Below are 228,395 nucleotides of genomic sequence, written 5' to 3'. Positions count from 1 at the left end.
CCACCGGCAGGTGGTCGCTACCGGTGGTGGGCAGCGTCCAGGACGAGACCGGCTCCAGGTCGCGGACCAGGATCTGGTCGATCCGCGCCATCGGGAAGCCGACCGGCCAGCTGAAGCCGAAGCCGGCCCCCGCGGCGCCCTGCGTGGAGCGGAGCTGGGAGGTGAGCGGGGCCAGCGCGCCGTCGTTCATGGTGCCGTTCAGATCGCCCAGCAGGACCGCCCGGTCCAGCGGCTCGGCGGCGATGGCCCGGCCGAGCAGGTCGGCGGCGTCGTCCCGTTGCCCGGCGGTGAACCCGGCGCGGAACTGGACGCGGACCGAGGGCAGGTGCGCCACGTAGACGGCGAGGTCGCCCAGCGCCGAGTCGACGGTGGTGCGCATGGCCCGCGTCCAGCCCATGCCGATGTCGACCGGCTCGGTGTCACCGAGCGGGTATCGGCTCCACAGCCCGACCGTGCCCTGCACGGCGTGGTGCGGATAGGCGGCGGCCAGCGCCTCCTCGTACGTCGCCAGCTCGTCCTGCGGCAGCTCCTGGAGCGCGAGCAGGTCGGCCCCCGACTCCGCGAGCCGGCGGGCGGTGCCGGCCGGGTCGGCGTTGCCCGCGTCCACGTTGTGGCTGACGACCATGAGCGCGCCGCCGTCGCCGGACTTGTCCAGCAGCAGGCCGCCGAAGAGGTTGAGCCAGACGAGTGCGGGGACGAGCAACGCGGCCACCGCCGTCACCGAGCGGCGCAGCACGGCACACAGGGCCAGCACGGGGATGGTCAGCCCGAGCCAGGGCATGAAGGTCTGGAGCAGGCTGCCGAGGTTGCCGATCGTGTTGGGGACCCTGGCGTGCAGCGTCATCACGAGCGCGAGGGCCAGGGCGAGACCCGCCACCACCCAGCCCCGCCGCCAGCGGCCGACGCGGTCGCGCCAGCGCGGCTTGGCCTTGGTCGTGGGCTCGGCTCGGGCCTCGGCCTCGGCTCGGGGCTCGGCCTCGGGTGGGGTGCCGCCGGCACCACCGGCGCCCTCGGCGCCCTCGCTCTTTCCGGTCCCAGCGCCTTTGTCCGCGCCGTCGTCCGGCCTGGTCTCCGGGGTGTACAAGCGTGCCATCCGCTCCCTCGCTGACCGTCGCGCTCCGCCCCGGGCACTTACACGGACCCCGGACGGTCTGAATATGACGTCCGGTCTCAAGACGGTCACGGCGGGGCGCGAGGTTCCGTTATATCAGCACTCTTCTCAACCCTCCTCCCGCCTCTTTCCGCTCGTGCCCGACGGTGCGAGGATGGGTGTCGATCCGGGGACGCCGTTCATGGCGCTTCGAGACGACGAACAGGAGCACGCACGATGACCCTCCACACGCCTGCCCAGACACCGGCCAAGCCGGAGCAGCCGGGCCTGTACGGCGGCAAGAGCAGCCGCCGCGTCACTGTCCGGGACATAGCCGCGGCCAAGCGGCGCGGCGAGAAGTGGCCGATGCTGACCGCCTACGACGCGATGACCGCGTCCGTCTTCGACGACGCCGGTATCCCGGTGATGCTGGTGGGCGACTCGATGGGGAACGCCCACCTGGGATACGACAGCACGGTGCCGGTCACGCTGGAGCAGATCACCATGCTGGCCGCCGCCGTGGTGCGGGGCACGCGGCGGGCGTTGATCGTTGGCGACCTGCCGTTCGGGTCGTACCAGGAGGGGCCGATCCAGGCCCTGCGCAGCGCGACGCATCTGGTCAAGGAGGCCGGGGTCGGCGCGGTGAAGCTGGAGGGCGGCGAGCGTTCGGCCGACCAGATCCGGCTGCTGGTGGAGTCGGGCATCCCCGTGATGGCGCACGTCGGGCTGACGCCGCAGTCGGTCAACGCCTACGGCGGCCACCCCGTGCAGGGCCGGGGCGAGGAGGCGGCGCAGCAGCTGCTGCGGGACGCCAAGGCGGTGCAGAACGCGGGCGCGTTCGCGGTGGTGCTGGAGCTGGTGACGGCGGAGCTGGCCGCCGAGGTGACCCGGAGCCTGCACATCCCGACGATCGGCATCGGCTCGGGCGCGGAGTGCGACGCCCAGGTGCTGGTCTGGACGGACATGGCCGGGATGACGGAGTGGCCGGGCGGCCGGACGCCGAGGTTCGTCAAGCAGTACGGGCGGCTGCGCGAGGCGCTGGGTGACGCGGCGCGGGCGTTCGCGGAGGACGTCGTCGGCGGGGCGTACCCGGCGGAGGAGCACAGCTTCCACTGAAGCGTGTCGCGGAAGCCGTGGGGCGCCCGATTCCGGCCGTGGTCGACAGTCGCGACAGAGCGACCCTGCCTGATGTGGCGCGGCCTGTGAGCTGCCCGCGAGGGCGCCCGAGGATCGATCGACGGCCGTCTGGCGGTTGCGCGACACGCCTTGCCCCCGGCAGACACGGCAGGCACGGCAGGCACGGCAGGGGCCCGGTGGACCGCTCGTCTCAGGCGGTCCGCTGGGCCTTCGCCTTCTTGCCGTAGTAGATGGCCATGTTGGACGAGACGCCGGCCACCATGATCCACGCGATGCCCAGCCAGTTCCCCTTGGTGAACGAGACGACCGCCGCCACCACGGCGAGGAGGCAGACGGTCAGGGCATAGAGGGCGAGTCGGCGCGGGCTCATGAGGGGCTCCGGAATCGTCGTCGGCGGCGGGCGGACTCCATTGTCACGCACGCCCCCGGACAGCTCAGATGTCGGTCAGCCGGACGCCCGCGTGGGCCTTGTAGCGGCGGTTGACCGAGATGAGGTTGGCGACGAGGGACTCGACCTGGTGGGCGTTGCGCAGGCGGCCGGCGAAGACGCCGCGCATGCCGGGGATGCGGCCGGCGAGGGCCTGGACGATCTCGCAGTCGGCGCGGTTCTCGCCGAGGACCATGACATCGGTGTCGATCTTCTCGATCGTCGGGTCCTGGAGGAGGACGGCCGACAGGTGGTGGAACGCGGCGGTGACGCGGGAGTCGGGCAGCAGCGCGGCGGCCTGCTGGGCGGCGCTGCCCTCCTCGGGGACGATCGCATAGGCGCCCTGCTTGTCGAAACCGAGCGGGTTGACGCAGTCCACGACGAGCTTCCCGGCCAGCTCCGCGCGCAGCGACTCCAGGGTCCGGGCGTGGCCGTCCCACGGCACCGCCACGATGATCACATCGCTCTCGCGGGCGCAGCCGGCGTTGTCGAGGCCCCGGACACCGTGGCCGAGCTCGTCGGCGGCGGCCTGCGCGCGATCGGCGGCGCGCGATCCGATGATCACCTCGTGCCCCGCTCTGGCCAGCCGGTAGGCGAGCCCACGGCCCTGGTCCCCGGTACCGCCGAGCACGCCGATCACGAGCCCGGAGACGTCGGGCAGGTCCCAGGGGTCCTTGGCGGGAGGCTTCGGCGCAGTGTTATCAGAGGTCATATTCAGATCCTCCCACCCCGGGGCTCAGGCGCCCTTGTCGTGATCGTCCCCCTCCCCGGCTGAATCTTTGTCGTCCTTGTCGTTCCAGCGCGGGTCGTCACGCCACTCGGCGTTGCGCTCGCGGACCGTGTCCATCGCGTGCTCGGCCTCGGCGCGGGTGGCGTAGGGGCCGAAGCGGTCCTGGGCCGGGCATTCCCGGCCCTCCTCCACCTTTTGATGCTTGAGGCAGTAGTACCACTCGCCCTCGCGGCCGGCGGGCTTTCGTCTGAACAGAGCAGCCATGCCCTCATCCTGCCCGCCCGTAGACTCAGTTGCATGTCTGGCCAGTCACTCGTCTCCCCCGGCAGGATCTCCCCCACGCGCTCCGTGCCGTCCGCCATCCCGCGCCCCGAGTACGTGGGCCGACCGGCGCCCACTCCTTATACCGGGCCGCACGCGCAGGACGCGGAGACCGTCGAGCGGATGCGGGTGGCCGGGCGGATCGCGGCGCGGGCCCTGACGGAGACGGCGGCGCACATCGCGCCCGGTGTGACGACGGACGAGCTGGACCGGATCGCGCACACGTTCCTGTGCGACCACGGCGCCTACCCCTCGACGCTGGGCTACCGGGGCTTCCCGAAGTCGCTGTGCACCTCGGTCAACGAGGTCATCTGCCACGGCATCCCCGACTCCACGGCGCTGCGCGCGGGCGACATCGTCAACCTCGACATCACGGCGTTCGTCGGCGGCGTGCACGGCGACACCAACGCGACGTACCTGGTCGGCGGCGAGGCGGCGGTGGACGAGGAGTCGCGGCTGCTGGTGGAGCGGACCCGGGAGTCGCTGAACCGGGCGATCAAGGCGGTGCGGCCGGGCCGGCAGGTCAACGTGATCGGCCGGGTGATCGAGTCCTACGCGCGGCGCTTCGGCTACGGCGTGGTGCGGGACTTCACCGGGCACGGGATCAATACGTCCTTCCACTCGGGGCTGTACATCCCGCACTACGACGACCCCGAGGCGACGACTGTGATGGTGCCGGGGATGACGTTCACCATCGAGCCGATGCTGACGCTGGGCACCCACGAGTGGGAGATGTGGCCGGACGACTGGACGGTGGTCACGAAGGACCGGAAGCGGACGGCCCAGTTCGAGCACACGCTGCTGGTGACGGACGACGGCGCGGAGATCCTGACCCTGCCGTGACCCACTGCCCTGATCCACTGCCCTGACCCGCCCCCGGTTCTTCCCCGGCCCCGCTCCGGCCGCACACCTCTTCGGGCGCCTTTCCAGTGAAGATTTCCGATAAGAGCGTTTTCCGCTTTGTGTGGAGGTGTGGGCGCGAAAGGCTGCCGCCCAGGTACGCGACATCCACAAGGAGTACGTCCTGGGCACCTCCATCCGCAGAGCAAGGGCGTTCTGCGCAGTCCCCGTCCTGCTGGCCGCGGTCGCCTGCGGCTCCAGCGTCGGCTCGGCGTCGGTCGATCCGCGCGACGTCGGTCCGGCGTCGGGCACCATCACCTGGTACGCCATCAACTTCGGACCCGATGAACTGCCGCAGCGGCTCATCACGGCGTTCGAGAAGGAGCACCCGGACATCACCGTGGAGTTCCAGGCGGCACCGAACAACACCGACACCGTGCGGGCCACGCTGACCACCGAGATCTCCGGCGGCTCCGGCAGCATCGACGTCTACAGCGGCGACGTCATCTGGCCCGCCCAGTTCGGCGAAGCCCACCTCGCCATGCCGCTGGACGAGCACCTGCCCGAGGACTTCTGGGACCGGTTCCCCGAGGATCGGGCCGCGGTGACCGAACACGACGGCGAGCACGTGGCGGCACCCCTCTACACCGACATCGGCTTCCTCTACTACCGCAAGGACCTGCTGGAGCGGCACGACCTGCCGGTGCCCGAGACCTGGGAGGAGCTGGCCGAGACGGCCGCGACGCTCCAGGAGGCCGGGGACGTGCCGTACGGATATGTCGCCCAGTGGGCCAACTACGAGGGGCTGACCGTCAACTGGACCGAGCTGTCCGCCGCCGCCGGCGGACGGAGCGTCTCGGCGGACGGCGAGCGCAGTGAGATCGACTCCAAGGCCAACCGGCGGGCGCTCGACTTCATGCGCGGGATGCTGGCGGACGGGGTGGCGCCCTCGGCGATCACCAGCTTCCAGGAGCCGCAGTCCCTCCAGACATTCGCCGAGGGGGACGCCGCCTTCCACCGCAACTGGGCCTACGCCTACGCCGACGCCAACAACCCGGAGCTCTCCAAGGTCGCGGGGAAAGTCGGCATCGCCCCGCTGCCCGCGTTCGGGGACGGCTCGGAGCCCGGACCGTCGGGCGTCGGCGGCTGGAATCTGATGGTGAACCCGCACAGCGAGGCCATCGGCGCCGTGCTCGCCTTCATCGAGTGGATGACCGGCCCCGAGGCGCAGCGCATGCTGGCGGAGAACTCGGTGATCCCGGCCGCCTCCTCGGCGCTCGAAGACCCGGAGCTCCAGCGGGACAACCCGGTGCTCGCCCATGCCGCCGAGGTCCCGCTGGTCTCCCGGCCCGCCGCCACGCCCCGCTATCCGCAGGTCAGCTACGGCATCTTCACCAACGTCAACGGCTCGCTGGCCGGCTCCACCGCGCCCGGCGCGGCCCTGAGATCGGCCGCCGGGGACATCCAGCGGGCGCTGGAGGACAACGCCCTGTGAGCGACGGACACGCGGCCACCGGACCACACGCACCCACGACACCCACACGTCGCCGCGTGGCCGGAGAAGCGAACGGGATGAACCAGTGAGCGACGGACACGCGGCCACCGGACCACACGCACCCACGACACCCACACGTCGCCGCGTGGCCGGAGAAGCGAACGGGATGAACCAGTGAGCGACGGACACGCGGCCACCGGACCACACGCACCCACGACACCCACACGTCGCCGCGTGGCCGGAGAAGCGAACGGGATGAACCAGTGAGCGACGGACACGCGGCCACCGGACCACACGCACCCACGACACCCACACGTCGCCGCGTGGCCGGAGAAGCGAGCGGAGTGAACCAGTGAGCGACGGACACGCGGCCACCGGACCACACGCACCCACGACACCCACACGTCGCCGCGTGGCCGGAGAAGCGAGCGGAGTGAACCAGTGAGCGACGTTTCCCCGGGTGGGGCCGGGCAGCCGGACGACGAACGCACGGCGGCCTACGGGCGGCCGGAGTCGCCGCCGCTGTCGGAGCGTATGTCGCTGGAGAAGCGGCCCACGGCCGGTCCGCCGCCGCCCTCCTGCAGCGGCGAAGGGGGCGGCAGCGGTGACGACGGCGGGGTCGTCAGACCGCGGCGTTCGATGCTGGAGCGCCGGTTCGCCCGCCTGGGGTGGTGGTTCGCCACACCCGCGCTGCTCGTGGTGCTGGCCGTCACGCTCTTCCCCGTGAGCTTCTCCATCGCGATGAGCCTGAGCGGCGTGGAGGTCTCGGCGGACGGCTTCCGGCTCTCCGGCTTCACCACCGACCACTACCAGCTCCTGCTGGGCTCCGAGCGCTGGCGGCACGCGCTGTCGTTCACCGTGCTCTACACCATCGGCACCGTGCTGGTCGAGCTGCTGCTCGGCACCCTCATCGCGCTGGTGCTGGAGCGGCTCGGCGGTGCCGGGCGCGGCTGGATGATGGCGCTGCTGCTGCTGCCGTGGGCCATGATCACCGTCGTCTCGGCGCAGCTGTGGGCCTACATGTACAACGGGGTGTACGGGGTGCTGACCACCCTCTCGGAGGATGTGACGGGTCAGCCCGTGCAGTTCCTCGGTACCCGGATGCCGGCGATCCTGTCGATGGCGGTGGCCGACATCTGGAAGACCACCCCGTTCGTGGCGATCATCGTGCTGGCGGGGCTGATGATGCTGCCGTCCGACGTCGTCGAGGCGGCCCGGGTGGACGGGGCCGGGGCGTGGACCGCGTTCTGGCGGGTGCGACTGCCGCTGCTGCGGCCGGCGCTGACGATCGCGGTGCTGTTCCGCGTCCTCCAGGCGTTCGGCCTGTTCGACCTGCCGTTCGTGCTGACCGGCGGCGGCCCGGGGGACGCCACCGAGTCGCTGGCCCTGCTCGGCTGGCAGGCGATGTTCACCAACCTCGACTTCGGGCCCGGCGCCGCGGTGGCCGCGAGCACGGCGGGCCTGGTGCTCGTCGGCTGTCTGCTCTTCCTGCGCGCGTTCCGGTCCCGGGTCGGAGACGAGGAGGCGGGGCATTGAGACGCATCCGGCTGACCTGGACCCATGGCGCGGCGCTGCTGATCGCCGCCTTCGTGGCGGCGCCGCTCTACTGGATGGCCGTGACGTCCTTCAAGGGGCAGGCGGAGATCGGCACGAGCCCACCGACCGCCTGGCCGGACGACGGCACCTGGGTCAACTACCGGGACGCCTTCATCGACAACGACTTCGGCACCTATCTGCTCAACTCGGTGTTCGTCTCCGTGGTGGCGACCGTGCTCGTTCTCAGCCTCAGCTCGTTCGCCGGCTACGCGCTGGCCCGGCTGCCGCTGCGCGGCAAGGCGCCGATCATGGTGGCGCTGCTGATGATCTCGCTCTTCCCCACGATCGCGCTGGCCGCGCCGCTCTTCCTGCTCATGCGCGACATCGGGTGGCTGAACAGCTATCAGGGGCTGATCCTGGTGTACACGGCGCTGAACGTGCCGTTCGCGGTCTGGATCCTGCGGAACTTCTTCCTCGGGATCCCGAAGGAGATGGAGGAGGTGGCCTGGGTGGATGGCGCCTCGCCGCTGCGCACCGTGCTGTCGGTGATCCTGCCGCAGGCCAGGCCGGGGATGTTCACGGCGGCGATCTTCACCTTCACGGCCTGCTGGACCGAGTTCCTGATCGCCCTGACCCTCAACACGGCGGACCGGTACCGCACGATGCCGGTCGGCCTGGCGCTGTTCGGCAGCCAGTTCACCATCCCCTACGGAACGATCTTCGCCGCCGCGACCGTCTCGGTGCTGCCGATCGCCCTGCTCGTCCTGGTCTTCCGCCGCGCCGTGGTCTCCGGGCTCACCGCGGGCGCGGTGAAGGGCTGACCCTCCCGGACCGCGCACAGAGTTGGTGATCCCCATGCCGTCGCCCTCGCCGTCGTCGTCGTTCCGCCCCGCACCGGCCTGGCTGGCCGACGCCGTGCTGTACCAGATCTATCCGCAGAGCTTCGCCGACGCCAACGGGGACGGCGTCGGGGACTTCGCGGGTATCACCGCACACCTCGACCACCTGGCCTGGCTCGGGGTGACCACCGTCTGGCTGAACCCCTGCTTCGCCTCACCGTTCAACGACGCCGGCTACGACATCTCCGACTACCTGTCCGTCGCCCCGCGCTACGGCACCGCCGACGACCTCGCCGAGCTGGTCGACGAGGCCGGCCGCCTCGGCATCCGGGTCCTGCTCGACCTCGTCGCCGGCCACACCTCCGACCAGCACCCCTGGTTCCGGCACGCCGTCGACGACCCGGCCGACCACCGGTACATCTGGACGGAGGAGACGGACGGGCTGCCCGACCGGTTCGTCCGCTCGCCCGGGAGCCGGCCCGGCGGCTATCTGCCGAACTTCTTCGACTCCCAGCCCGCCCTCAACTTCGGCTACGCCCGCGAGGACCCGGCCGAGCCGTGGCGGCAGCCGGTGTCCGCCGACGGCCCGCGCGCCAACCGCGCCACGCTGCGCGAGATCATGGACCACTGGCTGCGGCTCGGCCTGGCCGGCTTCCGGGTCGACATGGCGCACTCACTGGTCAAGGACGACCCCGGGCTGCGTGCGACGAGCACGCTCTGGGCCGAGCTGCGCGCGTGGCTGGACCGCACCCACCCCGACGCCGCCCTGCTGGCCGAGTGGGGCGACCCGGCCGTGTCCGTGCCCGCCGGGTTCCACTCGGACTTCTTCCTCCAGTTCGGCGGCCCCTCGGACGGACTGCCGCTGCGCTCCCTGTGGCACAACGGGCACGGCACCGTCGCCGAGCACTGGACGCCGGACCCGTGCTACTTCGACGCCGAAGGCGGCGGCACGGCGGGCACGTTCGTCACCGCCTGGCAGTCGGTGAGCGCCGTCATCGGCGACCGCGGATTCTGCACGCTGCCGACCGCCAACCACGACTTCTCGCGGCTGGCCTGCGGACCGCGCACGGCCGAACAGCTCCCGCCCGCCTTCGCGTTCCAGCTCACCTGGCCCACCCTGCCCGCGATCTACTACGGCGACGAGATCGGCATGCGTTTCCTGCCGGACCTGCCCGACCACGAGGGCAGCGCGATCGGCCCCCGCTACAACCGGGCCGGCTCCCGGACCCCGATGCAGTGGGACGACTCGCCGGGCGCGGGTTTCTCCACCGCCCCCGCCGACCGCCTCTACCTGCCGCTGGACCCGGACCCGGGCCGGCCGACCGTCGCCGCCCAGCGCGCCGACGAATCCTCGCTGCTCCGCCTGGTCCGCAGGCTCATCGCGCTGCGCCGGGCCACTCCCGAGCTGGGCGGCCGGGCCGGCGTCGAGGTCCTGCACAGCGGCTATCCGCTGGTCTACGTGCGCGGCGACCGCTATCTCGTCGTCGTCAACCCCCGCCGCGAGCCGGCCTCGTTCACCCTGCCCCGGCCCGAACCGGCGCCCACCGCACGGCCGGTGGAGACGTCGGGGGTCACCGTGTCCGGGCGGGAGATCACCGCCCCGGGCTTCAGCTTCGGGATCTTCGCGCTGTAAGGTTCCCCGGAGAAAACGGGGGAACCGGGGGACGAACGTGTTCGGAATCATCAGGCCCTGCCGGCACCGCCTGTCCGAGGGGCTGGCGGCCGAGTGGCTGGCCCATCTGTGCGGGCTGTGCCTGGCCCTGCGGGGAACGCATGGCCAGTCGGCGCGCGTCGCCACCAACTACGACGGGCTGCTGATATCCGTCCTGTTCGACGCCCAGACGGAACGGTCGCCCGCCGCCCGGCGCACGGCCGGGCCGTGTCCGCTGCGGGCGATGCGGACAGCGCCGGTGGCGCGCGGCGAGGGCGCGAAGCTGGCGGCGGCGGTCTCGCTGGTGCTGGCGTCGGCCAAGATCAGGGACCACGTGCTCGACGGCGACGGGGTGCTGGCGCGGCGCTCCCTGGCCGCCGCCGCGCGACGGGTCGCCCGGGGCTGGGACGCGGCCGGGGCGCGCGGTGGCGCGGCGGTCGGGTTCGACACGACGGTGCTCGTGGAGGCCGTGGACCGGCAGCAGGGGATCGAGGCGCTGGCCGGGCCGGGCACGCCGCTGCTCGCGGTGACCGAGCCGACGGAGACGGCCACGGCGGCGGCGTTCGCGCACACCGCCCTGCTCGCCGGGCGGCCGGGGAACGCGGAGCCGCTGGCGGAGGCCGGGCGGCTCTTCGGGCGGATCGCCCATCTGCTGGACGCCGTCGAGGACATGACGGCCGACGCGGCGTCGGGCGCGTGGAACCCGATCGCCGCCACCGCGACGCCGCTGCCCGAGCTGCGGCGGCTGTGCGACGACGCCGCGCACGGGGTGCGGCTGGCACTGCGCGAGGCCGAGTTCACCGACCGGCGGCTGACGCACATCCTGCTCGACCACGAACTGCGCCGCGCCGTGGACCGCGCGTTCGGCACGACGTGCGGGCACGGGGCGCACGGGGCGCGGGCGCTGTCGGCCCCGGGCGGTCCCTACGGGCCTCCGTACGGACCGCCCGGCGCGCCGCCGGAGCCACCGCCGCCGAACCGGGGCAGGCGGCGCGGGATGGTGACGGGCTGCGCGGTGTGGACCGGGCTCTTCTGCACCTGCCAGTTGTGCTGCCGCGACCCGTACCACGATCCGTGGAGCGGCGAGGAGCGCGAGGGCTGGTGCCACAAGTCCGACTGCGGTGACTGCTGCGGTGGCTGCGACTGTGGCTGCGGCGACGGCTGCTGCTGCGACTGCGACTGCGACTGCAACTGCTAGGGACGCTCAGGCGGCGGCGGTGATGCCGCCGCAGGCGCGGATCTCGCGCTCGCTGGCGTTTCCGCCCGTGACCATCACGGCCACCCGCTGCCCGGCGAAGTCCCCGGGGGCGGCGAGCACGGCGGCCAGCGCGGCGGCACCCGCGCCCTCGGCCAGGGTGTGCGCGTCGCGCATCAGCGTCCACTGGGCCTCCGCGATGGCGTCATCGTCGACGAGCACGAAGTCGGCCAGACGCGAGCGCAGCAGCCCCTGGGGCAGCGCGAACCCGCAGCCGGCGGCGAGGCCCTCCACCCGGGTCCGGTTGGGCCGGGTCAGCGGCACACCCGCCCGCCAGGACTCGTACGCGGCGGGCGAGGCGGCGGACTGGACGGCGATCACCCGGCAGCCGGGGGCCACGGCGGCGGCGACCAGACAGGCCGCGGCGGCGCCGCTCCCCGCCCCGACCGGCACCACGATCGCGTCGAGCGCGGGCTCCCGCTCGAAGACCTCCAGGTACGCGGTGGCGACCCCGGCGATGAGGGCCGGTTCGTCGCCCGCGCTGACCAGCCGCATGCCACGGTCGGCGGCGACCTTCCCGGCGTGCGCGGCGGCGGCGTCGAGGTCCGCGCCGTGCTCGATCAGCTCGGCGCCCAGCGCGCGCACCGCCCGCGCCTTGGCCGGGTTCGGGTCCTCGGGCATGACGATGACGCAGGGCGCGCCGAACCGGGCGGCGGCGTAGGCGAGGGACTGGGCGTGGTTGCCCGTGGAGTACCCGAGGACGCCGCGGGAGCGTTCGGCCGGGTCCATCCCCGCGAGGAGGGTGAGGCCGCCGCGCACCTTGAAGGCGCCGGTCGGCTGGGTGTTCTCGTGCTTGATCAGGACGGTGGCCCCGGCGGCGGCGTTCAGCGCCGGGTAGGACCACATCGGGGTGGGCGGCAGGTGGTCCGCCAGCAGGCGGCGGGCGCGCAGGGCGTCGGTGATCGTCGGCGGTCGCATACGACCACGGTGCCACGAACGGGACCAATAGATCCAATGCCGGTTTTCTCTGGACGCATCGATTCTGTCTATAGTTCGAGCGTGCTCGACCTCACCCGGCTCCGGATCCTGGTCGCGGTGGCCCGGGAGGGCTCGGTCACCGCCGCCGCCGAGGCGCTCCACTACGCGCAGCCCTCGGTCAGCCACCACCTCGCCCGGCTGGAGGCCGAGGTGGGCGTGGTGCTGGTGCGGCGGGCCGGGCGCGGCATCCTGCTCACCGACGCCGGGTGGCTCCTGGTGGCCCGCGCCGAGGAGATCCTCGGTCAGGTCGAGTCGGCGCGAGCGGAGCTGGCCGCCCACGCCGGGCTGCGCACCGGCCGGGTGCGGCTGGCCGCCTTCCCCTCGGCGCTGGCGACGCTGGTGCCGCCGGCCGCCGCGCGGCTCGCGGCGGACCACCCCGGGATCGAGCTGGCGCTCACCGAGGCCGAGCCGCCGGAGGCGCTGACCGCGCTGCGGAACGCGGACGTGGACGCGGCGCTGATCTTCGAGCACGGCGAGCCGGTGCCGGGTGACCGACGCCACACCACGGTGACGCCGCTGCGGGAGGAACCGATGTACGTGGTGACGCCGGCCGACGGTGAGTTCGCCGGGCCGCGCGGCCAACTCGCCACGTTCGCCGGGGAGAACTGGATCGCCGGCTGCGAACGCTGCCGCACCCATCTGGCGGCGCTGTGCGAACGCGCCGGGTTCGCGCCGCGGATCACGTTCGAGACCGACGACTACGTGGCCGTGCAGGCGCTCGTCGCCGCCGGTCTGGGGGTCGGCGTGCTGCCGGGGCTCGCGCTCGCCGCGCACCGCCACCCCGGCGTGCGGGCGGACCGGCTGCCCGGCGACCTGCGCCGCGTATCGCTCGCGGTGTACGGAAAGCCGCCCGCGGCACTGCCCGTTCAGGCGTTCGCGGAAGCGTTGTCGGCGGTCGACACGACGGTCTGGTAGCCCTCCGGCGCACCTTCCGCGAGTTCAAACAAACTCTCACGATTTCTTCGCCGTTCCCCCGCGACGTGATGTGCGAACGGTGAGCAACGGAAGGCGATCACACTGCGGCCGTGTGCATATACATGCCGGACAGATCGGGAAAAATCCGGACGATGAACCGGGCGCTTTCGGAAAGTTACAACAAACGACAGCCAAACGGTTGTTGGATGCCCTAATCTTTTTCAACGGCAGAGGCGCGCACTCACGGGGAGATGGTTGCGCGCCTTCTTTGTCGCCGCAGGTCGTTACATTGTCTCCGCAGTGCTGTCGCATCATGGCCTTGGGGGGTTCATGCGTCATCCACAACCATCGCGTACAGGCACGATACGAAGACCAACCGTGGCCGGACACCGCTCAGTCCGAAGCCGCGATACCGCTCGCTGGTATCCACTGGTCGCCGTCGCCGCCGACGCGCTGGGGGTCTTCGTCCCCGTCTCGCTCGCTTATGCCTTCGCCTCCGAAACCCGTCCCTTCGCCTCGGCGACCGTCGCCACGTTCTGCTGGCTCACCGTCCGTTCTCTCGGCCGCCGTTACGGCGCCAGGACGCTGGGCGAATCGCGCGGTTTCCTCGCCACCGTCCACGACTGGCTGATCATGCTCGGCCTGCTCGCCGGTCTCCGCGCGGTGACCGGCGAGACCTCCGCCGTCTCCTCCGCGTTTCTCGGCCTCACTCCCGCCCTGTTGATCACCGCTGTGACCGGCGCGGCGATCCACGGCCACCTGACGGGACAGCGCCACCAGGCGCACGCCCTGCGCCGGGTGCTGGTCGTGGGCGAGCCGGCCACCGCCGACGCGGTCGCCGCCCAGCTCGCCGCCCGCACCGACCACGCCTATGTGGTCATCGGCATCGTGCCGGCCGGCGCCGGCGAGCTGACCGGCGGCGTTCCCGAGCTGGGCCGGCTGATCGACCCGGACCCCGAACCGGCCCTCGCCGTCCCGGATCTGATACCCGAGGGGCCCGACGGCTCCATCGTGCTGGCCGCCGCGCGCCGCCACGACGCGGACATGGTGCTCGTCGTGCCCGGCTCGCGGCTCACCGGGGAGCGGCTGCGGCGGCTGACCTGGGCCGTGCAGGACGCCGGCCTGTCGCTGGCGATCGCCTCCGGGCTGACCGAGGTGGCGCTGCGCAGACTGTCGGTCTCCGCCACCGCCGGCCTCAACCTCCTGCACATCGCGCCACCGCTGCGCCGGGGTACGCAACCGGCGTTGAAGTGCGTGCTCGACCGGGTGGCCGCCGCGCTGATCCTGCTGGTCCTCAGCCCGCCGCTGCTCGCGCTGGCCCTCGCGGTCCGGCTGGACTCGCGCGGCCCGGTGCTCTACCGGCAGACCCGGATCGGCTTCCGGGGCACGCCGTTCACCCTCTGGAAGTTCCGCACCATGGTCGCCGACGCCGATCAGCGGCGGCCCGAGCTGGAGGCGGACAACGAGCACCTGGCCGGACCGCTGTTCAAGATCCGCCGCGACCCCCGCGTCACCCGCCTCGGGCGCGTCCTGCGCCGCACCTCGCTCGACGAGCTGCCGCAGCTCATCAACGTGCTGCGTGGCGACATGGCCCTGGTCGGCCCGCGCCCGCCGCTGCCCGACGAGGTCGCCCGGTACGGCGCGGTGGAGTTGCGCCGGCTCGGCGTGCGGCCGGGCCTGACCGGTCTGTGGCAGGTCAGCGGGCGCTCGGACCTCTCCTGGGACGAGGGGCTGGCGCTCGATCTCTTCTACACGGACAACTGGTCGGTCACCGGCGACCTGGACGTGCTGGCCCGCACCCTCCGCGCGGTGGTCGATGGCCGCGGCGCGTACTAGGGGGCTCAAGAGGCATGGTTCAGCCACCACTCGTACGTCTCCCGGATGCCGCGCGCCAGCGGGATGCCGGGGGCGAAGCCCAGCTTCCGCAGCCGGCCGATGTCGAGCAGCTTGCGCGGCGTCCCGTCCGGCTTGGCCGGGTCCCACGCGACCCGGCCGGTGTAGCCGACGGCGTCGGCGATCGTCGCGGCCAGCTCCGCGATCGTCAGGTCCTCGCCGCAGCCGACGTTGACCGGCGACCCGTCGTCGTACTCGCGCAGCAGCAGCAGGCAGGCCCGCGCGAGGTCGTCGCTGTGCAGGAACTCGCGGCGCGGTGTCCCCGTGCCCCACAGCACCACCTCCGGGCGGCCTTCCCGCTTCGCCTCGTGGAAGCGGCGGATCAGCGCGGGCAGCACATGAGAGGTCTCGGGGTCGAAATTGTCCCCGGGCCCGTAGAGATTTGTCGGCATGGCGGAGATGTAGGACCGTCCGTACTGCCGACGGTAGGAGCGCACCTGGGAGATCCCCGCGATCTTCGCCAGGGCGTACGGCTCGTTCGTCGGCTCCAGCGGTCCCGTCAGCAGCGCATCCTCGGTGATGGGCTGCGGGGCGAGCTTGGGGTAGATGCACGACGAGCCGAGGAACAACAGCCGGTCGACGTCGGCGGCATGCGCCCCGGCGATCACACTGAGCTGGATCCGCAGATTGTCCTCAAGGAAGCGGACAGGGAACGTCTGGTTCGCCATGATCCCCCCCACCGTGGCGGCGGCCAGCACCACGGCGTCCGGCCGGACGTCGCACAGGTACTCCCGCGTCCGCTCCTCGTCCCGCAGATCCAGCTCGGCCCGGGTCCTGGTCACCACGTCGTAGCCCTCGTCCGCCAGGACGCGGGCGATGGCGGACCCGACCAGGCCGCGGTGACCCGCGACGAATATCCGGGTGGCCGGCTGAAGCAGAGTTGTCATGGCACGAGATTGTGCCAGGCACCCCTCACACAATGACCACATCAGATTCATTTAGGGGATCATTCATGGGTAAAACCGCGCTGATCACCGGTGTCACCGGCCAGGACGGGTCATATCTGGCCGAGCTGCTCATGGAGAAGGGCTACACCGTGCACGGGCTCGTGCGCCGCGCCTCGACCTTCAACACCGAACGGATCGACCACGTCTACCAGGACCCGCAGGAGCCGGGCCGGACACTGGTGCTGCACTACGCCGACCTGTCCGACGGAGTGGCGCTGGTGAACCTGCTCCGCGAGCTGCGGCCCGACGAGGTGTACAACCTCGGCGCCCAGTCACACGTCCGGGTCTCCTTCGACGCCCCGATGTACACGGCGGACGTCACCGGGCTCGGCACGCTGCGGCTGCTGGAGGCGATCCGGGCGAGCGGCATCGACACCAGGATCTACCAGGCATCGTCCTCGGAGATGTTCGGCGCGACCCCACCGCCGCAGAACGAGAAGACGCCGTTCCACCCGCGCAGCCCGTACGGCTGCGCCAAGGTCTACAGCTACTGGTCCACGGTGAACTACCGAGAGGCATACGGACTGTTCGCGGTCAACGGCATCCTGTTCAATCACGAGTCGCCGCGCCGGGGTGAAACGTTCGTCACCCGGAAGATCACGCGGGCCGTGGCCCGGATCCGGGCCGGCCTCCAGGACCGCCTGTACATGGGTAATCTGGACGCGGTCCGGGACTGGGGGTACGCGCCCGAATACGTCGAGTCGATGTGGCGGATGCTCCAGCGCGACGAGCCGGACGACTACGTGGTGGCCACCGGAGTGCCGGCCACCGTCCGGGACTTCCTCCAGGCCGCGTTCACCGCGGGCGGTCTGGACTGGACCGAGCACGTCCTGTTCGACCCCAAGTACGAACGGCCCAGCGAGGTGGACGCACTGGTCGGCGACGCCAGCAAGGCGCGCGACCTGCTCGGCTGGGAGCCCGCCGTGCGGTGGCGCGAGCTCGCGGAGCTGATGGTCGAGGCGGACATCGCCGCGCTGGACGCCGAGTTGAGCGGGGCTAGGGTCCGGATCGATCGATGAGCGTTACCGATTCGCGTTGTAGGCGTAGCAACAAGTGCACAACCAGCCGCCCGGTCCGTTGGTCATCAAGTGCGCGAAAGTCCGGGATAACCGGGGTAGCTGGGAAATGGGTGAGGCGATGAGGATTCGACGACAAGCAGACCGAGAGGTCCGCGGGAAGCACCGCAGACGTGGTCTGCGCGCCGGGGTGGCCGTGGGCGCCGTGCTGACGCTGGCCGCGGGGGTGATGGCGGGGTCGAACGTGCTGAACGGCTCGTCCGCCGAGGCCCTCACCCCGCCGGTCGGCGTGACCGCGGAGGAGCTGCCGACCTGGCAGACCAACGGCGTTGTCTACGCGATGGCCGAGGCCGACGGCGTGGTCTACGTCGGCGGCACGTTCTCCACCATCCGCCCGCCCGGCGCCGCGTCCGGCACCCAGGAGCAGCCCGCGCTCAACTTCGCGGCCCTGGACGCCGCCACCGGTGAGCCGGTGGCGAGCTGCGACCTGTCGTTCACCATCGGCACCGGCACCGCGACGATCCGCGCGATGGACGTGTCGCCGGACGGCGAGACGCTGTACGTCGGCGGCAGCTTCGGCTCGGTCAACGGCTCGGGCGCCAGCAGCCTGGCCGCGTTCGACATCCCGAGCTGCGACCGCGTCTCGTTCCCCACCGCGGCCAACGGCATCGTCCGGGCCATCGAGGCGGGCACCGACCGGGTGTACCTGGGCGGTGACTTCACGGAGCTGAGTGGCCAGCAGCGGTCGCGCTTCGGCGCGGTCGACACCTCCGGCGCGGTCCAGAGCTGGACGGCCAACGCCGACGAGATCGGCAAGGCGATCGCTCTCACCCCGGACGGCCAGAACGTCATCCTGGGCGGCGACTTCTTCCGGATGAACGGCGCCGACTCGCACGCGCTGGCCATCGTGAGCGCCAGCACCGGGGCCAATGTGCGCACCTACCCGGTCGGCTTCTTCCACACCAACTCGACGGTGCAGTCCATCGCCACCGACTCGACCAGCTTCTACACGGGCAACGAGGGCACCGGCGGCGGCGTGTTCGACGGCCGGGCGGCGTTCAACCTGAGCAACTTCAACCAGCGCTGGCGAGACACCTGCCTGGGCGCCACGCAGGACGTGCTGCCCTACAACAACGCCCTGTACAGCGTGCACCACGCGCACGACTGCTCCAGCATGGGCGAATTCCCCAACCAGCCGCGCTACCACATGTTCGCGCAGGACGTGACGAATCAGACGAAGCTCGGCTGGTTCCCCAACACCAACGACGGCCTCGGCGAGGCGATCGGCCCGCGCGTGCTGTCCCTGTCCACCGATCACCCGTCGGACAACCGGGACTTCCTCTGGATCGGCGGCGGCTTCACCACCGTCAACGGCGTGGCGCAGTGGGGCCTGACCCGTTTCGCCAGCTCCCCCGACACCGAGACCCCGTCGACCCCGGAGACGCACGCCACCAGCCTCGTCCCCGGGCGGATCGACTTCACCTGGCGGCCCAGCCTGGACCTGGACGACAGCCGGCTCACCTACCGCGTCTACCGCGACGGCGGCAGCTCGCCGGTCCACACCGTGGACTCCAGCTCGGTGCCGTGGGTGCGGACCCAGCTGACCTACGCGGACACCAGCGTGACGGCGGGCGAGTCCCACACCTACCGGGTGACGGCCACCGACGCGGCCGGCAACACCAGCGCGCTGTCCACGCCGGTCACCATCACGGCGGCCGGCAGCGGCCAGCCGTACGCCGACGCGGTCCGCGCCGACAACCCGCTGCTGTACTGGCGGTTCGACGAGCCGGCGAACACCTTCGCCTCCGACTCCTCGGGCAACAACAGCGGCGGCGTCCACCGCGGCGGCCCGACGCGCGGTGTGACCCCGCCGGCCGTGCCCGGCACCGACGCCGCGGGCATCGGCTACGACGGCACGGACGCCTACACCTACAGCGACCGGATCTACTCGGGCGTGACGCGGCTGACCCTGGAGACGTGGTTCAAGACGTCGACCACCTCCGGCGGCCAGCTCATCGGCCAGGGCAACCGCGTCCTGGAGGAGAGCACCACCCGTGACAACAAGATCTACATGCTCAACGACGGCCGCCTGACGTTCGGCCTGTACAACCTCACCTACCGGACGATCACCAGCAGCCGTTCGTACAACGACAACCGCTGGCACCACGTCGCCGCCTCGGTCGGCAACAACGGCATGCGGCTGTACGTGGACGGACAGCAGGTCGCCAGCAGCATCCTGACCACCTCGGCCAGGAACGCCACCAGCTACTGGCGCGTCGGCGGCGACAGCCTCCAGGGCTGGCCCAGCCGGCCGGCCAGCGACTTCTTCGCCGGTCAGATCGACGAGGCCGCCGTCTACGGCGCCCAGCTCTCCGCGACGCGCATCGGCGCGCACTACGCGGCGGCGACGGCGCCGACCGACACGGTCACCGCGGTGGAGCCGACGGCCGACACGTATGTGAACGGCTCGGCCACCACCACCAACTACGGGACCAACTCGCAGCTCGCGGTCCGCGGCACGTCGGCGTACGAGAGCTATCTCAACTTCGATATTCCGGCGGCCCCTTCGGGGCAGGTGCTGAAGAGCGCGGCACTGCGGGTGCGGGTGAGCGGCGACTCGATCGCCGGATCGGTGGACGACTTCAGCGTCGTGCCGATCAACGGCGCCTGGACGGAGACGGGCGCCACGTACGCCACCCGCCCGGCGCTGGGCAGTACGGTGCTGGGCACGCTCAACGCGCCGGACACCCCCGGTGGTTCGCACACGGTCCAGCTGGATCTCGACACCATCGAAGCGGCTCTGGGCAGTCAGTACGACCTGGCGCTGACCAGCGCCGGGACGGACAGTCTGTGGCTGTGGTCCGGCGAGTACTCGACGGCGAGCTACCGTCCCCAGCTCCTGCTGACCTTCGGAGCACCCTGATGCACCTGCGCCTGACGCATCGCGCGCGGGCATCCCGTGCCGCGGCGGCCTTCACGGCCGCCGCGGCGGCGGCGGTGCTGGCGCTGTCCGTCTCCGCCTGCGGCGGCGGGGGCGACGACTCGTCGGCCGAGGAGCCGGCGCCCTCCCCCTCGGTGGAGGGCGAGGACGGCGGGAGCGACGAGCCGACCGACGACGGCATCCCGGACGAGACGGTGCCCACCGATGAACTGACGCCTGCCGAGGGCGAGTTCACCGAGGAGCAGCAGGAGTACCTGACCGACCGGGTCCCGGCGGGCGCCGATCCGGCGGCCATCCTGGAGCTGGGCCAGGAAGCCTGCGACCGTCTCGGCTACCTGGAGCGGCACGACCCGGAGGGCGTGGCCGACGCCCTGAACGAGGGCGAGATCCCGGACGCCGAGGCCGCCATCGAGCACCTGTGCCCCGAATACGCCGAACTGCTCACCCAGTCCGAGTGAGGCAATCCGAGTGAACGCATGAGGAGAAGCGTGACCCGTCTACCGATCGTGGTGGCGATACCGACCAAGAACGAGGCGGCCAACATCACCACCACGGTGCGTTCGGTCATCGATCACTTCGCGGCCGTGGTCGTCGTCGACTCCGACAGCACCGACGACACCCGCGCCCTCGCCAAGGCCGAGGGCGCGGAGGTCGTCCCCTACACCTGGGACGGCAAGTACCCCAAGAAGAAGCAGTGGTGCCTCGACCACGTGCGCCCCGAGATCCCGTGGATGCTGTTCGTCGACGGGGACGAGATGCCGAGCGAGGAGCTGCTCGCCGAGCTGCGCCGGATCTTCCTGGACGGCAGGCCGGTCAAGCCGGCCGCGTTCGACATCCCGCTGGGCTACTGGTTCGGCGGGAAGCGGCTGCGGCACGGCTACACGATCGTCAAGCGCGCGCTGCTGGACCGCACGCGCGCCCGGTTCCCCGAGCCGGACGACCTCGACGCCCCCGGCATGGGCGAACAGGAAGGCCACTACCAGCCGTTGGCCGAGCCGGTGTACCGGCTGAGCGCCCCGATCGAGCACATGGACCTCGACCCGGTGCGCACCTGGTTCGACCGGCACAACCGGTACTCGGACTGGGAGGCGTGGCTGGAGGAGCACCCCGAGGTGCGGGAGCAGATCCGGACCGCCAAGACCCGGCAGGGCCAGATCTTCCACCGGGCGCCGCTGAAGCCGCTGGTGTCGTTCGCCTACGCCTATGTCTACCGGCGTGGCTTCCTCGACGGCCGGGCCGGCTTCGACTACGCGCTGGCGATGAGCTTCTACCGCTGGCAGATCGGCCTCAAGGCCAGGGAACTGCGCGACGGTTAGTCAGCGCGTGGCGTCGGTGCGCGCCCACCGTTCCGAGGAGGGGCGGGGGCGGTGAGCGCGCACGACACCGTCACGCCCGCAGGCGTGCGTAGATGTCGAGCAGCGTGTCCAGCACGCTCTCGATGGTGAAGCTGTCCCGCACCAGCTCGAACGCGGCGCGGGAAGCCTTCTCGTTGGCCTCCCGGTCCAGCAGCTCCAGCACGGCCCGCGCGACCAGCGGCCCGTTGTCGGCGTCCGGCTCGCTCGCCACGACCCGCCCGGCGCCCGCCCGTTGGACATCGGACGCCAGGCCCGTGGTGGCGGTCACGACGACCGGGGTGCCCACCGACATCGACTCCAGCACGGAGACGGAGAAGGCGTCCTGGATGGACGGCAGCACGAACACGTCGGCGGCACGCAGCTGTTCCATCACCTCGTCGCCGTCCAGCGCCCCCACATGGTCGAGCGACCCCCGGACGCCCAGCACCTCGGCCCTGGCCAACGTCCCTTCCAGCGCGCCCGTGTCGGGACCGGCGAGCACGAACCGCGCCTCGGGGTACCGCTCCAGGACGGCGGGCATCGCCCCGATGAAATCCTCCGGCCGCTTCCCGGCCTGCACCCGAGCCAGATACAGCACGGTCGGCGGCCCGGCCGTCACCCGCCGCTTCTCCTGCGCGGCGACGCCGTTGACGAGGCGGAACTGCGGTGCGATGGGCTCCGGCGCCACCACCTCGGCGGTCTCGCGGAGCTCGCGATCGGTGAGGCACAGCACCGCGTCGGCCTTCTTCAGCACGCGCCGCACCCCGAGCGCGTCGACGAGCCGCGCGACCCGCTTCTCGGTCGGGTCGACCATGCCGTGGGTCTGGAGCACCAGCGGCGTCCCGGCCTGGAGGGCGAGCAGGGCGATCGGCAGCGTGATCAAGTCCCGCATCAGATGGACGTGCACGACATCCGCCGATCGCACATAGGCCCAGGCCCGGGCCAGCAGCTCGGGCGAGGTGATGCCGCTCACCTCGAAGCGCGGCAGCACGTGCCGCGCCTGGAACAGCCGGACGGGCACCCCGTCCACATCCCGCGGCATCCGATCGCCGTCGAACCCGTCCCCCAGCGCGACGAGCACCGCCCGCTCCCCGCGCTCACGCAGTCCCCGGCACAGATTCAGCGCGACCCGCGTGGGTCCCCCGAATTCGTGCGTGGGCGTGTGCAGCGTCACCACATGCAGCACCTTCACGGCTGCTCCCCTCCTCCGGCACCAACTGCTCGCACGATGATCTCAGCTCCCGGGGGTGTTTGACGCCGATTCGAGCGGAGTACCGGACTTGTCGCGCACGGTAGTCGCCGCCGGGGCCCAGGAGGTGGCGCCGGAGAAGCGGATCGGCGCCCCCGGCACGACCGCGCCGGCCACCACGGCGGCGAGGTGCGGTGCCATCACGGCGGCGGGGTGTTCGGGCGAGGTGTTAGGGCGTGGTGTTAGGGCGGGGTGGTGCCGGCCGGCTCCGCCACCGCGACGTACAGCGTGAACGGTGGCTTCCAGCCGCTCGACGCGAACGGCGAGCTCGACCCGCGGACCGCGCACCGCCCGACCCGGTCCCACCGTTCCACCGTTCCATCTCGTCCTCCCCGTTCCCCGGGCCCCGTCCGGCGAGGACCGCGCCTTTGGCGTCACCCGACCCGGGCCGCGTCCGCCGCCGGGAGGCGGGCCTCCCCCGCCCGGTGGAGGCCCGCCTCCCCCTCCGGGCCGACCGGCTGACGGGGTGGGGGAAGCCACACCCGACGCGCCCTCCCCTTCCGGCGGCGGCGGACGGATGATGTGTCCCCGATGGCACCCGTACGGACGGAAGGGCGGTGCGAACGTGGCCGGGACCGACACGCTCGCCAGGCAGTTATGGAAGGCGACCGAGCCGATTCACGCGGTGGTGTACTTCGCCCCCGAGCCCGCCGAGGCGGCCCGTTCCACCGGGCTCATCGGCTGGTGGATGGGCTACTTCGCGGGGCGCGTGGCCCCCGCCGGGCCGCTGGACGCCGGAGCCGCGCAGGCGCTCTTCTTCGCCTTCCCGCCCCGCCGGGTGGGGCGGGCGCTGCCGGACGCCTGGTCGCACGCCACGCCGGAGAAGGTGCTGCGCACCCGCATGGAGGCCGCGCAGGCCGCGCTCGAACGGGCCCTGCCGCCCGTCGAACGCCAGGAGTTGGAGCGGCTGGTCACCCTGCTGGAGCGGGCCGTGCAGGGCTGCGGCTACGAGGGCCGGGCGCTGGCCGCCGCCTGGTCCTCGGTGCCCCGCCCGGCCGCGCTCGTCGGGCGGCTGTGGCTGGCGACGACCGTGCTGCGCGAGCACCGGGGCGACGGGCACGTCGTCGCGCTCGTGCACGCGGGCCTGTCCGGGGTCGAGGCCGGCATGAGCCATGTGGCCACGGGCGATGTCCGGCGGGACGTCATCCAGACCAGCCGGGGCTGGACCGACGAGGAGTGGGGCCGCGCGCGCGAACGCCTCACCTCGCGGGGTCTGCTGGGCACCGACGGCCGGCTCACCGAGCGCGGCCACGCGCTGCGCCTGACGATCGAGGAGGACACCGACCGCCTGGCCGTCGGCCCGGTGACCCACCTGGGCCGCGAGGACACCGAGGAGGCGATCCGCCTGGCGGCCCCCCTCAGCCGCCACCTGATCGACAGCGGCGTGATCCCGATGCCCAACCCGATCGGGGTGCCGCGCCCCTGAACCACCGCGCCCCCGAACGATGAGTCACGGCTGCCCCGGCTCCTGACCCCGGCCGCGCCGGTACCCGGCCCGGACGTCCGTCGGGCGTCCGGGCCGGACCCGTTGGTCACCGTCCGCGCCTATACTGCCGCTCAACGTGCGCGTCGGTGGCATACGAGGGCGGGGGGCGACGCCAGTGCTCTGGAAGACCTACGGTGAGCGGCGGATCTACACCAACCACTGGGTGAATCTCTGCCTGGTCGACGTCGAGCAGCCGGACGGCGTCCGCTTCGAGCATCACGTCGTGCGGCTGCGCAACCTGGCCGTGGCCGCCGTGCTCAACGAGCACCGCGAAATCCTCATGATGTGGCGGCACCGCTTCGTCACGGATTCCTGGGCGTGGGAGCTCCCCATGGGCCTGGTGGAGGAGAACGAGACCCCGGGCGAGACGGCCGCCCGGGAGGCCGAGGAGGAGACCGGCTGGCGGCCGGGACCGATGAAGCCGCTGATCTACGCGGAGCCCGCCAACGGCATCACGGACTCGCAGCACCACGTGTTCCGCGCCGATCAGGCCACCTATACCGGGCCGCCGACCGAGAAGAACGAGTCCGACCGCATCGAGTGGATCCCGCTCGACGGCGTGCGGAGCATGATCGACCGGCAGGAGATCGTCAGCAGCGGCTCGCTCGTCGGCCTGCTCTACGTGCTGCTGGACGAAACGGGCCGCTGACGGTCAGGGGCGTGCCTCACTCCGCCCACTTCACGACGGTCACTTCGTCGCCCACCGACAGCTCGCCCGGCCGGGTCACGGAGAACTTCACGCCGAACGACACACCGCCCTCCGGGGCGCGGCGGTAGGTGGCCAGCGTGCGCAGGGGTTCGGGGCCGGCGCGGTGGCCGGTGGCGGGGTCGACCAGGGTGACCGAGCAGCGGATCGCCGTCTTGGTGAAGCCGAGTTCCGTCGTGCCGATGGTGAGGTGGCGGAGCCGGTCCTCGGCGTGGGGGTCGCCGGGCCGACCGTCGAGAACGATGTTGGGGCGGAAGCGGGCCATCGGGAGCGGCTCGTCGGTGGCGGGGGCGCGGGCGTTGAGGGCGGCCAGCGAGACCAGCGTCGTGACGTGCACCGCGCTGCTGTCCGCGTAGCCGGAGGTGCCGGGGGTCTCGCCGTCCGTCACGCGGTCGTGGTCCGGGGGGACGCGGACGAGACGGCTCGGGGCGCCGAGGAACCCGGTGAGCCAGTCGGCCGCCGCCGCGCCCTGGTCGATGCCCGAAAACCAGCTCTTGAAGAGCCGCACCTCGCGGCGCGCGGCCGTCACGCTCACCGGGAGGGAGAGCGGCGGGAAGCCCTCGGCCGTCAGCGTCAACTCCGTGCCGTCGGGAGTGACGTCCGGCCGGATCAGCGCCAGGCGCGGGTCGCGGCGCTGGGTGCGGAAGACGCCGTCCTCGTCGACGATCATGAACGTCCGGTCGTGCGCCAGCCCGGCCGGCGTCGTCATGGCGGTGGTCAGCGGGATGCCCGCGCAACCCTTGACGGGGTACGTGTGCAGCTCAACGACTCTCAAGGCGCTTCTCCAGCAGGGTCACGGCGTACCGTTTGCCGCCGTCGCCGTTCTTGCCCGGCTGCTCACCGACCACCGCGTAGCCCGCGTCCTGGTAGTACTGGCGCAGGCGCGGGTTGGTGGACAGGCAGTCGAGGCGGGCGACGGCGCGGCCGGTGGCCGCGATCCGGTGCTCCGCCTCGGCCAGCATCCGGCGGCCGACACCGGGCGGCGCGGCGCGGCGGTCGATCATCAGACGGTGGATGTACCCGGCGTCCGGCGGCTGTTCGCCCCACGCGCCCGGGTCCTCCCACCACAGCTCCCACGCGCCGGCGACCGGCCCGTCCGGGCCGAGCGTCGCGATCCACACCTCGCCCTCGCGCAGCCGTGCGCGGAAGTGGTCGGCGCCGAGCTCGCCCGGGCGCCACTGGTCGATGCCGCGCTCCAGCTGCCAGCGCGCGGCGGTGTCGCGCAGCCGGACCAGCTCGGCCACGTCCCGCTCGTCCGCCCGCCGGAACGACAGCATGGACAGGGTGTCCGTCATGCCGCCATCCTGCCTCATGATCGATCGGCCGTGCCGGGGCGGGTCGGCCGGTGGTCACGAGGGGGGGCGGCGGACCCGGGTTCCTGGGCTCGGTGCGGGAGCGGTGACCGTGGGAGGTGACCGTGGACGGTGGCCGTGGGAGGTGGCCGTGGACGGCGGCCGTGGAGGGGGCCGTGGGCCCGGACGATGTCGCGGCCGACCTCGTCGGTCAGGTGACGCGGGAAGCCCCGCGCTCCTCGGCATCCGATGACGCGGGGCGCGCCGGAGCTCCGGGCGCCGCTTAGACTGGCCGCTCGGTCGGGGGAGACGTGAGCGTGCGGGGGGGTGGGACGCGGTGACGGTGGACTTCGCCGCGCGGGCGCGGCGGGTGCCCGACCGGGCTGTGCTGTCCCGGCCGCTGTCGGTGCCGCTGATCGCCGGGATCGTCTGCGTGCTGCCGCTCGCCGTGGCCGCGCAGTCGGGCGAGGGGGTCCGGGACACCACGTTCTCCCTCCAGCTCGTCGTGGCCGGCTACGCCGGTATCCGGCTGTGCGCGATGGTGCTCTCCGGGCGGCGGCGGCTGATCCAGGGCGCGTTCTGGCTGTTCAGCTATCTGGCGATGGGCATCGCGCCGCTCGCGCAGAGCGTGCTGGGCCGCGATCCGACGCCCGTGCTCGGCCCGCGCGGCGACACGCAGCTCGCGACCGCCCTGGTGCTGTGCGGGATGTTCGCGTTCGACCTCGGCGCGCTGCTGGCCCGGCACCGCCCGTCGCTGCGCAGCCGGAGCCGCCCGCCCGCCGCCGTGCACCGGCAGCGGCTCTACATCCTGGTGGCCATCGCCTACGTGGCGAGCGCGATGCTCATCCTCCAGCTCGGCGGCCCCCAGGTCTTCTTCGCCAGCCGCCAGGAGATCAGCGCCAGCCTGAACGAGGCCACCGGCACGGCGACGGCCGGCGACACCACGGGCGGCGAGGCGGGCAACGCGCTGCTGCGCGGCTTCGGCACCGTTCCGGCCATGCTCGCGCTGCTCTTCCTGACCCGCTGGATGGTGACCTCGCCCCGGGCGCGGCGGCGGCCGAGCGTGCTGCTGCCCTGGGCCGGACTGCTGGTGATCAACGCGATCGTCAACAACCCGATCTCGAACCCGCGCTACTGGTTCCTCACGGTCCTCTTCGCGCTGCTCTTCACCGTCTTCCCGCGCAGCCCCGTGATGTACCGGGCGGCGCTGGCGCTGGGCGTGATCTTCGCGCTGCTGGTCTTCCCGTTCACCGACCGTTTCCGCTACGACGAGAACGGGCGGCAGGAGGTGGAGACGCAGTCGCTGCTCGAACCGCTGGTCGTCAAGGACTACGACCAGGTCAACATGTTCGCCAACACCATCACCTACGAGGCCGACGGCAACGGCCACACCTACGGGCAGCAGGTGACGGGCGCCGTGCTGTTCTTCGTGCCGCGCGGACTGTGGGAGGGCAAGCCGCAGGACACCGGCTTCCTCGTCGGCGGCTGGATGGGCACCAACAGCGCCAACCTCTCCTCCCCCCTCTGGGCGGAGCTGTGGCTCGACTTCGGCGCGCCCGGCATGCTCGCCGGCTTCCTGGCCGTGGGCTATCTGGCCGCCCGCACCGACCGCAAGTACGTGCAGCGGACGCTGGACGACCCCTCGCCGGGCAACGTGCTGGCCGTCGTCGTCCCGGTCCTCGCCGGCTACAGCTTCATCCTGCTGCGCGGCTCGCTGCTCCAGGCGTCCGGCCGGATCGGGATCGCGCTGCTCTGCCTGGCCCTGGTCACCACCCTGCGCGGGGACCCGAGGGCACAGCTGCGGTGAGCCGGGCCGCCCGACGCGGTCCGGCGCGGCACGATGCGGGCCGTGAACCGCCTCGCCCGCCTCGCCCGCCTCGCCCGCGCCGGTGCCGCCGCGCTGACCGCCTGCCTGCTGCTCACCGCCGCCGCCGAACCGCGCCCGCACGCCACGGCGGCGGCCCCCGACATCGCCGTGGCCGACGTCCGCGCGCACCTGGCCGACCTGGCGGCGGTCGCCGAGGCCAACGGCGGCGACCGCGCCCACGGGCAGCCCGGCTACGCCGCCGCCGTCGACCACCTCCAGGCCCTGCTGGACGAGGCCGGCTGGACGACGGTCCGGCAGGAGTTCACCCACGCGGGCGCCACCGGCTACAACCTCGTCGCCGAGTGGCCGCACACCGCCACCGCCACCGCCACCGCCACCGCCACCGACGAGACGCTGATCGCCGGCGCCCACCTGGACACGGTGCGGTCGGTGCCCGGCATCAACGACAACGGCTCCGGCTCGGCCGTCCTGCTCGAAGTGGCCCTGGCGGTCGCGGAGGCGGACCTGGCGCCGGCGAAGCGGCTGCGGTTCGCCTGGTGGGGCGCCGAGGAGCTGGGCATGGTCGGCTCCCGGCACTACCTGGACACCCTGCCGGACGCCGACCGGGCCGCCGTCACCGGCTACCTCAACTCCGACATGACCGGCTCCGCCAACCCCGGGTACTTCGTCTACGACGACGACCCGGCGCTCGCCGGCGTCCTCACCGACTGGTTCGCCGCGCGCGGCGTCGCCGTCGAGCCGGCCGACGAGATGGACGGCCGCAGCGACCACGTGCCGTTCCTCGACGCGGGCATCCCGGTCAGCGGCCTGTTCACCGGAGCCGGGGAGACGATGACCGAGCAGCAGGCCGCGCTGTGGGACGGCACGGCGGGCGAGCCGTTCGACCCCTGCTACCACCAGGCGTGCGACGACACCGCCAATGTCTCGGAGACCGCCCTCGACCGCACCGCCGACGCCCTGGCACACGCGGTGTGGGAGCTCAGTGCCTGACCACCGTGCGCAGTTCGAGGCCGACCCGCAGCCAGACCGCCCCGGCCTTGGCGGCCGAGCCGACACACAGGCCCCAGGCCGCGCCCGGGATGCCGCCGACCATGTAGCCGACCATCAGGCTGGCGACGGACACGGCCGAGAAGACCACCTGGATCGGCAGCGTGGCGCGCGGCACCAGGACGCGCAGGAGTAGCAGGCCGCAGGTACCCAGCGCCATCGCGGCGTACTGACTGCCCGTGGCGGGCAGCAGCCGGGCCGCCGACTCCCAGGTGTCACCCAGGAGTTCACGGCCAAGCCCGGTGGGCAGCAGGGCGAGCGCGGTGGCCGTCAGCGCCGCGAGCGCGGCGAGGCCGCCGCCCGCGAGGCCGGCGGCGCGGGCCTGCCGGTGCGGGGTGCGGATGCGGCTCAGCAGCGGCGGGCCGAAGCCGGTCGCGGCGTTGAACAGCACGTTCATCGGCCCGAAGAGGGTGGTGGCGCCGCGCAGGGCGCCGACCGCGAGGTGGTTGCCGAAGACGCCGAGGCCGACGATGGCGAGCTGCGAGGCCGCGTTGCCGACGCCGAACTCCACGGCGAACCGGCGCCCCAGGTGTCCCGAGTCCAGCAGCCAACGGGCCCGCGCGCCGCGCGCCGCGCCGCGCGTGAGGCGGGCCAGCAGCAGCACCGACAGCAGCACGGCCGGGATCGCGGACAGGCCCCAGGCCAGCACCATGCGGCCCGGCCCGGTCCCGTACGGCTGGAGGGCCAGCACCGGGATGGCCACCGCACAGCGCAACGAGTCGGCGGCGAGCGCCAGATGCGGGCGGCGCAGCACGGCGAAGGCGTACCGCGCCGTGTCCTGCGTGAGCACGATCGGCAGCACCAGACCGAGCGCCGCCAGGCCCTCGGGGATGCCGCCGGGTATCGCGAACGTGACGGCCGTCAGGGCCGCGCCGAGCAGCGTGGAGGCGTAGGCGGTGAAGGCACCCGAGGCCACGCAGTGCCGGTGCAGCTCCGGCTCGGAGCCCTGGCGCAGCACCAGGGCCTGGCCGACATACGCGCCGGTGAAGCCGAGCAGCAGCGCGAAGACCGTGTAGACGACGGCGAACGAGGCGAAGTCGCCCGCCGTGGACTGCCGGGCCGCGCACACCACCACGGCGATGTTGGTGAGCGCGGCCACCCCCTGGTCGGCGACCGAGGCGGCGACCGCCGCGTTGCGTCTGCTGCTCACTGCCGGGGGGAACCGTCTTCCAGATCGCTCGGGTCCAGGATGCGCAGGCCCAGGGTCTCCGAGCCGATGTCGCGCAGGTCGGGGTCCGGCGGGCGGGGCACGCGGCGTTCCCGGTCCCGCTCGCGGTCCCGGGCGGGCGCGTCGCGGTACCTGATCCGTTCGTCGACGGCGGCGCGCGGGCGCGGCGGCGCCGCGGCGCGGGCGGTGCCGGTGCCGGTGCCGGTCGTGGCGGTGTTCGGGACCGCGTCCTCCGGCTCCCGCCGCTCGTAGTCACTGCCGCTGCCCCAGGAGTGCAGCACCGCGCCGAGCAGGATGCCACCGGCGCCGACCACCAGCTCCCGCACCCGGGCGAGGTCGTCGCGGCGCACCTGGCTCGGGTCGCAGACGACCACCACGCCGTCGACGCGGTCGATGAGCGCGATGGCGTCGGCGTAGGACAGGACCGCGGGGGCGAGGACGACGACGACCGAGCCCTTGGTGTCGGCGTGCCCGATGAGCTGGGTGGCGGCCGGGGAGGTGAGGGCGCGCGGCACGTTCCGCACGCGGCGGCCGGGCACCAGGTCGAAGATCCCGGACTCGCCCGCGTCTATCGGCACCCGCAGGCCGGCCGGCCAGCCGCCGTCCTCGCGGCCGGGCGAGCTGGCCCAGCCGGGACGGACGCCGTCGGCGTGCCGGAGCTGGTCGGTGAGCGTGGGCGTGCGCAGGTCGGCCTCGACCAGCAGGGCGTCCATGCCCATCTCGGCGAACGCCGCCGTGAGGTTGACCGAGGCGGCCAGCGGCGTCTCGATGCTGCCGCGCGGCGCGACCACCAGCAGCCGGCGGCGCTGGGCGAACGTCTCGTCGTAGGCGAGCCGGAACGCGACCGAGCGGTACTCCTCGGCCAGCCGGCCCTCCGCGAGGAGCTGGTCGGGGTGGCCGCGCCCGGTGCGGGGCAGGACGCCGAGGACCGGGGCGCGCAGCGCGCGGGTGACGTCACCCGCCGACCGGACGGTGGGGTCGAACACCAGCCGCACCCAGGCGGCGAGCAGCCCTATGCCGATGCCGACCACGTAGCCGAGGCCCAGCAGCAGCGGCAGGCCGGGACCGGAGGGGCTGCCGGGCGGGACGGCCTCGGTGATGACCCGGCCGCCGCTGGTGTCCACGGACTGCAGGGTGGCGATCTCGGTGTTGATGCCGGAGATCTCGTCGTTGACGCCGGACAGGTCGGCGATGGTGCGGTCGTAGCCGGTGGTGCCCTCCACGCTGACGGCCAGGCGGTCCTCCAGCTCGGCCCGGCGCTCCAGCAGCGGGTCGCGCTGTTGCTCGTAGGACTCGATGGTGCGCTGGATGCTCTCCTCGGCGTCGGCCTGACGGTTCGCCAGGTACGACCGGACGAAGGCGTCGGCACGGTCGGCGGCCACCCGCGGGTCGTCGGCCGAGTACGAGAAGCGCAGCACCTCGGTGTTGGGCGGGTTGGTGACCTGGAGGCCGCTCCTGAGCCCCCTGGCCCGGTCGGCGGGAAGGCCGAGGTGCTCGGCGGCGCCCTGGGCGATCAGGTTGCTCACGGCGGTGCGGCGTTCGGAGCCCATCACCACGCGATCGATGGCGGAGGGCTCGGCCAGCAGGCTGGCCGTCGGGATCCGGACAGTGATCTCGCTGTTGGCGATGTACGTCTCGTTGGCCGAGAGGCCGAGCCAGCCGCCGCCGGCCAGGCCGACGAGGATGCCGCAGATGATCAGCAGCCGGTAGCGCAGGAGCTGGCGGAACTGGTCGCGCAGCAGGTCCGGTTCGTCGTAGGGATGCCCGGAGTGGCCGCCCGGGCCGCCCTGGCCGACGAAGCCGCGGCCGTCGTCGCGCGCTGCGCTCATGCGTCTCTTCCCTTCCGGACGGGCCGCCCGGCCAGGGCCAGTGCCTCGTCGAGCAGTGCGGTGACACGGTCCAGTCCGGCCGCGCGGGACAGGTGGTCGCGGGCGTACCCGGCGCCCCTGGTCCCGATGGCGTCGGCGGCGCCGGGGTCGGCGGCCAGCTCGCGGGCGGCGGCGGCCAGGGCGGCGGGGTCCTCGGGCGGGACCAGGCGGCCGGCGTCGGAGCGGCGGATCTCCTGGGCGGTGCCGCCGCCGGCGGCGACCGAGGCGAGGACGGGCCGGCCGGCCGCGAAGTAGGAGGTGAGCTTGGACGGCACGCTCATGTCGAGCACGGCCGCCCGCTGGGTGACGACGAGGGCGTCGGCCGCGGCCAGCACGTCGGGGAAGTCCTCGGCGGCGGCGGGCGGCAGGAACTCGACGTTGGGCACCCCGGCGGCCAGCTCGGTCAGGCGCGGGCGCTGGCTGCCGTCGCCCATCAGCACGACGCGCAGCTCGGGCGCGTGGCGGGCGGTGTCGATCAGGACTTCGAGCCCCTGCTTGAGGCCCATGTTCCCCGAGTGCAGCAGCACGGTCTGGTCCGGCGGCCAGCCGAGCCGGGCCCTGGTCTTCTCGCGCGGCACGACCGGGCCGCTGACGTGCGACCAGTTGGGCACGAGGCGGATGCGGTCCGCGGGGACGCCGAGCGCGCGGACGCGCTCGCGGAAGGTGTCGTGGATGATGCCGACGAGCGTGGCGCCGCGCAGCACGCGGCGCTCCACGGCGGACGCGGCGGACGCGGCCCGGCCGCCGCCGCTGATGCCGCTCTGCTCGGCGGCGGCGCCCATCAGATCCTGCACGATGGGCACGTAGGGGACTCCGTACCGGCGCGCGGCGCGGGCCGCGAGCACCCCGCCGGCCAGGCTGGGCACCTGGGCGAGCACGGCGTCGGGGCGGGGCATGCGGGGGGGCGCGGCCAGACCGTGGACGAGGATCGACGCCTCGTACAGGGCCCGGCGGGCGGCCGTCTGGCGCGCGGGCACGGAATGGCGTCTTCGGTGTATGCGTACTCCGGCGCGCTCGTCCACCTGGCGCCACTTCCCCCGCCAGGCGGGGTCGACGCGCCAGGCCGGATAGTGCGGCATACCCGCGAGCACGTGCACCTCGGCGCCGCGCGCGGCGGCGAGGTGCTCGGCGATCTGCGCCGCGTACGGGCCGATACCGGCCTGTTCGGGCGCGTAGTTCGTCGACACGAGCAGCAGTCGTTCCACGCCGGAGCGTGACGTGTCGCGCACGGTGAAACTCCTCCCCCTCGATCCGCCTCCCCCGGCAGCGATAAGTATCCAGCCTATCCGCAGAACTCCACCCCATGTCAGCATGCGGACCTCTCTGGCGGCCGATCGGGCGTTATGGTTCGGTTGATCAGCCAAGGGCCAAGGGGCCGTGAACCAGCGGGGGGGCCGGGCATATGCCGCACACTGTAGGTTACGCGCCGGGGGTCTACGACCTTTTCCATGTCGGGCATCTCAACGTGCTGCGGCATGCCAGGAGTCGCTGCGACTATCTCGTCGCCGGGGTGGTCTCCGACGAGATGGCGGAGCTGGTCAAGGGACGGCCGCCGGTGATACCGCTGGTGGAGCGGCTGGAGATCGTCCGCAGCATCCGTTATGTGGACGCGGCGTTCGTGGAGACGGTGCCGGACAAGCTGGACACCTGGCAACAGGTCCGCTTCGACGTGCTGTTCAAGGGTGACGACTGGCGGGGCACGGCCAAGGGCGAGAAGCTGGAGCGCGACTTCGCGACGGTGGGCGTGGAGATCGTCTACTTCCCCTACACCGTGCACACCTCCAGCACTCAGCTCAGGGGCGCCCTGGACGCGCTGAGGGCCGACAGCTCGCGGAACCACTTCACCGAGAACGCCGCGCAGAAGACCACGTAGACCGCGCACAGCGCCGCGTAGCCGAACCGGAAGGCGCGCTCGCTGCCGAGCAGGACGAACACGGTGCACAGCACCCCGTAGTCCACCGGCAGCAGCGCGACGGCCCGCAGCCGCGAGGGGGGCGCGGCCGTCTCGCCCGGCCGGGGCGGGGACTTGGGCTTGAGCTTGTCGGTGAGCAGCCCGCCGAAGAAGATCAGCACGGCGGCCGACTGGAACACCAGCGGCACCAGCAGCCAGCCGTCCGAGGGCAGTTCGAAGAAGCGGTGGAACGAGATCAGCACGGCGGCGTGCAGCGCGGTGATCTTGGCGCAGTCCACGACGTGGTCGAGCCACTCCCCCGCCGGGCTGGACTCGGCGCGCAGCCGCGCGAGTTGGCCGTCGGCCGAGTCGAACGCGAAGCCGAGGACGAGCCCCGCGTACACGGCGAGGGCCAGTGGCCACGAGGGGCGCGCGAGGGCGACGGCGGCGACGGCGGCGAAGCTGAAGACGGCGCTGACGCCGGTCACCTGGTTCGGGGTGAGCCCGGCCCGGTAGGCGGCGGCGGCCAGGACCCGGCCCAACGGCCGGTTCACGTAACGCGAGTAGAGCGAGACGCCCTTCGCGGTCTTCTGCGCGCCGCGCAGCCGCGCGATCGCCGTGCCGTACGTCATGCTGTGCGCCGTCCCCACCATGCGGGGCATCATCGCACGCGGCGCACGGATACGATGCGTGGGCCGGAGCGAGAAGACCGGGCGGAGAACTACGGGGAGGCCCCACGATGCGGGTGCGAGCACGACTGACGACGGCCACGGCGGGGCTTGCCACGGCCCTGGCGACGGTGACGTCCCTGTCGGGCTGCATGACGGTGCACGGCGAGACCGCGATCGTGCCGGCGCTCTCCGAGGACGAGGCGGAACGGGCGTTCGAGCACTACGTCGAGACGAGCAACGAGGCCCTGGAGACGTACGACCCGGAGCTCAACGCGACAGTGGAGACGGGCCCGTTGGGCGCGATCCGGGAGGCGGAGCTGACCGCGCGGCACGAGGTGACGCCGGAGGGCAACATCAACTACACGCCCCTGGAGCTCGCCGACCCCCGCTACCACATACCCCAGCAGGCGGGCTGGCCGAAGCACTTCGCGGTGGACGCGCGCAACGGGAGCGACACCGAGCACCGCTGGCTGATCATCTTCACCCGGGACGGCGTCGACGAGGAGTGGACGGTGTCCTATCTCGCGGTGCTGGCGACCCAGGACCTCCCCGAGCTCGCCGAGGACGGCGACGGATTCCTGGAGGACATCCCGGTCGAGGGCGGGACCGACTCCGGCCTCGCGCTGGAGCCGGGTGAGCTGAGCGCGGCCTACGTCGACTATCTGTCGAGCGAGGGCGACGGCCCGTTCACCGATGGGCCGTACACGACGGACACCCTGACGGCCCGCGAAGAGGCCAACAGCCAGCCGGAGTTCATCACGGAGTTCCGCGACCAGGCCCCGGAGAACGAGGAGTACGCCCCCGTCGCTCTGCGCACGGCCGACGGCGGCGCGCTGGTGCTGTTCACGTCGCAGTACCACGAGAAGCGGACGATGGCCCCGGGCGAGCCGCTGGTGATCGACCCGCTGGTGGAGACCCTGATGGACGGGTCGGCCGAACAGGCCCTGACCATGGAGTGGGTGGTCACCCAGGTAGCCCTGGTCCCCGAGGGCGAGGGTGACATCGAGATCCTCACCCGCGTCGCGGGGGTGATCGGGGCCGACGGCGAGTAGCGCCGACGCCCCGGCCCGGCCCCGGGCTCAGTGGGCCGGTTCCGTCGCGGCCAGGTAGTCCGCGCAGGCGTCCGTCAGGGCTTCGAGGAGCGTCAGGGGCTCGGGGAGCGGGTGCTCCGGTCCCCGGAGCCAGCGCACCGAGGCGTCAGCGCCCGCCGGGAGGCAGGAGGGCGGCAGCAGGACATAGCTGCCGCGACAGTGCCAGCGCAGACCCGGGTGTTCGTCCATCGTCTCCGGGTGGCAGTCCAGCTCGCACGGCCACCACTCGTCCTCGTCGTCCGGTGTGCCGCGCGTGGTGGTGAAGAACAGCACCCGGTCCGGGTCGGCCACCGCGACCGGGCCGAGCTCCACGCCTTCGGCCGTGAGCCGGTCGAGGGCCGCGTAGCCCGCGTCGGCCGGAACGTCCAGGACGTCGTGGGCACGGCCGGTGGCGGTGACGAAATTCGCCCGGGGCTCGGCGTTCAGCCAGCGCAGGATCTGGCCCCGGTCGGTCGTCGCCTGGGTCGCCCAGGTCAGCGAGACGGGGTGGCGGGCGGGCGAGGGACAGCCGATGCGGTCACAGGAACAGCCGTAGTCCTGCGGGTACGCGGCGGGCGCCAGCGGGAATCCCGCCTCGGCGGCGGCGAGCAGCAGTTCCTCGCGGACCCGGGCGGCGGCGGCTCCGGCGGCGGCACCCCGGGCTCCACGACGCAACCAGCGGGACACTCTGCTCTCGCGTTCCATGGGCCTCCTCGTGCCTCACTTCCGTCCCGGTAAGCCCAGGAGCACCGTGACCCAGGCCATTTATTCCGTTACTCCACGGTCCTGCCACGGGTGTGGCGCACATCCTGCCCTGTGACAGGCTCCGATGGGTAATCCGGAGAAACGGGAGAAACGGGAGCCGCCGGGGACGGTGGGGAGTCCTGGGGCGGCCACGGCTCACCCCACCCGGCGTCGCGCGCCGCCCGGTAGCCCGGGCCCTGGCGCTTGGAGACGGTCGCGCGGCGCAGCCCGTCGTCCCGTGCGCACAGCTCGAGCAGCACCTGCCCCTTGCGCAGCAGCGGTCGGCGCACGATCCGCGCGGCGGCCGGCTCCGGTGCCGCCTCCGCGCCCGGGCGGACGGCCGCCACATAGCTGAACTTCTCGTCCTCGTACGGCAGTACGCCGCCTTTCACCCGCCGGTGCAGGGCCGACCTGCTGACGCGGGCCGCGAAGTGGCACCAGTCGGAGCCGACCGTGATGGGGCACTCGCCGTCGTGCGGGCAGGGCGCCAGGACGCGCAGCCCAGCGGCGATGAGCCGGTCCCGGGCCGCCCGGATCCGCAGATAGCCGTCGGGGGTGCCCGGTTCGACCAGGACCACCGCCGCGCCGGCCCGCGCCACCGCGTCGACCACGGCGTCGCGGACGGCCTCGGGCAGCTCGCCGAGGACGTAGGAGACGGTGACCAGATCCGTCAGGGGAAGCGCCGGGATCGCGGGCGGCGTGGCGCCGATGCTCTCCAGGCGCCATTCGGCCGTCCGCAGCGGGCCGTCGGCCGCCAGCCCGGCCAGCTCGCGGCCGAGGTCGAGCGCGGGTCCGGCCCGGTCGAGGACGACCGTCTCGCGGTCCGCCGCCGGCCAGACGCCCGCCGCCGCCCAGATCGCCGCGCCGGTCCCGCCGCCCACGTCGAGGTGGCCGCCGGGCTCCCAGCCGGGCAGCCGGCCGGCGAGCTCGCGGAGCGCGGCGGAGACCGCGCCGAAGGTGGCGGGCATCCGGTAGGCGGCGTACGCCACGGCGTCGGCGCGGTCGCGCAGCACCGGGGCACCGGCCGGGGTGCGCCCCCGGTAGCCCGCCATCAGCCGCTCGACGGCCGAGGCCGCCCGGCGCGGCGGCAGTCCGTCGAGCAGCCGGTCGAGCGCGACGCGCAGCTGCTCGGACGCGGGGATCGGGGGGATCGGGGGCCGGGCCGAGGAGGAGCCGGCGGCGGAAACGCTGGTCACCGCGCCAGGATAGGGCGGCGCGACGAGCGCCTCGGACGGCAGAGCGTGACGAAGCACACAGCCGCCAGCACCACGACGGTGAGCTGGACGACGGCCATCGGCACGGCCGTGTCCTCCCCGGCGATCCCGACGAGCGGCGAGGCGACGGCGCCGACGAAGAACGCCGAGGCGCCCAGCAGCGCCGAGGCCGACCCGGCGGCGTGCGGAGTGCGGTCCAGCCCCTCGGAGTTGGCGTTCGGCAGCACCAGCGGCATCGACGCCATCAGCACGAACAGCCCCGCCGAGACCGGCAGCAACCCGGCCTCGCCGAAGACGCCGCCGGTCATCAGCAGCAGCGCGGTGGCGGCCAGGATCAGCGACGCCAGGCCCACCGCCATGATCCGGGCGGCGGGGAGGCGGCCGACGAGGATCTTGCCGTTGATCTGGCTCATCGCCACCAGCCCGATGGCGTTGACCATGAAGAGGAGGCTGAACGTCTGCGGCGAGGCGCCGTGAATCTCCTGGACGACGAACGGCGACGCGGAGACGTACGCGAAGAGCGCGGCGAACGTCAGGCTGCCGACGAGGAGATGACCGGTGAAGACCCGGTCCCGGAAGAGGCCGGCCATGGTGCGCAGCGCGGGCCGGACGCCGCCCGCGTTGCGGCGCTCCGGCGGCAGCGTCTCGGGCAGCCAGCGGGCCACGGCGAGGACGAGGAGGACACCGGCCACGGCGAGCACCAGGAAGATGCCGCGCCAGTCGGTGACGCGCATCAGCTGGCCGCCGATGACGGGCGCGAGGATCGGCGCGGTGCCGGAGATGAGCATCAGGGTGGAGAAGAACCGAGCCATGGCCACGCCCTCGAACAGGTCGCGGACGACGGCCCGGGCGATCACCACACCGGCCGAGCCGACCAGCCCCTGGACGAGCCGGAACGCGATCAGCGTCTCGGCGTCGGGCGCGAACGCGCAGGCGACGGACGCGAGCGTGTAGCAGCTCAGGCCGGCCATCAGCGGGAGGCGGCGGCCGAGTTGGTCGCTCATCGGGCCGATGACGAGCTGGCCGAGACCGAGGCCGAGCAGGCACGTGGTGAGCGTGAGCTGGATGGTGGAGGCGCCGGTGCCCAGGGAGTCGCCGACCTCGGGGAGGGCGGGCAGATACATGTCTATGGACAGCGGGGGGACGGCGGACAGCCCGCCGAGGATGAGGATGAGCAGCAGACCGGCCCGGTGCCCACGGGAGAGGGCAACGGGCCGGTCGGTGGCCGCCTCGGCTGATGGGCGGGGGCGGGGTATCGACGGGGCGGACGGTCTGTCGGGGGAGTCCTGGGCGGCCTCGGGGGGTTGGCCGGGCTGAGTCATGCACCTCTCCGGTGTCTCGGTCGGAACCACCCGATCATCCCATGAATGCCGGTGCCGCTCCCAGCCCGCGCCGCCCGGCGGAATAGCCACCCACCGGTGCGTGGTTGCGGGGGACATGACTTCCGGAACCTCTGTGGACGTGCTCAGGTACACGGCGTTCCCCGACACGGCGTTCCCCGACCGCCCGGCGGGCGGCAACCCGGCCGGGGTCGTGCTGGACGCGACCGGACTGGACGACGCCGCGATGCTGGCGATCGCCGCCGAGGTGGGCTACTCGGAGACGGTGTTCCTCTTCCCGGGGGCGGCGGCCGGGTCGTTCACCGCGCGGTACTTCAGCCCGCTGGCCGAGGTGCCGTTCTGCGGCCACGCGACGGTGGCGGCGGCGGTGGCGCTGGCCCGGCGGTCGGGGCCGGGCGAGCTGCTGTTCGCGACCCGGGCCGGCGAGGTGCCGGTGACCGTGACGGAGGAGAACGGCGTGCCGCGCGCCACGCTCTCCAGCGTCGAGCCGTATCAGGAGCCGGTGACGGCGGACGATCTGGCCGAGGCGCTGGCCGCCCTGGACTGGCCGTCGGCCGGCCTGGACCCGGCGCTGCCGCCCGCGATCGCCTTCGCGGGCGCCCGGCACCTGGTCGTCGCGGCGGCGACGCGGGAGCGGCTGGCCGAGCTGGACTACGACGTCGAGCGGCTGGCGGCGCTGATGCGGCGCCTGGACCTGACCACCGTGCAGCTGGTGTGGCGGGAGGCGCCGGCCGTCTTCCACGTCCGCGATCCGTTCCCGGTGGGCGGGGTGGTCGAGGACCCGGCGACGGGCGCCGCGGCGGCGGCCCTCGGCGGCTACCTGCGGGCCGGCGGCCACGTCCCGGACGCGGCGACGCTCACTCTCCACCAGGGCCACGACCTGGGCCGCCCCAGCCTGCTCACCGTGACCCTCGTCCCCGGCGACCCCCGCGTCCACGTCTCGGGAACAGCGGCCCCGATCCCGGCCTGACGCGCCCCGGGCCTCCGGTCGGGAGCCCTACGTGCGCAGGTGCGTCACCGGCTGGTGGGTGCGGGACTCGATGTCCTGGACCGTGAGGTGCGCCAGCTGGTGGGACAGCTCGGACAGGGCCCGGGCCACGGCGAGTTCGCGGCCGATGTCGGGGACGTTCTCGTCGTCCGGATTGGCGCGGGCGGTGCCCTCGCCGACCAGCACGGTGTCCGGCTTGCCGGTCAGCCGCGCCTCCGCCCGCGTCAGCCGGCCGTCCGAGTCGATGGACATCCGGACGTTCCAGGTCTCGGTCTCCATGGTGCGCCTCGCTTCCTTCGCTCCACTCCGTCCATCCTGACCCGGCCGGACGGAGCGCGCACATCAGCGTCAGGCCAGCGCGGTCACCGTCACGGTCACCCGGACCCGGCAGCCCGCGTCGCCCACGGCCCCGGCGACCGCCTCGGTCACCGCGTCCCGCACCGCGCGCGTGACGTCGAGCGCCCGGTGGCCGCGCAGCGTCGCCAGCTCGACCGTGACCTCCCAGCCGCCGGGCACGCCGCCCGCCCGGCGGGCCTGGACGCCCGCCACGTCCCGGGCGCCCCGGCCCGCCGCGCCGCGCAGCAGGTCCGCTATCCCGGGCCGCAGGAACGCGACGCCCGGCACCCCGCGGGCCGCCGCGGCGGCGGCCCGCCGCACCGTGAGCGCCGGCTCCGCCCGTCCGCCGCCGCTCACCGGAGCCTCCTTCGCGGGTGCGGCTCGTCGGCCGCGTCGATCATGTCCACCACCACGATGTCGATGGCGCCCACCTCCAGCCCGATGTCCTCCCAGGCCGCCGCCGCGACCCGGCCGCGCACCGCGTCGGCCAGTCCGGGCACCGTCCAGGACAGGTCCACCACGACCTCCAGCCGCACCCGCACCGGACCGCGGCGGGCGCCCTCCGCCGGCGGCGCGACGCGACAGCTCCCGGCCCGCACGCCGGGCACCGACTCGGCGGCGGCGCGGCACACCCGGGCCGCCGCCGCCTCCACGACCCAGGTGTCCTCGTCCGGCTCGCCCAGCGGCAGCGTGCGTCCGGGCCGCAGCTCCAGCCGCACGATGTCCATCACCCGCGCGGTCACCGCGTGCGTCTCCGGCTCGGCGGGCTCGGCGGTCCGGGTCTGCTGGACCACGTCGCCGAGCAGGCGCAGCTCCTCCAGCGCGGCCGAACAGTGCGGACAGGAGCGGATGTGCGGGTCGGCGCCCGCCAGGCCCTCGTCCCAGAGCTCCCAGACCTCCATCAACGACCGTCCGCAGGGCAGCGGTTCCCCGTCGACGGGCTCGTCGGACGGCTCGTTCAGCGCCATGCTTCCATCGCCTCCGTCAGGTAGCGTCTGGCCCGGAAGATCCGGCCACGGACGGCCTGCCGACTGATCCCGACCGCCCGCGCGATGTCCTCGTACGACAGCCCGTGGAACTCCCGCAGCACCCAGCAGGCGCGTTGCTCCGGGGACAGCCCCGCCAGCGCCGTGCGCAGCGCGCGGACCGCGGCCGTCGATTCGACCGTACGCGCGGGCGACGTCAGATGCTCGGGCGCGGCGGGTTCGGACACCGTGTCCAGGGGCGCCGCGCCGGGCCGGGAGCGGAGCTGGTTGAGGCAGCGGTTGGTCACGATGCGGAACATCCAGCTGCCGAACGCCGCCTCGCCCCGGAACTCCGGCAGCCGCCGCCAAGCGCTCACGAACGCCTCTTGCACGGCGTCCTCCACGTCGGCCCGGTCGCCGAGCAAGTGGGCGGCCAGCCGCAGCAGTCCGGGACCGTGCCGGCGGACCAGGACCTCGAAGGCGCCCTCGTCCCCCTCCCCGGCCCGGACCGCGAGCAGGGCGTCGGACGCCTCGGACGCCGCCTCGTCGGCCACGCACCGGCTCCTTCTTCGTCGATCCATGGAAAAAGTTGGGTAAACGAGCGTGACGAATCGCGCCGCGCGGTGTCCAACAGGGTGTCAGAGTCAAAACGTCGGGCCACGGCCCGAACGCGACCGAAAGGAACATGCCATGGCTACGCGGACAGCCTCCCACAGCACGGACGAGGTCACCGAGACGGCCATCGCCGTTCCCGTTCCCGCGCCCGCCGCCGTGCCGGCGCCGAGCGTCCCGAGCGGTGGCGGCACCACCGTGAGCGAGGGCACGGCCGGAGCGCAGGAGCCCGCCGCGACGCGCGGCCGGACGTCGATCGCGGGCGGCGTGGTGGAGAAGATCGCCGGTCTGGCGGCACGCGAGGTGCCGGGGGTGTACGCGCTCGGCGGCACACTGTCCCGTACGCTCGGCGCGGTCCGCGACCGGGTGCCGGGCGGCCGACCGAGTGTGAGCCGGGGCGTGAAGGTCGAGGTCGGCCAGCGGCAGACGGCCGTCGACCTGGATGTGATGGTCGAGTACGGCGTGCCGATCATGGACGTCGCCAGGGACGTCCGGGAGAACGTGATCGCCGCCGTGGAGCGGATGACCGGCCTGGAGGTCGTGGAGGTCAACATCTCGATCGTCGATGTCCGGCTGCCCGACGAGGACCTGGCGGAGGGCGAACCCCGCGTGCAGTGACGGCGTCCGGGACCTGTAGGCGAGGAAAGGAGGAGATCATGCGCGAACACGGCAAGCGGCACTGGACGCAGCGGACTTCCCCGGCGGTGGGGGTGATAGTCGCGGTGCTCGCGGTCTGGACCGTGCATCTCTTCGTGGTGGCCGGGATCGGGTGAACCGGCGATGAGTGAGCGACTGCCTCCTCGACACTGGGGGGTGGCACTGCGCCGGACCCCGGTGTCGCTGTGGCGGGACGACATCGACCACTGGGCGGCGGCCCTGACGTACTACTCCGTGCTCGCCGTGTTCCCGACCGTGCTGGTCGCGCTGTCGCTGGCGAGCCTGGCCCATCCGTCGGCCGCTCCCGAGCTGATCGGCCAGCTCACCGCGCTGGTGCCGGCCGACTCCCGATTCGAAGTGCGCACCGCGCTGGTGGACTTGGCCGACCAGCGCTCGGCGGCCTGGCTGCTGGCGGTCATCGGCACGGTCAGCGCGCTGCTGTCCGCGTACAACTACCTGAGCGTCTTCCGGCGGGTGCTGCACGGCATGCACGGGGTCGTGGACCGCAGGACGCCCTGGCGGGCGATGCCGCGCACGCTGCTCACCGCGCTGGGCCTGCTGGCGCTGCTGGTCGCCAGCGCGACGGTGCTCGTCCTGACGGCGGGCGCGGTCCGCGTCATAGGCCGCATGCTCGGCACGGGCGAGGCGGGCACGACCGCGTGGAACGTGCTGAAGTGGCCGCTGCTGCTGGTGCTGGTCACCGGCCTGGTGCTGATGCTGTTCAGAACGGGCCCGTCCGGCGCCCGCCCCCCATACCGGGGCATCCTGGGCGGCGCGCTGGCGGTGCTGCTGTGGCTGGCGGCGTCGGTGGGATTCGCCCTGTACGCCTCGCACGTCAGCACCTACAACCGGCTGTACGGATCGCTGGCGGGGATCGTCGTCTTCCTGGTGTGGCTGTGGGTGTCCAACCTGACGCTGCTGACCGGAGCCCAGTTCAACGCCGAGCTGACGAAGCTGGCCGGGACCTGCCGGGACGAGGAGAGCGAGCGGGCGGCGGAGGCCCGGGCCACCCCGGAGCACGCCGGACCGCCCCCCGAGCCGACCCCGCTGACGTCCGGCCGCCGGCCCGGGTAGCCGACGGCGGTGGCGCTGCCTGGCATGCCGTCAGATGCCCCTCTTCATTCGGTGAGTTCGGGTTTCACGGGCCGTTCACGGGTACTCGGACTATTCCGCATCGCGGAAGATACGGAGGACGGCATGACCGTCGACGAAGAACCCGAGCACATCTTCGACCAGGTGCAGATCGGCAAGGGGATACGGCCGCTCGCCCAGCACGGCTACGTGGTCGTCGAGGACGGTGTCCTGGAGCTCCTCGGCTCCCGGGGCCGCGTGATCGAAAGCGCCCCGATGAGCCGCGTGCGAGCGGCCAGGGTCCGCTTCACCGGCGGCAAGACCCTCGCGGTGAAGGTCAACGGCACCCGGTACACCCTCTCGCCGAAGTGGGGCGACAAGGCCGGCCACCTGGTGCGCCCCGGCCGCCCCGAGGACGTCGAGCGCGCGGCCGACGAGCTGCTGGGCCTGATCGCGGCCGGCGGCGGCACGGTCGGCTGACGGCTCCGCCGCCGGGGTGGCGAATTCCGCGCCACGCCGGAATTTCCGCACCTCACGTCCGAGGTGTGAAGGCGACACCAGCGAATATCTGAAGCCGCGAATGGAGAAATCACACCGCAGTGACGGGGGTCTCAGATCTCGCCGGCCCCGACCGGGATGCCGCCCGTGCACGAGGCCACCGACCCGTGCTACTGTGAATCTCAGTTGCAGTTGTGGTTCCCAAGGCTTCAAGTGAGCTCGCCGGTTACCAGTACCGGCGAGATCACTTTTGTGTTCCGGTGCTTTCCGGGTGGGGCAATCATCGCGGCGACGCAGGATTCACACAGTGTGAGTCCTGGGCACTGCCCCGAAGGAGATATGACATGGCTACTGGCACCGTGAAGTGGTTCAACGCGGAAAAGGGCTTCGGCTTCATCGAGCAGGATGGTGGCGGCGCTGACGTGTTCGCCCACTACTCGAACATCGCCACCCAGGGCTTCCGTGAGCTCCAGGAAGGCCAGAAGGTGAGCTTCGACGTCACGCAGGGCCAGAAGGGCCCGCAGGCGGAGAACATCGTCCCCGCCTGACGCGGACCAGGTAGCTGGGGCTCGCACCTTGTGTGCGGCCCCAGCTCGCTGCGTTCTCACCGCTCTTCCCACCGCCGGACCGCCTCAGAGCAGGGACACGACCAAGCCATTCCGAATTTCCCGGGGGCCCTTTCCATCGCCCGTCCTGGCTTCATTGCCCATTTCGGCGCATGCCCCCTTGGCGACGCACTGAGAAGAACCTTTCTTCCCTGCGTCGCTTCGTCTTTTCCCCGGCCCGTTTCTTGCGATTCTTCATGCGGCTCTCAGCCTGCGGAGATTTCTCGACACGCGCCGTATCGAGAAAGGTTCGCCATGAACCGCACAGTTCGCACGAACAATCGCTCCCCGCGCACCGGCTCGGGATCGGGCCGGGGCGCGCACCGCCCGCAGGGCGCCCCCGGCCGCAACGGTGGCGGTGGCGGTGGCCACCAGCGCCGCGCCACGACCCTCCAGGGAGAATTCGCGCTCCCCGTCACCATCTCCCCGGCGCTCCCCGCCGTCGGCACGTTCGCCGATCTGGAGATGCCCGCGCCCCTGCTGGCGGCGCTCACCGCCGAGGGCCTGTCCGCTCCCTTCCCGATCCAGGCCGCCACCCTGCCGAACTCGCTGGCCGGCCGGGACGTCATGGGCCGGGGCCGCACCGGCTCGGGCAAGACGCTCGCCTTCGGCCTCGCCCTGCTGGCCCGTACGGCGGGCCGGCGCGCCGAGTCCCGTCAGCCGCTGGCGCTGGTCCTGGTCCCCACCCGGGAGCTGGCCCAGCAGGTCACCGACGCGCTGACCCCCTACGCCAGGGCGCTGCGGCTGCGGCTGACCGCCGTGGTGGGCGGCATGCCGATCCGGCGCCAGAGCAGCGCGCTGCGCGACGGCGCGGAGGTCGTCATCGCCACTCCCGGGCGGCTGCGCGACCTCACCGCGCGGGGTGACTGCCGCCTCGACCAGGTCGCCATCACCGTGCTCGACGAGGCCGACCAGATGGCCGACATGGGCTTCATGCCCCAGGTGACCGCCCTGCTCGACCAGGTCCGTCCCGACGGTCAGCGGATGCTGTTCTCGGCGACGCTCGACCGCAACGTCGACCGCCTGGTCCGCCGGTACCTCAATGACCCGGTGGTGCATTCGGTCGACCCGTCCGCCGGCGCGGTCACCCTGATGGAGCACCACGTGCTGCATGTGCAGGCGCCCGACAAGAGCGCCACCGTCACGGAGATCGCCTCCCGTGACGGCCGGGTGATCATGTTCCTGTCGACCAAGCACGCCGTCGACCGGCTGACCAGGCATCTCCTGCAGAGCGGTGTGCGCGCCGCCGCGCTGCACGGCGGCAAATCGCAGTCCCAGCGGACCCGCACCCTCGCCTGGTTCAAGACCGGCCATGTCACCGTTCTGGTGGCCACCAACGTCGCGGCCCGGGGCATCCACGTGGACGACCTCGACCTCGTCGTCAACGTCGATCCGCCGAACGACCACAAGGACTATCTGCACCGGGGTGGCCGCACCGCCCGTGCGGGCGAAGCGGGTAGCGTCGTCACGCTGGTGCTGCCCGACCAGCGACGGGAGGTGAACCGCCTGATGGCCGTCGCCGGGATCACCCCGCGAACCGCCCAGGTGCGCCCCGGCGAGTCCGAGCTGAGCCGCATCACCGGTGCCCGGACCCCGTCGGGAATACCCGTCATCATCGGCGCACCTCCCGCCGGGCACGCCAAGCGCGGCTCCTCCTCTTCCCACCGGCCGCCGCGCGGCCGGACCACCTCGGCTCCGTCCCGCACCGGACGGGGCACCTCCCAGCGGTCGTCCTCCCCCGGATCGGCTTCCTGACGCTCCACGGCCGGATCGCACAGGCGCGATCCGGCCTCCGCACCACATCCCCACTCACCAGCCCGGGCCGCCCCGGTCCCGCCAACCCTGTTGAGGCACTATGCGTTGCATCATCGCCCGCTTCCCCTTCGACCTCGTCAAGAGCGAGGTCGAGCAATCGATGAAGGGCGTCAAGCCCGAAGCCATCACTGACGCTTCCGTGATCATCGGTCGCAAGGCGTACCCGGTGAAGCAGGTCGGCCAGATCATCACGGGACAGGACCGGCGCGACTTCAGCACCGGCGAGGTCATCAGGGCCCTGAACCGCCTGGGGTTCACCTGCCGTCCCACCCCCGCGCCCACTCACCCGCAGGATCTCTGAGACGGCACCCCGCCGGAGCCCGCCCGAGGGCTCCGGATAAATCTGCCATGGCCGAAGTAGACATCGATCACTCGCTGGAATAGATTTCCCTCGTGGCCAGGACAGTGCGCGGGCGCGGCGGAGAGGTGCCGCCCCCATGCGGCCGGCCCCGGTGACGGGCCGGCCGACGGCGCCGTCTCCCCTGGGCGACGCGCTCCGCAGCGAGGTGGAATGACAGCGAAAGACAGCGGCGGCTCCAGCGCTCCGCACCGTCTCGACGACGACGATTACCCCGCCTACACCATGGGCCGCGCCGCCGAGATGCTCGGCACCACGCCCGCCTTCCTGCGCGCCCTCGGCGAGGCCCGGCTGATCACGCCGCCGCGCTCGGAAGGCGGGCACCGGCGCTATTCCCGGTACCAGCTGCGCATCGCCGCCCGCGCCCGCGAGCTCGTCGACCAGGGCACCCCCATCGAGGCGGCCTGCCGGATCATCATCCTTGAGGACCAGCTCCAGGAAGCCCAGCGCATCAACGAGGAGCTGCGCCGCCCCGCCGCCGGCCCCCAGTCCTGAGGCGACGGCCGGAGCGGCGCGGCCGGTCCGCGCGGGGGCTCGTCCACCGGGCGGAGCCCCCGCCGCCGCTGCCCGGGCGCCGGGATCATGAAACCCACGAAAGGGGGATTGGTCGCAAAAAGCCATATCCCCGCCCCAAACCTGTCGTTGGCGACGTATGACTTCGCCACGCTCCGCGCAGGAGCCGCGTCATGAGCGGAAAGGGGACACCCACACGTGACACATGACCCCCGCGCATGCCCCTGGACGGCGGCGGATGAGACGCATCTCCTGACCTGGCCCGATCCCCAGGACGCCCTGGACGGAGAGCTGGCCCACGACTGGGACGGGGTGTCGCGCCTGCGGATTCCGCTCACCGAGACCAGGGTCGTGAACATCCCGGCCCCCAGGGGCTCCCAGGAGAACGCCGTCCCCCGGCACCGCCGCCGGCGGCATCCGGCGCCCGAGCGCCGTGCGGAACACCGCGCCGAGCACCGCGCCGAGTGGTCCCGGCTGAGGTATCTGCGCTGGAGCAATCTGCTGCTGGCGGCCCTCGCCACCGCGCTGGTCGCGATGCTCAGCGTCCTGGGCGGACTCGTCTCCTACGCCCCGCTGCGGGACGCGGCGGCCTCCGGCCCCTCCCCCACCCTGACGTCCTGCTGGCCGCTGCTCATCTACGGCCCGTGGCTGGTCGCCTCCCTGTCCATCCTGCGCGCCGCCCTGCACCACAGGCGCACCAAGCACTCCTGGACGGTGGTGATGCTTTTCTCGGGGTTCGCCGTCGTGCTCTGCGTCGCCCAGGCGCCGATGACCGTGACGGGCGTCGCCGTAGCGGGCATCCCGCCCATCTCCGCCCTCGCGGCCTTCCAGCAGATCGTCCGCCAGATGACCCTGGTCAGCCCGCCCCGGCACGCCCATCCCGGCACCCATCCCAGCGCCCATCCCAGCGCCCAGGCGCACCCCGGGCGCTGACCCCGCCACGGCCCGCCACGGGAGTCCGGCGCGTGCCGGGCTCCCGTGGCGGCGGCGTCAGAAGGAGAGCCCGTAGTCGTCGCACACGGGCTGGAAGTCGGGGTCGGCCGCGCCGAGGGCGTTGACGACGTTCTCCGTCGTGGGACCGTCGAAGGCCATGCCCACGTGCCCGACCGGGCTGTCGGGGCACTGGTCCTGGATCAGGACGTTGGTGACGTTGTCGCCGTCGAGGAAGGAGTTGGTGTAGGGCGTGACGACACTGTCGTTCCTCGTCGTGATCACGGTGTAGCGCACGCCCGGCACGGTGTCCCCGTCGGCGAAGAGCGCCTCCTGGAAGTCCGAGCCCGTCTCCTGGTCCTTGAGGCCCTGCATGCCGAGGACGTCGAAGAGACCGTTGAAGAGGCCGAGCAGGCCGAACGCCTCACCGAGGGTGACCAGGCCGTTGAGGGACGTGCCGTGGTTGCTCGGCGCGATGGCGACGAACCTGTCGACCTTCTCCGCGCCGCCGAGCCGCTTGATGTAGTAGTGCGGCATCATGCCTCCCTGGGAGTGGCCGACGAGGTCGACCTCCTCGGCCCCGGTGGCGGCGAGCACGCGGTCGACGAAGGCGTCCATCGTCCCGGCGGACCCGGTGACGCCGGTCAGGCCGCCGACCCGGCCGAAGAGCGAGAAGAGACCCATGCCGTAGTCGAAGGCGAAGACGCAGTGCCCCTCGTTGGCCAGGGTCGGCGCTATCCTCGCCCAGTTGGAGCCGAGGCTCACCCCGGTGGCGTGCACCAGCACGACGGGGTTGGGGTGTTCCTCGGTGGGCTCGCAATCCCAGTCGTTGGCGCCCTCGACGGCTCCGGGGCTGAGGAAGAAGTTGCGCACGCCCTCGCCGAGGCCGCCGACGGCGTACCGCTGGGTGTCCGCCTCCTCGGCCTGGGCCAAGGGCACAGTGGTGAGGGCGGTCACCGTCAGGGCCAGTGCCGTGCCGACGCCGGCGAACCAGCGGCGCGTGGCGCGACGCCGTCGGCCGCGTGCGGAAGCTGTTCTCATGGGGATGTCCTCCGGGAGGGGGCGGGCGCGGCGGGCGGCATGGCCGGACACGCGGTGCCCGCGCGCGGGAGTGGGGTGGCGTGCGCGGCGCGGGGGTGAGCGGCGGTGAGGGCCGGAGCGGGCGGGCGGCTCCGTTACGGCTCGACGTGGCGGCGGGTGCTGGTCCCGGGTTCGGGTGGCCCTGGGCAGGGGGAATGCGAGCACCTCATGGAAGCCGCCTCATCGTCGAAGCAATGCAGAAACTCATGCGTTTCGGATTTCTGTTACTCGAAGGTAGGACCCGGGCCGCTCCCTGACAAGAGATGTGCGCGGGAATCCCCGGCGGTGCCGGTGCCGGACAACGCTCCCGCCTCCGGGGGCGTTTCACGGCACCGGTGCCGGCACCCATGGGAGTGTGGACAGCGCCGTCGACCGAGAGGCACAGAGGAGTTCGTATCACTGATCAGGAGCCCCCTGGACCCCCGGCGGGGTGCCACCCCGGGTATGGCTCGGTGATCGTCGCCGGCGACCTCAACGCTCTTCCCGCCGTGCGCGAACCGGACTCGGTATACCGCGTGGGCCGCGAGGCCAACGGCCCCCGGGACGCGCGATTCCCGTACCCCTACCCGACCCACGACGACGGCCGCGCGACCGACTACCTGTTCACGTGGGACATGCGGGGCCCCGGCTCGTGGAGCGACAACACCGGCGTGCGCGTCACGGCCAACTCCGACCACGACGTCTCCTCCGGCGAGTGCGGCTGGTGGGGAGCCGGCGCGACGACCGTGTCACCGGCCGCCACGTACGGGTCCGTTCCCCTGGCGGGCGGCGAGATCGGTCAACGGCGGGTCGCCTCGGCCCGCCACGGCCCGTTCCACGGCCCGTTCCACGGACCGGTTTCACCGTCCGGGGATGGTGTCGACGCGGAGGTCAGTGGTGACCGGGGTGGGATGGGTGAAGAGGTCGAGGACCGGGCAGTGGGCGGCGGGCGGGGGCGGCGCGCATCCAGTACGCCATGGCTCCCGGATTCCCCGGTGGGCGGTCCGCTACCGCGCGGGGGTGGCCCGCTCGCGCGCCAGGGCGACGGCCTCCTTGATCGGACCGCGGTGTGCCGGGCCGTGGCCGGGGAGGATCAGATCGGCCGCGACGGGCTCCAGGAGGTCCAGGGCCGCGAGGGTACCGGCCGGGTCGTGGCTGAAGAAGGGTGCCACCAGGTGCGGCCCGGTCACCCGGGAGGTCGGGTGGCCGGTGATGAGGGCGTCGCCGGTGACGATGGCGCCGCTCTCCGGCAGGTGGTAGCAGGTGTGGCCCGACGTGTGGCCGGGCGTGACGATCGGCACCGGACGGCCCGGGAGGTCGAGCGGCCCGCCGCCGGGGAACGGCCGCGCCTCGGGCACCCGGACGTGCCGCGCGGCGCCGGCCCGCGTGATGGCGAGGCTCCAGCGGAGATGCCCGGGCCGCCAGATCCGTTTGACGAGGTCCAGGGCGGTGGCCTGCTCCAGGTACTCGCGCCGCGCGTGCCGCGCCTCGCGCTCCGACGTGTGGACGGGAAACGTGGCGCGCCGCAGCAGCCCGGGGAGCGACCCGACGTGATCGATATGAGCGTGCGTGATCAGCACGGCGGCTATCTGCTCGGGCCGGAAGCCGAGGGAGCGCAGCGACTCCAGGACCAGGCGCTCGTCGCCGGGGTAGCCCGCGTCGATCAGCGTCACGGCGTCGCCGTCGGTCAGGACGGTCCAGTTGACGTCCGTTCCGCCGACGAGATATGTGCCGTCGCCGACCTGGGTGACGGTGGGGGACACCATCGTGAACCGCCTTTCGCTGACACCGAGTTCATCAGCACCGAAGTCCATCAGCAACGCCCGCCCCGTGTCGAGGAAACGGCCCCCGGCACGTCGGACGCGCCGCGCCTACCGGCCGTCGCGGATCCCGGCGAGACGGGCGGCGAGGAAGGCCCGTTCGGCGGCGTTGTCCGCCAGCACGATGGCCCGCTCGTACGCCACGGCGGCATCGGCCGCCCGGCCCAGCCGGCGCAACAGGTCGGCCTTGACCGCCGGCAGATAGCGGTAGCCGGCGAGGCGCGCGTCACGTTCGAGCGCCTCGACCTCGGCCAGCGCCGTCGCCGGACCGTCGGCCATCGCGACCGCCACCGCCCGGTTGAGCACGACCACCGGCGACGGCCACACCCTCAGCAACTCGTCGTAGAGCACCAGGATCTGCGGCCAGTCCGTGGCGGCGTAGGCCGGCGCGGTCGCGTGCAGTGCCGCGATGGCGGCCTGCAGGGCGAACCGGCCGGGCGCGCCGCCGCGGAGCGCGCCGACGACCAGGTCGTGCGCCTCGGCGATGGCCCCCCGGTCCCACGCCGAACGGTCCTGCTCCTCCAGCGGCAGCAGCCGCCCGCCCGCGCCGGTACGGGTGGCGCGGCGGGCGTGGTGGGCCAGGAGCAGCGCGAGCAGGCCCCGGACCTCCCGCTCCCCCGGCATCAGGTCATGCAGCACGCGCGCCAGGTCGAGCGCGCGCCCGGCGAGGTCGTCCCTGGTCAGCGTGGGCCCGGCGGGCGCGGTGTGGCCGGTGGTGAAGAGCAGGTGAATCGTGGTGAGGACCGCGCCCAACCGGTCCGGCAGCTCCTCCCGACCGGGCACGCGGAAGGCGATCCGCGCCGCCGCGATCCGTTTCTTCGCCCGGGTGATCCGGGCGGCCATGGTCGGCTCCGAGACCAGGAACGCCGCGGCGATGTCCGGCGTCCGCACGCCGCAGACCAACCGCAGGGTGAGCGCGACCCGCGCCTCGGTGGCCAGCACCGGGTGACAGCACAGGAAGACCAGCCGCAGCCGGTCGTCGCGCACCCCCGGGTCGGCCGGGAGCCCCAGGTCGGCCGGGAGTTGTGGATCGGCCGGGAGCCCCAGGTCGGCCGTGGCGGGCTCCACCAGCAGGTGCAGCTTCGACCGCAGCGTCCCGGCCCGGCGGAGGGCGTCCAGGGCGTTGTGCCGGGCCGCGGTGGTCAGCCAGGCTCCCGGCCTGGCCGGCACGCCGCCGCGCGTCCAGGCGTCGAGCGCGGCGGCGTAGGCGTCCTGGACGCACTCCTCGGCCAGGTCGAGATCGCGGGTGACGCGCACCGTCGCGGCGAGCACCGTGGCCCACTCACGACGGTGCGCGCCGGCCACCGCGTCGGTGACCGCGTCCGGCACCGGGGTCACGGCGCGAGCAAGGGCCGCACCTCCACGGCGCCGTCCATGATCGGGAGCAGCTTGCCGATGGCGACCGCTGTTTCGAGGTCCTCGGTCTCCACCACGAAGAACCCGGCGATCACTTCCTTGCTCTCGATGAATGGGCCGTCGGTGACCTGGCCGTTCTTGTGGACCGTCCGGGTGGCCGCGCTGGGCTCCAGCGCCTGTTCGTGGACGACCCGCGCGCCCATCGCGGCGATCCGCTCCCCGGCGCGCAGGTTGGCCTCCATGACCTCGGGCGGGATGTCGGCCACCCCGCCGGGGGTCTCCTTCTCGTAGATCAGGATCGCGTACTGCGGCATGGCATGTCCTGTCCTGTCCTGTCCGGTCCGGTCGCTTCGCTCACTCACCAGTTGCCGGTCTCCGGGCCCATCGCACCGTACTCGACCTCGCCGTCCCGGGCGTATGTGGCGATGACGAGTCCGGTCTCCGTCGCCCTGGTGTCGATCAGCCTGAGGGCGGCCGGGACCGTTCCCTCCCCGAAGAGCCGCTTGCCGGAGCCGATGAGCACCGGGAAGACCAGCAGGTGGAACTCGTCGACGAGGTCGTGCGCGATCAGTGTCTGGATCAGCTCGCCACTGCCATGGACCTGGATCTCGCCGCCCGCGCCCCGCTTGAGCTCGCCGACCGCCTCGGCGACGTCGCCGGAGAGCGGCGTCGCGTTGTTCCACGACAGCGTCCGGGGCGTCCGCGACGCGACGTACTTGGGCACGCTGTTCAGCTTCGCCCCGATCGGGTCGTCGGCCGGGGCGAGCGGCCAGGTGGCGGCGAAGACGTCGTAGGTCTTGCGCCCGAGCAGCAGCGCGTCGGCCCGGCCGACCAGCGCCGCCATCAGCTCGATCACGTGCCGGTCGATGTGCGGGACGGCCCAGCCGCCGTGCTCGAACCCGCCGTCCCGGTCCTCGTCGGCGCCGCCCGGCGCCTGCATCACGCCGTCCAGGGACACGAACGTGGTCACCATCAGTTTCCGCATGTCTTTCCTTCGCTCTCCGTGCCACCGGGCGTCACCGGTGACGCCCTCACCCCTACGGCGAACGGGACCGGCGGAAATCGACACCCGACGGTCGCGCGTCGTGGGCCCAGCCGCAGGATGCAGCTATCCGGTACATGTCAGCGCCGGAAATCCATGGTCACCCTCCCGGAAAATCTGTCGCAGCTGAAGTAGACATGCGCTCCTGGAGGGGTTAGTGTCTCTCTCGTAGCCAAGAGATCGAGCCAGGCGCGACGGAGACGAACCGCCGCGCAGCAGGACCAGCAGGTCAGGGCATGGCAGTGGAGTGGCGGGGCCGGAAGTGGTCAGGGTCCCCTCGCTGGCCGCCGTGCCGACGCGGCCCACAGGGACCGCGAGCAGTACGCAGTACAGGCAGTATCCGCAGTACAGGCAGTGGCAAGTTGATCGGAAGGAAAGGAGAGGAAGCAGCCGCCATCAGGATCGCCCGGGCCAGAGCGTTGCCGGCCCGGGTACCGCAGGCCCCGGAACGGAAGGTGGTCCCACGGTCACGCAGCCGCGATCCCCGCGCTCGCCGACATCCCCCAGTCGGCGGCGCGGAAGCAGAAGGCCGGCAGAGCAGTAAGCCGGCAGATGGTGTTGCACATCCTCGGGGCCCTGGTGCCGTACGGCACCAGGGCCCCTCGACGCATTCCCCAGTACGCCCCGACACAGAGGTGCAGATGACCGCGGACAATCCGCTCGGCCGTATCGATGACGACGACTACCCCGCCTACACCATGGGACGAGCCGCCGAGATACTCGGCACGACCCCCGCCTTCCTGCGGGCTATCGGCGAGGCCCGCCTGATCACCCCCCTTCGTTCCGAGGGCGGCCACCGCCGCTACTCCCGCTACCAGCTGCGCGTCGCCGCCCGCGCCCGCGAGCTCGTCGACCAGGGCACCCCGATCGAGGCGGCCTGCCGCATCGTCATCCTTGAGGACCAGCTCGAAGAGGCCCAGCGCATCAACGAGAAGCTGCGCGACTCCGCCTCCGAGACCCGTTCCAGGACCGGCTCCTGACCCGGCGATCGGGGCCCCCGAGGGGTCACTGTCCGCCGTTTTCGCGGGTGTTGAGTGAGAAAGTGTTCCGGGGACGGGCCGCAGGGTGGAGAATGCGGGTGACGAGCGTCCCGGCCGAGGACCGGCATCCCGAGGGGGCGCGAGGGGGAAATGGGGGCGGGGCGTGAAGCCTCTGGGGTCCACCGATCCGCGTGAGCTGGGCGGGTACCGGTTGCTGGGGCGCCTCGGCGCCGGGGGCATGGGACAGGTCTATCTGGGCCGGACGCCGGACGGGCGGACGGTGGCGGTGAAGCTGATCCATCCGCATCTGGCGCACGAGCCCGAGTTCCGGCGCCGCTTCCGGCTGGAGGTCGCCGCCGCGCAGCGGGTGTCCGGTGAGTGGACGATGCCGGTGCTCGACTCCGACACCGAGGCGGACATGCCATGGCTGGCCACCGGGTTCGTGCCGGGGCCTTCGCTGACCCGGGTCGTGGACGAGCTCCACGGACCGCTCCCGGAGTTCTCCGTGTGGCGGCTGGCCGAGGGGCTGGCCCGGGCGCTGGCCGTCATCCACGGCGCGGGGGTGACACACCGTGACTTGAAGCCGTCGAACGTGCTGATCACGCTGGACGGCCCGCGCGTCATCGACTTCGGCATCGCCCGCGCGGCCGACGGCGGTGTCGCGACGCGCACGGGCGTGGCGGTCGGGTCGCCCGGGTACATGGCGCCCGAGCAGATCCGGGGCGAGCGTCTCACCGAGGCGAGCGACATCTTCGGTCTCGGTGCCGTGCTGGCCTACGCCCTCACCGGCAACGGACCGTTCGGCACCAGCGAGTCCGCCGCCCACACCCTGATGCACCGCGTCCTCGCCGAGGCGCCCGAGCTGGGTGGCCTCGCCGGGCCGATGCGTGATCTGATCGAGCGCTGCCTGGACAAGGACGCGGCCGGTCGGCCCACCCCCGGGGAGATCATCGAGGAGGCCGCGCGGCACCAGGACCCGGACGGCGCCGAGGGGGTCTGGCTGCCGCCGGCGCTGACCGCCGAGCTGGGCAAGGAGGCGGCCCGGCTCCTCGCCGTGGGCGGCCCCGCCGCGGCTCCGGGCGGCCCGTCCCCGCAGCAGGGGAGCCACGCGGAGATGTCGATCCCGCACAACATGCCGACGATGACTTCCTCCCCCGGCTTCGCCCCACCGCACCAGCCGACCCCACCCCCGCAGGCGACTCCGGCCCCGGGCCACCTCCCGGCGCCGTACGCGACTCCGGCCCCGGCCCCGGCCCCGGCTCCCGGGTACAACGCCCCCGCGCCGTACGCGACTCCGACGCCGGCCCCGGGGTACAACACCCCGCCGCCGCACGTGACCGCGCCATGGCCCCAGCCGGGGGCGATGTACCCCCAGCCGGTCGTCGCCTACCCACCGGTCGCCTACCCGGTGGCCGCCGCGTACGTGCCGTACTCGCCGTACGGCTATGACGCGCTGGGCCGGCCGCTCTCCAACAAGTCCAAGGTCGTCGCGGGCCTGCTCCAGATCTTCCTCGGCGTCTTCGGTGTCGGCCGCTTCTACACCGGCCATGTGGGCATCGGCCTCATCCAGTTGTTCACCTGCGGCGGCTGGGGCCTCTGGGCGCTCATCGACGGAATCGTCTTCCTGGTCAGCGACAGCCGCACCGACGGCATGGGCCGGATCCTGAAGAGCTGACGGCCCGGTGGGGCCCGCGTCAGCGGGACTCCGCCGAGGACGACGGGACCGGCGAGAGACCACCCGGAACGACGACCGGTCCCGCTGCCCGCTGCCGTGAGGAGAGGCCCGCCCGAGCCGAACGTCACAGCCGGTGAACCGCCGTGGCGCGGTGGTCGGCTGCCGGCACGTCGCTCCTCCGGGCGAGGGAAGCGCTCGCGGATCATCCCCTGCCCGCCGGCGCACTCCGGGGCACCGCCCGGGCCGTCGTCATCGCGAGCGTGGCGATCGGCGTGCCGCCCCCTCGCCACGCCACGGTGTGCAGCGCACCGAGGGGGCATCTCGTCCTCCGCGGGACCCGGCGTTGCCGGATCGCCCGGATCGCTGGAGCGCTGGATGCCCGGAGCGCCGGAGCGCCTGGACTGACGTCGGCGGCGGGCGCGGCACCGTCGTCCCCATGGGCGGACGGGCGCTGGACGGGCCGCGCGCTCCCGTCTCGTTCCCGGGCCCGGCGTTCGGCCAGAAGGACGGCTGGGCCGCGATGAAGCCGCGGGCGATCGTCTCAGTCCCCGGCCATCGGGCGGGGCGCTGTCTTCGCGTGGTGCTCCATGAGGCGCGTCAGGAGGCGGGTGAGCTCGTCGCGTTCGGGCGGGGTCAGGGGCGCGAGCAACTCGTCCTGGACGGTGGCCAGGAGGGCGTCGAGCCGGCGCAGGTGGCGCCGGCCCCGCTCGGTGACCGTGATGACGTTGCGGCGGCGGTCGGCGGGATCGAGGGCGCGTTCGACGTGGCCTCGGTCGGCCAGTTCGTTGATGACGGCGACCAGGTCGCTGCGGTAGATGTCGGTGCGGCGGCTCAGCGTGGCCTGGCTCGCCGGGCCCGACTCCTGGAGCGCGACCAGCACGGCGTAGTGCCATTTGCGGGCGTCCGCGCCGGCCAGCCCCTCGTTCACCAGCCGCTCGGCGTGCATCGCGGCGTGCGACAGCAGCCGGCTCGGCAGACTCCGCAGCCGGGCGGGGACCGCCGAGCCCTCCCCCCGGTCGTCCATGGCACTCATGGCCGCGATCCTACCGCTTGCGTTAGTAGCCCTAACGATATACCTTCCGGTAGTGCCACTAACGTTAGCGACATAAACGTTCGGGTGACGATTCGAAACCGTCACGTCAGGAGCAGCCATGACGCGGTCGGCGACGGCGACGGCCGGCCGAGACATCAGCCCACCAGCAACGTAAGGACAGCACCGTGCCGACCATCGACGTGCTCGACTCGACCATCCACTACGAGGAGACGGGAAGCGGAACGGCCTTCGTGCTGCTCCACGGCAACCCGGGCTCCTCGCACCTGTGGCGCCACGTCCTTCCCCGCCTCGGCCCCGGGCGGCTGCTCGCACCCGACCTCATCGGGATGGGCCGGTCCGGCAAGCCTGACATCCCGTACCGCTTCGCCGACCACGCCCGTTATCTCGATGCCTGGTTCGACGCCCTCGGCCTGGACCGCGTCGTCCTGGTCGGCCACGACTGGGGTGGCGCGCTCGCGTTCGACTGGGCGGCCCGGCATCCCGGCCGGGTGCGCGGCGTCGCGTTCCTGGAGGCCATCGTCAAGCCGATGGCCTGGGAGGACCTGTCAGCGCCGGCCCGCGAGCGTTCGGAACTGATCCGCGCCCCCGGACGCGGCGAGGAGATAGTGCTCGATCAGAACCTCTTCCTCCGCTCCGCCTTCACCGGCGGCGTCCTGACCCCGGTGAGCGACGAGGACCTGGCTCCCTACCTGGCTCCCTACCCGACCCGCGACAGCCGGCGCCCCATCCTCGCGTGGGCGCGCCAACTGCCGCTCGGCGGCGAGCCGGCCGAGCTGGTCACCCGCATCGAGGCGTACGACGCCTGGCTCGCGACCAGCCCGGACGTGCCCAAGCTGCTGATGACCTTCGACGGCTCGCCCACCCTGCTCATCGGCAAGGAGATGGCCGAGTGGTGCGAGACGCACATCGCCGCGCTCGAATCCGTCTCCTGCGGCCCGGCCGGGCACCACGCTCCGGAGGACCGCCCCGAGGAGATCGCCGCCGCGGTCTCCGCCTGGGCGGACCGGCACGGGCTGCGTTAGGGCTCCCGCCGTCAGGCGCCGATCGTCCCGCGCACGCTCAGCAGGGCGCCGTCGAGCGTCTCGGCCATCTGCTCGTGCCCGCTGAACCCCTCGTCCTCGCCCGGATCGACGCTCCAGCCCCAGCCGGTCCCGGGGTGCCCGTCGATGGTGGCGGTGTGACCCCGGCTGGTGACGGTGATCGACAGGTTCCCGCCGGGGAAGCGGGTGATGTGGGCGTGGGCGCCCTCGCCCAGCACGCGGCGCACGGCGTCCTGAACGGTCTGGTCGTCGGTGGTCATGTCGCTCTCCTCGGTGCTGATGATGGTGCCGGCTCCCCGGCCGGGCCGGAGCTCCCGCCCGCCGCTCCGACATCGGCACGATGACGAGCCGGGAGGATGGCCCACGCGAGTGACGACGGGCTCCGGCGGCGTCCCCGGCCCCGTGCGCCGGGGCCGGGCCGGTGCGCCGGGGCCGGGCCGGTGCGCCGGGACCGGGCCGGTGCGCCGGGACCGGGCCGGATCCGCCCCAAGGCGTATCGGGAGAACTCCTGGACTCCCCGCCCGGTGCCCGGTGATCCCGACGGCGGGAAACCGGACGACCTCGCGCAGGCCCCCGGCGAGACGGGCGGGCTCGCGGCCGAGCAGTGCCCCGATGTCGTGGCTCGGTTCATCCAGCTGGTTGTCGCGGTGTCGGAGGAGAAGCCGAGGCAGCGGCGGGCGAGGTGCTCCGGAAAACCGGCCCGAACGACGTCCGCCACGTCCTCCTCGTCGGGGATCCGCGGGGAGTCGACGGTCTCTCCCGACACGTCGCCGAACGTGCTACATCGTCCGGGGGACTCCGCCCCGCCCGGACCGTGTCTGCGGCGCCGGCGGGGGCACCTTGCGCTACCCATGAGCGGAATCCATCCGGTGGCGTCCGCCGCCGGACCGGCCGTCTTATCGGGAGGACAAACAGGATGAAGAGCTCCAGGCTCACCCGCGTCGCCGTCACCGCCGGCACCTCCGCGCTGCTCGTGCTCGGTGTCACCGCCGGAACCGCCTCCGCGCGGCAGCAGGTGGAAACCTGCGAGGGGGCAGCAGCCGCCGGAATCCAGTACTTCGCCATCGAGGCGGGCGGCGCCAAGATCAGCGACGGCGCCGCCTTCGCCGCCAGGCAGTACATCTGCACCGAGTCCTGACCCCTCCGCCCGGCCCGTCAGGGATGGGAGCGGCCGCCCGGCGGGCTACGCAAGCCCGCCGGGCGGTCGCGTTCGTGTCGGGACTCACGGACACGGGCCGCGAGCGCGAGGCGGCCCCGCACCAGCGGCGCTCCCGTGACCCGGTGGGGAGCCGGGCGGCGAGCCCGACGGGCTGGCCGGGCCGCCGGGACGGCGCCGTTCGACCAGCCAGGAGACCACCAGGTACAACGGCAGGGTGAGGCCGACGAGCAGCGCGGACCCGGTGCAGGCGCTCATCAGAAACCCGCCGCTCACCCGTGCGACGCCGTAGTAGTAGCCGACCACGACGGCCATCAGCACCAGGTACCCGCCGACGGCCGTGCCCGCCACCTGCCGGACGAGCCCCGGCCAGCCCCGCCGCCACACCCCGCGTGGAACCGGCCGGGCCCGGGGCAGCAGCCGGAGACCGAGTCCGAGGCAGCCCATGACCAGGAGGTAGCCGACCAGCATCACGGCGACGATCACCGGGACTGGGAGCACCCGCGGTCCTCCGTCGTCAGTGAGCGTCCCGCAGCAGGAAGTGCCAGCCACGGACGAACGTGTGCCATCCGAACCACAGCCAGAGCGCGAACAGCGCCCACCGCCCGGCCGGGTGGCGCATCACCGCGCCCAGCGCGTCGCTGAGCGTCGGGTAGCCGTCGCCCGACCGGACCAGCCCGATGCCCTCCCAGGCGAACAGCGCGCCGAACAGCACCGCCCAGACCACGTATCCGATCACCGGATGCTCGGGGATGTTCCCCCGCTCCGCCACTGTCACCGTTCGCCTCCTGTACGCCCGTTCCGTGGACCGGCCGGCCCGCGTCGATCGTCCGTCATCGGCGGGCCGGGGAGGGGCGGGCGCGCCGGACGCCTCCGCGCGAGCCACGGGGGGCGTGCTCGGCTCTGGCCCACGCGACGTGGCACGGCACTTCCACACGTCCCGGCTCGGCTCGGGCCCTCCCCCGCGACGCCGAGTTCTCCGAGACCCGGCACTCCTATGCCCACCCGCCCCTCGCCATCGAAGACATCAAGGTGACCGTGCCCGGCACCTGAGCTGTACTGCCTCGCGTACGCCTCTCTGCCAGAGTGGTGGGCGTGGAGCCACTGAAAAGCCAGGATCCAAAGCGTCTGGGCGAGTTCACGTTGCTGGCCCGGCTGGGCAGGTGGTCGACGCGGCGCGGACGGTGCCCGTCATCAGCTGTCCGACGGCTGACGCAGACCGAAACGCACGCCCTGGTCGTCGCGGCATTCCACGAAACGACCGAACCCGGGCTCAGCCGCGCCAGGGGTGCCGGGTTGGCCACCGAGTTCGGCGACCCGGCGCACTGCGGCGTCGAGGTCGGTCACGGTGAAGTAGATCACAATCGCGTGGGCCGGGTCGTTCGAGTGGACACCACCGCGGATGCCGGGGGTCTCGATCCAACCCTCATCGGTACTGCCCATCGGGTGGAAGGTCCAGCCAAGCAGCGAGCTGTAGAAGGACTGGGCGCGCGAGGCGTTCGCGACACCGAACTCGAAGTGGGAGGGTGCGCCGTGCATGTGCCGCTCCAGAAATCACGGAAACTTCGGACGGGCACTGACGGTAGGGCGGAGATCTCAGGTGGTCTTGGACGATTGTTACGCTCCCGTCGGCCCGAGGCGCTCAGGAGTGGGCCGCCCGTGCGCCGGGTTGCGCACCGGTGCCGGGGAGGGCGGGCAGCAGATGGGCGGCACGGTATTCGGTCGGCGTGCAATCGGCCAATGCCCGGAAATCGCGGTTGAGGTGAGCCTGGTCGTAGAAACCGCAGTGCGCCGCGATCGCGGCCAGCGCGTACTGCTCTGGGTGACCGACGAGCTCGGCCGCCCGCGCGAAACGCAGGACCCGGGCCGTCTCCTTGGGAGGGAGCCCCACCTGTTCGCGGAACCGCTTCGCGAGCAGGCGCCTGCTCCAACCGGTGTCGCGGATCAGTTCGCCGATGGCCAGGTCCCCGTGGTGCCTGTCGAGCCGGGTCCAAGCGGCCACGAGCTCCGGCGCCGGGCGGCACCCCTCGACCGCGCGCCTCAGAAGGTGGTCGTCGAGCAGACGGAACCGGGAGTCCCAGTCCGGAACCTCGACGAGTCGCTCGACCAACTCGTCGGCCTGCCTGCCCCATAGGTCCGTCAGCTCGACCACCCGACCGGTCAGCTGTGACATCGGCACTCCAAGCAGCCGGAAGGCCCCCAGCGGGGTGAGCCGTAGCTCCACGCAGCGCTGTGCGCCCTCGTGCTCGACCAGGGTCGGTTCGCTGGTCAAGCCAGCCGCGAACGACGACACATGCACTGCGGGTTTCCCCGACCCCCCTGGCCGGACGGCGAGGCCCTGTCCGAGACCGAGGATCACCACCACCCTGGCGCAGGGGACCTCCCGGCGGAGGACCGGCCGCGCGGCGCGCTCTGCGTAGCCACCGTAGGAGTCCAACAGAGGACGCAGCCGAGCATCGACGTCACCGATGGCCACCTCCCACCGCGTGACCGGTGACCCTCCATACTCGGTGACGACCTTACGACTCACCCGGTTACCCTCACATACCGCTCGAGGGGGCGCCACCGACGTCATTCTCAGCCTCGGGCTCGGGCGCCCAGCAGACTCGGTGTTGTAGCGAGGAGACGGGGACCGGCGAGGACCGCTCGTCCCCCTGGAGAGCCTCCGCAACGCGCTCGATGACGCCCGTATCGACGCGGGTGTCAGCGACAGCGACCTCGGCGGCCTGCGCGCGCTCAGCGCGGGCGCGAGCCTGGGCGGCACGGGCCACCTGGACCGCGCAGCCCTGCGCGAGCAGGTCCCTGAGTTGACCGGACCGCGCGCCGCACCCCGACCTGCCCGGCACCCTCGAACGCATCGCCGAGGACACGGACCGGATCATCCGCGGCACCTTCGAAGCCGCCCGCGGCAGCGGCCGGCCGATCAGCGGAGCCGACCTCCAGCAGACCGCCCGCAGCCTCGCCCTCGGCCACCTCCTGACCGGACGCATCCTGCTGCACCAGGCCGAACAGCAACCCGAAACGATCAGCGAACAACTCCGCACCAACGCCGCCGAGTTGCGGGAATCGGCCCAGCACTGGCAGCGCACCGCCCAGTCCTGCACCCGGATCGTCGACCTCGCCGACCCCCCGCGAACACCGCGCCCTCCCCCACTACGGCTACGACGACGTACGCGCCGGCCGCGCCAACCCCATGCCAAGAACCAGACTCCACCCCGTCACAGTCACCACCGAGACGGTCAGCCTGCGCATCGGCCACCTTCTCTACGGCGAGAAACGGCACCCCACCACACCCCACCGCGAGTCCAGGTCAGCGACGGACATCCTGGCCGACACCGGCGGCATCGGCCCACTCACAGGGGACCTCCACCGCCTGCTCACCGCCGCCCACACCGGTGCCCAGGCATCCGGGTCCACGCATTCGACCGTGTGGCGACCGGTGCCCGTGGCTCAGTCCGCGGTACCGGCCGGGACCACCCACTGGGTCGGCTGGCCGGTCACGCTCGCGATCATGTCGTAGTCGCCGTCGTAGTGCAGCACCACCGCTCCATGCCGCTCGGCGGTCGCCGCGATGACCAGATCCGCCACCGAGAGAGCCTTCCAGTTCCCCGAGCCGACGAGTCGCGTCCGCACCTCCAGCGCCCGGTCCCACACCTCGTCGGGGGTCGCCAGCCAGTCGAAACCGCGCATCTCGTCACGGATCCTTTCCGCGTCCGCCTTGGACCGCGCGCTGTGCATGACCTCGACCTCGACGGCCCCGCACACCGCCAGCAGCCCCGCGTTGTGCAGCGGATCGATCACCGCCCGGACGGCCGGCTTCGGATAACGGGCCAGCGCCGACTTGTCGATGAGATAGCGACCCGTCACGCCGCCTGGCCCGCACCGTTCGTGTCCTCGACGGGACCGGTCAGATCAGGCAGCCCACCCTCGGCGAGCCACCCCAGGAACGAGGCCCGCTTCCGACGCTTGATCGCATCCTCCAAGGCGGCGTTCACCGTGGCGACCTTCGTCGAGGTACCGAAGACCTCAGCGGCCTGAGCCAGCAATTCGTCATCGATGTCGACGACGGTTCTCGTCATACGAACTCCTCCTTCCGTCCGGATCCCCACGAGGACCTACCCCACGATATCAAATCCCATCGCGATCGATATCAACCCAACGACCCGGTGGATGCCCTGGTCCTGCTCTTCCTGATCGACGTCGACCTCACCGTGGTGTGCGGCCGCAGCTTCCGCGCCCACGCACCGTCCTCGGACACACAGGCACCGCGGACGCCGGTGACCACCGACATCGGATCGGCCGAAACTCGCCGCGTCGCAGGCGCCGGACACGGGGAGAGATCATCGCGTCACACAGCACGATCATGCGAGGGGTGGTCCATGGCATTCGGCGAGGGACGGGTCTACGGAGTCGTCAAGCAGTTGCTGGGTATCACGGAAGGCGTGCGGGATCGGCTGCCGGAGATCGACACGAAACTCGACGCGGTCAAGGCCGACGTCCAGCACCTGAAACTCACCACGCCGAGCGCTGGCTCGACCGAGGCGCTGAGCAGGGATATCAGCGACCTCAAGTCCCTGATCGAGCGCTACCGGGCCGAGGTCACCGGGCTGCGCGCGGAAGCCGAGGCCGACCGACACGCCCGCGAGGAAGCGCTCGCCCAACGGGTCCGGGCCGAGGCCGAGGCCGAGCGGCAGCGTGAGCGCCGTGCCCAAAAGCCCGCCGCCCCAGAACCCGCGCCGACGCCACCGGCCCCGCCCGCCACCGAGCTGGCAGTTCCCACGTCCGCGCTCGCCGAGGCCGCACTGCCGTCATCGGCCGAACTGCGCACCCTCCTCGACCTGGCCGCAGGCGTCGCCTACACCGACATCTCCTGCCACCGCGACACCTGGGCGTTTCTCGTCGAACGCGCCGCTCAGACCGAGCACTTCCGCCTGCCTTCCCAGGTCGGCGAACGAGGCGATGGCACCATCGCCACCAGCTTGTCGGGCCGCACCCTGATCGCCACGATCGACGCCCTGTGGTCCACCCAGAACGACCCCGCCGCCTCACCCGGGACCCAGGCACTGGCCGCCCGCATCTACAACCGTATCCACGCCGCCCTGCAAGGTCTGGAGACGGCCGAGACCGTGACGCGCCCGGCCACGCGCGTCATCATCGACAACCGGCCGCCGCACGACGAGACCACCGGCCAAGAGGAGACCGAACCCCCGGCCGAGTGATTCCCTCCACGCGACTGAGCCCCGCACTGACAAGGCCGAAGAGGGTGCGGACCCAGACGGTAAACCCCTCCTGCCGCCGGCTCCCGTTGCCCGGGGCCGGCGGCGTCTCGGGGTTCCCACCGGGCGGATGCGGCGCGATCCCCGGCCACCGCGCGCGAAGATCTTCCGGGACGCCGAGCCTGAGGTGACCGTCCGCCGTGCCCCTTGCCGGTCACCCATCAGGCGCTCACCACCGACGTGCCCGCGCCGGAGCGAGCACCGGGATCGGCAAGACCTGCCAGGAACACTGCGTTGCCCCCCGGTGGGCGTCTTTTCAACTGGCTCGACGACCGGGAATCCGACGGTCCCAGCGGACAGGTTTATCGCGAGGCGCTGGCGACCGGCGCGGTAATCTCCGGCCGTCGGACCTTCGAACTCGCCGGGCGTTGGCAGGGCGACCATCACGACGGTGTGCCGATCTTCGTCCTCACCCACCATGTGGATGACGGGGACGTGCCACCCGGCCACGCGCGATTCGTCACCGACGTCGAGGACTGCGCCCGTCAGGCTCGCGCGGCCGCCGGGGACCGCCCGGTCATGGTTCATGGGGCGGGCGCGGCCCAAGCGCTGCTCCGAGCCGGGCACATGGACGAGATGGAGATCCACCTGGTGCAGGTCCTCCTTGGGGACGGCCGACGGCTGTTCGACCACCTCGGTGGTGACCACATCGAACTCGACCTCGTCCGGCGGCTCGAGGGTCGAGACGTCACGCACCTCCGCTACCGGGTGCGCCGCCCCGATGAGGCCGCATGAAGACGCTCTTCGTCGGCTACCGCGTCACCGACCTGGACCGCTCGCTCGCCTTCTACACCGCCTTGGGCTACGTCGAGCTGGGCAGGGTCGACGGCGGGGACGGGAGTCACCTCGTGATCCTCAAGTTCCCCGGCGAACCGGCGGCCTCGCTCGAACTGGTCCACCGTCCCGTTGACGGACGCGTCGACGTGGGCAGCGGTTTCGACCACCTCGCGATCCAGGTGGACACACTGGCCGCCACCCTGGAGATGCTGACCGAAGTCGGCCTGGAGCCGGGACCTGTCCAGTACCCGGGCGGGCCTCGCGGCCCGAAGACGTCGTGGCTCACCGACCCGGATGGCTACCGGATCGAGTTGGTGGAGTGGCCGCCTGGACACCCCGACGGCATCACCGCCGCGGACTTCTCCTGAGCGGTCCGGTGCGCGGAGTGAAGAAGCCTCGCTTCGGGGCGGGCGCGGCCCAGCGCGAGGCGGCATCCCCACCCCATCCACAGGTCTTGACGATTACTCAGTTTCTCGGTCGTGAGTGATCAGAGCAGCAGGAGCAGCGCGAAGGCCGAGGCGGCCAGCAGGGTCATACCGGCGAGCTCGCACCCGAACGCGAGCCGCGGGTACCGCACTTCGACCGCGAAGACCCGCAGACAGTCCCGAAGCACCCTGAGCTGGACGATGGCGATGGCCTGTGTCGCCAGGTGCTCGTCCTTGAACCAGTGCTCGGCCGAGAGGCGGGGACGGAACGAGCGGACATCCGCTTCCCGCCATGGGGCAGCATTGAGGAGGAGCCCGAACGCGGTCGCACAGGAGGAAGCACAACAGCGAGGCGCCGACCGCGATCCGCGGGACGAGCGGTATTTCAGCGCGGCCAGTGTGTTCGCGGCGCCTTTCCTGCGGCGGTTGACACCCCACAGGGTGTCGTCACCCACCGAGTAGCAGCCGTGAAGTACCGGATGCCGTGGGTGCGGTGGTAGGTCGCAGGCAGCCGGTCGGGGTGCCCCTGGTCGGCCCAGCCCGACCCTGCGGTGGGCCGGATCCCGAGCGGGCCGAACTCATCGAAAGCGAATACCCGGTCCGGGAAACGTTCCAGTACTTCCCCGATCCGGTCGAGTTTGTGCGTCCCGTTCGAGGTCCGGGAACTCCTTCCACCTCTTGGTGCGCTGGAAGGTGATCCCGCGGCGGGCGAGCAGGCGGCGTAAGGCTTCGCGGCCGATGCGGATGACCCGGCTGTGGACTTCGCGCGGGTAGGCGACCAGCTTGCGCAACGACCAGCGGGTGAAGGGCTGGCCGAGCGTGACCGGTCGGGTGGTGGCCGTCTGGACGACGAAGTCCTCGTCGTCAGGACTGAGCAGGCGGGGACGGCCTCCCGCTCACTGAGGGGCCGGACAAGCCAGGCCGATCTCGCTGAACCGGTGGATTACATCCCGGACGGTGTCCTCGTCCGCCTGCACCAGCTGGGCGATCACCGGCACCCGGTCCCGCCGGCCGAGGCCAGCAGCATCATCGCGCGCCGATAGCGCACCGAGTTGGTACGGCCCCGGCGCACGATCTGCTGCAGCCGCTGCCCGTCCTGGTCGGTCAGTCTGCGCACACGGACAGGCTCGGCCACTGCCTCGAGCGGTCGGATCGGGCGTCACCGCACATCCAACCGCCACCACCGCCAACCCGGCGAACCTACATGTCACAGCACTGGCCCGCCCGGCACGATCCGCTGCGGCCGACCAGCCGGAGTTCCGCCGAGCTGCCCGTCAGACCCAGTCGAGGGCGGCCGGCTCCCGCAGGAAGCTCACGAACACCGAGTCGTCGTCGTCCGGGCGGGCAGGGTCGTGGAGCACCTGCACCGCGCCACCCTGGACGAGCACGGACGCATCGGCGTACTTGCGCGTCACCCAGCGGCGCGTACCGGCGGCGTCGACGTAGGTGACCGTGGCGGTGGCCCCCGCGACGCGCCGCCCACCGGAGTCGTCGCTGGAGTAGTGGATGCGCAGCTCGCTGATGGTCCCGGTGGTCCGCAGCCCCTCGAGCAGCAGCCGGTCCCGGGTGGCGGCGCTCGCGGCCCCACGGCGCTGAGCCCGGACGGCCGACCACACCAGCAGCAGCGAGAGCACGACCAGGAGGCCCGGCAGCCAGAGGTCGGCGTAGTAGAGGATCCACCGCCCCCAACCCCAGGGCTCCGGCGGCTCATAGTCCGTCATCACCCAGCCGACGCGGTCCGCCGCCACCCAGCCCCGCGACGCGACAGCGACGCCCAGGGCAAAGCCGGCGACGCCGATCGCCAGCGCCCATCCGCCGCTGCCCCGTGCAGCCCGGTAGCCGTCGAGATGATGGGCGCCCACCGGCAGCCCCAGGCCCACCAGGAGGGTCCCTGCGCCCACCCCGGCGACGACGAGCGGGACCGAGACACCGGAAACGTGGGTGCCGGATGGCGCGTTGAGGGAGATCGCGCGCAGCGCGTCGAACCACAGGGAGACGAGGAGGCCGAGCACGAAGGCGCCCGCGGTGCCGAGGACGAACCAGATCACGCCCAAACACAGGGCAGTTGGATTTCCCACCTGACGATCGCGCTGCTGGCGCCGACGCACTGACGGGTCCACGGTCTCCATGGCGCCTCCTGTGGTGCAGGTCGGCCCGATCGCCGGGAAACCATGGTACTGACCTGATCGGGTGATGTCGGGGCGTGCGGCCGGCTGACCGCGGCGAACGCCGGCGACGCCCACGACCCGCAGCCGCCTACTGCGTCTTCCCGGGGGCTCGTGACATCGGCGACAGACGTCGTGGGCCCCCGGACCCCCGGCCGGAATACCTGCTGAGCGGGCGGATCCGAAGCGGCATCGCGCGGCGAATCCCAGTAATCGACCCCGGCGAACGTTCGTGACAATACAACTAGCGCCCCATCCGTCCACCGACTCCGCACGGTGACAGTCCCTGAGCTTCGCCGAGCACCATGCGACACCTCAACATGCGCCCCTGCCAGTTGGAGCCCCCCTCCTCCGTCAATCGGCGGTTGGTGAAGAGGGCGGAAGGTGGCTGCGCAGGGCTTCGGCGAGGGTGGCGATGCGGCGCAGGGGTGTGAGGTCGGGGGGCGCAGCGGGCTGTCCGTCGTCAGGGTGGAGATGGCGTGGTGCACGGCGGTCCGCAGTGGGGAGTCGTGGAGGACCTCGTCGTGGAGGAGTTGGCCATCGCTGATGCGTGTGGCGGTGAGGCGGTGGTGGTTGCGTTCGAGTTGCCATCCGCCCGGTGCGGTGACCGGGTCGAGGTGGAGGGCGAATCGGGTCTCTCCGATCTCCAGGGCGAGATGCCGGTGAACGGGTGTCGGTGGGACGGATTCCCCGGCTCCACGGCGCCGCTGGTCGCGGGGCGGGTATGAGATGAGCCGGTCCGCGAAAGGACCCGCTCACCGGAATGCGACCCCGATTCGACCCCGCAGGGTCATGCGGCGCGGACACCCGCTCCGACCTGGGGAAACGTGGTGGTGGCGGACGAGTCGGCCTGTACGCCGGGTTCTTCTGCCCCACCACGCCCACCAGCGCCGATGCGCATCCGGACCAACGGTGACCTGCGGCAACAGCTCACGGAGACGCCCGAAGGCAACCAGAGAGGGCCACCCCATTTCGACCCCGATTCGACCCGGGTCCGTTGAAGCGGCGCGGCGAACCAGCCCTCAACCGTCGTCTCCACACGTCACCCGCCCCTCGCGGGCCCGGGACCGCTCCCACAAGGTGCTATTCCCCAAGTGCACGGGACGACGTGTCTGGCAGTATGCCTCCATGTCCATGACTTCCCACAGTCAAGCAATGGCAAAGCCCCTCTAACACCGCAGGTCAGAAAGCCCGCTCCGCATGGGCGTGTTCAACCCGGTGTTCGCCACCTACCGGCTCGACCACACGGAGGCGGACCGGGTCGCCCGCACCCTGTCCGCGTGGTCGGTCACCGGCAAGGTCGCCGTCGCGGCCCTGACGGCCCTGTGGGGCCTGACCGCATACGCCGCCCACAGCCACCCGAAGCCCCGCCCCAACGACCGCCTGTGGCCCATAGCCACGCCCCCCAACAACCTCTTGTTGACGGCGACATCGAAGCGGGCAGCGGGAACGCCGATCAAACAACCGTTCCGCCGGGCGTCTCACAACCAAAGGTTGTGCCGACTAGGCTGGTTGGCATGGGCCCTGAGCTCCATGCCGGGCGCGCCTTCGTCGCCGTCGTCGACGCCGGGCGGTTCCGGGAGGCCGCCGCCCGGTTGTCGATCACGCAGCAGGCCGTCTCCAAGCGCGTCGCCGCGCTGGAGAAAAGCCTCGGCGTACGGCTGTTCACCCGCACCGCGCGCGGAGCCCACCTCACCATCGACGGGCAGGCGTTCCTGCCCCATGCCCGTGATCTCCTCCGGGCCGCGGAACGGGCGGCGGCCTCCGTGCGGCCCGGCCGCCGTGCGCTGCGCGTCGATGTGATCGGCCGACGCCTCGCGCCGGCCGCTCTGCCGCGCGACTTCCACCGCGCACATCCCGGGATCGAACTCGACGTCGTGGCCCTCTTCGACGCCGACACGGCCATCGCCGCCGTCCGCTCCGGCAGCATCGACGCGTCCTTCCGCGCCGTCACCCTGCCCGCGCGGCAGTTCCCCGACGCCATCCACGCCACGCGCGTCCTCAACGAGCCCGTCCAGTTCCTCACCGGCCCGGCCCACGAGCTGGCCACCGCCCGCGCGGTTACCCCCGCCCGACTCGCCGGGCACAGGATCTGGATGCCCCGCATCGTCTCCGGCACCGAGTGGGCCGCCTTCTACGACGACCTCGCCGCCGCGTTCGGGCTGACGATCGAGGCGACCGGCCCCGACTTCGGCACCGAACCGCTCCTCGACAACGATCGCCGACTCAGCGACGCTGGGGACCTTCTTCGGCCGGCAGACCCGTCTCGCCTGGCCCGCCGACCACGACCTGCGGCGTGTCGGCCTGCACGACCCCACACCGGTCTACCCGCACTCCCTGATCTGGCACGGCGACAACCCGCACCCCGCACTCACCGCACTCCGCGCCCACCTCGGCACCGTGCGCCCCGACCCCCGGACGTGGACACCGACATGGGCGGCGATGCCGATCACGGCAGGTGGATGACGCCACGCACACCGGCATGCCCGCTGTGTCCCCCGCTCACGACAGCCGCGCCCCGGCACACCAGCGTCGTGACGCACGTCACGGGAACTTCGGCCGGGTGGGGTGGCGGAGTCGGACATGCAGCCAATACAGCCTGGATTCCGAGCCCGCGTCCGCGCGGGTGACGAGGAAGCCTTCGGCGTGCTCTTCCGCGAGCACGGCCGGAGCGTGTACAACCACTGCTTCCGGCTCACCGGGGACTGGTCGGTCGCCGAGGACTGCACCTCGCTGGTCTATCTCGAAGCCTGGCGGCTGCGGCAGAAGGTCGACCCGGAGGGCGGGAGCCTGCTGCCGTGGCTGTTCGGCATAGCCGTTCATGTGGTGCACCGCCGGCGGCGGGTCGCGCGACGGCACCGGGAGTTGATGGCACGGATGACGCCGCCCGGCCTGCTGCCCGACTTCGCCGACGATGTCGCGAAACGGCTCGACGACCAGGAGCGCATCGCCGCGGTCCGGGCGGCGCTGGGCCGACTACCCCGGGCCGACCGTGAGGTGCTCGCGCTGTGCGTGTGGGGCGGCCTGGGCTACGCCGACGCCGCCGAGGCGCTCGCGATCCCGGTGGGAACGGTCCGTTCCCGGCTGTCACGCGCCCGCAAGCGGCTGGAACGGCTGTCGGCCGAACAGATTCCGGAGCGGGACCGGGAACTGGCGACCGCGGAACGGCAGGTATCGGGTGACCGCCCCGACGCGGTCCGGCCGAATGGAGGTAATGCCGCATGAAACGGGATCAGGACAACGACGAGGTGCGGGCGCTGCGCCGCCTGCTGCCCCCCCTGCCGCCCGAACGGGACTTTCCAGCCGGCCGCCAACACCAGCGCGAGGAGCACCTGATGAGCAGTTGGCTGCGGATGGGACAGGACCGGAGCGAGCAGAGCGGCCAGAAGGGACGGATGCGGTACGTGTGGCGCGTGGCCCTTCCTGTGGCCCTGGCCACGGCGGTCGCCGTGCCCGTGGTGCTCGCCGGCGGCGACGGCGGGGACAAGCCGGAGGAGCCGGGCATGATGACGGTCAGTGCCGGCACCGTGCTCACATCGGCGGCGGCGGAGGACCGCGGCCACGAGGTGACGATCGCTCCGCGCGACGACCAGTTCGTCTACACCCGGGAGGTGGTGACGGAGACCCCGGCGGAGGGCGGGGAGACCGAGGAGTACGTCGACGAGAGCTGGTCCTCGGTCGACGGCTCCCAGCGATCGTGGATCATGGAACTCGGCCATGGCTGGTGGGAGGACCCGGCCGCGCCGGGCTCCTCGTGGCCGCCGCTCGCCTGGGACGAACTGCGCGCCCTGCCGACCGACCCGCAGGAGCTGATCAACACCGTGCGCAGCCCCGGATGGAGCGACCCGGACTACGACGAGCCGATCACGGACGAGGACTGGGACACGGTGTACTTCATGCTCACGGGGCTGCTGCACCGGGTGCCGCTCATGCCGGACGGCCTGCGGCCCGCGGTCTTCGAAGCGCTGGCCGAGGTACCGGGCACGGAGACCGTCGACGACGAGACGGACGTCCAGGGCCGGGAGGGCATCGGCATCACCCGGCCCGGCGACCCCGTCATGGGAGACGAGACGATCGTCTTCGACGCCGACACCTACGCCTACCTGGGGATGCGCGGCGAGCGGGTCGCGGACGACGGCAGCGCCACGTACGTCCAGTGGACCTCCCTCACGGACTACGCCGTCGTCGACGAGGCGAAGCAACAGCCGTAACGCGCCGGCCCTTCACCGCACGGCCCGCCGGCCCACGCTGGCGGGCCGTGCGCGTGCGGCCGGGGTTGATCTCCTCGACGAAGCCGCCAGTCCTGCCGGGCTGCTCCCTCGCCTACCCTGGGCATGGGGCGACAACAGGGGTGTGGGCATGGGCAGTTGGAGCGAACGGTGCTTCGAGCTCGCGCTGGCGGTGGGAGTTCCCCTGCTCGCGGTGGGGGGCGCGGCCGGGGGAAGCCTTCTGGTCGCCCACGGCCCGGACGGGTGGCCGAGCACGCTGACCGGCGGGGGACTCGTTCTCGTCGCCTGCGTCGGGGCGTTCTTCTCCGGCGTCCTCTACGACAACACCCTGGCGTTCTTCAGCGGCTTCCCCCTGCTCGTGGCCTGCATCGGCGCCGCCGGGATGGTGGAGGAGGCAGCGCTCAGATCGCGGGGCGAGGCGACGATGTGCACGGTGACCGAGGTCGACACCCGCGTGGAGACGACCACGCACACCGACTCGGAGGGATTCACGCACACCACCACGACCACGTACTACGACCACACCCTGGACTGCGACGCCACCGGCGGGCCCGACCTGATGACCCGCACCGAGCGGATCGCGGACGCCGGTGAGCGCATCGACGTGACGTACGACCCGGAGGGGCGCGTGAGTCCCGAGCTGACCGGGGACGTCAGCAAGGGCAATCACAGCAATGAGTGGATGCTCGGCATCGGCCTGACGGTGACGCTCGCCATCCGCGTCCCCGTCGGCCTGACCGAGGGCAGCGACATCCGGTGACGCCCGCACCCGGCCGCCCCCGCCGCCCGCACCCACGGGCCTAGCGCGCCACGCGGTAGCGGAGGTAGACGACTTTCGAGCTGAAGGGGCGGGTCTCGACGAGTTCGAGATCCACTCGGCGCTCGCGCTGGGGAAAGAACGGGATGCCGCCGCCGACCAGCACCGGGTAGACCATGGTCCGGTACTCGTCGATCAGACCCAACGCGGCCGCCTCGGCGGCGAGGGTCGCGCCGCCGATCGCGATCTCGCCCTCCCCCGGCTCGGCCCGCAACCGCTCGATCTCCTCCGCCAGGCCGCCGGAGGCCAGGCGGGCATGGCCCCGCACCGCCGACAGCGTGGTCGAGAACACCACCTTCGGCAACGGCTTCCAGAGCGCGGTCCACTCGCGCTCGGAGTCGTCGAGCGATCGATCCTGGTCGGCGGTCTCCCAGTACAGCATCGTCTCGTACAGCCGTCGGCCCAGCAGGTGAACGCCGACCTCCCGGATCTCGTCGATCCAGAAGCGAAAGACCTCCTCGTCGGGCGCCGTCCAGTCGAAGTCGCCCTCCGGCCCGACGATGTAGCCGTCAAGTGAGACGCTCATCGAATAGGTCACACTGCGCATCAGAAACCCTCCTCCGTAGCGGGCTCGACAGTACGACCGCCGAACGCCCCACGACTCATCGCGACTCGCGAGACCCGCGTGGTTGGTCTGGTCAGTCGGTGCGGGTGGTGCCGGGGGCGGGCAGGCAATGCCGCGTTCACGGGGTCAGGACGACTTTTCCGGCGACGGTGCCGGACTCGGCCAGTCGCAGAGCCTCGGCGGCACGGGCGAGAGGCAGCCGGGCGGCGACGTGAGCGGTGATCTCGCCCCGCTGGAAGGCGGCGAACACCTCGGTGAGGTCGGCGCGCAGGCGGGCGCGGAAGCGGTCGGCGCCGAAGGCCCGGCCGGCCCAGACGTTGAAGAAGTAGGCGCGGCGGCCGTTGGGCAGGCTGTTCCACAGCCACACCCGGCCGAGGATCCTCAGGACGGGCCACTGCTTGGAGCCGGTGTCGTCCCGGGTGGAGGCGCTGCCGTAGGAGACGAGCGTGCCGCCGGGGGCGAGGAGACGCCAGGAATCGATCACGCTGCGGCCGCCGACGTGATCGAAGACGGCGTCCACGCCGGCGGGAGCCAGCTCGCGGACGCGGGCGGGAACGTCCTCGGTGCGGTAGTCGACGGGCAGCACACCCCCTGCCCGCAGGGCGTCGTGGTGGCGTGCCGACGCGGTGCCGATCACCTTGGCACCCGCGGCATGCGCGAGTTGGACCAGGAGCGAGCCGACACCGCCGTTCGCGCCGTGCACCAGAATGGTCTGCCCCGCGCGCACCCGTGCCTTGCGGTGCAGCATCTGCCAGGCGGTGATGCCGTTGACCACCAGGGTCTCCGCTTCCGCCGCGCCGATCCCGTCGGGTACCCGGACCACGTCCGCCGCGTCGACGGCCACGTGGCTGGCCCAGCCGCCGACCTTGACCAGCGCGGCCACCCGCCGGCCGACGAGGCCGGGATCGACGCCTGCACCGGCTGCCGACACGGTGCCGACCAGGTCGTAGCCGGGCACGAAGGGAAACGGCGGCTGGTCGTAGTAGCGCCCGCGGCGCATCTGCTGCTCGGCGAACGAGACGCCGGTGGCCTCCATCTCGATGACGACCTGCCCGGGGCCCGCGACCGGCACGGCCCCGTACCTCAGCTGAAGCCCCTCGGGCTCCACCGTGCCGGGCAGAACGACCTCGACGAGTTCCTTGGTTCTCAACACACACCTCACCTGGAAGGATTCCGCTTTCGTTAGAAGCTATAACTAAGATGACAGCTCAAAGCGAGAGCGTCAAGCACTGGCGGTCCCGATCGTTAATACTTTTCGCTACGGCGACAGCGTGTAACGTGCTGGGAGGCACAGTGGCAGGGAGCGTGACGGGTGATGGCCAAAGCGAAGGAGACCCCCCGCGAGCGGTACCGGAACCAGGTACGCGCGGAGATCAAGGAACGGGCGTGGGAGCAGATCGCCACCGCCGGCGCGTCCGCCCTCTCCCTCAACGCGATCGCCAAACAGCTGGGTATGAGCGGACCCGCGCTCTACCGGTACTTCTCAAGCCGCGACGAGCTGATCACCGAGCTCATCCGGGACGCCTACCGCAGCCTGGCCGACGCCTTCCGGGCCGCCGCCGAAGCGGACGCCGACCTCGCCGGGCTGGCGCACGTGCTGCGCCGGTGGGCCCTCGACGACCCCCAGCGGTACTTCCTGGTCTACGGCACGCCCGTACCCGGCTATCACGCCCCCGACGACGTCACCGCGATCGCGTCGGAGATCATGACGGCCCTCCTCGACGCCTGCGCCGCGCTGCCCGCGGACGACACCACTACGACACCCTTCGCCGCGCAGATGGAAGCGCACCTGGAAAGCCACCGGCAGTGGGCGGGCGAGCACTCCGCCCCGCCCTCGGCCCTGCACCGCGCCCTCGCGTTCTGGACCCGGCTGCACGGCATCCTCTCCCTCGAACTCGCCGGTCACTTCACCGGAATGGGCTTCGACCCCGCCCTGCTCTTCACCGCCGAACTGGACGAGCTACTGGCCGGCTGACGCGACCGTTCCCCACACGCGCCACCCCGGCCCGGCCCGCGGACGCCCGCGCTGGACCACTTCCCCCTCACCGCCACGGCCGACAAGGCCAGCAACAGACCGGGACTTCCCCGTCGGCAGCGAGTCGCCTGAAAGTGGCAACGGTGAGCCGGTGCCCGGCCACTGCGCGCGCCGCTTCATCAGAGCGCTCCCGCACCTCCTCCATGCCAGGCGGTCGGCGCGAGTTCATGGGAGCCCGCTCTGATCAGTGAAAGCCCCGTGGGTCGCAGAGGTGCTGCCCCTGCCGCAGAGGAAGTCTCTCTGTACCGGGATGGTGGCACTCACCACGTCTGCTGACGAACTCCCGTGATCTGATGGGTTGTCTGCCCGTTCCAGGACGGGCAGGAAGTCGCCGAGGGGCTTCAAGCGAGGGAGCGCTCCGCCACCGCGTTGAGGTGGTGCTCGAAGAGTTTCTGCGCGTCCAGGTTGATCGTCGCGAGCGAGACCATGCTGGTGAGGATCACGTCGCACAGTTCCTTCTCGACGTCGGCCCAGGTGTGGCTCGCGCCCTTGCGGGGGTTGGAGCCCATGGCGCCGTGCACGGCCTCGGCGACCTCGCCCGCCTCCTCCTGGATTTTGAGCACGCGCAAGAGGCGGGTGACTTCATGGCTGTTGGTGCTGTTCGCGTCCAGCCACTCGACGAGGCGGTTGATCGTCTGCCAGGTCGCCGGGTCCATGTGCTCACCGAATCCGTGACGAAGGTGGGGGGCCGGCGGTCAGAAGAGCGTGTCGTCGGCCGGTGTGGCGGTCGGGTCGGAGACTACCAAGGGATCGACAACGGGGATGCGGAGACTGGCGTGCATGGCCGAGTGTGTGGGACCATCCCCGCGCGTGCGGGGAGCACACTTCCGCTGTGGGGCCGAGCCAGAACGGTAGGACAGCTTCTCAGCCCGCCAGCACCGCGCAGCACGTGCACTTCACACGACGATGCAGGTCATGGCCGCCCACAGCAGGGGTGAGTGCTCGGTCCGGCCATCGGCGCGCCAGCGGTCGAGCTGCTTGCGCTGCCAGCGACCGAGCCGCTGCACGGGGGCAGGGTCCTCGTGGGCGGTGTCGACGGCGACGATCGCCTCCGACAGCGGGCGCACGGACTCGGCCAGGCCGGCCAGCCGGTGGAACGCGAAGCTGGTCGGCAGCACCCAGCGGGTGGCGGTGACCAGTTCGGCACCGTTGTGGATCATCGCCGTGGCCAGGCCGAACGACTCGGCGAACCGCAGATCGCCACCGCTCTCACAGCCGATCAGGGCGACCCGCGGCGGCGCGGGCCAGATCCGCGCCCCCGGCTCACCGTCAGCCCGCAGGGGCAGCGTGCCCAGCAGGAGGTCCCTGGCCGACAGCGGCCGATGCGTGCGGACCGCCTCGGCCAGGCCGACGGTCTCCGGACCGCAGGACAGATGCAGCGTGCCGTCCTCGCTCTGCCCGCCCTCGACCGGTGTGCCGCTCACATGCCCGACGTACATCAGTCGGCGTGCCCCCTTGCGGAGCACGCCGCTCAGCCAGTCCCGGTCCAGGTCGGTGCGGCGGAACGCCTCCGCCGGGCCGGCGAGGGACGGCTCGACGCCGCCCGCGTCCAGGCGGCTTTGGACCAGCGCCAGCAGCTCCGGATCCGAGCCGGGCGGCCCCAGGACCGAGCCGAGCGGGGAGTCGGCGCGGAATCCGGGCACCCGGGGGTCGAGGACGAGCACGACCGGGCCGGTGTCCCGCTCCGGACCTTCAGGAGCGCGCTGCACCGTGTTCTGTCGTCGCAACGACGTCGGCGCGGTGGTCACCACGTCCGCCAGCTCGATGAGGCGGGTGTCGGCATCGTCGACGGCCAGCAGTTCCCAGGGGACTTGAGCGACCCGGGGCGACGGCTGGATGCGGACCAGTGGGCGGCCCGCGCGCTCCGACACCTGGCGGATCTGCGCCGTCAGCCCCTCCGGCCACAGCGCCTCGGCCAGCGACCGCGCGAACTGTCGCTCGGTGCGGTGATCGGCCAGCGCGCCCGACTCGAACGCCCGCCGCATGCCGGCCGTCCCCTCGCCCGAGCCGGGCAGCGCCTCGGCCAACTCGCGGACCGCACGGTCGACTTCGGCAGCGGGGCCGTGTCCGGTGCCGAACCCCTGGGCGCCGCCGGCCCAGGTCCAGGTCATGAACAGGTCGCCCGCGTCGGCCAGTCGGATCTGGACCACGGGACGGGCCGTGAGTTCGTCGGTGATCCAGAACGGCACCTCCTCGTCGTCCACGATCCGTCGGCGATAGCGGAACTCGGCAGCCGCGATGAACTCCTGGAGGGCGACACGGCCGGACTCCCCCGACATGCGCACCTTCGGAGGCGGTGCGACACGCAGCCCGGCGGACGCGGCGGCCTCGGCAGCCACACCTCCGAGGGCCATCGGCCCGTCGTCGCCGTACGCCTTCATGCCCGCGTCCGGGAAGACCGACGGTCCGTCGTGCCCGTCGTCGGGGCCCGACCCGGGACCCAGTGCCAGCGCGGCGCCCGCGCACCGGTGTTCCACCAGCTCGAAGAGGAGCCCCTGGTCCTGGCGGCGCACGGCGAGCCGGAAGACCAAGTGCATGGCCTTGTCCGCGAGTTGCAGCCACTGGGTGCGGGCGTGGGCGGTGACGAAGTCGTGGCGTGCCGCGGCCAGCGCCAGGGCGGCGGGCAGGGCGAGGGAGAGCGCGGTGTCGATGGACCGCGTCTCGTGCCGGCCGTGGTCCGTCCGGTTCAGGTTGTCCTCGAGGGTGCCCGCGAGCATGAGGTCGACCTGGGCGCACCGCTCGTGGATCTCCCGTGCCTGGTAGACGTCACGGGCCTCCTGGGCCAGCCGCTTCATCTCCTCGATGTCCCCCCGCTCGTAAGCGTGTTGGGCGCCCAGCAGCATGGTGTCGGCGGCGGCGACAGAGGCGCCGAGCCGCTGGAACCGGTCCAGGCTCGCCGTCATGAGATCGCTCGCGCCGGCGGCGTCCCCGCGCAGGCCCGCGAGATGGCTACGGGCCTGCTCACAGACCGCCAGATCACCGAACCGCCGCTGTTCCTCGAAGAAGGCTGACGCCTGCGCGAACAACCGCTCCGCCAGGTCGAGTTCACCTCGTTCCATCGCGAGCGACGCCCGGTGCACGAGCAGAGTCTGCCGCTCGCCGGTGTCCCCCAACGCCCGGAAACCGTCGTCAGCGCGGGCGAGGTAGTCCTCGGCCAGGTCGAACCGCCCCGTCGTGGCACAGATCGTGCCGAGCGCGGTCAGCAGGCGGGGGACGGTCTCCGCGGCGGTGGCCGGAGTGGTGGACAGCAGGAGCGTGGCCTGTTCCTCCGCCCTTCCCCACTCGCCCCGGTTCATCAGCAGGAGGACCCGGTTCAGGCCGAGTTCGGCGGCGCGCAGCCCGTCGCGGTCCTCGAACTCGGGGAACAGGGCAGCCGCTTCGTCCAGGCAGGCCAACGACTCGTCCAGACGCCCCGTCCTGCTCATCACGTCGGACCTGGCAATGAGTGTCTTCAGGACGGTTTCCAGCCACAGTTGACGGCCCTGCGGGCCCATCTGCGCCGACGCGATGTCGTCGAGCAGGGCCCGGGACCGCTCGACCGCGTCCTGCGCCCCGGGCAGGTCCGAGGCGGTGAGGAGGACGATGGCGAGGTCGCACAGCACGTGCGCGCGCAGGAACCGCGCGTCGGGCGAGTCCTCGATGGACTCGGCCAGGGCGAGCATCTCGCCGTACACGGCGCACGCGGCCCCGAAGTCGGCGGCCATGTGATGCTCGTGGGCCTGGGCGAAGCCGCTGTCGAACGGCTCCCCGTACAGCGGCGCCGCCGCTTGGACCTCTGACTCGTTTCCGTCCGGCATCCGTCAGTAATCCTCACTCGTGGCGGTGGCGGCGAGCGTCTCGGCGAGGAAAGGCGCCGAGAACGTGTCGTACGCGTCGTCGGATGTCAGGGGCTGTGCCGTGTCGGCCAGTCGGCGCCGGGCCAGGGCGCGGACCGCGTCACGGTCGGCGCGGCCCCCGGGACCGGCGCCCGGGTCGAAACCGGGCAACAGGACTCCGACTTCGACCTGCGGCGCTGTCGCCGCGGCCGGCAGGTCGAGATGCGGGTTCAGGTCGAGATCCGCCCGGCCGGTCCACACGTCGTCCCGTCTGGCGAGAGGTACCCGGCTCGGCGGGCCGCCGTTCACCCGGACCTCCGCGACGAGCAGCGCGCCCGTGACGGGAGCCGCGATGTGCGCGACGACCTCGACCTCGATCTGGCGGCGCGCACCGTGCGCGCGGGCGGTCCAGGACACCGAGTCCTCGGCGGCGTCGACGAACCCCGGCGGGTAGCGGCGCCAGTCGTTCCTCCCCGAGCCCCGGGCGATGACCCGGCCGCCGGACACGGGTGCGTCGCCTGCCGCGAGGGCGTAGCCGTCCCGCCGGGCGAACAGCGCGCCCGCGTCGACCGGCGTACCGGCGAGGCCCCGCTCCAGGGCCGAGCGCAGTTCGCGCAGGGCCGGCCCGTCCAGCCCGGCGGCGTCCGCCGCGTCGTCGATCAGCCGCAGGACGTTCGCCAAGTGGCGTGCGGTGTCCGCCGGTTGTGGTGCCGAGCGCCACCACTGGATCAGCGGGCCGAGTCCGGCCCGGTGCTCCTCGATGAGTTCGCTCACGCAGTCGTCGGGCTGGTCGCCGAAGTCGTCGAACAACTGCTGGCACCGGTGTGTGAGCGCCGCCGACTCCAGGCCGAGCACATCCGGTTCGAGCACCGGAATGCCGTCGGTGTACGACGCCGGCCACCACCGGGCCGCCCAGTGCGCGAATCCGAGCCGTGCGGCAGCGTCCGCGAGAGCGCCGAGGTCCGCCGGTACAGGGTTCACCTCGCCTTCCCCTGTCGCGCACGCGTGCACCGCGGCAGCGGTGGGCTCGCCGTAGACCGCCCACAGCCACTGCTGCGCCCGCCCCACGTCATGGACCTCCGCCACCGGCGGCCCCGGCTCCCGGAGAACGGGCCAGACCAGCACGGCACCCGCGACGTCGAGAACGGAGCGCGTGAAGTCGGGGCCTACGGCGTCCACCTCGTCGTGGGCGAAGACGGGGCTACCGGCGGCGACCCGGATCGTGCCGTCCGCGCCCCGTGCGACGTGGATACGCGTCCCGTCCCCGGCCATCACGCGCTGCTCGGCTCGGCCGTGTCCACGGCGGTCGTCGCCGCCAGGGTGCGCAGCGCCGACCGCACCCTGGCGCGATGGTCCATCATCACCGAGCGGGCCACCCCGTCGAGCACCGCCCAGAGCGAGGCGAGGTCCCCCAGGGGCGCGTCACGGACGTCTCGCCCGTGCAGCCGCACCCACAGCCGCCGCATATAAGCGGCCCAGGGGGTGCGCAGGTCCCGGGCGAGGGCGTCCAGCACGCCGCCGCTGTCGCTGCCGCCGTCCGGGTCGGGGCGGGGAGAAACGGTCATCCTGCGGGCGCGCAGGACCGATGCCTCGCGCCGCCAGCGGCTGTTGACGGCCCGGTGCGCCGCGGTGGGCCCCGGCACGGGTTCCCCGGTGCCCAGCGGGTCGAGGCCGACCGCGAGCCGCCCGCCGAGGACGACGGCGACGCGCAGGCTCTCGTCGTGCAGGCCGAGCGGAGCGCAACTGCGGCCGACCTCCCGCTGGACGAGATCCGGCACCGTCGGCAGCTCCTCGCGCCGGGACGACGACTGCAGCACGACGAAGAGCCGCTCGAAGAGCGTGCGGTCGAGCGGCGCGGGAAGCGTGGCGGTGGAGGCGGCGCGCCCGACCTCCGGACGCGGCGGCGCCTGGCGCGCGGTCAGCCCCAGATGCGCCGGCAGTTCCTCGGCGCCCCAGACCTCGCCCGCATGCGCCCACAGCGCCCGGCCGAACAGCCCTCCGTGCCCCGCCTCGACCATGGCCGTGTACTCAGTCGAGTCCCTCGCAGGCCCCGTCGCACCGCACGCTTCGAGCACCGCGCCCGCCAGCGCGACCACCACACCGACGTCAGCGGCCACCGGATGCCGACCCGCCCACGCGACGGCCAGTTCCCCGTCGAGCCGGGCCCGCCGCGCGGCGTCCGCCAGGTGGCCCTTCAGCGCTTCGACGGTACGTCCGCCGCCCGCGTCCGCCACGTCCTCCACCACGCCCCTCGCCACAGCGTCCGCACCGACGGAAGGCGCCCCGTACTCGGTAGCCAGCTCGAAGCACCGCTGGAAGTACAGATCTTGGGGGTGACCCGCCACGATCCCCAGAGCCCGGCGGGTCTTCTTGAGCAGCGTGAACCACTGTGCCGTCGCCCGAAGACGCGCACCGGACTCCTGGACCAGCGCGTCGAGGCGCGCGGCCTGCGCCGGTTCGAGGAAATCCGCCGCGAGTTCGGGACACAGCGACGGCCTGACGATCAACGGCAGCACGATCAGCTTGACCGTCCGGGTCAACGGCGCCCCGCCGGGCCCGCTCAGCGACTCCAGCCCCGGCCCGAGGTTACGCCAGGCACGGTCGATGACCAGGGCGCGAGATCGGCATGCGTCGGTCGGCTGGCTCGGCGTCGGCATGCGGCGAGCGTACGTCGTCCGGGAACGGGCGGGCGAACCTGGGATCGGTAGGGGTTTCGGGCCGCCTAGCGTGCACACCGTGCACCGCACATGACATCACCACAAGGAGAAGCGGTCATGGGAGTCTTCAGCAAGCGTGGCAAGAACCGCGAGGAGCGGGCCACCCAGATCGCCGGCCAAGTGGCCGGCGGCAAGGGGTTCTACGGACGTACCACACGCGCCTTCCTCGGCAAGCAGGACTTCGCCGAGGTCCAGCAGACGATCGGCGCGTACAAGTCCGGCCAGGACGTCCAGCAGCTGCTCGCCATGGGTGCGCCGACCATACTGGCCGTCGTCGTGGCGATCGGCGACACCGGCCGGCTGGTCAACTACGACCCGGTCGTCGACCTGGTCCTCCAGCCGTCCGGGACGACTGACCCGATCACCCTCCAGACCGTCGTCTCCAAACTGCGCATCCCCCGCACCGGCGACCAGGTCCTGCTGATCGCCGACCCCGCGCGGCCGGGCGGCTACGTCTACGCAGGGGACGGCGTCACCCCGTGACCTCGCCGATCTTCCACGAATCCGAGACCCCGGATCCCTGACATGGCCGACGACGGGCACGCGCTCCGGTGGACGCAGGTGTCGCGGGTCGGCCCGTGGGGCGCCGCCGCCGCGTACGGCAGCGCGGCGGTGATGTGCCTTGTGCGGCCCGGTCATGCTCGGCTCGGCCCTCCTCGCCGACGCGGACCTCATGGTCATGGGCATCGTCCTCACGGTGGTCTTCCTTCCCCTGGGCCTGGCGTTCTGGGGCAACACCACCGTCGAGCGGGCACACACCCGACGGCTCGACACCGTCGGGATTCCCGCCACCGCGGAGATCACCGAGCTGAGCCGCTGGGACGACGGAGACGACGTCGGCGTCACCGTGGACCTGCGGGTCAGCGGGCCGGGATTCCGGACGTTCGAGACGACCTGGAGACGCTCGCACCATGGCGCCCTGCGTGTGGGGCTTCGTCTCACGGCCGTCGTGGACCCGCACAACGGCAGCTTCCGCGTGGAGATCTGATGAAGGGTCACGAGCTACTGGAGTTCTGGTGGGTGATACCCGCCGGGCTGGCGCTGCTCGGCTACGCGCGCTCGCTCGCCGGGGTGACCCGGGCCCAGCGAGCGGTATGGGTGAAGGCGCGGATCGTGGCAGTGGAGCAGCCGGCCCACGGCGCCTCCAGGAAGCCCGGGATACCGGTGACGCTCACGTTCCAGGACCCGGGCACGGGCCAGGAGTTCACCCTGTCGAACGCCGGCAAGCACGGCGACACGATCGAGGAGGCCTGGGTGGGCCGGGAGGTCGAGGTGCGCTACCCGCCCGGGCAGCCTCTCCGGTTCGCCGTCGTGCTGGGCGGCGCGGGGGAGCAGACCGGACGCGAGGGCCCCGACTGTGCGGTCATGCTGCTCCTCATCGGGCTGGTGATCCACGCGACGGTCCACTGGGGCTGGCCATGGGCGCTGCTCGGCTTCGGCACCCTGCTGACGGCTGCCGCGGTGAGGAGCCCCGACATCCGCATGGTGCGCGCCCGCAACGCCCTGCTGGCCTCGGCCGTAGCCGTCCCGGCCCGGGTGGTGGCCGTCACCCGGGACGTCTACAGCGACGAGGAGTCCGGCGGCGACATCGTCGTCCACGCCCCGGTCATCGCCTTCACCACCCACGAGGGCGCCCACGTCACCGTCCTGTCCCACAAGGGCATCTCCGATCCGGGCCGGTCCCTCCACCGCGCCCTCACCATCCACTACGCCCCCGCCGACCCGGCCGTCTACACCCCCGACCCCGCGGCCGACCGCCGTTCGGGAGCGATGGACATCGCCTTCGCCGTCGCCCTCCTGCTGGCCGGGACAGCGGGGGCAGTGGCCGGCGCGGTCATGTTGTGACACCCCGGAAGGCGACCGGAAGGGGACCGGAAGGGGACCGGAAGGGGACCGGAAGGGGACAAGGAGCGGAAGAGGAGCAATGCGCAGCCATATCGGTGTGTTCGTCGAGAATCTCGTGTTCACGGCGCTCTGCTTGTCGACGGGCCCGGTCTTCCTCGTCCTCGGAGGCGCCGCCTGGCATGACGGCGCGAGCTGGGGCTGGGCCGTGTCCGCATTCGGCGCGGCCGTCACCGTCATGATCCTTGTCCTGGCTCTCCGCTCGACGCGCGCCGAGTTCCCCCGGATCACGGGCGGGGACCGCGTGCGGGCCGAGAGCGGCTCGTACGGGGACGACACCTTTGTGATGTGGGCGCCACGGTCCGAACCGGGCCCGATGGGCGCGCGGTTGGCGCGGGCGGACGTCCTGGAGGCGTCGTCGGTGCGGTACGACCCGGACGGGGAGGCGACGTTCACAACGTACGTGGGCGACTACGCGCCCGCCGAGTTCACGCCGTCGATCAGGATGAGGCTGCGGGTGCACGCCGCGGAGGAGGCGGAAGGGGCGGTGGGGCTCTCCGGGTTCGAGATCACGGACGAGTGGCGGGTCCCGGCCCTGTGCCTGTCGGCGATCACGGCGGGCCGACTGGCCGTCCTCACAGACGGCCTTGGCAAGGTAACCGTCCTCTGGCCGCGCAGCGCCCTGCTCGCGGGCACGAGAACCTGCCGGTTGATCGACCTCGACGGTCGGCTGATCGACGTGACGCGACGCACCGGGCATCTGCTGGAACAGATGCGGCTCTCGCTGGCGGTCGGCCGCGTCGAGATGGCGGGGGACACGATCGACCTCCGGCGCCTGGACGCGGAGACGGCAGCACGGTTCCGTACGCTGGCCGACCGGGCCCGCGCCTTCCCCGAGGACCGGGCGCCGGTGACCGAGCCGGGCGAGGAGGCCCGTCTGCTGCAGGCTCAACTCCCGGGCGAGAAGGGAGGGTTCGGCTCCGTCGGCCGGGAGATCCCGGTGCCGCGCCGCTCCGACGCCCTCTGGCCCCTGATGAACCTGCTGGCATCCCACACCGTCTCGAACCCGACCCCCGTCCTGGACCTCCGTTCACCCCCGCCCGCGCGGGGAGCACATTGATGGCCGGCCGGGAGATCACCGCCGCTGCGGATCACCCCCGCCCGCGCGGGGAGCACGCGGTCGTCCAGGACGCGCGGCCGTCCTGGTACGGATCACCCCCGCCCGCGCGGGGAGCACCGGTCATGGTCTCAGGGTAGGGGCGCGCACCGCGGATCACCCCCGCCCGCGCGGGGAGCACACCACGGCGATCGGCTGGATCTGCCCCTTCTCCGGATCACCCCCGCCCGCGCGGGGAGCACCGCTTCTCGCCCCGTCGGCCGCACTCGGCCACCGGATCACCCCCGCCCGCGCGGGGAGCACTCTCTTCTCTACGCGGGGGCTTTCTGGCAGGGCGGATCACCCCCGCCCGCGCGGGGAGCACCTTCTCACGAACGGATGCATCATGACCAGCAACGGATCACCCCCGCCCGCGCGGGGAGCACCGCCAGGAAATCTACGACCGCATCCGGTCCGCCGGATCACCCCCGCCCGCGCGGGGAGCACTGGATCAGGTACACGTCGAGCTGGTCGAGGTACGGATCACCCCCGCCCGCGCGGGGAGCACGGCCGCACGCTTCCTGATCACGCGGTCACCACCGGATCACCCCCGCCCGCGCGGGGAGCACGCCGTCGTCACTGTGCGCGGCGCGCTTGAAGGCGGATCACCCCCGCCCGCGCGGGGAGCACACTTGCTGACCTGGGGATTCATGTGGGCTTTGCCAAGTCGTTATGTACCTCCAGTGGGTTCATAGCGACGAGAGTCAGGCCGTCGAGGTCGACTGGGACGCGGCGTCGGGTGCCAGCCGTTGCCAGGGTGAAACCCTGTTCGCTGGCCTGAGGGTGGATTAGGACGGCCGCGCCGTCGGCGATCGTCGCGGATACGGACTTCCACAGCTCGTCGCGGACGCGTGCGGACAAGGTGCCGACGTAGAGGCCGGGCATGGTTTCGATCATCCAGCGGGAGAGCGCTCCTCGGACGTGGTCGGGTACAGCCGTGGTAGCGATCACTGTCATGGAGGCCACGTCTCAGTCCCTCTCCCCGTAGTTCGTTCCTCCGCTGAGATGGCCGAGTTCCGGGTCCCAGAGGCGGGTGAGTTCCTCGGTGGCTTCCTCGATGTCCTCATCGCCCGGGCCGGAGCCAGGTTCGAGGAGGTTCTGGATGTCGCCGACGATGCGCGGAAGCAGCCGGAAGAGACGTAGATCCTCGCGGAAGGAGCGACGGGCGTCGCCCTCGGGATCGGCCGCGTCGTGGAGGGAGAAGGCGAGCGGGATGGTGAGCTGGGATTTGTAGAGGTCGGCGATGTCGTAGATGAAGGCGTGGGATTTTCCGGTGTGGACGAAGCCGAGGCCGGGCGTGCAGCCGATCGCGGTGATCGCCGCGTGCGCGATGCCGTACAGGCAGGTGTTGGCGGCGGACAGCGCCTTGTTGACGGGGTCCTGGCCGTCCCAGTCCGCCGGGTCGTAGGAGCGTTTGAACGGACGTACGCCGTGCTGCCGGGCGAGGGTTCGGTACAGGACTCGCATGCGCGTGCCCTCGAGCCCCCGCAGCGTGCCCACCGTCGCGTCGGGTGGGGCGGCGTCGCCGAAGCGTTTCAGGTACATGCGGCGGGCGACCTCGGCGCGGGTGGCGGGGTCGCCCCAGGCTCGGGCCTGGCTCTCCAGCCAGCGGGTGGGCTGTTCGTCGGGAACGGTCGCGCTGTAGCAGCGGACGGCACCCGCTCCCGTGCAGATGACCGTGGTGCGGTGGCGGGTGAGCGTGGTCAGGGCGCGGGCGGTGATCGAGGTGCCCGGTCCCAGCAGGAGGGTGCTGAGCGCAGCCGTGGGCAAGGGGATACGCCGCTCCCCCTCGGCCGTGTCGATGACCGCGTCAACGCCCGTGTCGTCCTGGACGATGCGGGCGATGTCGATGTAGAGGAAGGACAGGCTGTCGCCAACACGAGGCAGCATGGCGGCCGTTGGCTTGGCCAGGCGGCGACGTGCCTGGCCGGTGCCGGGAGGCGCGGTCACCGGACCGGGATGGTGCTCAGAAGCCCGCACCCGTAGGACTTGCCGCGGCCGATGCCGTGGACGATGGCCGTGCGCAGTGCCCCGGCGTCGGTGATCGAGGCGATGCCGTCGAAACGCGTCCGGGCGTGGGTGATCCGGTGAGCGCCGTCCACGCGTCTGCCGGTCGCATCGGACAGAGACATGCTGCGGACGGAAAGGATGTCGAGACCGGCGCGCGCGGCCTGGCGTTCCCACCAAGCGTCGGCGTCGGCTCCGTACAAGGGTTTGACCTGATGGGGGCAACCGTCCTGGGTGTTCCTGCCCAGCTTGCGGGTGGCGTTGGCGACGAGGCGGTAGTGAACGCGGTCGCCGGTGCGCAACTGGTCGAGGAGGGGGTCGAGAGGCTTGGTCTGGGCGGCGCCGTAGGTCTCGGGAAGGCGCTCGGGGACGGGTCGCAGGCCGCTCTGGATGAGGATGGTGGTCTCCCGGCCGGGGGACTCCTCGATTCGGAAGAGGACGCCGGCCTGTTGGCGGGCCCGGTCGCCGAGGCCGTCCGGGAAGAAGGCCATGATCCGGTGGTGCAGGGCGACGGCGCTGTTGAGGTCCTTGCGGGCGGTCGCGTTGCGCGGGTCCGGGACGAGGCGGGTGATCCACAGGGGCGTGCTCATGGCAGGTCCTCAAGCGGGGTGGCGTCGAAGTGTGCGGTCAGGCGGTCGAGGTACGCGGTGCCGCGCCCTCCGCACTGGGCGGCGGGGAGCCGGACGGTGATGTGGTGGCGCCGTCGGGAGCGGTAGCGGCGGTCCAGGGGGACGAAGGAGATCGGGTCGTCGTGGGCTTCGCTGACGTTTTCCTCCGGTGGCGGCCGGTGGTCGGGCTGGGCGGCGTGTGCGTGAACCGCGCGCAGGAGCGCCTCCAGGGAGGAGTCGGCGGTGAAGTCCACCGCGACGGGGGGCACCGTCCGTTCGTCGGGTGTGGTCCGGTCGCTCGCACGGGGCGCCGGCTCGCGTGGCCCTTGGCGCGCGAGGGGAAGGCGCACCAGGTCGCGCAGCACGTTGGGGGAAGTACCGAGGTAGAAGGGTGCGTTGGGAGGGCACGAACGCCGCCCCAGGTAGGGGGGCCAGGTCGGCCAACGCAAGGCCGAGGCACAGCGGTGGAGGAGCGGGATGTCAGCGCTGTGGGCGGCGACGGTGAAGGCGGCGTCCTGCATGTAGTAACGGTGGGAGACCAAGGTCGAGGTCTCCCCGCTGCGGAACTTCCCCTCCGCGGTGGCGACCGTGAGGTGGCGCGGCATACCGCCGCCGACTGTGTGCAGATCACGAACGAGGGTCCCGGGGCGGTCGACGCGAACCGTGAACCGTAGGTCGCCCAGCTCGCCCAGGCGCGAATCGTCTCGGGAGTAGCCGAGGCCGGCGGCGATCAGGCCGATGAGGCCGGAGCGGGTCGGCGTGGCCGCCGTGTCCCGCTGAGCGGGAAACGGGGAGACCTCGCCCCACGACTGGAGGGGGCCGGACAGGTGCAGCAGGATTCCGGGCAGGCCGGGTTCCTCGGTGCCACTCATGCCGCGATGTCCCGCGACACCGTGCCGAGGGCAGCGGTGACGGCTTCGCGCACGAGGGTGCCGAAGGAATCGACGCGCTTGCCCAAGGCGTTCAACTCCTCGGCGCCGACGGCCGCATAGCCGCAGTACCGCTGGTCGCCCTTGCCCAAGAGGCGCTCGACGGCCGAGGCGTAACGGGTGAGTTCCGCGATGGAGGGGCCGAGATGGCCGCCGCTCTTGGCGTCGGGGCGTACCGGGGTCTCGAAGGCGCCCGCATAGGAGACCGGGCGGTCGCCGCGCACGGTGATGTGCGCGAGATCGGGGATGGTGTGCGGCGCCGTGGAGTTCTTCTTGGCCTGAGGAAGGGACAGCAGCGCGGCGTCCAGGAACGCCTCGGCCAGTTCGCGGGCGGCGGTGAGGTCCCCGCCGATGTTGTGCAGCAGGTCGTCGAGGTCCAGGACGATGTAGCGGTAGAACGTCCCGGCGCTGTGCTCGGCGTGGCCCATGTGGGCGGAGCCGGTGGTGTCCTCCCACCCGTGGGTGACGTCGTCGACGGCCGAGAAGTAGTCGATCTCGACATCGGTGCGGTGGGTGGTGAAGGCGTGCGCGACCTGGACGGCGCCGTCGACCTTGGCGTTGTCGACCTGGGCGAGCATACGGCCGAAGAGGTTGACGATGCCGTTGCGGGAGCGCAGGACGGCGTCGACCCGGTCGCCGGGGACGAGCGCGTCCTTGGCCTTGATGTCCTTGGTGTCCTTGGCCGCTTCGATCGCTGAACGGAACTCCTCAGCGATGTCGGCGAGTTCGGCGACCGCGGTGTCCGGGACGTAGACCATCGCAGCCGAGGTCCAGGGATTCCGCTCAGGTTCCTTCTTCGGTGCCGTCACGCCGACCCCGCTGCCCGCCATGACGTGGCGGCCGGCGCGGGCCGCCGCTGCCAGCGGCCACTGGCGTTCCTCGACGAGGTGGCGTTCGATGAGCTCCGGGAGGCGACGCGTGCGCAGGGAGCGCTGGCCGATCCGCTGCTGGAGCCGCAGCCGGGCAGCCCGCTTCCACGACTGGCTACTGACGCGGGTCCTGCTCACCCCGCCGTATTCGACCAGCTTCACCGAATTGGTGTCGTCGCGGTTCAGGTTCGCGTAGGGCACCGACTGGAGAACGTGGAGTTCGACGAAGCGACCGGGGATGTGTGACATGGAAAAGTTCCCTGTGGCAGAAGTCCGATGAGTTGCGTGTGCTGTGAGGGGTGCGGGCCACGTCCGATGGCGGGGGGTTCTGCTACGCGTCGGTCTCGTTGGCCGCTTCGGTGACGGCGCGCTGGCGTTCGCGGTAGTAAGACTGCATCCAGCGGCGGCAGACGCGGTCGCGGCGGCTCCCCCATTCGCGCAGGTCGAGGATGAGCCTGACCCAGTCGACGGCGTAGGGCTGGTCAGTGATCAGATCAACGGCGGCGGGCAGGTGTCGGTGGATGCCCTCGACGCTCTGCTTGGCCATCGCGTCAAGGCGGGCTTCAACGCCTCGCTCCCGCCGCGGATCACGTCCCACGGCCTCGGCCAGATTCGTTCCGAAGTTCCGGAAGACCGGACCGCCGACAGCGTCCCCTTCGGCGGAGGCCGTCTCCCCGCCCTCTGTGGGCGCGGCGTTGCGAATCCTTGTGCCCGCGCCAGGGGGCCGGCCCACCTCGCGTGCGGCCGGGTCGAGGTTGGCCATCATGGCGGCGACGGCGTAGTAGGCGCGCTCGGAGTCGTCACCGTGACGGTGCTCATCGGGGATGAGGTCCGCGAGATAGCGGTGCATACGCGGGCACTGGTCGACCGGGCGCCGCAGTCCACTGCGCAACGCGGCGCGCGCGCCGGGGTCGTTGGCGCACAACCACCGCACCCGGGCGACGAATCCGGCGGTCGTGGGGGTCTTCTCCTTCTCGGGCTCGGCGGTGTCCGCGAGGAGAGGGGTGTCCATGCTGGTCTCCTGGGTCGTGGTCCGGCCGGTGTCGGCCGCTCGCCGGGGAATGGCCCGCCGACCGCCGTGCAGTTCGATGCGCGCCCCCTCCACCGCGGCCGTGGCCCGGCAGGTGAGAGGCGCGCGGTCGGTGACACGGTCGAACACCCCGTGGGCGTGACCGAGGAAGATCCGCCGGGCCTGGTCGAAGGTCCCTTCGGCGAGGATGTCCCAGAAGGCCGTGCCGGCGGCGGGCCAGTACCGCACCGCGGCCTCCTCGGACCACAGGCAGTCCTCGACCTTGCCGTTGGTCAGCGTCGCCCAGGCCCGTTTGACCGCGTACTCCACACGGCGGCCGTACCGTTCCGCGGTCTCCCGCGTGTCACCGATCCGGCGAGCCGTCCCCTCCTCGCGGGCCTTGACGACGTCGAGCAGGGAGGGCGTGCTCGCGGAGACGAACTGCGTGTCGCGCGTCTGTCCGTCCTGCTCGAAGCCGAGCGCCCGAAGCCGCAGGTCGGGCAGGTCGGGCAGCGTCCCGCCGAGGACTCGCGGGCGGCGCGGCTGGGCGGAGCCGTTGGCCCTGGGCAGCAGCAGCGCGTCCAGGTCCCGCCACAGCGCACGGGCTGAGTCGGCGGGCCGCGCGTAGACGTTCCCCGCCTGGCTGGTCTGCCAGATCACGTAGGCGTCGTCGGTGGGGGGCGCCGGAAGGCGGGTGCCCCAGGTGATGTACGCGTCGGTGACGTACTCCCCCGTCGCGTCCGGTACGAGCAGCAGCGCATGCTGCCACCCCCCGGTCAGCCGCGAGCACGGACCCCGGTATCCCGGCGGCTCCGCCAGCACATCCGGCTCGGGCTCCCGCTCCCACGGGCAGGGATCGTCCTCGCGGTACTCCTCCGAGCCCGGCGGAGTGAGCCCGGCCAGCAGGGTGTGCAGCAGCGTCGGCCCCTCGGGATGGTAGGAGAGGCTGGAACGCAAAGGCCCGGCCCGCACATCGGCCGCCGTGGTCCTCCCGACGGTACGAGACGAACACCGCCCCGACGGCCCGTAGTACAGCCAGGTCAGCAGATGGAGCACGGCCTCCGCCGACGCGACGGGATACGGCTCGGCGTCCCGATGGTGGCCGAACCAGGAGTGGTTGTTACCCGCGGGGCGCCCCAGCACGAGCTTGTTCACCCCGGCCGACTTGGCACACTGCTGACGCAGCCGGGGGTCCTGGAGGAACGGCTGGTCGCCGAACAGGTCGAACCTGGCCCGGATTTCGGAGGTGAAGTAGGCGTCCACCTCCCCCGGATCGATCCCCTCCTCCAAGAGATCGTCTCTGCGGTCGCACCACTCGTCCGGCCCGTCCGGCGCCTCGTCAAGCCCCGTCACCCGGGCGGTCAGCGCATACAGCACGCGGTACAACGCGGACAGCGCCGGAGGCGAACCCACCCTCAGCCCAGCTATCTCGTGCGAGTGGACAAGCGCCTCGCGGAACCCGACCGCCCGTTGATCCCGGTCGGGATCGACCCACTCCACATCCAGCCAGCCCGTCTCGAACAGATCGAAACCAGGCGATCCACCTAAGGGCAACGCTGCCTCCGGAAGAAGATGATCCAGTCACTAAGCTGCGCAGGTGCTCTCCCCGCGCGGGCGGGGGTGAACCGTGTCACCGGTTAAGACCACCAGACCAGGAGCCACGGCGAGCACATCCCCACGCGAGTGGGGGCACCCAACTCCTCCGCTCCCAGGAGGAGTTGGGGCCACACCCAATGTAGAGAAGTGTCAGCGGTTTAAGCAAACCCGCAGCCCATCCGCACCGTACTGCACCCACCCCGGGGCCAACTCGCCCCGCCAGCCCCCCGCTTCGCGCCGCATGACCAGCGGCAGCCAGTCGCGTGTGACGGCGTTCTTCTGCCAGGACTCGGGGATGGCACCCCTCAGCTCGTCGCGCTCGCGCGTCCAGCGCCCGGGGACGGGGATGAGGTACTGGACGAGACGCAGGGTCTCGGCGCGGGTCAGGTGCTCCTTCTTCCCCCAACCGGGCACCGGCACTTCGCCGTCCTCGTCGAGCGTCCACCGTCCGCCGCCCCGGTCGTGGACGCAAACCACCCGCGCGGAGTCGGCGCCCAGCCGGGTCGTGATCAGTTCCTCGCCCACGGGCGCCGACGTCTCGCTCAGCCGGTGAAGGTCCGCGCCCACCTCTTGAGGCGCTTTGACGTGCACCATGGCCGCGAGTTGCTTCTGCACGACCTCGGCAGCCAGCCTCTCGATGTGCAGGGCCTCATGCTGTTCCCGTGCAGCCGCGTCCTTCAGACCCAGCGCTGAGAACGACTCGTCGTAAACGGCGTCAACGAGCGCCTGCACGTCGCCCGGAACGGCGACCGCCCGGTCCTCGTACTGCCTCAGCAACTGGCTCGTGGCGTTGAGCAGCGCCCCGTCGTAGACCGCCCGCCACGCACGAGGCGGATCACCATCGCCGTCCGCGTTCACCGGGTCCAGTACCACGACAGTGGGATCCTTGCCGAGCCACGGGGGGCGCCGGTCGACGTGGGGATCGCGCTTCGCCCTGTCGTCGCGGTGACGCAGACACCGCCCCGAACGTTGCAACAGCATCGCCATAGGCGCGAGATCACTGATGACGAGATCGAAGTCGAGATCGAGCGACTGCTCCACGATCTGCGTCGCCACCAGAATGGCGCTCGTAGGGCGATCTCCGCTCTTCCCGAAGGCTCGCTCGCACGTTGTCGTCGCCGCAGCCCGGTCCTTCGCCCGGTATCTCGCATGCAGCAGATGCAGTTGTGGCAACCGTTCAGCTCCAGCCTGGCGTTCTTCCGCCAGCCAGGCGGCGATCACGGACCACGTCTCCTGCGCCTCGGCCACCGTTGTGCAGATCACCAGCACGCACCCGCCGTCCTCCACTACGGGGCGAAGCCGCCTCCTGATCACTGCGAGCCGGTGGCTTTCGTTTGCCGGGGAGACGTCCCGGCGCACGGGCTCGCGCACGAGGCGAAGGTCCCGAGCGCGTTCGCTCTCCACCGACCGCGGCTCGCTGATCTCTCCGCTTGCCGCGTCGGCGTAGACCCAACCCGGGTAACAGGGCTGCCATGAGGTCCTGTCCCGGCCACGGGTCTGCTTCGGGCGGCTCCCCCGGAGATAGGCGTCGACCAGGGAGCGCGCTGTCGCACCGGTCAGCGTGGCCGACAGCACCACCACGGGCACGCCCATCGCGCCCAGCCACTTCAGAAGTGCCAACAGCAGCGTGTGCATCCAGGGGCCGTACGCGTGGGCCTCGTCGATCACCACGGCCTTCCCCGAAAGGCCGAGCAGTCGCAGCACGTTGTACCGAACCGGCAGCACGCCGGTCAGCGCCTGGTCGATAGTGAAGACACTCAAGGGGGCGAGCAACCCGCGAAGGGACGTCTGCAACCACTTCGAGGCCGCCTCCGTGGCGACGATCCTCGACACCTCGTCAGGCCCGTCCGCCTCCGCATCGCCACTGAGCCAGGACATCCCGTGGACCCGGGTCAGCGCCGCCGGCCCATCGACGCTTGCTTCGCCGAACTTCGCCACGCGCCGGTGCATCGCATCGACCGTCGCCATGGTCGGCATCGCAAAGCCCACCCCACTCAGCCCACACCGTCGCGCCATCAAGGTGGCCGCCCACCAGGCGGCTTCCGTCTTTCCGTCCCCTGGGGGCGCCGTCACCAGCAGCAGACCCGGACCGTGCACCAGATCAGGAAGGTCTTCCGCGAGCGACCGCTGAAGCGAGTTCGGCGTGAAGCCGAACATCTCGACGAAGTCCCGCTCCTCGAACCGCGCGCGGCCGAGCCCCGCTTGTTCCACGACACCGGGAGCGGCCTCCACGGCTGAGGACCAATGCGCCTCCAGCTCATGCCCGGAGGCCGTCCATCCCTCCGCGGGGATACGCGGCTCGATGAAGCGCTCCTGGCTCGCCAGCCAGTCGGCAACGATGACCAGCCCGGCCAAGACGACGGCGACCGCCGCCGGCATAGGCGCCTCGGGCACCGCCCGCGCACCGGTCAACCGCAGCAACGCCTCGACGTGCAGGCGGCATTGCCGCTCCCACTGGCCCCTTCGCCCCATCCCGGGCCGCTGCGCACGCGGCGCGGCCAGTTCGTGGTCGGTCAACGAGACCCAGAACCGCCCGTGATGCCCGCCGAGGAGCTGAGCGACCTGATGGGCCACACTGCGCCGCGCCTTCGCCGCCGTGGGATACCCGAACTCCCCCAGGAGCCCGGCCAACACCCACTGCGTCACCTCGCTGTGGTGCAACCGCTGGTCGGACTCGTCCTCCGACCTCCTGCCGTACCGCCCGGAGTTCAGGAGTCGGTCGTACAGCTCAGGCACCTTGACCTGGAACGGCGGGCTGATCTTGCCGACATCGTGCAACCCGGCCCACAGACACAGGACCGCCCGAGCCTCCGACACAGGGACCCCGACCTCACTGGCTAAGCGCTCCTGTGTCGCGTCGTCGAACCACGCGTCCCACAACGCGCCAGCGATCGCCGCCGTATCGATGAGATGACAGACCACCGGGTAAGGCGCGGGCAAACCGTGTTCCTTGCCCCAGAGACAGCAGTCAACGCCCTCGCCTTGAAGGTCCCTGTCCGCACCAGCCACTACTCTCGCTCCCAGCCCTCGACGATGGGGCCACCTACTCAAGCAGCCACCACTGACAAAGCCCGCTGACCAGCCGTGATCACCGGAAACCCCACCCATGCCAGCGACCACCGAGCCCACATCACCAAGGGAGCAGCTCGCCCTTGCCCCCGTAACGAATTGGCAAAGCGCCCCTAACATCCCAGCTCAGGAAGTGTTCTCCCCGCGCGAGCGGGGGTCAGCCGTAGCTACAGCCTCTACGGGGGCGTCGAGGAGCGTTCTCCCCGCGCGAGCGGGGGTCAGCCGTACTGGGGCTACGAGCCCGAACCGCACCCCGCGTTCTCCCCGCGCGAGCGGGGGTCAGCCGATGACCGGCATGACGGTCAGCGGCGGTGAAGCGTTCTCCCCGCGCGAGCGGGGGTCAGCCGGGCATTGTCCGCGAAGTACTCACCCGGGCCGGGTTCTCCCCGCGCGAGCGGGGGTCAGCCGCTCCTCCAGCTTCGCGAGCAGCTTGATCCGCCGTTCTCCCCGCGCGAGCGGGGGTCAGCCGCACGCCACCGACGTTGACCACATCGACGACCCGTTCTCCCCGCGCGAGCGGGGGTCAGCCGCTGCCGTGCTTGGTGAAGTACACGGCCAGTCGGTTCTCCCCGCGCGAGCGGGGGTCAGCCGCTGACCGAGGACATCTACGTCGGCTGGACCGCGTTCTCCCCGCGCGAGCGGGGGTCAGCCGATCGCCGCGCGCTTGTCGTCGTCCACGACGGGGTTCTCCCCGCGCGAGCGGGGGTCAGCCGCTCATCGCATCCGGCATGCGCGGATCGACAGCGTTCTCCCCGCGCGAGCGGGGGTCAGCCGGCCAAGCCCGGCACCGAGGGCCACAAGGCCCTGTTCTCCCCGCGCGAGCGGGGGTCAGCCGGAGGACCTGCACCAGCTCGCCAACCGGCTCGAGTTCTCCCCGCGCGAGCGGGGGTCAGCCCGGTCGATCCACCCCTGGAGTGCGCTGACAGCGTTCTCCCCGCGCGAGCGGGGGTCAGCCGGCGCGCTCGGCGAGGCCCTTCTGCTTGCAGGAGTTCTCCCCGCGCGAGCGGGGGTCAGCCGGCCGTGGCGAGCCGGGCGGCGTTGCCGTCGTCGTTCTCCCCGCGCGAGCGGGGGTCAGCCGAATCGGGTTGCCGTTGGCGTCATGGGTGGGATGTTCTCCCCGCGCGAGCGGGGGTCAGCCGGACAGCCATACATGGCGATATTCAGACGGAACGTTCTCCCCGCGCGAGCGGGGGTCAGCCGTAGATGGCCTTGGGCGCGGCGGGCTTGGGGGCGTTCTCCCCGCGCGAGCGGGGGTCAGCCGGGGGCCAGGGCATGAGCTGGCATACCGGCCGCGTTCTCCCCGCGCGAGCGGGGGTCAGCCGGTGTAGGCGTCGCCGTAGTCGCCACGGATAGTGTTCTCCCCGCGCGAGCGGGGGTCAGCCGTCCCACACGGCGGGTCCGGCGATCGAGCAGAAGTTCTCCCCGCGCGAGCGGGGGTCAGCCGGCGGAGAACGAGCGCCTCCAGCGGGAACGCCAGTTCTCCCCGCGCGAGCGGGGGTCAGCCGAGCGGCGAGATCGAGATGGGCCCGGTCGCCGCGTTCTCCCCGCGCGAGCGGGGGTCAGCCGCTGCAGGTTCTGCTGTGTCATCAACAAGAGCGGTTCTCCCCGCGCGAGCGGGGGTCAGCCGATCCGGCGCATGCCCAAAGCCAAGCGGCCCGAGTTCTCCCCGCGCGAGCGGGGGTCAGCCGAGCTGGCCACCTACCAGACGTACTCGGGGTGAGTTCTCCCCGCGCGAGCGGGGGTCAGCCTCATCGAGTTCGACCGGATCGTGCCCAGCGAGCGTTCTCCCCGCGCGAGCGGGGGTCAGCCGCGGCTGGTCCACGGGGACAGGCCCATCACGGAGTTCTCCCCGCGCGAGCGGGGGTCTGCCGATACCTTGGTACTTCCGGACTGATGATCATGGGTTCTCCCCGCGCGAGCGGGGGTCTGCCGTCACTCATTGAAGCTGCACCATCTTGAAGTGGCTGGTCAGCTGGGTGGCGTGACCTCGTTTCGGGGTGCTCGTGCTGGTCGTGGGCGGCAGTCTGTGTTGTAGATCGTCCGGCGGGGTGGTTTTGCCGATGAGTTCACCGTCCTCGAACGGTCTACCCAGCGACACGATCGTCTCGATAGGAGTTCCATGTCCACAATCCAGCCAGTGATCATTACTGCCGACCAGGACGTTCTGCTCGGCTTCTATACGAAGTTGTTCGGCGCTGAGGAGATCTTCCGGGTACCGGAGGAAGGCCCGGTCTTCTACCTCGGCTTGCGCATCGGCGACACCGACCTCGGGCTGGTGGCCAAGGCGAACCCGGGGGACCGGGAGGCGTCGCGGATCCTGCTCAGCATCGGTGTCGACGACGTCGATGAGACGCTCGGCCGGGTGGAGGCGCTGGGCGGCTCGGTCCGCAGCGGCTCCAACGACATGCCGTGGGGACAGCGCGTCGCCCACATCCAGGACCCCGACGGCAACCCGGTGAACCTCACCCAGCCGGTCCCGGCCCGGTGACGCTGTTCCGGGTGCTTGTGCTGGTCGCGGGCTGCCTGCGGTAGAGATCATTTGCCGGTAGTGGCCTCGATGTTCGCCAGGACGAGCAGCGCGCGAAGCAGGTGGGTGGCGCGGGCGGGGTCGGTGCGGAGTTTGGTGAGGATCCGCCAGTTCTTCGGGTGGGCGAAGCCGCGTTCGACGGGGGCGCGTCCGGCGGCGAGCACTCGGTTGGCCCCTTCTCGGCGGGTGTGGGCTTGCGGGTGCGGGTGGCCTTGAAGCCGGTGACGACCACGGGGTCGTCACCGTCGTCGTCCAGGCCGATAAAGCCCAGATCGGCCAGGGCGCCGGGACCGGCGGCGCGCAGGTGGGCCAGGATGTGGTCGCGACGGGCGGCGGTGATGTCGTGGGTGCGGCCGGGCCGGACAGCCGATATCCAGATCAGCCGGCCCCGCTCGTCGGTCAGGGCCAGGACATGCAGGCCGTGGCGGCGGTGCTTGATGCCCTATGTTCGTCAACCTGCGGTTCGTGAGGGTCGCTGGATCATCAGGCTGCCGGTCGCACGTCATCATGTCGGCGCGTATCAGGGCGTAAATCTCGCGGGCTGCGTAGCGCTTCAGGCAGCGCATTACCTCGCGCTTCCCCTTGCCCTCGGCGGTGCGGCGCTCCAGGTAGTCGCGGGTGCGTTCGTCCTGGCGCATGCGGGTGACCACGATGCGGTGCAACGCGGCGTTGGCCTGCCTGTCCCCGCCCCGGTTGAGCCGGCGGCGCTGGCTCTTGCCGGAGGACTGCTCGACGGGACTGACGCCGCACAGCGCGGCGAAGGATGCCTCACTGCCCAGCCGCTCAGGGTTGTCACCGGCGGCGATCAGCAGGGCCGCCGCGCTGTCCGGCCCGATCCCCAGCCGCTCCAGCAGGCTGGGCGCGGTGGCCTTGACCGCTGCGGTCATTCGCCGTCCGAGCTCGGTGACTTCCTGCCGAAGTCGCAAGACGCGTTGTGCGAGCAGCCGGAGCGTGAAGATCGCCGTGTCGGCGGCCGGATCGTCACCGCAGGGGTCGGTCAGCTCCGCGCAACGGCGGACCATGAGCCAAGTCGAGAGTGGCTCCAGTTCCTCGCGCAGCACAGATGGACCGTTGACCAGCACTGCCTTGAGCTGGTTGAGCGCTTGAGTGCGCGCCTTGACCGCGGAGTTCTTCGCCAACCGGAGCATGCGCAGCGCTTCCACCTGCCCGTCGCCGCTCTTCGGCAGCGCCCGGGCGATGCCCGACAGCGCTGCCCGGGCGGCAGCCTCGGCGTCGACGGCGTCGGTCTTGCCGCGCCGGCGCCGGGCGGATCGGTCGGGCTGGTTGACTTCCACCACCGCCACCCGCTGGGTCGCGAGGTAGCGGGCGAGGCCGGCACCGTAGGAGCCGGTGCCCTCCACTCCGGCCCGCAATACGGTCCCGCGCTGGCGTGCCCAGTCGAGAAGCTGGCGATAGCCGGCCGCCGTGGCCGGGAACTCCCCGGTGCCCAGTAGCCCGCCAAGGTGGTCAAAGACGGCGGCGACGTGCATGTCCTTGTGGGTGTCAACGCCGAGCACCACCGAAGGCTGCGTGGCCGGGGCCTCGGCGGCTTGGATGGCATGGAAGGCAGCGGGCATGCTGAGGGTGGTCACGGTGCTCCTGTTCGACGACGCGGTACCGATGGCCAGCGCCGGTCGGTGGAGCGGTCAGGACTGTGACGGTGCCTTCCAGCCCAAGGCCCCTATCGGGACACGCTCCGCCGGCCCGGTGCCGGTACGCGTCGCTCCGGCCGGGCCGACAGATCAAACACAAGGCACAAGCAGCCAGCCAGAGTACGAGTCAGGCCACGGCCAAAACGACACGCCATCATCCTCACAGCCGGAGTAGTTCGGGCGGTTCGCCATGCCGGTGCGGCGCTGGGTGGGGATGAGGGTGCCGTCGATCAGGACGACCTCCCCGCCGCGCCGTGCGATCTTCTTGAGGGCGCGGTCCAGCCTCGGGGCCTTCGCGGCCAGCAGGGCGATCAGCTCGTCGCGCCAGCGCCGGACGGTGGTGGCGGAGACGTCGTTGCCGCCGGCCATGGAAGACTTCGCGGGCTATGGCGCGCTTGAGTAGCCGGATGATCTCTTTTTTGGTGCGTCCGGCGTGGGTCTGCCGGGCGACGAACTCACGCGTGCGTTGGCAGCGGGCCATCCTGACGAGCGCGATGCGGTAGAGGGCTGCGTTGGCCGCCCGATCGCCGCCCCGGGGAAGCCGGTGCCGGTTGGTCTTCCCGCTCGACGCGGGGACAGGGGCCGCACCGCACAGCGCAGCAAAGGAAGCTTCCGTGCGCAGGCGGGCCGGGTTCGCGCCAGCGGTGATCAGCAGCTGTGCCGCGGTGTCCGGCCCTACTCCGTAAGCGGCGCGCAGGCCGGGGTTGAGGGCGATGACCAGTCTGTCCAGCTCTTCGGTCAGGGCGGTGTGCTCTTCGGTCAGGCTCTGGACACGCCTGGCCAGCGTGCGCAGGGCCGTCAGGAGCGGTGCGTGCACCGGATCCACGGTCGGCCGGAGCCGGGCAAGGGCTGCGACGCGCTTGTCGCCGGACAGGGCAGGGTACTTGGCGCGGATGGCGTCGGGCGCGGTGACCAGCAGGTGCGCGATCTGGTTGAGCGTCGCGGTACGGGCTTTGATTGCTGAGCGTGCCGCGGTTTGCAGGGCACGGATGCCGGCGACGGCCTCGTCCTTCGGAGCGCTCGTCGCCCGTCCGGAGACGACGGCGCGGGCCGCTGCGTAGGCGTCGATCGGGTCAGACTTGCCGATCCTGCGGCGTTCCGCCTTGTCGGGCCGGTTGACCTCGACCACGGTCAGGCCGGCCTGCCGTGCGGCGTGCGTGAAGCCCGAGCCATAGGAGGACGTGCCCTCCACGCCGACAGCGGCGACGGTGCCGTGAGCCTGCAGGAAGGCGATCGCGGCGGCGTATCCGCAGGCCTTCGTAGGGAATTGGGCGTCGGCGAGGTGCCCACCCCGGTCGGTCACCACCGCGACATGGATGGTGTCGGCGTGGGAGTCCACCCCGCCGATCACCGCTTGGTCCGTGGCGTCCGCCGACTCTGTGCCTGCCATGCTGGAGGCGCCTTCCTTTGCCGAAGGTGGCTCCGGCCGGAAAGGGCAGACAGGACAGTCAGGGGGCCTCTGGCCAGGCTCCTATGAGGTCATGCTCCGCCCGGCCGGAGCCCTGGGAACGGGCCCCGGCAGTCGGACAGATCAAGGCAAGGACAGCCCAGCAGGACGTCAGTCAGTGATCGGGTCACGACAACCGGGAACCCGCATACCACTATGACTGTCGGTGATCGTGGAGATGGTCTGCTTGGACACCTCCGCGCCGTAGACCTCGGCCAGGTGCGCGGAGATCTCCCCGTGGGTGAGGCCCTTGGCCGACAGGGACAGCACCATCTCGTCGACGCCGGTCAGGCGTCGCTGCCGCTTGCGCACGATCTGCGGTTCGAAGGTGCCGGCGGTGTCGCGGGGCACCTTCACCTCGACCGGGCCGACATCGGTCAGCACAGTCTTGGCGCGGGTGCCGTTGCGGCTGTTGCCGCTGTTCTTCCCGGCCGCGTCGTGCTTGTCGTAGCCGACATGGTCGGTGATGTCACCCTCCAGGGCGGACTCCAGCACGCGCTTGGTCAGCTGCCGCAGCAGCCCGCCCTCACCGGTGAGCTGCAAACCCTCGCCGCGGACCCGGCCCACGAGCATCGCGATCAACTGTTCATCCGTCGCCGCACTCGACGGCGTCTCCACCGGCAGCCCAGCGAGCTCGCGCTCAGCAGGGGTCTCGGCCATCTGGCGTCTCCTTGATCATCAGATCCGCCGTTGATTAGACACTCCCCGCCTCGCGACCGCCCACCGCCTGTTCCGCCCCGGCCCACCCGACCACACCCCACCCCGCATCCCCGGGATCAACGCCCCCACCCGGCCAAGAACAGCCACCCCGGGCGAACCCGTACCGACTCCCGCCCATCGGAAGGCAACACGGAGGCACGCCACGGGCCGCCTACGGAAAACCCAGCAGGCCACGTGCACGGCGACAACCTGGACCCGACGCCCCCAGCCCGTGATCCACCGGGAGAACAGCGCACAGAGGAAGCCATCCAGCCTGGCTACGAACTCGAACCGCGTGCGCTCGGGCGTCCCCCACCGTTACCGCCCAGGACGCCGGGGCGGCGAGGTCCGGCCGTTCCAGAAGCCGATGCCACGTGCCGCCTACTGCTCGCCCTGGATTCCCTCGATAAGGTTCTCCAACGCCCGATCGGGAGATCGCGCCAGCAACATGACGCTGTCCATCCCCAGGTAGACGGCGCCGTCTGCGGCAATACCCAGGTATTGGTTGCGGCGAAAGGCATCGCCGATGGGGTAGAGGTAGACTCCGGCCTCCTCACTCAGCACATCGAAGATTTCCTCGTCCCACTTGGCCACGGTTGGGTCGAGCCGAAACGGCGAACGGGCCATATTCTTGCCCGGCCCTTCCTGGTTGATCTCCAGCCCGCCGAACTCGGTGAGAAACAGCCGAGCCGCCTCGTGCATCTCGAAATCGCCGGACTCACGCAGAACGTTTTCCCACTCCGTGGTTGTCACCGACCGGCCGGGAAACCAGCCCGCATCCCGCAACACCTGCTCGGTCAAGGTGGACCATCGCTGCTGGCCTTCGTTACTCACTCTAGGTTACCGCCGTGATTCCGAATTGATCGAGAACATGCTGACACGAATTGCAGGGGGGTTTCGGCGTGCCGTGCGCCGGGTTGCCTGGTGCTCGAACGTTCACAGCGGCCATGGCACCACCGCGTGGATCGACCCCAGCATGCAGCGCGTTCGACAGTGCTTCCGCTTCACCGCACCGACCATGCTGGTTGCCCGGTGCCCGTTGCTCTGCCGGCACCCGATCGTAGGCGGCTTGGACATCCGGGTGCAGGTCGGGGTGGTCTCCGCCGCCCTTGACGCTCGCGCCGCTGAAGGTGCCCTGGTGGCCCGGAACCGAGAGTCCGGCTGCGCTGGTCGGTCTGGTGTGCTTGTTCGCGCCCGGTCGGGCTTGTTCGACATCGGCCCAGTTGCGTGCGGCCTGAAGGGCCTGCTCGCAGTCGGGCGCGAGGCCGAGCGGGTCCAGGGCCGTGAACGGATTCGGCACGTAGGCCCGTGGATTGGGGCCCGCGGCGAGGCCCAGCGGATCCACGGATGCGTACTGGCCGGTCTCCGGGTCGTAGTGGCGGTGGTAGTTGTAGTTCAGGCCCGTCTCAGGATCGTGGTACTGGCCCGGGAACCGGAGGGGGCAGTAAGCGCGATCCGACTCGGGGGCAGTACTCAGTGCCGCTCCCCAGACCGTGGTGCGGAGGTACCAGGCCAGTTCGCCCTGCTCGTCGATCAGTTCGGCGGGGGTGCCGACCAAGTCGGTGACGATGGAGTAGAACTGCTCGTCGATCCACTCTTGCGGGCGGTCGCGCGGGGCGACGCGCTCGATCTGGGTGACGGGGCTGAACCGGTCGCGTTCCCAGTCCCAGACGGTGCACCGCAGTGTCTCGTCGCCCGAGAGCGTGAGCTGCTCGGCCGGCATGAAGCCGTCCCAGGCGAAACGGACCTCTTCCACCACGGTCTCGCCGTCCGGGCCGAGGCGTTGTTTCGCTGTCCGGCGCCCGAACGGGTCGTACCGGTATGTCCAGCGGGTGCCGTCCGGGGTGATCACCGTGACCAGCCGGTCCTGGCTGTCCCAGGTGTAGCGCCAGACGTCCGGCTTCCGTGACAGCCGCTTCTTGCGCCGCACCACGACGCGGCCCTGGGCGTCGTACTCGTAGCTGACGTTCCCGGCGGCGTGAGCCGTCCCGTTCGGGGAGGCGGGCCGCGTGGGCTGGCTGTCCTGCCATTGCCCCTGCATGAGATTGCCCGCGGCGTCGTACGCGTAGCGTTCCGTCCACGTCGCCGCCTGCACTTCGGTGACGCGCCCGGCCCGGTCGGTGGCGATGTCGCGGTCGCCGCGCAGTAGGTCGCGGATTGTGCCGATCGTGCCGTCCGACCGGTAGCCGTATGCCCTGTGCTGCACACGTCGCGGCTCTTCCAGGGCCAAGTCGGTGGTGAGCGTCTGGGTGCTGAGCCTGTCCAGGTCGTCCCAGGTCTGGGCAAGGACGGAACTTCCCGCTCGCCGTTCGACCTCCCGGCCGGCGGCGTCGTAGGCGAAGGTGACCGTCCGGCCCGCTGTGCGCAACAGCACTGGGCGGTCTCGGCCGTCGTACTCCCACAGGCTCTCGGCGCCGGAGGGTGTCACCCGTCGGACTCGCCTGCCCAGCACGTCGTACGTCGTGCGGACGGTGGCGCCGTTGCAGGTCTCGGCGAGCACTCGTCCAACCGCGTCGCGCTCGTACGTCAGCTCCACGTCTCGGCTGTGCACGTGGCGCACATTGCCGAGCGGGTCGTAGGCATAGGTGACGACGTCCTCGGGTGTGTGCTGTGCCACGATCTTGCCGAGGTGGTTTCGTACGTACCTCGTGGACTCGCCCGCGCCGTTGATCACTTCGGCGAGTCGTCCGGCCTCGTCGTGCCGGTAGCACTGAGCGCGTCCGCCGAAGTCCTCCTCGCCGGACAGTCGGCCGACCGCGTCGTAGAAGTACCTCCAGGTGGAGCCGAGTTGGTTGGTCACCGACGTCAGCCGCAGCTCGGTGTCGTAGGTGAACTCCAGCCGTGAGCCGTCCGGGTCGATCCGCGTCGCGGGCAGGTCGAAGCCGGTGTACGCGAAACGTGTCGCCCGCCCGGCGGTGTCGATGTGTTCGACGAGGTTGCCCTCCGGGTCGTAGACCCGCCGCTCGTCGGTTCCGTCGGGGAGTACGCGATGGCTGAGCTTGCCCTCGGGTGTCCACCTGTACCGCGTCTGCTGCCCGTCCGGTCCGACCTGCGCGACAAGTCTGCCGAATGCGTCGCGCTCGTACCGTGTCCGTGCTCCCTGGGCGTCGGTGGACGCCACGGGCATGCCTGCCGCGTCGGTCTCCAGCAGCACCGTTCGACCTGCGGTGTCGGTGATGGCATTGACCGTGCCGATGGTGTTGTAGCGGTACGACGTGCGGGCGCCAGTGGGAGCGGTCTCGGCAGTCAGGTTGCCGCGCGCGTCGTATTCCATCTGCCAGACGTGTCCGTCGGCTCGGGTGACCGATACGGGCAGGCCCAGCTCATTGTTCTCCGCGACCTCCTGCGAGCCGTCCGGCCGGCTGATGACGGCCGGCCATCCCCGCTCGTCGTACCTGTAACGGGTCGTCTGGCCAAGGGGATCGGTGACGGCACGCAGCCGGTCGTACCGGTCCCATTCCCGGCTGGTGTGGTGGCCGAGTGGGTCGGTTTCGGTGGTGAGTTGGTAGCTGTCGTTGAACTGGTAGACGGTGGTGTGGCCGAGGGAATCGGTGAACAGCGTGCGGTGGGTGTCGGTGTCGTAGACGATGCGGCTGCTGAGGAATCCGCCGGTGCCGTCGGTGGCGGCGCAGCGGCCTTCGTCGTCGTAGGTGTACCGGTACCAGGTGCCGTTGCGGTCCTCCCAGCCGGTGATGCGGTGACGGTCGTCGTAGCCGAACGTGTGCGGCAGGCCGGAGGAGTTGTATATCTGGGCGAGGTTGCCGTGCTCGTCGTAGCCGAAGCGCAGCAGGAGCGGCTGGTCGGGACCGTTGAGCAGGCGGTAGGCGGTGATCCGGCCCGCCTCGGTGGTGACGCCGATGCGGTAGCCGCCGTCGTGGACGACCTCGGCCGGGGCACCGCTCGCGTCGTACGTGACGCGGACAGTGTTGTTGTTGCGGTCGGTGATCGCGGTCAGGGGCAGTTCGCCGCCGAGCCTGCCGGGGACGGGGGCGAAGTGCAGGGTGCGGCCGGTCCCGGGCTGGTGGACGGTCATCGCCGTGCCGGGATCGCCGTTCCAAAACAGCCCCCAGCGGGGGCCTTCCACCGGCATGACCGGCTCATCGGGCAGGGGCCGGGGGTAGTCCAGGACCATGCCGTCCGCGGTGACGAACCGCAGCCCGGCCTCGTCCAGTACCAGCCGCTGATCGAGAGTGGACGCCCAGGACGGGCCGAACCAGGTGCCCTCGCGCAGGCTCGTGCGGTGGTGGCGCTCCAGCACCAGCGGCAGCACACCGGGAAGTTCAACGTCGACCGCCGACATGACCATCTCGCCGGTGGCCATGTCGATCGGGTCGGTCCGGCAGACCAGGTTGTCCCCGGACCGGCCCATCCGGCGCACAGCCCGCCCCATGCCCAGCACGCCCTGCCGCAGGCCGCGCATGCCCGTTGTAGCCAGGGAACGCATGCCCCGGGCGAGGCCGCCCAGCGTGGTGAGGCCCTTCATGCCCGGGATGCAGTCCAAAGCCGCGAAGGCGACATCGAGCAGTGTGGCTTGGCCTCTGGCGTACTTCACCAGGGTGTCCGCCAGCACGATCAGGGCGGCGGCCAGCACGACCCACGCCAGCGGACCGCCGATGATCATGACGACCACGCCGAGGACGGCGACGATCAGCTTGCAGACGTCCACGATGGTGTCCCAGTTGTCGCGGACCCAGTCGATCGCGCGTTCCCACCAGCGGCGGTTGTGGATCCCCGCGTCGGAGGCGGCGTCGATGTCCCGGGCGCACTCGCGGGCGGCTTCCTCCCGCATCTCCTGGGCCTGCCGCGCCAGTTCCCGCGCGGCGGCCAGGGCGTCCTCCGCCGCGGAGACCCTGCCCTGGGCGGCGGTGGCGGCCGCCTCAGCTGCCTGGTGATCCCGCACCGCCGTGCGGACATCCTCCTCCGACGGCGGCTCGGGCGTGCTCTCCCGCCTCGCCTGGTCCTGAAGCCGCTCGGCCTCGTCCCCCGCCCGGGACACCCAGTCCTGCCCATCGGCCAACTCTCCCTGCGCGGCCTGGAGATCGGCCTGGGCGGCGATCGCCCGCTCCAGAGCGCGGTCGGCCAGCGCCTGGGCGCTTTCCAGCTTCGGCCAGTAGCGTGCGAGGGCATCGGCGGCCATGTCGTAGGAGGTCTGCAGCTTGGTCAGGTTCTCCGGCACGCCGTCGAACTCGGTGCGGAACGCGTCGGCGGTCAGTCCGGCCCAGTCGAGCACGGCCCGGTCCGAGGCCATGCCCCGGATCTTCCCCAGCGCCTCACCGACGTTGTCGGCGAACTCCTGCAGCTCCTCCGCCAGCTCCCGGACCTCATCCGGCCGGCCCGGTGTGGGGTCGGAGTCCATGTCGACCGGACTCCAGTCCGAAGCACGCACCACCCACGCCCCCGATGTGATCACCCGACTACCCACGGGAATCTAGTCGTGTTTTTCCCAGGGTCGCAAGGCTGTTCAGGTGGAGAGGAGTTTGCTCATGGTCACATTCGCGGCCCGGGGCATCGAGCAGGGCCTCGGCCCACTGCGGGCCGGCGCCCGGGTGGTGCTGGAGGATCTGCCGGGGCGCGGGGACTTCAGGGCGTTTGACCCAGCGCAGGACGTGCCGCAGTGACGCGCCGTTCGCGGAGGTCACCGAACAGCGCTTCGGCCCCCAGGGGCAGACCCCGCCGTACTTCACCGAAACCGACGAGGGCATCTGCACCGTCACCGGCGAGGAGGGCAACCTGATCGCTATCCCAGCGGGTACGGGGACGGCTGCTACCCGGTGTGGATCGGGCGCGATGCACAGGGCGAAGTGACCTGCTTCGTCGCCGACATGCTCGTCCTGTCCCACGCACAGCGCGTCCCGTAGCAGACGATGCTTCCCGGGTTCGGGCCTGGACCAGCCACGTCCAGGGCAGGAGCGGGGCATGCTCCAACGCGCCGAGTGGTGAACACGGCAACGCAGGCCATGCCCGCGGCGACAGACCAAGCTGAGCAGACGATGATGGCGCCGCTTGGGCACGGAACCGAGCCAGTCTGACGCCCCCACGAGCCATAAACCGCCGTGCCCATCGATGTTTCGGCGCAGCCCGGCCGTCGTGAGCCGGAAACGTTCGGACACCGGCATAGGGTCAGCATGTCCGGTCGTACCCACCGCGGATTCGACGATTGACCGCCGCCAGGAAGGAGGGCAGAGCCGTTGATGCCTGATACCGCTGAGTACCGAGCAAGAAGAAAACAGGGCACCCTCGCACAGAAGCTTCAGTGGCTGCGTGAACTGAAGACGCCGAACGGCGAGCAGCCGCCGTCATACGACATGACGGCACGCCAGGTGTCGCAGGAGACCGGTGTCAGTATTTCTGGGCCCTGCTTCTGGGAGCTGGCGACGGGACGGACGACCAATCCGAAGCTCCACCACCTGCAGGCGCTCGCCCGGTATTTCAAGGTCCCCGTCCCCTACCTCGCTGATGAGGAGGCTGATTTCGAACAGTTGGACGCCGAACTGGAGCTGCTGCAAGCCCTCAAACAGCGGGGCGTCCGCAGCATCAAGCTCATGGGGGTCACGAACGCCCCTGCCGACCTACCCGTGATCCAGAACCTGCTCGGCAGATTGCGCATGCTGGATGGCCTCGCAGACGAGGAGGAACGCGAAACGGCTCTGCGTCTGGCCACACTCAGCACGAGCCAGCGCCAAGCCCTCCGCCAGGCCGTCGACGGCGTTGATCTGATGAGGGCACTACAGGATGAGAAAGTGCGCGAACTCATCCGGCTCGCTGCACGCCTACGCAGCGACAGTTTGCACACCGCCGCCATCACCCTAAATCAGCCTGCCGTCCTGGAGGCCCTCGAGAAGAAGGCTGTGCGTGACATCGCCGTGGCTGCCTCGGAACTGTCCGAAGCGAGCCAGCGGGCCGTCCTCTCCATGATCGAACACCTCCATCGCGTGGAGGACAGCCTCCCCAGTGACCGGTAACCGGCCCACCTTCCTTGTGCGAACGGGCGTTCCTGGTCTTCAACAACCGTCGCTGCGGCGAGAGCCCAGTCCGAGCACCTCCGAGATCAGCGCTCGAGACAGACTCGGCATCAGCCAGTGCAACGCATCGCCCACGTCGGAATGGGCGTCCTCCGCACAAAGCCGATCGAAGCGCGGTTCGACGGCCACCTCCCCCGGATCAGCGGTGAGCGGGAGAACCAGAAGCTCGCCACCGGCCATGCCCAAGCAGACCATCGCCGCGCCCGGAGCTGCCTCACCCGACTGGGTCGCCCCTCCTTGTGGCGCGCACTCTTTCTGTGTTCGGAAACTCGGCCACTGGTTCTGGGACAGCACATCATTGTTCCCGCACTCGCTCTCGGCCAGCACGGCCGCATCACTAATCTCTGGAACCGCGATCACAGCCAGCCTCCGAAACGACCGAATACGTCGACCACGTCATGAATGCATTCACTCGGCGAGAAGAAAGCGTGCCGCTCTGCCCACGCATTCCTCGTGTCACCGACCGGAGCAACGCAAGGATGCCCCGATGCGCCAGGATCCGGCCTCTGACCTCACTTCTTACCCTGCCGAGCCTCCAGCGTCAATGAGCAGCGGCGCATCCATGTTCCGGGCTCCGGGCAAATCTCACGTGGCGAGAAATCATCCGAACAGTCGACACCCATTTCTCGCCACGTGAGAAATGACCCACCGGTGGCACACCTGCGACGACGGCCGATCATGCATTATGCTGCCCCAGAAAGCCGACCCCCACTAATCGAAGCCAGGGAGAAGTGTGCGCGCTATCACCATGAAGGAGTTCGGCGGGCCCGAGGTACTTCAACTGACCGAGGTCCCGGATCCGCAGCAGCGCCCCGCTCATCATCTGATCGACGTCCATCGAGCCGGCGTGAATTACGCCGACATGCACGTGCGGAACAACGACTACATCAGCCCGGTGGAACTCCCCTACATCCCCGGCAACGAGGTGGTCGGCACCGCCGCCGACGGGCGGCGCTTCGTCGGGCTCACCCGGGGCGGAGGCTATGCCGAGAAGGCTCTCGTTCACCACCGCACGGCCTGGGCCGTCCCGGACGACATCACCGACGAGCAGGCCATCACCCTTGCTCTTCAGGGCCAGTCAGCCTGGCACCTCCTCTTCACCTCCGCCGAACTGAAGTCGGGACAGACGGTCGTGATCCCCGCCGCAGCAGGTGGAGTCGGGTCGCTCGCCGTCCAGTTGGCCAAGCAGGCCGGAGCCAAGGTCATCGCGCTCGCCAGCACGGAGGAAAAGCGCCGACTCGCCCGTGACCTCGGGGCCGATGCCGCCGTGGACTCCGGATCGGCCAACCTCACCGAAGAGATCACCGAGGGCGCCGGCGGCCCCGTGCACGTCGCCCTGGAGATGACGGGCGGCCCCGTCCTGCCCGCGATCCTCGGGGCCTTGGCGCCGCACGGCCGGCTGGTCGTCTACGGATACGCCTCCGGACAGATGTCCGACCTTCCGTCCCGGTTCCTCATTGAGAAGTCAATCACCGTCTCCGGCTTCGGGCTGCCGAACCTGTACAGCGACCGTGACGCCTTGCCGACCAGCATCGAGGCGCTGTTCGGAGCGGTCCGCGAGGGATGGCTGAAGCCGGTGACCGGCGGTGTCTACGCCCTCGGCGACGCCTCGGCCGCTCACTCGGCCATGGCCGCGCGCACGCACGTCGGGAAGCTGTCGCTGGACGCCACCCGGTGATCTAGTTTCGTAGCGCGGGGGCCAGTCCCCGCTTCGTCCACGGAACGTGTCGGGGAGCCGCGCCAGGGCGAGGGCGCGGCTCCCGCACGACAGATGGGACGTGCATGCGGATCCTGGCGCGCCGAAGTTGTCCGGCACTCGCTCGCGAGGCACCAGTCACGCCGAACGGGTGTTCCGCGTGCAGCAGGCGTTCGCCCGCCTCGGAGGCGATGTCAACCGTCCGGGCGAACTCGCCCAGGAATCCGGCCTGGACGACTCCACCGTCGTCCGCATCCTGCGATCCGGCGTCTACCAGGGCGTCTTCGAGCGCGTCGGTCACGGTCAGTACCGCCTCGGCACAAGCACCGCCCACCTCGGCCTCCAGGCACTCGCCCACGCCCCGGGTGACACTGCGCACGCGGCTCTCGAAGAGCTGCACACGTCCACCGGCCCGCCCGCGACGGCGCCGATGCTTCTCGTGGCGTGGATGCCGTTGAGTACCGACCGGCCGTAGCGGCGCTGTACGTCTACGGCCTGCGCGTTCATCGCCACCGATATCGCTCCGTCGGCGGCGCCCAGCAGGATCAGGCACGTCATCAGCGTCCAGGCCGATGTCGCCATGGGGATGAGCGCGAGCGGCACGCTGAGCACGAGGGGCGCGGACGCGGAAACCCCCTCAGTACCCCCTCAGGGTGGTTCGGGCGAGTCCCGACAACCCGTTTGACCTGGTCAAAGCAGGTGGTGGCGGACGAGTCGGCCTGTACGCCGGGTTCTGTCTCCCCGGGGCCTCGCGGTGCCGGGGGAGGCGGCCATCCATCTAGGGTCGGTGTCGCCACCGGCCTCGTGCGGTCTACCCGCGGACTCGGGCGGGCAGCCCTCGGTCGTCCGCGCAGGGTCGCCTTCCGACGGCCCCTCTTGACCTTGCTCCGGGTGGGGTTTACCGAGCCGCCCAGGTCACCCTGGGCGCTGGTGGTCTCTTACACCACCGTTTCACCCTTACCGGGTCCCATGGTGAACCCATGGCCCCGGCGGTCTGCTTTCTGTGGCACTTTCCCGTGGGTCACCCCAGGTAGGCGTTACCTACCACCCTGCCCTGTGGAGCCCGGACGTTCCTCGGCGGGATCCAGAGGATCCCGACGCGACCGCCCGGCCGGCTCGTCCGCCGTACTGGCCATCCTACCCATGGGACGCGAGGGGCCGGTGGCCAGGAAGGAGCCGGCCAGGATCAGGGTGAAGGCGGCCAGGATGGTGCCGGTCAGCGGCTCGTCGAGGAACGCGACGCCGGCCGCCACGGCCACCGCCGGGTTGACGTAGGTGAACACCATCGCCCGTGAGGTGCCGACCTCCCGGATCAGTTCGAGGAAGACCACGAAGCCGAGCGCCGTGCAGATCACCCCGAGCCCGGCCAGCGAGGCCAGCACCTCGCCCGAGGGCCACTCCCCCGGCAACGTGGCGAGGCCGGGCGGGGCGTAGACCAGCGCCGCCAGGGTCAGACAGGCGGCCGTCAGCGGGAGGGTGGGCACGTCGCGCAGGGTGCGCGCCGCGATCAGGGGGGCGCCCGCGTAGCCGAGGGCGGTCAGCAGCACCTCGGTGACCGACCAGGCGCTGCCGCCGCTGAGCTGCGGGGCGGCCAGCACCGCCACGCCCGCCAGACCGATGGCCAGGCCGGTCCAGCGGCGGGCGCCGAGTTGCTCGCGCCCGCCGGCCAGCCGGGCGAGGACCACGGCGACGACCGGGACGGCCGCGATCAGCAGGCCCGTCATGGAGCTGGACAGGCGGCGTTCGGCGTCCGAGAGCAGGAACCAGGGGCAGATGATCTCGCAGGCGGCGAACGCCACGACCGGAACGGCGTACGGCCGCAGCCGCGGCAGCTCGCGGTAGGCGAGGGGCAACAGGAGCAGGGCACCGATCGCCGTGCGGGCGAAGACGACCACCGGAACGGGCACGCCCTCGACCGCGACCTTGATCATCAGATAGGGAATGCCCCAGATGACGCTCATCAGGGCGAACAGGATCCAGCCACGCGCAGACATGGCTCCAGCATCATCCGGGACGAAGGGGCGCGTCTTGAACGCTGTTGCGGTACGCGCCCGGCGTGACGCCCAGCACGCGCCGGAACCAGCGCGTCAGATGGGCCTGATCCGCGAAGCCGACCAGCGCCGCCGCCTCGGCCGGGCGGTGGCCGGCGTCCAGCAGTCCACGCGCGCGGGTGACGCGGTACTGGGCCAGCCAGGCGTACGGCGGCATTCCCTCCGCCGCGCGGAAGGCGCGCAGCACCTGCCAGCGGGAGAGCCCGAGTCCGGCGGCGATCTCGGCCAGCGTCGGCGGCGTGCGCGGCTCGTCCGCGAGCCGGGTGCGCACGGCGCGCGCGATGGTGTGGCAGCCCGGCGCGGGGTCGGCCGGGCGGGCTCCGGCCCAGCGGCGGGCGAGGTCGGCGAAGAGGCACAGCAGCGCGGACTCGGTGCGCAGCCCGTCCTCCGCGTCGCGGTGGAGCCGGGTGAGCGCGGCGGCCAGCTCGGGGTCGTACACGACGGGGTCGGGGAACCAGGGGCGGCTCCGGACGCCCTCCGCGACCAGGTCGGGCATCGGGTAGAGCACGCGGTAGGCCATGCCGCAGGCGTCGGCCGGGCCGCCGGTGTGGGCCTCGCCGGGCTGGAGGATCACGACGGTGCCGGGGCCGGCGAGGTGGTCGGCGCCCCGGTACCGGATGCTCTCCAGTCCGGCGGTGCACGCGCCGATGGCGAATTCCTCGTGCGCGTGCGGCGCGTAACGGTGCCGGTCGAACCGGGCGGTCATCAGGTCCAGGGGACGATCGCCCGGGCCGAGGGCGATCCGCCGCCACTCGGCGTGGTCCCGTAGGGCGTTCATGCGGCCAGTATCGTCGCTGCGGGAAACGACCCGTCCGAGTGAGGAGTGACGCGAAGTGCTGGTGCTGCTGCCGCCGTCCGAGGGGAAGACCGGAGCGACGCGGGGAGCCCCGCTCGACCCGGGGGCGCTGTCGCTGCCCGCGCTGGCCCCGGCGCGCGAGCGGGTGCTGGACGAGCTGACCGCCCTGTGCGGCGGGGACCCCGCCAAGGCGCGCCAGGTGCTGGGCCTGAGCGAGGGCCTCGGCGGCGAGGTGGCGCGGAACGCGGCGCTGCGCACCGCACCGGCCCGCCCGGCCGGGCAGCTGTACACCGGAGTGCTGTACGACGCGCTCGGGCCGGCCTCGCTGAGCGCGGCGGCCCGGCGGCGGGCGCGGGAGTCGCTGCTGATCTTCTCGGGCCTGTGGGGCGCGGTGCGGATCACCGACCGGATTCCGGCCTACCGCTGCTCCGCCGGGGTGCGGCTGCCGGGGCTCGGCCCGCTGGCCGGGTTCTGGAAGGAGCCGCTGGCCGAGGCGCTGCCGGCGGCGGCCGGTGCCGGGCCGGTGCTGGACCTGCGGTCGTCGGCGTACGCGGCGATGTGGCGGCCGGCCGGCGACCTGGCGCGGCGCACGGTGACCGTGCGGGTGCTCCAGGCGCGGGTGGTGGACGGGGTGGAGAAGCGGTCGGTGGTGAGCCACTTCAACAAGGCGACCAAGGGCCGTGTGGTGCGCGCCCTGCTGGAGGCCGGCCCGCTGCCGCGCACGCCCGCGAAGCTGGCGGGGGCGGTGCGCGACCTCGGCTATGTGGTCGAGGAGGGAGCGGCCGGCCGGCTGGACATCGTCGTCACCGAGCTGTGAGCGGCGCCGTCCGCAGGTGACCGGTGTCGTTGAACCGCCGCAGCGAGGCGTTGCCGTCCGGGAAGTACGCCACCTCGGACAGGGCGGCCGGGGACAGCTCCATCCGGAACATCGACAGCGCGGACGCGCCGAGCGCCAGCCGCACCAGCGTCTTGACGGGCGTGACGTGCGAGACGACGAGCACGGTCCGGCCCGGGAAACGGGCCAGGGTCTTGTCCCGGGCCACCGCGACCCGCCGGGCGACCGCCGTGAAGCTCTCGCCGCCGCCCGTCGGTTCGGCGTCCGGGGAGGCGAGCCACGCGGCCAGGTCGCGCGGGTGCCGCTGCTGGATCTCGGCGAAGGTCAGGCCCTCCCAGGCGCCGAAGTCCGTTTCGCGGAAGCCCTCTTCGACGCGGACGTCGAGGCCGAGCCGGTCCGCGAGCGGCTGCGCGGTCTGGCGGCAGCGGGCCAGCGGCGAGGTCACAATGGCCTGCACCCCGGTGTGGGCGAGAGCTTCGGCGGCGGCCTCGGCCTGAGCCCGGCCCGTGCCGGACAGGTCGGGGTCCTCGCCGCCGCTGCCGGAGAACGCCTTCCGGGCGGTGAACGGCGTCTCGCCGTGCCGCAGCAGCAGGAACGACGTCGGCGCGCCGCTCGCCGGGCCCCAGCCCACGGCGGGCGGCAACTCCGGTGCGGCCTCGGCGACTTCCGGGGCCCCGGCGGCCTCGACCGTTTCACGGGGCGGGACTCCGGCGGCCGACCGGGCCCGCCTCGGGGTCCACGGCTCGCCGCGCTTCCCGGCGTCCATCGCCTCGTTGGCCAGCCGGTCGGCGTCCTTGTTGCGCTCCCGGGGGATCCACTCGTACGTCACGGCGCCCGGCGGGTAGACGCCCCGCGCCTCCAGGGCCAGCGGGCGCATGTCCGGGTGCTTGATCTGCCAGCGGCCCGACATCTGTTCCACGACCAGCTTGGAGTCCATCCGGACGCGCACCGCGGCACCGGGATCGACCTCGTGCGCGGCGCGCAGCCCGGCGATCAATCCCCGGTACTCCGCGACGTTGTTGGTCGCCCGGCCCACGAACTCGGCGGTCTCCGCCAGCACTTCACCGGTCGCCGCGTCGCGCACCAGGGCGCCGTACCCGGCGGGCCCCGGGTTCCCCCGGGAGCCGCCGTCCGCCTCGACGATCAGCTCACGCATCCGGGCGCTCACAGTCCCGAATCGGGGGTGCGCACCAGGATGCGGCGGCAGTTCTCGCAGCGCACCACCTCGTCGGGAGCGGCGGCGCGCACGTCGTTGACCTCGGTGATGTTCAGCTCCAGGCGGCAGCCCTCGCAGCGTCGCTGGTAGAGCTGCGCGGCGCCGACGCCGCCCTGCTGCCCGCGCAGCTTCTCGTAGAGCTTCAGCAGGTCGTCGGGGATCGTCCCGGCGATCCGGGTGCGATCGGCGCTGACCGTGCGGGTCTCGGTCTCGATGTCGCTCAGCGCGGCGTCGCGACGGGTCGCCGCGTCGATGACCTTGGCCTCCAACCCCTCCAGCTTCGCGGCCAGTTCCTTGGCGCGGGTCTCGGCGGCCTCGTGGCGTTCCATGATGTCGAGGACGACGGTCTCCAGGTCGTCCTGCCGCTTGGCGAGCGAGACGATCTCGCTCTGCAGGCTCTCCAGGTCCTTGGGGCTGGTGACCATCCCCGAGTCGAGGCGCTGCTGGTCGCGGGCGGCGCGCTGGCGCACCTGGTCGACGTCCTGCTCGGCCTTGGTCTGCTCGCGGGCGGTGTCGCTCTCCTCGGTCCGCGCCGCCACCAACAGGGCGCGCTGCTGGGCGATTTGGCTCTCCAGCTCCTGGATCTCGGCGTGCTCCGGCAGGTTTTCGCGCCGGTGTGCGAGCTGGTTCAGCCGGACGTCCAGGGCCTGGACATCGAGCAGACGGATCTGATCGGCGGGCGCGGCGTTCAGTTGGGGGCTCCTTCGCTGGTGTGGCGGGAGGGGTGATGGGTGCGCCAGGGGTCGGTCACCCGGTGGGACACGTGGGTGCGGAGTCCCCAGCCGTGCCGCTCCGAAACGGCGTCGAGCTGGGCCGCCGCCTGCTCGCACCAGGGCCACTCCGTCGCCCAGTGGGCGGCGTCGACGAGGGCGAGCGGCGAGTGCTCGCGGGCCTCGGACGCGGGGTGGTGGCGCAGGTCCGCGGTGAGGAAGGCGTCGACACCCGCCGCGCGCACCTCGGCGAACAGACTGTCGCCCGAGCCGCCGCACACGGCGACCGTGCGGACGGTCCGGCCGGGATCGCCGGCGGAACGGACGCCCTGCGCGGTGGCGGGCAGCCGTTCGGCGGCGAGCGCGGTGAACTCGGCCAGGCTCAGCGGCCGGTCGAGCTCGCACAGCCGCCCGAGGCCGCGCCGCCCGGCCCGGTCGCCGGGGTCGGGGACCAGCGGGCCGGTGACGCGCAGGTCGAGGGCGCCGGCGAGGGCGTCGGAGACGCCGGGGGCGGCGCGGTCGGCGTTGGTGTGCGCGACGTACAGGGCGACGCCGTGCCTGATCAGGGTGTGCACGACGCGGCCCTTGAACGTGTCGGCCGCGACGGAGGTGGTGCCACGCAGGTAGAGCGGGTGGTGCGTGACCAGGAGTTGGGCGCCGAGCGCCACGGCCTCGTCGGCGATCTCCTGGACCGGGTCGACGGCGAACAGCACGCGGCTCACCGTCGCCTCCGGGTCGCCGCACACCGGGCCGACCGCGTCCCACTGCTCGGCCCGCTCGCGGGGCCACAGGGTGTCGAGCGCGGAGATCACGTCGGAGAGTACGGGCACGGGCCCAGGCTACCTGCCCGGCGAGGCCCCGGACCGCCCGTGCGGGTTGTCGGGAGGCGCGCGGGGACGGGCGCGGGGACATGGGCGGTCGCGTCCTCGGTGACTTTCCGAGTGACGTACACAACTACCTCTCGTTGATCATGGGATTCGGGGAAGCGTCACCCTTATGCGTGAAGCCGCCGAAGCCGGGTTGTCCGGCTGGCGGTACGAAGCCCTACCGTCCTCGCTGGAGGTGAGCGACATATGACGGCCCAAGCCCCGCAGCCCGAGCCTCTGACGATCGCGGCCGGGGGCGCGTACGCGGCCCGGCTGGTCGCCCGGGACGGCGGTGACGGCTGGTGCCCCGAGCGCTGGACGCTCGACGGCCCGGAGCCGTACGCGGTCCGGCTGCCGGGCGGCCAGCCCGAGGAGCCCGACAGCCCGCTGGTGCCGCTGGCCGACGGGCGGGTGCTCATCAGCCGCCGCGCGGCCGGCCGCCACCACTTGGCGCTCCTCTACCCGTCCGGCCCCGACACAGGCGAACTGCCGCTGGGCGCCGTGGAGTCGCGGAGCCTGACGCTGCTGCCGCCCGCCCCGGACGGAGTGCGGGTGTACGCGCTGGCGCCGCGGGGGGACGGCACCGGAACGGCGCTGTGGCTGGTGTGCGGCGGCGCGTTCGGGCCGGAGCTGGTGACGGTGCTGACCGGCCACTGCTCGGGCGGCGCGTGGCTGGACCCGGCCGGGCGGCTGCTGGCGCTGGACCGCACGGACGAGACCGGGCGCACCCGGACCGTGACGGTGGACGTGGAGCACGGCGGTGAGCCCGCCGAGTTGCTGCGGATCGCCGAGGACAGCGACGACCGGCTGCTGCTGGCCGACCCCGACAGCGGCCTGCTGCTGGTGCGTTCGGACGCTCCGGGCGAGGACCGGATCGGATGGGGCCTGCTGGGCAGCCACCGGCCGGTGCGTTTCCCCGAGGCGCTGCGCCCGGAGGGCGAGGTGCGCCTGACGCCGTTCGCCGTGCAGCCGGGGCAGGCGCTGGTGCCCGAGAGCTGCGGCGTCGCGCTGCGCGTGACCACGGCCGAGGCGGACTGGGTGGCGGTGTGGCGGCCCGCGCACCGCGAGTTGCAGCACCTGCCCGCGCCGGCCGGGTGGCTGGCCGGGACCGGGCGGTGGACGGCCGACGGCGACCTGCTGCTGCCGTATGTCACCGGGGAGGTGCCCTGCGGCCTGGCCCGACTGGCCGTCCCGCCACCCGAGCCGGAGCCGGAGCGGGAGCCCGGGCGCGAGCCGGAGATCCCCGTCGCGCCGGTGGCCGGGGACCCGCCCGGGCCCGCCGGTCCCCCGGAGCCGGCGCCGGAGCCGGTCGCGCCCCCGGCCGTCGCCAAGCCCGTTCCGCTCCAGCAGGCGCCGCTCGCGCGTTTGTGCTGACCCCGGCTGGTGACCCGAGTGACGCGTGGTGCAGCATGGGGGAAACTCGGGTACCTCAGGGGGACGCGTGGCGAATGACGTCTTCGCCGCCTTCGCATCGGCCAAGGGCTTCATGCCGGCCGACGAGGGCCGCGCGCTGTACGAGGCGGCGGTCGAGGTGGCGGCGGGCCTGAGGCTCCCGCTGCTGGAGATCGGCAGCTACTGCGGCCGGTCCACGCTGCTGCTCGCCGACGCCGCGCGCCGCGCGGGCACGGTCGCGGTCACGGTGGACCACCACCGGGGCAGCGAGGAGCAGCAGCCGGGCCAGGAGTACCACGACAAGGACTTGGCCGACCCCCACGACGGCACCCGGATGGACACCCTGCCGTTCTTCCGCCGCACCCTGGCGGCGGCCGGGCTGGAGGAGCACGTCATCGCCGTGGTGGGCCCGTCCCCACGGGCCGCCGCGGCGCTGGGCGGGGGCGGCGGCGGGCGGTTCGGGCTGGTCTTCATCGACGGCGGCCACACCGACGCCCACGCCGGTGCCGACTACGAGAGCTGGGTCCCGCGGCTCGCCGAGGGCGGTCTGCTGGTGATCCACGATGTCTTCCCCGACCCGGCCGACGGCGGGCAGGCTCCCTACCGCGTCTGGCGGCGGGCCCTTGACAGCGGAGCGTTCGCGGAGGTCACCACCTGCCGTTCGCTGCGCGTGCTGAGACGAACGGGCGAGGGCTGTTGACCGGCACCAGGTCACGACCGCATCACAAGCGTGTCGCCTGGGAAACAGTAAGCCCCCTTCCCGGGGACCCGGCGCGTCAACATCCGTACGATGGGGCCTCGCCGAGTCTGATCTGACCAGACCATGACGACAATTACGACGAAGGATCTGACGTGAACAACCGCTCGCTCTCCCGAGGCGACGCAGTAGCGATCGGAGCAGCGGTCCTGCTCTTCATCGCCTCGTTCCTGGATGTCTACAAGATCGAGTTCACCGGCTTCGACGGCAGCAGCGCCAGCGAAGGCGCGAACGCCTGGGAGTCGGACCTCTTCCCGGTGCTCCCCTCGGTCTTCCTGGCCGGCATCCTCGGCGCCGGGCTCATCGTCGGCTCCCGCTTCGTCCCGCAGCCCGACCGGGAGTTCGGCGGACTGAAGCTGAGCCAGTGGGGCGTCGCGCTGGCGGTGACGTCGGCCTGGGCCGCGCTGTGGTCGCTCGGCGGCGGTTACGGTGCGGACGTGGGCGCCGGCCTGATCATCGGCCTGCTGGCCTCTTTGCTGCTGGCGGGCGTCGCCGTGGCCACCCCGCTGGTGCCCGCGCTGAAGGCCCCGCTGACCAGCGGCCCGAGCCCCACCGGCCCGGCCGCGCCGTTCGGCGCGCAGCCGCCCGGTTACGGGTACCCGGCGGCCGGCGGTGCCGCCAACGTGCAGCAGTCGTACCAGCCGACGCAGGCGGTGCCCGCCGCTCCCTCGGGCACCGACCCGAACTTCCAGCCGTTCTGGTTCGCCGTCCCGGCATCCCGGCCGCTGTACGGCGAGGACGGCTCGCCGACCCCGGTCGCGGAGCTGGCCCCCGGCACGTGGTACCTGGCGGTCGAGCAGCGCGGCCAGGCCCTGGTGGCGCAGACCCAGGACGGCCGGCGCGGCGTGCTCCAGGACACCTCCGGCATCCAGCGCGGCTGATCCCGGTAGACGGACGGACACACCTTCACGGACAACGGCGGCGGCCCCGGGCACGGACCCGGGGCCGCCGCCGTTTCCCGTCGATCAGCTTCGACCCGTCGATCAGCCCGGCAGCAGTCGGGTTCGGCGGCAATCAGTCCCGGCAGCAGTCGGGTTCGAGGCCGCGCGGCAGGCGGGCGCCGCCGAAGACGGCCCTGGTGGGCTCGTCGCCGGTGAGCGCGGCCACGGCCAGCAGCACGGACCCGGCGGTCCAGCTCGTCAGCTCGGTCGGCCACACGGCGTCGTCGGCGTAGACGTACCCCGTCCAGTACAGGCCGTCCTCGGCGCGCAGATGGCCGATCCAGCGCAGGATGTCGGTGGCCCGCTCGGGCAGGCCCGCCGCCCACAGCGCGATGGCCAGCTCGGCGCTCTCGCCGCCGGTGACCCACGGTCGGTTGAGCACGCAACGCACGCCGAGTTCGGGCACGACGAAGGCGTCCCAGTCCCTCTCCAGCCTGGCCCGCGCCTCCGCGCCGCACAGGGCGCCGCCAAGGATCGGGTAGTACCAGTCCATCGAGTACCGGGACTTGTCGAGAAAACGCTCGGGGTGGCGGCGCACCGCGTGGCCGAGGCGTCCGGCGGCCAGCTCCCAGTCGGGCTGCGGGGCGCCTTCCAGCTCGGCGAGGGCGAGGGCGCAGCGCAGCGCCTGGTAGATGGAGGACGAGCCGGTGAGCAGGGCCTCGGGCACGGCGGTGCCGTCGGGGTCGCGGCGCCAGCCGAGCTGACCGCCGTCCTGCTGGAGCGCGAGGACGAACTCGACGGCGGCGGAGACCACCGGCCACATCCGGCGGCGGAACAGCTCGTCCCCGGTGGCGAGGTAGTGGTGGAGCACGCCGACGGCCGGGTAGGCGCAGAAGTTGCTCTCCTTGCCCAGGTCGATGGTCTGGTCGGCGTCGCCGTCGGCGTAGGCGGCGTACCAGGAGCCGTCGGCGTTCTGGTGGCGGGCCAGCCACTCGTACGCGGCGGCGGCGCGTTCGTGCTCGCCGGCGCTGTCCAGGGCCATGGCGGCCTCGACATGGTCCCAGGGGTCGAGGTGGTGGCCGCGGAACCACGGGATGGCGCCGTCCGGGCGCTGGGTCGCGGCGATCCCGGCGGCGGTGGCGGCGGCCTCGGCCGCGGTGAGGACTCCGGGCAGGGCGAGCCGTTCGGTGCGCTCCGGGCTTGTCACGCACGCTCCAGGCGGGGCTTGGTGGCGTAGGCCACGAAGCTCTTGCCGAGCAGTGGGTTGAGTGCCTGCTCGGCGACGCGCGTCGCCAGCGGGCGCTTCATGATGTCCCAGACGAGCAGCTTGTGGTAGGCGCGGACGGGAAGCGCCTGGTCGTTGTCGACGCCGAAGGCGCATTTGAGCCACCAGTAGGGCGCGTGCAGCGCGTGGGCGTGGTGGGTGCCGTAGGGGCGCAGGCCCGCCTCGCGGAGCCGGTCGAGCAGCTCCTCGGCGCGGTAGATGCGGATGTGACCGCCCTCGACCTCGTGGTAGGCGTCGGACAGGGCCCAGCAGACGCGCTCGGGGCCGTAGCGCGGCACGGAGACGGCGATCCGGCCGCCGGGGCGCAGCACGCGGACGGCCTCGGCGAGCAGGCCCTTGTCGTCGGGCACGTGCTCCATGACCTCGGAGACGATCAGCGCGTCGAAGCTGTCGTCCGGGAAGGGCAGCGCGAGGGCGTCGCCCTCGATCGCGGTGGCGGAGGCACCCGCGGGGGCCTCGCCGACCTCCTTCATGGCGGCCAGCCAGGAGGCGACATGGCCCACGTCCTTCGCGCTGCGGTCCAGGGCGACGACGTGCGCACCGCGCCGGTAGCACTCGAACGCGTGCCGGCCCTCGCCACAGCCCAAGTCGAGGACCCGGTCCCCCGGCGCCAGCGGGAATCGGGTGAAGTCCACGGTCAGCACGCGGTCAGCTCCTTCGGTGCGCGGGCGTCTCGGCCCGGGCGGTCTTCTCGGCCAGCGCCGCGCGGTAGTGCTCCGCCGTGGCGCGGGCGGCCTGCTCCCAGGTGAAGCGGCGGAGGACGCGGTCGCGGCCCGCGCGGGCGATTCTCGAACGCAGCTCCTCGTCGCCGAGGAGACGCGCCAGGGCGGCGGCCAGGGCGTCCGCGTCGCCGGGCGGCACGGCGAGGCAGGTCTCGCCGTCCGGGCCCGCGACCTCCGGGATGGCACCGCCGGTGGTGGCGACGAGGGGGGTGCCGGAGGCCATGGCCTCGGCGGCGGGCAGCGAGAAGCCCTCGTAGAGGGACGGGACGCAGGCGATCTCGGCACCGCGCACCAGGGCGGCGAGCTCCTCGTCGCTGATCCCCTTGCGGAACTCGACGGCGCGGTGCAGCCCGAAGCGGTCCATCGCGTCGGCGACCGGGCCGGTCGCGGGGCGGTGGCCGACGACGAGGAGGTGGGCGCGGGGGTGCTCGGTGCGGAGCTTGGCCAGTGCCTCGATGAGGTGGACCAGGCCCTTGAGAGGCGCGTCGGCGCTGGAGGTGGTGACGATCCGGCCGGGCACCTTCGGGGTCGCCGGGTCGGGGTGGAAGACGCGGGCGTCGGCGCCGATGGGCACGACGTGCACGCGGTGGGCCGGGACGGCGAAGTCCTCGACGATCTCGCGGCGGGAACAGCCGGAGACGGTGAGCACGGTCGGCAGACGGCGGGCGACACGTTTCTGCATCCGCGTGAAGCCGTACCAGCGGCGCACGGACAGGCGGCGCCCGCGGTCCTCGGCGGCGGCCAGGTCCAGCCGGCGGTCGACCGTGATGGGGTGGTGGATCGTGGTGATCAGGGGCAGGCCGAGGCGTTCGAAGCCCAGCAGGCCGTAGCCGAGCGTCTGGTTGTCGTGCACGACGTCGAAGTCGGCGCGGCGGGCGGCCAGTTCGCGGCGGGCACGGAGGGAGAACGTCAGCGGCTCGGGGAAGCCGCCGGTCCACATGGTGGCGACTTCCAGGACGTCGATCCAGTCGCGGTACTCGTCGCGTTTCGGGGTGCGGAACGGATCGGGTTGCCGGTAGAGGTCGAGGCTCGGCAGCTCGGTGAGGGTCACCCCCTTGTCCAGGACCGGGTACGGCTGCGCGCCGATGACCTCGATCCGGTGTCCGAGCCTGGCCAGTTCGCGGGAGAGATGCCGGACGTAGACGCCCTGGCCGCCGCAGAACGGATTCCCCTTGTAGCTCAGCAGCGCCACGCGAAGGGGGCGATCCACACCAGCCTCAGCCGCCACGCCCGCTCCTTCACTTAGCTGCTACTCGCGGGTACTGAAGATAACGCGCCGTCCGGGAACCGGAATGCGCCGAGTCAGGTGATTATCACCACGTGGGCGCGATGAGTAAACTGCAACCAGTTTCAGAGCCTGCCTCGGGAGCGCCCGTCATGACGACCCGACCCCAGCCCTCCGCTCCCGCGCGCACCGAGCGGCAGCGGGCCCGCAGGCGACGCATCCTCGACGCCAGCACCGCGCTCGCGGCGGCCGGCGGCTTCGACGCCGTGCAGATGCGCGAGGTCGCCGAGGGCGCCCAGGTGGCCCTGGGCACCCTCTACCGGTACTTCCCGTCCAAGATCCACCTGCTCGTGGCCGTCCTGTGCGACCAGCTGGAGCAGCTCCACGAGACGTTGCGGGCGCGCCCGTTGACCGAGCGCGACCCCGGGGACCGGCTGGTGCGCACCCTCAAGCGCGCCTTCCGCGCCCACCAGCGCGAGCCGCGCCTGGCCGAGGCGATGCTGCGGGCCCTGCTGTTCGCCGACGGCTCGGTGCGGGCGGAGGTCAGCGCCGTGTCGCGGGTGACCGCCGCGCTGCTGCGGGACGCCGCGGGCCTGTCCGAGGAGGAGACCGAGCGGAGCCTGAGCGCCCTCCGGGTCATCGCGCACACCTGGCAGTCGACGCTGGTCTACTGGCTGTCCGGGAACATCACGCTCGCCCAGGCCCACCAGGACATCGAAACGGCCTGCCGCCTCGTGAGCCGCTCTTCCGCGCCGATAGAGTGACCGGCATCAGTTCGCCCGCGGCGGGGGAAGCCGGTGCGAATCCGGCGCTGACCCGCAACCGTGAGCGGAGCCGCACCGCCCTGGACGAGCGGCCGGCCCCGCGAGCCGGAGCGCCTGCCCGCGGGCCGCACTGGCCGTTCGGTCGCCCGCCCGGTGACCGGCACCGTCGAGGAGTACGGCGCTGAGCCCGGTGCCCCGCAGCGCGTCGCCGCGCCGTGGTGGTCAGCCGTGCCGGCGGACCAGCACAGCGAAAGGCATCCGCGTGTCCCACCCCCGCCCCGCGCCCACCGCGCGCCGCGCGCGACACACCGCCGCGGCGCTCGCCGGCGCCGCCGTCCTGCTCACGGCCACGGCCCCGGCCGCGCTCGCCGCCGACCCGGACGACCCGTCGTCCGACGCGCTCTTCGGTGCGGCCGACCCGCAGTTCGACGGGGTGTGGCGGCAGTCGATCGCCCTCCTGGCGCAGGACGCGGCCGGCTACGCGCCGGCCGACGAGGCGGTGGACTGGCTGCTCGGCCAGCAGTGCGCGGACGGCTCGTTCCTCTCCTTCCGCGCGGACGTGTCCGCGCCGTGCGACGACGTCACGGCCGCCGACTCCAACGCCACGGCGCTGGCCGTCCAGGCGCTGGCCGCGCTCGGCGGCCACGACGAGGCGGTCTCGTCCGGGCTGACCTGGCTGACCGGCGTGCAGAACGAGGACGGCGGCTGGAGCTACAACCCCGGCGGCGCGACCGACGCGGACTCCACCGGCGTGGTGGTCGGCGCGTTCGCGGCGGCGGGCGAGGACCCGGCCGAGGTGGTCCGCGACGGCAACTCCCCGTTCGACGCGCTGGCCGGGCTCCAGCTCGGCTGCGACGCGCCGGCGGAGGAGCGCGGGGCGTTCGCGTGGCAGCCGGACGAGACGACCGGCGAGCTGTTCGCGAGCGACCTGGCGACGGTGGACGCGGTGCTCGCCTCCTACGGCAGCGGCCTGCTCGTCGCCCCCGAGAGCGTGACGGCGGCGCCGGTCGCGCCGCTGGACTGCGACGGGAACGGGGACGAGGCGGAGGAGACGGGCGAGGCGGACGAGGCGGAGGAGACGGACGAGGCGGACGAGGCCGCCGGTGAGGACGCCTCCGCGCCGCGCGTCGCCTCGGCCTCGGCGGGCGCGGCCCGGCTGGCGGGCCTGCTGGCGGACGGCGAGCAGCACCTCGTCTCCGTCCCTCCCGGCGGCGAGGAGCAGCCGGACTACGCCACCACGGCCAGGGCCGTGATCGCCCTCTCGGCGGGCGGCCACGAGGAGGCCCGCCAGGGCGCCCTGGAGTGGCTGGGCGAGCACCACGGCGAGTGGCCGGATCTGGCGAACAGCCCGGCGTCCCTGGGCATGCTGGTGCTGGCCGCCCACGCCGGCGACGTCTCCCCCGAGGACTTCGGCGGCGCCGACCTGATCGAGCAGCTGAACGCGCTGGGCCCGGCCCCCGACGAGACCCCCGGCGGCGCCGACGGCGCGGCGGACGCGGACGCCTCGGACGACGACTCCGGCGCCGGCGCCCTGACCTGGGTCCTGGCCGTGGGGTTGATCGCCGGCATAGCGATCGGCGTCGTCCTCAGCCTGCGGGCCCGCGCCCGAAGGACCGGCGACCCGGCATGACCCCTCCCCCACCGGCCCGGCGGCCGACCGCGATACCCGGCAGAGCCGCCGCGCTCGTACCGCTCTGTCTCGCCGCGCTCCTCACCGGGCTCGGGGCGGCGCCCGCGTCGGCCGACGACTCCGCGTACCGGTACTGGTCCTTCTGGACCTGGGACGGCGACGAGCGGCAGTGGGCGTACGCCACGCAGGGGCCGGGGACGCTCCGGGTCCGGGACGGTGACGTGCTCGGGTTCCGTTTCGCCGTGAGCGCCGAGTCGTCCGACACCCGGGTCCCGCGCGGGGCGGGCGACTTCGGGGCTGTCTGCGGCGACGGGGGTGAGGGTGCCGACGGGGGCGGCGGCGAACGGGTCGCCCTCGTCATCGACTTCGGCACCCCCGGGGACGCGCCGGGGAGCGAGACACCGCCCGAGGCGCGGACCGAGTGCGCCGAGGTCGACGGCGGCGCCACGGCCGCCGAGGCGCTGGCCGGGGTCGCCGAGCCGCTGCGGTACAACTCCGACGCCCTGCTCTGCGCCATCGCCGGCTACCCGGCCCGCGGCTGCGCCGACCAGCTCTCCGAGGAGAGCGGCGGCGACGCGAGTGACAGCGGCGACGGCGGCGGCTCGGCCGTCGCCGTGCTGGCCGGCACCGGGACCGTGGCCGCGCTGGCCGTCGCGGCCTGGATACGCGCCCGGCGCCGACGGTAGGCATGCCGAACCTCCTCGCCCGGCCGCGCGCGCCCCTGGCCACCCGGAGCAACGCCCTGCACGCGGGCGCCTGGTGGCTGTGGGCGCTCGGCCTGGCCGCCGCCGCGTCCCGCACCACCAACCCGCTGCTGCTGGCCCTGCTGATCACCGTCGCCGGCTACGTGGTCGCCGCGCGCCGCACCGACGCGCCATGGGCGTACGCCTTCGGCTTCTTCCTCGTCCTCGGCGCCCTGGTGATCGCGATGCGGGTCTTCTTCGCCGTCGTCCTGGGCTCCCCGATCGGCGGCACGACGGTCGTGTTCACGCTGCCCGAGGTGCCGCTGCCGACGTGGGCGCGGGGCGTGCGGATCGGCGGCCGGGTGACGGCCGAGTCGCTGGTGTTCGCGTTCGAGGACGGGCTGAAGCTGGCGACCCTGCTGATCTGCCTGGGCGCGGCCAACGCCCTGGCCAACCCCGCCCGCCTGCTGAAGTCCCTGCCCGGCGCGCTGTACGAGATGGGCGTCGCGGTGGTGGTGGCCATGACGTTCGCGCCCCGGCTGGTCGCCGATCTGCTGCGGATGCGGGCCGCGCGCCGGCTGCGCGGGCGCGCCGACCGGGGGGCGCGCGCGGTGATCGGCGTCGCGCGGCCCGTCCTGGAAGGCGCCCTGGAACGGTCGGTCGCGCTGGCCGCCGCGATGGACGCCCGCGGCTACGGCCGGACCGCCGACGTGCCGCCCGCCGTCCGGCGCACCACCACCGCGCTCACCCTCAGCGGGCTGCTGGGCGTGTGCGCCGGATCGTACGGGCTGCTGGCGGCCGAGGGCGCCGGCTACGGGCTGCCGCTGCTGCTCGCCGGGCTGCTGGCCGCCCTCGGCGGCCTGTGGCTGGGCGGGCGGCGCAGCCCCCGCACCCGGTACCGGCCCGATCGCTGGGGCGCGCGGGCGTGGCTGGTGGCCGGTTCGGGAGCGGCCGTCACCGTGCTCGTCGCCTGGACCGGCGGCGCGGACCCGGCCGCGCTCAACCCGCCCGCCGTTCCGCTGACCGCGCCCGCCTTCCCGCCGGGGCCCGCCGCGGCGATCCTGCTGGGGCTGCTGCCCGCGTTCGTCGCCCCGCGCCCGCCGCGCCCCGGCGTCATCTCCGGTACCGAGGAGGCCCGCCCGTGATCCGTTTCTCCCAGGTCTCCGTCACCTACGCGGACGCCGAAGCGCCCGCGCTGGGCCCGGTGGACCTGACCGTGCCCGAGGGCGAGCTGTGCCTGCTCGTCGGCCCGTCCGGCGTCGGCAAGTCGACGCTGCTGGGCACCGTCTCCGGGCTGGTGCCGCACTTCACCGGCGGCACGCTGCGCGGCCGGGTCACGGTCGCCGGGCGCGACACCCGCACCCACCGGCCGCGCGACCTCGCCGATGTGGTGGGAACGGTCGGGCAGGACCCGCTCGCGCACTTCGTCACCGACACGGTCGAGGACGAACTCGCCTACGGCATGGAGTCGTTGGGCCTGCCACCGGCCACCATGCGGCGGCGCGTCGAGGAGACGCTCGACCTGCTGGGCCTGGCCGAGCTGCGCGACCGGCCAATCGCCACGCTCTCCGGCGGCCAGCAGCAGCGCGTCGCCATCGGCTCGGTGCTCACCCTCCACCCGCGCGTGCTGGTGCTGGACGAGCCGACCTCGGCGCTCGACCCGGCCGCCGCCGAGGAGGTGCTGGCCGTGCTCCAGCGGCTCGTGCACGACCTGGGGACGACGGTCCTGATGGCCGAACACCGCCTGGAGCGCGTCGTGCAGTACGCCGACCAGGTGCTGCTGCTGCCCGCGCCGGGAGCCGCGCCCGTGCTGGGCGAACCGGCCGCGATCATGGCCCGCTCCCCCGTGCACCCGCCCGTGGTGGCGCTGGGCCGGCTGGCGGGCTGGGACCCGTTGCCGCTGTCGGTCCGGGACGCCCGCCGCGCCGCCGGGCGGCTGCGCGAGCGCCTCGTCGGCCACGAGCCGGCTGGCGGGGACGGTCCCGCCCGCGGAGCGCCCCTGCTGACCGTCCGCGGCCTGTCCGTTCGCCGTGACCGCGTCGAAGTCCTGCGCGGCGTCGACCTGTTGGTACGGCCCGGTGAGACGGTCGCGCTGATGGGCCGCAACGGCGCCGGGAAGTCCACCCTGTTGGGCACCTTCGTCGGCATGCACCCGCCGGCCGCCGGGAGCGTGGAGCTGATCGGCGGCGTCGTCCCGCACCGCGCCGAGCCGGGCCGGCTCCTGCGGCACGCCGGGCTGGTGCCGCAGGACCCGCGCGATCTGCTGTTCGCCGAGACGGTGGCCGCCGAGTGCGCGGGCGCCGACACCGACGCCGGGGCCGCGCCCGGCACCTGCCGGGCCCTGGTGACCCGGCTGCTGCCCGAAGTGCCGGACGACACCCACCCCAGGGACCTGTCCGAGGGCCAACGGCTGGCGCTCGCGCTGGCGGTGATCCTCACCGCCGCGCCGCCCGTGCTGCTGCTGGACGAGCCGACGCGCGGCCTCGACTACGCCGCCAAGGCGCGCCTGGCGGGCGTGCTGCGGGAGTTGGCGGCGGCCGGGCACTGCGTCGTGCTGGCCACGCACGACGTGGAGCTGGCCGCCGAACTCGCCCACCGCGTCGTGGTACTGGCGGACGGCGAGGTCGTCGCGGATGGACCCACGGCCGAAGTGGTCGTCGCCTCGCCGTCGTTCGCCCCGCAGGTGGCCAAGATCCTGGCTCCGCAGGGATGGCTGACGGTGAATCAGATCCAAGCGGCCCTCGACGGCCTCCCGGACGCGGCATGACGGATCCCGACTTGACCGGTCCCGGCACCACCGGTCCCGCGGCCGGAGCGCGGCGACCGGCGCGACCGGTACGGCCGGTACGGCTCGGCCCGCGCTCGGCCGCCGCGCTGGCGCTGGTCTCGGCGACCGGCGTGGTCGCGTTCGGCTGGCCGCTGCTGGCGAGTTCGTCGTCCGGGCTCGCCCACTCCTCGGACGCGCCCTGGCTGTTCGCGCTGCTGCTGCCGCTGCTGCTGGCCGTCGCGGCGGCCACCATCGCGGACACCGGGCTGGACGCGAAGGCCGTCGCGATGCTCGGCGTGCTGGCGGCGGCCGGTGCCGCGCTGCGCCCGCTCGGCGCGGGTACGGCCGGGCTCCAGCCGATGTTCTTCCTGATGGTGCTCGCCGGCCGGGTCCTGGGGCCGGGCTTCGGGTTCGTCCTCGGCTCGGTGTCGATGTTCGCGTCCGCGCTGCTGACCGGCGGGGTCGGGCCGTGGATGCCGTTCCAGATGCTGTCCATGGGCTGGGTGACGATGGGCGCCGGGCTGCTGCCGGGGGGGCGTTCCCTGCGCGGGCGCGGCGAGCTGGCGCTGCTGGCGGCATACGGCGCGGTGTCGTCACTGTTCTACGGCCTGGTGATGAACCTCCAGGGCTGGCCCTACATCGCGGGCATGAGCACCGGCATCTCGTTCGTCCCGGGCGATCCGCTGCCGGAGAACCTGGCCCGTTACCTCTCCTACGTGCTGGCCACCTCGCTCGGCTGGGATGTCCCGCGCGCGCTGCTCACCGTGGTGCTCATCCTGACCTGCGGCGCGACCGTGCTGCGGGCCCTGCGCCGGGCGACGCGGCGGGCGGCGTTCGACGTGCCCGCGCGCTTCGAGGACTGACAGCGAGCCGCCGCCGGGCGGGGTCGGCGGCTCAGGGCTCGGTCGTCATCGATTCCAGCATCGCGCGGGTGGCGTGGCCGTAGACGCCCTCGGGGTCGCCGGTCACGCCGTTCCCCTCCTGGAAGCGGGCCACGGCGCGGCGGGTCTCGTCGTCGTACCGGCCGTGCAGCCCGCCGTTGTAGGCCCAGTCGAGCTGCCGCAGCCGCCGCTGGAGCTCGGCGACCTCGGAGCCCCGGTCGCCCTCGCTCAGCACCGGGGCGTCGTTCGCGTCAGGCGTCGGATCGGTGGTCGGCCCGCCCGTCTCCGTCGAGGGGGGCGGCGGATCCGGATCGGCCGTCCCGGTGGACCCGCCGGCCTCCGACGGCCCGGCGGTCACCGGTGGGACGGCGTCCTCGCCCCGGCCCGCCCCGCCCTCCGTCCCGGGCGGCTCGGCGTCCCCGGTCGGGGTCTCGTCCCGCACGCCGTCCGGGTCGGGCAGCGCGTCAGCGCCGTCGGGCAGGGACAGACTGGGCCCGTCCTCGTCGTGCCCCGCCCGGCCGTAGCCGCCGAGCAGCGAGGCGGCGAGCGCGGTGCAGCCCACCACCGCCGCCACGGCGCCCCCGGCGGCGGCGGCGATCCGGGCCCGCTGGCGCGGCTTGCGGTGTGAGGCGTACGGACGGCGCGGGCCGAAGAACAGCGGGTCGCCCGGCTCGTCGAACAGCGCGACGTCGGCGGGATCGGGACCGTGCTGCGGCGGCCCGACCGGGCGGGAGAGGGAGTGGGTGAGGCACTCGCAATCCGGCTCACCGTTCGGCCGTACCGCGCGACCACAGATCAGGCAGTCGAGCTGGTCGGCCATCACGCCCTCCCCACCGGTCGATTGGCAGCGATTATGCACCACCCGTCCGGGCGACGCCGGGGCCTTCCTCAACAAGCCGATTCCGTCATATCGGGTCAAGGTAACCGCAAGGAAGTGCGACCACCCAGAAGCGTTCGAAGCGCGCGGATCATCGCGAGGAGGCGCCCATGGCCCAGGCGAGGCCCTCCCCTCCGATCGGCCCGGAGCCGTCCGGGCCGTCCGGGGCGGGCGGGCCGGGCGGGCCGGGCGGGGCACACCCGCGGCACGCTGTGGCTGTCACTCGGCGCGCTGCCGCTGGGCCTCTCCCTGGCCGCGCTCGACCAGACCATCGCGGCCACCGCGCTGCCCACGATCGTCAGCGACCTCGACGGTCTCGACCACCTCTCGTGGGTCGTCACCGCCCATCTCCTCGCCTCCACCGCGGGCACCCCGTTGTGGGGAAAGCTCGGCGACCAGTACGGCCGCGAGAGGCTCTTCCCGACGGCAATCGTGATCTTTCTCATCGGCTCGGCGCTGCGCGGTCCGGCCCGGAACATACCCGGGCCGATCGGTTTCCGCTTCCTCCAGGGGCTGGGCGCCGGCGGGCTGATCGTCCTGTCGATGGCGATCGTCGGAGACCTCGTGTCGCCCCGCGAACGCGGCCGGCACCAGGGCTGTGCGGCGCGGCGTTCGGGCCACCAGCGTCCTGGGACCGCTGCTCGGCGACTGGTGGGGACCGGACCGGCCGCGCGATCCGTCGGAGCTGGTGAGCGGGACTTGAGCGCGGAGCTGAACGGGGCGCCCGGCCGGAGGTGACCGGATCGGTGGAAATCGGTGGCGCACGAGGGGTGGCGCGAGAGGGCCCCCGTTTTGTACCGTGGAAGAACAAAGTGGTTCCGCCCGTGTCCCCGACCAGATTCGGGCGGGGCCACTGGCTTCCTTCCCCGCTCTCCCCGCCTTTCCCAACCGCTCCGCCCCCTCCGCCCCCTCCGCCGCGACACGGAGCGCCACCGCGATGCCCACGTCCCCCAGCCACCGCCGGGAGGTGCCCCCCATGGCTTCGCTGACCGCCCGGGCCCTCCTGCTGGACATGGACGGCACCCTGGTGAACTCGGAGGCCGTCGTGAACCGGGTCTGGCGCGAGTGGGCCGAGGAGATGGGCCTCGACCCCGGCCGGGTGCTCGCGGTCATGCCCGGTCGCCAGGGCCACGCCACCATGGCCGAGGTGCTCCCCGACCGGCCGATGGAGCTGAACCACGCGGACAACGCCCGCATGCTCGCCAAGGAGATCGCCGATCTGGACGGCATCGTCCCCGTCCCCGGCGCCCCCGCGTTCCTGGCCGCCGTCGCGTCCGTCCCGCACGCCCTGGTCACCTCGGCCGACGCCCCCCTGACGAAGGCCAGGATGGCGGCGGCCGGACTGCCGCTGCCGGACGTCCGGGTCACGGCGGAGTCGGTCAGCGCGAGCAAGCCGGACCCGGAGGGATTCCTGAAGGGCGCCGCCGAGCTGGGCGTCTCCCCGGCGGACTGCGTCGCCTTCGAGGATTCCCCCGCGGGCATCGCGGCTGCCCGGGCGGCGGGCATGCGCGTGATAGGCATCGGCCCCCGGGCCGTCGCCCAGTCCCCCACGGCCTGGGCGGACACCCTCCACCAGGTCCGGGCCGAGCCGCTCCCCGACGGCTCGGTCCACCTGACCGTGCGCGCCCGAGCGTGCGTGTGAGCTCGCGCGCGACCGCGCTCAGCCCATGATCGCCTCGTAGAAGCTGAACCCGGCGAGCACCAGCATCACGACCGCCGCGACCCGCGTGATCAGGTGCAGCGGCACCCGCCTCAGCAGGGCCCGGCCGCCCAGGATGCCGAGACCGGCCACCGCCCACAGGGCGAGCACCGCGCCGATCGCCACCGAGAGCGGGTCGTCGTAGCGGGCGGCCAGGTTCGCGGTCATGATCTGGGTGATGTCGCCGAACTCCGCGACCAGGATCAGCGTGAAGCCGCTGCCCGCCACCCGCCAGAACGACGGGGCGGCCGGCTCCTTGACCTCCTCGTCCCCCTTCTCGTCCCCCTCCTCGCCGCCCGTCCGCGACTCCCGCAGCAGGAGCAGCGCGCCGCCCAGGAAGAGTGCCCCCACCACCGCCCGCAACGGCCGCTGCGGCAGCAGCGTCAGCACGCTCCCCGCCGCGACGGCCAGGGCGACATGCACGACGAACGCCGCCGCGACGCCCGCGAAGACGTAGGAGGCACGGAAACGGGTGCCGAGGACCAGGCCCGCGAGGGCGGTCTTGTCGGGAAGCTCGGCCAGGAAGATGACGCCGAAGACGACGGCGGCGACGGAGAAGCTGAACACGGCGGATCCTCAATCGAACTCGGGCCACCGTGCCACAGGTCCGCGGGGATGCGGGGCTTCGGCACGGCAGCGTCCATGACACTGTCGGCCGAAGGTCTCGCTGGCGGCGGGCCGCGGCACGCGGTCCCTCCGCTCCGGGCGCCGGGTCCGTCGCCGCCCGCCATGGGCGGCGGGCGGCGACGGGCCAGTATGTCGACGGTCCGGCGAAGAGCTACTCCCCTTCAGACCCCTCCACTGTAGAGGGCCCTCGGTATGCGGCCCTCACGTGTATACGGCCCTCACTCGCCCTCGAACGGGACCGTGAAGCAGGCCGCCCGGTCACCGGCGGTGCCCGGCGTCCCGCCGTCGTGCCCGTGGGAGGTGGCGTGCTCGTGCAGCACGACGGCGTTCGCGCCACCCTCCCGGAACACCCAGTCCTGCTCGGCCACCGCGTAGCCGAAGCCGAGCGCGTTGGCCGTGATGTCGAGCCAGACCTCGTTCTGCGGCGTGGCCGCGCCCGCCACGTTCTGATAGTGCGGCCCGGAGGCCGCCGGGTCCGCGCCGCAGGGGGCCGTGTGGACGTGCGTGCCGTACGTGTGGCCGGGCACCAGACCGCCGACGACGACCTTGATCGTCGTGCGGCCCTCCCGCACCGCCTCGGTGACCAGGATCACGGCGCCCTCCGGCACCAATTCCTCGTCATACGTGACCGCTTCCGGCACTTCAGCCGTCGCGGCGGCCACCGACCGGAACTGCCCGAAAGACACGAGCCCGCCCGTTCCAGGACCGTCCGCGGCGACCGCGGTCCCCGCCGTCGCCAGCACCGCGGTCATCGCGACCGCCCCCGTGACCATTGCCTTCATCACTTGCTCCCTTGGATGGTCGTTCACCCCGTGGGCAGCACCCTGCCCGTACCGGATCCTGAGACACCCGCCACACGCACCCGCATGCGCCGGGCGAAGGACACAGGCGTACGCTGTACGGCGGAACCAACACGCGCAAGACCGCGTCCTGTCCAGTCACGCGGATGGCATCGAACAACAGGGGAAACGGGGATCAAGTGCAGGAGACCTTGGGGATACTGCTCTACGCCCCCTGGATCTACGTGATCATCGCGGTGTCCGTCCTGCTGGATGTCTTCGTGCCCGTGCTTCCGAGCGGCGCGCTGGTGGTGACGGCGGCGACCATCGCCGCGGGCACCGCGGCCGACGTGGCCGGAATCTCCTCGCCCTACCCCGACAGCCGGCTGCCGCAGCTCTTCCTCCTCGTGCTCTGCGCCACCACGGCGTCGATCGTCGGCGACCTGCTGGCGTACCGTCTCGCCCTGCGCGGCGGGCGCCGCTTCGGCCACGCCATCGCCCGCTCCCGCCGCCTGTCCGCCGCCCAGAAGCGGCTGGAGGCCGCCCTCAGCCAGGGCGGCGGCCCGCTGGTCGTGCTCGCCAGGTTCGCCCCGGCCGGCCGCGCCGTCGTCAGTCTCGGAGCGGGCGTGGCCCGCCGCCGGGCGCGGGACTTCCTGCCCTGGTCCGCGCTGGCCGCCGTCGTGTGGACCTGCTACAGCGTCGGCGTCGGCTACCTCGGCGGTCAGCTCCTCGGCGCGAGCTGGTTCAGCACCGGCCTCTCCCTGATCGCCCTCGCGGCAGCCGGCATCGTCGCCGCCCGCGTCCTGCGCCCGGCCGTCACCGACCCCCCGCCCACCGGCCCCTAGGACCGCCCACCGGCCCCTGGGGCTGCCACCGGCCCCTGGAGACACCGCCTAGCCCGGAAGCCGGCCGATGCCGCCGTACCAGGAGACGTCGGCGTGGTCGGGCCGCTGCTCCTCGGGTTCGGTGGCCCGCCAGTCGGAGACGACCTGTACGCCCGGCTCCACCATCTCCAGCCCCTCGAAGAACTCGGTGAACCGCTCCCGGCCGCGCAGCGTCAGCGGCACGCCCTGCGAGCGGTAGGCGCTCTGCACGCCCATCGCCGCCTCGGGCGCGATGTCGGCGGTGGCGTGCGACAGGATGAAGTGACTGCCGGCCGACGCGGCCTCGCGCAGGGTCCGCATGATGCCCGCCGGGTCCTCCTCGTCCCCGACGAAGTGCAGCACGGCCACCGCGAGGATTCCGACGGGCCGGTCGAAGTCGATCAGCGCCCGGGTCTGCGGGTGGTCGAGAACGGTGCGCGGCTCCCGGATGTCGCCCCGGATGACGGCGGTCCGCGCGTCCTTGGCGAGCAGGGCGCTGCCGTAGACCAGGACGATGGGGTCGTTGTCGACGTAGACGACGCGGGCGTCGGGATCGGCGGCCTGCGCGACCTGGTGCACGTTCTCGGCCGTGGGCAGGCCGGAGCCCAGATCGATGAACTGTCTTATCCCGGCCTCATGAACGAGATACCGCACGGCCCGCCCGAGGAACTTCCGGTTCTCCCGGGCGGCGGTGCGCAGCATGGGAAACGACGTCAGCGCCTTCTCGGCGGCTTCGCCGTCGACCGTGTAGTGGTCCTTGCCGCCCAGCAAGTAGTCGTACATCCGGGCGGAATGCGGCTGGTCGGTCCGCGGATCGAGCGGCGAGCGGTCCTCCACGCGGGTTCTCCCTCGGCTCCAGAATGGATCAACAGCCCGCAGAATAACGTTCGTTGATCATTCCTACGAACGTCCCCGGCATATTCCGGCCGCGGTCGGCCGCGTCACTCCGGGTCGATAAATCGGCCCACCCATAACACCGCGCCGCACAACACCGCGCCGCGCGGCGGGCGTCAAGGATTCCGGCACGCGATGTCCCCGCGCTGCCCTGGTGATTGCCATGATTGCCGTGATCGCCCGGTCCGGGCCGACGGGTGTCACCGCCGCGTCCGACCGGCTCCGCCGGGTCGGGTGAAGGGGGACGACAGGGTGGGTGCAGACGGGTTCGAACCGCCGACATCCGCCTTGTAAGGGCGGCGCTCTACCGCTGAGCTATGCACCCGGGATCGCGCCACAGCCTACACGGCCGCCCGTGAGGCCGGGGCTGGTGGGAGAATGGCCGCCGGGGAGCACCTGGCCGGTTTACGTGGGGAGTAGGGCACGTGGCAGCGACGCGCAGAGCGAGGGATCTGGCCGCTTCGGTGCTGCTGCCGCCACTGCTGCTGCTCGCCGTCCTGCCGGCGGCCTTCGCCGGGGCCGGGGCGCGGCGCTGGGGACGCGGGCGGGTGGAGGAGCTGCGGGCGGACGCCCAGCGGGCCAAGGACGCCGCCGCCGACGCCTTCTACGAGCTGGACAGCGCGCAGCGCGATCTGCGGATCACCGTGGAGACCATCACCGCCGCCGACGACACCCGGCAGGCCGCGCTCGCCGCCGCCGACTTCGCCGCCTTCGGGCAGCGCGTCGACCGGGTCAGCCAGGAGTACATCGCCGTCGTGGACGCGCACGACCTCGACAGCGGCGCCCTGGACGCCGGAGCGGCGGCCCGCGCCCGGCAGGAGCTGCTGCGCGTCCGGGACGAGCTGACGCGCGCCCGCGAGGAGCTGGAGCGGTTCGGGCGCGGGCTCGGGCCGCTCGCCGAGCGGGCCGAGTCGCAGCTCGCGCAGGTCGCCCCGGCCGTGGAGCGCGCCCGGCAGGCGCTGCGGGCGGCGACCGGGGCGCTGGACGGCGCCCGCGCCGCCGGGCTGCCGGCCGACGACCTGGCCGCCGCGCTCGCCGCGCTCGGCCCGGAGCTGCGGCTGCTCAACGAGGGCGCGGGCCGACACGGCATCAAGCCGACGATCCGCCGCGCCGAGGACGTGCGGCGGCGGGCCGAGACGATCGCCGCCGAGGCGCGGCGGCTGCCGGGGCTGGCGGCCGAGATCGACAAGCGGCTGTCCAGCCTGCGCACCCGCGCCGAGGCCATCACCACCCGCGCCGGGAACGTCGACCCCGTGCTGAGCGAGCTGCGCCGCCGCTTCAGCGCCGCCTGCTGGCAGGACCTGCGGGGGGTGCCCGGGCAGGCGGCCGAGTCCGTGCGGCAGGCGCACGAGGTGCTGGCCCGCGCGCGGCGGGCGCGCGAGGAGCGGCGGTTCGCCGAGGCCACGGTCCTGCTCCAGGACGTGCACGCGCTGCTGGGCCGCACCGACGAGGCGGTATCGGCGGCCGGGGAGCGGCTGCGGCGGCTCAACGAGGTGTCGTTCGACCCGAAGCGCGAGATCGAGAAGACCCGGTTCGTGGTCCGCGACGCGCAGCGGCTGGCGATGACCGGCCGGACGTTCCCCGAGCCGCGCCACGCCCGGCCGCTGGACGCGGCGGTGGAGCGGCTGGAACGGGCGATCGAGACGCTGGAGAGCGGCGGGCGCCACCCGGACTACTGGCTGTTCTTGACCGAGACCGAGGCCGTGCGGGGCATGGTCGCGGCCGTGGTGGAGACGATCCGGTCCGGGCGTTAAGAACCCTCCCGGACGGGTACGCGGAGTGCTCCCGACCGAGGACGGTCGAGTGACCGAGGAGGACGGTCGAGCAGGCCGAGCGAGAGCGCCGAGGAGGAGCGCCATGCCCGCATCACTGGTCGGCACCAACGCGCGCGGAGAGCCGCGCCTGCCGCACACCGGGCCGCGCGCCCTGCTGCGGCGGACCAGGCTGGACGAGCACCTGCCCGCGGACCGCCGCCTGAGCCGCGTCTACCGGATCGGCGCCGGGCTGGTGGGCCTGGGCCTGGTGATCTTCGGCGTCCTCGGGCTGACGGAGAACATCGGCATGTTCGACACCCGCGACGACAGCGTCTGGGGGCTGAACACCAACGGCGCGCTGGGCTGGCTGTCGATCGTCGTCGGCCTGCTGCTGTTCGGCGGCATGGTCAAGGGCGGGAACTTCGCGTCCACGCTCAACATGGTGCTCGGCGTCGCGTTCATCCTCAGCGGCTTCGTCAACCTGGCGCTGCTGGAGACCGACGCCAACATCCTCAACTTCCGCATGCCGAACGTGATCTTCAGCTTCGCCGTCGGCCTGCTGCTGATGACGTTCGGCATGTACGGCCGGGTCAGCGGCCGGCTCCCGCACGACAACCCCTACTGGCGGGCGCGGAATCCCGGGGCGGCGGGCGAGGAGCGGCGGCACCGCGAGCTGGTCGAACGGCGCCGCCGCGAGCTCACGACCCCGCCGACAGGGCGGCCACCCGCCGCAGGAGGGTCCGCAGGATCTCCTCCCCGCATCTGACGCCGTGCGAGGACAGCGCCACGACGTGCGGCGCCGCCCAGCCCGTCGAGGCCAGCTCGCCGTGCCCGGGGCGCCAGCCCTCGTGGGCGGCCAGCAGCAGGTCGGCGTCGAGCAGCGAGTCCCCGGCCGCCAGCACCGTACGCGCCCCCGTTCGCCGGACGATCTCGGCGACGGCGGCGCTCTTGGTCAGCGGGCGCGGCACGGCGTAGAGCTTGCGGCCCTGGAGCGAGACGGTCCAGCCGAGCGGCTCGGCCCAGGCGGCCAGCTCCTTGGGCCAGCTGTCCGGCATCAGGGCGCGTTCCACCACGAGGTAGGTGAACAGCTCTTCCGCCTCGCGCTCCTTGAGCAGCCAGGCCGGGCCGGCGGTGCGGTTGAGGTGGTCGCGGACCTCCTCCAGCGGAGCGCAGTCGGCGGCCAGCGCCTGGCGGACCGACGTGTTCCAGTCGTAGTCGGTCCGGCCGTCCACCAGCAGGTGGCCGCCGTTGGCGCAGATCGCGTACCGCGGCACCGGGCCGGGGAAGTTGATCCGGCGGTACTGCTTGCGGGTGCGGGTGGTGGTCGGCACGAAGAAGGCGTCCGGGTGCGCGGCCAGCTCCGCGATCATGCGGCCCGCGGGCTCGGTGATGAACGACTGCGGCCGGGCCTCGTGCACTTCGACACTGAGCAGCCGGGGCGCCTCGGCGTCCGGCATGTCCAGGCCCAGGGCGGCCCCGGAGTAGATGAGGGTGCGGTCCAGATCGGTGGCGACGAGAGTGGTCACTGTGCGGCCTTTCCGTCGGCACCGGTGGCGCCCTTGGTGTAACGGGGGTGGATGAGCCCGACGCAACTGTAGGGCAGGTCGTCTGTCTCCTCGACCGGCACCCCGCGCTGGCCCGCCAGCAACCGGATGTGATCCAGATCGGCCCCCGCGCCACGCCGCGCGAGAACGCGCCAGGGCACGCGGCGCAGCAGGACCCGTGTGGTCTCGCCCACACCGGGCTTGACGAGGTTCACGTCGCCGATGCCGTACTCCTCGCTGATCCGCTCGACCGCCCGCCAGCCCTCCCAGGTGGGGGTGCGGTCGGCGGCCAGCAGGGCGGCGGTGTCGGCGGCCACGCCCTCGGCCAGGCCGGGGTCGGTGAAGCGGGCGCCGACGACATCGAGGAAGTGGTTCGAGACGTCGGCGCCGGCCAGGTCGCGGTAGTGCTTGGCACCGTGGAAGTCGTCGGGACCGACCAGGTCGGCGCGGAGCACCGTGCGGGAGATCAACCCGGACACCGTGGAGTTGAGGCAGGCGGAGGGGATGAGGAAGTCTTCGCGGGTGCCGAAGGTGGTGACGCAGCCGCCCGGGTCGGCCAGCACGGCCAGGCCGGGGTCGAAGCCGGGGAACCCGGCGAGCGCGTCGGTGAGTTCCCGGGTGATGGCGCCCTTGCCGGTCCAGCCGTCCACGAAGACCACGTCGGCCGGGTCGTGGTGGGCGGCCAGCCAGCGCAGCGCGGTGGTGTCGATGCCCTGGCCGCGCACGATGGAGACGGCGTAGTGCGGCAGGTCCAGGCCGTGGGCGTGCTGGGCCCAGCGGCGCATCAGGATGCCGACGGGCGTGCCGGCGCGCGCCAGCGACACCAGCACGGGCACCCGGCCGGCGCGCTCGGCGAGCACGGCCTCGGTGACGGTGCCGACCGCGCGGGCCACCCGGTCCGCCGAGGCGTCGAGGGCCGTGTGGAAGAGCCGCTGGTACTCCTCGCTGGGCTGGAACTCCACGGGCAGCGACTCGGCGTAGTGCGCGCCGCCGGACTGGATGGCCTCCTCCCGCTCCTCGGCCGGGGCCTCCAGCGTGACGTCGGACAGGTCCTGGAGCAGCCAGCCGACCTCGTCGGGCGCGTAGGAGGAGAACGCCGGGCCGCGCAGCGGCGCCGGCAGATCGCCGCCGCGCGGCGCCGAGAGGAGCGGCGCGGGCAGCGCGGGCACCACGGCCAGCAGCAGGTGCGGGGCGTGGGCGCCGAGCGTCGCCAGCAGGCCGTCGGCGGCACGGAGTTCGGGGGTGTCCCCGGCGGAGTCGGTGACCAGGACGATCGCGTCCCAGTCCTGCCCGGCGACGTTGTAGGCGTAGCGCGGGCCCGGCCCGTCGGCGGGCGCGTCGTGCGCCGGGAAGCCGAGGCGGGTGCGGATCGCGTAGCCGGGGTCGTCGACCGCCAGCACCGGGGAACGGGTGGTCGTGGAGAAATACGCCTCGACACCGGCCGCTTCCCGTTCCAGCGCGGCGGCCAGCCGCAGCGGAACGTAGATCAGCTCCTCGGTGCCCAGCACCAGCACCCGCCGGGCGCCCGGCGGCAGCGCGGCGGCCAGCCGCCCGCCCGCGCCCGGCAGCGCGTCCTCCAGCCGCGCGCGGTCGGCGGGCGTGAAGCCGTGCCGCCCGCCGTCCGGCAGCCCGTCCGGCCAGCCGAGCTCGACCCGCACCGACCGCGCGGCGAACCGCCCCTGGATATCCGTCACTTCGGCCTCCTGTCCGGCGACGAGGGCGGCGCCGCGCTCCAGTACGTCCGCGGGCAGCCCGACCCGGCCGCGCGCCAGCGCGGTGACCTCGACGGTGGCGCCGAGGTCGGCGGCGAACTTCTCCAGCGCGGCGCGCTCGGTGTCCGTGCGCATGTCGACCAGCGCGGCGACCACGTACCGCTGCCGGGGCCACCGGCGGTGCAACGCCTCAATGGTGTTGCGCACGGTCCGGCCGGTGGACAGCTCGTCGTCCACCAGCACCAGCGGCCCGCCCCCGGCGAGGAACGCGGGGTCGGTGGGCAGCAGCAGATGCGAGGTGTGGTGGCTGTGCTCCTCCTCGAAGCCGCCGACCGGCTCGACACCCGGCACCGGGCGGCGCGTCGAGTGCAGATACGCGACGCCGCCGAGGCCGTCGGCCACACAGTGCCCGAGGCCGGTCGCGGTCTCCGCGTAGCCCAGGACGACGGCCTCGCGCGCCGCCGCCTCGCCCAGCAGCGCGGCGACGCGGCGACCGAGCTCGACACCGGTGCCATGGACGACCGCCGGGCGCTGCGGGATGTGCTTGCCCAGCACCTGGGACACCAGCAGGTGGGCGCGCTTCGGGTTGCGCCGCAGGGCGAGGCCGAGCAGCTCGCGCACGCCGTCGCCGCTGAGCCGCACGCCCAGCCGCCGCGCCACCCACTCGCCCGTCCATATCGGGTCGCGGGCGCTCATTCGATGCCCGCCCCGAGCAGGTCCACGAAGTCGACGCCGTCCCGGGCGACACCGAACATCTCGGCGCGCAGGGCGGTCCGTTCGGCCCAGGCGCGGTGCGGCTTCACCTCGTTCATCTTGTTCGTGTAGGCGGAGCGGAGCACGCCGCCGCCGTCCGGGCCGGTGCCCAGGATGTCGGCCGCGTCGCTGAACTCCTCGTGGGAGACGACGGACAGCGCGTGCACGGGCGCGACGTGGGAGGGGTGGATGCAGGTCTTGCCCATCAGGCCGTTGGCCCGGTCGAGCTCGATCTCCTGGAGCAGGCTGTCCATGTCGCGCTCGATGAGCCGGGTGCGCAGGCCCTCGGCCCGCCCGCTGAACGGGCTGTTGCGCAGCTGCGGCTTGAACATCCGCTCCTGGCCCCGGAAGTACTCCCACACCGGGCCGCTGACCGTGTAGCCGGTGCCGTCGGCGCGCCCGAAGACGTTGACGACGTCGGCGATGACGGAGGCGACGAGGTGAACGTCGTACGCGGTCATCTCGGGGCTGCGGCGCAGCCCGTAGGCGGAGCAGAAGTCGGTGACGCCGAGACGGACGGCCGGTATCCGGTCGCGGTACTTGTCCACCACGCGGGCGGCGGCGGCCAGCCCCTGGGCGCGGGTCTCCAGATGCAGCAGCTCCGGCGACTCCAGCACGGGCATGGCCAGCAGGCGGCGGCCCGACATGACCTCGGCGCCGGTGAGGGCCTCCAGGAAGGCGGGGCCCGAGTCGGCGGTGAACTTGGGGATCACGAAGCCGGTGAGCAGGGCGACGGCCGGGCCCAGGCGGCTGATGAGGCTGGTGATCTGCTCGGGCACGCGGACCCGGACGAAGAGCAGCGGGAGGTCGGCGTGGCGGTCCTCGCGCAGCAGTTTGCGGAACTGCTTGACCAGATTCTCCTCGGCGCCGGGCACCTCGGCGTCGCTGATGGAGTCCTCCAGGCACAGCACCATGGACACCACACCGGCCGCGGCCTGCTTGCGGATGTCGGCGGCGAGGCGGGTGCGGGTGGCCGGACTGTAGAGGGTGGCACCGAGGGCGATGCCCAGGGTCCTGACGGGGGAATCCGGCCCGAATTCGGCCGGCTCCTGGTGGAACAGCGCGCGACGTTGCGCAGGCGAGAGGTGCCCGTAATGCCGCATAGAACTCCCCGACTGTTGACTTGCCCACTCCGGTCGCCCCATTGGCAGCACCGGATCCCTCGGCAATCGTAGGCGGGGCATTGTTTCGGGGGTGTGGCGACAGGCAGGATTCCTGTTATGACACGTGCGCTGGAGAAGGGGGCAACAATTCACCTTCCCTTCGGCGTGCTGCGCGTCGTGCTGCGCTGGACGCCGATCGGCCGCGGATCGGGTCCCGCGGTGCCGGATCTGGATCTCTCCGCGCTGCTGGTCGACGCGGGCGGACGGGTGCGCTCCGAGGGCGACTTCATCTTCTACAACCAGCCGCGCCATCCGACGGGCCTGGTCAGGCGGCTGCCGAAGCGGCGGGACGCGGAGGGGCTGCGGGACACCGTGGAGGCGGAGCTGACACGGCTGGACGCGACGGTGCGGCGCGTGGTGCTGGCCGTCTCGGCGGACGGCGACTTCCGGGCCGCCGCCAGCCGGCCGCGGCTCGCCCTGCACGACGCGGCGGCGGCCGACGGCGCGCCGCTCGCGGTCCTGCCGCTGGCACCGCTGCGCCGGGAGACGGCCCTGGTCGGCGGCGAGCTGGTGCGGGTGGCCGGGAACGGCTGGGAGTTCAGAGCGTCCGGCGGCGGCTACCCGGGCGGACTCATCGCGCTGGCGGCGGACTTCGGCATCACGGCGGCCAACCGCCGTGCCCCCGACCCCCGCCGCCCACCCGCCTACGGCTACCCCCAGCCCGACCCGGCGTTCACCCTCCCCCCACAGGGACCGCAGTTCCTGCCCTGACCAAGGAGGTCGTCCCATCCGGGCTCCGCCGGAGGGAGCCCGGTGGCCGCCGGGCGCGAGAATCCGCCGCGCGGACCCGGGATAAGGGTGGGCGAGTGGGTGGCGAAGACTCAGGCCCGCAGACGGCTCGGCTTCGTGCCGCGGCCCCAGGACATGCCCCAGCCGTACAGCCGGTCGATCTCGGACTGGAAGCCGTACACGTACTTCACCTCGCGCCGCGCGATCAACTGGCCCTTGTGGTGCTCGATCAGCGCCACCGCGCACGACCGGGCGTGCGGCGCCGGGTCGGTCAGGCCGATCTCCACGTTCTTCCCGTCGGCCGACACCAGCGTGACCACGACATCGGCGCGGTCGAAGGCGGGGATGCCGTCGTAGATGTAGACGAAGACGAGCAGCCGCTTGAACTCCTCGGCGTGGTCCAGGTTCACGTAGAGGTTCTCGCCCGAGCCCGTGCCGAACCGGTCGTCGCCGCTGAGCTTGATGTACGGCGGCGCGTTGAAGTCGCCCTCCAGACCGCCCAGGGACTGGATGACCCCCTTGGAGCCGTCCTTCAGCTCGTACAGGCACGCCAGGTCCAGATCGATGCTGGCGACGCCCTGCGAATGCCCTTGTACCTCGGCCGGCTTGAAGATCTCCAGCGGGCGCCGCCACAGCGTCGACCACTGCGTCGGGTTGAAGTCGGTGGGCGGGCGCGTCCGCCAGGACAGCTCGATCCGCAGCGTGCCCGTCTCCGCGCCCTCGCCCGTCAGCGGGGCCACGGCGTTCCGCTTGGTCAGCTCCACCGCGTACGTCGACGGGCCGCCGACCGTGTCGAACTTCTGCTTGGGCATGCCGCCATGCCGCCAGTACGTCCACAAGGACACCATGGCCGCCCCTCCCCTTCGTCGTCGGCTCCGTGACCCACGCGGTCCGTGACCCACGCGGTGGGACGGAGCCGGTGACCGGCCCGTCCCCCTACGTAAGATTCCGCGTTCCGCGTGGCCTCACACCCCTGAGCTCACCGCCGGCTTCTCCGCCGCCTCGCCGTTCGCCGCGTCCAGTCTGTTGTGCCGGACCGACGACCAGAACGCCGCCGCGATCAGGCCCACGCCGACGAGACCGGTGACGACCTCGGGCAGGTGCCAGCGGATGCTCACCAGCAGCATGACGGCCAGGGCGCCGATGGCGTAGTGCGCGCCGTGCTCCAGGTACCGGTAGTCCTCCAGCGTGCCCTGGCGGACCAGGTAGATGGTGAGCGACCTGACGTACATGGCGCCGATGCCGAGACCCAGCGCCATCTCGAAGATGTCGTTGGTGATGGCGAACGCGCCGATGACGCCGTCGAAGGAGAACGAGGCGTCCAGGACCTCCAGGTAGAGGAAGAGGAAGAACGCGGCCCGGCCTCCGGCGCCGATCAGCGTGGGCTGCCGCCCGGCGCGGGCCGCGGCCTCCTCCGCCTCGTGCGCCCGCTCCTCGTCCTCCTCCAGCCGGTCCTCGAAGAATCCGGACAGGCCGCCGACGATCAGGTACGTGAGCAGGCCGGCGATCCCGGCCAGCAGCACCGTCTCGGTCTTGTCGGCGTGCAGGCCGCCGTGCTGGTACGCCTCGGGGGCGATGAAGGACGCGGTCAGCAGCAGCGCGGCGAGGGCGACGCCGACGGAGAAGGCGTCGATCTTGCCGAGCCTGGCCAGCGGGCGTTCCAGCCACCGCAGCCACATGATCTCCCGCTCCTCGAAGATGAACTCCAGGAAGATCATCATCAGGAACATCCCGCCGAAGGCGGCGATCGCCGGATGGGCGTCGGTGACCAGGAGCTCATACCGGTCCGGGTCGTCGATCGCCAGATCCACCGCCTCGATCGGGCTGACGCCCGCGGTGAGCGCGACGATCACGACGGGAAAGACCAGCCGCATGCCGAAGACGGCGATCAGGATGCCGATGGTCAGGAAGATCTTCTGCCAGAACTCGTTCATCCGCTTCAGGACACCGGCGTTGACCACCGCGTTGTCGAAGGAGAGCGAGATCTCCAGGACGGAGAGGATCGCCACCACGGCGAAGCCCTCCCACCCCCAGAGGAAGAAGGCGGCGGCCAGGCCGACCACCGTGACGCCGAATGACCAGCCAAAAGTTTTCAGAAACACAAGAATTCCAGTCTCCCGCGCGGGGCCGGGTATGTGCAGGCAGACACGTCAGACAGGGGGCCGGTTCCGTGCCGTCGGCCTGGTCGTTGATGCCGGGGGGCCGGGTTCCCCTGGAGGGGCCCGGAAATCACAGCGCCGGACTCACAGAGCCTGGAGCGCCGTGGCGTAGTCGCTCAGGTCGCGGGCGTCGGGCAGGGCGTTGACGACCGTCCAGCGGACCACGCCCTCCTTGTCGATGATGAAGGTGCCACGGACGGCGCAGCCCTTCTCCTCGTCGAAGACGCCGTAGGCGCGGGAGACCTCGCCGTGCGGCCAGAAGTCGGAGAGCAGCGGGTACTCCAGACCCTCCTGCTCGCCGAAGACCCGCAGCGTGAACGGCGAGTCGTTGGAGACGGCGAGGAGCTGCACGTCGTCGTTGACGAACGTCGGCAGCTCGTCGCGCAGCGCGCACAGCTCGCCGGTGCAGACGCCGGTGAACGCGAAGGGGTAGAAGAGCAGGACGACGTTCTTCCCGCCGCGGTAGTCCGCGAGCGAGACGGTCTGGCCGTGCTGGTTCCGGAGCTGGAACTCGGGGGCCTTGTTGCCGGGCTCAAGTGCCATGGGCGGGTAATCCGTTTCCCTGTCGGAGGTAAAGTTACTCCGCCCAGCCTACGACGCGGTCCCCGGCGGCCGACGAGCCCCCGGGGACCTGATGCCCGTACGCGGTGCGCGCGGGGTGCGCGTGACCGCGTGGGCCCTACTTCTTCCCGGCCGCCTTCGGGGTCACCAGCCGGCTGCCTGACCAGTCCCTGCCCGCGCTGACACTGCTGGTCTGCGCCAGGCCCGCGGTCTGTGCCGCCTCACCGATCTCGCTCGGCTCGACATAGCCGTCCCGGCCTGTCTTCGGCGTCAGCAGCCAGACGGGTGCCCCGGGGTCGATCATCGTGGTGGCATCCACCAGCGCGTCGGTCAGATCGCCGTCTTCCTCGCGGAACCACAGCACCACCGCGTCGGCCACGTCGTCGTAATTCTCGTCGACGAGCTCCTGGCCCGTGATGGCCTCGATTCCCTCGCGGAGTTCCTGCTCGGCGTCGTCGTCATAGCCGAGCTCCTGGACCACCTGTCCGGGCTGGAAACCCAGCCGAGCGGCGGGGTTGGTCCGCTCCTCCGCGTGGTCCGCGGTCGCGCTCACGGATAGCTCCTGTCCTGTGTCGGAAGTACGGGGAGGCCGCGCGTGCGCGCGGCTTGGGCGTAGTCCACACGGGCGGGGCGGATCGCGCAAGTACCCGGCCGCCGAGCCTGCCCAAACGTTGACGTCTTGGCCCCCGACGGCCGCGTGATCTGCGCCATAGTCAGCGAACGCCTGTTCGTGGGGCGCGCCGGGCGCGCATGGATGCGGTCAAGAATGCGTGACGATCATGGAATCGCGGTTACTGATCAGTAGAGGTGACGTTTCGCGTTCGGCGGTGGACCATGGAGGCGGCGCGACACATGCAGAGCAGACAACTCATACAGTGAAGGAACAGCGTGGCTTCCGGATCAGATCGCAACCCGATCATCATTGGCGGCCTTCCCAGCCAGGTCCCGGACTTCGACCCTGAGGAGACTCAGGAGTGGCTCGACTCGCTCGACGCCGCCGTCGATGAGCGAGGCCGGGCCCGGGCCCGCTATCTCATGCTCCGCCTGATCGAGCGCGCCCGAGAGAAGCGGGTCGCCGTGCCCGAGATGCGCAGCACGGACTATGTGAACACCATCGCGACCAAGGACGAGCCGTTCTTCCCGGGTAACGAGGAGATCGAGCGCAAGATCCTGAACGCGACCCGCTGGAACGCGGCCGTGATGGTGTCCCGCGCCCAGCGCCCCGGCATCGGGGTGGGCGGCCATATCGCCACCTTCGGCTCCTCGGCCTCCCTCTACGACGTCGGCTTCAACCACTTCTTCCGCGGCAAGGACGGCGGTGAGAGCGGCGACCAGATCTATTTCCAGGGTCACGCCTCCCCCGGCATCTACGCCCGCGCCTTCCTCCTCGACCGCCTCTCCGACCGCAACCTGGACGCGTTCCGCCAGGAGCGTTCCAAGGCGCCGCACGGACTCTCCAGCTACCCGCATCCGCGCATGATGCCGGACTTCTGGGAGTTTCCGACGGTCTCCATGGGCCTGGGCCCGATCAGCGCGGTCTACCAGGCCCGGATGAACCGGTACATGCGGGCGCGCGGCATCGCCGACACCTCCCGGTCGCACGTATGGGCGTTCCTGGGCGACGGCGAGATGGATGAGCCCGAGTCGCTCGGCCAGCTCTCCATCGCGGCCCGGGAGGGCCTGGACAACCTGACCTTCGTCGTCAACTGCAACCTGCAGCGGCTCGACGGCCCGGTGCGCGGCAACGGCAAGATCATCCAGGAGCTGGAGTCGATCTTCCGCGGCGCCGGGTGGAACGTGATCAAGCTGATCTGGGACCGCACCTGGGACCCGCTGCTGGCGCAGGACCGGGACGGCGTCCTGGTCAACAAGCTGAACACGACGCCGGACGGCCAGTTCCAGACGTACGCGACGGAGACCGGCGCCTATATCCGCAAGCACTTCTTCGGTGACGACCACCGCCTGCGCGCGATGGTCGAGAACATGAACGACGACCAGATCCTGCACCTGGGCCGGGGCGGTCACGACCACCGGAAGATCTACGCGGCGTACAAGGCGGCCCTGGAGCACCAGGGGCAGCCGACGGTGATCCTCGCCCAGACGGTCAAGGGCTGGATGCTCGGGCCGAACTTCGAGGGCCGCAACGCGACCCACCAGATGAAGAAGCTCACCCCGGCCGACCTCAAGGGCTTCCGCGACCGGCTGCGGCTGCCCATCCCGGACAGCCAGCTGGAGTCCGGCGCCCCGCCGTACTACCACCCGGGTCCGGACTCGGAGGAGATCGAGTACATGCACGACCGCCGACGCGAGCTCGGCGGTTATGTGCCGACCCGCGTGGTGCGGGCCAAGCCGCTGACACTGCCGGGCGACAAGGCGTACGCGGCGGTCAAGAAGGGCTCCGGGCAGCAGCAGATCGCCACCACGATGGCGTTCGTGCGGCTGCTGAAGGACCTGATGCGGGACAAGGAGATCGGCAAGCGCTTCGTGCCGATCGCGCCGGACGAGTACCGCACCTTCGGCATGGACTCGCTCTTCCCCTCGGCCAAGATCTACAACCCGCTGGGGCAGACCTACGAGTCGGTGGACCGCGAGCTGCTGCTGTCGTACAAGGAGTCGCCGACCGGCCAGATGCTGCACGACGGCATCACCGAGGCCGGCTGCACGGCGTCGCTGATCGCCGCCGGGTCGGCGTACGCGACGCACGGCGAGCCGCTGATCCCGGTCTACGTCTTCTACTCGATGTTCGGTTTTCAGCGCACCGGTGACCAGTTCTGGCAGATGGGCGACCAGCTCTCGCGCGGTTTCGTGCTGGGCGCGACCGCCGGCCGCACGACGCTGACCGGTGAGGGGACGCAGCACGCCGACGGTCACTCCCAGCTCCTGGCCTCGACCAACCCGGCGTGCGTCGCCTACGACCCGGCGTTCGGGTTCGAGATCGCGCACATCGTGCAGGACGGGCTCCGCCGGATGTACGGGGAGAACGCCGAGGACGTCTTCTACTACCTCACCGTCTACAACGAGCCGATCATCCAGCCGGCCGAGCCGGCGAACGTGGACGTCGAGGGCATCCTCAAGGGCCTCTACCGGTACCGGGAGGGCACGGCGGGCGGCGTCCCGGCGCAGATCCTGGCCTCCGGCGTGGCCGTGCCGTGGGCGATCGAGGCGCAGCGCATGCTCGCCGAGGAGTGGGGCGTGAAGGCGGACGTCTGGTCCGCCACCTCCTGGAACGAGCTGCGGCGGGAGGCCGTCGCGGTCGAGGAGCACAACCTGCTGCACCCGGAGGAGGAGCAGCGGATTCCGTATGTGACGCGCAAACTCCGGGGCTCCGGGGGTCCGTTCGTGGCCGTTTCCGACTGGATGCGGTCCGTTCCGGACCAGATCGCGCGCTGGGTGCCCGGCACGTACCAGTCGCTGGGCGGTGACGGGTTCGGCTTCGCCGACACCCGGGGAGCGGCGCGCCGCTTCTTCCACATCGACCCCCAGTCCATCGTGCTGGCCGTGCTCACCGAGCTGGCGCGGGAGGGCAAGGTCGATCGGTCGGTCCTCAAGCAGGCCATCGACCGCTACCAGCTGCTCGACGTGGCCGCGGCCGACCCCGGCCCGGCCGGCGGCGACGCCTGATCGGTTCCTCCGGCGGGCTCCCCGGCGCGCACCGCGCCGGGGAGCCCGCCGCCGTCTTCGGGCCGCCCAGGATGCGGCGGCCCCTCGGGACACGGCGACGCGGGACCCGGAGCGGTGAGCGCCCGGCGGCCCCGGCGGCCCCGGAGCCCCGGGAGCCCGCACAGGCGTCCCACGCGCACCACGCGCGGCACGCCTCTCCGAGCTGACGCGAACACACCCATCCGGGGGAAGCCGTTTCGTCAGCCACGGCCCTTACGATGACCCGCATGGGTGATGTGCTGGCCGGAATCCACTCCACTTGGGAGTTCGACACCGACTCCGTGCTCATCCGCTTCGAACGGGGGATACGCACACCGAAGCTTTTCCAGGTGCTCGGCGAGCGCCGAATCCCGTATGAGGCGCTGAGCTCGGTCGACCTCGCTCCGGGGACACGCAAGGGCACCGTGGTGCTGCACGCCGTGCCGCGTCCCGGGGCCGATCCACTGCTGGAGGCCGCCGCGGGCCAGCTCAGACAGGCCGCCGACCCGTACCGGCTGGTGCTCCCGGCCGAGCGCGAGACCCTCGCCGCCTACTACGCCACCGAGCTGCGCTCGGCCCTGGGCCCGCGCGCGGACGAGGACGCCGACCACTATCTGGTGGCGGCACCGGCGGCGCCGCTGCAGTTCAAGGCGTTCGACGGCAAGGTGTCGTTCGACGGCAAGGTGGTCTCGTTCCGCTGGTTCTGGACCGGCGCGTCGTCGGCGAAGTGGAAGGCGGGCGACCAGTCTTTCCCGGTGAGCGAGCTGGCGGACGTCGAGTGGCGCTCGCCCGAGATCGCGGGCGGCCATCTGCGGCTGCGCCGCCGGGGCCCGGACGGCGCCCCCCAGGACCACGACGGGCCGGCCGACCAGGACCCGGCGGCGGTGGTGTTCGGCCTCGGCTACGGCCTGGTCCACGAGTCGCTCCCGCTGGCGGCGTCCGTCCTCGAAGCGGTCCGCGCGGCGGAGCCGATCACCAGCGACCGGCTGGACGGAAGCCGCCGCCGGGGCAATCCGGCGGACATAGCCAACCGGATCCGCCATCTGGGCGAGCTGCACGCCGCCGGTCTGCTGACGGACGAGGAGTTCACGGCGAAGAAGACGGAGCTGCTCGCCGAGCTGTGAGCGGTCCCCCCGGTCCCCCGGTCCGGTCCGTCGGGGGCGAACCGGCGGCGGGGGGCCGGGGGCGGGGGGCCGGGGGCCGCACCGGGCCCCGCGCGGGATTACTCGCGGCCCGCCGAGGTGAAGGCCATGTCCCGGTAACGGTCGCCCGCGACCCGCGCGGCGATGGGGTCCAGGGCGGCCAGCTCGTCCGCGGTCAGCTCGATCCGGGTGGCCGCCGTGTTCTCCTCCACCCGGGTGCGCCTGCGGGTGCCGGGGATCGGGATCACCGTCATCGCGCGCGCCGCCGCCTGGGCGTGGAGCCAGGCCAGCGCGATCTGCCCGAGCGTGGCGCCCCGGGCCTCCGCGATGCGGCGGACCGGCTCCAGCAGGGCGCGGTTGGTCTCGGCGTTGGAGCCGTTGTAACGGGGCTGCTGGCGGCGGAAGTCGTCGGCCGTCAGCTCGGCGCTGGCGTCGGTGAAGGCGCCGGTCAGGAAGCCCCGGCCGAGCGGCGAGTACGGCACGAAGGCGACGCCCAGCTCCTCGGCCGCCGGCACGGCGGTCCGCTCCACGTCGCGCGAGAACAGCGACCATTCGGACTGGACGGCCGCGATCGGGTGCACGGCGTGCGCCGCGCGCAGCTCGGGCCCGGTGACCTCGCTCAGGCCCAGCTGCTTGACCTTGCCCTCGGTCACCAGCTCGGCCATCGCCCCGACCGTTTCCTCGATCGGCACGGCGGGGTCCCGGCGGTGCATGTAGTACAGGTCGATCACGTCCACGTCCAGCCGCCGCAGGCTGCCCTCGACGCACTCCCTCAGGTAGGGCCGGTCGTTGCGGATGCCGCGCGCCGTGGGGTTGGCGGGGTCGATGACGATCGCGAACTTGGTCGCGATGGTGATCTCGTCGCGGTGGGCGCGGAAGAACGGCGACAGGAACGTCTCGTTCTCGCCCTGGCCGTAGATGTCGGCCGTGTCGAAGAGGGTGACGCCGAGGTCGAGCGCCCGCTCCAGCGTGGCGCGGGCCTCGGCGGCGTCGGTCGGTCCGTAGGCGAAGCTCATGCCCATGCAGCCGAGCCCCTGGACGCCGACGCGCGGGCCGCCGGTGCCGAGCGTGGCAGTGTCGATCGTGGTGGTGTCGCTCATACGAGGGTTCAGGGCCTTTCCGACGCCCTTCGGGCGTCAGCGTAGAAATCGATCTTGAAGTCGAGAACCGCCAGGGTGCCCTGGAGTTCGACGACGCGGAGCAGCACGCTCTCGCGCGTCGCGCACAGCAGCGCCCTGCGCTCGGCGAACGTGTGCTCGCCCTGCCGCACGAGATTGGCGTAACGGACCATGTCCGCCACCGCCATTCCGGTCAGCCGGAGCTTGTTGACGAACGCCAGCCACTCCAAGTCGCGGTTGGTGTACCGGCGCTGGCCCGTGTGCGAGCGGTCGATGTGCGGCATCAGGCCGATGCGCTCGTACCAGCGCAGCGTGTGGACGCTCAGTCCGGTGTGGGCGGACACCTCGCTGATCGTGTACTGGTCGTGTCCGTCGGGTCTCGGCTTGGGCTTGGCGGGCGCGCACTGACCGACGGTCTCGTCAAGCCCTGGCTGCTCCTGCTGGGTCAGGGTCATACCCGCACGCTAAAGAGCTGGAGTGCACTCCAGGCAAGCGGCGCCGGTGGTGAAACGCCCGCACACGCGCCGGTATCGCGCGCCCCGGTGGCCCGACGTGCTCGGCGGTACCGTGCGGCCCGTGCCTTCGACACCGTCGGCCGAAGGCCGACCGCGCGGCGGCGGCCGGGACGGGCTCCGGCACCGGAGCCGGGACGGGACGGGGTGGGACGGGACAGGGTGGGACGGGACGGGACCCGGGAACGTCAGGAGCTGACCGGGATCCTCGGGACCACGATGTCCAGCGGGCCGTCCGGAACGGCGACCGCGTCCGTGCTCCAGCCCCAGATCGAGCAGACCCGGCGCTGCGGGTCGCTGTGCCCGTCGCGGCCGTGCAGCAGGCGGTAGTTGTCGACGCAGATCATCTCGCCCGCCGCGACGCGGAACATCGGCCCGGTGTCCCGCGCCGCCACCACGGCCTTCTCCCACGCCTTGACCAGCGGCCACCGCGCCGCCTCGTCCGGCCCCTCGGCCGGGGCCAGCCACGGGTGGTAGCGGCCCTGGAAACGGCCGGAGCCGGTGACGCGCGCGATCGGGGCCAGGGCGCCCTGGGGGTAGTTGGGCTCGGAGTGGTCGATGGCGACCGACCGGCAGAACTCCGCCAGCTCCGCCGTCTCCGGATCGGCGGCGAGCAGGTCGAGCAGCCGCCTGGTGTCGATGACGAAGGAATCGCCACCGGAGTCGGCGGGCCGTTCGCACCACAGGAAGAGGTGGTCGGGGGCGTAGTCGCCGAAGGCGAAGCCGTCGTTGTGGGCGACCATCCGCTCCTCGCTCGGGGCGAAGGAACGCTTGCGCCCGCGCGCGTCGACCGGCTGCGCGGCGACCTCCCTGGCCTCCTGGTCGCCACGCGCCTTGGTCGCCTCGAACTGAGTGCCGATCCGGACTCCCTTGTCCCCCATCACCTCCCGGCCGAAGGCGACGGCCGACCGCTCGTCCGGCAGGCCCGTCACGATCGCCGCGCCGTCCGCCGCCAGCACCTGCCTCGCCTCCCGGGCGCTCGCCACCCTGCGGGGCACGAAACTCGCCGAGCTGAGATCCATCCCACTGCCTCCCGAGCTGTCTCCCGGCCACCTGAACCGACTGGTTCGGCGGGCACGGTAGGGATCCGGTGTTTCGCCCGCGTATCGGGCGTGTCATCGCGCCGCGCTACGCTCGGGACCATGCGAAGCCTGGAGTTGATCGACACCTGGCCCGTCCCCACGGCGGCGGCAGCCGTCGTCTTCCCCGACGGCGGGCGTTTCACCCACGGCCCCGGCGGACAGCCGTTCCGGCTCGCCTCCGTCACCAAGCCGCTGGCCGCGTACGCCGCGCTGATCGCGGTCGAGGAAGGCGCGATCGAGCTGGACGAGCCGGCCGGACCGCCCGGCTCCACGGTCCGGCACCTGCTGGCGCACGCCTCGGGGCTGGCGTTCGACGAGCACCGCACGATGGCCGCGCCCGGCGCCCGCCGGCTGTACTCGAACGCGGGGTTCGAGGTCCTGGGTGACCACATCGCCAAGGCGACGGGCATGCCGTTCCCGGAGTATCTGCGGCAGGCCGTGCTCGCGCCGCTCGGCATGACGGCCACCGAGCTGCCCGGCTCCCCGGCCAAGGACGGCGTCTCGACGCTGGACGACCTCACCGGCTTCGCCGCCGAGTTGCTCGCCCCCCGGCTGCTGGCCCCGGAGACGCTCGCCGAGGCGACGTCGGTCGCCTTCCCCGGGCTGAACGGGGTGCTTCCCGGCTTCGGTCACCAGAAGCCCAACGACTGGGGGCTCGGCTTCTCCATCCGCGCCCACAAGTCCCCGCACTGGACGGGCACCACGTCCTCGCCGCGCACCTTCGGGCACTTCGGCCAGTCCGGCACGTTCCTGTGGGTGGACCCGGACGCGCGGGCGGCCTGCGTCGCGCTGACCGACCGCGCCTTCGGCCCGTGGGCGCAGGCGTGGCCGCCCTTCACGGACGCGATCCTGACCGAGCTGCGCGGCTGAGCCCCCGACCACCACCGCGGACGCCCGGCACCCAGTCGGGGCACCGCCCCGCCGACGCCCCAACGCGACGCTGAACGCGAAGACGCGGACGTGGCCGACCTGCCGGGCGATCACAGGTTGTCGATGTCACGGCTGTTCCAAAATCGGTCCCCGTACCCGACCCCGTACCCCGTACCCGGCCCCGACGTCCGCGGCCTCGTCCTCGTCCGCCGCCGGATCCAGTGAGTGGGACCGCTTATGGTCACGGCGCGGAAGACCAGAAGGGGTCAGTGTGACTTCGCACCCCACTCAGGGGTTTCCGCCCAGCTCCCACATCAGCACCTCCGCCGCCTCCTCGGCCCGGGCGGCCAGCTCGCCCGCGTCCGTGAGGCGGGCCGCGTCGCCCGGGCCGAGGCGTTCACCGGCCAGCGCCACCGAGCCGCGCACCACATGCGCGTACACCAGCGGCGCCGCCGGGACCGCCGTCCGCTCACCGGCCGCCAGCCGCCGCACGTGCAGCACCGCGTCGGTGCGCGGCAGCGCGTACGGAGTGCCGTCCGCGATGCCGCGCACCACCTCGTACTCCGGCGCGCCCCCCGCCCGGTCCTGGACCAGCCACATCTGCACGAAGCGCAGCGGCGCCGGCCCCGCGTTGCGCTCCGCGTGCCGGGTGCCGGAACCGGCGGTCAGCCGCTGGACGTCTCCAGGCCCGATGACGGTGGCCCGCCCCCCGGCGTCCTCGTGGGTCAGCTCGCCCTCGATCACCCAGCTCACGATCTCCACGTCGCGGTGCGGGTGCGCGGCGAAACCCGCGCCGGGCGCGAGACGTTCCTCGTTGCAGGCGGTCAGCGGGCCGAACCGCACATTGTCCGGATCGTAGAAGCCGCCGAAGGAGAAAGCGTGCCGGGTGTCGATTCCCGCGGTGGGATCACCGCCCCGGTAGCGCTCGCCGGACCGCAGTACACGAAGCATGCGCCCACCGTATCCACCGCGCATCCACCCCCGCCGGGTATGACCGACAGAGAAATGAGGCAGGCTGGTCCTCGTGTCCGATGCCGATGAGGGAACGTCCGCCGGTAGGACGTCCGACGAGAACGGTCAGAGCAACGTGGCGCACGTCGCGACGGTGCGCCGCCTTGAGCAGTCCTCCGGAAAGCTGGCCGCCGCCGCGATCGCGCGGATGGACGAGCAGTTGTCGTGGTATCGCGCCATGCCCCCGGAGAACCGCTCCTGGATCGGCCTGGTCGCCCAGGCCGGCATCGCCGCCTTCACCGAGTGGTTCCGGCACCCGGACACCCCGCAGGCGATCAGCACCGACGTCTTCGGCACCGCCCCTCGCGAGCTGACCCGGGCCATCACCCTGCGGCAGACCGTGGAGATGGTGCGCACCACCATCGAGGTGATGGAGACGGCCGTCGACGAGCTGGCCGCCCCGGGCGGCACCGTCGCGTTGCGCAACGCGCTGCTGGTCTACGCCCGCGAGATCGCGTTCGCGACCGCACAGGTCTACGCTCAGGCCGCCGAGGCGCGCGGCGCGTGGGACGCGCGCCTGGAGTCCCTGGTCGTCAACGCCGTGGTCTCCGGCGAGGCCGACGAGAGCGACGTCTCCCGCGCCGCCGCGCTGGGCTGGAAGGCGCCGGAGCACGTCACGGTGGTGCTGGGCAACGCCCCGAACGGCGACAGCGAGCTGACCGTCGAGGCCATCCGCCGCGCGGCCAGGTACGCCAAGCTCCAGGTCCTCACCGGCGTGCTCGGCAAGCGTCTGGTGGTGATCGCGGGCGGCAGCGACGACCCGCTCCAGGCGGCGAAGGGCCTGATCGGGCCGTTCGCGTCCGGTCCCGTGGTGGCCGGTCCGGTGGTCGGCGACCTGCTCGGCGCCACCCGGTCCGCGCAGGCCGCGGCGGCCGGGCTGCGGGCGTGCGCGGCCTGGCCGGACGCCCCGCGCCCGGTGCTCGCGGACGACCTCCTGCCGGAGCGAGCGATGGCGGGCGACCCGGCCGCCCGGGGCCTGTTGGTGGAGGAGATCTATAAACCGCTCCGCGAGGCGGGCTCCGCGCTGCTGGAGACGCTGAGTGTCTATCTGGAGCAGGCGAGCAGTCTGGAAGGGGCGGCGCGGATGCTGTTTGTGCATCCCAATACCGTTCGCTATCGTCTGCGGCGTGTGACTGATGTCACCGGATGGCCCCCGTCCGACGTCCGGTCGGCCTTCACTCTGCGCATCGCGCTGATGCTCGGACGCCTCGAAGAAGAGGATCACCACGCATAGCATTTTGTCGAGGATCTACAACTCCCTCGACGGTTCTTAGTTCTCGCCGCCACGGGCGGGGGCCGTGTTGCCAAGAGAGAGTGAGAGGGTGCTCGTACTCGTCGCTCCCGGCCAGGGTGCCCAGACTCCTGGCTTCCTGACCCCCTGGCTCGACCTTCCCGGCGCCGCCGACCGGCTCGGCGCGTGGTCCGATGTCACCGGTCTCGACCTCGTCCGCCTCGGGACGAAGGCCGACGCCGAGGAGATCCGCGACACCGCGGTGGCCCAGCCGTTGCTGGTCGCCGGCGCGCTGCTGTCCGCCGCCGCGCTGTTCGACAGGGCCGTCTCCGGCGGTGCGGTGGCGTCCGCGCCGCGTGAGGCCGTGGGGGCGGTCGCGGGCCACAGCGTGGGCGAGCTGGCCGCCGCGTCGCTCGCCGGGACACTGACCGAGCACGACGCCATGGCGCTGGTGCGCCGCCGCGCCGAGGCCATGGCCGAGGCCGCCGCGGTCACCAAGACCGGGATGTCCGCCGTCCTCGGCGGCGACCCGGCCGAGGTCGCCGCCCGCCTCGATGCCCTGGGCCTGACGGCGGCGAACAACAACGGCGGCGGCCAGATCGTCGCCGCCGGGACCATGGAGCAGCTCGCGGCGCTCGCCGCGGACAAGCCCGACAAGGCGCGCGTCCTGCCGCTGAAGGTGGCCGGCGCCTTCCACACCTCTCACATGGCCCCGGCCGTGGCGGCGATGGCCGAGGCCGCCGGGCAGGTCGGCGTCGCGGACCCGGTCATCCCTTTCGTGTCCAACGCGGACGGCGAGGTTGTCACCGAAGGACAGGAAATCGTGCGCCGACTGGTGTCACAGGTTTCGCATCCTGTTCGCTGGGATCTGTGCATGGAGACGTTCCAACAGCTCGGCGCCACGGCCCTGATCGAGCTGTGCCCGGCCGGGACGCTCGCCGGCCTCGCCAAGCGGAACTTGCCGGGCGTGGCTCGGGTCGCCGTGAAGACGCCGGATAACCTGGCCGAGGCCCGCGAGCTGATCGCCGCGCAGGCCGCCGAAGCCGCCGAACAGGAGCACTGACAGCATGCCCGCCACACTCAAGGCCAGCAGGGGCGCGCCGCACGCGCGGATCCTCGGCGTCGGTGGCTACCGGCCGACCCGCGTCGTCCCCAACGCGGAGATCCTCAAGCACATCGACTCCTCCGAGGAGTGGATCCGCTCCCGGTCCGGCATCGTGACCCGGCACTGGGCCGGCGAGGACGAGACCGTGGCGGAGATGGCGCTCGCCGCCGCCGGCAAGGCCATCGCCGACGCCGGGATCGCCGCCGAGCAGGTGGACGCGGTGATCATCTCGACCGTGTCGCACTTCGCGCAGACCCCGGCGATCGCCACGACGATCGGGCACCGGCTCGGCGGCCAGCGGCCCGCCGCGTTCGACATCTCGGCCGGCTGCGCGGGCTTCGTCTACGGCCTGACGCTCGCCAAGAGCCTGCTCCTGGAGGGCAGCGCGACGTACGCGCTGGTCATCGGCGCCGAGCGGCTGTCGGACCTGACCGACAAGGAGGACCGTTCCACGGCCTTCCTCTTCGGCGACGGCGCCGGCGCGGTCGTCCTCGGCCCCTCCGAGACGCCCGCGATGGGACCCACGGTGTGGGGTTCCGAGGGGGACAAGGCCGATGTCATCACCCAGACCGTGAGCTGGGACCGCTACGGCCCGGGGGACAAGTTCCCCGCGCTCAGGCAGGAGGGTCAGACGGTCTTCCGCTGGGCGGTCTTCGAGATGGCCAGGGTGGCCCAGCAGGCCCTGGACGCCGCCGGGATCACCGCGGCGGACCTGGACGTCTTCATCCCGCACCAGGCCAACATGCGGATCATCGACTCGATGGTGAAGACGCTGAAGCTGCCGGAGCATGTCGCGGTCGCCCGCGACATAGAGACCACCGGCAACACATCGGCCGCCTCCATCCCGCTCGCCATGGAGCGGATGCTGGCGACCGGGCAGGCGAAGAGCGGCGACACCGCCCTCGTCATCGGCTTCGGGGCGGGTCTCGTCTACGCCGCGTCGGTCGTTACCCTGCCCTGAGCAAGTCCGTTCACCGAAACCCACTCACCATCCACGCGGTACCCCACCGCAGTACACCAAAAGGAGCGCCGCAATGGCTGCCACCAGGGAAGAGATCATCGAGGGTCTCGCCGAGATCGTGAACGAGATCGCCGGCATCCCCAACGAAGAGGTGACAGTGGAGAAGTCGTTCACGGACGACCTGGACGTGGACTCGCTCTCCATGGTCGAGGTCGTCGTCGCCGCCGAGGAGCGCTTCGGCGTCAAGATCCCGGACGACGACGTCAAGGGTCTGAAGACCGTCGGCGACGCCGTCGGGTACATCGTCGAGCACCAGGGCTGACACCCGGCACCTGACGGCCGACGGCCCGGCCGCACACGCACCTGTGCGCATGTCGCCACCCGCGGAGTGGCGAAGCACCACATCCCCGACTAGCGGAGTAAGAAATCCTGTGAACGCGACCAATCGAACGGTGGTTGTCACCGGTGTCGGCGCAACCACACCGCTGGGTGGCGACAGCGCATCGACCTGGGAGGGCCTCATCGCCGGCCGGTCCGGTGTGCGACCGCTGACCGTGGAGTGGGCGGCCGATCTGCCGGTCCGCTTCGCGGCCACCGTCGCCGTCGACCCCGCCGGGGTGCTGCCCAGGCCGCAGGCCCGACGCCTGGACCGCACCGCCCAGTTGGCGCTGATCGCGTCCAGGGAGGCGTGGGGCGACGCGGGGTTCGCCGCGCGCGCGGGCGATGACGAGGCCGTGCGCCCCGACCGCCTCGGCGCGGTCATCGCGTCCGGCATCGGCGGCGTCACGACGCTGCTGGCCCAGTACGACATCCTCAAGGAGCGGGGCGCGCGGCCCGTCTCCCCCCACACGGTCCCCATGCTGATGCCGAACAGCCCGGCGGCCAACGTCGGTCTGGAGTTCGGCGCGCAGGCGGGCGTGCACACGCCGGTCAGCGCCTGTGCCTCGGGCGCCGAGGCCGTCGGCTACGGCGCGGAGATGATCCGCACCGGCCGAGCCGACGTGGTGATCGCGGGCGGCACGGAGGCATGCGTCCACCCGCTGCCCATCGCGGCCTTCGCCAACATGATGGCGATGTCCAAGAACAACGACGACCCCCAGCGGGCCTCCCGCCCGTACGACACGGCCCGCGACGGCTTCGTCCTCGGCGAGGGCGCGGGCGTGGTGGTGCTGGAGTCCGCCGAGCACGCGGCGCGGCGCGGCGCCCGTGTCTACTGCGAGCTGCTGGGCCAGGGGCTGTCCTCCGACGCCCACCACATCGCGCAGCCGGAGCCCTCCGGGCGCGGCATCGCGGCGGCCCTGCAGAATCTGATGGACAGCTCGGACCTCAAGCCCGCGCAGATCACGCACCTCAACGCGCACGCCACCTCGACCCCGCAGGGCGACATCGCGGAGATCAAGGCGCTGCGCAAGGTGCTGGGCGACGACGTGGACCACATCGCGGTCTCCGCGACCAAGTCCATGACCGGCCATCTGCTGGGCGGCGCGGGCGGCGTGGAGTCGGTCGCCACGGTGCTGGCGCTGCACCACCGCGTGGCTCCGCCCACGATCAACGTGGACGAGCTGGACCCCGAGGTGGACGCCGATGTCGTCCGTGACACCCCGCGCGAGCTGCCGTCCGGCACCATCGCCGCGATCAACAACTCCTTCGGGTTCGGCGGCCACAACGTGGTGCTCGCCTTCCGCACGCTCTGACCCTCGCGGCCCGGCCGTTGACGACGGCTCGACCGTTGACGACGGCCCGGCGTTGACAACGCCCCACCGCTGACAACGCCCCACCGCTGACAACGCAACGGTCCGCTCCGGGAAGCCGGGGCGGACCGTTGCGTCGTGTCGCGGGCCTCCGCTCAGGGGCAGCGCACGACCTGACCGGCCCAGGACAGCCCGCCGCCGAAGGCGAAGAGCAGCACGGGCGCGCCGACCGGGATCTCGCGCCGCTCGACCAGCTTGGCCAGCGCCAGCGGAACGGAGGCGGCCGAGGTGTTCCCCGAGCCGATCACGTCCTGCGCGACGACCGCCCGCGGCGCGTCGAGCTGGCGGACGAGGGATTCCACGATCCGCAGGTTCGCCTGGTGGGTGACGATCCCGCCCAGCTCGCGAGTGGAGATCCCGGCCCGCTCGCACGCCTCGCGGGCGTACGGCGCGAGCGCGGTGGTGGCCCAGCGGAAGACGGTCTGGCCGTCCTGGGAGAACATCGGCCGCCACTCGTCCCGCAGCCGCACGACGTCCCGCCGCGTCGGGTCCGAGCCCCACACCACCGGCCCGATACCGTCCGCCTCGCCCGGCTCGGAGGCGCTCACCACGGCCGCGCCCGCGCCGTCGCCGAGCAGCACGCAGGTGGAGCGGTCGGTCCAGTCGGTGACGTCGGACATCTTCTCGGCGCCGATGACCAGGGCGTGCCGGGCGGCCCCGGCGCGCACCGTGTGATCGGCGGTGGCCAGGGCGGTGGTAAAGCCGGCGCAGCCGTTGTTGAGGTCGAACGTGACGGCGGCGGGGACCCCGAGCCGGCCGGCGACGCGGGCGGCGATCGACGGCACGCGGTCGCGGGCGCTGCACGTGGCGACGATGACCTGGCCGATGTCGGCGGGGTCGACCCCGGCCGCCGCCAGCGCCTTCCCGGCCGCCCCGGCGGCGAGGTCGGTGACCGACTCGTCCCGCGCGATGCGGCGGGCGGCGATGCCCGTCCGCTGCCTGATCCACTCGTCGTTGGTGTCGACCAGCTCGGCGAGGTCGTCGTTGGTCATCACATGCTCGGGCTGGTAGTGCCCCAGGGCGGAGATGCGCGTCATGGGGGAAGAATAGCGACCGACCGTTCGGACTCTATAGTGGGGCCCATGAGCCCCCGTCATTCCGCCGCGCAGGCGCGCGGCACGCGCGAGCGGATCATCGAGCGTTGCGTGGATGTCGCCTCGGTCGAGGGCCTGGAAGGGCTGACCATCGGCCGGCTCGCGGCGGACCTGAGCCTCAGCAAGTCCGGGCTGCTGGGCCACTTCGGCACCAAGGAAGCGCTCCAGCTCGCCACGCTGGAGCGAGCCGCCGTGATCTTCGACCGCGAGGTCTGGCGGCCCGCCGCGGGCGTCGGATCCGGCCTGCCCCGGCTGCGCGCGGTGTGCGTGGCGTGGATCTCGTATCTGGTGCGCGGGGTGTTCCCGGGCGGCTGCCTCTTCGTCAGCTCGACCTTCGAGTACGACGGCCGCGGCGGCCCGGTCCGTGTGCTGCTGCGCCGCCAGTTCCACGCCTGGAACCGGCGGCTGGGCGCCGATGTCCGCGCGGCCGTCGCGGCGGGCGAGCTGCCGGGGGACACCGACACCGAGCAGTTCGTCTTCGAGTTGCTCGGCGTGATGATGAGCCTGAATCACACGATCCAGCTATACGGCGACACCCGGGCCGCCACCCGTGCGGTGCGCGCGGTGGACCGGCTGCTGGGCGTTCAACTCCCGTTGGACGCCGTGTCGTCGGGGAAGCTCGCGTAGTACGAGGCCGCCATGTCGTCGCCACCGTGACCGAGCTCGGACGCGCGGTGGAACCGTTCGGCCCCGGCCGCCGCCACGTCGAGGCGGACGCCCGCCGCCTCGCCCGCCGCGACGATCAGCCGGGCGTCCTTCTCCGCCGTGTCCACCGAGAAGCTCGGTGCCAGCTCCCCCGACCGGATGACGGCGGCCTTGGCGCGCAGATAGCCCATGTCCAGCCCGCCGCCCTCGATCGCGTCCAGGAAGTCCTGCGGATCGACGCCGAGTCCATGGGCGAGGGCGAGCGCCTCGGCGGTGCCGTGGGTGACGGCCAGCACCCAGCTGTTGCAGACCAGCTTCAGCCGGGAGGCGGCGCCCGGCACCTCCCCGACCCAGACGGTGCGGGCGCCGATCGCGTCGAGCACCGGCGCGGCCGGGCCGCGCGCCTCCTCGGGACCGGCGGCCAGAACGGTCAACTGCCCAGCATCGGCAGGCTGTTTGGTGCCCAGCATCGGGGCGTCCACGAAGACGAGGCGGTGCTCGGCGGCGACGGCGGTCAGCGGCTCCAGGGCGTCCAGCCCGGCCGTCGCGCACTGGAGCCACAGCAGGCCGGGACGCAGCGCCGGGGCGGCGGCGCGGACGGCTTCGAGCGTCGCGTCCGCGTCGAAGAGCATGGTGAGCAGGATGTCCGCGCCGTCCACGGCCCCGGCGGGGCTGTCGGCGACGCGCGCCCCGTCGGCGGCCAGGGGCTCGGACCTGGCCCGGGTGCGGTTCCACACGCGGACGTCGAGCCCGGCCCGGCACAGGTTCCGCGCCATGGCGGCGCCCATGATGCCGGTGCCCAGGACCGCGACCGAGGGGGTGCGTTCAGCGGCCACGGCTCACACCACCTGATGGAGCCAGCGGACCGGAGCACCCTCGCCCGCGTGCCGGAACGGCTCCAACTCGTCGTCCCACGGCTTGCCGAGCAGCTTGGTGATCTCGACGTGCAGGTCGCTCTCGCCGCGCGCGGCGCGGGCGGCGGCGGCGCGCAGCCGGTCCTCGGGGATCATGATGTCGCCGTGCATCCCGGTGACCGCGTGGTAGATGCCGAGCCCGGGCGTGCAGCTGAAGCGCTCGCCCTCGGTGGCGGCGGACGGCTCGCAGGTCACCTCGAAGCGCAGCAGATGCCAGCCGCGCAGCGCGGAGGCGAGCTTGGAGGCGGTGGCGGCCTCGCCCTGCCAGGAGAACTCCGCCCGCCACGTGCCGGGGGAGGCCGGCTGTCTGGTCCAGTCGAGACTGACACGGGCGCCGAGCACTCCGGCCACGGCCCATTCGATGTGCGGACACAGCGCACGCGGGGCGGAGTGCACATACAGAACACCACGTGTCGTCATCGGGACCTCCAGTCTCACACTCTTGTCAACCTTGCGCCCGTCGCGATCCTCAAGGCGCCCCCAATGACCCCGAAACGCGCACGAACAGCAAACACCATTACATACCTTTTACGACAAAGAGGACGACTTGTGCCGTCAGGTCATCTTTTAGTCTTGCTGAGGGCGCACGTCGGGCCCGCCCACTGCCGGAATCCAAGCTACCGCCCCGCTTCGTGACGCCAAGGACACCGAGGAACCTGAATGCCGGTCAGCCGCCGCACCCTCGCCCTGCCGATCGCTGCCGTCGCCGCGCTGGCCGCGTGCACCTCCTCATCTACCACTTCTTCGGGGCCGGACGAGACAGCCGACCCGGTCCCGTCGGCAGAGGTCACCCCAGCGTGGGACACCAGCCCGGCGTCGATGGCCGCCATAGGCGACTCCATCACCCGCGCGTTTGACGCCTGTTCCATCCTGTCCGACTGCCCGGAGGCGTCCTGGGCGACCGGCACCGACGCCGAGGTGGACAGCCTGGCCCGGCAGTTGCTGGGCGATCCGGAGAGCGTCGCCGCCCACACCTGGAATCTCGCGGAGACCGGTGCCACGGTCGCCGACCTCCCCGCCCAGGCCCGCCGGGCGGTCGCCCACTCCCCCGAGTTGGTGACCGTGCTGATCGGCGCCAACGACGCCTGCGCGGAGGACATCGCGTCGATGACGACCCCGGCCGGCTTCGAGGCGGACTTCCGGGAGGCGCTCGCCGTGATCCGCGCGGAGCTGCCCGAGACCGAGGTGTACGTGTCGAGCGTGCCGGACCTGCTGCGCCTGTGGACCGAGGGCAGCGACTCCTCGATGGCCCGCGCCGTGTGGGGGCTCGCCGACATCTGCCCCTCGCTGCTGGACGGCGCGGGCGACGACTCCGCCGGGGCGGCCGAGCGCCGCGCGGCGGTGGACACGCGCGTGCGGGAGTACAACGCGGCGCTGGAGGAGGTCTGCGCCGAGGACCCGCTGTGCCGGTACGACGACGGCGCGGTCTTCGACTACGCCTTCACCTCACACCACCTGAGCGACTGGGACTGGTTCCACCCCAGCCGCGAGGGCCAGTCCGAGCTGGCGGCGCTTGCGTACGACCGGATCACCGCGGCCACCGACTGACCGCCCGGATCACCCCGATGTGCGAGGGGGATCCCTGGTCGCTCTGATAAGAACGTGCCGATGCCCCTCTTCGGTTCGTCCCGCGATCCCTTCGCCGACCTGCTCAACCGCCTCCTCGGCATGCCCCGGAGGAGACGAACGGCCAGGAGACGGCGGCCGAGGGAGACGGCGGCCGATGCGGAAGGCATGCCCCCGGCCGTGGCGGCGTGACGAGCGGCTCCAGCCGGCCACGGCGGCGTGACCGCCGCGGCCGGCCGACGTCGGTCCTCAGTCGGCCAGGCTGACGATCATCTTGCCGATGTTCTCGCCGCGCAGCATGCCGAGGAAGGCGTCCAGGGTGTTCTCGACCCCCGCCACCACGGTCTCGCGGTAGGCGAGCTGGCCCGAGCGGACCCAGCCCGACACCTCCTCGACAAACCGCTGCTGGAGCCCGTAGTGATCCGAGACGAGCACGCCCTCCAGCCGCAGCCGCTTGCCGATGATGAGGTGGAGGTTGCGCGGCGCGGGCGTCGGCTCGGTGGCGTTGTAGAGCGCGATCATGCCGCAGATCACGGCCCGGCCGTGCACGTTCAAGGCGTCGAGCGCGGCCTCCAGGTGGTCGCCGCCGACGTTGTCGAAGTAGAGGTCGATGCCGTCCGGGGCGGCCTTGGCGAGCTGCTCGGCGACCGGCGCGTCCTTGTAGTTGAACGCGGCGTCGAAGCCGTACTCCTCGATCAGCAGCCGCACCTTGTCCGCCGAGCCCGCGCTGCCGATGACGCGGCTCGCGCCCTTGAGCCGGGCCATCTGCCCCACGACACCGCCGACCGCGCCGGCCGCGCCGGACACGAAGACGGCGTCGCCCTCACGGAGCTTCCCGACCTCCAGCAGCCCGGCGTACGCGGTCAGCCCGGTCATCCCGAGCACGCCGAGGTAGGTGCTCAACGGCGCCAGCTCGGGCGAGACCCGGGCGGCGTGCCGCGCGTCCACCGTCGCGTACTCGCGCCAGCCGAGCCCGTGCAGCACGTGGTCGCCCGGCGTGAAGTCCTCGGACGCCGACTCCACGACGACGCCGACCGCGCCGCCCTCCATGGGCTGGTCGAGCTGGTAGGGCGGGGTGTACGACTTCACGTCGTTCATCCGGCCGCGCATATAGGGGTCGACGGACAGGTAGAGGTTCCGCACGAGGATCCGGCCCTTCTCCGGAGCGGTCACGGGTGCCTCGCGCAGCGCGAAGTCCTCGGGACGCGGCCAGCCCTTGGGCCGGGCGACGAGGTGCCATTCGCGGGAGGTGGCGGGCAGGGACACGGGAGCCTCCTGTGGGGGTCGCGATGCGCTGAGCCCATCATGTGCCCGCCGGTCCGGCCCCGCGAATTCGGGTCCGGACAAGCGGCGTACGCTGCCCCGGACCGACGCCGCCACCCTGACCAGAGGGTTCCCGCGTGTCCCACCGGCTCACGGCGCTCGCGGTCCTGCTCACCCGCGCGGCCCTCCTGACCGGCCGCGCCTCCTCCCTCCCGGAGCCGCCGTCCCCGCCGCCCGGCACCGACCCGTCGCCCGCGCCCACGGGCTCCGGCGGGCACGACCAGGACGACGGGCACGACCGGCACGACCGGGAGGTGACGGAGGATTCGTCGCCGTGCGCCCCGCCGAGCGAGTTGGAGCCGGCGGACGGGCTCGCGACGCGCCGCCACTCGTGCGTCTGCCCGGAGGCCGTGCCGTGGCCGCCGGTCGCGGCCCGCGCGCCGTGCTATCCGGCGAAAGCGGGCTGCGGCAGTCCCTGGCCGGCGTCCGGGAGGACCAGGACCGAGCCGGCCAGCGGCTCGACGGCCGGGTCGGTGCCGTTGCTCGCCGTGGTGATGAAGAGGTCGTTGAGGCCGGGGCCGCCGAACGCGCAGGCCGTGGGACGGGACGCCGGGACCTCGACGGTCCGGTCCAGCTTCCCCTCAGGCGTGTAGCGGCGCACGGAGTGGCCGTCGAAGAACGCCACCCACACGCAGCCGTCCGCGTCCACGGTCAACCCGTCGGGCGCGCCGGCCACATCGCCGACGTCGACCAGCGTCCTGCGGTCCACCACTCCCCCGTCGCCCGTGACGGTGAAGACGTCGACGCGGTGGGTGGGGGTGTCGATGTAGTACATGGAGGTGCCGTCCGGGCTCCAGCCCACTCCGTTGCTCACGGTGGCGTCGGGCACGACGGTCACGGCGGTGCCGTCCGGGAGGACCCGGGTTAACGTTCCGCCGCCCCGCCGTTCGTCATACCGCATGGTGCCCACCCACAGGGTGCCGTCCGGCCCCACGGCGGCGTCGTTGCCCCGGCGCTCGGGAACGGTCTCGCGCCGCAACCAGCGGAACGCGCCCTCGGCGTCGTAGAGGCCCACGCCGTCCCTGAGGTTGACCACGAATCCGCCGGCCGCCCGCGGCTTGGCGGCTCCGACGTGCTGGATCGTCGCCAGGATGGTGCGCCGACCGGTGGACGTGTCGAGGAGATGCACCCGCGAGGAGAGGATGTCCACCCAGATCAGCCGTCCCGCCTCCGGGTCCCACGTCGGCCCCTCCCCGATCAAGGCCCGCGCCCGTACCGCGATCTCCAACCCGTGCCCCACGCTCTCCCCTTCTTTCCGGCCCTCTCCCGGGCCGCCGCGGATCTCCCGTGGACCCGCGGTCTCTGTGATGGTCGTCAGCTCGTCCGGCGACGCCGACCCAGCCGCCCGGACAACCGCAGCGGGCGCTCGGCGCGCCCCGCGGCGAAGGTGATGGGCCCGGCGTCATGGCGAGCAAGTCCCCCCTGGGATACCGGTCGCCCAGCACGTCGCGCGGACACACGGCGTCCCGTGCCTGCATCCACGCCACTGAAACGTTCGGCATCCCGGCCGTGGCCGGGATGCCGAACACTACGCTAGTCAGCCCGCCGTCCGGCAGGCAATGGGCACGACGCCGAACGTCACAGCGCGGCGCGCCCGTCGCTCTCCACATCCGGCGCGTCGCCGTCCTCGTGGCCGCCGACCGCGCGCAGCTTGCTGGTCACCGGACCGGGCAGCCGGTCACCGGCCCGGTCCGCCACCGCGCCCGCCGCCCAAGTCGCGGCCTGCCGGCCGGACTGGGCCGCGGAGTCCACGGTGTTGCGCACCGCCGGGTTGGTCATCAGCTTGTCCGCCGTCGCGCGGAGCCGCTCGTACCGCTCCCGCCCGGCCCGCGCACCGAGCACGTAGCCCACCGCGACTCCTGACATGAACATGAGCTTGCGCATGGGATGCTCCCCTTCTCGCTCTTCCGATCATCCACTGGCTCGTGAGCGCCTTCAGTAACCGGGTAGCCCGGATACCGATTTCGAAGCACCCCCTTACATGCGCTAATCTATGGGCCGCGGCTCGGTCACGCCCCCGGATTCGGGAAGCGGACCCGGGCGGAGCAGTCCCCTGTAGCTCAATTGGCAGAGCAGCCGGCTGTTAACCGGCAGGTTACTGGTTCGAGTCCAGTCGGGGGAGCATCACCCGAAGGGCCCCGTCCGGGGCCCTTTTCCCGTTGCCACGCATCTCTTCCCGAACACCGGGAACCGATCACCCCGTGCCGGAAGTCCCTCCCTGCGTACGACCGCCCCCGACCCGGGCGGCAGATCGTATGAGCAGCTATGCTGCGGCAGACGGCGCGCACAGATGTGCGCGGCACGCCGCTACGGGGCGGTAGCTCAGCCGGTTAGAGCAACGGACTCATAATCCGTCGGCCGTGGGTTCGAGTCCCACCCGCCCCACCCTCAGACCACCGATACACAAGCTTTGACCTGCGGCTTTGCCACTTGGCCAACTTTCGCCCGCGCGCCTCGCGTCCCCGTGCGGGAGCGAAGCGGGAGCGGTCCTTCTCGGCGGGTGTCGCGGTGGCTCTCGGGACCAGCCGCGTGGCGGCCTCGGCGACCTCCCTGCCGACCGTCGGCAGCAGGCTGGTATAGGTGTCCGAGGTCAGGACGATCGTGGAGTGCCGCAACGTCTCCTTGATCGTGTGCATGTCGCCGCCCCCGCCGTGCTGGAGGGTGGCCGAGACGTGCCGCAGGTCGCGCAGAGTGATCGGGGGGAGGTCGGTGCGGGCGCAGATGCGGCGGAAGGCCTCGCTCACCATCTCCGGATGCAGGGGGCTCCCGTCCTCCCGGGTGAACACCTTCCCGGAGTCCTGCCAGGCGTCACCCAGCGCGCGCCGCACTTCCTCCTGCCGCGCCCGATGCGCCTGCAGAACGACCACGTTCAGGCTGTCGAGGGCGATCGGGTTCGCGCTGCCGTCCGTCTTCGGAGACGACTCGTAGGGCTCCCAGTTGTCGACCACAATCTCCTTCACGGGGGTGATCAGGCCGGCGTCGAAATCGATGTCGGTCCACTCCTGGCCGACCGCCTCGCCGCGCCGCAACCCCCGGAAGCCGACCAGGTGGAAGAAGGAGTAGAGCCGCTCGTCCACCGCCTCGTCGAGGAACGCACCGAACTGCTCGGGTGTCCACACCATGACCGCTCCCGGGATCTCACCCGTCTCCCGCCACCGCTTCACCCGCTCGTCGGTCCACAGCAGCGGCCTGGGCCGCCGGCCGGACTCCAGCTCGACATGTTGCGCTGGGTTGAAGGTGATCAACTGCTGCGCGATGGCAGCGTTCAGCGCTGCCCGCAGCGTGCGGCGGACGCTCTGGCAGGTCGCGGGCCCGGTGAGCCTCCGGAACGGCTTCATCGCGGCCAGCCTCGCGCGCTCCTCGCTCAGGCGTGCGCTGGCCTCGGCCGACGGTCTGCTGTTCCTCCCCCATGTGCAGCGCGCGAGTTGCTCACGCCGGGCCCGATTCTCGGCCGTGATCACCTCGTTCTCGTCGGCGATTGCGTCGAACATCTGAATGAGATGGCGGAGATTGAGTCGGTCGAGCCGGATGTGCCCAATGTGGGGCTTGAGATGAATGCTGATGTGCGTGCGGTAGCCGCTTTTCGTGGTCGTACGGATCCTTCTCTTCGAGGCGAACCAGGTGTCGAGCCACTCACCGACCGTGATGCGGGACGTGAGAGTCTGGCCCGTGCCGAGTCGGCGGCGGGTTTCCTCGGGATCCGGCAGCGGCTCCCGATGCTTCGCGACGCTCCCGAGGAGTTCCGTGATCTGGGAGCGAGCCTCGTGATCGTCGTCCTCCAGGTTCAGCAATGTGCGTACGCGATCAAGGTCAGATTGCGCCTGCTTCGCCGTGTCGTAGCCGCCACGAGTGAAGGACCGCCGCTTGCCGCCCTCCCGTGGCGGCAGTTCCTGGCGTATCGAGTAAGTGCCGTGGCTGCTCTGTTTGAGCTTCGGGCACATACTGCCCAGCGGCCTACTCGTCTCGGGATCGCGGCAGTGGCATCTCCGGAAAACCGAGCCCTTCATCTGTCCTCCCTCTGCCAAGATCGGGTCGCCGTCGGCCAGGCAGCGCCATCCATCGTGCAGTGCGTTGAGATACGCCCCGGACACAGAGGGCCACCTCGGAACGCCGTCGGTGTAGCAACCGCCGCCCATCCGTTACTTCGCGCCTCGTGACTCTAACCGCTGGCGATGTGACAAAACGTAACCGACCTGGGAGCTCCCCGCACCTATCTCGCTTACGCGTACGGGTTCCCCCGCAGACGGCCGATTACCTTCCTCGCCTGGACCGATGTACCGGTCGGGATGCCTACTCAAGGCAGCGAGCAGTACGCAGCCCCTGAGGAGCCAGGATGTTTCAACGCGTGAGACCCTGGCGGCCTGCTGAACGTGATGCATCAGCTCGGGACGTTTCGTGTACGAGTGGGGTATCGGCTGCGCATATGCGTGAGGTGGGCGCAGGCGGCCAGATACGCTGCGCCAAGCGGGGCTGACCCGGTCGAGCTGGTCGGGGCTGGGCTGGAGTCGGCGGCGGCTGGGTGGGGCACCGGCGGATCGCGGAGCGCCTGGGCCGGCCGTGCGGGACCAGGTGGTGATCGCTGGGGTCACGTGGCGTGCGCCGCGTCGCTGTTGGGCGGCTGAGGACGTAGAGCTTGCCACGCCTACGGTCAGGCATTGGTGCTGCTGGGCTCCGCCCGCGACCAGATGGCGACATTCGTGGTGACTGGCGCCTACCGCAAGGCCGCGCAGGCACTGCGAGATCACGGGTTCGTCGTGCTACCGGGTGAACCAGCCGTCAGCAAGTCGGTCATCGCACACTACAGCGCCCGAATCCTTTCGTTCGCGTGTTTGATTTTCTGACGCTTGTCAGACCCGTGCGTTAGCGTCGATCGAGTTGCGGATACGACCCAGTTGGAAGGAGAGCCTGCCTGGTGTTCGGTGATCCGAGCGGAGTCTACGAGGGCCTGACCGCGCGCATGAAGGCTCTGGCGGTCGTCCGGCCGCTGCTGGCTCTCGACAGGAGCAAGGTCAAGGCGGAGCGGGGCTGGGAGAAATATCTACTCACGGAATTAGCTCTGGCGGCCATCGATATCGTGACGCTGCGAACGGATTCTGAAACGGCCGTGCGGCAGGATGTCGTGGTTGAGGAGGTCGCAGGATTCGCAGCAATTCAGCAACCGACCCGCCCGGAAACTGAGCACCGGGAAGTCGCCCGGTGGGTGACGGAGCGTCTGATCAACATCGAGGACCGCAGCAGGGGCTTCTCGGATGTGATCGGTGGCTTAGTCGACGGGCGCTTCGCGCCCGTCGACTTCCCGTTCCAGATATTCCGAGAAGTACCGGATAAAGCAGGTCAAGCGGCCCTGACGGTGACCGACGCGGCCATCAATGTGCTCGTGCACGCCATCGATGTGGACATCGCGTCGGCGCAGATCGCGGCTGAAGCCAAGCTGGAAGCACTGCTGAAGCGAGCACGAATCGGCGACGCCTGGAGGGTGGCTCATGAGGCACGGCTGCAGAGCATTCGCTACTCCAAGGATCTGCGTGAGCGAATCGACGGCATGAAGCGGAACGTCCGGACGGTCGACTGGGCAGGGCAGGTCGAGGAATCGGTCGAGATGGCCAGGGAGCACGTCAGGTCGCGCTCTGAGGCCGAGGGGATATTGCAGGAGCACGTGAGTGAACTGCTGGCGGCCTGCGACGATGCCGACAAGCGGCGGCAGTTGGAGGATCTCCAACGACTGATCGGGGACTGCCTGCGGCGTCACGCGTCGCTCACCGAGATGCTGCTGCATGTCGGTACAGAGTTCCGTCTCCAGCAGGACCGGCAGGTGTTCGTGGCGCCAGCAATCCACATGCGGGTGCACCTGGAGCAGCAGCTACTACTTCCGGTCCTGGACCTTCCGCTTGACGACGCAATCGGTGCTCTATCGGCCTTTACCCGCGCTGTGTTGGGACCCAAACGGCCTCATGTGCTGTACCTGCCGGACTTCTTCGAGGGGCTGGCCAGGGTCAGCGAGCAACCTCAGTTGGCGCCAGTTCCCGTGCGTACGGACCTTGACGGCAACGATGCCGCGCAGGGGGAGCGGTTCTCGCCTGCCCAGGAGGCGGCCGTGGACGCGCTCCTGGAGGGTGTGCCAGAGCATGGTGTACGACTGTCCGCCTTACTGCAGCAGACACGGGAGTCGCAGTCGGAGACCGTGGAGGAAACCGACACCGACCGACTGCTGGTCCTTCGGGTAGGCCAGCTGTTCCGGGAGGTACCTGTATCCCAACTGGTGAGCGGGATGCCTACCGTCCTTGCCGTCGACGACGGCATTGAGCTGGACGACGAGGACTTCGGCGGCTGCGATTTCCTCCTCATGAAGACACAGGCCAGTCCAGCAGCACTCCGTGCATCCGGCGACGACCGCTGGTTCGGCATTCCCGATCCACCAGGGCCCCACGCCGCAAGCCCAGAGAGCGGAACGGAGCGGAAGGGCGCATGAACCACGCAGAAGACGTCGCGGATGCGGCGAGGATGGTCGCGTTCGCGATGGGCCGGGGCAGGGTGCCCGCCCATTCGCGCGACTACCACAAGCTCGTGCAGCGCTTCGACGTCGATCCCGCCTTCGCGCACATGGTCCGCATGGTCGCGAAGGGATTCGATCTCACGGTCCTGGACGTAGACCACCGGTCCGGGCTTGTCCTGGGCACCACACCGGAAAGCGAGTTCGCGATCTCGCCCGCCGAATTGGTCAGTGCACCCGCCGACCGGCCGCTGTACTTGCTCGCCCAGTTGACGATCGCCTCGCTGGCCTTTCCTCGGCCGGAGGACCTCGACAACGACGAGCACGTGGGGCGGGTATCTGTGGCCAGGGTGGACGAGCTGGTACGGGCCCACGCCCGAGACATCGAACGCCGCCTGGATGAATCGGGTGTGGACACCGACCCGCCGGCGGGGAAGCCGGGCCTGGAAGCCCTGTGGAGAGCGTATCTCCGGCGTAACGCCACAGGGAAAACCAAGGGCGACCACACGCCGCACGGGGCCACCCAGCGGCTGGTCGAGCGCGCGATCAAGCATCTGGTCGCGTACGGGTTCCTGCGCTGGCTGAATGAAGAGGACGGGGGCACCTACACCACTCACGTCAAATACCGGCTTCAAGTCCGCGATCTCGCGGCGGGCGACATGCTGGAAGAACTCGCCTCCATGGGAATCGCCGCAATGCCCAAGGACAGCCATGGTGCGCCGCCGCCCGCGGCCCACGGAGGTTCCGAAGACGCGCTCCCGGCGCCGGAGCCGCACGCCTTCGACCGCCTTACCTGACCCACGGACCGGAAGGAATCTCCGCGCATGTACGAGCTGAACCGGATTCTGCTGCGGAACTTCGGCCCGCAGGATGCCAGGTACGAGAACGTCGATCTCGATCTGTCCGGCGCCGGCGCCGCTGTTCCCACGGCCTCCCTGATCCCGGCGCCGGGCCACGTGAGTGAGCGGCCCTCACCGGCCAGCTTGGTGATCCTGCAGAACGGCGGCGGCAAGGGTGTACTGATGACCGCGATCATGTCGACCACCGTCCCGTACCGCCATCAGGACGTGGAGACACTGCGCAGCTTCGTGGCCTCCACGGCACAGCCCTCGCACGTGATCCTGGAATGGTCCCAAGCGCGTACGGGGCGTCTGCTGGTCACCGCACAGACCCTGGCCCCCGGTAGCGATGACAGACTGAAGCGCCTGTTCTACAGCTTCCTGCCCGGCGCCGCGCTCACGGCCGATTCCCTGCCCTTCCACCGCGACGGCCACTGGCTGCCCTTTGACGAGTTCGAGACCGAGATCCAGGACCTCAAATCGCGCCACGATGCCCTCGAACTCCACTCCTTCGATACCCAGGAACGGTGGGAGGACCATCAGCGCGGCCTCGGCCTGCAGCCCGAACTCCTCGATGTGCAGCGCCGCATGAACCAGACCGAAAGCGGTGCGGCAGATGCTTTCACGACCTCCAGCGCCGACGGCTTTGTCGACTGGCTTTTGAAGACGGCGAGTGATGACAAGGACTACGTCGAGGTCGGCCAGCTGTTTGCCGCTTATGCGAACGTCATCGGTCAGTACGGAACGTGGCGCGAAGAGCGGGAATTTGCCCGGGCCATGCAGGACTGTTGCGAACAGGTGGCCCAGGCACACAGCAAGCACCAGACATGTCTCACGACCGCCGATGCTGCCGAGCACCGCCTGATCCGGTTGGCAGCGGAGCTACTGGCCTGGTCCCGGCAGCTCACAACGGATCTGGAGCAGAGCACGGAGGCGCTGCGCACGGCGGTGAACGACCACACCGGCGCACAGCGCGCCATGAATGTTGCGGAGCGGACCGTAAGGCATGTCCGGCTGGCGAAACTCAACCTTGAACTGGATTCCGTCACGAACAAGCACGAACTCCTGCGTGAGCAGCGGCGCACAACGCAGCTGGAACGCGATGCCTGGCGCAGCGTTCCGATGGCACTGCGCTACGCAGCCGCCCGCAGCGCGCACGGCAGTGCGCAGACCATCCTGAGGGATGCTGAGCAGGCCGCCGCCCCGTACCTTCTCGCCGCGGATGCCGCCGCCGCGGAGCTACGGGCTGGTTACCGCGCTGCGGAGACGGAAGCGCGCAAGAGGGTCACTGACCTTGCGGAAGCATCACGCGAGGCTCGCGATGACCTCAGCGCCTGGCGAAAGCGTGCCGGCGCGCTGCGAGAAGCTTCCGGATTAGCTCTCGGCGAGATCCAGACACTCCACACCAGCGTGCAGGACTTCGAGGGCGCCCTGGAACAGGCCCAGGGCGCCGGTCTGGTCCAGACGCAGGAGACCGTGGCCTCCGCTGCCGCCCGAGCCGGCGACCAAGCGCAGCACACCAAGCAGCTGGCCGAAGAGGCAAAGCAGCAGCTGGAGCGGGCACGGAAACAGGCGGCAGCCGCCCGCGCGAAACTCCTTCAACAGGAGAAGGACGCCGCTGCCGCGCGCGGCAAGGCAGACGCAGCGGAGCAAGAGATCGAGAAACTGACCGGCGAAGCGGCCGCTATCTGCCGCCAGCCCTTGACCTCCGAACTACTGGAAATCGACACAGCCCACCTTCCCCGTGAGAGCGTCCTGGAGTGGCTGGCCGACCGGATTACCGGATTGGATGAGGCAGCGCGTCGCGCCTTGACGGTACTGTCGGCCTCCGTGACTGAGGCGGCCATGGCGGTCCGCGACGACGACATCCTCCTCCAGGCCCTGGACACCAGCGACGGTCTCCTTCCCCCTGCCGAGCACGTACACCAGTTGTGCACCCTGCTCGACGAGCGCGGCGTCATCGCCCACCCGGGCTGGCAATGGCTACGCGACAACGTCGCCGCCAGCGAACATGCGATGGTCATCACCACCCACCCGGAACTCGTGGGTGGCATCGTGGTGAGCGACGCCGCCGCGCTCGACCAGGCGAGCCAGTACCTGCAACAAGCCCGTCCGCTGCCCACCGCAGCAGTCGCTCTGGGCACCGGCGAACGGATGCTGTCCACGCCGTCCACGGACGGACACGATCGCATAGTGGTGGAACCATCACCCGCGATGCACGACGAGGAGGCCGCCGCGCAGGAGCGCCGAGTCGTCGAGGCGCGACTGGCCGAACGCAGGGCCGTTCTGGAAGAGATCACCTCACGGCAGCAGGACGCGCAGACCCTCGTCGGCAGCACGCGGCGCTGGCTGGACAGTGTCACCGAAATTCCGGTCGCGGCACGTCTGGAGACCCTCCGTCGACGCGTGGCAGATGCCGATGCGGCTGAAGCGACAGCCAAGGAGACCCACAACCATGCGGATGAACTGGACGCCGCCGTCACGACGATGGACAGCGAGCGTGAGGAGCTCCTCGCCGACAGCGCCGAAGCGCAGCGAATCGCAGACGACCTGGGCCGATTGGCCACACGCGAATCCGCGGCGTACACCGCACGAGAACGCATCGACGAGCTGAAACAGCACAATATCGACCGGCGTCGAGCTTGGGAGGAGCTGGACACCAAGTGCCAGCAGGCCGATGAAGACAATCTCGCCCGCGCACGGTCCATCGAGGCGGCCGAGCTGGAGGCCAGCGGCTACGCCAGGGATCGCGACGCCATCACCGCCAGCCCAGAGGCCGATCACACTCAGGGCCTGCAGGGCCCTCCGACAGCGTCCCTGGCCACGCTGCGGCAACGTCATTCCCAAGGTCTGGCGGACCTACATGCGGTGGAGGTCGGCGAGGACCTCCTGGAACGGGCCAGGAAGGCTGAAAGGGATCTGAGTGCCCGTCAGCAGGAGTGGGGCGAGGTTGCGGAAGACGTGCGGGGACGCGCCGACCAACTGACCCACGATCCTCGCGCCAACGATGACGTTCAGCGCGACGCCATCCGCCGCGAGCTGGACGCCACACACACCTCCACCGACAGCCAACTCAACCTTCTCAAAGAGCGATCGGCACTGCTGAAGGCAGACATCGAGAGCGCCCGCCCGCCGAGCGGGGCCTGCTGGCTCGACGACACGGCAGCCGCCGCCTGGACACCCACCGACCTCGATCAGGCCCAACCCCTGCTGACAGCCGCACACGACGCGCTACTCGCGGCTCAAGAGACGGAGCGATCGGCCAAGAAGGCGCGCTCGACAGCGGAGATCGCCGCGAGCCGCGCATCGAGGAACATCGAGGCTCTCAAGCCGGTACTGGCCCGCCTCGACTCCCATACCGCGGCGCTCGACATCGTGCCAGCCGAGACCGCGTACCGGGGCTCGGTCGAAGCCGCCGAAGCCGCCGCAAAGGAAAACATCAGCCAGTACGCCGAATCGCAACGGCTGCGCAGCACCTCGCAACGTCAACTACGAGACGCGGTCAGCGAACTCAAGGACAAGGTCAGCGACGTCTCCTACCAGCATCTCGACATCCCCCTGCGGAAACAGATCTCCGCCCTCGACAGCACCGTGCTGCCCGCACTCGCCGCAGACTGGGCTACCGGCATGGCCCGCCGGGTATCCGCGCTGACCAGCGACCTGGAAGGCGTCGAGAAGACACGCGAGACCGTCGTCTCCCTCCTGGTCAACCACGTCTCCGAGGCCCTGCGCAAATTGGAACAAGCCAGCACGTTCTCCAAATTCCCCGCAGGGACCGGAAAGTGGTCCGAACAGAAGTTCCTGACCATCCGCTACCCCAGGACCGAGCGGACGATGCTGGCCAACCTTATCCGCGAAAACATCGAGCACCTCGCCGCCCGTCCCAAGGCCAAGAGCCTCAAGGGCATCGACATCGTCCTCCGCTGCCTCCACAAGGCGGTGCCACGAGGATTCACCGTGAAGGTTCTCAAGCCCACCGCGTCCCAACGCACCGAGTACGTGCCCGTCGAGAAGATGGCCAAGGTGTTCTCCGGCGGCCAGGAGCTCACTGGCGCCATCCTCCTTTACTGCACCCTCGCCGCGCTGCGGACCTCCCCCGGCCCCCGCAGCCGGACCCGCAACGGCGGACTCCTCGTGCTGGACAACCCCATCGGTCGGGCTAACGCCGAATACCTGGTGGACATCCAGCTGGAAATGGCAGCAGCCCTCGGCATCCAGCTCATCTACACCACCGGACTCGTCGACCACCGCGTCATGACCCGCTTCCCCATGCACGTCCAGCTGCGCAACGACGCCGAAGCCCGCAGCGGCCTGTCCCTGGTGACCGTCAGCGATCAGGTCCGCGCAGCGCTCGTCCCCGCCCCCCGCATCAGCCCCGACCCGGACGCCCCCGTGCCGACGGGCTACCTCAGCTCCGCGCGCTCATACACCAAAGAGGACCAGGCGGGATGATCACCACGCCACACGACCCCATCTCGCTGTCACCCGGCGCGACCCAGCTCAACGCCGCCATCGCCGCACATGCCCAACGAACTACCGTTCCACGCGCCACCGTGATGGAAGCGTTCGCCGCCGCACTGCCAGGTCTGGCCAGCAGCGGCCACGCACGCCCCTCCCTTGCCGCTCTCCTCGAAGAACTGGCTGAAGTCAGCCTGCTGGCGCTGCCCAAGAGCCCCAAGCATTGGGACGTCGGACGCCCGGCGCTCCCAGAATGGATCCGCACGCCCACCGCCCCCCCAAGGGACAACGCGCTCCGACCGGCGCGCGGATCCTGGCGGCCGGAACTGAACTGGGCCTACACAGCTCGACTGACGACCACTCAAATCGACACCCTGCGCCAGATCAACCAGTGGTTCCGCGATATTGGCACTCGCGCACGAACCTGTGAACCCCTTCCACTGCGCGAGCGCTCACACGAGATCTTCGGTGACGAGAAGCGACTCGACACACTCCTTGCAACGTCCCTATTCGCCCCCGAGCGCCTGACGCTGGAGCAACTGGCCGCCTTCCGGGAACCACCGCCGCTCGCGCACTGTCGCCTCGGCGCCGGCCACACCCTCTTGGTCGCCGAGAACAGCGACACCTACGGCACGCTCCGGAGGCTGCTCCTCCCCGACCCTGGCCCCATCGGATACCTCGCCTTCGGCTCGGGGCGCGCTATCGAAGCCTCCATCGCCACCGCCAGTGAGCTCTCCAGCATCCGCCGCATCCTCTACTACGGCGATCTCGACGCGGACGGGCTCTCCATCCCAGCACGCGCCTCCGCCACCGCCGTGCAACAGGGTCTCCCGCCCATCGAACCGGCCAGCAGCCTCTACCGCACGTTGCTGGACCGGTACGGCAACCGAGCAACCAAGGCGGCATACATCGACGATCAACGCGCTCGGCTGTTGGTTTCATGGCTGCCAGCCACGTGCAGAGAGCAGGCCCGAGACCTTCTCGTGTCCGGCCAACGCATTGCCCAGGAAGCCCTCAACCGTAACGATCTGAAAACGGAGGCGAGTTGGCGGGACTGGTCAGCGTGAACCCACCGTGGCGGCCGACACGCCGCGCACCATACAGCCACTGCGGAGATTGCCCCGAGGTCTGAGGACAACCCCGGCCGCCTGCAGATGAACCGGCGGCACCACGCCGATCGGGGGAAGTCGGCCTCACTGCTATGCGCTGGACTTCAGGTTCCCGTGGTTCATGGCCAATTGGCCTCCACTGACCTGGGGTTACCCCAGTGGCGGCGGCGTCGGAGAGGTGGTCATTTCCCGGGTGTCGTGGCCACTTCCTACGGGATGGCGATCAGCGCGAGCCTGTGACCTGCATAGGCTCGCGGTTGGTCGCCGAGTGGTCAAGATCGCAGGGAAGTGGCCTCGTATCCGGGGAACCTACTTGGACATCTGCTTACAGCGCGCCGCTGATCACACCCTTGCGAAAGGCCTCCCACTCCTCTGCGGTGTAGCACAACGCCGGCCGTGTGGGGTTCTTGGAGTCCCGTATAGCGACGCCTCCGCCGGGGAGGTCGGTCATCTCCACGCAGCCCTCGCCCCCGTCGCTGAAAGGCGACTTGCGCCAGGGGGCACTGCTCAGGTCGATCGAGTACAGCTCGGACTTGTCGGTCACGTGTCTGCCCCTTCCATGATCTTCTTGATGGCCTCTCGGGACTCGTCCACGGGGAGCGCTGCGACGACGACGCGGTCGAACGCGTCCTCGAAGATTTGCACCTCGGCGGGATCCTCCACGAAGTGCGTGCCCCGCAGGTTCTCCGTGCTGACGACGGTCGGCCACGGCGCGGGGAACTGGAAGAGGGTGAAGGGCCCGAGCATCGCCGACGTGGGGGCGGACACGCTGGGGATCACCTGGATCCGTACGTTCGGCAGTTCGGTCATGTCCAGCAAGTGCGACAACTGGTTGCGCATCAGGTGCGGACGCGAGGCGAACCGCTGGTGCAGGGCCGTCTCGCCGATGACAGCCCAGAACTTCAGCGGGTTCTCCGGTCGGGTGAGAATCGACTGCCTGGCCTTGCGGATCTCGACCAGCGCGGCGACCTCCTCCGGTGTCCTGGTGATCGCCGTGGCCGTGATGATCTCCCGGGCGTACTCGCCGTTCTGGAACAGGCCCGGGATGATCGCTGGGGCACAGGTCCGCACGCTCTCGGCGTCGGCCTCGATGCTGATGTAGTCCCGGTATGCATGGGCGGGAACGTCTCCGTACGTCTGCCACCAGCCGGTCTTCTGCGCGTCCGCCGCCAATCGGCTCAGGGCCGTGGCCACCTCGGGATCGGTGATCCCGTACTTCTCCAGCAGCATCCCGACGTCCTCGGGACGGATGCGCGCCTTGGCGTTCTCGATCTTGGAGATCTTGGCCGGGTCCCAGCCCATGGCCGTCGCGGCGACCTCCACGCTCATCTTCGCTTCGTTCCTGAAGCGGCGAAGTTGGTCGCCCAATCGCCGCCTTCGCACGGTTGGAAGGACTTTGTAGTTGGCCATACGGCGAGTTTGACACCCCAAAACTCTTCAAGTCCAGAGACTGCTGATTGCTTTCTTGGAAAGTTCGACTTCATGGTTGAAGTAGAGACCCCTGGAGGTGCATTCTGCCGTAGACGGAGACGCCGCGCAGCCAAGTAGCGCATATCGCTGGTTGGTGACGTCCTCGTACCCCCATGGCCAACCCAAGGAAGGCCCACCATGGCCATGCCTTTGCATGATCCGGCGCCTCGCGGCGTCCCCTCCTGGCTCGCTCTCGGCGTCCTTGTACGGGACACCGCCGCCCGCCGCATCGGCGTCGCCCAACTCTTCAGAGGCGACCTGGGTGACCTGAACACCGATCGGCCGACGGCTCGGTCCACGCAGGTGCTCCTGCGTCCGCTCGACGGTGGCGAACCGTGGTGGACACACCTGGCCGACGTCACACAGCCCGCCGACTCCGTACAGGTTGGATGACCTTCCCCGTGACGCGTCCCCCGGACTTGAGCCAGCCGCAACGCCATCGCGGCGCCTGGCTGACAGGGCATGCCAGGCGCCACAGCAGAGCCAAGACTCGAACTCGCCGAAGGAGGAGCAGATGCCTGAACGTGGCTTACGTGTCCTCCTGCTCAGCGAGGACGGCATGCCCGCCGATGACCATCGAGAGCTCAACGTACTGCTGGTGGTTGACGGCATCGTCCACGACCCGTCTGGCCGCCGTCCCCCGGAACGGCTGGAGCTGCGCCTCTCTTCCAAGGCGCTGGCCGACCTGGGGGCGCAGATCAAGGCGTTCCAGCAGGCCCAGTTTGTCCAGGCACGAGTTCGGGCTGAACGAGAGGGCGAGGACCCTCAGCAGGGCCAAGCCGAGTGCGAGCGGGCGGCCGAGGTCGCCACAGACAGTTCCCGCGTGGACACTGGCGTTCTCCAACGCATCGTGGTCGCCCTACACGAGAGGGATTCCGGTCCGACGCAGCCGCCTGAACCACCTCGTCGTGCGTGAGAGCGCTTACTCAGTGGACAAGCGAGGGAGGCGAGAAAACCGCCCATGGAGTGTGAGCGGATGACTACACTGCGGTCGGTGAACGCTCGTTGGACCCGCCGGTGCGCTCCGTTCCGGCGCGGACAGCAAGGAACTGGCCAACGACGCCATCGCATCGAGCGACCTCCATGTGGACACCGTCCCGACGTCTGTCCTGTCAGGACGAGCACGGCGTCCGCCCCGTGCACCATCGAGGGGAAACCGCTCCCCAACGCACGCGTGTACGTCCTACCCGCTATGTGCTGTCCAGAGAGGCCCTCAATCCCATGACCGAATGCCACCGTCGCTTCCGAAGTCCCATGGAGGGATTAGCGTGATCAACACGTCTGCCGACAACACCACCGCATCGAGGACGGACGACGAAGCAGCCGTGTTGCGGGCTGCCATGGTGAAGGAACTCCGCAACCTGGACGCGATCACATCCGAGCCCGTGGCCGCTGCCTTCACGGCTGTGTCGCGGCACATGTTCGCCATCGACGAGCCGCTGGAGAAGGTGTACGACGCGGACCGCGCGCTGGTGATCAAGCGTGACCAGGACGGCACGGCTCTTAGTTCCCTGTCGGCCGCTCACATCCAGGCGGTGATGCTGGAACAGGCCGGGATCGAGCCGGGCATGCGGGTGCTCGAAGTGGGCTCAGGGGGCTTCAACGCGGCTCTCATCGCGGAACTCGTAGGCCAGGACGGGACGGTGGTCTCCGTTGACATCGACGCGGAGATCGTCGGGCGCGCCCGCACCTGCCTGGACGCGGCCGGCTACGGCCAGGTCGAGGTGGTGCTGGCCGATGCCGACGCGGGTGTGGACACGCACGCGCCCTATGACCGGATCGTGGTCACGGCAGGAGCGTGGGACATCCCCTCGGCATGGCGGGAACAGTTGTCCGAGCGCGGCAGGATCGTCGTCCCGCTGCGCATGAGGGGGCTCACCCGCTCCATCGCCTTCGACCAGGACGGTGAGGGGCTGCTGGTCAGCGACAGCTACCGCCTGTGCGGTTTCGTGCCCATGCAGGGAGCCGGCGCCTACACCGAGCGGCTGGTCCGGGTCGATGAGGGCATCGCGCTGCGAGTCGACGACCAGCAGCAAAACTTCGACATCGAGGCCCTGGCAGCCGCCGTGCGGACGCCGCAGCTGGAGCTGTGGTCTGGAGCGGCGTTCGACCTGCCCGACGAGCTGGAGCTGTTCCTGACGGCCAGTACGCCCGAGATGGTGATGCTGCACGGCAGCCAGGAGGTCGTCGATCAGGGCCTCCTCGCTCTGTCGGTGACTCGCGGCGTGCCCGCGCTGGTCGACGGCGGCAGCATCGCGTACCGGACCAAGCGGCCCAACGCGGCGACCGGCGGGTTCGAGAGCGGCGTTCTCGCTCACGGCCCCGACGCGCAAGCGGTAGCGGAGCGGTACGCCGATTTGCTGCGCCGGTGGGCGTCCGATCACCGGCGGCGCGGTGCAGCCCTCCTCCGGTACCTGCCGATGCCCGCCGGCACAGCTGAACCGGCCCCAGGAGTTATCGCCAAGCGGCTTGGCGCCGTCGAGATCTCCTGGCTCTAGGCTCCCGGCCCCGGCAGACCGTCGCGGGCGCGGGGAAACCAGCACCACCCAACTCACAAGGAGGAACGCGTGTCTGTTGTCCCCACTGACGGCGTGGCGACCACGGTCGCCCCGTCCGCAACCGGCCATGAGGCGGAGGACTTCGACGGCTGGGACCTGGATGTCTCCATCGTCGAGTCCGGTCCCGAGGCCGACAGGCTCATTCAGATGACCGACGACGGCTGCGGCCAGACCTGCCAGTCCGCCTGCTCGACGACCTGCCCGTAGCGGGCCATCCGCATTTCCGACAGCCGCGGTGTCCGGCCGCTGCTGAGGCCGGACACCGCACTTCGATGGAGGTCGCCGGTGTATCAGTTCCTCGATGCCGCGATGGTGCGCGCAGTGGCCTGGCCGCCGGGCCACCCCATACCGTCGTGGCCCGACCTGGTCGGCGAGGCAGACGCAGCGGAGTCCTGGCGGCCGTGGCTGGAACAGGCCCTGCGGATACCCGGCTTCGCAGCGGCCTTGGAGCAGGCCACGCCCGTGCTGGCCCGCCGCGTACGAGACATCTGCGCAGGGCGGGAACTCCCCGAGAACGCCGTTCGCAAGGCGGTGATGGCGGTGATGCGCTACGTGCTGCGCGCTTCGGGACGGGCCACCCCCTTCGGCCTGTTCGCCGGGGTAGCCCCGGTGGAGGTCGCCGAGACGACGGCAGTACGCCTCGGTACCCGGCACCGGGCCATCGCGGGGCCGACGGCCGAGTGGCTCACGGCGGTCATCGAACGCCTGGAGGCCGAGCCCGCGCTCCAGCCGCACCTGACGGTCCAGGCCCATGCGCTGGTCGTCAAGCGGGACGGTCATCTGGTGCTGGAACACCGCAGCTCCGGCCCCTCCGGTGGGGCGCCGGCCCATGTCCGGGTCCGCGCCAGCACTCCCGTCGCCTCGGCCATGGACGCGGCGCGCAGCCCCATCCTGCTGGCCGACCTTGCGGGCAAGCTCGCCAGCGAGTTCCCCGGCGTGCCCGCCGACGTTATCGCGCGCCTGCTGGCGGGCCTGGTCGACCAACGTTTCCTGGTCACCAGCTTGCGCCCCCCGATGACGACGGCGGACCCACTCGGACATCTCCTTGCCACCCTGCCCGCCCAGACGGTCTCTGCCGTGGCCGAGACCGGCAATCAGTTGCGCGAGATCGCCGACGGAATGGCACGGCACAACACCGCCCCCACTTCCGATCTCGCACACACCGAGCGTGGGCGGCTCACCGCCGCCATGCGGAACCTCGCCCCTGTCTCCGGGCCCGCGCTCACCGTTGATCTGCGGCTGGAGGGTGGGGTGACAGTCCCGCGCCTGGTCGCGGAGGAGGCCGCGCGGGCGGCGAACGTGCTGACGAAGCTGGCCGGCCGCCCCGCCCTCAGCGCCGCATGGGTGACCTGGCACAGCCGCTTCCTGGAGCGCTACGGCCCACGCGCCCTCGTGCCGCTCCTCGACGCCGTGGACGGCGACATCGGACTTGGCTACCCGGCCGGCTTCCTCGGCGCACCCCCGGCCCCGTCGGGCAGAACGCCGACCGAGCGGGATATCAAGCTGCTCAACCTCGCCCAGAACGCGGCGCTGCGCCGACAGCACGAGATCGCACTCGATGAGACCACGGTCTCCGACCTCGCAACCCCAGTCCCCGATGCGCGCGTCCAGCCGACCACGGAACTGACCGTGCGCGTCCACGCCACCAGCCCCCGTGCCCTGGACACCGGAGACTTCACGCTGGCGATTGTCGGGGTATCGCGCACCGCCGGCACCACCGTCGGCCGTTTTCTGAACCTGCTGGATGCCGGTGACTGGGAGCGCATGGCGAAGACGTTTGCGACCGCGCCCGGCACGAACGAGGGCGCGCTGACCGTACAGATCTCCGCGCCCCCGCTGTATGCGAGCGCCGAGAACGTCGCCCGGACCCCCCGCGTCATGCCCACGCTGCTCGCCCTGGGCGAGTGCCGCGACCACGGCGACGAGCCCGGGATCAGGCTGGAGGACATCGCCGTAACCGCGGACGTGGACCGCCTCTACCTGCTCTCCGTCTCCCGCCGTCGCCCGCTGGAGTTCGTGACGCTCAACGCGGTGGAGCCGACCCGCTACACGCATCCTCTGGTGCGCTTCCTCACCGAAGCCACTGTCGCCCTGAGTATCCCCTGCACTCCCTTCGACTGGGGAGCCGCAGCCGGGCTGCCGTTCCTGCCCGCGCTGCGCCACGGCCGTACGATCCTGTCTCCGGCACGCTGGCGGCTCATGGCCACCGACCTGGCCAGCGACGATGCGGAGTGGGCGGAATGGGACGAGTCCCTGGCAGCATGGCGGAACCAGGTCGCCGCCCCGAGCACGGTCTACGTCGGCGACGGCGATCAGCGCATCCGCCTGAACCTTGCCGAGTCTTCCCACCGGGCCCTCCTGCGTGCGCACATCCAGCGCGACGGCACCGCCATGCTCCGCGCCGAGCCGGCCGCCGGTGCGGCGGGATGGGCAGGCGGGCGCGTCCACGAGATCGTCATCCCCATGGCCTCCGCCACAAAGCCTGGACCGGCCCCGCAGGGGCTGGACGCCGCGCAGGCGGTCGCGCGTGATCATGGCCATCTGCCCGGGTGCGGCGGGCGGTTCTTCGTCAAGCTGTATGGCCGTCCGGATCACTACGGCAGCATTCTCACCCACCATCTGCCCGCTCTGCTGGGTGAGTTAAGCGATGAGGTGCGGTGGTGGTTCCTGCCCTACCGCGACCCCGAGGACCATCTGCGGCTGCGGCTGTCCGTTCCCGTCGGCGCCGCCGCGACCGCTACTGCGGTGATCGGAGCGTGGAGCCAGAGGCTGCGTCGGACCGGTCTGGTCGCCCGGGTGCAGTGGGACACGGACTTCCCCGAGACCGCCCGCTTCGGCGGCGCGGCGGCGATGGACTCCGCCGAGGCGTACTTCGCCGCGGACTCGCAGGCCGCCGTCGCGCAGATCGCGGCGAGCGCGGCGAAGGGCGGCCCCGATGCGCGAGCCCTGACCGCCGCCAGCATGCTCGACCTCGTGACGGGCCTCATCGGCAACCCCGCCGAGGCGATGACGTGGCTGGTCACCCACGCACGGACGACGACCACGCCTCCGGCCCGCGCCCTCTACAACCAAGCCGTCACCCTGGCCAACCCGAATCACCAAAGGCGTCTCGCCAGCCAGCCCGGGGGCGAGCAGATCGTCACGAGCTGGTCGCGGCGCCGGGACGCGCTGGCCGCCTACCGCACCGCTCTCGTTCAGGCGGGGACAGCAGATGCCACCGCTCTGCTGCCCGAACTGCTGCACCTGCACCACACCCGCATCGTCGGAGTCGACCTGGAGGCCGAACGCCAATGCCTGCACCTGGCCCGCGCCGCGGCGCTGAGCTGGACCGCACGAGCGCGGGGAACGTCATGAGACCGAACCCGGAGGCGCTGGACGCGGCCGATACGATCGCCGTCGCACTGACCGACCCGCGCACCGCCTGGGCTGCGGCGCCGCCCGGCGGCCGGGCGTGGCCACAGTCTCTGGCCGGTGGCGCGGCGGGCGTCGCCCTGCTGCACATCGAGCGCGCCCAATCCGGCCGCGGTGACTGGGCCACGGCGCACGCCTGGCTGTCCTCGGCCGCCGCCGGCAACCTGACCGCCGCGGCCAACGCGGGCCTGTACATGGGAGCCCCTGCCCTGGCATTCGTCCTGAACGCCGCCGCCGGCTCCTCCGCCCGATACCAGCGCGCGCTGGAGAAACTGGACGCCGCCACCATCACGGTCACCCGGCGCCGCCTCGCCGACGCCCACGCCCGCATCGACCAAGGCGACCGCCCCACCATGAAAGAGTTCGACCTGATCCGCGGCCTGGCCGGGCTCGGCGCCTACCATCTGGCCCGCCATCCGCACCACGAGGTCACCCACGACGTACTGGCCTACCTGGTGCGCCTGACCGAGCCGCTCTCCGGTGATGGCCTCCCGCCGTGGTGGACGGATCTGTCACCCAACGGCAAGCCACACCCCGACTTCCCCGGCGGGCACGGGAACTTCGGCCTGTCCCACGGCATCGGCTCCGTCCTCGCCCTGCTGTCCCTCGCCCTCCTGCGGGGCCTCGCCGTCACCGGCGCGGGGGACGCGGCCGAGCGCATCTGCGCCTGGACCGACCAGTGGCGCCAGTACGACGACGCAGGGCCCTGGTGGCCGGGCTTCGTCACCCTCGACCAAGTCCAGCAACGGCGGGTCGATCCGAGCCTGCGGCCACGTCCCTCATGGTGTTACGGCATCGCCGGCACCGCCCGCGCCCAGCAACTCGCAGGCATGGCCCTGGGCCACACCGCCCGTCAGCGGGCCGCGGAGACCGCGCTGCTCACCACCCTGCGCGACCCGGCCCAGCTTGACCTCCTGCCCGAAATCGGGCTCTGCCACGGCAAGGCCGGGCTGCTCCAAGCGGCCTGGCGCATGGCCGCCGACGCCCGCACTCCCGGCATCGCCGCGGAGATCCCCCGCCTCGCCGCCCGGCTCACCGGCCCGATCACCCAGCCCCTGACCGACCCCGAACTCCTCGACGGCGCCGCCGGCGCCGCACTCGCGCTGCACACCCTCGGCACCGGCACCGCCCCCACCACGGGCTGGGACGCCATCCTCCTCCTGGCATAAGAGACGGAGCTGACCGGAATGGACACACCGTGGCGGCAACTCAACGTCGCTTTCCCCCACTGGGCCACCGCCGAGCACACCGCCCTCACCCACCTCGCCCCGCGCATGGCCGCAGCCGAAACCGAAGGGCTCATCGCTGCCTGGTTCTTCATCCGCAAAGCACCCTGCTGGCGGATCCGCTACCAGCCCGCCGACGACCCCACCAAGACGGAGACGCAGCTCCTGCGCGAGATCGGACGCCTCCAGCAGGAAGGGCACATCAGCGCCCTCACGCCCGTCATCTACGAGCCCGAAGTCCACGCATTCGGCGGGCCACAGGCCATGGCCACCGCACACCGCCTCTTCCATCTCGACAGCCACCACTTCCTGGACCACCTCACCCAGAACCCGGGCGACGGACACCGCCGCGAGCTGTCGATCCTCCTGTACACGGCCATGCTCCGCGCCGCCGGCCTCGACTGGTACGAACAAGGCGACGTATGGGCACGCGTCGCCGACCACCGCGACCCACCCCAACCGCCCCCCGCGCACCGACTCAGGAACCTCCAGGCCGGGCTTCGGCGGATCATGGGCGCGGACATCACCTGCCTCACCCGCGAAAGCGCGACGCTGACCGTCGCCGCCACGTGGCCGCAGGCATTCACCACCGCAGGCCGCGAACTGGCCGATCTCGCCATGGCCGGACGGCTTCACCGGGGGCTGCGCGCCGTCCTGGCTCACCACATCATCTTCGCCTGGAACCGACTCGGACTCCCGCACACCGCCCAATCCATCCTGGCCACCACCGCCAAAGCCATCGTCTTCGGGCCGCCCGACGCCAACACCGAGCAAGAGCCCCGGGAAGGACAGACATGGCCCCCAGCAGCACGGTGATCAGCAACCGGACGCTCGCCTGGTTCCCCCTCGTCGCCCGGCCGCGCCCGGCCTGCACCCCATTGCACCAGCGCGTGGCCGACCTGTGCGACCGCGCACGCGCGGCCGACCAGAACAGCGACACGGGGGAGGCGTCCGCCGTGTTCAACCTGTCCGCGCTCCTCGCCTCGGACGTCGGCCTGCCTGACCTGGCCCGCCACTGGTGCCACCGGCACGCGAACGTCTACCTGCGCGCCCACCCCCTCGACGCCAAGGCCACACGCCGCGCCCTGGAACCGCTGGTCAACCTCGTCCGCCTCCACATCCGCGACGGCGACGGCGAACGCGCCTTCACCCTCATCGAGTCCCTCTTCACCGCCGTCAACACCCGCACCGGCACCACCATCGACGGCATCACCATCCCCGCAGCCACCCTCACCACCTCGTCAGAGGCACACCAGGACGTCCGCAAGTGGCTGTGGGCTGTCCTGCTGTCCACCGGCTCCCGAGCCTTGGCCGTCGCCGGCCGCTGGGACGACGCCCACACCCAACTCCGTCGCTACAAGGGCATCGGCCGCCGCATTCTCGACGGCCGCCAAGTCGCCGTCCTCGCCCACGCCACAGCCGGCGACCACAGCGGCGCCCTCGCCCTGTTGGAGGACACCACACCGGGCGAGCCCTGGGAGAACGCCGTCACCACCTGCTTGACCGCCCTATGCCGACACCACGCCCAGCAGCCGACCGACCACGACCTTGCCGCCCTGCTCGACCGCTACCAGCACCTCGACCGGGCCCCGGCCTGGCCGTCTTCCACACCCGCCTCGCCCTGTCCGCCATCGACGCCACCGGCGACATCAACCACCCAACGGCGCGCCACATCGCCACCGACCTCATCCACCACACCACCTCAACCTGCAACGGCTACACCGCCCGCGACCTCCTCGCTCACGACGCCTGCGCCAGCCTTCTCACCACCCACCAAGCGCACGACCTCACCGAGATCATCGACCTGTGCGCGCTCGGATCCGGCGACCTCCCCGCACCCCTGCGGACCGTCCTGTCAGCCGCGCTGGACACCAGCGAATCGGTGCTCACCCGCACGCTCACGGACCATCCTGTCGACAGCGACCCGGTATCGTGAACGACGCGTAGAGGACTTCGCGCAGCCCGTCGACCAGCACAAACCCGGTCGGTGGCTGGCGTATTACGCTAATCGCCAGAGGCACACGCCACTCGAGGAGACAGACCGTGACGGCCATCGTCGACGAGCTGAGGTGGCGCGGGCTGATCGCCCAGTCCACTGACGAGGACGCATTGCGCAAGGCTCTCGCGGACGGCCCCGTCACGTTCTATTGCGGCTTCGACCCGACCGCGGCGAGCCTGCACGTCGGCCACCTGGTGCAGGTGCTCACCCTCCGTCGGCTCCAGCAGGCCGGGCACCGGCCGTTGGCGCTCGTGGGCGGCGCGACCGGCCACATCGGTGACCCGCGGCCGACTGCCGAGCGCACCCTGAACGACCCGGAGGTCATCGCCGAGTGGGTGACCCGGCTGCGCGCGCAGATCGAGCCGTACCTCTCCTTCGAGGGCGACAACGCGGCGACCATGGTGAACAACCTGGACTGGACAGCGGGCCTGTCCGTGATCGAGTTCCTCCGGGATATCGGCAAGCACTTCCGGGTCAACAAGATGCTCACCAAGGACTCGGTCGCCCAGCGCCTGGCGTCCGCCCAGGGCATCAGCTACACGGAGTTCAGCTACCAGTTGCTTCAGGGCATGGACTTCCTTCAGCTGTACCGGCGGTACGGCTGCACGCTCCAGACGGGCGGTAGCGACCAGTGGGGCAACCTCACGGCCGGACTGGATCTGATCCACCGCCTGGAGCCGAACGCCGAGGTGCACGCGCTCGCGACGCCCCTGATGACGAAGGCGGACGGCACCAAGTTCGGCAAGACGGAGACCGGCACGCTCTGGCTCGACCCGGAGATGACCACGCCGTACGCGTTCTACCAGTTCTGGCTGAACACGGACGACCGGGACATCTCCCGGTACATGCGCATCCTCTCCTTCCAGTCCCGCGAGGAGTTGGAAGAATTGGAGAAGGTGACCGAGGAGCGGCCGCAGGCCCGTACCGCGCAGCGTGCGCTCGCCGAGGAGCTGACCACGCTGGTGCACGGCGCCGGCCAGTGCGCCGCCGTGATCGCCGCGTCGAAGGCGTTGTTCGGGCAGGGTGAGCTCGCCGCACTCGACGAGGCGACGCTGGCCGCCGCCGTTGCCGAGCTGCCGAACGCCAAGGTGAGCGAACTCGGCCCGGTCACTGACCTGTTCGCGGAGGTCGGCCTGGTGGCGAGCAAGTCGGCTGCCCGCCGCACCGTGAAGGAGGGCGGCGCCTACGTGAACAACGTGAAGGTGACCGCCGAGGACGCGGTGCCCACGGCCGACGAGTTGCTGCACGGGCGCTGGCTGGTGCTGCGCAGGGGCAAGAGGAATCTGGCGGCGATCGAGGTCACCGGAACCTGAAGCAGACCAGGAAACGGAGTTCAGCCGTGAGCATCGGGAATATCTCCGGCTCGTGAAGCGGCGAGGCGAGCAAGCTCGTCGGCATCAACCCTCGGACCGGTCATGCCGCTGCGCACCATGGTCGCCGAGACAGTGGGGCCGACCCGTAAGCACTTCCGCGATCTTCTCAGCCCAGCGAAGCCCAACGCAGCCGGATCAGGGGACCGTCCGCTGAGTGCATCAGCGTCGTGAAGTGGTCGACGAGGCTGGCGACTGCGGTGGGGTTGTGGATGACCGCGCCGATCTCCAGGTTGTCGGTGTACGCGTTGTCAGTAAGGTTCGCGCTGCCGAGTAGAGCGGTGCCACGGTCGGCGGCGATGACTTTGGCGTGCATGCTGCCACGCCAACGGCCAGGGCCGTGCCGCTGGTCATTCGCCCACTCCCAGAGGTGCACGTCCGGATGGAAGCGCAGTTCGTAGAACGCGGCACGCCCGTCCGTGTTCCCATTCAGCCTGCCGCCGGAGGAGCGCACGGTCTCCAGGACCAGATCCACGCACACTCCGCGGTCTGCCGCTGCTCCGATCTCGCTGACGATCTCCCGAACACCGAACGCGGCGTAGCTGGTAACCAGAAGTGTGTTGGTGGCGGCACGGATCACCTCGACGGCAACAGATGCGGTCAGCCTGATCGGGACTGCGTCACTCACGGGGCCGGAGACCGCGATTTCGACACGGTGAGAGGTGCGGTCGAGCTCGTACCGGTTGCTGGCGGCTTCGAGGGCCAAGGCTACCGCCGGACCGGACACCTGCGGATCGGTGGCCATCCATGAGGACAGCAGCAGCTCAGCGCGCGGTCCGAGCCCCGCGCCCGGGTGTGCGGCGACAAGGCGGGATTCGGTCCGCTCATCGGGAGCCACGATGGTGCGTAAGACTCTGATCCAGGCGGCGAGGTGGGTTTCGGGGAGGCTGGCGACCAGCCCGGAGAGCACTTCGGGCAGCGAGGGCGCGGTCTGAGGGCCATCGAGGCTGGTCATGCCGTAAAGAAGTCTGCGAAGAACCCGCCCGGCCGGCCGCTGAATGTTTCGACGAGCAGTTCGCGGTCCAGGAAGTGGTTGCCGCGCTCACAGGAGGTTTCCGCGGCGAACAGGCAGGCGTGGCAGGCCGCGCCGTGCAGGCGGCCGTGCGCGACCGGGTTGTGGTCGGCACACAGGGGGTCCGAGCCACACAGCCGCGCGGCTTCAAGCGCTTGGTCGATCAACTTGCCGAGCCGGTACTGTCCGCCGAGGGTGACCAGGCCTCCAAGGGTGCCCTCGCTGTCGGGAGCCGCGGTGTACAGCAGGATCCCGGCCATCGGGTCCTCGCCGGAGCGTGCGTAGATCCGCTCGCCGATTCCGGCGGCGCCGTACCCGCATTCGAGGGCGAACTCGCGGATCAGGACGTGGGCGAAGGTGTGCAACAAGAGGTAGCGGATACCCGGCCAGTCCGCTTCTGTCCGGCGCTGGGCGCACCACTTCTCGTGCGCCTTCATCAGGGTCTTGGCGCGCCGGATGACGCTCGGGTCCTGTTCCCAGGCGGTGACCCGCTGTTCGTCGAAGCGCAGGAAGATCCCCTCGCCGCGGGTTTCCGCACACGGCACCCAGGACGGTGCGGCGCTGGACAGCGGGGCACGGTTCTCCTCCAGTACGAGGCCGCCGCTGGTCGCGGAACCCCATTCCGGCGCATCGATCCGGCTGAACCCATACAGGGCGGATACTTCACGCAACCGCTTGACGAGGCGCACCTGGCCGAGCCAGTCACGGTGCGAGGCCGGGACGGCCTCCTCGCTGACGCTGAAGTCGGGATGGTTCTGTGGGCTGCCGGTGAAGGCGAGCCATTCCGGTCCGGCGATGTCGAGCGCGTCGACGTCCTCGGCGACAGGGGCCTGGTTCGCGTTCTGGCGCCGTTCGATCGCGTTGAGCACCATGTCCGTGCCGAACCGCTCGAGTTGCGGCCACATCACCTGGGTCGGCAGGACCAAGCGGGCGGTCTCGCGTGGCAGCTGTGCCGCTACGCGCAGCCCGGCCCAGTGTTCAGCCACGGCGCTGTCCACCGGGTCATCGGCGTGCGGGATGGAGAAGACCCGCAGCTGCATCGCGAACCAGCCGTTCGTCGCGCCCAGCGCCATCGTCCGGGTTTGCTCGTCACAGGGTTCGAAGATGCCCAAATGAGGGTGTCGACCTCGGCAGGCCGGGAGCACTTGCTCGCTGCGGGTGCCGATCGCCTCGGCCATGGACCGGGAGTTCACATCGCAGGAGCATTCGACGAAGATGTTCGCAGCCTCGCCGGTCGTGCCGCGCTCGACCAGCTTCAGTGTGTGGTCCGCCCCGTGCTGCGCTCCGCGGTGGACGAAGTACATCCATGGGAAGTCGTCCACGTGGCCTGCCGGGCAGGCGGAGACGAACCTCGCCGGTACCGCGGTCGGCCTTTTGTGACCGGTCCCACGGCAGGAGTGGACGTAGCGGGTCCGGTCGGGCGCGTAGCTGTTGGGCAACAGGTGAAACAGTCCCGAGCCGGCCGGGGCGAGTCGATTGCACCGGTTGTCGGTACAACGCAGCCAACCGGGAAAGACCGCGACGGGCACCCCAATCCGGGACCAGCCGCCGGTGGGATTGTTCTGGTCCTCTGGCGTGTACGGCGGCATCCGCAGGTTCTGTACCTGGGCTCCGAGTTTGCTGCGCACCGCCGCGAGCAGCCGCTCCTCCGGCACAATAGCGGCCTCCTCCAACTCCCACTCGTCGAGTCCGAGGATCATCACCGACAGGTTCGGCAGGTCCGCGACCGAGCCAACGCCGTAGGTGTGCAGCAGCTGGCTGGGCCTCAACTCCCCGACCCGCAGATTGCTCGCCGACTGCGAGCTGTCCGCAGTGATGGTCATGGCAGCTCCCCTTCGTGTCCGGGTCCGTCGGTATCCGGGTTCGCGCGCGGAAGGTACGGATGCTCCTCATGGCCGTCGGCGCTACCTGGCGCTGCTCTCAAAATCAGCCGGATACCCGGTTCGACTTCGCGAAGCGAGGTCGGGCAAGTGGTGCGTTTCCACGGGCCGGAGTCCGGGCTGTGCAGGAGCCCGACGATGTCATCGGTCTTACCCTTGGCGTCGAAGGCGAGCCTGGTCGCCGGGCGCCGCTGCTCGCGCGCCCACATATCCAGGACGCTGTCGAGTTCCTCGCGTACTCGGGTCGCAACGGCCCGATCAGTGGCGACCTCACCCGCCCGGCGTTCCAGGTAGCGCACGATGTGGTCGGCCTTGCTCCCACGCGTGTCGAAGGTCTGCGCACCGAGATTGCCGTTGTCTCCGGCCTCCAGGTTGCGGGCCAGCGCAACGAGTACACCGGTAAGGCCGCGATCTATGGCGCGCTCCGCGAACGGGGTGACCGAAAGGGCCTCCACGTGCCGGTACACGGTGGCGTGGAAGTGTTCAAAGGTTTCGTAGTGCGACAGGTCGCGTGGGCGGGCCCAGTTGAACACAGTGAACACCAGTCCGGGGGCGGCCCTACCGACGCGGCTGGTGGCCTGAATGTACTCAGCTGTGGATTTAGGCTGGTTGGCCACGACCATGACGCCGAGCCGGGAGACGTCGACTCCGACAGCGATCATGTTGGTGGCCAGGAGCACATCGATCGGCGTCAGCTTGTTGGCCCGGGGGAAGGTGTACTCCAACTGCTGGAGAATCTCCGGGATCCGCTCCGAACTCAGGCGCGAAGTGAGTTCGTCGAGCCGCAGGTCGTAACGTCGGGACAGACCCCGTTCGTTGATCCGTTCCAGCCGGGTGGAAACATCGTCCTCGACCGAAAGCCGCATGCCGCCGAGGTCGCGCAGACTGTTGAAGTAGCCGACCAGCGTCATGTACGGGTCGGTCGCCGGATTGTGCCCGTACTTCTTGTGTACGGTCTGCGCGGCGGCGAGCACAGCGACGTACACACGGATCATCGTGGACTTCGTACGCACCCCCTGCGCGCAGATCCCGATGTAGCGGCGGCCCGGATGCGAATCCGTGGGCCGCTGCCGGGCGAAGAAGCTGTCACCGATCTCAAGGCCCTGCGGCGGAAACACCTCTGCGCGCCGGTCGAACAAGGCGTGGATCTGGCGTTCGGCACGCCGGATGGTGGCCGTGGAGGCGATCACCTTCGGCCGCGCAGATTTTCCCGGCACATACTCCCAGGTAGCCAGCCGGTCCACGGCAGCCTCATACAGGCCAGTCAGCGAACCGAGCGGACCGGAGATCAGGTGCAGCTCATCCTGCACAATGAGGTCCGGCGGGCGCACCGGGGTGGCCGCAGTAAGCGACGCGGCGGGATGGCGCCCCTCCGCCAGGTGATGTGTTGCCTCCCAGTCCTCTTCGACGACCTGAGCCGTGACATACCCGTGCCGGGAGCAGTGCCGCGAGGCCCGCCCGAACAAGGCTTGAGTACGCCCGTTCCAGGCCAGCTGCGCAAACTTATCGACCGTCGCGATCACCAGACTCGGCAGCAGCCGGTAGATCTCCTCGTCGACCACGACGACCGGCAGGCCCTCCCCGCTCAGGTCACCACCACCGAACGGGCAGGCGAACAGTTCCGGGCAGCGCAAGTAGGTACGGCGCAGCGTCTTGTCGACCTCGACGTCCCGGCCCTTCTCAAGCTTGGTGCCGCACCACGGGCAACTGGTGAGCTGATAGGGCGAACCGGAATTCTGCGCCGGCCGACCGCTGGCCCGGCGTACGTCTCTGACCCACCCCTCGGCCTTGTCGGTCGTGTTCGGGGAGACTTTCCCCCCGACCCACAGGCCGATCCGGAACGGCACTTCTCCCCACCGCACCTGATCCCGGCGGCGCAGCACCTCGCACGCACAGATCAGCGCGGTGGCACGCTGGAACTGCTGGATCGTCAGCAACCGCAGCGTGTAACGCATCAGGACCGCGACCCCATGACGCGCGTCAAGTCCGCCGAGATCCGGCCGCATCCGGCGGATGGCGAGGGTGTACGCGGTCAACCCGAGGTACGCCTCAGTCTTACCGCCACCGGTGGGGAACCACAGCAGATCTGCCACCGCCTCGGCCCCCGTGGCGCGCTCCGGATGTGCCGGATCGCTCAGCGCGGGCAGGTTCAACAGCAAGAACGCGAGCTGGAACGGGCGCCAGGACCGGTTATGCGGCTTGTCTTCGTCAAGGAAAACCTCGCCGGCATCACGGGATTCGTCACGGCGCCGGGCCGCAGCGACCCGTGTGTGAACGCGCTGCAGATGCATCGCGCTGTTCGCGAACCGGAACGCGGCCAGGGCATCCGTGTTCCCGAGCACCAGCTCGATCCCCGCCTCGATCCGGTCAGCCGCCCGTTTCGCGTCAACCAGTGCTTCCATGGCCTGGTCCGTGTACTCGTCGAGGTACTGGCCATCCTGTCCGATCCGCGCCTCCGCCCGCCCGATCCACGCCCGATATCCGGCAACCAGCGGCAAGAGCCCCGCCCGCAGATCCTGCGGCTCGCACTCGGCTAGCAGCTTCATGTCGACCAACAGGTCGGCCAACTCCGGCAGATCCGGGTCGTTGTCGATCGACGGCGCATCAGTCTGTGCGACGTCATACGCCGGCGCGGCCTTCGTCTCAATCGCGACCGCTGTCATTGGATCGGTGCTGCTCGCCGTCGCGTGCACTCCAGCGGCGTGCCCCACAGCGAACTCCGGGCTGAACCGGTACGCCATCGCCAGACGCCGCTGCTCGCCCTGATCAGCGATATCGCCGCCGGAACCGGGCTCGTGCCGGGGCAGGAACACCGCCGCGCCATCCGTACCGGCTGCCGAGAGCTCGGCCTGAAACACCCAGTGGAGCGCGGAGTTGGAATCCGTCTCGGTGGTATTGACCAGGAACAGCGAGACCAGCCAGTCGTCACGGAAGCGGCGTATCCGACCGCGCAGCACCACCTTCTCGTCAGTGGGATCGAGCACAACGGGTTCCACTAAACCTTCGACCAGCTTGATCGGTACGCCGCCCGAGTGCGGCTCGCGTCGCCAGATCAGCCTCTCGATACTTGGATCAGTCGAGTGCTCGCGAACATAGCGCGCCCATTCCCCGGTCACTTCCAGGCGGTCGGTGTCGCCGCGTACCCGCGCGGTGAACCCGACCGATGACGGACTCAGGCTCGGCACGTTCGGCGCATCCGTGTCCGGAGATCCCTCGTCCGCCCCTGGCAGCTCGCTGTCGCCGGGCGCGGTGTCCAACTCCTCCGGCACGATCGCGGTGCCGTTCGGTGCGAGCCGACCGAGCACATACCAGTCTGTCGGTGAGTCCGGAACTTCCTCCAGCTCGCCGCCCACAGGTCCGAGCAGGTCCCGCACTACCAGCTCGGCCAGCTCGTCCCGCACCTCACCGGGAGACGGGACCGCCAGGACCGGATCGCTCGACGTCAGGGACGGCAACTTGTCGCTCATGGGTCACCACCATAGGGCCTGGCACTGACAGGGATAGGGGCATCGGCGTCGATCACCAGGGTCGCAGCTCCAGTGAATCGCTCCCTTAAAACAGCGCATCATCCGGGGTCTCCTTCGGACCGACGGCCTTCTTGGGCTTGGCGGAGCCTTTCCTGTTGTGGAGGCCGCGACGGACTTCATCCGCGTAGAGGGCATGGTTGAGTTCGAGGAGACGGTCGTTCATCTCGATCTGAATGTCGGGATCAACGTTCCAACGCAGGCCATGGGTGGTCTCGTGGAAATCATGGTTCAAGATCAGCGGCGTCCAGCCGAACTGTGCAGCGAGGGGATGCGCGAGGTAGGACTCAGAGACTGCCTCGTCGATCTCGATGTGGATCTCGCGCAGACGCTGGATGTCGGAGTCACGGTTCTCCGGGTTGTGGACTTCGTTGTAGAGATCGGTCATACCGAGCTGTGGTATCCGCGTCAACTGGACATGGCGGCGGTAAGTGTCCAACTCCTCGCCGGCGGCACGGATGCGTGAGGTGATCTCCGGCTGTGGGAACGTGTCGAAACCATCGGAAGGCGTATAGCGCGGGTCCGATTTCATCGTCGACTCGCCTTTGACGGTCCACCAGTTAAAATGCCAAGCGCTGGTCAGGAGCGCGAGCATGGCGGTCACGTCAGAAGTGTAAAAGATACACAAAGAGTGCGAGAAGACCTGACCATTCGGGACAATGCTCGGCAGGCCGTACTTGCTGTGCATACCAATCACAAGAACGCGCTCGTATTCGGCAATAGTCACGCGCAGCGTTGGCCGTTTCTCCTCGTACTGCCACCAGCGCTGCGGTAGCGGGTTCCGCAATTGGAAGCTTCCATCCGGCTTCTTACGCTGCCGCCCGGGTCGGACTCGCTCGTCAAGGATTGAGAACGCGTCCGGGTATTTTCGTGCTTCCTCCTCGGGCATGTCGTTGAAGTCGATAGCCCAACGTGTTGCCGATGAGTCCGGCTGGTTGTTTACCTCATTATTGATGAGATACGGGAAGATGACCTTCGCGTTACGCTCATCCTTCGCAATAAGAGCCTGAGCTGCAGCTGGTTCCAAGAGGAAGCCCGTACCAGTTGTCTTGCAGCCCTGAGAACTTTGACCAGCAAAGGTCGCAAGCGTGTGCGGCTCGCCGACGACCCGTGATGGCCTGGTCAGGCTTGAATCAATCTCCAGAACAACCGTTCCGTCGAGGACAGTTTGCTCCTTGCCGCCCATCTTCCCGACCCAGACAAGCGCGACGTGGACGGCCGCGCCGCCAGGCCAGGGCTGAGACTTGATGGCGCGGTAGATCGATCGGTCCTGACTTTCAACGCGCGCGAGCCCAACCTTACGCGTGCCTGCCTGGCCGATGGTCTTCGTTGCGATCATGCCGAGGCGACCGCTCGGCATGAGTGTCAGTTCGCGAAGCAGAAAGTAGGCAACGAGGTCGACTTGACCACCCTCAGTGTGGCCGTCCGCGACAATCTGGCCGACGTATTCGTGGGCGTCTTTGCCGATGCGGCCGCTGAGTTGGTTGCCGCCTGAGAATGGTGGATTGCCCACTACCGCGTCGAAGCGGTGGCCGCCGCGAACGGGGTCGGCGACGATCTCGGGGAACTCAAGCGGCCAGTGCAACGGCCGTAGTGGGACGGTGCGTGATCCAGCGTTGGGGCCGAGGAGCCAGCCATCGATGATGGTGCGGGCTCTGGTCGCTGCTTCCTTGTCTCCCAGGAGCGCTTGTTCGACGAGGTCGGCGATAGAGCCAAGGCGGTCGTTGTATGCGTCGTCGGACTTGGTCGTCGCGGTGGAGAGCTTAGCGGCGACGACGGCGTCGGCGGCGAGGCGGAGACGTTCGGTGAGGGCTTCGGCCTCGCCGAGTTTCTTCGCTTTTTCCCGCGCGTCGCGGATGTCGATGACTTCGTGGGCTTCGATGTCGCGGCGCAGTTCCGCCGCCTGGGAGAGCAGCGGGCCAGTGACCTTGTCGATCTCACCGGTGAGGCGGGCGTTGATGCGGCGCCCATCGCTGGGCACGAGATGGAATGCCTCAATCTGGTCTGCCGTGAGACACCCGATGAGGGAGTCACCACAGCGCAGGGCGTGGTCAACGAAGTTGAAGGGGCGGCCCTTGGCGAGGGTGACGAGCCACAGTGAGAGTTTGGCGAGTTCCACGGCCATCTCGTCGATGTCCACGCCGTAGAGGCAGCGGTCGGCGACCATGCGGCGGGCTTCGAGCAGCAGTGCGTCGCGGTTCTCGCGCTGTTCGCTGAGGCGTGTGGCGACCGCTTCCGGCAGACCGTCCCGGTCCCATGCTTCGACGACGCGTTCGGACAAGTACCGGCATGCGGAGACGAGGAACGCGCCGGAACCCATCGCAGGGTCGAGAACCTTGAGTGCCAGGAGTTCAGAAGCCGGACGCACCGCCCATTCGGCTGGCTGCGTCCCATCGGCAGGCCGTGGGATGCCCTCCGGGGAGCCAGGCGAGAAGCACAGCGGGTCGAGTGTGTGCAGGACGACCTCTTCAGCCAGGGAGCGGGGCGTGTAGTGCGTTCCCTGGTCACGTCGGTCGCCGACCCGGGTGACGATGACCGTCCCGGCCGGGTGGATGATGGGTTCGTCGCGCAGGTCGGTGCGCAGCAGACCGAAGAACGGTCGGACTCTGGCAGCGAGCGCAGGGTCGTTGTCGCAGGCCGCGTCGAGCTTGCCGAGGTCGGCGCTCGCCGGCTCGGTCGCGAGTGCGGTGGCGAACTGCTTCGCCGTCAGCCCGGCGAGCTTGGGAACCTCGGTGTCGAGGCGGCCGGTACCGTGCCAGGTTTCGAGGTCGGTGAGTTTGGCGTCGAGGCCGGCTTTGCCCTTGAGGCCGAGGTGTGTCTCGCCGAGCAGGACTGCGGAGTGTTCGAGGAGGCCTTCGTAGACGTGGCCGATCTGTTCGACGTCGAGGCTCTTGTATGACAGGCGTTCCGTCGAGGTGACCTTGCCAGCGGACGTGGTGCGCTTGAGCTTGATCAGCGCGTCGAGCATGGCGAAGACGACGCGGTCGGTGACCTTCAGACGTTCCAGCCAGGAGAACCGGGTCGGGTCGAACAGTGATCCGCCGTACGCAGGAATCCACATGTCCGGGTGGCGGGCGCCGCCGTGGATGGCCCGGAAGGTGGCGAGCAGTGTGGGCCAGGCCGCTTGCCAGCGGTCCGCGATGGCGGCGTCGTCCTGGTCGAGGCGGTCGTAGAGCTTCGTGACCGAGTATGAGTCCGCATACAGTTCGTCGCCGGCGGGCAGCAGGTCCTGTTCCTCCGCGTACAGGAGGAAGACGATACGCATCATGACGGTCAGGGCCGCGCGGTAGACGGTGCGCGGGGCGACGCCCTCCAGCACGGTGCCGTCGGCTTCTCGGTTGAGGCGGGAGAGTTCCGAGACGAGGAGCTCGACCGCTTCGCGGACCTGGTTGCCGAGGGTTTTGGTGACGGCGGTGGTGTCGTCGGCGGTGCGGGTGAACAGGGCGGCAAGAGAGTCGGTGTCCTCGCCGTCGCGGCTCTTGGGTGCGATCGCGGCGCAGCGGACACCGAGCAGTGAGGCGAGGGCGCGCAGCAGTAGCGGCTCTTCGGACCAGGTGTCGGCGTCGAAGACTGCGACGGAGGTTGGTGCCGCGGGCCGGGCGTGGACGAGGACCCACAGGCGACCGTTGGTGAGCAGTGCGAGGGGCACGGCGCGGCGGCGACACAGCTCAGCCGCCTGTTCGGCAAGCGACGGCATGCCCTTCATGGCGCGGGTGAGGGGTTCGTCCCAGGGGCGGCGGTAGATCAGGGCGCGTTCGGCCGCGCCGGGCAGGCCGCTGGTTGGGTCGGCCGGGCCCATGAGCAGTGCGTCGGGATGGGTGCCGGGACGGCCGGCCAGCTCACGCGGCAGCATCGAGCCATGGCGCAGCGCCTGGCCGCGGTAGCCGAGCAGTTCCTCCAGGACCAAGTGCTGCCAGGCGGAGCACAGCACCGCCGGATCGGCTTTGAGTTCGGCCCATGCCTGCCGGAGGCGGGCGCGCAGGGAGCTCTCGACGACGTCAAGACCCTGCGGGAACGCTTCGGCGAGGATCTTCGCGGACAGGAACGGGCCGTCTGGGCGTAGCAAGTTGAGCCACTCGGCGTGCTGTTCGATTGGGGTCTGCTGCCCGGACTTCGGGAAACGGGTGCGTGCTGCCATCAGCGGCCTGCCTGGTGTGAAGTAGCACCTACGGTCAAGAAGGCGGGAACGAGGAATGTGACCGCGACAGGGAAGCGGCGGGCGACCGGGTCGGCGTAGCGGTGGCGCAGGACCTTGGTCTCGTTCTCGATCTGTTCCGGAATGGCGGCGAGGCGTTCCTCCAGTTCCGCTTGGTCCTTCTTGAGCTGATCGCGTTCCGCCTCGACAGTGAACAGCGTGTCCTGGCGCCAGAGCGGGTCCGACTTCAAGGCTTCCCGGATGTTGCGTTCCAGTTCGGACAGCACCGCCCGCATCGCCTTGACGTCCTCTTCGCAGCGCTTGTCCAGGATCTTCCCTTGCTTGCGCGCGATCTTGTTGGACGCGGTCGCCAGGGCCTTGCCGAGCGGGGTCTCCAGCATTCCCCACAGCCCGGCGAGCCGGTCGAGGAGTTCGGGTGGCGGCGCGTCCTGCGACGCTGCGGCGAGCCAACGCTCCAGGACCGCTGGGTCCTTCTCCACGGTCAGCTTGCCCTGTTCGATCGCGCCGCCGGCCAGGGCGATCTGCTCGTGCAGGCGCACGCCGCGGTTCCCAGTGAGCACGACGCGGCCGTGTGCGATCACCGCCGGGTTGCGCAGCAGGTCGCCGGGCACGATCCGGGCGGTGACGCGGGTCAGGTGCGCGCCGTGTTCGCCCTGGGACCACAGCTCGGCGCGCAGCAGACGCAGGCACAGGTCGACCAGGCGATGGTTCAGGTGCAGCAGCACGACGTCGTTGCGCCCGGCGTAGTCCTGGTCGAAGGTGACCGGGCGCTCCTTGCCGCTCACCGGGTGCCGCAGGCCGTCGTTACGGGCCTGCGCCCACCCCTCCTTCAGATCCGGGAGTCGAAAGCAGCGCGCCTTCACGCCCCTGGGCGATGGGGTGTCGATCAGGTCCTTGTTGTGGGCCAGGCGCAGCGCGGTGCGCACCACTCGTTCGATCGTCTCCGGGTTCAGGTTCAGCTCAGTGCGGGTCTGGGTGAGCTGGTCCTGCGCCTGCTGCAGGTCGTGCGCCAGATCCCGTCGGATCTTCAGTACGGCCTTGCCGGCTCGGCGTTGGATTTCCTTGTCGGTGGTCTGCCAGTTGGTACGTTTGCCGAGCATCTTCTGCTCGACCTGGCTGGCGATCACTTCTCCGGCGCTGCCGAGGTCGGTGCGGATCTGCTCGACCTTGCGCACCGCGACACCGAGGAACGCCATCGCGTCCTCCAAGGTGCCTTCGGCAAACCCGGTTTCCTCCTCGCGGCTCTGGTCCCAGCCGCGGGGCACGAAGTGAACGATCTCGACCTTCGCGGCGTTCTGCCCATGTCTGTCCACGCGGCCGTTGCGCTGTTCAAGGCGGTTCGGGTTCCATGGGATTTCCCAATGCAGCACCCGGTGGCAGTGGTTCTGCAGGTTGATGCCCTCGCTCGCCGAGTCTGTGGCAAGCAGGATCCGCACCGGGTCGGCGTCCGGGGAGTCCTGGAAGACGTTCTTGACGCGCTCGCGCTCGTCGCGGTCCTGGCCGCCGTAGAGTTGCGCGATGGCCTCGTTCGGGACCCCGGCACTGATCAGCCGTTCGTGCAGCCAGCGCTGGGTGTCGCGGTACTCGGTGAACACGATGACGCGCTCGCCGTCCCAACGCGCATTCACATCGTCGGCACCCTGCGGCTGCACGATCTCACGCAGCCAGCCGAGGAATGAGGTGAACTTGCCATCGGCCTTGTCCGAGTGCTGCAAACCCCAATCACGCAGTTCCTCCAGCAGCTTCCGCTCGGCTGGAGAGAGCGGCGGGACAAACCGGCGGGCTGTAGCCAGGGCCTGCTTCGCCGCTTCCTCGTAGGCGGCGTCGTCCTCGGCGGTCTCGTCCAGCTGCCCCAGCATCGCCGCGAGAACCTTCTCCGCGACCGAATGCGCTCCCCGGTCGTAGACCCGCTCCGCGTCACCCCCTTGTTCCCACGCAGTCATCGTCTTCAGGTGAGCCTCGACGGTGCTGGCGAATGCCTTCGGGCTGGAAAGGAAGCGGCGCTTGAGCAGCGTCACGACGAAGTCCGCAGCCCGGTTCGGTGCGGTCCCCTTCAGGGCCATCTGCCCGGAGATGATCTCCCGGCGCGACTGTGCGTACTGGTCGAGCTTCGCGTAAGCGTCACGGGTGACGGCGTCATAAGCGACCTCCAGGGGGTGGTCGAGGTCGCGTTCCGGGAACCGAGGGCTGCCGTCCCACTTTGGCGGCAGCTCCCGCTTCAGCCGACGCACCATCACCTGAGCCTTGGCCTCCTCCGACGGGGCCAGGGTACGGGCGAAGCGGTGGTTGTCGAGCAGGGCCAGCAGCGCGGTGAAGGATTCCAGGTAGCCATTGTGCGGAGTCGCCGACAGGAACAGCCGATGCTCGGCGTGCGGGGCAAGGATCTTGATCGCGGCCGTGCGCTGCGAATCGACCGCGTACTTCCCTGTACCCGAGGGCGCGCAGGTGTGTACCTCGTCGACCACGAGGAGATCGAAGGTGCGCGGATACTGGGGCACCGATGGCAGGATCGGGCGCAGCAGCGCCAGGGGCCGATCCCGCTTGAGCCAGTCGATCGAGACGATCAGCCGTGGGTAGTGCGTCCATGGGTTCGCGTACAGGCCACGAGACCTTCGCAGCTCCTTGAGGAGTTCCGCATCCACGATCTTGAAAGTGAGGCCGAACTTGTCGCGCATCTCATCGCGCCACTGCAGTGTGAGCGACGCCGGGCACACGATCAGCATCGTGCGCGCCCGGTGACGCAGCATGAGCTCCTGCATCACCAGACCCGCCTCAATGGTCTTACCGAGGCCGACGTCATCCGCGATCAGCAGATTCGTGCGCGGCATCTGCAGCGCCCGCACCACGGGGTCGAGCTGGTAATCCTCAGGCTTGACCCCGGAACGGAACGGGGCCTGCAGCAGCGTCTTGTCCGCTGTCGCCACCGAGCCCCAGCTCACCGCGTCCAGGAACGCGTCCAGCTTCGCCGGCTCGTCGAAACCGCGCATCGGCGATGGCAGGGCGTGCTGTTCGCGGGTCGCCGCGCCGGGCTCAAGCTCCCATAGGACGCGCAGCTCCTCATCCCCGGCATCGCCATCCACGGAAACCAAGGAGACTAGGTGCTGTGCCTCGCCGAGCAGCGGGCTGCCTGGCTCCTCAACCGCGATCGAGGAGCGTTCCACCGCCGTGGCCACCCAATTCCGATTACGTACCGTAACTAACTGGCCTACCGTCGGCAAGGCTGCATTCTGCGCGAACAGGTCATTCTCGTTGAGCACTTCGGCCCTCACCCGCGTTCACTTCCACCCCTGGATCGCCCTCGTTCCCCGTACATCCTGGCATGAGCCTGAGTCCTGCCCGCGGTCCAAGCGGCGTGGACAATGCGCGTGACGGCGGTTCGTGCTCAGCTGATTCCGGCGGTGGGCCATTCCCGAGAGCCAAGCCGATGGCATCGATCTCGTGGTGGCGAGGTCAAGGACGCCTCCCGAAAACGACATACTCGCGAATCTCTGCACTGCGCCCATCGCGGGAGAAGCGCCCCGGTGGCCAGGGCCAGGGCAGTGCGCGGAGAGCAGAGCTGGCTGCGTGGCCGGGTCCGCTGGGCGGTGGCCTACCGCAGTCGCCGGTGCCTCCGCGACTGAATGTGATGTAACTCATGAAGAGTCCGTAATGTGCACCCGGTGTCACAGCGCCACGCTTGGGTGCGAACACCGAGACGCGCGCCCGCGAGGGATAGATGCCCAATTCAGCCATTTCGCCCCCCGCTGTTCGCGCGACCTGGCCTCCGTTGCGTCTCTGGAGGCGGCGGATGCCCTCCTTGCGTGGTGACTCCGGCCACAGGCCGCGGCGGCAGTCCGGGCACGGAGTGACACCGCCGTCAGACAGAGTCCCAATTCACCGGACTTCAGGCGTCGTTCACTGCGCCTTGGGTTCCCTCTGTCGACGGAACGTGCGAGTAGGGTATGCCGCACCCGACTGGACGTTCGGGGTGTCCCCCTGAGAATTGAAACGCCCTCGCGCAGATGGCAGTCCGCGGAGGGCGATGAGTTCAAGGAGCCGAAGCCTTGAAACGCGTGCACCACCCTACCCATTGCTACTCGCCGGTCAAGTTCTGCGAGTGGCCTTTCCGTGCAGGTTGCATCCGGTGACTCCAGAGCCGGCCAGGCGGCGCTTCAACTCCTCGGAGCGCGCCGCCCTCTACCTGGCCGCCGACGGTCGCTGTACAGGCTGCGGAATCGAACTGCAGCCCAGTTGGCACGCCGACCACATCGCCCCCTACTCCGCGGGCGGACCCACCGACGTCACCAACGGGCAGGCTCTCTGCCCCACCTGCAACCTCGCGAAAGGCACCTCCGACATGAGCAACCTCAGAACCTGGCAACGCCGGGCGACTGAACTCTTCAACGTGCTGCCGCCCGGCACCCGCGACTTCCTCGTCTCGGCTACACCTGGCGCTGGCAAAACCCGGTACGCCCTGCGTCAAGCGGGCGATCTCATCGCCCAGGGAGCCATCGAGCGGGTGGCCGTCGTAGTCCCTACCGATGCGCTCCGGCAGCAATGGGCCGACGCCGCAGAAGGACAAGGGCTTTCCCTGAAGCCGGTCGCCGAACCAGAAGACTACGACAAGGCCGGCTACCGGGGCTGCGTCGTCACCTACCAGCAGTTGCTCGGCGCGGGTGCGGATCTCCTGCGGCGCGTCACCCGCCGACCGACACTCGTCATCCTTGACGAGATCCACCACGCGGGCGAGACCCGCTCGTGGGGCGAGGCGCTGCAACGAGCGGCCGAGAAGGCTCGCTACCGTCTCGCGCTCACCGGCACTCCATGGCGCAGGGACAACCAATCACCTATCCCCTTCGTGAAGTACAACGCCGAGGGAAGGGTGATCGTCGACTACGCCTACGAATACGGCGAGGCGGTCGCCGATGACGTCTGCCGCCGCATCGAGTTCCACGCCTACGATGGCGAGGCCCGCTGGACGGACCCCGCCCGGGCGCGCAGAACGTCGGCCAGTGGGCCCGGCACGGTGACCGTGGAGTTCGCTGCGACACTGGGTGCTGGTATGGACGGGGCAGACGTGTCCGCTGCCCTGGACGCCCTGTACGAGCCAAAGCACAACTGGATGCCGGAGATGCTGGCCCAGGCGAACGTCATGCTGGACGATTTGCGCGAGGAGATCCCCGACGCGGCCGGCTTGGTGGTATGCGAACGGCAGTGGCATGCTCGCGGCTACGCCGAGCTGATCGAGAGAATCACCGGGCAGAAGCCGCCTGTGGTGGTGTCGGACCCACAGCGCGACCCTGGGGGGAAGATCGCCAAGGCACAGATCGATGCCTTTCGGAACGGGCGAGGCCGGTGGATTGTCGCAGTGAAGATGATCAGCGAGGGGGTCGACATTCCTCGCTTGGCGATCGGCGTATACGCGTCCAAGACACAGACACCGCTGTTCTTCCGCCAGGTCGTCGGACGTTTCGTTCGAATGCGCGAAGGTGAGGAGTTCAACGCACGCCTCCTCATCCCTGCGGCACCGGAACTCCTTCGACACGCACGCGAAATCGAGGAGGAACTGCGCCACCAGCTCGACTTGGCCGAGGCGGAGGAGCGCAAGGCCCGAGAGGGTGACGGCAGCAGCAACTCCGGCCAGGGGCAGCTCGACTTCCGCGAACCGCTGTCCGCGTCCGCGCCTGTCTTCGACCGCGCGATCCTGGGCGGGCAGGAAAGCACGCCCGATGAGGTCGCGGCCGCGGGAGCCGAGTGCCGGAAGCTGGGCATCCCGGCCCGGTTTGCGGTCAACCTGGTTCCCCTGCTGCGGTCGAAGGAGGCCACTCCAGCACGGGAGCCGACCACGGTTCCACTGCCCGAAGAAGTGGCCGTACCGCGTCACAAGCGGGAGAAACTGTTGCGAGGAGAGATCACGACCCTCGTCGGAAGGTACGCCCGGCGCGCCGGAATGGAGCCGCAGGATGTCAACACCAACCTGCTGAAGGCCGGGCATCCGAAGCGCGCCGACGCGACCGTTGAGGAGTTGGAACAGGCACGGCAGACCCTTCTGCGTTGGATGGCTGACCTGTGATGGATGCCGGGACAGTCACCCCGAGTGCGCTCGGCACGGCGGTTCCAACCCGCGGTCGCGATAGCCCAAGTGGCCCGTCCTGCGCCTCGCCGATGGAGCGGACGGCGAGCAGCCCCACCGGAGGGTCGGCGGGACTTCTCGGTCGGCAGGGTGCCCGTCAGCAGTTCTCCCGAGAGGGTGGGGAGAACTCATCGGGAGGCGATTCCGGGAGCATTCCGGGAGCGGACTGCTTCGGACCAGGTTGGCTGAGACTGTGTGAGCTGGACACCAGGACGGTCGAACGCCTGGTCAAATCGCCTGAGTTGGACGGGGGTTGGGGTTGCTGGACAGTTGCCTTTGGACTCATAATCCGTCGGCCGTGGGTTCGAGTCCCACCCGCCCCACCACCGTCCGCGCCGAAGAACCCATCCTGAGCTGGGCGTTCACCCTCCTCGGCCAGCCAGGCACTCTCCGCAGCCGACGGGCCTGCTCCGCCTGCCCCAGGTGGCGCGCGACCTGCTCACGCCGGGCTTGGTTCTCCGCCGCGATCACCTCGTTCTCGTCGGCGATCGCATCGAACATGCGTATGAGGTGGGTGAGGTTGAGCCGGTCGAGCCGGACACGTCCGATGCGGGGCTTGAGGTGGAGACGGCTGTGCGACGCGTAGCCGTGCTGCGTCGTCCTGCGGATGCTCTTCCTCGATGCGATCCAGGAGTCGAGCCACTCGCCCACCGTCATGCGGGAGGTGAAGGGCTGCCCCGCGGCGAGCCGACGCTGGGGCTCTTTGCGGTCGGGCAGCGGCTTCCGATCCCGCGCCACCGTCTCAAGGAGGTCCGCGATCTCGCGACGCGCTTCGTCGTCATCCTCGTCCGGCAGGCACAGCAGAGAACGCACACGGTGCAGGTCCGCCTGCGCCTGTCCCGCCGAGGTATATCCCCCCCGCTGAAGAACCGCCGCTTGCCGTCCTCGCGCGGCGGCAGTTCCCGGCGTATGGAGTACGTGCCCTGCTTGGCCTGCTCAAGTCTGGAGCACTTGCTGCCCAGCGTCATGCGCCTCCGGATCCCGGCAGTGGCATCGCCCCCACGCGGAGCACGCTATCCACAGGGAGGAACACGGAAGGTTATCCATGGCAGGGATCTGATGCGGATGGCGCGTCATCAGCGCTGGCTGACTGAGGAAGGCGAAGTGGGCCGGTACTGAGCCGAGTGCTGAACCTATACCGATCAGGCGAAGCAGGAACTGGAGCGAGCCGCACTCGTCGCGCTGCTGCGACGGGGCGACCGGTCCTGGCCCCAGCTCACGGACCAGGTCGAGACGGTCGGCAGCGCACGCGCCGTTCTGGAGGAAGCGCTCGACACTGATGGTCAGGGGGTCCTCTTCGACACTGCGCCGTCTGTTGACCTGAAGGCCGTCGCCGCTGAGATCGCCGGCTGGGAGCGTGAGGGCATGCGGCTGGTCACGATCCTGGACGAGGATTACCCCCTGTATCTGCGGCTCGTGCACCAAGGGCCACCCTCCTCCTCATGCGCGGCACCGCCGTGGAGGGTGATCTGCGCGTCGCCGTGGTCGGCACCCGCAATCCCACTCCGGAAGGCGTTGCCCGCGCGTGCGCGATCGCCAGTGGACTCGCCGAGCGCGGTGTCACCGTGGTCAGCGGCCTGGCCGTCGGCATTGACACCGCCGCACACGGCACCGCGCTCGCCGTTGGCGGGCGCACCGTCGCCGTCATCGGCACCGGCCTGCGTCGGGCGTACCCGGCACAGAACGTCCGACTCCAACAGGAGATCTCCGAACGCGGCTTGGTCCTTTCCCAGTTCTGGCCGGACGCACCGCCATCGAAGTCCACCTTCCCGATGCGCAACGCGGTGATGAGCGGCCACAGCCTCGCCACCGTCGTCGTGCAGGCCGCCTACCGCAGCGGAAGCCCGCATGCAGGCGCGTCTCATGCTTGAGCATGGCCGACGGGTCCTCCTGATGCGTTCGTTGCTGACCAAGTGGGCACGGGAGTACGCGTCCCGGCCTCAACACCACCGTCATCGACGGCCCTGATGACGTTTTCAGCGAACTCGACTCCCTCGTCCCCGCCGCGGGCGAGCTCGCCTGGGTGTAGATAGCGGCGGTCCTCGGGTGGCATCTATCGTCGGGCTGTCCGCCTCAGCAACAGCACTTCCGCATGGGACTGACCGCGGTTCTCTGGCGCTTCCTCGCCGACCACGAAGCCTGCATCGCCGCCCACTGCTCCGTTCCCCGCTTCGATACGGTCAGGACGGTCCCAGCACCAGCGGCCGGGCGGAACATCCGCTGCGCGCCATGGTCGCCGAGACAGTTGAGCCCACACGTGGGCGCTTCCGCGATCTCCTCAGCCCCAGCGGAGAATGCGGCCGCGCTCGGCCGCACAGCCTCACCCGCCCGGTACATCTCGACGCCGCTGCGAGGCGAGTCCGTGCTGCTCATCGACGACACCTGGACCACCGGCAACCATGCACAATCCGCCGCGGCTGCGCTGAACGCCGCAGGGGCCGGCTACGTCGCCGTGGTGGTCCTCGGCCGCCACGGTGACGTGGCACATTCCGCGACACCCCCACCCACGTCGAACGGGCCAGACTGCGACGCTTCTCCTGGAACGTGTGCCCCCTGCGGAACTGGGAGCACGACTGAGCCACACGGCCTTCACTGCCACCGCTTTCCCATACGGCACCAGGTACGAACCTTCAGGTCACCGTGATGCGGCTGGGGTCGCCGGTCAGGGCCCCTGAGCGAACAGGGCCGTGATGTCCTGGTGCAGCGCCGTACGGATGTCTGGGCCCAGCCTCGCCCAGCCGAAGAACTCGCAGGCCAGCCGCACCAGTTCCTCGCCGGAGACCCCGGGGCACTCTGTGGCCAGCTCGCGCAGTGCCACCTGCCGTTACACCGGTGAGATGCGGCCGACCGGACGCCTCACCTGGTCTGAGGGGCGGCGTGCGGTGACGCACGCCCGGCCGGGCACGTCCCAGAACTCCCCGTCCCGAATGACCCGGCCAGCCCCTTGGAGACCTCGCAGGACCTGCTGAATGTTCGCGCGGATCCGGCAGGATCTGCTCACCGTCAGTGGGCTCATCATGAAACATGGCTTGATGGCGCGGACCACGTCGCGGGTACGTCCAAGCAGTTCCCGGACCGGCATGTGCCTGCGTTTCATCTGGGCCTGCCGTGTGATGACGCCGGCGGCGCCTCCGGCGAAGTTCCGGGGCCGACGGGCGTTACACACCTCGATGACCGCCCCGGCTGCCGCCTGGACCAAGCGCTTGTCGACCTCCTGAAACTCCGCGACCAGGGCGTCCAGGTCGGAGGCACGGCTGGTGCGCAGCCGAGCGTCAGTAAAGGAGCGGTTCATCTCCTATGCCACCGGCGCGATCTCAGGAACTCCCGATCTGTTCGGCTGGGCTGGCTGGGACCACCGGGAACAGGCGCGAGCACTCGCCACGTACTTCACCAACCAGGAGTTGTCCGCCGAGGAGATGACGCCGCTCCTCGCCGGTCTCCTGGAACTCCAGCCGTGGCTGGACCAGGGGCACAACGAGTTCGACCCGGTGTACGGCGGCTCTCCTGCAGCCTTCTTCGCGGGGTATCGCCCCACACAGCAGGGCGCACACGGTTGACCGACGACGACCTGCGGAACTGGCGTCCTCCGGCGGCTCGTCGTGGCCGACGCCCGGCCAGCGGCTGATCGTCTCTGCGCGCCCCCCTGACTCTCTACGCGTCGGGGGCCCGGCGCCGTCAGCCGCTCGGTCGCGTGCCGTACAAGCGGAGACCGGCCGTGGGCAGATCGCCGCCGAGTTCAGTGGGCAGCGGCACCTCTTCGCCGTACTTGCCGTGCACGACGCTCTTGTATTCTCCATCTCCGGGACGGCCGAAGAGCGACCACGTGCCGGTACGCGGGTCTACCTGCAGAAGACGAACGACGCCTGCGGCTGCATACCATGCGGTCTTCTCATTGATGCCTTTCAGCCGCTCGGTCGGAGAGATCACCTCTACGGCCAGTTCGACCGCGTCCGCGTCCAGGAGCCAGCCCTCGTCATCCTTGAACGTGCGTGGCCCGATGGTCAGGTCTGGAGTCGCGTAGTCGTCCGGGTCGTCGGGCATCGGGACGGATACGTTCTCAAACGCCTCGTACAGGCCGGAAAGCCCGGGGCGGATGGCGTCGCGCAGATCGATGATGATCCCGGCGTGCTTGCCGCTCGGGCTCGGGGACATCACGAGTGTTCCTCCGATGATCTCAACGCTCATGCCGGTGGCCTGCTCGATCCGCTCGGCAGCTTCGCGCAGGTGTCCGCGACGAACGGGAATGGGGTGATGAGCCGGGCTGCTCAAGGTGTCACCTCTCTTGTTGCCTCGCCGGAACTCCTGCGGTATCGCCTCGACGCTCACACGACATGCTTCACCATACGGCAGGGGTCGCGGGCGAAGGCTCCAGAGATCGATCGACAATTCCGGTAGTGCCAGTCACTGACCGTGCGCATCGCGATGGATGAGAGCAGGCGCCCCTCCGTGCAGTAGCACCGTCATCACGCGAGGGGGAGGGGACCTCAATGTCCGCTGGTGGCCCTGGGCAGGCCCCCGCGGTGCTCTGGCGCTTCCTCGCCGACCACGAAGCCTGCGTCGCCGCCCACTGCTCTGTTCCCCGCTTCGATACGGACACGACCGTCCCCAGCACCAGCGGCCAGGCAGGCATCCACTACGCACCATGGTCGCCAGGACAGTTGAGCCCACACGTGGACGCTTCCGCGATCTCCTCAGCCCGACGAAGAAGGCAGCAGCGCTCGGCCGTACCGCCGCGCCGGCCCGATACGTCTCATCGGCACTGCGAGGCGAGTCCGTACTCCTCATCGATGACACCTGGACCACGGGTAACCACGCGCAATCCGCCGCAGCCGCGCTGAAGGCCGCCGGAGCCCGCCACGTTGCCGTGGTCGTCCTCGGCCGCCATCTCAACCGCACCTTTCGCGACACCGCCGCCAGCGTCGAACGGGCCAGACTGCGGCGCTTCTCCTGGAAGACGTGCCCCCTGCGGGACTGGGTGCACGACTGACCCGAGCCGCCGCTACCGCCCCGCCTTATCGGCGGGTGCTCCACTCCACACATGCGTGACCACCCGAGCGGTGCCGGCGACAGGGACTGACGAAGTCGTCGGTATTCGACGCGACGCAGACGGGAGCGGGCAGCCCGCTCATGGCCTCTGCGATGCCATCGACAGCGGTCAATTCCGCTCCGAGGGGCCGCCTCATACAGGTGCCCGTACTGCCGCAGCCAGTCCGTTTCCAGGCGCCGTCCAGGCTGTTCCTCCACAGCAGCCAGCGGCCCGTGCCGCCGGCATGCGGGCGTTTGGCTACTGCGACGCTCTGACGCCGACCTCGCGGCTGGAAGGACCAGACACCGCCCTGTTCGACGATATGCGTGAACTGCCCAGGCTGCTGGCCACTACTGCCCACCGAACTTCCGTGGCGCCGGGACCGACTTACCTCGCTCGCAACGGCAGGGACAGCGGCTTTCCACCGTGGAGGCGACCAGGTACAAAGTCGTTCTCTGAAAGAAGACACACAGAGGAGACCGGACCGGCCGTTGCGCCACTCACCACCGGTCCGAGAGGTGATGCCGACAGGCTCGCAGCCTCGCCGCTTCAGGCTCCGGTGACCTCGATCGTCGCCAGGTTCCTCTTGCCCCTGCGCAGCACCAGCCAGCGCCCGTGCAGCAACTCGTCGGCCGTGGGCACCGCGTCCTCGGCGGTCACCTTCACGTTGTTCACGTAGGCGCCGCCCTCCTTCACGGTGCGGCGGGCGGCCGACTTGCTCGCCACGAGGCCGACCTCCGCGAACAGGTCAGTGACCGGGCCGAGTTCGCTCACCTTGGCGTTCGGCAGCTCGGCAACGGCGGCGGCCAGCGTCGCCTCGTCGAGTGCGGCGAGCTCACCCTGCCCGAACAGCGCCTTCGACGCGGCGATCACGGCGGCGCACTGGTCGGCGCCGTGCACCAGCGTGGTCAGCTCCTCGGCGAGCGCACGCTGCGCGGTACGGGCCTGCGGTCGCTCCTCGGTCACCTTCTCCAATTCTTCCAATTCCTCGCGGGACTGGAAGGAGAGGATCCGGGTGTACCGGGAGATGTCCCGGTCGTCCGTGTTCAGCCAGAACTGGTAGAACGCGTACGGCGTGGTCATCTCCGGGTCGAGCCAGAGCGTGCCGGTCTCCGTCTTGCCGAACTTGGTGCCGTCCGCCTTCGTCATCAGGGGCGTCGCGAGCGCGTGCACCTCGGCGTTCGGCTCCAGGCGGTGGATCAGATCCAGTCCGGCCGTGAGGTTGCCCCACTGGTCGCTACCGCCCGTCTGGAGCGTGCAGCCGTACCGCCGGTACAGCTGAAGGAAGTCCATGCCCTGAAGCAACTGGTAGCTGAACTCCGTGTAGCTGATGCCCTGGGCGGACGCCAGGCGCTGGGCGACCGAGTCCTTGGTGAGCATCTTGTTGACCCGGAAGTGCTTGCCGATATCCCGGAGGAACTCGATCACGGACAGGCCCGCTGTCCAGTCCAGGTTGTTCACCATGGTCGCCGCGTTGTCGCCCTCGAAGGAGAGGTACGGCTCGATCTGCGCGCGCAGCCGGGTCACCCACTCGGCGATGACCTCCGGGTCGTTCAGGGTGCGCTCGGCAGTCGGCCGCGGGTCACCGATGTGGCCGGTCGCGCCGCCCACGAGCGCCAACGGCCGGTGCCCGGCCTGCTGGAGCCGACGGAGGGTGAGCACCTGCACCAGGTGACCGACGTGCAGGCTCGCCGCGGTCGGGTCGAAGCCGCAATAGAACGTGACGGGACCGTCCGCGAGAGCCTTGCGCAATGCGTCCTCGTCAGTGGACTGGGCGATCAGCCCACGCCACCTCAGCTCGTCGACGATGGCCGTCACGGTCCTGGGTCTCCTTGAGTCGCGGGTGTCAGTGTGGCGGTTAGTCTAGTGCTCCAGCCGGACCGTTGCGTTTGCCCTGGTCAGCGGGCAGTGGTGAGGAATATGGCAAGGCCACACCCGCACCCGGGAGTGATCGAGCAGGGACTGCGGCGGACGGTGGATATTCACTTCACCGTTGACGAAATCCGGGCCGTGGCACGCGGGTCTCGCCGCCATTCCGTCCAGTCGGCCTCGGACCTGAACTTCGGCAACTACCACTTCCTGCTGAAGGAACCCAGCCACTGGGCGAGACTCCGCTGGGACGTCGACCAGGAGCAATTCCTGGACTGGCTCGAGGAATGCCGGAGCTTCCGCAACAACTTGATGCACTTCAGCCCAGACCCACTAACCGAGGAGCAACTCAGCCCCGTAACTGAGCTGCTCGGGCTGTTGCGGACCCTGGATCCGCACGCCTGAAGGCACGACGCGCGCATGCGAATGTGCGCCGAGGGGTTGTCGCCGGGATCTCTGGAGTCCCGTGACTCGTGACCCAACCGCCCATCGCGGCAGTCATGTGGGACGGGGTTTCGGGGAGGCAAAGGCGCCTGCGGTCTGGCCTGCCCGCGCGCGGCCGACCGCGATGCCGCGGGGACCAGCCGTTTGGGCGACTCCTGGTTCGATGGAGCGGACAGCGAGCAGCCCTGCCGGGAGGCCGGCGGGGGCTGCTCGGCCGGGGTGCACCGTCAGCGAGTCTTCAAAGAGGTCAGAGGGAACTCACCAGGAGGCGATTCCGGGAGCGTTCCGGGAGCGGACTGCTTCGGATGAGGTTGGCTGGGACGGCGTGAGCTCGACGCCAGGACCGTCGTACGCCGCGTCAAACGGCCTGAGCCAGATGGGCGTTGGAGTTCCTGGACGGTTTCCCCAGGACTCATGATCCGTCGGCCGCCCCCCCACCAATGCCAGGCACCCCATCGTTCGCCGCATCATCGGCATGTAACTCGCTCTCTCTGTCCGGCGGTTCCTGACCGAACCTGCCACCGGCCGCTCAGCCCAGTGAAGATCCCTCACAGACCTGGAGAAAGGGCTGAGGTGCCCGGCAAGGTGACCGTGTGACGGCCGCGGGCCAGGCGGCGTCCCCTGAGCATGGCCATCGACCTCCGCACGACGGCTTCGCTGGTGACCGGCCGGGGCTCGTAGTCGCGGGCGAGATGACGCGAACGCATCAGCCGAGCCAGGGGGCCTTCCACGCACCAGCGTCCGGGCGGCACGACGAAGCCGCGCATGTCGTCGCTGCGCCTGACGACCTCCAGGATGATGCGGAGTCGGTGCCTGGCCCGGCCGGTGAACGGGGGTGCGGCCGGGCCGGCCGCACTCCGTTCACCACTGCGGCGGTCCGAATCCCTGCTGCGGGTCGTTCTGCTGGTGCGGGCCGGGCTGCGGATACGGTCCCGGCTGTGGCTGTGGCTGCATCGGCATCGGCATCGGCATCGGCATCAGGCTGGCCGTCCCCGTGGCCATCTGCTGCTGGGACACCGACTGGGCCAGCGCCAGAGTGTGGTCAGCCAGCGCCCGGGCCTCGGCCAGCGCCTCCGCGTCGTCCGCCAGCGCCGCCGGGGCGTCCGCCATGGTGCGCAGCACCAGCTCCGTCCCGCGCTGCGGCAGCCCGCAGTCCACGTACAGGCCCGCGAGGTGCAGGGTCTCGATCACCAGCGTGCGGCGCTCCAGGCCGGGCATGCGGCGCATCCGGCGTAGCAGCTTTTGCTGGAGCTCGGCCGCCTCGAAGCCCAGACCCCGGTCCCATAGCCGCAGCACCCGGCGGCGCAACGCGATCAGGTCCCACAGTCGGCTGGCGGGCGCCGCCGCCCCGCCGGCCAGCACCGCGATCGCGCCGGCCACCAGCAGATACAGGCCGACGCCCGGGGAGATGTCCAGGGTCGCGCCGTCCGGCCCGGGCATCTCCCCGGTCTCGGCCAGGTGCAGCAGCGCCCAGGCACCGGCCAGCGCCCCGGCGCCCAGCAGGACCATCCGGCTGCGGCGGCCGGCCTGGCCGGTCAGGTACCACAGCCCGGTGGGCACCGCGACGATGCCTGCGGCCAGGGTGATCCCGCCGTCGCCACCGGACAGCCCGGCCCGGGAGCCGAGCCCGTGCTCGCTCGCCCCGTAGACCACCTCGCCGGCGTCCGGCCCGCCGATCCAGGGCAGCAGCGAGCCCAGGATCAGCAGCAGTCCGCCGCCGGCCGCCAGCGTCACGGTGACCAGCGTGCGCGGATGGCGCAGCGCCGCGATCGCCTCGTCCAGCACGCTCATCCGGGCAGCCTCATCAAGTCGGCGGTGGTGGTGGACTCGGTGATGAACAGGATCACCGGGACCAGCAGGGTGGCGGCCGGGACGAGGACCAGCCGGGCCGGGACGCGCAGCCGGGTGGAACTCAGCCGGGCTGCCAGCACGCCCAGGCTGCCGGGGATCAGCAGCAGCAGGGTGAGGACAGACAGCAGATAGCGGGCCAGGGAGTCGCCGGGGGCCGGGAACAGCGGCGCCAGGACCGACTGTTCGGCCAGCCACTCGGTGCCCCGGGCCAGGCCCCGGATCACTGAGATCAGCGCCAGCACCGGCAGCGCCAGCAGGAACAGATTCCACAGCAACTGGGCGTCCACCACCCGCCCGGCGGCCGGTCGGCGACCCTCGGCCAGCCGCATGCGCTCCAGATGCGGGTCCATCCGCTGCCGACTGTGCAGTTCGTTGAAGGCGGCGAAGTCGCCCTGCCTGGCCCGTGCGCCGAGTTCGCTCTCGGTCGCGAAAACGAGATCGCGCTGCTCATCCATCGTCGTTCGCCCTCCCACCCCGGGTATCCACCGCACCGGCGCGCGCGGCACCGGTTCTTGACGCTCTCCCGGCCGCCGGCTCCCGGCCTACCGTGCGGGCCGCGGCCCGGCTGGTCACCGCCCCACCGCCGCGCGTTCCGTGGCCCGGGTCCGTCGGCGCACCGTGACCAGCGCGGTCAGCAGGCCCAGCAGGGCACCGCCCGCGGCGGCGGCCAGCGGCCACAGCGGCTGGCCGGCCGGGGCGGGGGCTGCCGCGATGCCGGCCAGGGACTCCCCGCCGGCCGACCAGTCGTCGTACTCCGGGAGCGTCAACCGGTAGACACCGGGCGGCAGTTCCGCCTCACCCACGGCCCAGCCGTCCCGCCAGCCGCTGTCCGTGGCGGCGCGGTGCTCGAAAGCGGTGCTCTCTTCGACCGGCACCGCATTGCCTCGCTCGTCCGTGACCGTCACCAGGACCGCGCGCGGCCGTCCTTGGTCGAGCATGGCCTGCACCAGGGGAAGACGTTCGGTGCCCGGTTCGGTCTCCAGCCAGAACGCCCAGGTGCCGCCCTGCCCGGCCGTGACCCGGAACTCCAGCTCACCGCCCTGGTCGGCGCGCGCGAAGCCGGCCGCCGCATCATCCAACCGGGTCTTCTGGCCGTATCCGTAGCCGAAGAGAAGCGCAAACGCGCCGACCCACAGGGCCACGGCCACCAGATACCACCTGCGGGACGGTCCGAGCCGCAGGAACATGTCCTCGGCCGGCCTGACGACCGGCTGAACGGAGATCATGACACCCCTCCCCCACTGACTTCCCCCCGACCCGGTACCGGTGTCGATCCGCCCCCGGCCCCCACCCCCACAGCTTCCCGATATTGCGGACACCTCGCGCAGGAAGAATGGGGGATCGATGAATGGTGGAGTCGCCGGTCAGCTTACCGTTCACCCTTCAACGGCGCAGCCCTCATGCCCAATCCGTGACACCACCGCCCCGCGGCGCCCTCCCGCCGGACGCGGACCGCCTCGACCAGCGCGTCCCGCACGGCGTCCCGGCCGCCGCGAAGTCGGCTCCGCGCCGGGCTGCTGCCGCCGCGCGACGGGACGGTCAGCACCCATGTGCCGGCGGGTGTCCAGCGGCTCGCCGCTCGGCTCGGGGACGTCCCGATCGGGGTGTTCACCGCCGACTGGGCGCTCGTGTGGTGGAACACCATGTGGAGCGCCCTGCACGGGGACCCCGCCGAGCTCCCGGCCGCCGAGCGGAACCTCCCCCGAGCCCTGTTCGGTGACGGCCCGGCCCGCGCCGCGCTGCGTCCCATCCGGTCCGAGCACGGCGAGGACACCTTCGCGGCGTCGATCGTCGCCGACCTCAAGGACGCCGTCTCCCGCTATCCCGCGGACGCCCGACTCGGTCGTCTCGTGCGGGAGCTGCGGGGAGCGTCCGACGCCTTCGCCCACCACTGGGCCACGGCGACGCCGACCCCGCACGTGACCGAGCGGAAGACGATCCGGCATCCGGAGATCGGCGACATCCTGCTCGACTGCGATGTCCTCATCGTCCCCGGCGCCGACCTGCGGATGGTCACCTACACGGCGGCGGCCGGGAGCGGCGACGCGGGAAAGCTCGACCTTCTCCGCGTCACAGGCGGCCACCGCCACCGCGCTCCCGTGACACCAGCACCGGCACCAGCACCAGCACCAGCACCAGCACCAGCACCAGCACCAGCGTTGGCGGGACGCCGTACGTCTTCACCCACGATGGCCCGATCCGGCACTCCCCGCCCGGACCTCGGACCGGGCTCCCCAGGGCCGGCGACGCTCCCGGCCAAGCCGAACGCGTAGCCCGGCCCCTCCTGTACCTCGGTGAGCGGCCGGGGAACCACCACGGACGGAACGCGGTGTTCAACACCCACCGTTCGGGCCTGCCGGATCAGACGGAGGTCCGGAAATGCGACATGCTCCCGACATACGCGGTCCACGGCGTGGGCCCGGGCGGCCTCCCCTGACGGTTTCCCGTCACGGCCCATTCGGACAGCGGCCGGAGTAGGCTGGTGGCACCGAGGGCACTTCGCATTCCGGCGGTCTTGCCGGCGTCGTTCTCGGCGATCCACAGCACCGGGCACACCCGCCCGGGAATGGTCGTGCCATGACCGTGATCTCCGATCCGACGACGGCACAGCACCCCGACACACGGATCATCCGCCTCTCCCTGGCACCCGGGGGCAGCGGCCCGGGTCCCCTGGACGGCGCCTGGTGGCCGTACTCCCGTGATCTCATGCTCGAACTCCCGCTCCTCACGGCTGAGTTCGACAGCCGGTGGGGACGGGTCACCCGCGCGGCGGTGAATCCCGCCCACTGGCCCATCATCCCGAGGAAGATTCTCGTCCCCGGGCGTGTGGTGCACGTGGGCTGGTTCTCCGCCGAACAGGACCCGCACGCGCTGCTCCTGCTCTCCGGCAGGGTGAAGCGCTGGGACCTCCTGGTGATCCCGCCGGGGACACCGGCCGCCACAGCCGCCCGGCTGATGGCCGCCGCGTCCGATCCGGGCAGCACCCTCACCGCCGGAGCCCTGATGGCCCAGGCGCGGACGGCCGTCGCGGCGGCGGGCGACAGCGCCCGGGTGGTGGACTGGGAAGCCGGGGGCGGGCGGGGCCTCGCCGTCCCGGCCGCCCCGCCCCCGGGTCCGGGCCCCGCGTGAGCGTCGTGGAAACGGCCGTCGCCGTGACGACGCTCCTCACGGCGCTCGCGTCGGGAGCGTTCATGATGTGGCTGCTCGACAGGCGGGACGGCGGGCGTGGGCGCCCGCGCCCGCCGTCCCGCCTCCCCCTCGCCCCTCGTCCCCGTTCCAGAAAGCACCATGGTGTCTGACGAGCCACATTCCGCACCGGGCCTCGCCGAGGTCCGCATCATCGCCGCCTCCCCCGAGGCGGCGCGCCAGATCGCCGAGACGCTCCGGCTCCGGTTCGCCACCACCGTGCGGCGTGGGCATCCCGTCGACGACCGGCTCGGTGAGACCACGCTCCACCTGACCGTGGACACCGCCCGCCCGCCCGAGGACTCCGGGCCGTTCCGGCCCCGGCTGGTGACCGGTCCCCCGCACGCCGACGAGGTGTGAGGGGGCGCCGACCGGGGCATTCGGGTGCTTTTCAGTGGGAAGTGTCCTTCCCGGGCGGTCCGGAGTCCCGCGCGCGGTCTTGCTTCCGTGATCCTCGGAAGGGCTCTTGGCACCAGAGTTCCCCAGCACACGCGGCAGGAGGCCAGCGATGTTCGAAGCGGACAACATCCGGGATTGGCGGGGGCACGACGTGGTCGATCCGGGCGGCCACAGGATCGGCACGCTGGAGGCCGTCTACGTGGACACCGCCACCGACCGGCCCGCCTTCGCCACGGTCACGGTCGGCGTGCCCACGCGCCGCCGCCTGGTGTTCGTGCCTCTCGCCGGGGCGACCGTCGGGCCGGGCTATCTGAAGGTCACCCACGCCAAGAACCAGGTCAAGGGCGCCCCCGCCATCGACACCGACGGCGAGCTGCCTGCCGAGGACGAGGCCGCCGTCTTCTCCCACTACGAGCTGGGCTACCAGCCGGGCATGGGCGGCGAACGGCGGCTGGCGCGCCGCTGACCGGCGGCTGGCACGCCGCTGGGGTGCCGCTGACGGGCCGACGAAAACGACGACCGGACGCCCGGAGGGAAGAAGAGGGAAGAAGAAGATGGTGCTGTTCCTGCTGCTGCTCCTGCTGGCGCTGATTCTGGGGATCATCGGCGTGGCCGCCGAGGGGCTGCTCGTCCTGCTGTTCATCGGTGCGGCCGTGCTGCTCGCCGATCTGGTCCTCGGCGCGGTGCGCTTCCGCCGCGGAGGCCGCCGCCCCGGCCGCTGACGGCGGTTCCGTGCGGAGAAGGGCGAGGATCGCCCCTACCGGTGTGATTGTCAGTCCATTATGGAATGCTGACGTCATCTCACGCACCGGACCTTCACGCGGGGCGAGGTGGCGCGCCGCGGACAGGGGGGCGACAGGTCGCATGCCTTACGGAAACGGTCGGCAGTTACGCCGTGCGGCGACCCGGCGCGCCTCACAAGCCCCGGGCTCCTCCCGGCGGTCCGGCGGCACCGGCTCGGGCGACGGGCTCGACTGGGCGCGCAGGATAGAGCTGGCCTCGGTCATTCTCGCGTCCCTCGTCGCCGCGATCGGCCTGTGGTACTCCAACATTCAGGTCCGGCAGGAGCTGGGGATCAACCGCGACCAACTCCTCGTCACCCAGGAGGGACAGATCACCGACCGGTACAACGCGGCGGTGACCAACCTCGGCGACGACGCCACGGATGTGCGTCTGGGCGGCATCTACGCGCTGCAGCGCATCATGCAGGACTCGCCCCGTGACCACCGCACCATCTCGAACGTCCTGGCCGCATTCATCCGCACCCACACCGCCCAACCGGCGGCGGAGGAAGCGGAAGTGGAGGAGGGCGCGGTCCCACCCGTTCCTGGCGCGCGAGCCGACGTGAACGCCGCGCTCCTCGTGCTCGTCTACCGCGATCCCACGTACGACGACCCGTATTTCACTCTGGATCTCCGGGGCGCCGACCTCTCCGTCACCGATATCCCCTACGGGAATCTCTCGCGCGCCTTCCTCTACCGCGCGCGGCTGACCAACGCCTATATGCCTTACGCGGATCTGTCCGGCGCGGTCCTGTCGGAAGCCGACCTGAGCGGCGCGAACCTGACCGACGCGAACCTGACCGACGCGGATCTGCGCGGCACGGACCTCACCTTCGCCACGCTGAGCGTGGAACAGATCGCCGGCGCCGTCATCGATTCCACGACGACGCTTCCGCCGCACCTCGTGGACGATCCGGCCATTCGGAGGCGGATCGCGGAGATCGAAGCGGACAGCTGACGGCACGTCGAAACCCGTGCCAGGGCACTCGTCGATGATTTCCTCCCGCGTTCACCCGGCGGCGCCTCGCGGTCCGGGAGAGTTCCCCTCTGCGATCCTTATCGGCGCCTTCGGCCGCTCCTACGCTCCACGGTGTCCAAGTGGAGCAGAGGAACAGGAGTGTGGCCATGGAACGCCGTACCGTACTTCGTGCCGCCGCCATCGGAGCGGGCGCGACCGCCTTTTCCGGATCCCTGTGGCGGCAGGCCGCCGCCTATCCGGCGCTGCCGGGCACCGGGCCCTACGGAGCGCTGCGCGCCGCCGACGCCAACGGGGTCATGCTGCCGTCCGGGTTCACCAGCCGCGTGATAGCCCGCACCGGACAGACTGTCGCCGGCACCGGTTACACCTGGCACCAGGCGCCGGACGGCGGCGCGTGCTTCGCCGACGGCTCGGGGTGGATCTACGTGTCCAACGCCGAGGTCAGCAGTTCCAGCGGCGGCGGCGCGAGCGCCGTGAAGTTCAACGGCTCGGGATCGGTCACCGGCGCCTACCGCATCCTCTCGGGTACCAACCGCAATTGCGCGGGGGGCGCGACTCCGTGGAACACCTGGCTGTCCTGTGAGGAGGTCAGCGGCGGATACGTCTACGAGACCGACCCGTGGGGCGTGAACGCCTCGGTGCGGCGCGCGGCGATGGGCCGGTTCAACCACGAGGCCGCGGCGGCCGATCCGGTCCGCCGCGTCATCTACCTGACCGAGGACGAGTCGGACGGCTGCTTCTACCGCTTCGTTCCCAGCACCTGGGGCAACCTGTCGTCCGGGACCCTCCAGGTGCTGCGCGAGTCGTCCGGCACCCTGTCCTGGGTCAACGTGCCCGACCCGGACGGAAGTCCCGCGCCGACCCGCGACCAGGTGTCGGGCGCCAAGCTGTTCAACGGCGGCGAGGGCTGCTATTACCGCGACAACATCTGCTACTTCACCACCAAGGGCGACAACCGGGTGTGGGCGTACAACGCTTCCGCCAACACCATCGCCGTCATCTACGACGACAACGTCTCCGGCGCCCCGCTGACCGGCGTGGACAACATCACCGCCGCCTCCGTCGGCGACCTGTATGTGGCCGAGGACGGAGGCAACATGGAGATCTGCGTCATCACGCCGGGCGATGTCATCGCCCCGTTCCTGCGGGTGACCGGCCAGTCGGGGTCCGAGATCACCGGCCCCGCGTTCAACCCCGCGGGGAACCGGCTCTACTTCTCCTCCCAGCGCGGCACGTCGGGCTCCAGCACCGGCGGCATCACCTACGAGGTCACCGGGCCGTTCCGCACCTCCCTGTAGGCCCGGCCGGGCGTCACGGCCGGCTCATTTCACGGCGCCGGCTGTGACGCCGCGGGTGAGGGTGCGCTGGAAGATGAGGAAGAAGACGATCATGGGGATGACGCCGAGGAGTGCGGCGGCGCTGAGCGCGGTGGGCTCACTGGTGTACTGGCCCCGCATGACGGCGAGTCCGAGGGGGACGGTCTGGTTGTCGTTGGAGATCAGCAGGACCAGTGGCGTCAGGAACTCGTTCCAGCTCCAGACGAAGAAGAAGACGCACATGACGGAGAGCGTGGGCCAGCTCATGGGCAGCACGATGCGCCACAGCACGGTCCAGCGGCTGGCGCCGTCGAGTTGGGCGGCCTCCAGGAGCTCGCGGGGGAACCCGGCGTAGACCGAGGACAGGAGGTAGGTGCCGAACGCGCTGTAGAGGACTCCGAGCAGGATGGTGTAGCCGAGCTTGGTGTCGTACAGGCCCATTTCCTTGAACAGGTAGTAGACGGGGTAGATCACGCCTTCCTGCGGCAGCACGTTGACGGCGAGGAAGAAGATGAGGAAGGCGTTGCGCCAGCGGACGCGGCCGATGCCGATGGCATAGGCGTTGAACAGTGCGATCACGATCGCGATGACGACGACGCCCAGGCTGATCTGGACGCTGTTGAGGAGTTTCTGGGTGAAGTCGGTGCGTTCCCAGACGTCGTCGAGGATGTCCCAGTTCCACTTCTCGGGCCAGGACAGCGGGCCGTTGGAGCGGTAGTCGGACGAGGTCTTGAACGAGTTGATCAGGATGATCAGGAAGGGCGCGAGGAAGGCGAGGACGAACGCGGTGACGCCCGCGGCGACGACGTAGGACAGCGGGGTCCTGCGGCCCTTGCCGGCGGCGGCGCGGCGTGAGGAGCGCCGGGTGCGGCGGCGGGGGCTTTCGGGGAGGGCGGCCATGGGGCTGTCGCCGGTGGCCCTCTCGGGGGCGGTGAGTGTCATGCGGGTCAGATCCCTCGGTCTTCGCTGTTCTGCCGGAAGAGGAAAACGGCCGCGATGATCAGGACCATCAGCGTCATCACGGTCGAGATGGCCGAGCCATAGCCGACCTGCGCCTTCTCGAAGAAGTTCTGATAGGCGAAGTAGGAGGGGACGAGCGTGGTGTCGCCCGGTCCGCCGCCGGTGAGCACGTAGATCTGCGCGAAGACCTTCAGCGCGGCGATGGTAGTGGTGACCAGCACGACGTAGACCTCGGGGCGCAGCAGCGGGACCGTGATGCGGGCGAAGCGCTGCGGCCAGGAGGCGCCGTCGAGGTCGGCGGCCTCGTAGAGCTCGGGGTCGATGCGCTGCAGTCCGGCCAGGAACAGGATGAGCGGATAGCCCAGTTGCATCCAGACCAGGACCACCAGCACGGTCCACAGGGCCAGGTCGGGGTCGCCGAGCCAGTTCTGGGTCAGGCCGTCGAGGCCCACCGTCTCCAGGATGTCGTTGATCGCGCCGTTGGGGGCGAGGATCCATCCCCACATCAGGCCGGTGACGGCGACCGGGATGACCTGCGGGATGTACAGGCCCGAGCGCAGGCCGTTGACCAGGGTGTCGCTGTGACGCTTGCCAATGTAGTCGAACAGCACGGCGGCGATGATCAGTCCGAGCAGCGTGGGCACGATCGCCATGCCGACGATGATGAAGCCGATGTTCTTGAACGACGCCCAGAACGCGTCGTCCTCCATCAGCTGTGTGTAGTTGTCGAATCCGATCCATTCGGCGCTGCCGATGCCCTGCCAGCGGGTGAAGCTGTACCCGATGGTCATGATCAGGGGAACCACGAGGAACAGCGCGCACAGCACGAGTCCCGGCACCAGATAGATCCCGTAGCCCGCCGACCGCGGGAGGTTGTTCCGCTTCACCAATGCTCCTTGACTGCGAGGACGGCGGCCCCGGCGGGGATGGAGGGGCCGCCGTCCTCAGTCGGTGTATCGTCCTTGGGCTCGGCGCCTCAGCCGAGGGACGAGACGTATTCCTCATAGGGGCCCGCGAGTTCGTCGAGGACCTCGTCGGGCGAGCTGCCGTTCATCAGGTTCTGCACGGAGGCCACGAAGGTGTCGTAGTAGCCGGGGACGGGCCAGTCCGGGTACAGCGCCAGGCCGTTGTTGTCCGACAGCTCCTGGAAACCGGTGATCACGCCGCGGGCACGCTCGTCCTCGATGTCCTGCGCGTCGACGTTCACGGGGATGTTGCCGGCGTTGCCGATGAGCGCCTGGATCTCCGGTGACATGGTGATGTCGATGAAGTCGTAGGCGAGTTCCTGGTTGTCCGAGTTCTGCGGGACGACCCACAGGTTGCCGCCCGAGCCCAGGGTCATGTCACTGCCCGGGTAGGGGACGGCGTTCCACTCGAAGTCCTGGATGTCGTTGAGGAACCCGCCGTACCACCAGTTGCCGCCCACCAGGATCGGGTACTGGCCGGAGACGAACGTCTCGGTCATGTCGGTGCCGACCAGGCCGACGGACTCCTGGTCGAAGTAGCCGCGGTCCAGCCAGTCGGCGTAGGTCTCGGCCGCGTAGGTCCACTGCTCGTCGTGGAAGTCGACGTCACCCTCGAAGAACTGATAGTCGCGAACCCACTGTTCGTCGGCCTGCGAGAGCGCGAGCAGGTAGAGCCAGTGCTCGGCCGGGTGGTCGTTGCCCGCGTTGGCGATCGGGGTGACGCCGTTGTCCACGAACTCCTGGAGCGCCGCCTCGAAGCCCGCCCGGTCCGTGGGCACCTCGATTCCGTACTCCTCGAACATGTCCTGGTTGTAGTACATGAGGACGTATTCGCCGTAGTTGGGGACGCCGTACCAGGTGTCGCCGCCCATATGGCCCAACTCGTCGTACCGGGCGGCGGTCGAGAGGTTCTCGCTGATCTGGTCCGACCAACCGCGCTCCTGGGCGACCTGGGTGAGGTCGGTCAGCAGCCCTTGGGAGGACAGGAGTCCGGCCGTGGCGTTGCCCTTGTTGTACTCCATGATGTCGGGCGCCTCGTCCGAGTTGAGGATCATGCCCGAGGTCTGCTGGATCTGGTCGAACGTCTTCTGCTCGAACTCGACCGTGACACCCGGGTGAGTCCGCTCGAACTCCTCGATCGCCGCGTCCCACGCCTGGCCGAGGGCGCCTTCGGGGTCCTCGTAGTGCCAGAGCCTCAGCGTCTGGCCACCGCCGGAGCCGGAGTCGTCCGAGCCGCCGCATCCGGTGGCTACCAGGGACAGCGTGACCGCCGCCGCGCCCAGCGCCAGTCGGCCGGTTCTCCTCGTGAATTGCATGATGCTGCCTTTCTTCACTGCTCTGTGAATTGCCGCAGTCGTGGGGTGCGGCGGCGGTGGACTCGGGCTTCCCAGGGGGCGAGGGTGTGCGGGTCGCCGGATGGCGGCGCGTTGGTGATGAGGGTCTCGGTGCCGGTCCAGCCGTCGGGGAGGTCGGGGGTGAGTGGCTGGCCGGTGAAGTTGGCCAGGATGAGGAGTTCGGTGCCGCTGTCCTGGTGGCGGCGGAGGAAGGCGTAGAGCTGTTCGTCGTCGGGGGCGAGCATGTGGAAGTCGCCGTGGGCGATGGCTGGTTCGGTGTGGCGGAGGTGGATCAGGCGCCGGTAGTAGTGGAAGACGGAGTGGGGGTCGGCGAGTTGGGTTTCGGCGTTGATGTGTCGGTGGTCGGGGTTGACGGCGATCCAGGGCGTTCCGGTGGTGAATCCGGCGTGTTCGCTCGCGTCCCATTGCATGGGGGTGCGGGCGTTGTCGCGGCTGCGGGCGCGCAGCGCGGTCAGTACGCGCCGGGGGTCCTCGCCGGCGGCGGTGGCCTCGCGGAAGTGGTTGAGGGACTCGATGTCGCGGAAGTCGTCGATGGTGGCGAACGGGTGGTTGGCCATGGCGAGTTCCTCGCCCTGGTAGATGTAGGGCGTGCCGCGGTGCAGGTGCAGCACGGTGGCGAGCATGGTGGCGGAGCGGGTGCGATGTCCCGGGGTGTCGTCGCCGTAGCGGGAGACGACGCGGGGCTGGTCGTGGTTGTTCCAGTACAGGCTGTTCCAGCCGGTCTCGTGCAGCCCGGTCTGCCAACGGCCCAGTGACGCCTTGAGATCGACCAGCCGCAGCGGCCTCGGGTCGAACTTGCCGCCGGGGCCCGAGTCGAGGCCGACGTGCTCGAACTGGAAGACCATGTCCAGCTCCGCGCGCGCCGGATCGGTGAACAGTTCCGCCTCCTCCACTGTCACGCCGGGCATCTCCCCGACGGTCAGGAGGCGTTCGGGACGGCCGGCGAAGACCTCGCGGTGCATCTCCGCCAGGAACTCATGGATGCGCGGACCGCAGACGTAGTGCTGGCCGCCGTCGGCGTGGCGGTCGCCCTCGGCCATGTGTCCGTCGGGGAGCGCGGGGTTCTTCGATATGAGGTTGATGACGTCCATGCGGAAGCCGTCGACGCCCCGGTCCAGCCACCAGCGCATCATCGCGTGGACGGCCTCGCGGACTTCGGGGTTCTCCCAGTTGAGGTCGGGCTGCTTGCGGGAGAACAGATGCAGGAAGTACTCCCCGCTCGCCTCGTCGTACTCCCACGCCGGCCCGGAGAACCAGGAGGCCCAGTTGGTGGGTTCGGCGCCGGGGGTGCCGGGCGTCATGCCGTCGCGGGCCGGGCGCCACCAGTACCAGTCACGCTTCGGGCCGTCCTTGCCGCCGTCCCGGGACGCGATGAACCACGGGTGCTCGTCGGAGGTGTGGTTCACCACCAGGTCCATGATCAGTTTCATGCCCCGCTCGTGGACCGCGGCCAGCAGCTTGTCGAAGTCCTCCAGGGTGCCGAAGACCGGGTCGACACCCTGGTAGTCGCTGATGTCGTAGCCGTTGTCGTCCTGCGGGGAGGGGTAGACGGGCGACAGCCAGATGACATCCACGCCCAGGCCGGAGAGGTAGTCGAGCCGCCCGATGATCCCGGGGATGTCCCCGATGCCGTCCCCGTTGGAGTCGGCGAAGCTGCGCGGATAGATCTGATAGACGACGGCGGACTTCCACCACGGCTCGACGGCGGCCGC

At 71.1% G+C, this 228,395-nt stretch carries 199 protein-coding genes, 3 tRNA genes, 1 other RNA gene, 10 pseudogenes and 2 CRISPR repeat arrays (2 of these 215 cut by a window edge); of the genes and pseudogenes, 105 read left to right on the top strand and 108 right to left on the bottom strand.

Going from position 1 to position 228,395, the window contains the following annotated elements; all coding sequences use genetic code 11:
• On the bottom strand, positions 1 to 1,093 hold the 5' portion of the coding sequence (locus OIE51_RS21490; protein ID WP_326599377.1) for an endonuclease/exonuclease/phosphatase family protein. Its footprint begins 20 nt before the window's first position; 1,093 of the gene's 1,113 nt are visible here — the first part of the coding sequence; it begins with the start codon at positions 1,091 to 1,093; its stop codon lies beyond the left edge, outside the window.
• Between the two features lie 234 nt (positions 1,094 to 1,327).
• On the opposite strand from OIE51_RS21490, the gene panB reads away from it, so the two are divergent.
• Complete coding sequence (gene panB, locus OIE51_RS21485; protein ID WP_326599376.1) at positions 1,328 to 2,206, top strand: 3-methyl-2-oxobutanoate hydroxymethyltransferase; 879 nt, start codon at positions 1,328 to 1,330, stop codon at positions 2,204 to 2,206.
• Positions 2,207 to 2,417: 211 nt separating this feature from the next.
• Here the strand turns inward: panB and OIE51_RS21480 are convergent, their stop codons facing one another.
• The 3 genes from OIE51_RS21480 to OIE51_RS21470 form a co-directional block, all read right to left on the bottom strand.
• A complete protein-coding gene (locus OIE51_RS21480; protein WP_326599375.1) occupies positions 2,418 to 2,597 on the bottom strand; it encodes a hypothetical protein in 180 nt (59 codons plus the stop codon).
• A 64-nt stretch (positions 2,598 to 2,661) separates the two neighbouring features.
• Positions 2,662 to 3,366 carry an NADPH-dependent F420 reductase gene (npdG, locus tag OIE51_RS21475; RefSeq protein ID WP_326599374.1) on the bottom strand — a complete coding sequence of 235 codons (705 nt, stop codon included), beginning with the start codon at positions 3,364 to 3,366 and terminating at the stop codon, positions 2,662 to 2,664.
• 24 nt (positions 3,367 to 3,390) lie between these two features.
• Positions 3,391 to 3,648: a hypothetical protein gene (locus tag OIE51_RS21470; protein WP_326599373.1), complete on the bottom strand. Its 258-nt coding sequence runs from the start codon at positions 3,646 to 3,648 to the stop codon at positions 3,391 to 3,393.
• A gap of 33 nt (positions 3,649 to 3,681) precedes the next feature.
• On the opposite strand from OIE51_RS21470, the gene map reads away from it, so the two are divergent.
• The 6 genes from map (at position 3,682) to OIE51_RS21440 (ending at position 11,264) form a co-directional block, all read left to right on the top strand.
• Positions 3,682 to 4,548: a type I methionyl aminopeptidase gene (map, locus tag OIE51_RS21465; RefSeq protein WP_326599372.1), complete on the top strand. Its 867-nt coding sequence runs from the start codon at positions 3,682 to 3,684 to the stop codon at positions 4,546 to 4,548.
• Positions 4,549 to 4,675: 127 nt separating this feature from the next.
• Positions 4,676 to 6,040 (top strand): ABC transporter substrate-binding protein, encoded by a 1,365-nt coding sequence (locus OIE51_RS21460; protein WP_326599371.1) that lies wholly within the window; start codon positions 4,676 to 4,678, stop codon positions 6,038 to 6,040.
• Positions 6,041 to 6,481: 441 nt separating this feature from the next.
• Positions 6,482 to 7,576, top strand: a complete 1,095-nt coding sequence (locus OIE51_RS21455) for a carbohydrate ABC transporter permease (RefSeq protein WP_326599370.1) — start codon at positions 6,482 to 6,484, stop codon at positions 7,574 to 7,576.
• Positions 7,573 to 8,397 (top strand): carbohydrate ABC transporter permease, encoded by an 825-nt coding sequence (locus tag OIE51_RS21450; RefSeq protein WP_326599369.1) that lies wholly within the window; start codon positions 7,573 to 7,575, stop codon positions 8,395 to 8,397. Before OIE51_RS21455 ends, OIE51_RS21450 begins: the two co-directional genes overlap by 4 nt.
• A gap of 34 nt (positions 8,398 to 8,431) precedes the next feature.
• Positions 8,432 to 10,048 carry an alpha-amylase family glycosyl hydrolase gene (locus OIE51_RS21445; protein ID WP_326599368.1) on the top strand — a complete coding sequence of 539 codons (1,617 nt, stop codon included), beginning with the start codon at positions 8,432 to 8,434 and terminating at the stop codon, positions 10,046 to 10,048.
• Positions 10,049 to 10,085: 37 nt separating this feature from the next.
• Positions 10,086 to 11,264, top strand: coding sequence for a DUF5685 family protein (locus OIE51_RS21440; protein WP_326599367.1), 1,179 nt, complete (start codon positions 10,086 to 10,088; stop codon positions 11,262 to 11,264).
• 6 nt (positions 11,265 to 11,270) lie between these two features.
• Here the strand turns inward: OIE51_RS21440 and OIE51_RS21435 are convergent, their stop codons facing one another.
• Positions 11,271 to 12,239 carry a threonine ammonia-lyase gene (locus tag OIE51_RS21435; protein ID WP_326599366.1) on the bottom strand — a complete coding sequence of 323 codons (969 nt, stop codon included), beginning with the start codon at positions 12,237 to 12,239 and terminating at the stop codon, positions 11,271 to 11,273.
• Positions 12,240 to 12,320: 81 nt separating this feature from the next.
• Between OIE51_RS21435 and OIE51_RS21430 the strand changes: the two genes are divergently transcribed.
• Together OIE51_RS21430 and OIE51_RS21425 are read left to right on the top strand one after the other, a co-directional pair.
• Positions 12,321 to 13,214: a LysR family transcriptional regulator gene (locus OIE51_RS21430; RefSeq protein ID WP_326599365.1), complete on the top strand. Its 894-nt coding sequence runs from the start codon at positions 12,321 to 12,323 to the stop codon at positions 13,212 to 13,214.
• 330 nt (positions 13,215 to 13,544) lie between these two features.
• A complete protein-coding gene (locus OIE51_RS21425; RefSeq protein ID WP_442811982.1) occupies positions 13,545 to 15,050 on the top strand; it encodes a sugar transferase in 1,506 nt (501 codons plus the stop codon).
• Positions 15,051 to 15,055: 5 nt separating this feature from the next.
• On the opposite strand, the gene OIE51_RS21420 is transcribed toward OIE51_RS21425, so the two are convergent.
• Positions 15,056 to 15,994: a GDP-L-fucose synthase family protein gene (locus OIE51_RS21420; protein ID WP_326599363.1), complete on the bottom strand. Its 939-nt coding sequence runs from the start codon at positions 15,992 to 15,994 to the stop codon at positions 15,056 to 15,058.
• A 65-nt stretch (positions 15,995 to 16,059) separates the two neighbouring features.
• Between OIE51_RS21420 and gmd the strand changes: the two genes are divergently transcribed.
• The 4 genes from gmd to OIE51_RS21400 all read left to right on the top strand — a co-directional run bounded on the left by gmd (position 16,060) and on the right by OIE51_RS21400 (position 21,327).
• On the top strand, positions 16,060 to 17,073 hold the full coding sequence (gene gmd, locus OIE51_RS21415; protein ID WP_326599362.1) for a GDP-mannose 4,6-dehydratase: 1,014 nt from the start codon (positions 16,060 to 16,062) through the stop codon (positions 17,071 to 17,073).
• 193 nt (positions 17,074 to 17,266) lie between these two features.
• Positions 17,267 to 19,993 carry a CBM96 family carbohydrate-binding protein gene (locus tag OIE51_RS21410; RefSeq protein ID WP_326599361.1) on the top strand — a complete coding sequence of 909 codons (2,727 nt, stop codon included), beginning with the start codon at positions 17,267 to 17,269 and terminating at the stop codon, positions 19,991 to 19,993.
• A complete protein-coding gene (locus OIE51_RS21405) occupies positions 19,993 to 20,469 on the top strand; it encodes a hypothetical protein (RefSeq protein WP_326599360.1) in 477 nt (158 codons plus the stop codon). The genes OIE51_RS21410 and OIE51_RS21405 overlap by 1 nt, the downstream gene beginning before the upstream one ends.
• Positions 20,470 to 20,499: 30 nt before the next feature.
• Positions 20,500 to 21,327: a glycosyltransferase family 2 protein gene (locus OIE51_RS21400; RefSeq protein ID WP_326599359.1), complete on the top strand. Its 828-nt coding sequence runs from the start codon at positions 20,500 to 20,502 to the stop codon at positions 21,325 to 21,327.
• Between the two features lie 70 nt (positions 21,328 to 21,397).
• On the opposite strand, the gene OIE51_RS21395 is transcribed toward OIE51_RS21400, so the two are convergent.
• Together OIE51_RS21395 and OIE51_RS21390 are read right to left on the bottom strand one after the other, a co-directional pair.
• Positions 21,398 to 22,537, bottom strand: a complete 1,140-nt coding sequence (locus OIE51_RS21395; protein WP_326599358.1) for a glycosyltransferase — start codon at positions 22,535 to 22,537, stop codon at positions 21,398 to 21,400.
• Positions 22,538 to 22,579: 42 nt separating this feature from the next.
• Entirely contained in the window at positions 22,580 to 22,738 is a 159-nt protein-coding gene (locus tag OIE51_RS21390) for a hypothetical protein (RefSeq protein ID WP_326599357.1), read from the bottom strand.
• Between the two features lie 421 nt (positions 22,739 to 23,159).
• Between OIE51_RS21390 and OIE51_RS21385 the strand changes: the two genes are divergently transcribed.
• The gene (locus OIE51_RS21385; RefSeq protein WP_326599356.1) at positions 23,160 to 24,020 is read left to right on the top strand and encodes an SCO6745 family protein; all 861 of its coding nucleotides are present in this window, start codon (positions 23,160 to 23,162) and stop codon (positions 24,018 to 24,020) included.
• A gap of 175 nt (positions 24,021 to 24,195) precedes the next feature.
• On the top strand, positions 24,196 to 24,729 hold the full coding sequence (locus OIE51_RS21380) for an NUDIX domain-containing protein (protein WP_326599355.1): 534 nt from the start codon (positions 24,196 to 24,198) through the stop codon (positions 24,727 to 24,729).
• A 16-nt stretch (positions 24,730 to 24,745) separates the two neighbouring features.
• On the opposite strand, the gene OIE51_RS21375 is transcribed toward OIE51_RS21380, so the two are convergent.
• Together OIE51_RS21375 and OIE51_RS21370 are read right to left on the bottom strand one after the other, a co-directional pair.
• Positions 24,746 to 25,561, bottom strand: a complete 816-nt coding sequence (locus OIE51_RS21375; protein WP_326599354.1) for an MOSC domain-containing protein — start codon at positions 25,559 to 25,561, stop codon at positions 24,746 to 24,748.
• Positions 25,548 to 26,081: a GNAT family N-acetyltransferase gene (locus OIE51_RS21370; protein ID WP_326599353.1), complete on the bottom strand. Its 534-nt coding sequence runs from the start codon at positions 26,079 to 26,081 to the stop codon at positions 25,548 to 25,550. The genes OIE51_RS21375 and OIE51_RS21370 overlap by 14 nt, the downstream gene beginning before the upstream one ends.
• 334 nt (positions 26,082 to 26,415) lie before the next feature.
• On the opposite strand from OIE51_RS21370, the gene OIE51_RS21365 reads away from it, so the two are divergent.
• Both OIE51_RS21365 and OIE51_RS21360 read left to right on the top strand, forming a co-directional pair.
• A complete protein-coding gene (locus tag OIE51_RS21365; RefSeq protein WP_326599352.1) occupies positions 26,416 to 27,885 on the top strand; it encodes an O-antigen polymerase in 1,470 nt (489 codons plus the stop codon).
• Between the two features lie 33 nt (positions 27,886 to 27,918).
• Complete coding sequence (locus OIE51_RS21360) at positions 27,919 to 28,896, top strand: M28 family peptidase (protein WP_442811981.1); 978 nt, start codon at positions 27,919 to 27,921, stop codon at positions 28,894 to 28,896.
• Here the strand turns inward: OIE51_RS21360 and OIE51_RS21355 are convergent.
• From OIE51_RS21355 to OIE51_RS21345, 3 genes are read right to left on the bottom strand one after another with little or no spacing between them, the layout of a single operon-like run.
• Positions 28,886 to 30,103: a hypothetical protein gene (locus tag OIE51_RS21355; protein ID WP_326599350.1), complete on the bottom strand. Its 1,218-nt coding sequence runs from the start codon at positions 30,101 to 30,103 to the stop codon at positions 28,886 to 28,888. The genes OIE51_RS21360 and OIE51_RS21355 overlap by 11 nt on opposite strands.
• A complete protein-coding gene (locus OIE51_RS21350; RefSeq protein ID WP_326599349.1) occupies positions 30,100 to 31,950 on the bottom strand; it encodes a lipopolysaccharide biosynthesis protein in 1,851 nt (616 codons plus the stop codon). The genes OIE51_RS21355 and OIE51_RS21350 overlap by 4 nt, the downstream gene beginning before the upstream one ends.
• Entirely contained in the window at positions 31,947 to 33,218 is a 1,272-nt protein-coding gene (locus OIE51_RS21345) for a glycosyltransferase (protein ID WP_326599348.1), read from the bottom strand. The genes OIE51_RS21350 and OIE51_RS21345 overlap by 4 nt, the downstream gene beginning before the upstream one ends.
• Before the next feature lie 173 nt (positions 33,219 to 33,391).
• Here OIE51_RS21345 and OIE51_RS21340 point away from each other — a divergent pair, with 173 nt between their 5' ends.
• Complete coding sequence (locus OIE51_RS21340; protein WP_326599347.1) at positions 33,392 to 33,862, top strand: adenylyltransferase/cytidyltransferase family protein; 471 nt, start codon at positions 33,392 to 33,394, stop codon at positions 33,860 to 33,862.
• Here the strand turns inward: OIE51_RS21340 and OIE51_RS21335 are convergent.
• Positions 33,778 to 34,533, bottom strand: coding sequence for a CDP-alcohol phosphatidyltransferase family protein (locus OIE51_RS21335; RefSeq protein WP_326599346.1), 756 nt, complete (start codon positions 34,531 to 34,533; stop codon positions 33,778 to 33,780). The genes OIE51_RS21340 and OIE51_RS21335 overlap by 85 nt on opposite strands.
• A gap of 86 nt (positions 34,534 to 34,619) precedes the next feature.
• Between OIE51_RS21335 and OIE51_RS21330 the strand changes: the two genes are divergently transcribed.
• The gene (locus OIE51_RS21330) at positions 34,620 to 35,603 is read left to right on the top strand and encodes a hypothetical protein (RefSeq protein ID WP_326599345.1); all 984 of its coding nucleotides are present in this window, start codon (positions 34,620 to 34,622) and stop codon (positions 35,601 to 35,603) included.
• Between the two features lie 27 nt (positions 35,604 to 35,630).
• On the opposite strand, the gene OIE51_RS21325 is transcribed toward OIE51_RS21330, so the two are convergent.
• From OIE51_RS21325 to OIE51_RS21315, 3 genes are all read right to left on the bottom strand, one after another.
• The gene (locus tag OIE51_RS21325; protein WP_326599344.1) at positions 35,631 to 36,326 is read right to left on the bottom strand and encodes a bifunctional DNA primase/polymerase; all 696 of its coding nucleotides are present in this window, start codon (positions 36,324 to 36,326) and stop codon (positions 35,631 to 35,633) included.
• 68 nt (positions 36,327 to 36,394) lie between these two features.
• Positions 36,395 to 37,516 carry a small ribosomal subunit Rsm22 family protein gene (locus tag OIE51_RS21320; protein WP_326600731.1) on the bottom strand — a complete coding sequence of 374 codons (1,122 nt, stop codon included), beginning with the start codon at positions 37,514 to 37,516 and terminating at the stop codon, positions 36,395 to 36,397.
• Positions 37,517 to 37,557: 41 nt separating this feature from the next.
• A complete protein-coding gene (locus OIE51_RS21315) occupies positions 37,558 to 38,901 on the bottom strand; it encodes a multidrug effflux MFS transporter (RefSeq protein WP_326599343.1) in 1,344 nt (447 codons plus the stop codon).
• A gap of 115 nt (positions 38,902 to 39,016) precedes the next feature.
• Here OIE51_RS21315 and OIE51_RS21310 point away from each other — a divergent pair, with 115 nt between their 5' ends.
• The gene (locus OIE51_RS21310) at positions 39,017 to 39,889 is read left to right on the top strand and encodes a PhzF family phenazine biosynthesis protein (RefSeq protein WP_326599342.1); all 873 of its coding nucleotides are present in this window, start codon (positions 39,017 to 39,019) and stop codon (positions 39,887 to 39,889) included.
• A gap of 27 nt (positions 39,890 to 39,916) precedes the next feature.
• On the opposite strand, the gene OIE51_RS21305 is transcribed toward OIE51_RS21310, so the two are convergent.
• The 4 genes from OIE51_RS21305 to OIE51_RS21290 all read right to left on the bottom strand — a co-directional run bounded on the left by OIE51_RS21305 (position 39,917) and on the right by OIE51_RS21290 (position 41,789).
• Positions 39,917 to 40,186 carry a DUF1876 domain-containing protein gene (locus tag OIE51_RS21305; RefSeq protein ID WP_326599341.1) on the bottom strand — a complete coding sequence of 90 codons (270 nt, stop codon included), beginning with the start codon at positions 40,184 to 40,186 and terminating at the stop codon, positions 39,917 to 39,919.
• A 69-nt stretch (positions 40,187 to 40,255) separates the two neighbouring features.
• Positions 40,256 to 40,600 carry a hypothetical protein gene (locus OIE51_RS21300; protein ID WP_326599340.1) on the bottom strand — a complete coding sequence of 115 codons (345 nt, stop codon included), beginning with the start codon at positions 40,598 to 40,600 and terminating at the stop codon, positions 40,256 to 40,258.
• The gene (locus OIE51_RS21295; RefSeq protein ID WP_326599339.1) at positions 40,597 to 41,211 is read right to left on the bottom strand and encodes a hypothetical protein; all 615 of its coding nucleotides are present in this window, start codon (positions 41,209 to 41,211) and stop codon (positions 40,597 to 40,599) included. Before OIE51_RS21295 ends, OIE51_RS21300 begins: the two co-directional genes overlap by 4 nt.
• Positions 41,202 to 41,789, bottom strand: coding sequence for an RNA polymerase sigma factor (locus tag OIE51_RS21290; RefSeq protein ID WP_326599338.1), 588 nt, complete (start codon positions 41,787 to 41,789; stop codon positions 41,202 to 41,204). Before OIE51_RS21290 ends, OIE51_RS21295 begins: the two co-directional genes overlap by 10 nt.
• Before the next feature lie 109 nt (positions 41,790 to 41,898).
• Here OIE51_RS21290 and OIE51_RS21285 point away from each other — a divergent pair, with 109 nt between their 5' ends.
• From OIE51_RS21285 to OIE51_RS21250, 8 genes are all read left to right on the top strand, one after another.
• Positions 41,899 to 42,438, top strand: coding sequence for an Asp23/Gls24 family envelope stress response protein (locus tag OIE51_RS21285; RefSeq protein WP_326599337.1), 540 nt, complete (start codon positions 41,899 to 41,901; stop codon positions 42,436 to 42,438).
• Positions 42,439 to 42,633: 195 nt separating this feature from the next.
• Entirely contained in the window at positions 42,634 to 43,551 is a 918-nt protein-coding gene (locus tag OIE51_RS21280; RefSeq protein ID WP_326599336.1) for a YihY/virulence factor BrkB family protein, read from the top strand.
• Positions 43,552 to 43,674: 123 nt separating this feature from the next.
• Positions 43,675 to 44,028 (top strand): hypothetical protein, encoded by a 354-nt coding sequence (locus OIE51_RS21275; RefSeq protein WP_326599335.1) that lies wholly within the window; start codon positions 43,675 to 43,677, stop codon positions 44,026 to 44,028.
• 362 nt (positions 44,029 to 44,390) lie between these two features.
• On the top strand, positions 44,391 to 44,594 hold the full coding sequence (locus OIE51_RS21270; RefSeq protein ID WP_037915390.1) for a cold-shock protein: 204 nt from the start codon (positions 44,391 to 44,393) through the stop codon (positions 44,592 to 44,594).
• A gap of 312 nt (positions 44,595 to 44,906) precedes the next feature.
• Positions 44,907 to 46,406, top strand: a complete 1,500-nt coding sequence (locus OIE51_RS21265) for a DEAD/DEAH box helicase (protein WP_326599334.1) — start codon at positions 44,907 to 44,909, stop codon at positions 46,404 to 46,406.
• Positions 46,407 to 46,506: 100 nt separating this feature from the next.
• The gene (locus OIE51_RS21260; protein ID WP_326599333.1) at positions 46,507 to 46,767 is read left to right on the top strand and encodes an SCO5918 family protein; all 261 of its coding nucleotides are present in this window, start codon (positions 46,507 to 46,509) and stop codon (positions 46,765 to 46,767) included.
• 210 nt (positions 46,768 to 46,977) lie between these two features.
• Entirely contained in the window at positions 46,978 to 47,319 is a 342-nt protein-coding gene (locus OIE51_RS21255) for a helix-turn-helix domain-containing protein (protein WP_326599332.1), read from the top strand.
• Positions 47,320 to 47,535: 216 nt separating this feature from the next.
• A complete protein-coding gene (locus tag OIE51_RS21250; protein ID WP_326599331.1) occupies positions 47,536 to 48,270 on the top strand; it encodes a DUF2637 domain-containing protein in 735 nt (244 codons plus the stop codon).
• 57 nt (positions 48,271 to 48,327) lie between these two features.
• On the opposite strand, the gene OIE51_RS21245 is transcribed toward OIE51_RS21250, so the two are convergent.
• The 5 genes from OIE51_RS21245 to OIE51_RS21225 all read right to left on the bottom strand — a co-directional run bounded on the left by OIE51_RS21245 (position 48,328) and on the right by OIE51_RS21225 (position 53,487).
• Entirely contained in the window at positions 48,328 to 49,308 is a 981-nt protein-coding gene (locus tag OIE51_RS21245; RefSeq protein ID WP_326599330.1) for an esterase/lipase family protein, read from the bottom strand.
• Between the two features lie 1,025 nt (positions 49,309 to 50,333).
• The gene (locus OIE51_RS21240; RefSeq protein ID WP_326600729.1) at positions 50,334 to 51,089 is read right to left on the bottom strand and encodes an MBL fold metallo-hydrolase; all 756 of its coding nucleotides are present in this window, start codon (positions 51,087 to 51,089) and stop codon (positions 50,334 to 50,336) included.
• A 108-nt stretch (positions 51,090 to 51,197) separates the two neighbouring features.
• On the bottom strand, positions 51,198 to 52,484 hold the full coding sequence (locus tag OIE51_RS21235; RefSeq protein WP_326599329.1) for an RNA polymerase sigma factor: 1,287 nt from the start codon (positions 52,482 to 52,484) through the stop codon (positions 51,198 to 51,200).
• Positions 52,481 to 52,816, bottom strand: a complete 336-nt coding sequence (locus OIE51_RS21230) for a YciI family protein (RefSeq protein WP_326599328.1) — start codon at positions 52,814 to 52,816, stop codon at positions 52,481 to 52,483. The genes OIE51_RS21235 and OIE51_RS21230 overlap by 4 nt, the downstream gene beginning before the upstream one ends.
• A 44-nt stretch (positions 52,817 to 52,860) precedes the next feature.
• On the bottom strand, positions 52,861 to 53,487 hold the full coding sequence (locus OIE51_RS21225) for a dihydrofolate reductase family protein (RefSeq protein WP_326599327.1): 627 nt from the start codon (positions 53,485 to 53,487) through the stop codon (positions 52,861 to 52,863).
• A 698-nt stretch (positions 53,488 to 54,185) separates the two neighbouring features.
• Between OIE51_RS21225 and OIE51_RS21220 the strand changes: the two genes are divergently transcribed.
• Both OIE51_RS21220 and OIE51_RS21215 read left to right on the top strand, forming a co-directional pair.
• The gene (locus tag OIE51_RS21220) at positions 54,186 to 54,524 is read left to right on the top strand and encodes a MerR family transcriptional regulator (RefSeq protein ID WP_326599326.1); all 339 of its coding nucleotides are present in this window, start codon (positions 54,186 to 54,188) and stop codon (positions 54,522 to 54,524) included.
• A 163-nt stretch (positions 54,525 to 54,687) separates the two neighbouring features.
• Positions 54,688 to 56,199: a protein kinase domain-containing protein gene (locus OIE51_RS21215; protein WP_326599325.1), complete on the top strand. Its 1,512-nt coding sequence runs from the start codon at positions 54,688 to 54,690 to the stop codon at positions 56,197 to 56,199.
• Between the two features lie 541 nt (positions 56,200 to 56,740).
• On the opposite strand, the gene OIE51_RS21210 is transcribed toward OIE51_RS21215, so the two are convergent.
• Positions 56,741 to 57,232, bottom strand: coding sequence for a MarR family winged helix-turn-helix transcriptional regulator (locus OIE51_RS21210; RefSeq protein WP_326599324.1), 492 nt, complete (start codon positions 57,230 to 57,232; stop codon positions 56,741 to 56,743).
• 185 nt (positions 57,233 to 57,417) lie between these two features.
• On the opposite strand from OIE51_RS21210, the gene OIE51_RS21205 reads away from it, so the two are divergent.
• The gene (locus OIE51_RS21205) at positions 57,418 to 58,275 is read left to right on the top strand and encodes a haloalkane dehalogenase (RefSeq protein ID WP_442811980.1); all 858 of its coding nucleotides are present in this window, start codon (positions 57,418 to 57,420) and stop codon (positions 58,273 to 58,275) included.
• Between the two features lie 11 nt (positions 58,276 to 58,286).
• Here the strand turns inward: OIE51_RS21205 and OIE51_RS21200 are convergent, their stop codons facing one another.
• Positions 58,287 to 58,553, bottom strand: coding sequence for a hypothetical protein (locus OIE51_RS21200; protein ID WP_326599323.1), 267 nt, complete (start codon positions 58,551 to 58,553; stop codon positions 58,287 to 58,289).
• A gap of 656 nt (positions 58,554 to 59,209) precedes the next feature.
• On the opposite strand from OIE51_RS21200, the gene OIE51_RS21195 reads away from it, so the two are divergent.
• Positions 59,210 to 59,431, top strand: coding sequence for a hypothetical protein (locus tag OIE51_RS21195; RefSeq protein ID WP_326599322.1), 222 nt, complete (start codon positions 59,210 to 59,212; stop codon positions 59,429 to 59,431).
• 84 nt (positions 59,432 to 59,515) lie between these two features.
• Here the strand turns inward: OIE51_RS21195 and OIE51_RS21190 are convergent, their stop codons facing one another.
• The 6 genes from OIE51_RS21190 to OIE51_RS21165 all read right to left on the bottom strand — a co-directional run bounded on the left by OIE51_RS21190 (position 59,516) and on the right by OIE51_RS21165 (position 63,528).
• A complete protein-coding gene (locus OIE51_RS21190; protein ID WP_326599321.1) occupies positions 59,516 to 59,950 on the bottom strand; it encodes a DUF6256 family protein in 435 nt (144 codons plus the stop codon).
• 16 nt (positions 59,951 to 59,966) lie between these two features.
• Entirely contained in the window at positions 59,967 to 60,227 is a 261-nt protein-coding gene (locus OIE51_RS21185) for a DUF6186 family protein (RefSeq protein ID WP_326599320.1), read from the bottom strand.
• Positions 60,228 to 60,643: 416 nt separating this feature from the next.
• Positions 60,644 to 60,988 carry a VOC family protein gene (locus OIE51_RS21180; protein WP_326599319.1) on the bottom strand — a complete coding sequence of 115 codons (345 nt, stop codon included), beginning with the start codon at positions 60,986 to 60,988 and terminating at the stop codon, positions 60,644 to 60,646.
• Between the two features lie 103 nt (positions 60,989 to 61,091).
• The gene (locus OIE51_RS21175; protein ID WP_326599318.1) at positions 61,092 to 61,814 is read right to left on the bottom strand and encodes an AraC family transcriptional regulator; all 723 of its coding nucleotides are present in this window, start codon (positions 61,812 to 61,814) and stop codon (positions 61,092 to 61,094) included.
• Between the two features lie 1,085 nt (positions 61,815 to 62,899).
• On the bottom strand, positions 62,900 to 63,316 hold the full coding sequence (locus tag OIE51_RS21170) for a PIN domain nuclease (RefSeq protein ID WP_326599317.1): 417 nt from the start codon (positions 63,314 to 63,316) through the stop codon (positions 62,900 to 62,902).
• On the bottom strand, positions 63,313 to 63,528 hold the full coding sequence (locus OIE51_RS21165) for a type II toxin-antitoxin system VapB family antitoxin (protein WP_326599316.1): 216 nt from the start codon (positions 63,526 to 63,528) through the stop codon (positions 63,313 to 63,315). The genes OIE51_RS21170 and OIE51_RS21165 overlap by 4 nt, the downstream gene beginning before the upstream one ends.
• Positions 63,529 to 63,828: 300 nt before the next feature.
• On the opposite strand from OIE51_RS21165, the gene OIE51_RS21160 reads away from it, so the two are divergent.
• The 3 genes from OIE51_RS21160 (at position 63,829) to OIE51_RS21150 (ending at position 65,870) form a co-directional block, all read left to right on the top strand.
• Positions 63,829 to 64,668, top strand: coding sequence for a hypothetical protein (locus OIE51_RS21160; protein ID WP_326599315.1), 840 nt, complete (start codon positions 63,829 to 63,831; stop codon positions 64,666 to 64,668).
• Between the two features lie 204 nt (positions 64,669 to 64,872).
• The gene (locus OIE51_RS21155; protein WP_326599314.1) at positions 64,873 to 65,460 is read left to right on the top strand and encodes a dihydrofolate reductase family protein; all 588 of its coding nucleotides are present in this window, start codon (positions 64,873 to 64,875) and stop codon (positions 65,458 to 65,460) included.
• The gene (locus OIE51_RS21150; protein ID WP_326599313.1) at positions 65,457 to 65,870 is read left to right on the top strand and encodes a VOC family protein; all 414 of its coding nucleotides are present in this window, start codon (positions 65,457 to 65,459) and stop codon (positions 65,868 to 65,870) included. The genes OIE51_RS21155 and OIE51_RS21150 overlap by 4 nt, the downstream gene beginning before the upstream one ends.
• Positions 65,871 to 66,310: 440 nt before the next feature.
• Here the strand turns inward: OIE51_RS21150 and OIE51_RS21145 are convergent.
• Positions 66,311 to 67,062, bottom strand: a pseudogene (locus OIE51_RS21145) (helix-turn-helix domain-containing protein); the annotation flags it as partial.
• Positions 67,063 to 67,201: 139 nt separating this feature from the next.
• Positions 67,202 to 67,975 (bottom strand): DUF3592 domain-containing protein, encoded by a 774-nt coding sequence (locus OIE51_RS21140; RefSeq protein ID WP_326599312.1) that lies wholly within the window; start codon positions 67,973 to 67,975, stop codon positions 67,202 to 67,204.
• 596 nt (positions 67,976 to 68,571) lie between these two features.
• On the opposite strand from OIE51_RS21140, the gene OIE51_RS21135 reads away from it, so the two are divergent.
• The 6 genes and pseudogenes from OIE51_RS21135 (at position 68,572) to OIE51_RS21110 (ending at position 73,081) form a co-directional block, all read left to right on the top strand.
• Positions 68,572 to 68,820, top strand: a complete 249-nt coding sequence (locus OIE51_RS21135; RefSeq protein ID WP_326599311.1) for a hypothetical protein — start codon at positions 68,572 to 68,574, stop codon at positions 68,818 to 68,820.
• 475 nt (positions 68,821 to 69,295) lie between these two features.
• Positions 69,296 to 69,433, top strand: a pseudogene (locus OIE51_RS21130) (MFS transporter); the annotation flags it as partial.
• Positions 69,434 to 69,609: 176 nt separating this feature from the next.
• Positions 69,610 to 70,558: pseudogene (locus OIE51_RS21125) on the top strand (LysR family transcriptional regulator).
• A 117-nt stretch (positions 70,559 to 70,675) separates the two neighbouring features.
• A complete protein-coding gene (locus tag OIE51_RS21120) occupies positions 70,676 to 71,317 on the top strand; it encodes an RNA polymerase sigma factor (protein WP_326599310.1) in 642 nt (213 codons plus the stop codon).
• Positions 71,314 to 72,303 (top strand): CU044_5270 family protein, encoded by a 990-nt coding sequence (locus OIE51_RS21115; RefSeq protein ID WP_326599309.1) that lies wholly within the window; start codon positions 71,314 to 71,316, stop codon positions 72,301 to 72,303. Before OIE51_RS21120 ends, OIE51_RS21115 begins: the two co-directional genes overlap by 4 nt.
• A 148-nt stretch (positions 72,304 to 72,451) precedes the next feature.
• Complete coding sequence (locus OIE51_RS21110; RefSeq protein WP_326599308.1) at positions 72,452 to 73,081, top strand: hypothetical protein; 630 nt, start codon at positions 72,452 to 72,454, stop codon at positions 73,079 to 73,081.
• 40 nt (positions 73,082 to 73,121) lie between these two features.
• On the opposite strand, the gene OIE51_RS21105 is transcribed toward OIE51_RS21110, so the two are convergent.
• Together OIE51_RS21105 and OIE51_RS21100 are read right to left on the bottom strand one after the other, a co-directional pair.
• Positions 73,122 to 73,685 (bottom strand): dihydrofolate reductase family protein, encoded by a 564-nt coding sequence (locus tag OIE51_RS21105; protein WP_326599307.1) that lies wholly within the window; start codon positions 73,683 to 73,685, stop codon positions 73,122 to 73,124.
• Between the two features lie 136 nt (positions 73,686 to 73,821).
• Positions 73,822 to 74,853: a medium chain dehydrogenase/reductase family protein gene (locus OIE51_RS21100; RefSeq protein ID WP_442812068.1), complete on the bottom strand. Its 1,032-nt coding sequence runs from the start codon at positions 74,851 to 74,853 to the stop codon at positions 73,822 to 73,824.
• Between the two features lie 165 nt (positions 74,854 to 75,018).
• On the opposite strand from OIE51_RS21100, the gene OIE51_RS21095 reads away from it, so the two are divergent.
• Positions 75,019 to 75,678, top strand: coding sequence for a TetR/AcrR family transcriptional regulator (locus tag OIE51_RS21095; protein ID WP_326599305.1), 660 nt, complete (start codon positions 75,019 to 75,021; stop codon positions 75,676 to 75,678).
• A 401-nt stretch (positions 75,679 to 76,079) separates the two neighbouring features.
• On the opposite strand, the gene OIE51_RS21090 is transcribed toward OIE51_RS21095, so the two are convergent.
• The 4 genes from OIE51_RS21090 to OIE51_RS21075 form a co-directional block, all read right to left on the bottom strand.
• The gene (locus tag OIE51_RS21090) at positions 76,080 to 76,394 is read right to left on the bottom strand and encodes a MazG-like family protein (RefSeq protein ID WP_326599304.1); all 315 of its coding nucleotides are present in this window, start codon (positions 76,392 to 76,394) and stop codon (positions 76,080 to 76,082) included.
• A gap of 240 nt (positions 76,395 to 76,634) precedes the next feature.
• Complete coding sequence (locus tag OIE51_RS21085) at positions 76,635 to 79,535, bottom strand: hypothetical protein (RefSeq protein ID WP_326599303.1); 2,901 nt, start codon at positions 79,533 to 79,535, stop codon at positions 76,635 to 76,637.
• Positions 79,536 to 79,538: 3 nt separating this feature from the next.
• A complete protein-coding gene (locus OIE51_RS21080) occupies positions 79,539 to 80,825 on the bottom strand; it encodes a hypothetical protein (RefSeq protein ID WP_326599302.1) in 1,287 nt (428 codons plus the stop codon).
• Positions 80,825 to 82,210, bottom strand: coding sequence for a hypothetical protein (locus tag OIE51_RS21075; RefSeq protein WP_326599301.1), 1,386 nt, complete (start codon positions 82,208 to 82,210; stop codon positions 80,825 to 80,827). Before OIE51_RS21075 ends, OIE51_RS21080 begins: the two co-directional genes overlap by 1 nt.
• A gap of 117 nt (positions 82,211 to 82,327) precedes the next feature.
• Here OIE51_RS21075 and OIE51_RS21070 point away from each other — a divergent pair, with 117 nt between their 5' ends.
• The 3 genes from OIE51_RS21070 (at position 82,328) to OIE51_RS21060 (ending at position 84,115) form a co-directional block, all read left to right on the top strand.
• Positions 82,328 to 82,753, top strand: a complete 426-nt coding sequence (locus OIE51_RS21070) for a hypothetical protein (RefSeq protein WP_326599300.1) — start codon at positions 82,328 to 82,330, stop codon at positions 82,751 to 82,753.
• A 139-nt stretch (positions 82,754 to 82,892) separates the two neighbouring features.
• Positions 82,893 to 83,258 (top strand): DUF3592 domain-containing protein, encoded by a 366-nt coding sequence (locus tag OIE51_RS21065; RefSeq protein ID WP_326599299.1) that lies wholly within the window; start codon positions 82,893 to 82,895, stop codon positions 83,256 to 83,258.
• On the top strand, positions 83,258 to 84,115 hold the full coding sequence (locus tag OIE51_RS21060) for a DUF3592 domain-containing protein (RefSeq protein WP_326599298.1): 858 nt from the start codon (positions 83,258 to 83,260) through the stop codon (positions 84,113 to 84,115). The genes OIE51_RS21065 and OIE51_RS21060 overlap by 1 nt, the downstream gene beginning before the upstream one ends.
• A gap of 1,083 nt (positions 84,116 to 85,198) precedes the next feature.
• Positions 85,199 to 85,898: direct repeats of the CRISPR family, unit length 29 nt; unit sequence CGGATCACCCCCGCCCGCGCGGGGAGCAC.
• Positions 85,899 to 85,916: 18 nt separating this feature from the next.
• Here the strand turns inward: OIE51_RS21060 and cas2e are convergent.
• The 7 genes from cas2e to cas3 form a co-directional block, all read right to left on the bottom strand.
• Entirely contained in the window at positions 85,917 to 86,234 is a 318-nt protein-coding gene (gene cas2e, locus OIE51_RS21055; protein WP_326599297.1) for a type I-E CRISPR-associated endoribonuclease Cas2e, read from the bottom strand.
• 3 nt (positions 86,235 to 86,237) lie between these two features.
• Entirely contained in the window at positions 86,238 to 87,158 is a 921-nt protein-coding gene (cas1e, locus tag OIE51_RS21050; protein WP_326599296.1) for a type I-E CRISPR-associated endonuclease Cas1e, read from the bottom strand.
• Positions 87,159 to 87,214: 56 nt separating this feature from the next.
• On the bottom strand, positions 87,215 to 87,865 hold the full coding sequence (gene cas6e / locus OIE51_RS21045; RefSeq protein ID WP_326599295.1) for a type I-E CRISPR-associated protein Cas6/Cse3/CasE: 651 nt from the start codon (positions 87,863 to 87,865) through the stop codon (positions 87,215 to 87,217).
• On the bottom strand, positions 87,862 to 88,755 hold the full coding sequence (gene cas5e / locus OIE51_RS21040; RefSeq protein ID WP_326599294.1) for a type I-E CRISPR-associated protein Cas5/CasD: 894 nt from the start codon (positions 88,753 to 88,755) through the stop codon (positions 87,862 to 87,864). The genes cas6e and cas5e overlap by 4 nt, the downstream gene beginning before the upstream one ends.
• Complete coding sequence (gene cas7e, locus OIE51_RS21035) at positions 88,752 to 89,930, bottom strand: type I-E CRISPR-associated protein Cas7/Cse4/CasC (protein WP_326599293.1); 1,179 nt, start codon at positions 89,928 to 89,930, stop codon at positions 88,752 to 88,754. The genes cas5e and cas7e overlap by 4 nt, the downstream gene beginning before the upstream one ends.
• 82 nt (positions 89,931 to 90,012) lie before the next feature.
• Complete coding sequence (gene casA, locus OIE51_RS21030; RefSeq protein ID WP_326599292.1) at positions 90,013 to 92,244, bottom strand: type I-E CRISPR-associated protein Cse1/CasA; 2,232 nt, start codon at positions 92,242 to 92,244, stop codon at positions 90,013 to 90,015.
• Positions 92,245 to 92,436: 192 nt separating this feature from the next.
• Positions 92,437 to 95,295 (bottom strand): CRISPR-associated helicase Cas3', encoded by a 2,859-nt coding sequence (cas3, locus tag OIE51_RS21025; RefSeq protein WP_326599291.1) that lies wholly within the window; start codon positions 95,293 to 95,295, stop codon positions 92,437 to 92,439.
• A 195-nt stretch (positions 95,296 to 95,490) separates the two neighbouring features.
• Positions 95,491 to 97,287: a CRISPR direct-repeat array (repeat unit 29 nt; unit sequence GTTCTCCCCGCGCGAGCGGGGGTCAGCCG).
• Between the two features lie 187 nt (positions 97,288 to 97,474).
• Here cas3 and OIE51_RS21020 point away from each other — a divergent pair.
• Positions 97,475 to 97,843: a VOC family protein gene (locus tag OIE51_RS21020; protein WP_326599290.1), complete on the top strand. Its 369-nt coding sequence runs from the start codon at positions 97,475 to 97,477 to the stop codon at positions 97,841 to 97,843.
• 47 nt (positions 97,844 to 97,890) lie between these two features.
• Here OIE51_RS21020 and OIE51_RS21015 read toward each other — a convergent pair whose 3' ends face one another.
• The 7 genes and pseudogenes from OIE51_RS21015 to OIE51_RS20985 form a co-directional block, all read right to left on the bottom strand.
• The gene (locus OIE51_RS21015; protein ID WP_326599289.1) at positions 97,891 to 98,046 is read right to left on the bottom strand and encodes a hypothetical protein; all 156 of its coding nucleotides are present in this window, start codon (positions 98,044 to 98,046) and stop codon (positions 97,891 to 97,893) included.
• A gap of 146 nt (positions 98,047 to 98,192) precedes the next feature.
• Positions 98,193 to 98,261, bottom strand: a pseudogene (locus OIE51_RS21010) (hypothetical protein); the annotation flags it as partial.
• Positions 98,262 to 98,400: 139 nt separating this feature from the next.
• Positions 98,401 to 99,459 (bottom strand): annotated as a pseudogene (locus OIE51_RS21005) (IS110 family transposase); the annotation flags it as partial.
• A gap of 235 nt (positions 99,460 to 99,694) precedes the next feature.
• Positions 99,695 to 100,924, bottom strand: a complete 1,230-nt coding sequence (locus OIE51_RS21000) for an IS110 family transposase (RefSeq protein WP_326599288.1) — start codon at positions 100,922 to 100,924, stop codon at positions 99,695 to 99,697.
• A gap of 219 nt (positions 100,925 to 101,143) precedes the next feature.
• A pseudogene (locus OIE51_RS20995) lies at positions 101,144 to 101,554 on the bottom strand (transposase); the annotation flags it as partial.
• 507 nt (positions 101,555 to 102,061) lie between these two features.
• Positions 102,062 to 102,481 (bottom strand): SUKH-3 domain-containing protein, encoded by a 420-nt coding sequence (locus OIE51_RS20990; protein ID WP_326599287.1) that lies wholly within the window; start codon positions 102,479 to 102,481, stop codon positions 102,062 to 102,064.
• 34 nt (positions 102,482 to 102,515) lie between these two features.
• Positions 102,516 to 107,036, bottom strand: a complete 4,521-nt coding sequence (locus OIE51_RS20985; RefSeq protein WP_326599286.1) for a DUF6531 domain-containing protein — start codon at positions 107,034 to 107,036, stop codon at positions 102,516 to 102,518.
• A 127-nt stretch (positions 107,037 to 107,163) separates the two neighbouring features.
• Between OIE51_RS20985 and OIE51_RS20980 the strand changes: the two genes are divergently transcribed.
• The 3 genes from OIE51_RS20980 to OIE51_RS20970 all read left to right on the top strand — a co-directional run bounded on the left by OIE51_RS20980 (position 107,164) and on the right by OIE51_RS20970 (position 108,642).
• Complete coding sequence (locus OIE51_RS20980; RefSeq protein ID WP_326599285.1) at positions 107,164 to 107,298, top strand: hypothetical protein; 135 nt, start codon at positions 107,164 to 107,166, stop codon at positions 107,296 to 107,298.
• A gap of 84 nt (positions 107,299 to 107,382) precedes the next feature.
• Positions 107,383 to 107,538, top strand: coding sequence for a DUF4241 domain-containing protein (locus OIE51_RS20975; protein WP_326600728.1), 156 nt, complete (start codon positions 107,383 to 107,385; stop codon positions 107,536 to 107,538).
• A gap of 333 nt (positions 107,539 to 107,871) precedes the next feature.
• The gene (locus OIE51_RS20970; RefSeq protein ID WP_326599284.1) at positions 107,872 to 108,642 is read left to right on the top strand and encodes a hypothetical protein; all 771 of its coding nucleotides are present in this window, start codon (positions 107,872 to 107,874) and stop codon (positions 108,640 to 108,642) included.
• A gap of 39 nt (positions 108,643 to 108,681) precedes the next feature.
• On the opposite strand, the gene OIE51_RS20965 is transcribed toward OIE51_RS20970, so the two are convergent.
• Positions 108,682 to 109,062 carry a hypothetical protein gene (locus OIE51_RS20965; RefSeq protein ID WP_326599283.1) on the bottom strand — a complete coding sequence of 127 codons (381 nt, stop codon included), beginning with the start codon at positions 109,060 to 109,062 and terminating at the stop codon, positions 108,682 to 108,684.
• A 373-nt stretch (positions 109,063 to 109,435) separates the two neighbouring features.
• On the opposite strand from OIE51_RS20965, the gene OIE51_RS20960 reads away from it, so the two are divergent.
• Complete coding sequence (locus OIE51_RS20960; protein ID WP_326599282.1) at positions 109,436 to 110,380, top strand: quinone oxidoreductase family protein; 945 nt, start codon at positions 109,436 to 109,438, stop codon at positions 110,378 to 110,380.
• A 169-nt stretch (positions 110,381 to 110,549) separates the two neighbouring features.
• A complete protein-coding gene (locus OIE51_RS20955) occupies positions 110,550 to 110,873 on the top strand; it encodes a hypothetical protein (protein ID WP_326599281.1) in 324 nt (107 codons plus the stop codon).
• A gap of 231 nt (positions 110,874 to 111,104) precedes the next feature.
• Here OIE51_RS20955 and rnpB read toward each other — a convergent pair.
• Positions 111,105 to 111,517: RNase P RNA component class A (gene rnpB / locus OIE51_RS20950), an RNA gene on the bottom strand.
• Between the two features lie 24 nt (positions 111,518 to 111,541).
• Between rnpB and OIE51_RS20945 the strand changes: the two genes are divergently transcribed.
• Positions 111,542 to 111,673, top strand: coding sequence for a hypothetical protein (locus tag OIE51_RS20945; protein ID WP_326599280.1), 132 nt, complete (start codon positions 111,542 to 111,544; stop codon positions 111,671 to 111,673).
• On the opposite strand, the pseudogene OIE51_RS20940 reads toward OIE51_RS20945, so the two are convergent.
• Together OIE51_RS20940 and OIE51_RS20935 are read right to left on the bottom strand one after the other, a co-directional pair.
• Positions 111,622 to 112,329: pseudogene (locus OIE51_RS20940) on the bottom strand (DMT family transporter); the annotation flags it as partial. The gene OIE51_RS20945 and the pseudogene OIE51_RS20940 sit on opposite strands and share 52 nt — an antisense overlap.
• A gap of 73 nt (positions 112,330 to 112,402) precedes the next feature.
• Positions 112,403 to 113,227 (bottom strand): helix-turn-helix transcriptional regulator, encoded by an 825-nt coding sequence (locus tag OIE51_RS20935; RefSeq protein ID WP_326599279.1) that lies wholly within the window; start codon positions 113,225 to 113,227, stop codon positions 112,403 to 112,405.
• A gap of 55 nt (positions 113,228 to 113,282) precedes the next feature.
• On the opposite strand from OIE51_RS20935, the gene yaaA reads away from it, so the two are divergent.
• On the top strand, positions 113,283 to 114,062 hold the full coding sequence (yaaA, locus tag OIE51_RS20930) for a peroxide stress protein YaaA (protein WP_326599278.1): 780 nt from the start codon (positions 113,283 to 113,285) through the stop codon (positions 114,060 to 114,062).
• Here yaaA and OIE51_RS20925 read toward each other — a convergent pair.
• The 3 genes from OIE51_RS20925 to OIE51_RS20915 are packed head-to-tail and all read right to left on the bottom strand — an operon-like array spanning position 114,049 to position 116,836.
• The gene (locus tag OIE51_RS20925; protein WP_326599277.1) at positions 114,049 to 115,236 is read right to left on the bottom strand and encodes a bifunctional RNase H/acid phosphatase; all 1,188 of its coding nucleotides are present in this window, start codon (positions 115,234 to 115,236) and stop codon (positions 114,049 to 114,051) included. The two genes, yaaA and OIE51_RS20925, sit on opposite strands and share 14 nt — an antisense overlap.
• An 8-nt stretch (positions 115,237 to 115,244) precedes the next feature.
• Positions 115,245 to 115,988, bottom strand: coding sequence for a zinc ribbon domain-containing protein (locus OIE51_RS20920; protein WP_326600727.1), 744 nt, complete (start codon positions 115,986 to 115,988; stop codon positions 115,245 to 115,247).
• Positions 115,985 to 116,836 carry a Nif3-like dinuclear metal center hexameric protein gene (locus tag OIE51_RS20915; protein ID WP_326599276.1) on the bottom strand — a complete coding sequence of 284 codons (852 nt, stop codon included), beginning with the start codon at positions 116,834 to 116,836 and terminating at the stop codon, positions 115,985 to 115,987. The genes OIE51_RS20920 and OIE51_RS20915 overlap by 4 nt, the downstream gene beginning before the upstream one ends.
• Before the next feature lie 243 nt (positions 116,837 to 117,079).
• On the opposite strand from OIE51_RS20915, the gene OIE51_RS20910 reads away from it, so the two are divergent.
• From OIE51_RS20910 to OIE51_RS20900, 3 genes are all read left to right on the top strand, one after another.
• Positions 117,080 to 118,246: a hypothetical protein gene (locus OIE51_RS20910; protein ID WP_326599275.1), complete on the top strand. Its 1,167-nt coding sequence runs from the start codon at positions 117,080 to 117,082 to the stop codon at positions 118,244 to 118,246.
• Positions 118,247 to 118,358: 112 nt separating this feature from the next.
• Positions 118,359 to 118,964, top strand: a complete 606-nt coding sequence (locus tag OIE51_RS20905; protein ID WP_326600725.1) for a class I SAM-dependent methyltransferase — start codon at positions 118,359 to 118,361, stop codon at positions 118,962 to 118,964.
• Between the two features lie 152 nt (positions 118,965 to 119,116).
• The gene (locus tag OIE51_RS20900) at positions 119,117 to 119,902 is read left to right on the top strand and encodes a DUF5336 domain-containing protein (RefSeq protein ID WP_326599274.1); all 786 of its coding nucleotides are present in this window, start codon (positions 119,117 to 119,119) and stop codon (positions 119,900 to 119,902) included.
• A gap of 133 nt (positions 119,903 to 120,035) precedes the next feature.
• Here OIE51_RS20900 and OIE51_RS20895 read toward each other — a convergent pair whose 3' ends face one another.
• Genes OIE51_RS20895 through OIE51_RS20885 form a run of 3 tightly spaced genes read right to left on the bottom strand, consistent with a single transcriptional unit; the run spans position 120,036 to position 123,137 of the window.
• Positions 120,036 to 121,109 carry a prenyltransferase gene (locus tag OIE51_RS20895; protein ID WP_326599273.1) on the bottom strand — a complete coding sequence of 358 codons (1,074 nt, stop codon included), beginning with the start codon at positions 121,107 to 121,109 and terminating at the stop codon, positions 120,036 to 120,038.
• Positions 121,106 to 121,831: a class I SAM-dependent methyltransferase gene (locus OIE51_RS20890; RefSeq protein ID WP_326599272.1), complete on the bottom strand. Its 726-nt coding sequence runs from the start codon at positions 121,829 to 121,831 to the stop codon at positions 121,106 to 121,108. Before OIE51_RS20890 ends, OIE51_RS20895 begins: the two co-directional genes overlap by 4 nt.
• 4 nt (positions 121,832 to 121,835) lie before the next feature.
• Complete coding sequence (locus tag OIE51_RS20885; RefSeq protein ID WP_326599271.1) at positions 121,836 to 123,137, bottom strand: glycosyltransferase family 4 protein; 1,302 nt, start codon at positions 123,135 to 123,137, stop codon at positions 121,836 to 121,838.
• A 149-nt stretch (positions 123,138 to 123,286) separates the two neighbouring features.
• On the opposite strand from OIE51_RS20885, the gene OIE51_RS20880 reads away from it, so the two are divergent.
• From OIE51_RS20880 to OIE51_RS20855, 6 genes are all read left to right on the top strand, one after another.
• A complete protein-coding gene (locus OIE51_RS20880; RefSeq protein ID WP_326599270.1) occupies positions 123,287 to 123,898 on the top strand; it encodes a TetR family transcriptional regulator in 612 nt (203 codons plus the stop codon).
• 262 nt (positions 123,899 to 124,160) lie between these two features.
• Positions 124,161 to 125,528 (top strand): prenyltransferase/squalene oxidase repeat-containing protein, encoded by a 1,368-nt coding sequence (locus OIE51_RS20875; protein WP_326599269.1) that lies wholly within the window; start codon positions 124,161 to 124,163, stop codon positions 125,526 to 125,528.
• Entirely contained in the window at positions 125,525 to 126,214 is a 690-nt protein-coding gene (locus OIE51_RS20870; RefSeq protein ID WP_326599268.1) for an SCO2322 family protein, read from the top strand. The genes OIE51_RS20875 and OIE51_RS20870 overlap by 4 nt, the downstream gene beginning before the upstream one ends.
• Positions 126,215 to 126,216: 2 nt before the next feature.
• Positions 126,217 to 127,356 carry a CbiQ family ECF transporter T component gene (locus OIE51_RS20865; RefSeq protein ID WP_326599267.1) on the top strand — a complete coding sequence of 380 codons (1,140 nt, stop codon included), beginning with the start codon at positions 126,217 to 126,219 and terminating at the stop codon, positions 127,354 to 127,356.
• Positions 127,353 to 128,978 (top strand): ABC transporter ATP-binding protein, encoded by a 1,626-nt coding sequence (locus tag OIE51_RS20860; protein ID WP_326599266.1) that lies wholly within the window; start codon positions 127,353 to 127,355, stop codon positions 128,976 to 128,978. Before OIE51_RS20865 ends, OIE51_RS20860 begins: the two co-directional genes overlap by 4 nt.
• A complete protein-coding gene (locus OIE51_RS20855) occupies positions 128,975 to 129,841 on the top strand; it encodes an ECF transporter S component (protein WP_326599265.1) in 867 nt (288 codons plus the stop codon). Before OIE51_RS20860 ends, OIE51_RS20855 begins: the two co-directional genes overlap by 4 nt.
• Positions 129,842 to 129,872: 31 nt before the next feature.
• Here the strand turns inward: OIE51_RS20855 and OIE51_RS20850 are convergent, their stop codons facing one another.
• The gene (locus OIE51_RS20850; RefSeq protein WP_326599264.1) at positions 129,873 to 130,679 is read right to left on the bottom strand and encodes a peptidoglycan-binding protein; all 807 of its coding nucleotides are present in this window, start codon (positions 130,677 to 130,679) and stop codon (positions 129,873 to 129,875) included.
• Between the two features lie 267 nt (positions 130,680 to 130,946).
• On the opposite strand from OIE51_RS20850, the pseudogene OIE51_RS20845 reads away from it, so the two are divergent.
• Positions 130,947 to 131,382, top strand: a pseudogene (locus OIE51_RS20845) (MFS transporter); the annotation flags it as partial.
• 330 nt (positions 131,383 to 131,712) lie between these two features.
• On the top strand, positions 131,713 to 132,378 hold the full coding sequence (locus tag OIE51_RS20840; RefSeq protein ID WP_326599263.1) for an HAD-IA family hydrolase: 666 nt from the start codon (positions 131,713 to 131,715) through the stop codon (positions 132,376 to 132,378).
• Between the two features lie 18 nt (positions 132,379 to 132,396).
• Here the strand turns inward: OIE51_RS20840 and OIE51_RS20835 are convergent, their stop codons facing one another.
• Both OIE51_RS20835 and OIE51_RS20830 read right to left on the bottom strand, forming a co-directional pair.
• Positions 132,397 to 133,002 carry a TMEM165/GDT1 family protein gene (locus OIE51_RS20835; protein WP_326599262.1) on the bottom strand — a complete coding sequence of 202 codons (606 nt, stop codon included), beginning with the start codon at positions 133,000 to 133,002 and terminating at the stop codon, positions 132,397 to 132,399.
• Between the two features lie 278 nt (positions 133,003 to 133,280).
• The gene (locus OIE51_RS20830; protein ID WP_326599261.1) at positions 133,281 to 133,844 is read right to left on the bottom strand and encodes a superoxide dismutase family protein; all 564 of its coding nucleotides are present in this window, start codon (positions 133,842 to 133,844) and stop codon (positions 133,281 to 133,283) included.
• Positions 133,845 to 134,008: 164 nt separating this feature from the next.
• On the opposite strand from OIE51_RS20830, the gene OIE51_RS20825 reads away from it, so the two are divergent.
• Entirely contained in the window at positions 134,009 to 134,686 is a 678-nt protein-coding gene (locus OIE51_RS20825) for a DedA family protein (protein ID WP_442811979.1), read from the top strand.
• 48 nt (positions 134,687 to 134,734) lie between these two features.
• Here OIE51_RS20825 and OIE51_RS20820 read toward each other — a convergent pair whose 3' ends face one another.
• Together OIE51_RS20820 and OIE51_RS20815 are read right to left on the bottom strand one after the other, a co-directional pair.
• Positions 134,735 to 135,541, bottom strand: a complete 807-nt coding sequence (locus tag OIE51_RS20820; RefSeq protein WP_326599260.1) for an SAM-dependent methyltransferase — start codon at positions 135,539 to 135,541, stop codon at positions 134,735 to 134,737.
• Positions 135,542 to 135,851: 310 nt separating this feature from the next.
• A tRNA-Val gene (locus OIE51_RS20815) sits at positions 135,852 to 135,923 on the bottom strand.
• Between the two features lie 100 nt (positions 135,924 to 136,023).
• Here OIE51_RS20815 and OIE51_RS20810 point away from each other — a divergent pair.
• On the top strand, positions 136,024 to 137,352 hold the full coding sequence (locus OIE51_RS20810; RefSeq protein WP_326599259.1) for a hypothetical protein: 1,329 nt from the start codon (positions 136,024 to 136,026) through the stop codon (positions 137,350 to 137,352).
• 103 nt (positions 137,353 to 137,455) lie between these two features.
• Complete coding sequence (locus OIE51_RS20805; protein WP_326599258.1) at positions 137,456 to 138,118, top strand: DUF4383 domain-containing protein; 663 nt, start codon at positions 137,456 to 137,458, stop codon at positions 138,116 to 138,118.
• On the opposite strand, the gene OIE51_RS20800 is transcribed toward OIE51_RS20805, so the two are convergent.
• Genes OIE51_RS20800 through OIE51_RS20790 form a run of 3 tightly spaced genes read right to left on the bottom strand, consistent with a single transcriptional unit; the run spans position 138,051 to position 142,464 of the window.
• Positions 138,051 to 138,878 (bottom strand): HAD family hydrolase, encoded by an 828-nt coding sequence (locus tag OIE51_RS20800; RefSeq protein WP_326599257.1) that lies wholly within the window; start codon positions 138,876 to 138,878, stop codon positions 138,051 to 138,053. The genes OIE51_RS20805 and OIE51_RS20800 overlap by 68 nt on opposite strands.
• A complete protein-coding gene (locus OIE51_RS20795; RefSeq protein ID WP_326599256.1) occupies positions 138,875 to 141,304 on the bottom strand; it encodes a phosphoribosyltransferase in 2,430 nt (809 codons plus the stop codon). Before OIE51_RS20795 ends, OIE51_RS20800 begins: the two co-directional genes overlap by 4 nt.
• Positions 141,301 to 142,464 (bottom strand): HpcH/HpaI aldolase/citrate lyase family protein, encoded by a 1,164-nt coding sequence (locus OIE51_RS20790; protein ID WP_326599255.1) that lies wholly within the window; start codon positions 142,462 to 142,464, stop codon positions 141,301 to 141,303. The genes OIE51_RS20795 and OIE51_RS20790 overlap by 4 nt, the downstream gene beginning before the upstream one ends.
• A 117-nt stretch (positions 142,465 to 142,581) precedes the next feature.
• Between OIE51_RS20790 and OIE51_RS20785 the strand changes: the two genes are divergently transcribed.
• Entirely contained in the window at positions 142,582 to 143,235 is a 654-nt protein-coding gene (locus tag OIE51_RS20785) for a TerD family protein (protein ID WP_326599254.1), read from the top strand.
• 110 nt (positions 143,236 to 143,345) lie between these two features.
• On the opposite strand, the gene OIE51_RS20780 is transcribed toward OIE51_RS20785, so the two are convergent.
• The 4 genes from OIE51_RS20780 to OIE51_RS20765 form a co-directional block, all read right to left on the bottom strand.
• Positions 143,346 to 144,101, bottom strand: coding sequence for a Tellurium resistance (locus tag OIE51_RS20780; protein WP_326599253.1), 756 nt, complete (start codon positions 144,099 to 144,101; stop codon positions 143,346 to 143,348).
• A 117-nt stretch (positions 144,102 to 144,218) separates the two neighbouring features.
• Entirely contained in the window at positions 144,219 to 145,355 is a 1,137-nt protein-coding gene (locus OIE51_RS20775) for a DUF475 domain-containing protein (protein WP_326599252.1), read from the bottom strand.
• 141 nt (positions 145,356 to 145,496) lie between these two features.
• Positions 145,497 to 145,955, bottom strand: a complete 459-nt coding sequence (locus tag OIE51_RS20770; protein ID WP_326599251.1) for a peroxiredoxin — start codon at positions 145,953 to 145,955, stop codon at positions 145,497 to 145,499.
• A 136-nt stretch (positions 145,956 to 146,091) separates the two neighbouring features.
• Complete coding sequence (locus OIE51_RS20765; RefSeq protein WP_326599250.1) at positions 146,092 to 146,526, bottom strand: DUF3052 domain-containing protein; 435 nt, start codon at positions 146,524 to 146,526, stop codon at positions 146,092 to 146,094.
• 335 nt (positions 146,527 to 146,861) lie between these two features.
• Between OIE51_RS20765 and aceE the strand changes: the two genes are divergently transcribed.
• On the top strand, positions 146,862 to 149,594 hold the full coding sequence (gene aceE, locus OIE51_RS20760) for a pyruvate dehydrogenase (acetyl-transferring), homodimeric type (RefSeq protein ID WP_326599249.1): 2,733 nt from the start codon (positions 146,862 to 146,864) through the stop codon (positions 149,592 to 149,594).
• 266 nt (positions 149,595 to 149,860) lie between these two features.
• Complete coding sequence (locus OIE51_RS20755; protein WP_326599248.1) at positions 149,861 to 150,736, top strand: DUF4429 domain-containing protein; 876 nt, start codon at positions 149,861 to 149,863, stop codon at positions 150,734 to 150,736.
• A 98-nt stretch (positions 150,737 to 150,834) separates the two neighbouring features.
• Here the strand turns inward: OIE51_RS20755 and OIE51_RS20750 are convergent, their stop codons facing one another.
• The 3 genes from OIE51_RS20750 to OIE51_RS20740 form a co-directional block, all read right to left on the bottom strand.
• Positions 150,835 to 151,854 carry an aldo/keto reductase gene (locus OIE51_RS20750; protein WP_326599247.1) on the bottom strand — a complete coding sequence of 340 codons (1,020 nt, stop codon included), beginning with the start codon at positions 151,852 to 151,854 and terminating at the stop codon, positions 150,835 to 150,837.
• An 8-nt stretch (positions 151,855 to 151,862) separates the two neighbouring features.
• Complete coding sequence (locus tag OIE51_RS20745) at positions 151,863 to 152,327, bottom strand: MerR family transcriptional regulator (RefSeq protein ID WP_326599246.1); 465 nt, start codon at positions 152,325 to 152,327, stop codon at positions 151,863 to 151,865.
• Positions 152,328 to 152,572: 245 nt separating this feature from the next.
• On the bottom strand, positions 152,573 to 153,406 hold the full coding sequence (locus OIE51_RS20740; RefSeq protein WP_326599245.1) for a TauD/TfdA family dioxygenase: 834 nt from the start codon (positions 153,404 to 153,406) through the stop codon (positions 152,573 to 152,575).
• 120 nt (positions 153,407 to 153,526) lie between these two features.
• Between OIE51_RS20740 and OIE51_RS20735 the strand changes: the two genes are divergently transcribed.
• Entirely contained in the window at positions 153,527 to 154,336 is an 810-nt protein-coding gene (locus OIE51_RS20735) for a serine hydrolase domain-containing protein (RefSeq protein WP_326599244.1), read from the top strand.
• Positions 154,337 to 154,624: 288 nt separating this feature from the next.
• Here OIE51_RS20735 and OIE51_RS20730 read toward each other — a convergent pair whose 3' ends face one another.
• The gene (locus tag OIE51_RS20730; protein WP_326599243.1) at positions 154,625 to 155,287 is read right to left on the bottom strand and encodes a pirin family protein; all 663 of its coding nucleotides are present in this window, start codon (positions 155,285 to 155,287) and stop codon (positions 154,625 to 154,627) included.
• 136 nt (positions 155,288 to 155,423) lie between these two features.
• Between OIE51_RS20730 and OIE51_RS20725 the strand changes: the two genes are divergently transcribed.
• The 5 genes from OIE51_RS20725 to fabF all read left to right on the top strand — a co-directional run bounded on the left by OIE51_RS20725 (position 155,424) and on the right by fabF (position 160,338).
• Positions 155,424 to 156,581 carry a PucR family transcriptional regulator gene (locus tag OIE51_RS20725; RefSeq protein WP_326600722.1) on the top strand — a complete coding sequence of 386 codons (1,158 nt, stop codon included), beginning with the start codon at positions 155,424 to 155,426 and terminating at the stop codon, positions 156,579 to 156,581.
• Between the two features lie 88 nt (positions 156,582 to 156,669).
• Positions 156,670 to 157,641 carry an ACP S-malonyltransferase gene (locus OIE51_RS20720; protein ID WP_326599242.1) on the top strand — a complete coding sequence of 324 codons (972 nt, stop codon included), beginning with the start codon at positions 156,670 to 156,672 and terminating at the stop codon, positions 157,639 to 157,641.
• 4 nt (positions 157,642 to 157,645) lie between these two features.
• Positions 157,646 to 158,644, top strand: a complete 999-nt coding sequence (locus OIE51_RS20715; RefSeq protein WP_326599241.1) for a ketoacyl-ACP synthase III — start codon at positions 157,646 to 157,648, stop codon at positions 158,642 to 158,644.
• Between the two features lie 73 nt (positions 158,645 to 158,717).
• On the top strand, positions 158,718 to 158,966 hold the full coding sequence (locus OIE51_RS20710; protein WP_326599240.1) for an acyl carrier protein: 249 nt from the start codon (positions 158,718 to 158,720) through the stop codon (positions 158,964 to 158,966).
• Between the two features lie 109 nt (positions 158,967 to 159,075).
• Positions 159,076 to 160,338: a beta-ketoacyl-ACP synthase II gene (gene fabF, locus OIE51_RS20705; RefSeq protein ID WP_326599239.1), complete on the top strand. Its 1,263-nt coding sequence runs from the start codon at positions 159,076 to 159,078 to the stop codon at positions 160,336 to 160,338.
• Between the two features lie 152 nt (positions 160,339 to 160,490).
• On the opposite strand, the gene OIE51_RS20700 is transcribed toward fabF, so the two are convergent.
• Positions 160,491 to 161,432, bottom strand: a complete 942-nt coding sequence (locus tag OIE51_RS20700; RefSeq protein WP_326599238.1) for a beta-ketoacyl-ACP synthase III — start codon at positions 161,430 to 161,432, stop codon at positions 160,491 to 160,493.
• A 45-nt stretch (positions 161,433 to 161,477) separates the two neighbouring features.
• Between OIE51_RS20700 and OIE51_RS20695 the strand changes: the two genes are divergently transcribed.
• On the top strand, positions 161,478 to 162,116 hold the full coding sequence (locus tag OIE51_RS20695) for a TetR/AcrR family transcriptional regulator (protein WP_326599237.1): 639 nt from the start codon (positions 161,478 to 161,480) through the stop codon (positions 162,114 to 162,116).
• Here the strand turns inward: OIE51_RS20695 and OIE51_RS20690 are convergent.
• Positions 162,074 to 162,970 (bottom strand): NAD(P)-dependent oxidoreductase, encoded by an 897-nt coding sequence (locus tag OIE51_RS20690; protein ID WP_326599236.1) that lies wholly within the window; start codon positions 162,968 to 162,970, stop codon positions 162,074 to 162,076. The genes OIE51_RS20695 and OIE51_RS20690 overlap by 43 nt on opposite strands.
• A 3-nt stretch (positions 162,971 to 162,973) precedes the next feature.
• A complete protein-coding gene (locus OIE51_RS20685) occupies positions 162,974 to 163,468 on the bottom strand; it encodes a DUF3145 domain-containing protein (RefSeq protein ID WP_326599235.1) in 495 nt (164 codons plus the stop codon).
• A 240-nt stretch (positions 163,469 to 163,708) separates the two neighbouring features.
• Between OIE51_RS20685 and OIE51_RS20680 the strand changes: the two genes are divergently transcribed.
• The gene (locus tag OIE51_RS20680; RefSeq protein ID WP_326599234.1) at positions 163,709 to 164,596 is read left to right on the top strand and encodes an SGNH/GDSL hydrolase family protein; all 888 of its coding nucleotides are present in this window, start codon (positions 163,709 to 163,711) and stop codon (positions 164,594 to 164,596) included.
• A gap of 267 nt (positions 164,597 to 164,863) precedes the next feature.
• On the opposite strand, the gene OIE51_RS20675 is transcribed toward OIE51_RS20680, so the two are convergent.
• The 3 genes from OIE51_RS20675 to OIE51_RS20665 form a co-directional block, all read right to left on the bottom strand.
• Complete coding sequence (locus OIE51_RS20675) at positions 164,864 to 165,880, bottom strand: NADP-dependent oxidoreductase (protein ID WP_326599233.1); 1,017 nt, start codon at positions 165,878 to 165,880, stop codon at positions 164,864 to 164,866.
• Between the two features lie 442 nt (positions 165,881 to 166,322).
• Positions 166,323 to 167,177: an SMP-30/gluconolactonase/LRE family protein gene (locus OIE51_RS20670; RefSeq protein WP_326599232.1), complete on the bottom strand. Its 855-nt coding sequence runs from the start codon at positions 167,175 to 167,177 to the stop codon at positions 166,323 to 166,325.
• 338 nt (positions 167,178 to 167,515) lie between these two features.
• Positions 167,516 to 167,821: a hypothetical protein gene (locus OIE51_RS20665; protein WP_326599231.1), complete on the bottom strand. Its 306-nt coding sequence runs from the start codon at positions 167,819 to 167,821 to the stop codon at positions 167,516 to 167,518.
• Positions 167,822 to 167,986: 165 nt separating this feature from the next.
• Between OIE51_RS20665 and OIE51_RS20660 the strand changes: the two genes are divergently transcribed.
• Positions 167,987 to 168,059 (top strand) — tRNA-Asn (locus tag OIE51_RS20660).
• Between the two features lie 189 nt (positions 168,060 to 168,248).
• Positions 168,249 to 168,322 (top strand) — tRNA-Ile (locus tag OIE51_RS20655).
• Between the two features lie 95 nt (positions 168,323 to 168,417).
• Here the strand turns inward: OIE51_RS20655 and OIE51_RS20650 are convergent.
• Positions 168,418 to 169,944: pseudogene (locus tag OIE51_RS20650) on the bottom strand (site-specific integrase); the annotation flags it as partial.
• Positions 169,945 to 170,595: 651 nt separating this feature from the next.
• Between OIE51_RS20650 and OIE51_RS20645 the strand changes: the two are divergent.
• The 5 genes from OIE51_RS20645 to OIE51_RS20625 all read left to right on the top strand — a co-directional run bounded on the left by OIE51_RS20645 (position 170,596) and on the right by OIE51_RS20625 (position 178,791).
• Positions 170,596 to 170,778 carry a hypothetical protein gene (locus tag OIE51_RS20645; RefSeq protein ID WP_326600721.1) on the top strand — a complete coding sequence of 61 codons (183 nt, stop codon included), beginning with the start codon at positions 170,596 to 170,598 and terminating at the stop codon, positions 170,776 to 170,778.
• 71 nt (positions 170,779 to 170,849) lie between these two features.
• Positions 170,850 to 172,406: a hypothetical protein gene (locus OIE51_RS20640; protein WP_326599230.1), complete on the top strand. Its 1,557-nt coding sequence runs from the start codon at positions 170,850 to 170,852 to the stop codon at positions 172,404 to 172,406.
• On the top strand, positions 172,403 to 173,224 hold the full coding sequence (locus OIE51_RS20635) for a hypothetical protein (RefSeq protein ID WP_326599229.1): 822 nt from the start codon (positions 172,403 to 172,405) through the stop codon (positions 173,222 to 173,224). Before OIE51_RS20640 ends, OIE51_RS20635 begins: the two co-directional genes overlap by 4 nt.
• A gap of 27 nt (positions 173,225 to 173,251) precedes the next feature.
• Entirely contained in the window at positions 173,252 to 177,718 is a 4,467-nt protein-coding gene (locus OIE51_RS20630) for a hypothetical protein (protein ID WP_326599228.1), read from the top strand.
• Positions 177,715 to 178,791, top strand: coding sequence for a Wadjet anti-phage system protein JetD domain-containing protein (locus tag OIE51_RS20625; RefSeq protein ID WP_326599227.1), 1,077 nt, complete (start codon positions 177,715 to 177,717; stop codon positions 178,789 to 178,791). Before OIE51_RS20630 ends, OIE51_RS20625 begins: the two co-directional genes overlap by 4 nt.
• Positions 178,792 to 179,158: 367 nt before the next feature.
• On the opposite strand, the gene OIE51_RS20620 is transcribed toward OIE51_RS20625, so the two are convergent.
• Both OIE51_RS20620 and OIE51_RS20615 read right to left on the bottom strand, forming a co-directional pair.
• On the bottom strand, positions 179,159 to 179,377 hold the full coding sequence (locus tag OIE51_RS20620) for a DUF397 domain-containing protein (protein WP_326599226.1): 219 nt from the start codon (positions 179,375 to 179,377) through the stop codon (positions 179,159 to 179,161).
• Positions 179,374 to 180,243, bottom strand: a complete 870-nt coding sequence (locus OIE51_RS20615) for a helix-turn-helix domain-containing protein (protein ID WP_326599225.1) — start codon at positions 180,241 to 180,243, stop codon at positions 179,374 to 179,376. Before OIE51_RS20615 ends, OIE51_RS20620 begins: the two co-directional genes overlap by 4 nt.
• 574 nt (positions 180,244 to 180,817) lie before the next feature.
• Between OIE51_RS20615 and OIE51_RS20610 the strand changes: the two genes are divergently transcribed.
• From OIE51_RS20610 to tyrS (OIE51_RS20575), 8 genes are all read left to right on the top strand, one after another.
• Entirely contained in the window at positions 180,818 to 181,219 is a 402-nt protein-coding gene (locus OIE51_RS20610) for a hypothetical protein (protein WP_326599224.1), read from the top strand.
• Positions 181,220 to 181,571: 352 nt separating this feature from the next.
• Positions 181,572 to 182,801 carry a methyltransferase, FxLD system gene (fxlM, locus tag OIE51_RS20605; RefSeq protein WP_326599223.1) on the top strand — a complete coding sequence of 410 codons (1,230 nt, stop codon included), beginning with the start codon at positions 181,572 to 181,574 and terminating at the stop codon, positions 182,799 to 182,801.
• Positions 182,802 to 182,870: 69 nt separating this feature from the next.
• Positions 182,871 to 183,068 (top strand): FxLD family lanthipeptide, encoded by a 198-nt coding sequence (locus OIE51_RS20600; protein WP_326599222.1) that lies wholly within the window; start codon positions 182,871 to 182,873, stop codon positions 183,066 to 183,068.
• A gap of 78 nt (positions 183,069 to 183,146) precedes the next feature.
• Entirely contained in the window at positions 183,147 to 186,215 is a 3,069-nt protein-coding gene (locus OIE51_RS20595; RefSeq protein ID WP_326599221.1) for a lantibiotic dehydratase, read from the top strand.
• Positions 186,212 to 187,441 (top strand): lanthionine synthetase C family protein, encoded by a 1,230-nt coding sequence (locus OIE51_RS20590; protein WP_326599220.1) that lies wholly within the window; start codon positions 186,212 to 186,214, stop codon positions 187,439 to 187,441. The genes OIE51_RS20595 and OIE51_RS20590 overlap by 4 nt, the downstream gene beginning before the upstream one ends.
• 18 nt (positions 187,442 to 187,459) lie before the next feature.
• Positions 187,460 to 188,314, top strand: coding sequence for a thiopeptide-type bacteriocin biosynthesis protein (locus tag OIE51_RS20585; RefSeq protein WP_326599219.1), 855 nt, complete (start codon positions 187,460 to 187,462; stop codon positions 188,312 to 188,314).
• A complete protein-coding gene (locus OIE51_RS20580; RefSeq protein ID WP_326599218.1) occupies positions 188,293 to 189,597 on the top strand; it encodes a hypothetical protein in 1,305 nt (434 codons plus the stop codon). Before OIE51_RS20585 ends, OIE51_RS20580 begins: the two co-directional genes overlap by 22 nt.
• Complete coding sequence (tyrS, locus tag OIE51_RS20575; protein WP_326599217.1) at positions 189,542 to 190,810, top strand: tyrosine--tRNA ligase; 1,269 nt, start codon at positions 189,542 to 189,544, stop codon at positions 190,808 to 190,810. Before OIE51_RS20580 ends, tyrS (OIE51_RS20575) begins: the two co-directional genes overlap by 56 nt.
• Before the next feature lie 166 nt (positions 190,811 to 190,976).
• On the opposite strand, the gene drmC is transcribed toward tyrS (OIE51_RS20575), so the two are convergent.
• The 5 genes from drmC to drmD form a co-directional block, all read right to left on the bottom strand.
• The gene (gene drmC / locus OIE51_RS20570) at positions 190,977 to 191,822 is read right to left on the bottom strand and encodes a DISARM system phospholipase D-like protein DrmC (protein ID WP_326599216.1); all 846 of its coding nucleotides are present in this window, start codon (positions 191,820 to 191,822) and stop codon (positions 190,977 to 190,979) included.
• Entirely contained in the window at positions 191,819 to 193,702 is a 1,884-nt protein-coding gene (locus OIE51_RS20565) for a DUF1998 domain-containing protein (RefSeq protein ID WP_326599215.1), read from the bottom strand. The genes drmC and OIE51_RS20565 overlap by 4 nt, the downstream gene beginning before the upstream one ends.
• On the bottom strand, positions 193,699 to 197,226 hold the full coding sequence (drmA, locus tag OIE51_RS20560) for a DISARM system helicase DrmA (protein ID WP_326599214.1): 3,528 nt from the start codon (positions 197,224 to 197,226) through the stop codon (positions 193,699 to 193,701). The genes OIE51_RS20565 and drmA overlap by 4 nt, the downstream gene beginning before the upstream one ends.
• 85 nt (positions 197,227 to 197,311) lie before the next feature.
• Positions 197,312 to 201,421 (bottom strand): Eco57I restriction-modification methylase domain-containing protein, encoded by a 4,110-nt coding sequence (locus OIE51_RS20555; RefSeq protein WP_326599213.1) that lies wholly within the window; start codon positions 201,419 to 201,421, stop codon positions 197,312 to 197,314.
• Complete coding sequence (gene drmD, locus OIE51_RS20550; protein ID WP_326599212.1) at positions 201,421 to 204,696, bottom strand: DISARM system SNF2-like helicase DrmD; 3,276 nt, start codon at positions 204,694 to 204,696, stop codon at positions 201,421 to 201,423. Before drmD ends, OIE51_RS20555 begins: the two co-directional genes overlap by 1 nt.
• Before the next feature lie 866 nt (positions 204,697 to 205,562).
• On the opposite strand from drmD, the gene OIE51_RS20545 reads away from it, so the two are divergent.
• Positions 205,563 to 207,491 (top strand): DEAD/DEAH box helicase family protein, encoded by a 1,929-nt coding sequence (locus OIE51_RS20545; RefSeq protein ID WP_326599211.1) that lies wholly within the window; start codon positions 205,563 to 205,565, stop codon positions 207,489 to 207,491.
• A 342-nt stretch (positions 207,492 to 207,833) separates the two neighbouring features.
• Here OIE51_RS20545 and OIE51_RS20540 read toward each other — a convergent pair whose 3' ends face one another.
• Both OIE51_RS20540 and OIE51_RS20535 read right to left on the bottom strand, forming a co-directional pair.
• Complete coding sequence (locus OIE51_RS20540; protein ID WP_326599210.1) at positions 207,834 to 208,364, bottom strand: hypothetical protein; 531 nt, start codon at positions 208,362 to 208,364, stop codon at positions 207,834 to 207,836.
• A gap of 123 nt (positions 208,365 to 208,487) precedes the next feature.
• A complete protein-coding gene (locus OIE51_RS20535) occupies positions 208,488 to 208,973 on the bottom strand; it encodes a hypothetical protein (RefSeq protein WP_326599209.1) in 486 nt (161 codons plus the stop codon).
• A gap of 20 nt (positions 208,974 to 208,993) precedes the next feature.
• Here OIE51_RS20535 and OIE51_RS20530 point away from each other — a divergent pair, with 20 nt between their 5' ends.
• Entirely contained in the window at positions 208,994 to 209,422 is a 429-nt protein-coding gene (locus tag OIE51_RS20530; RefSeq protein WP_326599208.1) for a DNA-processing protein DprA, read from the top strand.
• A 791-nt stretch (positions 209,423 to 210,213) separates the two neighbouring features.
• Here the strand turns inward: OIE51_RS20530 and OIE51_RS20525 are convergent.
• Complete coding sequence (locus OIE51_RS20525) at positions 210,214 to 210,369, bottom strand: hypothetical protein (protein ID WP_326599207.1); 156 nt, start codon at positions 210,367 to 210,369, stop codon at positions 210,214 to 210,216.
• Between the two features lie 460 nt (positions 210,370 to 210,829).
• Here OIE51_RS20525 and OIE51_RS20520 point away from each other — a divergent pair.
• Positions 210,830 to 211,176: pseudogene (locus OIE51_RS20520) on the top strand (DUF7008 domain-containing protein); the annotation flags it as partial.
• 50 nt (positions 211,177 to 211,226) lie between these two features.
• Here the strand turns inward: OIE51_RS20520 and OIE51_RS20515 are convergent.
• Positions 211,227 to 211,877: a Uma2 family endonuclease gene (locus OIE51_RS20515; RefSeq protein ID WP_326599206.1), complete on the bottom strand. Its 651-nt coding sequence runs from the start codon at positions 211,875 to 211,877 to the stop codon at positions 211,227 to 211,229.
• Positions 211,878 to 212,193: 316 nt separating this feature from the next.
• On the opposite strand from OIE51_RS20515, the gene OIE51_RS20510 reads away from it, so the two are divergent.
• Entirely contained in the window at positions 212,194 to 212,538 is a 345-nt protein-coding gene (locus OIE51_RS20510) for a hypothetical protein (RefSeq protein ID WP_326599205.1), read from the top strand.
• 588 nt (positions 212,539 to 213,126) lie between these two features.
• Here the strand turns inward: OIE51_RS20510 and tyrS (OIE51_RS20500) are convergent.
• Entirely contained in the window at positions 213,127 to 214,395 is a 1,269-nt protein-coding gene (gene tyrS / locus OIE51_RS20500) for a tyrosine--tRNA ligase (protein ID WP_326599204.1), read from the bottom strand.
• A gap of 129 nt (positions 214,396 to 214,524) precedes the next feature.
• Between tyrS (OIE51_RS20500) and OIE51_RS20495 the strand changes: the two genes are divergently transcribed.
• A complete protein-coding gene (locus OIE51_RS20495) occupies positions 214,525 to 214,851 on the top strand; it encodes a hypothetical protein (RefSeq protein ID WP_326599203.1) in 327 nt (108 codons plus the stop codon).
• 900 nt (positions 214,852 to 215,751) lie between these two features.
• Here OIE51_RS20495 and OIE51_RS20490 read toward each other — a convergent pair.
• The 3 genes from OIE51_RS20490 to OIE51_RS20480 form a co-directional block, all read right to left on the bottom strand.
• Positions 215,752 to 216,681 (bottom strand): hypothetical protein, encoded by a 930-nt coding sequence (locus tag OIE51_RS20490; RefSeq protein WP_326599202.1) that lies wholly within the window; start codon positions 216,679 to 216,681, stop codon positions 215,752 to 215,754.
• Positions 216,678 to 217,196: a hypothetical protein gene (locus OIE51_RS20485; RefSeq protein ID WP_326599201.1), complete on the bottom strand. Its 519-nt coding sequence runs from the start codon at positions 217,194 to 217,196 to the stop codon at positions 216,678 to 216,680. Before OIE51_RS20485 ends, OIE51_RS20490 begins: the two co-directional genes overlap by 4 nt.
• Before the next feature lie 114 nt (positions 217,197 to 217,310).
• Positions 217,311 to 217,967: a hypothetical protein gene (locus tag OIE51_RS20480; protein ID WP_326599200.1), complete on the bottom strand. Its 657-nt coding sequence runs from the start codon at positions 217,965 to 217,967 to the stop codon at positions 217,311 to 217,313.
• A gap of 324 nt (positions 217,968 to 218,291) precedes the next feature.
• On the opposite strand from OIE51_RS20480, the gene OIE51_RS20475 reads away from it, so the two are divergent.
• The 7 genes from OIE51_RS20475 (at position 218,292) to OIE51_RS20445 (ending at position 223,385) form a co-directional block, all read left to right on the top strand.
• A complete protein-coding gene (locus tag OIE51_RS20475; RefSeq protein WP_326599199.1) occupies positions 218,292 to 219,014 on the top strand; it encodes an MmyB family transcriptional regulator in 723 nt (240 codons plus the stop codon).
• Positions 219,015 to 219,318: 304 nt separating this feature from the next.
• Positions 219,319 to 219,870: a DUF5994 family protein gene (locus OIE51_RS20470; RefSeq protein WP_326599198.1), complete on the top strand. Its 552-nt coding sequence runs from the start codon at positions 219,319 to 219,321 to the stop codon at positions 219,868 to 219,870.
• A 159-nt stretch (positions 219,871 to 220,029) separates the two neighbouring features.
• The gene (locus OIE51_RS20465; protein WP_326599197.1) at positions 220,030 to 220,287 is read left to right on the top strand and encodes a hypothetical protein; all 258 of its coding nucleotides are present in this window, start codon (positions 220,030 to 220,032) and stop codon (positions 220,285 to 220,287) included.
• A gap of 148 nt (positions 220,288 to 220,435) precedes the next feature.
• Positions 220,436 to 220,792 (top strand): PRC-barrel domain-containing protein, encoded by a 357-nt coding sequence (locus OIE51_RS20460; protein WP_326599196.1) that lies wholly within the window; start codon positions 220,436 to 220,438, stop codon positions 220,790 to 220,792.
• An 88-nt stretch (positions 220,793 to 220,880) separates the two neighbouring features.
• Positions 220,881 to 221,048, top strand: a complete 168-nt coding sequence (locus OIE51_RS20455) for a hypothetical protein (protein WP_326599195.1) — start codon at positions 220,881 to 220,883, stop codon at positions 221,046 to 221,048.
• A 142-nt stretch (positions 221,049 to 221,190) separates the two neighbouring features.
• Positions 221,191 to 222,066 (top strand): pentapeptide repeat-containing protein, encoded by an 876-nt coding sequence (locus OIE51_RS20450; protein ID WP_326599194.1) that lies wholly within the window; start codon positions 221,191 to 221,193, stop codon positions 222,064 to 222,066.
• A gap of 167 nt (positions 222,067 to 222,233) precedes the next feature.
• A complete protein-coding gene (locus OIE51_RS20445; RefSeq protein ID WP_326599193.1) occupies positions 222,234 to 223,385 on the top strand; it encodes an alkaline phosphatase PhoX in 1,152 nt (383 codons plus the stop codon).
• Between the two features lie 24 nt (positions 223,386 to 223,409).
• Here the strand turns inward: OIE51_RS20445 and OIE51_RS20440 are convergent, their stop codons facing one another.
• The 4 genes from OIE51_RS20440 to OIE51_RS20425 form a co-directional block, all read right to left on the bottom strand.
• Entirely contained in the window at positions 223,410 to 224,345 is a 936-nt protein-coding gene (locus OIE51_RS20440) for a carbohydrate ABC transporter permease (protein WP_326599192.1), read from the bottom strand.
• Between the two features lie 5 nt (positions 224,346 to 224,350).
• Positions 224,351 to 225,250, bottom strand: a complete 900-nt coding sequence (locus OIE51_RS20435) for a carbohydrate ABC transporter permease (RefSeq protein ID WP_326599191.1) — start codon at positions 225,248 to 225,250, stop codon at positions 224,351 to 224,353.
• 89 nt (positions 225,251 to 225,339) lie between these two features.
• Positions 225,340 to 226,644: an ABC transporter substrate-binding protein gene (locus OIE51_RS20430; protein WP_326599190.1), complete on the bottom strand. Its 1,305-nt coding sequence runs from the start codon at positions 226,642 to 226,644 to the stop codon at positions 225,340 to 225,342.
• Positions 226,645 to 226,658: 14 nt separating this feature from the next.
• Positions 226,659 to 228,395, bottom strand: partial view of a glycoside hydrolase family 13 protein gene (locus tag OIE51_RS20425; RefSeq protein WP_326599189.1) — the 3' portion only. The gene runs 15 nt beyond the window's last position; only the last 1,737 of its 1,752 coding nucleotides appear in the window; its start codon lies beyond the right edge, outside the window; the stop codon is at positions 226,659 to 226,661.

Source organism: Streptomyces sp. NBC_01803, assembly GCF_035917415.1.
Taxonomy (GTDB): Bacteria; Actinomycetota; Actinomycetes; order Streptomycetales; family Streptomycetaceae; genus Streptomyces.
Note: the sequence above shows the minus strand (reverse complement) of the source record. Positions and strands in the feature narration are given on the sequence as shown.

What these genes read in the sequence shown, in the direction of transcription:
- OIE51_RS21180 (WP_326599319.1), bottom strand. Translation starts at nt 60,988, where the DNA reads ATGCACGGCGCACCCTCCCACTTCGAGTTCGGTGTCGCGAACGCCTCG.
- OIE51_RS20470 (WP_326599198.1), top strand. Translation starts at nt 219,319, where the DNA reads ATGACCGTGATCTCCGATCCGACGACGGCACAGCACCCCGACACACGG.
- OIE51_RS20465 (WP_326599197.1), top strand. Translation starts at nt 220,030, where the DNA reads ATGGTGTCTGACGAGCCACATTCCGCACCGGGCCTCGCCGAGGTCCGC.
- OIE51_RS20825 (WP_442811979.1), top strand. Translation starts at nt 134,009, where the DNA reads ATGGCATCGAACAACAGGGGAAACGGGGATCAAGTGCAGGAGACCTTG.
- OIE51_RS20680 (WP_326599234.1), top strand. Translation starts at nt 163,709, where the DNA reads ATGCCGGTCAGCCGCCGCACCCTCGCCCTGCCGATCGCTGCCGTCGCC.
- OIE51_RS21020 (WP_326599290.1), top strand. Translation starts at nt 97,475, where the DNA reads ATGTCCACAATCCAGCCAGTGATCATTACTGCCGACCAGGACGTTCTG.
- OIE51_RS21270 (WP_037915390.1), top strand. Translation starts at nt 44,391, where the DNA reads ATGGCTACTGGCACCGTGAAGTGGTTCAACGCGGAAAAGGGCTTCGGC.
- OIE51_RS21315 (WP_326599343.1), bottom strand. Translation starts at nt 38,901, where the DNA reads ATGACTCAGCCCGGCCAACCCCCCGAGGCCGCCCAGGACTCCCCCGAC.
- cas6e (WP_326599295.1), bottom strand. Translation starts at nt 87,865, where the DNA reads ATGAGCACGCCCCTGTGGATCACCCGCCTCGTCCCGGACCCGCGCAAC.
- OIE51_RS20710 (WP_326599240.1), top strand. Translation starts at nt 158,718, where the DNA reads ATGGCTGCCACCAGGGAAGAGATCATCGAGGGTCTCGCCGAGATCGTG.
- OIE51_RS21275 (WP_326599335.1), top strand. Translation starts at nt 43,675, where the DNA reads ATGACCGTCGACGAAGAACCCGAGCACATCTTCGACCAGGTGCAGATC.
- drmA (WP_326599214.1), bottom strand. Translation starts at nt 197,226, where the DNA reads ATGAGCGACAAGTTGCCGTCCCTGACGTCGAGCGATCCGGTCCTGGCG.
- OIE51_RS21200 (WP_326599323.1), bottom strand. Translation starts at nt 58,553, where the DNA reads ATGACCACCGACGACCAGACCGTTCAGGACGCCGTGCGCCGCGTGCTG.
- OIE51_RS20635 (WP_326599229.1), top strand. Translation starts at nt 172,403, where the DNA reads ATGAACCACGCAGAAGACGTCGCGGATGCGGCGAGGATGGTCGCGTTC.
- OIE51_RS21265 (WP_326599334.1), top strand. Translation starts at nt 44,907, where the DNA reads ATGAACCGCACAGTTCGCACGAACAATCGCTCCCCGCGCACCGGCTCG.
- OIE51_RS21225 (WP_326599327.1), bottom strand. Translation starts at nt 53,487, where the DNA reads ATGCGGAAACTGATGGTGACCACGTTCGTGTCCCTGGACGGCGTGATG.
- OIE51_RS21060 (WP_326599298.1), top strand. Translation starts at nt 83,258, where the DNA reads ATGAAGGGTCACGAGCTACTGGAGTTCTGGTGGGTGATACCCGCCGGG.
- OIE51_RS21285 (WP_326599337.1), top strand. Translation starts at nt 41,899, where the DNA reads ATGGCTACGCGGACAGCCTCCCACAGCACGGACGAGGTCACCGAGACG.
- OIE51_RS21480 (WP_326599375.1), bottom strand. Translation starts at nt 2,597, where the DNA reads ATGAGCCCGCGCCGACTCGCCCTCTATGCCCTGACCGTCTGCCTCCTC.
- OIE51_RS20910 (WP_326599275.1), top strand. Translation starts at nt 117,080, where the DNA reads ATGACGGCCCAAGCCCCGCAGCCCGAGCCTCTGACGATCGCGGCCGGG.
- OIE51_RS21420 (WP_326599363.1), bottom strand. Translation starts at nt 15,994, where the DNA reads ATGACAACTCTGCTTCAGCCGGCCACCCGGATATTCGTCGCGGGTCAC.
- OIE51_RS20580 (WP_326599218.1), top strand. Translation starts at nt 188,293, where the DNA reads ATGGCCCCCAGCAGCACGGTGATCAGCAACCGGACGCTCGCCTGGTTC.
- OIE51_RS20790 (WP_326599255.1), bottom strand. Translation starts at nt 142,464, where the DNA reads ATGCGGCATTACGGGCACCTCTCGCCTGCGCAACGTCGCGCGCTGTTC.
- OIE51_RS20870 (WP_326599268.1), top strand. Translation starts at nt 125,525, where the DNA reads ATGACCCCTCCCCCACCGGCCCGGCGGCCGACCGCGATACCCGGCAGA.
- OIE51_RS21295 (WP_326599339.1), bottom strand. Translation starts at nt 41,211, where the DNA reads ATGGCGCTGAACGAGCCGTCCGACGAGCCCGTCGACGGGGAACCGCTG.
- OIE51_RS21445 (WP_326599368.1), top strand. Translation starts at nt 8,432, where the DNA reads ATGCCGTCGCCCTCGCCGTCGTCGTCGTTCCGCCCCGCACCGGCCTGG.
- OIE51_RS21150 (WP_326599313.1), top strand. Translation starts at nt 65,457, where the DNA reads ATGAAGACGCTCTTCGTCGGCTACCGCGTCACCGACCTGGACCGCTCG.
- OIE51_RS21000 (WP_326599288.1), bottom strand. Translation starts at nt 100,924, where the DNA reads ATGGCAGGCACAGAGTCGGCGGACGCCACGGACCAAGCGGTGATCGGC.
- OIE51_RS21230 (WP_326599328.1), bottom strand. Translation starts at nt 52,816, where the DNA reads ATGCCGCAGTACGCGATCCTGATCTACGAGAAGGAGACCCCCGGCGGG.
- OIE51_RS20610 (WP_326599224.1), top strand. Translation starts at nt 180,818, where the DNA reads ATGCCTGAACGTGGCTTACGTGTCCTCCTGCTCAGCGAGGACGGCATG.
- OIE51_RS21245 (WP_326599330.1), bottom strand. Translation starts at nt 49,308, where the DNA reads ATGAGAACAGCTTCCGCACGCGGCCGACGGCGTCGCGCCACGCGCCGC.
- OIE51_RS21090 (WP_326599304.1), bottom strand. Translation starts at nt 76,394, where the DNA reads ATGGACCCGGCGACCTGGCAGACGATCAACCGCCTCGTCGAGTGGCTG.
- OIE51_RS20880 (WP_326599270.1), top strand. Translation starts at nt 123,287, where the DNA reads ATGACGACCCGACCCCAGCCCTCCGCTCCCGCGCGCACCGAGCGGCAG.
- OIE51_RS20530 (WP_326599208.1), top strand. Translation starts at nt 208,994, where the DNA reads ATGCGCGGCACCGCCGTGGAGGGTGATCTGCGCGTCGCCGTGGTCGGC.
- OIE51_RS20685 (WP_326599235.1), bottom strand. Translation starts at nt 163,468, where the DNA reads ATGACGACACGTGGTGTTCTGTATGTGCACTCCGCCCCGCGTGCGCTG.
- OIE51_RS20830 (WP_326599261.1), bottom strand. Translation starts at nt 133,844, where the DNA reads ATGAAGGCAATGGTCACGGGGGCGGTCGCGATGACCGCGGTGCTGGCG.
- OIE51_RS20850 (WP_326599264.1), bottom strand. Translation starts at nt 130,679, where the DNA reads ATGGCCGACCAGCTCGACTGCCTGATCTGTGGTCGCGCGGTACGGCCG.
- OIE51_RS20840 (WP_326599263.1), top strand. Translation starts at nt 131,713, where the DNA reads ATGGCTTCGCTGACCGCCCGGGCCCTCCTGCTGGACATGGACGGCACC.
- OIE51_RS20740 (WP_326599245.1), bottom strand. Translation starts at nt 153,406, where the DNA reads ATGGATCTCAGCTCGGCGAGTTTCGTGCCCCGCAGGGTGGCGAGCGCC.
- OIE51_RS20590 (WP_326599220.1), top strand. Translation starts at nt 186,212, where the DNA reads ATGAGACCGAACCCGGAGGCGCTGGACGCGGCCGATACGATCGCCGTC.
- OIE51_RS21110 (WP_326599308.1), top strand. Translation starts at nt 72,452, where the DNA reads ATGGGCAGTTGGAGCGAACGGTGCTTCGAGCTCGCGCTGGCGGTGGGA.
- OIE51_RS20630 (WP_326599228.1), top strand. Translation starts at nt 173,252, where the DNA reads ATGTACGAGCTGAACCGGATTCTGCTGCGGAACTTCGGCCCGCAGGAT.
- OIE51_RS20695 (WP_326599237.1), top strand. Translation starts at nt 161,478, where the DNA reads ATGAGCCCCCGTCATTCCGCCGCGCAGGCGCGCGGCACGCGCGAGCGG.
- OIE51_RS21260 (WP_326599333.1), top strand. Translation starts at nt 46,507, where the DNA reads ATGCGTTGCATCATCGCCCGCTTCCCCTTCGACCTCGTCAAGAGCGAG.
- OIE51_RS21085 (WP_326599303.1), bottom strand. Translation starts at nt 79,535, where the DNA reads ATGCCGGACGGAAACGAGTCAGAGGTCCAAGCGGCGGCGCCGCTGTAC.
- OIE51_RS20985 (WP_326599286.1), bottom strand. Translation starts at nt 107,036, where the DNA reads ATGGACTCCGACCCCACACCGGGCCGGCCGGATGAGGTCCGGGAGCTG.
- cas5e (WP_326599294.1), bottom strand. Translation starts at nt 88,755, where the DNA reads ATGAGTGGCACCGAGGAACCCGGCCTGCCCGGAATCCTGCTGCACCTG.
- OIE51_RS20755 (WP_326599248.1), top strand. Translation starts at nt 149,861, where the DNA reads ATGGGTGATGTGCTGGCCGGAATCCACTCCACTTGGGAGTTCGACACC.
- OIE51_RS20745 (WP_326599246.1), bottom strand. Translation starts at nt 152,327, where the DNA reads ATGACCCTGACCCAGCAGGAGCAGCCAGGGCTTGACGAGACCGTCGGT.
- OIE51_RS20625 (WP_326599227.1), top strand. Translation starts at nt 177,715, where the DNA reads ATGATCACCACGCCACACGACCCCATCTCGCTGTCACCCGGCGCGACC.
- OIE51_RS20565 (WP_326599215.1), bottom strand. Translation starts at nt 193,702, where the DNA reads ATGACCATCACTGCGGACAGCTCGCAGTCGGCGAGCAATCTGCGGGTC.
- OIE51_RS20455 (WP_326599195.1), top strand. Translation starts at nt 220,881, where the DNA reads ATGGTGCTGTTCCTGCTGCTGCTCCTGCTGGCGCTGATTCTGGGGATC.
- OIE51_RS21335 (WP_326599346.1), bottom strand. Translation starts at nt 34,533, where the DNA reads ATGGTGGGGACGGCGCACAGCATGACGTACGGCACGGCGATCGCGCGG.
- OIE51_RS20980 (WP_326599285.1), top strand. Translation starts at nt 107,164, where the DNA reads ATGGTCACATTCGCGGCCCGGGGCATCGAGCAGGGCCTCGGCCCACTG.
- OIE51_RS21305 (WP_326599341.1), bottom strand. Translation starts at nt 40,186, where the DNA reads ATGGAGACCGAGACCTGGAACGTCCGGATGTCCATCGACTCGGACGGC.
- OIE51_RS21120 (WP_326599310.1), top strand. Translation starts at nt 70,676, where the DNA reads ATGCAGCCAATACAGCCTGGATTCCGAGCCCGCGTCCGCGCGGGTGAC.
- OIE51_RS21425 (WP_442811982.1), top strand. Translation starts at nt 13,545, where the DNA reads ATGCGTCATCCACAACCATCGCGTACAGGCACGATACGAAGACCAACC.
- drmC (WP_326599216.1), bottom strand. Translation starts at nt 191,822, where the DNA reads ATGACCAGCCTCGATGGCCCTCAGACCGCGCCCTCGCTGCCCGAAGTG.
- npdG (WP_326599374.1), bottom strand. Translation starts at nt 3,366, where the DNA reads ATGACCTCTGATAACACTGCGCCGAAGCCTCCCGCCAAGGACCCCTGG.
- OIE51_RS20865 (WP_326599267.1), top strand. Translation starts at nt 126,217, where the DNA reads ATGCCGAACCTCCTCGCCCGGCCGCGCGCGCCCCTGGCCACCCGGAGC.
- panB (WP_326599376.1), top strand. Translation starts at nt 1,328, where the DNA reads ATGACCCTCCACACGCCTGCCCAGACACCGGCCAAGCCGGAGCAGCCG.
- OIE51_RS20785 (WP_326599254.1), top strand. Translation starts at nt 142,582, where the DNA reads ATGACACGTGCGCTGGAGAAGGGGGCAACAATTCACCTTCCCTTCGGC.
- OIE51_RS20480 (WP_326599200.1), bottom strand. Translation starts at nt 217,967, where the DNA reads ATGATCTCCGTTCAGCCGGTCGTCAGGCCGGCCGAGGACATGTTCCTG.
- OIE51_RS20440 (WP_326599192.1), bottom strand. Translation starts at nt 224,345, where the DNA reads ATGACACTCACCGCCCCCGAGAGGGCCACCGGCGACAGCCCCATGGCC.
- OIE51_RS21070 (WP_326599300.1), top strand. Translation starts at nt 82,328, where the DNA reads ATGGGAGTCTTCAGCAAGCGTGGCAAGAACCGCGAGGAGCGGGCCACC.
- OIE51_RS21350 (WP_326599349.1), bottom strand. Translation starts at nt 31,950, where the DNA reads ATGAGCGCAGCGCGCGACGACGGCCGCGGCTTCGTCGGCCAGGGCGGC.
- OIE51_RS21160 (WP_326599315.1), top strand. Translation starts at nt 63,829, where the DNA reads ATGGCATTCGGCGAGGGACGGGTCTACGGAGTCGTCAAGCAGTTGCTG.
- gmd (WP_326599362.1), top strand. Translation starts at nt 16,060, where the DNA reads ATGGGTAAAACCGCGCTGATCACCGGTGTCACCGGCCAGGACGGGTCA.
- OIE51_RS21435 (WP_326599366.1), bottom strand. Translation starts at nt 12,239, where the DNA reads ATGCGACCGCCGACGATCACCGACGCCCTGCGCGCCCGCCGCCTGCTG.
- cas7e (WP_326599293.1), bottom strand. Translation starts at nt 89,930, where the DNA reads ATGTCACACATCCCCGGTCGCTTCGTCGAACTCCACGTTCTCCAGTCG.
- OIE51_RS21340 (WP_326599347.1), top strand. Translation starts at nt 33,392, where the DNA reads ATGCCGCACACTGTAGGTTACGCGCCGGGGGTCTACGACCTTTTCCAT.
- OIE51_RS20585 (WP_326599219.1), top strand. Translation starts at nt 187,460, where the DNA reads ATGGACACACCGTGGCGGCAACTCAACGTCGCTTTCCCCCACTGGGCC.
- OIE51_RS20970 (WP_326599284.1), top strand. Translation starts at nt 107,872, where the DNA reads ATGCCTGATACCGCTGAGTACCGAGCAAGAAGAAAACAGGGCACCCTC.
- OIE51_RS21405 (WP_326599360.1), top strand. Translation starts at nt 19,993, where the DNA reads ATGCACCTGCGCCTGACGCATCGCGCGCGGGCATCCCGTGCCGCGGCG.
- OIE51_RS21195 (WP_326599322.1), top strand. Translation starts at nt 59,210, where the DNA reads ATGAAGAGCTCCAGGCTCACCCGCGTCGCCGTCACCGCCGGCACCTCC.
- OIE51_RS21210 (WP_326599324.1), bottom strand. Translation starts at nt 57,232, where the DNA reads ATGAGTGCCATGGACGACCGGGGGGAGGGCTCGGCGGTCCCCGCCCGG.
- OIE51_RS20735 (WP_326599244.1), top strand. Translation starts at nt 153,527, where the DNA reads ATGCGAAGCCTGGAGTTGATCGACACCTGGCCCGTCCCCACGGCGGCG.
- OIE51_RS20490 (WP_326599202.1), bottom strand. Translation starts at nt 216,681, where the DNA reads ATGAGCGTGCTGGACGAGGCGATCGCGGCGCTGCGCCATCCGCGCACG.
- OIE51_RS20805 (WP_326599258.1), top strand. Translation starts at nt 137,456, where the DNA reads ATGCCCGCATCACTGGTCGGCACCAACGCGCGCGGAGAGCCGCGCCTG.
- OIE51_RS20665 (WP_326599231.1), bottom strand. Translation starts at nt 167,821, where the DNA reads ATGCGCAAGCTCATGTTCATGTCAGGAGTCGCGGTGGGCTACGTGCTC.
- OIE51_RS20730 (WP_326599243.1), bottom strand. Translation starts at nt 155,287, where the DNA reads ATGCTTCGTGTACTGCGGTCCGGCGAGCGCTACCGGGGCGGTGATCCC.
- OIE51_RS21220 (WP_326599326.1), top strand. Translation starts at nt 54,186, where the DNA reads ATGACCGCGGACAATCCGCTCGGCCGTATCGATGACGACGACTACCCC.
- OIE51_RS20770 (WP_326599251.1), bottom strand. Translation starts at nt 145,955, where the DNA reads ATGGCACTTGAGCCCGGCAACAAGGCCCCCGAGTTCCAGCTCCGGAAC.
- OIE51_RS21095 (WP_326599305.1), top strand. Translation starts at nt 75,019, where the DNA reads ATGGCCAAAGCGAAGGAGACCCCCCGCGAGCGGTACCGGAACCAGGTA.
- OIE51_RS20430 (WP_326599190.1), bottom strand. Translation starts at nt 226,644, where the DNA reads ATGCAATTCACGAGGAGAACCGGCCGACTGGCGCTGGGCGCGGCGGCG.
- OIE51_RS20935 (WP_326599279.1), bottom strand. Translation starts at nt 113,227, where the DNA reads ATGAACGCCCTACGGGACCACGCCGAGTGGCGGCGGATCGCCCTCGGC.
- OIE51_RS21470 (WP_326599373.1), bottom strand. Translation starts at nt 3,648, where the DNA reads ATGGCTGCTCTGTTCAGACGAAAGCCCGCCGGCCGCGAGGGCGAGTGG.
- OIE51_RS21075 (WP_326599301.1), bottom strand. Translation starts at nt 82,210, where the DNA reads ATGCCGACGCCGAGCCAGCCGACCGACGCATGCCGATCTCGCGCCCTG.
- OIE51_RS20945 (WP_326599280.1), top strand. Translation starts at nt 111,542, where the DNA reads ATGGGACGCGAGGGGCCGGTGGCCAGGAAGGAGCCGGCCAGGATCAGG.
- OIE51_RS21360 (WP_442811981.1), top strand. Translation starts at nt 27,919, where the DNA reads ATGCGGGCCGTGAACCGCCTCGCCCGCCTCGCCCGCCTCGCCCGCGCC.
- OIE51_RS20715 (WP_326599241.1), top strand. Translation starts at nt 157,646, where the DNA reads ATGCCCGCCACACTCAAGGCCAGCAGGGGCGCGCCGCACGCGCGGATC.
- OIE51_RS20460 (WP_326599196.1), top strand. Translation starts at nt 220,436, where the DNA reads ATGTTCGAAGCGGACAACATCCGGGATTGGCGGGGGCACGACGTGGTC.
- OIE51_RS20615 (WP_326599225.1), bottom strand. Translation starts at nt 180,243, where the DNA reads ATGGCCAACTACAAAGTCCTTCCAACCGTGCGAAGGCGGCGATTGGGC.
- OIE51_RS21310 (WP_326599342.1), top strand. Translation starts at nt 39,017, where the DNA reads ATGACTTCCGGAACCTCTGTGGACGTGCTCAGGTACACGGCGTTCCCC.
- OIE51_RS21165 (WP_326599316.1), bottom strand. Translation starts at nt 63,528, where the DNA reads ATGACGAGAACCGTCGTCGACATCGATGACGAATTGCTGGCTCAGGCC.
- map (WP_326599372.1), top strand. Translation starts at nt 3,682, where the DNA reads ATGTCTGGCCAGTCACTCGTCTCCCCCGGCAGGATCTCCCCCACGCGC.
- OIE51_RS20780 (WP_326599253.1), bottom strand. Translation starts at nt 144,101, where the DNA reads ATGGTGTCCTTGTGGACGTACTGGCGGCATGGCGGCATGCCCAAGCAG.
- OIE51_RS20905 (WP_326600725.1), top strand. Translation starts at nt 118,359, where the DNA reads ATGCCGGCCGACGAGGGCCGCGCGCTGTACGAGGCGGCGGTCGAGGTG.
- OIE51_RS20750 (WP_326599247.1), bottom strand. Translation starts at nt 151,854, where the DNA reads ATGAGCGACACCACCACGATCGACACTGCCACGCTCGGCACCGGCGGC.
- OIE51_RS20510 (WP_326599205.1), top strand. Translation starts at nt 212,194, where the DNA reads ATGGTCGCCAGGACAGTTGAGCCCACACGTGGACGCTTCCGCGATCTC.
- OIE51_RS21115 (WP_326599309.1), top strand. Translation starts at nt 71,314, where the DNA reads ATGAAACGGGATCAGGACAACGACGAGGTGCGGGCGCTGCGCCGCCTG.
- OIE51_RS21330 (WP_326599345.1), top strand. Translation starts at nt 34,620, where the DNA reads ATGCGGGTGCGAGCACGACTGACGACGGCCACGGCGGGGCTTGCCACG.
- OIE51_RS20445 (WP_326599193.1), top strand. Translation starts at nt 222,234, where the DNA reads ATGGAACGCCGTACCGTACTTCGTGCCGCCGCCATCGGAGCGGGCGCG.
- cas1e (WP_326599296.1), bottom strand. Translation starts at nt 87,158, where the DNA reads ATGCTGCCTCGTGTTGGCGACAGCCTGTCCTTCCTCTACATCGACATC.
- OIE51_RS20450 (WP_326599194.1), top strand. Translation starts at nt 221,191, where the DNA reads ATGCCTTACGGAAACGGTCGGCAGTTACGCCGTGCGGCGACCCGGCGC.
- OIE51_RS20555 (WP_326599213.1), bottom strand. Translation starts at nt 201,421, where the DNA reads ATGGCAGCACGCACCCGTTTCCCGAAGTCCGGGCAGCAGACCCCAATC.
- OIE51_RS21290 (WP_326599338.1), bottom strand. Translation starts at nt 41,789, where the DNA reads ATGGATCGACGAAGAAGGAGCCGGTGCGTGGCCGACGAGGCGGCGTCC.
- OIE51_RS21370 (WP_326599353.1), bottom strand. Translation starts at nt 26,081, where the DNA reads ATGACGGACACCCTGTCCATGCTGTCGTTCCGGCGGGCGGACGAGCGG.
- OIE51_RS20925 (WP_326599277.1), bottom strand. Translation starts at nt 115,236, where the DNA reads ATGCGTGAGCTGATCGTCGAGGCGGACGGCGGCTCCCGGGGGAACCCG.
- OIE51_RS20700 (WP_326599238.1), bottom strand. Translation starts at nt 161,432, where the DNA reads ATGACGCGCATCTCCGCCCTGGGGCACTACCAGCCCGAGCATGTGATG.
- OIE51_RS21080 (WP_326599302.1), bottom strand. Translation starts at nt 80,825, where the DNA reads ATGGCCGGGGACGGGACGCGTATCCACGTCGCACGGGGCGCGGACGGC.
- OIE51_RS21325 (WP_326599344.1), bottom strand. Translation starts at nt 36,326, where the DNA reads ATGGAACGCGAGAGCAGAGTGTCCCGCTGGTTGCGTCGTGGAGCCCGG.
- OIE51_RS21255 (WP_326599332.1), top strand. Translation starts at nt 46,978, where the DNA reads ATGACAGCGAAAGACAGCGGCGGCTCCAGCGCTCCGCACCGTCTCGAC.
- OIE51_RS20795 (WP_326599256.1), bottom strand. Translation starts at nt 141,304, where the DNA reads ATGAGCGCCCGCGACCCGATATGGACGGGCGAGTGGGTGGCGCGGCGG.
- OIE51_RS20855 (WP_326599265.1), top strand. Translation starts at nt 128,975, where the DNA reads ATGACGGATCCCGACTTGACCGGTCCCGGCACCACCGGTCCCGCGGCC.
- OIE51_RS20485 (WP_326599201.1), bottom strand. Translation starts at nt 217,196, where the DNA reads ATGGATGAGCAGCGCGATCTCGTTTTCGCGACCGAGAGCGAACTCGGC.
- OIE51_RS21105 (WP_326599307.1), bottom strand. Translation starts at nt 73,685, where the DNA reads ATGCGCAGTGTGACCTATTCGATGAGCGTCTCACTTGACGGCTACATC.